187 protein-coding genes, 3 tRNA genes and 1 riboswitch (2 of these 191 running past the window's edge) are annotated in these 230,686 nt (G+C 63.6%); of the genes, 84 read left to right on the top strand and 106 right to left on the bottom strand.

Features of this window, described 5'->3' with window-relative positions; translation table 11 throughout:
* On the bottom strand, positions 1-210 hold the 5' portion of the coding sequence (locus tag DF286_RS12470) for a ComF family protein (protein ID WP_109271735.1). It extends 537 nt beyond the left edge of the window; only the first 210 of its 747 coding nucleotides appear in the window; the start codon lies at positions 208-210; its stop codon lies off the left edge, out of view.
* 43 nt (positions 211-253) lie between these two features.
* On the opposite strand from DF286_RS12470, the gene DF286_RS12465 reads away from it, so the two are divergent.
* Positions 254-1,114: a methyltransferase domain-containing protein gene (locus DF286_RS12465; RefSeq protein ID WP_243444821.1), complete on the top strand. Its 861-nt coding sequence runs from the start codon at positions 254-256 to the stop codon at positions 1,112-1,114.
* On the opposite strand, the gene DF286_RS12460 is transcribed toward DF286_RS12465, so the two are convergent.
* Complete coding sequence (locus tag DF286_RS12460) at positions 1,098-1,496, bottom strand: (deoxy)nucleoside triphosphate pyrophosphohydrolase (protein WP_109271733.1); 399 nt, start codon at positions 1,494-1,496, stop codon at positions 1,098-1,100. The two genes, DF286_RS12465 and DF286_RS12460, sit on opposite strands and share 17 nt — an antisense overlap.
* Before the next feature lie 109 nt (positions 1,497-1,605).
* Here DF286_RS12460 and DF286_RS12455 point away from each other — a divergent pair, with 109 nt between their 5' ends.
* Both DF286_RS12455 and DF286_RS12450 read left to right on the top strand, forming a co-directional pair.
* Complete coding sequence (locus tag DF286_RS12455) at positions 1,606-1,782, top strand: Flp family type IVb pilin (protein WP_109271732.1); 177 nt, start codon at positions 1,606-1,608, stop codon at positions 1,780-1,782.
* A gap of 128 nt (positions 1,783-1,910) precedes the next feature.
* Positions 1,911-2,087, top strand: coding sequence for a Flp family type IVb pilin (locus tag DF286_RS12450; protein WP_109271731.1), 177 nt, complete (start codon positions 1,911-1,913; stop codon positions 2,085-2,087).
* 54 nt (positions 2,088-2,141) lie between these two features.
* Here the strand turns inward: DF286_RS12450 and DF286_RS12445 are convergent, their stop codons facing one another.
* The 5 genes from DF286_RS12445 to DF286_RS15265 form a co-directional block, all read right to left on the bottom strand.
* Complete coding sequence (locus DF286_RS12445; RefSeq protein ID WP_109271730.1) at positions 2,142-3,602, bottom strand: M48 family metalloprotease; 1,461 nt, start codon at positions 3,600-3,602, stop codon at positions 2,142-2,144.
* A 95-nt stretch (positions 3,603-3,697) separates the two neighbouring features.
* Positions 3,698-4,639 (bottom strand): acetyl-CoA carboxylase carboxyltransferase subunit alpha, encoded by a 942-nt coding sequence (locus DF286_RS12440; RefSeq protein ID WP_109271729.1) that lies wholly within the window; start codon positions 4,637-4,639, stop codon positions 3,698-3,700.
* A 12-nt stretch (positions 4,640-4,651) separates the two neighbouring features.
* Positions 4,652-5,509 (bottom strand): tyrosine-type recombinase/integrase, encoded by an 858-nt coding sequence (locus tag DF286_RS12435; RefSeq protein WP_109272173.1) that lies wholly within the window; start codon positions 5,507-5,509, stop codon positions 4,652-4,654.
* A gap of 44 nt (positions 5,510-5,553) precedes the next feature.
* The gene (locus DF286_RS12430; RefSeq protein WP_109271728.1) at positions 5,554-7,350 is read right to left on the bottom strand and encodes a hypothetical protein; all 1,797 of its coding nucleotides are present in this window, start codon (positions 7,348-7,350) and stop codon (positions 5,554-5,556) included.
* Entirely contained in the window at positions 7,331-7,501 is a 171-nt protein-coding gene (locus DF286_RS15265; RefSeq protein ID WP_170303962.1) for a hypothetical protein, read from the bottom strand. Before DF286_RS15265 ends, DF286_RS12430 begins: the two co-directional genes overlap by 20 nt.
* 30 nt (positions 7,502-7,531) lie before the next feature.
* Here DF286_RS15265 and DF286_RS12425 point away from each other — a divergent pair, with 30 nt between their 5' ends.
* Positions 7,532-8,092, top strand: a complete 561-nt coding sequence (locus tag DF286_RS12425) for a shikimate kinase (RefSeq protein ID WP_109271727.1) — start codon at positions 7,532-7,534, stop codon at positions 8,090-8,092.
* Between the two features lie 52 nt (positions 8,093-8,144).
* Here DF286_RS12425 and DF286_RS12420 read toward each other — a convergent pair whose 3' ends face one another.
* Genes DF286_RS12420 through radA form a run of 5 tightly spaced genes read right to left on the bottom strand, consistent with a single transcriptional unit; the run spans position 8,145 to position 13,688 of the window.
* Positions 8,145-9,950, bottom strand: coding sequence for a cation:proton antiporter domain-containing protein (locus tag DF286_RS12420; RefSeq protein ID WP_109271726.1), 1,806 nt, complete (start codon positions 9,948-9,950; stop codon positions 8,145-8,147).
* Positions 9,950-10,375 carry an iron-sulfur cluster assembly scaffold protein gene (locus DF286_RS12415; protein ID WP_109271725.1) on the bottom strand — a complete coding sequence of 142 codons (426 nt, stop codon included), beginning with the start codon at positions 10,373-10,375 and terminating at the stop codon, positions 9,950-9,952. Before DF286_RS12415 ends, DF286_RS12420 begins: the two co-directional genes overlap by 1 nt.
* Before the next feature lie 49 nt (positions 10,376-10,424).
* On the bottom strand, positions 10,425-11,741 hold the full coding sequence (cysS, locus tag DF286_RS12410) for a cysteine--tRNA ligase (RefSeq protein WP_109271724.1): 1,317 nt from the start codon (positions 11,739-11,741) through the stop codon (positions 10,425-10,427).
* Complete coding sequence (locus DF286_RS12405; protein ID WP_109271723.1) at positions 11,738-12,259, bottom strand: CvpA family protein; 522 nt, start codon at positions 12,257-12,259, stop codon at positions 11,738-11,740. The genes cysS and DF286_RS12405 overlap by 4 nt, the downstream gene beginning before the upstream one ends.
* Positions 12,260-12,317: 58 nt before the next feature.
* Positions 12,318-13,688, bottom strand: a complete 1,371-nt coding sequence (gene radA, locus DF286_RS12400) for a DNA repair protein RadA (RefSeq protein ID WP_109271722.1) — start codon at positions 13,686-13,688, stop codon at positions 12,318-12,320.
* Between the two features lie 130 nt (positions 13,689-13,818).
* Between radA and DF286_RS12395 the strand changes: the two genes are divergently transcribed.
* The gene (locus DF286_RS12395; RefSeq protein ID WP_109271721.1) at positions 13,819-14,514 is read left to right on the top strand and encodes an endonuclease/exonuclease/phosphatase family protein; all 696 of its coding nucleotides are present in this window, start codon (positions 13,819-13,821) and stop codon (positions 14,512-14,514) included.
* A gap of 98 nt (positions 14,515-14,612) precedes the next feature.
* Here DF286_RS12395 and DF286_RS12390 read toward each other — a convergent pair whose 3' ends face one another.
* Positions 14,613-15,836 (bottom strand): serine hydrolase domain-containing protein, encoded by a 1,224-nt coding sequence (locus DF286_RS12390; protein ID WP_109271720.1) that lies wholly within the window; start codon positions 15,834-15,836, stop codon positions 14,613-14,615.
* 193 nt (positions 15,837-16,029) lie between these two features.
* Positions 16,030-16,533, bottom strand: coding sequence for a septal ring lytic transglycosylase RlpA family protein (locus tag DF286_RS12385; RefSeq protein ID WP_109271719.1), 504 nt, complete (start codon positions 16,531-16,533; stop codon positions 16,030-16,032).
* Positions 16,534-16,700: 167 nt separating this feature from the next.
* Between DF286_RS12385 and DF286_RS12380 the strand changes: the two genes are divergently transcribed.
* From DF286_RS12380 to DF286_RS12360, 5 genes are all read left to right on the top strand, one after another.
* The gene (locus DF286_RS12380) at positions 16,701-19,031 is read left to right on the top strand and encodes a patatin-like protein (protein ID WP_109271718.1); all 2,331 of its coding nucleotides are present in this window, start codon (positions 16,701-16,703) and stop codon (positions 19,029-19,031) included.
* Positions 19,032-19,092: 61 nt separating this feature from the next.
* Complete coding sequence (locus DF286_RS12375) at positions 19,093-19,419, top strand: LapA family protein (RefSeq protein WP_109271717.1); 327 nt, start codon at positions 19,093-19,095, stop codon at positions 19,417-19,419.
* Positions 19,416-20,090, top strand: a complete 675-nt coding sequence (gene pyrF / locus DF286_RS12370; protein ID WP_109272172.1) for an orotidine-5'-phosphate decarboxylase — start codon at positions 19,416-19,418, stop codon at positions 20,088-20,090. The genes DF286_RS12375 and pyrF overlap by 4 nt, the downstream gene beginning before the upstream one ends.
* Positions 20,091-20,142: 52 nt before the next feature.
* The gene (gene accD / locus DF286_RS12365) at positions 20,143-20,994 is read left to right on the top strand and encodes an acetyl-CoA carboxylase, carboxyltransferase subunit beta (protein WP_109271716.1); all 852 of its coding nucleotides are present in this window, start codon (positions 20,143-20,145) and stop codon (positions 20,992-20,994) included.
* A gap of 93 nt (positions 20,995-21,087) precedes the next feature.
* Complete coding sequence (locus DF286_RS12360; RefSeq protein WP_109272171.1) at positions 21,088-22,416, top strand: bifunctional folylpolyglutamate synthase/dihydrofolate synthase; 1,329 nt, start codon at positions 21,088-21,090, stop codon at positions 22,414-22,416.
* On the opposite strand, the gene DF286_RS12355 is transcribed toward DF286_RS12360, so the two are convergent.
* On the bottom strand, positions 22,401-23,762 hold the full coding sequence (locus DF286_RS12355) for an AmpG family muropeptide MFS transporter (RefSeq protein ID WP_109271715.1): 1,362 nt from the start codon (positions 23,760-23,762) through the stop codon (positions 22,401-22,403). The genes DF286_RS12360 and DF286_RS12355 overlap by 16 nt on opposite strands.
* A gap of 94 nt (positions 23,763-23,856) precedes the next feature.
* Here DF286_RS12355 and DF286_RS12350 point away from each other — a divergent pair, with 94 nt between their 5' ends.
* Positions 23,857-25,020 (top strand): aromatic ring-hydroxylating oxygenase subunit alpha, encoded by a 1,164-nt coding sequence (locus tag DF286_RS12350; RefSeq protein WP_109271714.1) that lies wholly within the window; start codon positions 23,857-23,859, stop codon positions 25,018-25,020.
* On the opposite strand, the gene DF286_RS12345 is transcribed toward DF286_RS12350, so the two are convergent.
* Positions 24,998-25,426 (bottom strand): response regulator, encoded by a 429-nt coding sequence (locus DF286_RS12345; protein WP_109271713.1) that lies wholly within the window; start codon positions 25,424-25,426, stop codon positions 24,998-25,000. The genes DF286_RS12350 and DF286_RS12345 overlap by 23 nt on opposite strands.
* Positions 25,427-25,525: 99 nt before the next feature.
* On the opposite strand from DF286_RS12345, the gene DF286_RS12340 reads away from it, so the two are divergent.
* The 3 genes from DF286_RS12340 (at position 25,526) to bla (ending at position 28,021) form a co-directional block, all read left to right on the top strand.
* Positions 25,526-26,302, top strand: coding sequence for a pseudouridine synthase (locus tag DF286_RS12340; protein ID WP_424141255.1), 777 nt, complete (start codon positions 25,526-25,528; stop codon positions 26,300-26,302).
* Positions 26,303-26,462: 160 nt separating this feature from the next.
* Positions 26,463-27,008: a 16S rRNA (guanine(966)-N(2))-methyltransferase RsmD gene (rsmD, locus tag DF286_RS12335; protein WP_109271712.1), complete on the top strand. Its 546-nt coding sequence runs from the start codon at positions 26,463-26,465 to the stop codon at positions 27,006-27,008.
* A gap of 2 nt (positions 27,009-27,010) precedes the next feature.
* Positions 27,011-28,021, top strand: a complete 1,011-nt coding sequence (gene bla / locus DF286_RS12330) for a class A beta-lactamase (RefSeq protein ID WP_109271711.1) — start codon at positions 27,011-27,013, stop codon at positions 28,019-28,021.
* Between the two features lie 10 nt (positions 28,022-28,031).
* Here the strand turns inward: bla and DF286_RS12325 are convergent, their stop codons facing one another.
* On the bottom strand, positions 28,032-28,415 hold the full coding sequence (locus tag DF286_RS12325; RefSeq protein WP_243444820.1) for a cupredoxin domain-containing protein: 384 nt from the start codon (positions 28,413-28,415) through the stop codon (positions 28,032-28,034).
* Positions 28,416-28,515: 100 nt separating this feature from the next.
* Here DF286_RS12325 and DF286_RS12320 point away from each other — a divergent pair, with 100 nt between their 5' ends.
* From DF286_RS12320 to cysK, 5 genes are all read left to right on the top strand, one after another.
* Entirely contained in the window at positions 28,516-30,834 is a 2,319-nt protein-coding gene (locus tag DF286_RS12320; RefSeq protein WP_109271710.1) for an ATP-dependent helicase, read from the top strand.
* A 58-nt stretch (positions 30,835-30,892) separates the two neighbouring features.
* On the top strand, positions 30,893-31,588 hold the full coding sequence (locus DF286_RS12315) for a MerR family transcriptional regulator (protein WP_146193623.1): 696 nt from the start codon (positions 30,893-30,895) through the stop codon (positions 31,586-31,588).
* 5 nt (positions 31,589-31,593) lie between these two features.
* Positions 31,594-31,986 carry a PIN-like domain-containing protein gene (locus DF286_RS15585; protein ID WP_424141254.1) on the top strand — a complete coding sequence of 131 codons (393 nt, stop codon included), beginning with the start codon at positions 31,594-31,596 and terminating at the stop codon, positions 31,984-31,986.
* 523 nt (positions 31,987-32,509) lie between these two features.
* A complete protein-coding gene (locus DF286_RS12305; protein ID WP_109271707.1) occupies positions 32,510-33,781 on the top strand; it encodes an MFS transporter in 1,272 nt (423 codons plus the stop codon).
* Positions 33,778-34,710: a cysteine synthase A gene (cysK, locus tag DF286_RS12300; RefSeq protein WP_109271706.1), complete on the top strand. Its 933-nt coding sequence runs from the start codon at positions 33,778-33,780 to the stop codon at positions 34,708-34,710. Before DF286_RS12305 ends, cysK begins: the two co-directional genes overlap by 4 nt.
* Here cysK and DF286_RS12295 read toward each other — a convergent pair.
* Together DF286_RS12295 and DF286_RS12290 are read right to left on the bottom strand one after the other, a co-directional pair.
* The gene (locus DF286_RS12295) at positions 34,674-36,158 is read right to left on the bottom strand and encodes a PH domain-containing protein (protein WP_109271705.1); all 1,485 of its coding nucleotides are present in this window, start codon (positions 36,156-36,158) and stop codon (positions 34,674-34,676) included. The genes cysK and DF286_RS12295 overlap by 37 nt on opposite strands.
* Complete coding sequence (locus DF286_RS12290) at positions 36,155-36,616, bottom strand: PH domain-containing protein (protein WP_146193621.1); 462 nt, start codon at positions 36,614-36,616, stop codon at positions 36,155-36,157. Before DF286_RS12290 ends, DF286_RS12295 begins: the two co-directional genes overlap by 4 nt.
* Before the next feature lie 87 nt (positions 36,617-36,703).
* Here DF286_RS12290 and DF286_RS12285 point away from each other — a divergent pair, with 87 nt between their 5' ends.
* Positions 36,704-37,492, top strand: a complete 789-nt coding sequence (locus DF286_RS12285) for a nucleotidyltransferase family protein (RefSeq protein ID WP_109271703.1) — start codon at positions 36,704-36,706, stop codon at positions 37,490-37,492.
* Positions 37,476-38,204 carry a metallophosphoesterase family protein gene (locus DF286_RS12280; RefSeq protein WP_207790030.1) on the top strand — a complete coding sequence of 243 codons (729 nt, stop codon included), beginning with the start codon at positions 37,476-37,478 and terminating at the stop codon, positions 38,202-38,204. The genes DF286_RS12285 and DF286_RS12280 overlap by 17 nt, the downstream gene beginning before the upstream one ends.
* 54 nt (positions 38,205-38,258) lie before the next feature.
* On the opposite strand, the gene DF286_RS12275 is transcribed toward DF286_RS12280, so the two are convergent.
* From DF286_RS12275 to DF286_RS12255, 5 genes are all read right to left on the bottom strand, one after another.
* A complete protein-coding gene (locus tag DF286_RS12275) occupies positions 38,259-38,642 on the bottom strand; it encodes a UrcA family protein (RefSeq protein ID WP_109271701.1) in 384 nt (127 codons plus the stop codon).
* Between the two features lie 203 nt (positions 38,643-38,845).
* Positions 38,846-40,939: an ATP-binding protein gene (locus DF286_RS12270; protein ID WP_109271700.1), complete on the bottom strand. Its 2,094-nt coding sequence runs from the start codon at positions 40,937-40,939 to the stop codon at positions 38,846-38,848.
* Between the two features lie 91 nt (positions 40,940-41,030).
* On the bottom strand, positions 41,031-42,824 hold the full coding sequence (locus DF286_RS12265; protein WP_109271699.1) for an acyl-CoA dehydrogenase C-terminal domain-containing protein: 1,794 nt from the start codon (positions 42,822-42,824) through the stop codon (positions 41,031-41,033).
* A gap of 34 nt (positions 42,825-42,858) precedes the next feature.
* Positions 42,859-43,314 carry a MerR family transcriptional regulator gene (locus DF286_RS12260; protein WP_109271698.1) on the bottom strand — a complete coding sequence of 152 codons (456 nt, stop codon included), beginning with the start codon at positions 43,312-43,314 and terminating at the stop codon, positions 42,859-42,861.
* Between the two features lie 189 nt (positions 43,315-43,503).
* On the bottom strand, positions 43,504-44,013 hold the full coding sequence (locus tag DF286_RS12255) for a hypothetical protein (RefSeq protein ID WP_109271697.1): 510 nt from the start codon (positions 44,011-44,013) through the stop codon (positions 43,504-43,506).
* A 156-nt stretch (positions 44,014-44,169) separates the two neighbouring features.
* Here DF286_RS12255 and purF point away from each other — a divergent pair, with 156 nt between their 5' ends.
* Together purF and DF286_RS12245 are read left to right on the top strand one after the other, a co-directional pair.
* Positions 44,170-45,627 carry an amidophosphoribosyltransferase gene (gene purF, locus DF286_RS12250; RefSeq protein ID WP_109271696.1) on the top strand — a complete coding sequence of 486 codons (1,458 nt, stop codon included), beginning with the start codon at positions 44,170-44,172 and terminating at the stop codon, positions 45,625-45,627.
* 38 nt (positions 45,628-45,665) lie between these two features.
* Positions 45,666-46,376 (top strand): SDR family NAD(P)-dependent oxidoreductase, encoded by a 711-nt coding sequence (locus DF286_RS12245; protein ID WP_109271695.1) that lies wholly within the window; start codon positions 45,666-45,668, stop codon positions 46,374-46,376.
* 92 nt (positions 46,377-46,468) lie between these two features.
* On the opposite strand, the gene DF286_RS12240 is transcribed toward DF286_RS12245, so the two are convergent.
* The 4 genes from DF286_RS12240 to DF286_RS12230 form a co-directional block, all read right to left on the bottom strand.
* Positions 46,469-47,728 (bottom strand): SAM-dependent methyltransferase, encoded by a 1,260-nt coding sequence (locus DF286_RS12240; RefSeq protein WP_109271694.1) that lies wholly within the window; start codon positions 47,726-47,728, stop codon positions 46,469-46,471.
* A gap of 133 nt (positions 47,729-47,861) precedes the next feature.
* On the bottom strand, positions 47,862-48,884 hold the full coding sequence (locus tag DF286_RS12235) for a 2-oxoacid:ferredoxin oxidoreductase subunit beta (protein ID WP_109271693.1): 1,023 nt from the start codon (positions 48,882-48,884) through the stop codon (positions 47,862-47,864).
* A 3-nt stretch (positions 48,885-48,887) separates the two neighbouring features.
* Positions 48,888-49,019: a hypothetical protein gene (locus DF286_RS15510; RefSeq protein ID WP_279379361.1), complete on the bottom strand. Its 132-nt coding sequence runs from the start codon at positions 49,017-49,019 to the stop codon at positions 48,888-48,890.
* Positions 49,020-49,101: 82 nt separating this feature from the next.
* Complete coding sequence (locus DF286_RS12230) at positions 49,102-50,982, bottom strand: 2-oxoacid:acceptor oxidoreductase subunit alpha (protein WP_109271692.1); 1,881 nt, start codon at positions 50,980-50,982, stop codon at positions 49,102-49,104.
* Positions 50,983-51,331: 349 nt separating this feature from the next.
* Between DF286_RS12230 and DF286_RS12225 the strand changes: the two genes are divergently transcribed.
* Positions 51,332-51,808, top strand: coding sequence for an RNA pyrophosphohydrolase (locus tag DF286_RS12225; RefSeq protein ID WP_109271691.1), 477 nt, complete (start codon positions 51,332-51,334; stop codon positions 51,806-51,808).
* A gap of 124 nt (positions 51,809-51,932) precedes the next feature.
* On the opposite strand, the gene DF286_RS12220 is transcribed toward DF286_RS12225, so the two are convergent.
* Entirely contained in the window at positions 51,933-52,718 is a 786-nt protein-coding gene (locus DF286_RS12220) for a TerC family protein (protein WP_109271690.1), read from the bottom strand.
* Between the two features lie 258 nt (positions 52,719-52,976).
* Positions 52,977-53,152, top strand: a riboswitch (yybP-ykoY riboswitch).
* On the opposite strand from DF286_RS12220, the gene DF286_RS12215 reads away from it, so the two are divergent.
* The 4 genes from DF286_RS12215 to DF286_RS12200 all read left to right on the top strand — a co-directional run bounded on the left by DF286_RS12215 (position 53,151) and on the right by DF286_RS12200 (position 57,336).
* Positions 53,151-53,729 carry a manganese efflux pump MntP gene (locus DF286_RS12215; protein WP_109271689.1) on the top strand — a complete coding sequence of 193 codons (579 nt, stop codon included), beginning with the start codon at positions 53,151-53,153 and terminating at the stop codon, positions 53,727-53,729. (Overlaps the previous riboswitch by 2 nt.)
* Positions 53,730-53,859: 130 nt before the next feature.
* Positions 53,860-55,065: a hydrolase gene (locus DF286_RS12210; protein ID WP_109272168.1), complete on the top strand. Its 1,206-nt coding sequence runs from the start codon at positions 53,860-53,862 to the stop codon at positions 55,063-55,065.
* Positions 55,062-56,081: an arginine N-succinyltransferase gene (locus DF286_RS12205; RefSeq protein WP_109271688.1), complete on the top strand. Its 1,020-nt coding sequence runs from the start codon at positions 55,062-55,064 to the stop codon at positions 56,079-56,081. Before DF286_RS12210 ends, DF286_RS12205 begins: the two co-directional genes overlap by 4 nt.
* Position 56,082: 1 nt before the next feature.
* Complete coding sequence (locus DF286_RS12200) at positions 56,083-57,336, top strand: N-succinylarginine dihydrolase (RefSeq protein ID WP_109271687.1); 1,254 nt, start codon at positions 56,083-56,085, stop codon at positions 57,334-57,336.
* 53 nt (positions 57,337-57,389) lie between these two features.
* Here the strand turns inward: DF286_RS12200 and pgl are convergent, their stop codons facing one another.
* Entirely contained in the window at positions 57,390-58,097 is a 708-nt protein-coding gene (gene pgl, locus DF286_RS12195) for a 6-phosphogluconolactonase (protein WP_109271686.1), read from the bottom strand.
* Positions 58,098-58,200: 103 nt separating this feature from the next.
* On the opposite strand from pgl, the gene DF286_RS12190 reads away from it, so the two are divergent.
* On the top strand, positions 58,201-58,389 hold the full coding sequence (locus tag DF286_RS12190; protein WP_109271685.1) for a DUF3008 family protein: 189 nt from the start codon (positions 58,201-58,203) through the stop codon (positions 58,387-58,389).
* A 292-nt stretch (positions 58,390-58,681) separates the two neighbouring features.
* Here DF286_RS12190 and DF286_RS12185 read toward each other — a convergent pair.
* Positions 58,682-58,758 (bottom strand) — tRNA-Arg (locus tag DF286_RS12185).
* 93 nt (positions 58,759-58,851) lie between these two features.
* On the opposite strand from DF286_RS12185, the gene DF286_RS12180 reads away from it, so the two are divergent.
* Positions 58,852-59,394, top strand: coding sequence for a hypothetical protein (locus DF286_RS12180; RefSeq protein ID WP_146193620.1), 543 nt, complete (start codon positions 58,852-58,854; stop codon positions 59,392-59,394).
* Here the strand turns inward: DF286_RS12180 and DF286_RS12175 are convergent.
* From DF286_RS12175 to hemB, 4 genes are all read right to left on the bottom strand, one after another.
* Positions 59,381-59,932 carry a gamma carbonic anhydrase family protein gene (locus DF286_RS12175; protein ID WP_109271683.1) on the bottom strand — a complete coding sequence of 184 codons (552 nt, stop codon included), beginning with the start codon at positions 59,930-59,932 and terminating at the stop codon, positions 59,381-59,383. The two genes, DF286_RS12180 and DF286_RS12175, sit on opposite strands and share 14 nt — an antisense overlap.
* Positions 59,920-60,456, bottom strand: coding sequence for a GNAT family N-acetyltransferase (locus DF286_RS12170; RefSeq protein WP_109271682.1), 537 nt, complete (start codon positions 60,454-60,456; stop codon positions 59,920-59,922). The genes DF286_RS12175 and DF286_RS12170 overlap by 13 nt, the downstream gene beginning before the upstream one ends.
* Positions 60,457-60,481: 25 nt before the next feature.
* Positions 60,482-62,650 carry a fused MFS/spermidine synthase gene (locus DF286_RS12165; RefSeq protein ID WP_341533239.1) on the bottom strand — a complete coding sequence of 723 codons (2,169 nt, stop codon included), beginning with the start codon at positions 62,648-62,650 and terminating at the stop codon, positions 60,482-60,484.
* A 112-nt stretch (positions 62,651-62,762) separates the two neighbouring features.
* Positions 62,763-63,761, bottom strand: a complete 999-nt coding sequence (hemB, locus tag DF286_RS12160; protein WP_109271681.1) for a porphobilinogen synthase — start codon at positions 63,759-63,761, stop codon at positions 62,763-62,765.
* Between hemB and DF286_RS12155 the strand changes: the two genes are divergently transcribed.
* Entirely contained in the window at positions 63,760-64,698 is a 939-nt protein-coding gene (locus DF286_RS12155) for a diacylglycerol/lipid kinase family protein (protein ID WP_170303960.1), read from the top strand. The two genes, hemB and DF286_RS12155, sit on opposite strands and share 2 nt — an antisense overlap.
* Before the next feature lie 90 nt (positions 64,699-64,788).
* On the opposite strand, the gene DF286_RS12150 is transcribed toward DF286_RS12155, so the two are convergent.
* The 19 genes from DF286_RS12150 to DF286_RS12055 all read right to left on the bottom strand — a co-directional run bounded on the left by DF286_RS12150 (position 64,789) and on the right by DF286_RS12055 (position 91,122).
* Positions 64,789-67,437, bottom strand: coding sequence for a valine--tRNA ligase (locus tag DF286_RS12150; RefSeq protein ID WP_109271680.1), 2,649 nt, complete (start codon positions 67,435-67,437; stop codon positions 64,789-64,791).
* 50 nt (positions 67,438-67,487) lie between these two features.
* Complete coding sequence (locus DF286_RS12145) at positions 67,488-67,904, bottom strand: DUF2497 domain-containing protein (protein ID WP_109271679.1); 417 nt, start codon at positions 67,902-67,904, stop codon at positions 67,488-67,490.
* A 17-nt stretch (positions 67,905-67,921) separates the two neighbouring features.
* Positions 67,922-69,418 (bottom strand): TolC family outer membrane protein, encoded by a 1,497-nt coding sequence (locus tag DF286_RS12140; RefSeq protein WP_243444818.1) that lies wholly within the window; start codon positions 69,416-69,418, stop codon positions 67,922-67,924.
* Positions 69,419-69,450: 32 nt separating this feature from the next.
* Entirely contained in the window at positions 69,451-70,101 is a 651-nt protein-coding gene (locus DF286_RS12135) for a protein-L-isoaspartate O-methyltransferase family protein (protein WP_109271677.1), read from the bottom strand.
* A 295-nt stretch (positions 70,102-70,396) separates the two neighbouring features.
* Positions 70,397-70,855, bottom strand: coding sequence for a YbaK/EbsC family protein (locus tag DF286_RS12130; protein WP_109271676.1), 459 nt, complete (start codon positions 70,853-70,855; stop codon positions 70,397-70,399).
* A 344-nt stretch (positions 70,856-71,199) separates the two neighbouring features.
* Entirely contained in the window at positions 71,200-72,969 is a 1,770-nt protein-coding gene (locus DF286_RS12125; RefSeq protein WP_158274687.1) for a transposase, read from the bottom strand.
* Positions 72,970-73,235: 266 nt separating this feature from the next.
* Entirely contained in the window at positions 73,236-74,885 is a 1,650-nt protein-coding gene (locus tag DF286_RS12120; RefSeq protein ID WP_243444817.1) for an ADP-ribosylglycohydrolase family protein, read from the bottom strand.
* Between the two features lie 744 nt (positions 74,886-75,629).
* Complete coding sequence (locus DF286_RS14985) at positions 75,630-76,928, bottom strand: hypothetical protein (RefSeq protein ID WP_146193619.1); 1,299 nt, start codon at positions 76,926-76,928, stop codon at positions 75,630-75,632.
* Positions 76,929-77,012: 84 nt separating this feature from the next.
* Positions 77,013-77,261 carry a DUF7662 domain-containing protein gene (locus DF286_RS12110; RefSeq protein ID WP_109271672.1) on the bottom strand — a complete coding sequence of 83 codons (249 nt, stop codon included), beginning with the start codon at positions 77,259-77,261 and terminating at the stop codon, positions 77,013-77,015.
* Complete coding sequence (locus DF286_RS12105; RefSeq protein WP_109271671.1) at positions 77,258-78,754, bottom strand: DUF2779 domain-containing protein; 1,497 nt, start codon at positions 78,752-78,754, stop codon at positions 77,258-77,260. Before DF286_RS12105 ends, DF286_RS12110 begins: the two co-directional genes overlap by 4 nt.
* 443 nt (positions 78,755-79,197) lie before the next feature.
* Positions 79,198-80,172 (bottom strand): helix-turn-helix transcriptional regulator, encoded by a 975-nt coding sequence (locus DF286_RS12095; protein WP_243444816.1) that lies wholly within the window; start codon positions 80,170-80,172, stop codon positions 79,198-79,200.
* 750 nt (positions 80,173-80,922) lie between these two features.
* Positions 80,923-81,441, bottom strand: a complete 519-nt coding sequence (locus DF286_RS12085; protein ID WP_109271667.1) for a hypothetical protein — start codon at positions 81,439-81,441, stop codon at positions 80,923-80,925.
* Positions 81,438-81,608 carry a hypothetical protein gene (locus DF286_RS15185; RefSeq protein WP_158274686.1) on the bottom strand — a complete coding sequence of 57 codons (171 nt, stop codon included), beginning with the start codon at positions 81,606-81,608 and terminating at the stop codon, positions 81,438-81,440. The genes DF286_RS12085 and DF286_RS15185 overlap by 4 nt, the downstream gene beginning before the upstream one ends.
* A gap of 28 nt (positions 81,609-81,636) precedes the next feature.
* Positions 81,637-82,377, bottom strand: coding sequence for a hypothetical protein (locus DF286_RS12080; RefSeq protein WP_146193618.1), 741 nt, complete (start codon positions 82,375-82,377; stop codon positions 81,637-81,639).
* Between the two features lie 101 nt (positions 82,378-82,478).
* Positions 82,479-82,787 (bottom strand): hypothetical protein, encoded by a 309-nt coding sequence (locus DF286_RS12075; RefSeq protein ID WP_109271665.1) that lies wholly within the window; start codon positions 82,785-82,787, stop codon positions 82,479-82,481.
* Between the two features lie 13 nt (positions 82,788-82,800).
* Entirely contained in the window at positions 82,801-84,138 is a 1,338-nt protein-coding gene (locus DF286_RS12070; RefSeq protein ID WP_109271664.1) for an McrC family protein, read from the bottom strand.
* Complete coding sequence (locus DF286_RS12065; RefSeq protein ID WP_146193617.1) at positions 84,135-87,299, bottom strand: AAA family ATPase; 3,165 nt, start codon at positions 87,297-87,299, stop codon at positions 84,135-84,137. The genes DF286_RS12070 and DF286_RS12065 overlap by 4 nt, the downstream gene beginning before the upstream one ends.
* A gap of 42 nt (positions 87,300-87,341) precedes the next feature.
* Positions 87,342-87,758: a DUF4268 domain-containing protein gene (locus DF286_RS12060; RefSeq protein ID WP_158274685.1), complete on the bottom strand. Its 417-nt coding sequence runs from the start codon at positions 87,756-87,758 to the stop codon at positions 87,342-87,344.
* Positions 87,748-91,122, bottom strand: a complete 3,375-nt coding sequence (locus DF286_RS12055; protein ID WP_109271661.1) for a TM0106 family RecB-like putative nuclease — start codon at positions 91,120-91,122, stop codon at positions 87,748-87,750. The genes DF286_RS12060 and DF286_RS12055 overlap by 11 nt, the downstream gene beginning before the upstream one ends.
* A 114-nt stretch (positions 91,123-91,236) precedes the next feature.
* Between DF286_RS12055 and DF286_RS12050 the strand changes: the two genes are divergently transcribed.
* From DF286_RS12050 to DF286_RS12030, 5 genes are all read left to right on the top strand, one after another.
* A complete protein-coding gene (locus tag DF286_RS12050; RefSeq protein ID WP_109271660.1) occupies positions 91,237-91,611 on the top strand; it encodes a hypothetical protein in 375 nt (124 codons plus the stop codon).
* A gap of 208 nt (positions 91,612-91,819) precedes the next feature.
* Positions 91,820-94,324, top strand: a complete 2,505-nt coding sequence (locus DF286_RS12045) for a type I restriction-modification system subunit M (RefSeq protein WP_109271659.1) — start codon at positions 91,820-91,822, stop codon at positions 94,322-94,324.
* Positions 94,318-95,583, top strand: a complete 1,266-nt coding sequence (locus DF286_RS12040; RefSeq protein ID WP_109271658.1) for a restriction endonuclease subunit S — start codon at positions 94,318-94,320, stop codon at positions 95,581-95,583. The genes DF286_RS12045 and DF286_RS12040 overlap by 7 nt, the downstream gene beginning before the upstream one ends.
* Positions 95,580-98,630, top strand: coding sequence for a type I restriction endonuclease subunit R (locus DF286_RS12035; RefSeq protein WP_109271657.1), 3,051 nt, complete (start codon positions 95,580-95,582; stop codon positions 98,628-98,630). Before DF286_RS12040 ends, DF286_RS12035 begins: the two co-directional genes overlap by 4 nt.
* Positions 98,630-99,337 (top strand): M48 family metallopeptidase, encoded by a 708-nt coding sequence (locus tag DF286_RS12030; protein WP_109271656.1) that lies wholly within the window; start codon positions 98,630-98,632, stop codon positions 99,335-99,337. Before DF286_RS12035 ends, DF286_RS12030 begins: the two co-directional genes overlap by 1 nt.
* Before the next feature lie 241 nt (positions 99,338-99,578).
* On the opposite strand, the gene DF286_RS12025 is transcribed toward DF286_RS12030, so the two are convergent.
* The 4 genes from DF286_RS12025 to zorA all read right to left on the bottom strand — a co-directional run bounded on the left by DF286_RS12025 (position 99,579) and on the right by zorA (position 106,646).
* The gene (locus DF286_RS12025) at positions 99,579-102,497 is read right to left on the bottom strand and encodes a DEAD/DEAH box helicase (RefSeq protein WP_109271655.1); all 2,919 of its coding nucleotides are present in this window, start codon (positions 102,495-102,497) and stop codon (positions 99,579-99,581) included.
* Positions 102,494-103,801, bottom strand: a complete 1,308-nt coding sequence (locus DF286_RS12020) for an EH signature domain-containing protein (protein WP_146193616.1) — start codon at positions 103,799-103,801, stop codon at positions 102,494-102,496. The genes DF286_RS12025 and DF286_RS12020 overlap by 4 nt, the downstream gene beginning before the upstream one ends.
* A 92-nt stretch (positions 103,802-103,893) precedes the next feature.
* Positions 103,894-104,691: an OmpA/MotB family protein gene (locus DF286_RS12015; RefSeq protein WP_109271653.1), complete on the bottom strand. Its 798-nt coding sequence runs from the start codon at positions 104,689-104,691 to the stop codon at positions 103,894-103,896.
* Between the two features lie 8 nt (positions 104,692-104,699).
* Complete coding sequence (gene zorA / locus DF286_RS12010; protein WP_109271652.1) at positions 104,700-106,646, bottom strand: anti-phage ZorAB system protein ZorA; 1,947 nt, start codon at positions 106,644-106,646, stop codon at positions 104,700-104,702.
* Between the two features lie 131 nt (positions 106,647-106,777).
* Between zorA and DF286_RS12005 the strand changes: the two genes are divergently transcribed.
* Together DF286_RS12005 and DF286_RS12000 are read left to right on the top strand one after the other, a co-directional pair.
* Positions 106,778-107,983 (top strand): hypothetical protein, encoded by a 1,206-nt coding sequence (locus DF286_RS12005; protein WP_109271651.1) that lies wholly within the window; start codon positions 106,778-106,780, stop codon positions 107,981-107,983.
* Positions 107,980-109,200 (top strand): hypothetical protein, encoded by a 1,221-nt coding sequence (locus DF286_RS12000; RefSeq protein WP_109271650.1) that lies wholly within the window; start codon positions 107,980-107,982, stop codon positions 109,198-109,200. Before DF286_RS12005 ends, DF286_RS12000 begins: the two co-directional genes overlap by 4 nt.
* Here DF286_RS12000 and DF286_RS11995 read toward each other — a convergent pair.
* Positions 109,197-109,883 carry a hypothetical protein gene (locus DF286_RS11995; RefSeq protein WP_109271649.1) on the bottom strand — a complete coding sequence of 229 codons (687 nt, stop codon included), beginning with the start codon at positions 109,881-109,883 and terminating at the stop codon, positions 109,197-109,199. The genes DF286_RS12000 and DF286_RS11995 overlap by 4 nt on opposite strands.
* Positions 109,884-110,932: 1,049 nt before the next feature.
* Here DF286_RS11995 and DF286_RS11985 point away from each other — a divergent pair.
* Both DF286_RS11985 and DF286_RS11980 read left to right on the top strand, forming a co-directional pair.
* Positions 110,933-111,373, top strand: coding sequence for a hypothetical protein (locus tag DF286_RS11985; protein ID WP_109271647.1), 441 nt, complete (start codon positions 110,933-110,935; stop codon positions 111,371-111,373).
* A gap of 251 nt (positions 111,374-111,624) precedes the next feature.
* Positions 111,625-112,929, top strand: coding sequence for a VOC family protein (locus DF286_RS11980; RefSeq protein WP_109271646.1), 1,305 nt, complete (start codon positions 111,625-111,627; stop codon positions 112,927-112,929).
* Positions 112,930-113,354: 425 nt separating this feature from the next.
* Here DF286_RS11980 and DF286_RS11975 read toward each other — a convergent pair whose 3' ends face one another.
* Positions 113,355-113,774 (bottom strand): MbcA/ParS/Xre antitoxin family protein, encoded by a 420-nt coding sequence (locus tag DF286_RS11975; RefSeq protein ID WP_109271645.1) that lies wholly within the window; start codon positions 113,772-113,774, stop codon positions 113,355-113,357.
* An 873-nt stretch (positions 113,775-114,647) separates the two neighbouring features.
* On the opposite strand from DF286_RS11975, the gene DF286_RS11965 reads away from it, so the two are divergent.
* Positions 114,648-115,328, top strand: coding sequence for a helix-turn-helix transcriptional regulator (locus DF286_RS11965; RefSeq protein WP_109271644.1), 681 nt, complete (start codon positions 114,648-114,650; stop codon positions 115,326-115,328).
* Positions 115,329-115,391: 63 nt separating this feature from the next.
* Here DF286_RS11965 and DF286_RS15580 read toward each other — a convergent pair whose 3' ends face one another.
* From DF286_RS15580 to DF286_RS11945, 4 genes are all read right to left on the bottom strand, one after another.
* Positions 115,392-115,586, bottom strand: coding sequence for a DUF6961 family protein (locus tag DF286_RS15580; protein ID WP_109271643.1), 195 nt, complete (start codon positions 115,584-115,586; stop codon positions 115,392-115,394).
* Positions 115,580-115,780, bottom strand: coding sequence for a DUF5818 domain-containing protein (locus tag DF286_RS11955; protein ID WP_109271642.1), 201 nt, complete (start codon positions 115,778-115,780; stop codon positions 115,580-115,582). The genes DF286_RS15580 and DF286_RS11955 overlap by 7 nt, the downstream gene beginning before the upstream one ends.
* Before the next feature lie 768 nt (positions 115,781-116,548).
* Positions 116,549-117,076: a hypothetical protein gene (locus tag DF286_RS11950; protein ID WP_109271641.1), complete on the bottom strand. Its 528-nt coding sequence runs from the start codon at positions 117,074-117,076 to the stop codon at positions 116,549-116,551.
* A 345-nt stretch (positions 117,077-117,421) separates the two neighbouring features.
* Positions 117,422-118,063 (bottom strand): TetR/AcrR family transcriptional regulator, encoded by a 642-nt coding sequence (locus tag DF286_RS11945; protein ID WP_146193615.1) that lies wholly within the window; start codon positions 118,061-118,063, stop codon positions 117,422-117,424.
* 136 nt (positions 118,064-118,199) lie between these two features.
* Between DF286_RS11945 and DF286_RS11940 the strand changes: the two genes are divergently transcribed.
* The 5 genes from DF286_RS11940 to DF286_RS11920 are packed head-to-tail and all read left to right on the top strand — an operon-like array spanning position 118,200 to position 122,766.
* Positions 118,200-118,610 carry a RidA family protein gene (locus DF286_RS11940; protein ID WP_109271639.1) on the top strand — a complete coding sequence of 137 codons (411 nt, stop codon included), beginning with the start codon at positions 118,200-118,202 and terminating at the stop codon, positions 118,608-118,610.
* The gene (locus DF286_RS11935) at positions 118,607-119,056 is read left to right on the top strand and encodes an SRPBCC family protein (RefSeq protein WP_158274684.1); all 450 of its coding nucleotides are present in this window, start codon (positions 118,607-118,609) and stop codon (positions 119,054-119,056) included. Before DF286_RS11940 ends, DF286_RS11935 begins: the two co-directional genes overlap by 4 nt.
* Positions 119,049-120,065: a Rieske 2Fe-2S domain-containing protein gene (locus tag DF286_RS11930; RefSeq protein WP_109271637.1), complete on the top strand. Its 1,017-nt coding sequence runs from the start codon at positions 119,049-119,051 to the stop codon at positions 120,063-120,065. Before DF286_RS11935 ends, DF286_RS11930 begins: the two co-directional genes overlap by 8 nt.
* A gap of 49 nt (positions 120,066-120,114) precedes the next feature.
* Positions 120,115-122,277: a TonB-dependent receptor gene (locus tag DF286_RS11925; protein WP_109271636.1), complete on the top strand. Its 2,163-nt coding sequence runs from the start codon at positions 120,115-120,117 to the stop codon at positions 122,275-122,277.
* 48 nt (positions 122,278-122,325) lie between these two features.
* Entirely contained in the window at positions 122,326-122,766 is a 441-nt protein-coding gene (locus tag DF286_RS11920; protein ID WP_109271635.1) for a DUF4440 domain-containing protein, read from the top strand.
* A gap of 471 nt (positions 122,767-123,237) precedes the next feature.
* Here the strand turns inward: DF286_RS11920 and DF286_RS15305 are convergent, their stop codons facing one another.
* From DF286_RS15305 to DF286_RS11870, 10 genes are all read right to left on the bottom strand, one after another.
* Positions 123,238-128,001 (bottom strand): T6SS effector amidase Tae4 family protein, encoded by a 4,764-nt coding sequence (locus DF286_RS15305; protein ID WP_146193614.1) that lies wholly within the window; start codon positions 127,999-128,001, stop codon positions 123,238-123,240.
* A gap of 42 nt (positions 128,002-128,043) precedes the next feature.
* Positions 128,044-129,282, bottom strand: coding sequence for an OmpA family protein (locus DF286_RS11910; protein ID WP_109271634.1), 1,239 nt, complete (start codon positions 129,280-129,282; stop codon positions 128,044-128,046).
* 931 nt (positions 129,283-130,213) lie between these two features.
* A complete protein-coding gene (locus DF286_RS11905) occupies positions 130,214-132,127 on the bottom strand; it encodes a hypothetical protein (RefSeq protein ID WP_109271633.1) in 1,914 nt (637 codons plus the stop codon).
* On the bottom strand, positions 132,124-132,693 hold the full coding sequence (locus DF286_RS11900) for a hypothetical protein (protein WP_109271632.1): 570 nt from the start codon (positions 132,691-132,693) through the stop codon (positions 132,124-132,126). The genes DF286_RS11905 and DF286_RS11900 overlap by 4 nt, the downstream gene beginning before the upstream one ends.
* Complete coding sequence (locus tag DF286_RS11895; RefSeq protein WP_109271631.1) at positions 132,690-133,862, bottom strand: dsDNA nuclease domain-containing protein; 1,173 nt, start codon at positions 133,860-133,862, stop codon at positions 132,690-132,692. The genes DF286_RS11900 and DF286_RS11895 overlap by 4 nt, the downstream gene beginning before the upstream one ends.
* Positions 133,863-134,384: 522 nt before the next feature.
* Positions 134,385-135,167 (bottom strand): exodeoxyribonuclease III, encoded by a 783-nt coding sequence (gene xth / locus DF286_RS11890; RefSeq protein ID WP_109271630.1) that lies wholly within the window; start codon positions 135,165-135,167, stop codon positions 134,385-134,387.
* A gap of 57 nt (positions 135,168-135,224) precedes the next feature.
* The gene (ligD, locus tag DF286_RS11885; RefSeq protein ID WP_158274683.1) at positions 135,225-136,967 is read right to left on the bottom strand and encodes a DNA ligase D; all 1,743 of its coding nucleotides are present in this window, start codon (positions 136,965-136,967) and stop codon (positions 135,225-135,227) included.
* Between the two features lie 101 nt (positions 136,968-137,068).
* Positions 137,069-137,647, bottom strand: a complete 579-nt coding sequence (locus DF286_RS11880; RefSeq protein ID WP_109271628.1) for a hypothetical protein — start codon at positions 137,645-137,647, stop codon at positions 137,069-137,071.
* A 341-nt stretch (positions 137,648-137,988) separates the two neighbouring features.
* The gene (locus DF286_RS11875) at positions 137,989-139,815 is read right to left on the bottom strand and encodes a DUF885 domain-containing protein (protein ID WP_109271627.1); all 1,827 of its coding nucleotides are present in this window, start codon (positions 139,813-139,815) and stop codon (positions 137,989-137,991) included.
* 865 nt (positions 139,816-140,680) lie between these two features.
* Positions 140,681-141,214 carry an HD domain-containing protein gene (locus DF286_RS11870; protein ID WP_109271626.1) on the bottom strand — a complete coding sequence of 178 codons (534 nt, stop codon included), beginning with the start codon at positions 141,212-141,214 and terminating at the stop codon, positions 140,681-140,683.
* Between the two features lie 260 nt (positions 141,215-141,474).
* Here DF286_RS11870 and DF286_RS11865 point away from each other — a divergent pair, with 260 nt between their 5' ends.
* The 3 genes from DF286_RS11865 (at position 141,475) to DF286_RS11850 (ending at position 143,509) form a co-directional block, all read left to right on the top strand.
* Positions 141,475-142,008: a hypothetical protein gene (locus DF286_RS11865; protein ID WP_109271625.1), complete on the top strand. Its 534-nt coding sequence runs from the start codon at positions 141,475-141,477 to the stop codon at positions 142,006-142,008.
* 294 nt (positions 142,009-142,302) lie between these two features.
* Complete coding sequence (locus DF286_RS11855) at positions 142,303-143,328, top strand: tyrosine-type recombinase/integrase (protein ID WP_109271623.1); 1,026 nt, start codon at positions 142,303-142,305, stop codon at positions 143,326-143,328.
* Between the two features lie 107 nt (positions 143,329-143,435).
* Positions 143,436-143,509 (top strand) — tRNA-Cys (locus tag DF286_RS11850).
* A 21-nt stretch (positions 143,510-143,530) separates the two neighbouring features.
* On the opposite strand, the gene DF286_RS11845 is transcribed toward DF286_RS11850, so the two are convergent.
* The gene (locus DF286_RS11845; RefSeq protein WP_158274682.1) at positions 143,531-144,118 is read right to left on the bottom strand and encodes a TetR/AcrR family transcriptional regulator; all 588 of its coding nucleotides are present in this window, start codon (positions 144,116-144,118) and stop codon (positions 143,531-143,533) included.
* 169 nt (positions 144,119-144,287) lie between these two features.
* On the opposite strand from DF286_RS11845, the gene DF286_RS11840 reads away from it, so the two are divergent.
* Genes DF286_RS11840 through DF286_RS11825 form a run of 4 tightly spaced genes read left to right on the top strand, consistent with a single transcriptional unit; the run spans position 144,288 to position 152,046 of the window.
* Positions 144,288-145,478, top strand: a complete 1,191-nt coding sequence (locus DF286_RS11840; protein WP_109271621.1) for an efflux RND transporter periplasmic adaptor subunit — start codon at positions 144,288-144,290, stop codon at positions 145,476-145,478.
* A 12-nt stretch (positions 145,479-145,490) separates the two neighbouring features.
* Positions 145,491-148,724, top strand: coding sequence for an efflux RND transporter permease subunit (locus tag DF286_RS11835; protein ID WP_109271620.1), 3,234 nt, complete (start codon positions 145,491-145,493; stop codon positions 148,722-148,724).
* Positions 148,721-150,148, top strand: coding sequence for an efflux transporter outer membrane subunit (locus tag DF286_RS11830; protein ID WP_109271619.1), 1,428 nt, complete (start codon positions 148,721-148,723; stop codon positions 150,146-150,148). The genes DF286_RS11835 and DF286_RS11830 overlap by 4 nt, the downstream gene beginning before the upstream one ends.
* 59 nt (positions 150,149-150,207) lie before the next feature.
* Complete coding sequence (locus tag DF286_RS11825; protein ID WP_109271618.1) at positions 150,208-152,046, top strand: DUF885 domain-containing protein; 1,839 nt, start codon at positions 150,208-150,210, stop codon at positions 152,044-152,046.
* Positions 152,047-152,166: 120 nt separating this feature from the next.
* Here DF286_RS11825 and DF286_RS11820 read toward each other — a convergent pair whose 3' ends face one another.
* The 3 genes from DF286_RS11820 to DF286_RS11810 form a co-directional block, all read right to left on the bottom strand.
* On the bottom strand, positions 152,167-152,517 hold the full coding sequence (locus DF286_RS11820) for a 4-fold beta flower protein (RefSeq protein ID WP_146193611.1): 351 nt from the start codon (positions 152,515-152,517) through the stop codon (positions 152,167-152,169).
* A 163-nt stretch (positions 152,518-152,680) separates the two neighbouring features.
* Positions 152,681-153,130: a YaiI/YqxD family protein gene (locus DF286_RS11815; protein WP_109271616.1), complete on the bottom strand. Its 450-nt coding sequence runs from the start codon at positions 153,128-153,130 to the stop codon at positions 152,681-152,683.
* The gene (locus DF286_RS11810; protein ID WP_109271615.1) at positions 153,130-154,830 is read right to left on the bottom strand and encodes a DEAD/DEAH box helicase; all 1,701 of its coding nucleotides are present in this window, start codon (positions 154,828-154,830) and stop codon (positions 153,130-153,132) included. Before DF286_RS11810 ends, DF286_RS11815 begins: the two co-directional genes overlap by 1 nt.
* 136 nt (positions 154,831-154,966) lie before the next feature.
* Here DF286_RS11810 and DF286_RS15175 point away from each other — a divergent pair, with 136 nt between their 5' ends.
* Positions 154,967-155,140, top strand: coding sequence for a hypothetical protein (locus DF286_RS15175; protein WP_158274681.1), 174 nt, complete (start codon positions 154,967-154,969; stop codon positions 155,138-155,140).
* 11 nt (positions 155,141-155,151) lie between these two features.
* On the opposite strand, the gene DF286_RS11805 is transcribed toward DF286_RS15175, so the two are convergent.
* Together DF286_RS11805 and DF286_RS11800 are read right to left on the bottom strand one after the other, a co-directional pair.
* A complete protein-coding gene (locus tag DF286_RS11805) occupies positions 155,152-156,327 on the bottom strand; it encodes a BaiN/RdsA family NAD(P)/FAD-dependent oxidoreductase (RefSeq protein ID WP_279379360.1) in 1,176 nt (391 codons plus the stop codon).
* Between the two features lie 91 nt (positions 156,328-156,418).
* Positions 156,419-158,008 carry a peptide chain release factor 3 gene (locus tag DF286_RS11800; RefSeq protein ID WP_109272163.1) on the bottom strand — a complete coding sequence of 530 codons (1,590 nt, stop codon included), beginning with the start codon at positions 158,006-158,008 and terminating at the stop codon, positions 156,419-156,421.
* Between the two features lie 242 nt (positions 158,009-158,250).
* On the opposite strand from DF286_RS11800, the gene DF286_RS11795 reads away from it, so the two are divergent.
* The 5 genes from DF286_RS11795 (at position 158,251) to DF286_RS11775 (ending at position 164,969) form a co-directional block, all read left to right on the top strand.
* Positions 158,251-158,820 carry an outer membrane protein gene (locus DF286_RS11795; RefSeq protein ID WP_109271613.1) on the top strand — a complete coding sequence of 190 codons (570 nt, stop codon included), beginning with the start codon at positions 158,251-158,253 and terminating at the stop codon, positions 158,818-158,820.
* Between the two features lie 118 nt (positions 158,821-158,938).
* Positions 158,939-161,056: a malate synthase G gene (locus DF286_RS11790; RefSeq protein WP_243444815.1), complete on the top strand. Its 2,118-nt coding sequence runs from the start codon at positions 158,939-158,941 to the stop codon at positions 161,054-161,056.
* 27 nt (positions 161,057-161,083) lie between these two features.
* On the top strand, positions 161,084-162,157 hold the full coding sequence (locus tag DF286_RS11785) for a phosphotransferase (protein ID WP_109271611.1): 1,074 nt from the start codon (positions 161,084-161,086) through the stop codon (positions 162,155-162,157).
* A 69-nt stretch (positions 162,158-162,226) separates the two neighbouring features.
* Positions 162,227-164,230: an adenylate/guanylate cyclase domain-containing protein gene (locus tag DF286_RS11780; RefSeq protein ID WP_170303959.1), complete on the top strand. Its 2,004-nt coding sequence runs from the start codon at positions 162,227-162,229 to the stop codon at positions 164,228-164,230.
* 31 nt (positions 164,231-164,261) lie between these two features.
* Positions 164,262-164,969 (top strand): hypothetical protein, encoded by a 708-nt coding sequence (locus tag DF286_RS11775; RefSeq protein WP_243444814.1) that lies wholly within the window; start codon positions 164,262-164,264, stop codon positions 164,967-164,969.
* Between the two features lie 92 nt (positions 164,970-165,061).
* Here the strand turns inward: DF286_RS11775 and DF286_RS11770 are convergent, their stop codons facing one another.
* Complete coding sequence (locus tag DF286_RS11770) at positions 165,062-167,224, bottom strand: M3 family metallopeptidase (RefSeq protein ID WP_341533238.1); 2,163 nt, start codon at positions 167,222-167,224, stop codon at positions 165,062-165,064.
* A gap of 196 nt (positions 167,225-167,420) precedes the next feature.
* Here DF286_RS11770 and DF286_RS11765 point away from each other — a divergent pair, with 196 nt between their 5' ends.
* Together DF286_RS11765 and DF286_RS11760 are read left to right on the top strand one after the other, a co-directional pair.
* Complete coding sequence (locus DF286_RS11765) at positions 167,421-168,122, top strand: cyclic nucleotide-binding domain-containing protein (RefSeq protein ID WP_109271608.1); 702 nt, start codon at positions 167,421-167,423, stop codon at positions 168,120-168,122.
* Between the two features lie 99 nt (positions 168,123-168,221).
* Positions 168,222-168,596 carry a Rap1a/Tai family immunity protein gene (locus DF286_RS11760; RefSeq protein WP_109271607.1) on the top strand — a complete coding sequence of 125 codons (375 nt, stop codon included), beginning with the start codon at positions 168,222-168,224 and terminating at the stop codon, positions 168,594-168,596.
* Between the two features lie 4 nt (positions 168,597-168,600).
* On the opposite strand, the gene DF286_RS11755 is transcribed toward DF286_RS11760, so the two are convergent.
* Together DF286_RS11755 and DF286_RS11750 are read right to left on the bottom strand one after the other, a co-directional pair.
* Positions 168,601-170,067, bottom strand: coding sequence for an aldehyde dehydrogenase family protein (locus DF286_RS11755; protein WP_109271606.1), 1,467 nt, complete (start codon positions 170,065-170,067; stop codon positions 168,601-168,603).
* Between the two features lie 154 nt (positions 170,068-170,221).
* Positions 170,222-171,871 (bottom strand): acetolactate synthase large subunit, encoded by a 1,650-nt coding sequence (locus DF286_RS11750; protein ID WP_109271605.1) that lies wholly within the window; start codon positions 171,869-171,871, stop codon positions 170,222-170,224.
* A gap of 234 nt (positions 171,872-172,105) precedes the next feature.
* Here DF286_RS11750 and DF286_RS11745 point away from each other — a divergent pair, with 234 nt between their 5' ends.
* The 4 genes from DF286_RS11745 (at position 172,106) to DF286_RS11730 (ending at position 181,919) form a co-directional block, all read left to right on the top strand.
* Positions 172,106-173,488 (top strand): multiheme c-type cytochrome, encoded by a 1,383-nt coding sequence (locus tag DF286_RS11745; RefSeq protein ID WP_109271604.1) that lies wholly within the window; start codon positions 172,106-172,108, stop codon positions 173,486-173,488.
* Entirely contained in the window at positions 173,488-175,464 is a 1,977-nt protein-coding gene (locus DF286_RS11740; RefSeq protein WP_109271603.1) for a heme-binding protein, read from the top strand. Before DF286_RS11745 ends, DF286_RS11740 begins: the two co-directional genes overlap by 1 nt.
* Positions 175,465-175,992: 528 nt before the next feature.
* Positions 175,993-177,831: a hypothetical protein gene (locus DF286_RS11735; RefSeq protein ID WP_243444878.1), complete on the top strand. Its 1,839-nt coding sequence runs from the start codon at positions 175,993-175,995 to the stop codon at positions 177,829-177,831.
* Between the two features lie 119 nt (positions 177,832-177,950).
* The gene (locus tag DF286_RS11730; protein WP_243444813.1) at positions 177,951-181,919 is read left to right on the top strand and encodes an LVIVD repeat-containing protein; all 3,969 of its coding nucleotides are present in this window, start codon (positions 177,951-177,953) and stop codon (positions 181,917-181,919) included.
* Positions 181,920-182,108: 189 nt separating this feature from the next.
* Here DF286_RS11730 and DF286_RS11725 read toward each other — a convergent pair whose 3' ends face one another.
* The 4 genes from DF286_RS11725 to DF286_RS11710 all read right to left on the bottom strand — a co-directional run bounded on the left by DF286_RS11725 (position 182,109) and on the right by DF286_RS11710 (position 188,222).
* Positions 182,109-182,963 (bottom strand): phosphodiesterase, encoded by an 855-nt coding sequence (locus DF286_RS11725; RefSeq protein WP_109271602.1) that lies wholly within the window; start codon positions 182,961-182,963, stop codon positions 182,109-182,111.
* A gap of 7 nt (positions 182,964-182,970) precedes the next feature.
* Positions 182,971-184,761 carry a cytochrome c3 family protein gene (locus DF286_RS11720; RefSeq protein WP_109271601.1) on the bottom strand — a complete coding sequence of 597 codons (1,791 nt, stop codon included), beginning with the start codon at positions 184,759-184,761 and terminating at the stop codon, positions 182,971-182,973.
* Between the two features lie 10 nt (positions 184,762-184,771).
* On the bottom strand, positions 184,772-185,647 hold the full coding sequence (locus DF286_RS11715) for a hypothetical protein (protein ID WP_109271600.1): 876 nt from the start codon (positions 185,645-185,647) through the stop codon (positions 184,772-184,774).
* Positions 185,648-185,786: 139 nt separating this feature from the next.
* Positions 185,787-188,222, bottom strand: a complete 2,436-nt coding sequence (locus DF286_RS11710; RefSeq protein ID WP_109271599.1) for a cyclic nucleotide-binding domain-containing protein — start codon at positions 188,220-188,222, stop codon at positions 185,787-185,789.
* A gap of 148 nt (positions 188,223-188,370) precedes the next feature.
* Here DF286_RS11710 and DF286_RS11705 point away from each other — a divergent pair, with 148 nt between their 5' ends.
* The 3 genes from DF286_RS11705 to DF286_RS11695 all read left to right on the top strand — a co-directional run bounded on the left by DF286_RS11705 (position 188,371) and on the right by DF286_RS11695 (position 190,742).
* Positions 188,371-189,312: a tetratricopeptide repeat protein gene (locus tag DF286_RS11705; protein WP_109271598.1), complete on the top strand. Its 942-nt coding sequence runs from the start codon at positions 188,371-188,373 to the stop codon at positions 189,310-189,312.
* A gap of 74 nt (positions 189,313-189,386) precedes the next feature.
* Entirely contained in the window at positions 189,387-190,598 is a 1,212-nt protein-coding gene (locus tag DF286_RS11700) for a 3-deoxy-7-phosphoheptulonate synthase (RefSeq protein ID WP_109271597.1), read from the top strand.
* Between the two features lie 68 nt (positions 190,599-190,666).
* Positions 190,667-190,742: transfer RNA gene (locus tag DF286_RS11695), tRNA-Glu, on the top strand.
* Between the two features lie 717 nt (positions 190,743-191,459).
* On the opposite strand, the gene DF286_RS11685 is transcribed toward DF286_RS11695, so the two are convergent.
* Positions 191,460-191,999 (bottom strand): FxDxF family PEP-CTERM protein, encoded by a 540-nt coding sequence (locus DF286_RS11685; RefSeq protein WP_109271595.1) that lies wholly within the window; start codon positions 191,997-191,999, stop codon positions 191,460-191,462.
* A 278-nt stretch (positions 192,000-192,277) separates the two neighbouring features.
* On the opposite strand from DF286_RS11685, the gene xrt reads away from it, so the two are divergent.
* Both xrt and DF286_RS11675 read left to right on the top strand, forming a co-directional pair.
* On the top strand, positions 192,278-193,174 hold the full coding sequence (gene xrt, locus DF286_RS11680; protein WP_109271594.1) for an exosortase: 897 nt from the start codon (positions 192,278-192,280) through the stop codon (positions 193,172-193,174).
* A complete protein-coding gene (locus DF286_RS11675; RefSeq protein ID WP_158274680.1) occupies positions 193,167-193,895 on the top strand; it encodes an exosortase C-terminal domain/associated protein EpsI in 729 nt (242 codons plus the stop codon). Before xrt ends, DF286_RS11675 begins: the two co-directional genes overlap by 8 nt.
* Positions 193,896-193,913: 18 nt before the next feature.
* On the opposite strand, the gene DF286_RS11670 is transcribed toward DF286_RS11675, so the two are convergent.
* Positions 193,914-194,165 (bottom strand): XrtV sorting system accessory protein, encoded by a 252-nt coding sequence (locus DF286_RS11670; protein WP_109271592.1) that lies wholly within the window; start codon positions 194,163-194,165, stop codon positions 193,914-193,916.
* 67 nt (positions 194,166-194,232) lie between these two features.
* Here DF286_RS11670 and DF286_RS11665 point away from each other — a divergent pair, with 67 nt between their 5' ends.
* The 3 genes from DF286_RS11665 to DF286_RS11655 all read left to right on the top strand — a co-directional run bounded on the left by DF286_RS11665 (position 194,233) and on the right by DF286_RS11655 (position 197,944).
* Complete coding sequence (locus tag DF286_RS11665) at positions 194,233-195,054, top strand: SurA N-terminal domain-containing protein (protein ID WP_109271591.1); 822 nt, start codon at positions 194,233-194,235, stop codon at positions 195,052-195,054.
* Between the two features lie 230 nt (positions 195,055-195,284).
* On the top strand, positions 195,285-196,691 hold the full coding sequence (locus tag DF286_RS11660; RefSeq protein WP_146193610.1) for a hypothetical protein: 1,407 nt from the start codon (positions 195,285-195,287) through the stop codon (positions 196,689-196,691).
* A gap of 2 nt (positions 196,692-196,693) precedes the next feature.
* Positions 196,694-197,944 carry a glycosyltransferase family 2 protein gene (locus DF286_RS11655; protein WP_109271589.1) on the top strand — a complete coding sequence of 417 codons (1,251 nt, stop codon included), beginning with the start codon at positions 196,694-196,696 and terminating at the stop codon, positions 197,942-197,944.
* On the opposite strand, the gene DF286_RS11650 is transcribed toward DF286_RS11655, so the two are convergent.
* From DF286_RS11650 to DF286_RS11625, 6 genes are all read right to left on the bottom strand, one after another.
* Positions 197,930-198,496, bottom strand: a complete 567-nt coding sequence (locus tag DF286_RS11650) for a PilZ domain-containing protein (protein ID WP_158274679.1) — start codon at positions 198,494-198,496, stop codon at positions 197,930-197,932. The genes DF286_RS11655 and DF286_RS11650 overlap by 15 nt on opposite strands.
* Before the next feature lie 226 nt (positions 198,497-198,722).
* Positions 198,723-199,835, bottom strand: a complete 1,113-nt coding sequence (rfbB, locus tag DF286_RS11645) for a dTDP-glucose 4,6-dehydratase (protein WP_109271587.1) — start codon at positions 199,833-199,835, stop codon at positions 198,723-198,725.
* Positions 199,828-200,694 carry a dTDP-4-dehydrorhamnose reductase gene (rfbD, locus tag DF286_RS11640; RefSeq protein WP_109271586.1) on the bottom strand — a complete coding sequence of 289 codons (867 nt, stop codon included), beginning with the start codon at positions 200,692-200,694 and terminating at the stop codon, positions 199,828-199,830. The genes rfbB and rfbD overlap by 8 nt, the downstream gene beginning before the upstream one ends.
* Positions 200,691-201,239 (bottom strand): dTDP-4-dehydrorhamnose 3,5-epimerase, encoded by a 549-nt coding sequence (gene rfbC / locus DF286_RS11635; protein ID WP_109271585.1) that lies wholly within the window; start codon positions 201,237-201,239, stop codon positions 200,691-200,693. Before rfbC ends, rfbD begins: the two co-directional genes overlap by 4 nt.
* Complete coding sequence (gene rfbA / locus DF286_RS11630; protein ID WP_109272160.1) at positions 201,236-202,117, bottom strand: glucose-1-phosphate thymidylyltransferase RfbA; 882 nt, start codon at positions 202,115-202,117, stop codon at positions 201,236-201,238. The genes rfbC and rfbA overlap by 4 nt, the downstream gene beginning before the upstream one ends.
* Positions 202,118-202,272: 155 nt before the next feature.
* On the bottom strand, positions 202,273-203,718 hold the full coding sequence (locus DF286_RS11625) for a sugar transferase (protein WP_243444812.1): 1,446 nt from the start codon (positions 203,716-203,718) through the stop codon (positions 202,273-202,275).
* A 478-nt stretch (positions 203,719-204,196) separates the two neighbouring features.
* Between DF286_RS11625 and DF286_RS11620 the strand changes: the two genes are divergently transcribed.
* Entirely contained in the window at positions 204,197-205,735 is a 1,539-nt protein-coding gene (locus DF286_RS11620) for an O-antigen ligase family protein (RefSeq protein ID WP_109271583.1), read from the top strand.
* Between the two features lies 1 nt (position 205,736).
* Here DF286_RS11620 and DF286_RS11615 read toward each other — a convergent pair whose 3' ends face one another.
* Both DF286_RS11615 and DF286_RS11610 read right to left on the bottom strand, forming a co-directional pair.
* The gene (locus tag DF286_RS11615; RefSeq protein ID WP_109271582.1) at positions 205,737-206,654 is read right to left on the bottom strand and encodes a glycosyltransferase; all 918 of its coding nucleotides are present in this window, start codon (positions 206,652-206,654) and stop codon (positions 205,737-205,739) included.
* On the bottom strand, positions 206,654-207,520 hold the full coding sequence (locus DF286_RS11610; RefSeq protein ID WP_109271581.1) for a glycosyltransferase family 2 protein: 867 nt from the start codon (positions 207,518-207,520) through the stop codon (positions 206,654-206,656). The genes DF286_RS11615 and DF286_RS11610 overlap by 1 nt, the downstream gene beginning before the upstream one ends.
* 186 nt (positions 207,521-207,706) lie before the next feature.
* Here DF286_RS11610 and DF286_RS11605 point away from each other — a divergent pair, with 186 nt between their 5' ends.
* The 3 genes from DF286_RS11605 to DF286_RS11595 all read left to right on the top strand — a co-directional run bounded on the left by DF286_RS11605 (position 207,707) and on the right by DF286_RS11595 (position 211,449).
* Positions 207,707-209,092, top strand: coding sequence for an ATP-binding protein (locus DF286_RS11605; protein WP_243444877.1), 1,386 nt, complete (start codon positions 207,707-207,709; stop codon positions 209,090-209,092).
* Between the two features lie 168 nt (positions 209,093-209,260).
* Complete coding sequence (locus tag DF286_RS11600; RefSeq protein ID WP_158274677.1) at positions 209,261-210,553, top strand: lipopolysaccharide biosynthesis protein; 1,293 nt, start codon at positions 209,261-209,263, stop codon at positions 210,551-210,553.
* On the top strand, positions 210,547-211,449 hold the full coding sequence (locus DF286_RS11595; protein ID WP_109271578.1) for a hypothetical protein: 903 nt from the start codon (positions 210,547-210,549) through the stop codon (positions 211,447-211,449). Before DF286_RS11600 ends, DF286_RS11595 begins: the two co-directional genes overlap by 7 nt.
* Positions 211,450-211,488: 39 nt before the next feature.
* Here the strand turns inward: DF286_RS11595 and DF286_RS11590 are convergent, their stop codons facing one another.
* The 6 genes from DF286_RS11590 to DF286_RS11565 form a co-directional block, all read right to left on the bottom strand.
* Positions 211,489-212,160 carry a CpsD/CapB family tyrosine-protein kinase gene (locus DF286_RS11590; protein ID WP_109271577.1) on the bottom strand — a complete coding sequence of 224 codons (672 nt, stop codon included), beginning with the start codon at positions 212,158-212,160 and terminating at the stop codon, positions 211,489-211,491.
* Positions 212,161-212,212: 52 nt separating this feature from the next.
* A complete protein-coding gene (locus tag DF286_RS11585) occupies positions 212,213-213,508 on the bottom strand; it encodes a Wzz/FepE/Etk N-terminal domain-containing protein (protein ID WP_109271576.1) in 1,296 nt (431 codons plus the stop codon).
* A 22-nt stretch (positions 213,509-213,530) separates the two neighbouring features.
* A complete protein-coding gene (locus DF286_RS11580) occupies positions 213,531-214,328 on the bottom strand; it encodes a polysaccharide biosynthesis/export family protein (protein WP_109271575.1) in 798 nt (265 codons plus the stop codon).
* Between the two features lie 15 nt (positions 214,329-214,343).
* Positions 214,344-215,510: an outer membrane beta-barrel protein gene (locus tag DF286_RS11575; protein ID WP_158274676.1), complete on the bottom strand. Its 1,167-nt coding sequence runs from the start codon at positions 215,508-215,510 to the stop codon at positions 214,344-214,346.
* A gap of 67 nt (positions 215,511-215,577) precedes the next feature.
* Positions 215,578-216,795 (bottom strand): Coenzyme F420 hydrogenase/dehydrogenase, beta subunit C-terminal domain, encoded by a 1,218-nt coding sequence (locus DF286_RS11570; RefSeq protein ID WP_109271573.1) that lies wholly within the window; start codon positions 216,793-216,795, stop codon positions 215,578-215,580.
* The gene (locus DF286_RS11565; protein ID WP_146193608.1) at positions 216,792-217,922 is read right to left on the bottom strand and encodes a polysaccharide pyruvyl transferase family protein; all 1,131 of its coding nucleotides are present in this window, start codon (positions 217,920-217,922) and stop codon (positions 216,792-216,794) included. The genes DF286_RS11570 and DF286_RS11565 overlap by 4 nt, the downstream gene beginning before the upstream one ends.
* A gap of 222 nt (positions 217,923-218,144) precedes the next feature.
* Here DF286_RS11565 and DF286_RS11560 point away from each other — a divergent pair, with 222 nt between their 5' ends.
* Both DF286_RS11560 and DF286_RS11555 read left to right on the top strand, forming a co-directional pair.
* Positions 218,145-218,759: a hypothetical protein gene (locus DF286_RS11560; protein WP_207790029.1), complete on the top strand. Its 615-nt coding sequence runs from the start codon at positions 218,145-218,147 to the stop codon at positions 218,757-218,759.
* Positions 218,756-219,235 carry a glycosyltransferase gene (locus DF286_RS11555; protein ID WP_158274675.1) on the top strand — a complete coding sequence of 160 codons (480 nt, stop codon included), beginning with the start codon at positions 218,756-218,758 and terminating at the stop codon, positions 219,233-219,235. The genes DF286_RS11560 and DF286_RS11555 overlap by 4 nt, the downstream gene beginning before the upstream one ends.
* 15 nt (positions 219,236-219,250) lie before the next feature.
* Here the strand turns inward: DF286_RS11555 and DF286_RS11550 are convergent, their stop codons facing one another.
* A complete protein-coding gene (locus DF286_RS11550) occupies positions 219,251-220,726 on the bottom strand; it encodes a hypothetical protein (RefSeq protein WP_109271570.1) in 1,476 nt (491 codons plus the stop codon).
* A gap of 296 nt (positions 220,727-221,022) precedes the next feature.
* On the opposite strand from DF286_RS11550, the gene DF286_RS11545 reads away from it, so the two are divergent.
* Positions 221,023-222,825 carry a right-handed parallel beta-helix repeat-containing protein gene (locus DF286_RS11545; RefSeq protein WP_109271569.1) on the top strand — a complete coding sequence of 601 codons (1,803 nt, stop codon included), beginning with the start codon at positions 221,023-221,025 and terminating at the stop codon, positions 222,823-222,825.
* A 358-nt stretch (positions 222,826-223,183) separates the two neighbouring features.
* Positions 223,184-226,093, top strand: a complete 2,910-nt coding sequence (locus tag DF286_RS15505; RefSeq protein ID WP_109271568.1) for a right-handed parallel beta-helix repeat-containing protein — start codon at positions 223,184-223,186, stop codon at positions 226,091-226,093.
* Positions 226,094-226,198: 105 nt separating this feature from the next.
* Here DF286_RS15505 and DF286_RS11535 read toward each other — a convergent pair whose 3' ends face one another.
* Positions 226,199-227,353: a glycosyltransferase family 4 protein gene (locus DF286_RS11535; protein ID WP_109271567.1), complete on the bottom strand. Its 1,155-nt coding sequence runs from the start codon at positions 227,351-227,353 to the stop codon at positions 226,199-226,201.
* 88 nt (positions 227,354-227,441) lie between these two features.
* Here DF286_RS11535 and DF286_RS11530 point away from each other — a divergent pair, with 88 nt between their 5' ends.
* Positions 227,442-228,515 carry a glycosyltransferase family 2 protein gene (locus DF286_RS11530; RefSeq protein WP_109271566.1) on the top strand — a complete coding sequence of 358 codons (1,074 nt, stop codon included), beginning with the start codon at positions 227,442-227,444 and terminating at the stop codon, positions 228,513-228,515.
* A gap of 2 nt (positions 228,516-228,517) precedes the next feature.
* Here the strand turns inward: DF286_RS11530 and DF286_RS11525 are convergent, their stop codons facing one another.
* Positions 228,518-229,549 (bottom strand): NAD-dependent epimerase/dehydratase family protein, encoded by a 1,032-nt coding sequence (locus DF286_RS11525; RefSeq protein WP_243444810.1) that lies wholly within the window; start codon positions 229,547-229,549, stop codon positions 228,518-228,520.
* 190 nt (positions 229,550-229,739) lie between these two features.
* Between DF286_RS11525 and DF286_RS11520 the strand changes: the two genes are divergently transcribed.
* Positions 229,740-230,462, top strand: a complete 723-nt coding sequence (locus DF286_RS11520) for an ABC transporter permease (protein ID WP_243444809.1) — start codon at positions 229,740-229,742, stop codon at positions 230,460-230,462.
* Positions 230,462-230,686: the start of an ABC transporter ATP-binding protein gene (locus DF286_RS11515; RefSeq protein ID WP_170303958.1), read on the top strand. It continues 1,062 nt past the right edge of the window; only the first 225 of its 1,287 coding nucleotides appear in the window; the start codon lies at positions 230,462-230,464; its stop codon lies off the right edge, out of view. Before DF286_RS11520 ends, DF286_RS11515 begins: the two co-directional genes overlap by 1 nt.

Raw genomic sequence — 230,686 nt, 5'->3', positions numbered from 1 at the left:
GCACTCGGCGTCTGCCCCGGGATCATAGTCGAATGGGAGGCCGCACCGGGCGCAGCAAGGCTCGCCGAGGAAATGAAGCTGCTGCCAGCAGTGAAGGCAGAAGCGATGCACATCCTCCGCCACCGTGCCGCAACCGGGACATCGCGGCGGCAGCCCGAAATCCAGGATCTGGCGGACGGCGCCCCTTGCCGCTGTCACCGCGCTCTGCATCAATCTCTTGTTCCCCAGCCGCGTCCGCTGCACAAGCCCGGCCGTGGACCCCGACCTTCCCTTCGACCGCCGCCTCCGCCGCCTCCGCCGCGACCGCGCCGCCCGCACCTCAGCCGGTGCCGATTATCTTCACCGCTTGGCGGCGGAGGAGCTGCTCGAGCGGCTGGACTGGGTGAAGCGCGACTTTAGCGATGCGCTCGACCTCGGCTGCGGCGACGGCTTCCTCTCGCAGCAGCTTCGCGAGCGGGGACTCAAGGTCGTATCGGCAGACGCCGGCGAGGCGTTCGCGCGCGGCGCGGCGGGCGTGCAGTGCGACGAGGATCGCCTCCCCTTCGGCGACGGCGCATTCGACCTGGTCATGTCCGTCGGCGTGCTCGACAGCGTCAACGACCTCCCGGGCGCGCTGACGCTGATCCGCCGAATACTTCGTCCGGACGGCCTATTCCTCGCCGCCTTCACCGGAGCCGGAAGCCTGCCGCGCCTCAGGAGCGCGATGAACGCGGCCGAAGACGCGGAGGGCCACGGCTCTGCCCCGCGCATCCATCCCCAGATCGACGTGCGGGCGGCGGGCGACCTCCTTACCCGCGCCGGCTTCACCCTGCCCGTGGCGGACACCGAAGGCATCGACATCCGCTTTTCCAGCTTCGCCGGCCTGATCCGTGATCTGAGAGCGATGGGGGCGACCAACATCCTCGCCTCGCGGTCAAGGCGGCCGATCGGCCGTCACGGCCTCGCCGCGGCAACGGCCGATTTCGCCCGGCACGCCGACACGACCGCCAAGACGACCGAGCATTTCGAGATACTCTACCTAACCGCCTGGTCCCCCTCGCCCGACCAGCCAAAACCCGCCCGCCGCGGCAGCGCCACCGCCTCGCTGGCGAGGGCGCTCAAAAAGCCGGGATAAGAACTTCGAGGAGGCGGACCAGCGGCACGTCGGCGGGCGGCATGGCAAGCGACCGCATCTCCTCCGGGCGGGCCCATTTGAGCCCGGCGGCGTCGAGCGGCCGCGGCTCGCCATGCCATTCGCGGCAAAGATAGAGCAGAAGGAGCATGTGGCGCCCGGCGACGTCGGCGCTCGCGAAGGTCGCCGGCGCGAGATGCGCCGCGTCGGTGTCGATCCCGAGTTCTTCTTTCAACTCCCGGGTTAGAGCGGTCTCGGGGAGTTCGCCCTGTTCCACCTTGCCGCCGGGAAATTCCCAGAGACCGGCCATGGAGCGCCCGGGCGAACGCTGCTGCAGCAGAACCCGCCCATCGCCGTCGACGAGCGCCGCCGCCACCACCGTCATTGTCGGATTATTTTCCACCGATCACCCTCTTGGTAGGATTTGATTAACGACGGCAGGGATATTCGTGCCGAGGTTAGGACATTTTTGTTCCTCACCTGCGGGGTAGGAAATGGCACACCGGACATCAACACTGCTGATCGACGAGCGCGGCGCGACCGCCGTCGAATATGGGCTGATCGTCTCGCTGATAGTGATCGCGATGATCGGGGCCCTGCTGCAGGTCGCTGGTACCACCACCGAGATGTGGAACAATGTCTCGGACGCAGTCGTCGATGCCAGCCAGTAACAATCTCCCGCATTAACATTTTGAAAACTTCTCGCACCTAAAACCGGAGACTGCTCGCCTCCCGAGCTAAGGACAGGAAGGCGGCATGGAAGTGTGGACTTCCAGAGCGATGGAACAGGAGACCGGAAATGAAGATTTTTCGCAAATTGCTGAATAATGAAAAGGGCGCCACCGCGATCGAATACGGCCTCATCGCCGCTCTGATCGCCGTCGCTGCCATTACCGCCATGTCTGGCCTGGGTGAACAGCTCGGCAATACCTTTAACGAGGTCAACACCACGATGGCTACCGGCCAGCCCCAGTAAGGTTTGACCGCAGAACGATCGGGCGGCGGAACCTGGTTTCGCCGCCCTTTTCTTTTATCGATTTCCGTAGACGACCAGCTTTACCTTGCTTCCGGGCGTCAATTGGCTGTTGGCGCTGAGCGAGTTCAGCACCAGGAAGCGCTCCAGCTTATAGTCGTCATAGGCCATGCGGCTCGCGAGCGACTGTACGGTGTCGCCGGAACGCACCGTCACGACATCGATGACTCGCGGCCGGATCGACGCCGCTTCACTGGCGCTCAGCCGGTCGAGCGAACCCACCATCGAGGTGAACGGTCCGATGCCGCTCCCGGCCGGCGTGATCATCGCGAAATGATAGACGGTGTCGGGATCCCATTGATAGGCGAAGACCGTCACGTCCAGCTGCCCCTGGCTCGTATTGGCGCGCGCGGTCGAATAGGCGGCGGGAATGCCGTTGACGCTGGTCGACTGCGGCGGCGGGAAATTGATCTGGCCCTGCCCGCCGGCAAGGGCCTGGAAAACTTGGCCGATATAGGATCCCAGGCCGCCGGTGAACGCTCCACCCGAAAATTGCGCCTGGCCGTTAGAGCCGGTGATGCTGACCGCCCGGCTACCGTTCTGGATGCCGAATCCCTGCGGCACCGAGAAGGCGAGACGGAGGTCCGGGTGCAGGAAGCGGTTCCCGCGCACCACGCCCTGGGCGGGATCGTCGTCCCAGATCATGCCGTCTACGGCGTTGAGCAACTGGTCTCTATTGCGAATACCTGTGCCCGCCGACTGAACTTGCCCGGCGAGCGCGGTGGCGCGGTTGACACGATCCTCGCTCAAGGGATGGGTGCGGGCCCAGCTCGGCACCGAGCGCTGGTCCTGGCCGGCGATGCGGTTGTCTAAATTCTCGGCCGCGCCGAGCGAGGCGAGCAGGCTGGCCGAGGCATCGGCGTCGTATCCCGCGGCCGACATGTATCGGATGCCAAGCGCATCGGCCTCATATTCCTGCTCGCGCGAATAGCTGAGGAACAGGCCCTGCCCCACCGTCCCGGCGAGCTGGGCGAGATCACCCGAGCCGGTGAGGATGCCGACCGCCAATGCGCCCAGCTGCGTAAGAAGGCCCCTGTTCTGGCGCCCGCGCGAATGATCGGCGGCGATATGGCCGATCTCGTGGCCGAGCACCGAGGCGAGCTCCGCCTCGTCGTCCATGAGGCCGAGAAGCTGGCGCGTAATGTAGACATAGCCGCCCGGAACGGCGAAGGCGTTGAGGACCGGCGAGTTCAAAGTGGTGATCGTATAGGCGCCGCTGCCGCCCCCCTGAATGCCGGATTGCGCCGCGACCTTGCTTCCCACCGCCGCGACATAAGCGCTGCGATTGGCATCGACGGTGCCCCCGAACTCCGCCACCACCTGAGGATGTTGCTGCGCCGCCGCCTGCTGCGCATTCTGCGAGATAGAGCGGCTCCCGGGATCTCCGGTAAGACCTCCGGCGGCGCAGCCGATGGTTGCAAGCGAGGCGCCGAGCGCCAGCAGCATCTTGAGTTTCATGGGATCGTACTCCTGTTCGCCGGAACGATAGCGTTCCGAAATGAACACGGAATAGCCGGCGAGGTTCCGCCGGCTGCATGAGCCGGCGCGGGAGGCTAGCTGATCGCCAGGAACTTGGCCCGCCGCTGGGCGCGCACTTCCTCGGGGGAGAGCCGCGAAAGCTGATCGAGCTCCTCGCCGATCGCGGAACCCAGCATGGCGATTGCTTCGGCCGCGGAGCGATGGGCACCGCCCAGGGGCTCCGGGACGATCCGATCGATGACGCCCAGCTCCCTGAGGTCGCCTGCCGTCACGCGCATCGCCTCGGCCGCATCCGCCGCCTTCTCGGCCGTGCGCCACAGGATGGAGGCACAGCCCTCGGGCGAGATCACGGCATAGACCGAATGCTCAAGCATCAGCACCCGATTGGCGGCGGCAAGGGCAATGGCCCCGCCCGACCCGCCCTCGCCCACGACCGCGGCGACGACGGGAACCGAAAGGGCGAGACAGACTTCGGTCGAGCGGGCGATGGCTTCCGCCTGTCCTCGCTCCTCGGCCTGGACGCCGGGAAAGGCCCCGGGCGTGTCGACCAGCGTCACCACCGGCAGGCCGAAGCGGTCGGCGAGCTGCATCAGGCGGATCGCCTTGCGATAACCCTCCGGCTTGGCCATCCCGAAATTATGCTTGAGGCGGCTGGCGGTATCGTCGCCTTTCTCATGGCCGATCAGGAGGATCTTGCGGCCGTTCAGCTTGCCGAGGCCGCCGATGATCGCCTGGTCGTCGCCGAAGGCGCGGTCCCCGGCCAACGGCACGAAATTGTCGACAAGTCCGGCGACATAATCCTTGAAATGCGGCCGTTCCGGGTGACGGGCGACCTGCGTCTTCTGCCAGGGCGTCAGCCGGCCGTAAGTGTCGCGCAACAGCTTTTCGGATTTCGCCTGAAGCTTCTCGATTTCGGAATCGATGTTGAGCTCGCCGGCATCGGCAGTTTCGCGCAGTTCGCGCACGCGCGCGTCCAGCTCCGCAATCGGTTTTTCGAAATCGAGAAAGGTCGCCATGAACCGGGCGGGTTAGGTGGCTTTGCGCCTGTCGTCAACGAGCGGGTGGCGGCTGTTGACCAGCTCGACCAGCCGCCGGCTGTCGACATGGGTGTAGATTTGGGTGGTGGCAATGTCGGCATGGCCGAGCAGCATCTGCAGCGCGCGCAGGTCCGCGCCGCCTTCCAGCAAATGGGTCGCAAAGGCATGGCGAAGGACGTGCGGGCTGATGCGGTCCGGCGGAATGCCCGCGTCGGCGGCGAGCGCCTTCAGCAGTTGATACAGCCGGACGCGGCTCAGATGCTTCTTGCCCGACGGGAAGAGCCAAGGCGACTCCCTCGGCACCAGCGCCACCCATTCGGCCACCGCGGCACGTGCGCGATCGGAGATCGGCACGAGCCGCTCCCGCCCGCCCTTGCCGCGCAGGATCAGGAACGGCTTGTCGGGCGAGACCGCGTTGCGCGGCAGCGAGACGAGCTCGGTGGCGCGCAGGCCCGATCCGTAAAGCAGCTCGATCAGGGCGGCGAGGCGCAGAGCGGGTCCATCCTGCCCGCTGCCCTTGCGGCGGTCTATCTCCCGGAAAAGCGCATCGACGGAAGCATGGTCGAGGACCTTCGGGATCGGACGCTCGCTGGCGGGCCGTGGGAGCGCGGCCGAGGGATCGTCGGCACGCAAGCCCTCGTCGGCCAGGAACGCATAGAACCGTCGCAGTGCCGCCGCCTTGCGGGCGACGGTCCCGCGCTTCAGCGGCAGCCAGGCTTCGCCCAGGCTCTTCAGCCGCTCCGCCGATGCGGAAGCCAGGCGCCCCTCGAGGAGTTCGGACGCGCCGCGCAGGTCCCGCTCATAGGCGAGCAGGGTGTTGCGAGCCGCCCCGGCCTCGGCCGCCATCATCTCGAGGAAGGCGGCGATCAGCTGCCGATCCTCGCCCGCGGCGGTCACAGCCGCGCCAGCGCCTCGGCGGCGATCATCCGCGCATAATAATCGAGGCCGACCTGCCGCAGCGCCCTGACGATGCGGTAGAGGTGCTCGGGTGGAACGCCGCGCCAGCCGCCGGTCTGCATGCCGACGCCGGCGAGCAGCGCGACCGTGCCGGGCTGGCGCGACCGCGCCGCCTGGTCGAGCGCGCGGGTCCACACATTCTCGGCCCCGAGTTGAAGGTCCAGCTCCCCCGCGAGTCCGCCATCGGCCTCGATCCGGCCCAGTCCGGCGAGCGCCGCCACCAGCATCTTCGATTTCAGCCGATCTTCGCCGTCATCGCGATTCAGGAAGGCTTCAATGCGGCCCGAGGAGATGTCGACCGTCGGGCGCTCCGAAGCGACCGCGAGCAGCGCCCAGGCGCCGTCGGCCTCGGCATCGTCCATCGCTCCGACGACATTGCCCCATCGCGCCGCCCGTTCGTCATAGCCGGCGGTGAGCATCGACGCGATGAGGTCCTCGGCGTCGCCGGCGAGTGCTTCGTTCGGCGTCATCCGGGCCGCGGCCGATGCGGTGAGGATACGGCGTGCGTGGCGCTGGACCGGGGTTTCGGCTTCCGTCCACAAGCCCCGCATCGCCGTCATGCGTGCCTGCAGCGTCGGCGCCGCATAGGCCTGGCGAAGACGCCCACCGACCGATTCGGTGATTTCCGAGGGGTCGGTCGTGTCCGCGATCAAGCTGTACATCTCGACCAGCGAGGCGTTGGAGAAGACGCCGAGCGACGCCGCCCAGTCCGCCGCCTGCAATCTCTGGTCGATCGGCAGCATCGGCGCCCGCGCCTTCCACGCACGCACATGCGGCCCGGCGAGGTTCATCAGCCGGTCCGGCACCTCGATTCCGGTGGCGCTGGCGAGACCGAAACGCCAGCTGTTGAGCGCATCGACATTCTCCCATTCGATGGTGACCGCGCGCCGGGTGTTGGTGCCGGCGCCGATCACCTTCTCGGCAAGGCTGACGTCGATGCCGCCGGCCCGCCCGCGGCTCCGCGCCCGGTCGATGAGTTCGCTCGCCCGGCTGGGCTCGCCGGCCAATGCCGCGCACATCGCATCGCCCAGCACCCAGACCGGCTCGTCCGACGTCTCCCGGCCCGGCTCGATCAAGGGACAAAGGCCCGCCGGATCGGCCCCGGCGAGAGAGGTCTGCACGGCGATGGCGAACATCTTGGGCGTGAACCGGTCGACGTCGATGGCCTGGGTCAGCATGCGCGCCCCGTCGGCCTCGCCCATCCGCAGCAGAAGCCATGCCCGCTCGGCGACCCAGTCGACCGGATGGACGTGGGAGGGCGCCGGCACGCGGGACAGCAGCGCGCGCCGCAACAGGATCGACGTCCAGCGCGAGGGCAGCGGCGCGTCGAGGCGGCGCATCAGTGTGGAGAGATAGCGGCCATTGGCATCGCCGAACGCGCCCGTGCCCAGCCCCCAGGCGCGGGGTCCCAGCGGTCCCACGATATCGACCGGCCGTCGCGACGCGTCCGGAATCTCGATCGGCTCGGGCAGGTCCAGTGCTTCTTCGAGCGATTGCAGTTCCTCCTCGCCGGGCGCCAGCGAGGGCGACGACACCAGCGGCACGTCAGACGTGGGCGGCGGCGTGCCCGGAGGCGGTGTGGGCGGCTGCTCGACCGGCGGCGGCAGGGCCTCGGGATCGCCGAAGCCCGGGGGCAGCAGCGATTCGGGCGCCTCCTGGCCGATGGCCGGGATGGCGAGGCCGAGCGCCGCGGCGCCGCCGAGGAGGAGAAGCTTAGTCCGCCAGCGCTTCATTGGTCACGTCCTGCTCGATTCGCGTGGTCGCGACCTCGGTGTCGACGGTGGAAAGATAGAAGGTGCCGCCGATGATCAGGACGAGCAGGATGACGAGGATCGTGGGAAGCGGCGACCGGCGCCGCCGGGGAGGAGAGAGTCTGTTGCGCATGGCGGGCCTTTTGCCCCAGGCATGCGCTCCATGTATAGCCCCGGCGAAATGCCCAAGGCCGCGCCCCTTTCGGACCGATCGATCGTCCTTGTCGGCCTGATGGGAGCCGGAAAATCGACCGTCGGCAAGCGCCTGGCGCGAAGGCTCGGCCTTCCCTTCGTCGATTCCGACGAAGAAATCGAGCGAGCGGCCGACCGCAGCATCTCCGAAATCTTCGATCATTTCGGCGAAGGCAGCTTCCGCGACGGCGAGCGGCGAGTGATCGCGCGGCTGATCGAAGGGCCGCCCAAGGTCATCGCAACCGGCGGCGGCGCTTTCATCAACGACGAGACGCGGGCGATGATCCTGGAGCGCTGCGTCGCCATCTGGCTCGACGCCGACGTGGAGACGCTCAGCGCACGGGTCTCGCGGCGCGATCACCGGCCGCTGCTGAGGGACAAGGAGCCCGGCCCGATCCTGCAAAGGCTCGCGAGCGCGCGAAACCCCATCTACGCCGAGGCGCACCTCCACATCCATAGCGCGCCGGCGCCGCACGAGCGCACGGTCCAGCGCATCGTCGAGGCGCTGGCGAAGTGGAAGGCGACGCCTTGAGGCGTGCCCAGGTGATCGCGGACGTTCGCGCGTTCCTCGATTCCGGGGGTGGTTAGACCGGGTCGGCGTCGTCGAGCGGATTGTCCGGGCGGAACATGCGCTCCTTCAGCGTGTGGAGGTCGCCCGACTTGCTTTGCTCCTCCAGGCGTTCCCGGTCCCGATCGCGATAGGCGCGCTCCACCCGCGCCACTTCCTCCTCCGGAAGGCCGAGCTGGCCGAGCGCCTCCCTGCCCATGAGGATGGCCGATTCGAACACCTCCCGGTAGGCGCCGGAGAGATCGAGCCCGTCGAGATCCATGAGATGCCTGCGGTCGAAGGCGCGGACGAACACTGCCGCCTGCGGAAAGGCTTCGAGGATGGGCTCCAGCCGCGCTTTGCCGAGCCGGATCCCGTCATGGCAGAAGAGCAGCGCCCGCGCCTCGGCGGCGCCGGCGGAGCGCAGCAGGTCGAGCCGCGTGCCGTCGCCATAATAGACCTTCATGCCGAAGGCGCCGCTGGCCTCGATCTGCTCGGGCCGGGAATCGATCAGGGTGACACCGATTCCTTTCGCCATCAGCATCTGCGCCACGGTCTGGCCGAAGCGACCATAGCCTATGACGATCGCGCCCGCTTCTGGGGAGGCTTCCGGCCCCTCCAGCCCGGCATCCTCGCGGCCGCCGGCGCGGCGATCCATCCAGTCGTTGAACTTCATCAAAAAGGGCGTCGAAGCCATCGAGATGGTGACGATGGCGCCGAACAGGCTGGCGGCTTCGGTGGCGATGAGCATCGCCGACTGGGCGGCTGCGAACAGCACGAAGCCGAACTCGCCGCCCTGGCTCAGGAGCAGGCCGAGCTTCACCGCCCGCCGATTGTCCATGCCGAACATTCTCGCCAGCGCGAACAGCACGGCCGCCTTCACGGCGATCAACGCCAGCGCCATGCCGATGACGAAGCCGGGGCGGCTGGCGATGGCGCCGATGTCGAGCATCATGCCGACCGCGACGAAGAACAGGCCGAGCAGGATCGATCGGAACGGCTCGATGTCCGCTTCGAGCTCGTGGCGGTAGGGCGAGTCGGCCAGCATCACGCCGGCGACGAAGGCGCCGAGGGCGGTGGAGAGGTGCAGTGCCTCCATCACCGCGGCGCTGGCGAGAACGGTGAACAGTCCGGCGACGACGAACAGCTCCCGCTCGCTGACCCGGCCGACGATCCGGAACAGCGGATTGATGATGAACCGGCCGGCGAGGACGAGCCCGACGATCGCGGCGACGGTATAGATGCCGAGCAGCCAGCCAGGCGGCGTCGAGGGATCGGCCGGCGCGCGGGACAGCGCCGCGATGATGGTGATGAGCGGGACGATCGAGAGATCCTGGAACAGCAGGATCGAGAAGGCGCGCTCCCCCGTCGGACCATGGATGTCGCCCGAGGAACGAAGGCTCGGCAGCACCTGCGCGGTGGATGAGAGGGCGAGCGGCAGGCCGATGGCGAGCGAAGCCGCGAGCGTGAAGCCGGTCGCGACATAGACGAGGCCGGTGAGAGCCAGGCCGGTGACGACGACCTGCAGCAGGCCGAACCCGAATATGTCCTGCTTCAATCGCCACAGGCGGCTCGGATTGAGTTCCAGGCCAACCAGGAAGAGCAGCAGCACGATCCCGAAATCGGCGATGTGCAGCATCGCCTCGCCGGCGTTGACGAGGCCGAGACCGTCGGGTCCGACCAGCGCTCCGGCGACGAGATAGCCGAGCACGGCGCCGAGGCCGAAGCGGCGGAACAGGGTGACGAACAGCATCGCCGCCCCGAGCAGGATGACTCCGTCGCGGAGAACAAGCGCGGTGGCTTCGACGGCAACCTGCTCGACCGGAGCGGTCGCCGGCCCCATCAGCGCGAGGCTTCCGCCGCCGCTTCGGCCACCGCCTCGAACGCGAGGAGGATGGAGGGATGCCTCGCCTTATAGGCCCGCGCCCCGCTGAAGATGTCGAGCCCCGGCCATTCGCCAGGATCGGCCCGCTCGCCGCGCAGATAGCCGGCCAACGCATTACGGGCCTCGTCCAGCTCGCGGGGCCCACGGCCCAGCGCGGCAGCTCCCATCAGGGCGGCCGAGGCCTGGCCGAGTGCGCAGGCCTTCACCTCCTGCCCCAGCGCCGCCACGCGCCCTTCCTCGTCCAGCACCACGTCCACCGCCACCCAGCTGCCGCAGACAGGCGAGCGCTTCTCGGAGCTCGCCTGCGGCTGATCGAGGCGGCCGAGATGGGGTATCGAAGCGGCGAGCCGCAATATGTCCCGGTTATAGAGGGTCGTAGCCATCAAGCGGGCATATAAGGTCGCGAGGACCCGAGCGCATCCGCTTTCCGTATCAGGCGCGCCGCCAGGTCGTCCCCGTCGGGCCGTCTTCCAGGAGAATGCCCTCGCCGGCAAGGTCGGCACGGATCCGGTCGGCCTCGGCATAGTCCTTCCGGCGCTTGGCCTCGGCCCGGGCCTCGATCAGTCCGTCGATGCGGGTGTCGCCCTCTCCCTGGAACCAGGCCGCCGCGCTGTCGGCGAGCAGCCCCAGGAGCGCCGCGCTCGCGCGAAGCGTGGCCGGATCGTCGATCGCCGCCAGGCGCGAAAGGGCGAGCGGTGTGTTGAGGTCGTCGGCGATCGCCTCGACGACGCCGGCATCGGCCTCGCCAGGCGCCGCATCCGCCGCCGCTCGATACAGCCGGTCGAGCGTCGCCTTGCTCTGGGCGATGAGCTGCGACGACCATTCGAGCGGCTGGCGGTAATGGGCGGAGAGCAAGGCGAGGCGCAGCGTCTCGCCCCTGTGCCCCTCATCCAGCAGCTCGGCGACGGTGACGACATTGCCGAGGCTCTTCGACATCTTCTCGCCGCCGGCCATGGAGAGGAAGCCGTTGTGAAGCCAGTAGCGGGCGAGCGGCGCGCCGCCATGGGCGCAGCGGCTCTGGGCGATCTCATTCTCGTGGTGCGGGAAGATGAGATCGAGGCCGCCGGCATGGATGTCGATCGTCTGCCCGAGATGCGCCTCGATCATGGCCGAGCATTCGATGTGCCAGCCGGGACGCCCCCTCCCCCACGGGCTGTCCCAGCCGATCACTCCGGGCTGCGACGGCTTCCACAGCACGAAGTCGGCCGGGTCCTTCTTGTAGGTCGCGATCTCGACCCGCGCGCCGGCGATCATCGCCTCGCGGTCGCGCCGCCCGAGCGCGCCGTAATCGGGATCGCTCGGCACATGGAACAGGACGTGCCCGTCCGCTTCATAGGCGTGGCCGGCCTCGATCAGCCGGGCGATCATCGAGATCATCTCGCCGACATTCTCGGTGGCCCTGGGCGCCAGCGTCGGCGGCCGAACGCCGAGCGCCCCCATGTCGGCCAGGTAGAAATCCTCGTAGCGGGCGGTGATGACCGACGGATCGACAGCCTCGGCTTCGGCGGCGGCGATGATCTTGTCGTCGACGTCGGTGACGTTGCGGGCATAGACGAGGCTGTCCTCGCCATAGCGGTGACGCAGCAGGCGGGCGAGGACGTCGAACACCACCGCCGGCCGCGCATTGCCGATATGAGCGCGGTTGTAGACGGTGGGGCCGCAGACGTAGAGGGTCACGCGACTGGGATCGAGGGGCTCGAACAGCCGCTTCTCGCGCGCCATGGTGTCGTGGAGCCGGATTTCGGTCATTCCGCCGCCGCCTCCTCGTCCTCGCCGGCCCGGCGGGTCTCGACGAAATCGACGATGGCGCGCCCGCTGGCGTTGAGCAGCGGATAGGTGCGCGAGGCGAGCATCCAGTCCGGCCGCGCGCCGCGGGTCGTGTAGAAGAAATCATAGACGAGGTTTGCGGCGAGGAAGAGCAAAGTCGCGCCGATCAAGCCCTTGAGCACCCCGAAGCCGCCACCCAGAACCCGGTCCACCGGCCCCACGATCGAGTTGCGGGTGGCGCGGCCGATGCGGCGGGCCAGCAGCTTGCCGATGATGAAGACAAGGCCGAACACCAGCGCGAAGGCGAGCACGGCGGCCCCCGACTCCGTCCCGACCGATTCGGTCAGATAGGCGGCGACCGGTTCGTGAAACAGCTTCAGCGCGATGATCGCTCCCACCCAGGCGAAGAGGGAGAGCACCTCCCACACGAAGCCGCGCAGGAATCCGAAGACCAGGCCGCCGCCGACCATAAGCAGCACGAGGATGTCGAGAGCCGTCATGGTTCGCGTGGCTAGATGATCCCGCCGCGAATGAGAAGCGGGGACCTGTCCAAGGCTTTCAGCGGCCGAGCAGATGGTCGACCAGCTGTCCGAGCGTTCGAAAACCGGTCAGGGCCATGGCGCTTTTGTCCGCCGGCAGCGAGGCCGGAACGAGCGCACGTTCGAAGCCAAGCTTGGCCGACTCCTTGAGCCGGAGCGCGCCGTGAGCGACGGGTCGAAGTTCGCCGGAGAGGGCGACTTCGCCGAACGCCACCGTCTCGGGCGGCACCGGCCGCTCGGCGAGCGCCGACACCAGCGCCGCCGCCACGGCGAGATCGGCGGCGGGATCGCTGACGCGGTAGCCGCCGGCGATGTTCAAATAGACTTCGGCGGTGGAGAAGCTGAGGCCGCAGCGTGCCTCCAGCACGGCGAGAATCATGGCCAGCCGGCCCGAATCCCAGCCGACCACCGCCCGGCGCGGCGTAGCCCCGCTGGCGAGCCGCACCGTCAGCGCCTGGATTTCGACCAGCACAGGCCGCGTTCCCTCCAGCGCCGGGAACACCGTCGCCCCCGACACCGCCTCGCCGCGATGGGTCAGGAACAGCGCGGACGGATTGGAGACCTCCTCCAGCCCCTCCTCCTGCATGGAGAAGACGCCGATCTCGTCGGTGCCGCCGAAGCGGTTCTTGGCGGCGCGGAGGATGCGATATTGGTGGCTGCGCTCGCCCTCGAAGGAGAGCACCGTGTCGACCATATGCTCCAGTACGCGCGGCCCCGCGATCGAGCCGTCCTTGGTCACATGCCCGACCAGCACCAGCGCCGTCCCCGTCTCCTTGGCGTAGCGGATCAGCTCATGCGCCGAGGCGCGCACCTGGCTGACCGTCCCCGGCGCCCCTTCGATGAGGTCGCTGTGCATCGTCTGGATCGAATCGATGACGAGCAGCGCCGGCGCGCCGGAATCGCCCAGCGTCGTCAGTATGTCGCGGACAGAGGTCGCGGCGGCGAGCTTCACCGGCGCCGAGCCTAACCCCAGGCGACGAGCCCGCAGGCGCACCTGGTCGGCCGCTTCCTCGCCCGAGATATAGGCGACCGGCAGCCCGCGCGCGGCGATATTGGCGGCCGCCTGGAGCAGCAGCGTCGACTTGCCGATGCCCGGATCGCCGCCGATCAGGGTGGCGGAGCCGGACACCAGTCCGCCACCGAGCGCGCGGTCCAGCTCCTTGATCCCGGTGCTCGTGCGGGGCGGCAGCGCTACATCGGCATCGAGGCCGACCAGCTCGACCGCTCGACCGCCGGTGCGGAGGTCGTGGCGGGCGGAAAAGGGCGTGACGACGGCGGTCGTATCCTCGACGAGCGTGTTCCATTCGGCGCAATCGGGGCATTGGCCCTGCCATCGGTTGCTCACCGACCCGCAGGCCTGACAGACAAATCGTTTGCGTGGCTTGGCCATGAGGCTAGGCGTAGCGACCGGGCCGCCGCGCGACCAGCCCGATTTGCGGCACGCCAGCCCCACTCCCGGAACGCCTTTCCGCCCGCCGGCATTGACGGCAGGAGCGCAACCCCTCCAGAAGCCAGCCTGAATGATCGTCGTCGCCAGCTACAACATCCGCAAAGCCATCGGCACCGACAGGCGACGCCGGCCCGAGCGCACGATCGAGGTGCTGAACGAGCTGGATGCCGACGTGGTCGCGCTCCAGGAGGCGGACCGGCGCTTCGGCCCCCGTCTGTCGGCACTGCCGCCGCACATGATCGAGGAGCACAGCGACTATAAACCGGTGCCGTTCGAGGCGCGGAGCGGAAGCCTGGGCTGGCACGGCAACGCCATCCTCGTCAGAAAATCGGTCGAGATCGTCGGCCATGAGCTGGTCCACCTGCCGTCGCTGGAGCCGCGCGGGGCCGTGCTGGCCGATGTCCGCGTTGAGGGAGTCGAGCTTCGCGTGGTCGGCATGCATCTCGATCTGTCTGGCTTGTGGCGGCGGCGGCAAGCGCATGCCATCCTCTCCCACCTGGAGGCCCGCGACGGCGAGCCGCCGTCCGTGCTGATGGGCGACCTCAACGAATGGAGCGCCCATGGCGGCTGCCTGCGCGACTTTGCCCACAACCATCGCTTCGCCCATTGCGGGAAGAGCTTCCATTCCCGACGCCCGATCGCCCAGCTCGACCGGATCATGGTCGACGACGGCCTGGAAATCGTGGAAAGCGGCGCGCATCGCAGCCTGACGGCCCGGAAAGCTTCCGATCACCTCCCCATCTGGGCGCGAGTGAAGCCGGGTTAGACCCCCTCGTCATCGCGAGAAGCGAAGCGACGAAGCAATCCAGGCCTGCACCTCCACAGCGCTGGATTGCTTCGCTTCGCTCGCAATGACGAGGTGCGTTACGACGTGCCCGAAAATGCCGTTTCCGAGCTGTCGTCCAGCTCGTCCAGCTCAAGCCAGTCGCGCGACTCGAGCCCGTAGACCATGTCCATGACCTCGAACTCGAGGCCACCCGGCTGGGCGGTGCCGGAATTCCACAGCGCCACGACGCCGCTCTTCTTCTTCGGATCGAACAGGATCAGCGAGCGGTAGCCGGTAACGCCGCCGCGATGGCCTATGAGCCGGTGCCCGGCATAGTCGTAGATGCGCCAGCCGAGGCCATATTCGGCCTGCTTCAGCCGCTCGGCGAACTCGCGCATGCGCCGCTCCTCGCCCGGCGTGTTGGCGCGGGCACGCTGCACGGCCTGCAGCACGTCCTTCGACAGAACGTCCGGATCGCGGCCCATCTGCGCCAGCATCCAGATCGTCAGGTCCTTGATGGAGGAATTGACGCCGCCCGCCGCCGGCACGCGATAGTAGGAATCGGTCACTTCCACCGGCTTCGAATTCTTGCCGCCGCGATGGGGCCGGGCCCAGCTTTCGGCCTGCATCAGCCCCTCGCGGGTAAGGGTAGCGCTGCGCATCCCCAGCGGCAGGAAGAGCTGCTCGCGAACCGCCTGCTGATAGGTCGTGCCGGTCGCCTTCTCGACGACTTCGCTCGCCGCGTCATAGGCGACATTCTGATAGGCATGGCACTGGCCGGGCGGGCAGATCAAATTGAGCGAAGCCAGGCTGGCGCGGAGCTCGGCATCGTCGCGGCCGTCCTCCAGGCTCGAATCATGGGCGTGGGCGAAGAGGCCCAGCTGATGCGAAAGTATGTCGGCGACGGTCGCCCGATGCTCGTTGCCGCCGGGCAGCCGGAGCGAGGCGGACCAGCGGGCGACGGGATCCTCAAGCGACAGCTTTTCCTCATCGGCGAGCTTGGCGACCATGTCGGCCGCGACGCCCTTGGAGAGCGAGGCCCAGCGGAAAACCGTGTCGATCGTCACGGGCTCGTCGCCGCCGGCGACGGTCGTGCCGTAGCCCTTCAGGAAGCGGATGCGGCCATTCTCGACGACGCCGACGGCGAGGCCGACCATATTGTCTTGCTCGGCCAGATGCTGAAGCCGCCGGTCCAGCCGCGCATAATCGACGTCGCTCTTGTCGAACGCCTTTACGTCGATGCCGATTCGCTCCGGCAGCTCGGCCAGTTGGTCCTCGATCGGATCGCCGCCCCCGGCGAACGTGCCTCCGGATGCCGCCATGATGAAGATCGCCAGCAGGACGACGGCGATGGACGCAATCTTGATCCGCCTCGACAGCAGACCTCTCCCAAATCGTTCGTTTCAATATGTCGCACGCCCGGCTCGCCACCGGGACGCCCTGGGGCCGTGATAATCGGATAAGAAAGAAGGTAAAGCGTTAGAACGCGCTGCTTGGCGCAGAAGCCCCAGCGTCTTAGCGCAGAAGCTCCAGCGTCACCTGCGCCTTGCCGGCGCGGATCATCGAGATTTTCTCCGCGGCCGCGCGGGAGATGTCGACGATGCGCCTCTTCACGAACGGACCGCGATCGTTGACGCGGACGACGACGCTCTTGCCGTTGGCCTGGTTGGTGACGCGAAGCTTGGTCCCCATCGGCAGACTGCGATGCGCCGCCGTAAGTTCGCTCGGGTCGAAGATTTCGCCGCTCGCGGTGCGGTTGCCGGCAAGCTCGGCGCCATAATAGCTCGCCTCGCCGTCGGCGAGATGCTCGAATTCCGGTTGGGTCGCTTCCTCGACGACCGCCGTTTCGGCCTCGGGCGCGGGCACGGGGGTGGCGTCGATGGTCTCCACCGCCTCGGCCTCAATCTCCGGCAGGCTGTGGGGAGTATCCGCCTTCACCGGCACCGAACACATCAGACCTACTATCGCCACGGCGACAATAGTTTGCACGCGGCGATGATCGGAATTTGAACTACGCATGACGCAGGCCCCTTAGCTCTGTCCGGGGGCGTAATATCCGCTGGGAACCGAGTCTCGCTCGCGGCGATGGTTCGTTTCGTTTCTGCGGTGAAATATACTAATGGTTAACGGCGCCCGCGGACGTCGTCGGCTCGACAAGCCCCGTCCTTCCTGTCACGTTTCTGGTCATGCGAGAGAAGGAATTGCGGCTGGCGCTGGTCTGTTACGGAGGGATCAGCCTGGCCGTCTACATGCACGGAATCACCAAGGAAATCTGGCGTCTCGCCCGGGCCAGCCAGGCCCATCATGCCGGGGCGCCTTCCGACGGGAGCAGCCAGGACATCTACCGCCGGCTGATCGAAACCATCTCGGACGAATGCGGCATCGAGCTTAGGGTCCTGGTCGACATATTGGCCGGGGCGAGCGCGGGCGGAATCAACGCCATCTTCCTCGCCGACGCGATCTCGACCGGGCACTCGCTGGATCCCCTCACCGAGCTCTGGCTGGACAAGGCCGACGTCGACAGCCTCCTCGATCCCGCCGTTCACCCCGTCTCACGCTTCGCCAAGGCGGCGGCGGTGCCGATCGCCTGGGCCCTGACCGGCCGGAGCGGAACGGTCGACGAGACGGTGGAGCCCGAGCATCGCGAGGAGGTGCGCGCGAAGCTCGCCAATTTCGTCCGCGCCCGCTGGTTCGCACCGCCCTTCGCGGGGCCGGGCTTCACCGGCCTCATTCTCGATGCGCTGGAAGCCATGGCCAAGGGCCCGCGCGGCCCGTCGCTGCTGCCGCACTACCAGCCCCTGGACCTGTTCGTCACCGTCACCGACTTCCACGGCCATCCCGAGCGGCTGCGCCTCAACTCACCGGCCGAGATCGCGGAGACGGAGCATCGCCTTATCCTCTCCTTCCGTGATCGCGGCGGCGAGATCCGCGGCTTGGCCGACGCCGCGGAGCTTGCTTTCGCCGCCCGCGCCACCGCCAGCTTTCCGGGCGCCTTCCCGCCCTTCCGCGTCGGCGAGCTGGACACGGTGCTGAAGGCGCGGGCCCGGGCATGGCCGGGCCGCGACCGCTTCCTGAAGCGCGCCCTCCCCCGCCACGCCGCGATCGGCGAGGCGGACGCCGCCGTGCTGATCGACGGCTCGGTCCTGGCCAACGCGCCTTTCCGTCCGGCCATCGACGCGCTGAAGAGCCGGCCCGCGCGGCGCGAGGTGGACCGGCGCTTCGTCTATATCGATCCCAAGCCCGGCGGACGCAGCGTTCGCCTGACCGGGTCGGACGACGCCGCCGTGCCCGGCTTCTTCACCACCATCTTCGGCGCCCTGTCGGACATCCCGCGCGAGCAGCCGATCCGCGACAATCTCGACGCCATCGAGGAACGCTCGGCCCGCATCCGCCGGCTGCGTCACATCGTCGAGGCGATGCGGCCCGAAGTGGAGGCGGCGATCGAGCGTGCCTTCGGCGCCACGCTCCTCCTCGGCCGACCGACTCCGAGGCGGCTCGCGGCCTGGCGCTCCAAGGCGCAGACGATCGCCTCGCGCGAGGTAGGCTATGCCTATGCCGCCTATGGCCACCTGAAGCTCGCCTCGGTCGTGGACGACATCGCCGCCCATATCCTCCGGCTCGGCGGCGGCGGTAGCCGGCAGCGGCACGAAACCATCAAGCACGCCATATGGCGGGTGGTCGAGGAAACCGGACTCGCGTCGGACGAAGCGATGACGGCGTCGGGCGCGCGGACCGACGTTATCGATTTTTTCCGCCGGTTCGACCTTATCTACCGAACGCGACGATTGCGGCTGCTGGCCCGCCGCCTTGGCCGATTGGACGAGCAACCCGACGCGCCCAGACCGGCGATCGAGGCGGCCCGGCAGACGATTTACGACCTCATCGGCCGCTATCGCGCGCCCGTGGAGACCGATGGCGAAGAGGACCTGTCCATTTTCCAGGCAGCGGCGCAGCAGCCGCGGGAAATCTTGGCGGCGCTGGCCGAACGGCTCGATCTCAAGCAGCGCGACGACGAGGCGGACGAGAGGATCGCCGAGCTGCTCGCCGCCTTCCCCAAGGCGGAGCGGCGCTCGCTCATCCTTACCTATCTGGGTTTTCCCTTCTACGACATCGCCACCCTCCCGCTTCTTCAGGGCGAGGGGTTGGACGAATTCGATCCGGTCAAGGTCGACCGCATCTCCCCCGACGACGCCACCGCCATCCGCGAGGGCGGCGCCGAGGCGACCTTGAAGGGCATCCAGTTCAACAGCTTCGGCGCCTTCTTCAGCCGCGCCTATCGCGAGAACGACTATCTGTGGGGCCGTTTGCACGGCGCCGACCGGCTTATCGACATCGTCGTCTCGACCTTGCCCGAGGGCGTCCACCTGCCGCCTGGCCGCGTCGCGACGCTGAAGCGCGAGGCGTTCCGCGCCATCATCGCCGAGGAGAAGGAGCGGCTGACCGCCATTCCCGTGCTTTTCGAGCAATTGGAGCGGGAGGTGGGCGGCGAAACGGCCGCTGCGGCTTCGGCCAGTTAACGCCTCTGGACGGACCGGTCTTTTTGTTAGACTTAGGCCGAGGGCCCCTGGGGAGAATGGGATGCAGTTCCTGAAAACGCTGTTCTGGGTCGCGCTCGCGGTCATCCTGGTCCTGTTCGCGAGCGTCAACTGGAATGCCGTCACCGTCAAGCTGTGGGGCGGACTGGAAGCGGACATCAAGCTGCCGATCCTGATCCTCGCTTCCTTCCTCCTGGGTTTCCTTCCGATGCTGGTCATCCATCGCGCCCGTCTCTGGAGCCTGAAGCGGCGCCTCGACCTGCATGAGCGGCAGGGTCCCGTCATCCAGTCCGTGCCCGCGGCCCCGACGGCCGGGCCGGCGACGGACGAGCGCACCGCCACCGACAGCACGGTGTGGCCGAATTCATGAGCAGCCCTGTCTATGTCGCCCTCGACACTCCCGATCTCGAAAAGGCCAAGGCGATCGCCGCACGCGTGCGCAATCATGTCGGCGGCATCAAGCTCGGCCTCGAATTCTTTTCCGCCAACGGCCGCCAGGGCATTCGCGAGATGGCGGAGCTGGACCTCCCCATCTTCCTGGACCTCAAATTCCACGACATCCCCAACACGGTTGCCAAGGCGATCCAGGCGCTGAGGCCGCTGGAGCCGGCGATCCTGACCGTCCACGCCGCCGGCGGCCGCGCCATGCTGGAGGACGCCAAGGCCGCCGCGCCCTCGGGCACCAAGGTGGTGGCGGTGACGGTGCTTACCAGCCTCGACGAGCACGATCTCGGCTCGATCGGCGTTCCCGACGATCCGCACGCGCAGGTCGAACGGCTGACCGACCTTGCCCAGAGGTCCGGCGTCGACGGCGTCGTCTGCTCCGGCAATGAAGTGGCGGCGGCCAGGGCGCTCTGGCCCGACGGCTTCTTCGTCGTCCCCGGCGTCCGGCCGTCCGACGGCCACAGCGCCGACCAGAAGCGCATCATGACTCCCCGCGCGGCGCTCGATGCCGGCGCCTCGATCCTCGTCATCGGCCGTCCGATCACGCAGGCGAAGAATCCCGTCAAGGCTGCGCGAGCGATCGAAGCGACGCTGTAACTGGACAAAGGCGGCGGCATGTTCCATCCGCGCGGCGGAAGGAGAATCCCGCATGAGCTGGCTCACCCGCGTCCGCCAGAGCATCCCATTCCTGCCCAAGCGCGAAACGCCGGACAATCTCTGGCACAAGTGCCGCAGCTGCGAAGCCATGATCTTCAACAAGGAATGGGAAGAGAACGACAAGGTCTGCCCGCGCTGCGAGCATCATGACCGCATCGGGCCGCGTCAGCGCTTCGAGCGGCTGTTCGACCCCGGCTATTCGATGCTGCCGCCGCCGGCGGTGCGCGAAGACCCGCTGAAGTTCCGCGACAGCAAGAAATATACGGACCGCATCAAGGCAGCCCGCCAGGCGACCGGGGAGACCGACGCCCTGGTCAACGCGCGCGGCACGATCGAAGGGCAGCGCGCCGTGGTCGGCGTCCAGGATTTCGCCTTCATGGGCGGATCGATGGGTCTCGCCGTCGGCGCCACCTTCGTCGCCGGCGTCCGCGCCGCGATCCAGGACCGTTGCCCCTACATCATCTTCACCGCGGCGGGCGGGGCACGCATGCAGGAGGGCATCCTCTCCCTCATGCAGATGCCCAAGACCACCGTCGCCATCGCCGAGCTCAAGGAAGCGGGCCTGCCCTATATCGTCGTCCTTACCGATCCGACGACCGGCGGCGTCACGGCTTCCTACGCGATGCTGGGCGACGTCCATATCTCGGAGCCGAATGCCCTCATCGGCTTCGCCGGCCAGCGCGTCATCGAATCCACGATCCGCGAGAAGCTCCCCGAGGGCTTCCAGCGCGCCGAATATCTGCTGGATCACGGCATGATCGACATGGTCGTTCACCGCAGGGACCTGCGCCAACGTCTCGCGCAGCTCATCGACTATCTGACGCCGAGGCAAGAAGCGGCGTAAAGAGGTCCGTCATGCTGAACCAGTTTCAGCATCCATCCGTCCACCCCGTCGAATTCGACGCGATGGGCCCTGACGCAACTTCAGGTGACGGCCGTGGCCGACAAGGCAACTTCGGATAACCCCCTCGTCCAGCGCCAGCTCGACCGGCTCGCCGCCCTGTCTCCCGGCGCGGACGTGTTGGGGCTGGAGCGGATCAGCGCGCTTCTCGCCCGCGTCGGCAATCCCGAGCGCAGCCTTCCGCCCGTCTTCCATGTCGCCGGGACCAACGGCAAGGGCTCGACCTGCGCCTTCCTCCGCGCCGCCGTCGAAGCCTCCGGCCTCAAGGCGCATGTCTACACCAGTCCCCACCTTGTCCGTTTCAACGAGCGGATACGCCTGCAGGGCCAGCTCATCGAGGACGAGCTGCTGGTGGAGCTGCTGGCGGAAACGCTGGACGCGGCGGGCGACATAGGTCCGAGCTTCTTCGAGGCGACGACGGCCGCCGCCTTCCTCGCTTTCTCTCGCACGCCGGCCGACGCCTGCATCGTCGAGGTCGGTCTCGGCGGCCGGCTGGACGCGACCAACGTCATACCCGACCCGCTGGTCTGCGGCATCGCCCAGCTCGGGCTCGACCACCAACTCTTCCTGGGGTCCAAGCTCGAATCGATCGCCGCCGAGAAAGCCGGGATCGCCAAGGCCGGCGTCCCGCTGCTCACCCTGCATTATCCCGATCGCATCGCCGAGCGCATCGGCGCGGCGGCAGCGGCGGCGGGCGCGCCCTGGCTGCCGCGCGGCGGCCCGTGGGACATCGCCGCCTACGGCCAGAAGCTCCACTACCGTGACGCACGGGGCAAGCTCGACCTTCCTCTCCCTCGTCTTCACGGCACCCATCAGGCGAACAATGCGGGGCTCGCCGTCGCGATGCTGCGCCACCAGGATGCGGTGCCGATACGGGAATCCGGATTGAGGGCCGCCATGGGCTGGGCGGAATGGCCGGCACGGCTGCAGCGGCTCGGCACCGGCCCGCTCCAGGCTCTGCTGCCCACGGATTCGGAGCTATGGCTGGACGGCGGCCACAACCCCGCGGCGGCGCGGGCCATCGCCGATTTCTTCCGCGCCCACGTCCCGGCCGAGCGCCCGTTCCACATCGTCTTCGGCCTGTTGGAGAATAAGGACGCGCCCGGGGTGCTGAAGCCCTTCCGCGACCGCGCGACGACGATCCACACCATCCCGGTCCCGGGGCACGCCCATCACAGCCCCGCCAGCCTCGCCGCCACCGCCCGCGATGCCGGGCTCAACGCCGTCCCGGCCCAGGATGTGGAAGACGCATTGCGCTGGATCGCCCGTCACGCGGACCGCGCCCATCCGCCGGTCGTCCTGATCCTAGGCTCGCTCTATCTGGCGGGCGAGGTGCTTCGGAAAAACGGTCAGCTGCCCTCCTGAGGCTTGTCGCGCCGGGCGTCGCCGGGACCTTCGATGCCCGCCGATCCGACCGAGGCATCGACCAGGCCTGATCGCATCATTAGCCAGAAGAGCAGGATGCCGGGCAGAGCGGCCACGGTGGTGATCAGGTAGAAGTTCACATAGCCGAAGGATTCCACCATCGCGCCGGCGGTGGTGCCGGTGAGGACGCGGCCGACGACGCTCGCGGCGGCCGAGATCAAGGCATATTGCGACGCGGTGAAGCGCAGGTCGCACAGGGCCGAGAAATAGGCGATGACGACGACGCCGCCGATGCCGCTGGCGATATTCTCGAACCCGATCGCGCCCGCCAGCCCCCAATTGGTGTGGCCCACCGCAGCGAGCACGGCGAAGCTGAAATTGGAGATGCCCATCAGGATGAGGCTCAGCAGCACCGATCGCTTCATGCCCATCTGCGCGTAGATCACGCCGCCGATGAAGATGCCGATGAGGTACGCCCAGAAGCCGATGCCGACATCGTAGATGGCAATCTCGTCATTGGTATAGCCCATGTCGTCGAGCAGCAGGCGGAGCGTCAGCTGCCCCAGCGTGTCGCCGATCTTGTGGAGCAGGATGAACAACAGCACGAGGAAGGCGCCCTGCCGGCGGAAGAACTCGGCGAAGGGCCCGTAGACGGCCTTCAGCGCTTCCCCGAAGGCGCGCCGTTCCTTGGGCTCGCGGTGGCGTTTCGGCTCGCCGTAGAGCAGGCCGGTCAGCATCGCCGGCAGCGCGAAGCCGGCGCAGGCGAGATAGGCGATCTCCCAGCCGACACGGGCTGCAAGCACCAGCGCGAGCGCGCCCGCCGCGACCGAGCCGATCCGCCAGCCATATTGCACCATGCCGGAGCCGACGCCGAGCTGGCGCGGCTCCAATATCTCGATGCGATAGGCGTCGATGACGATGTCGAATGTCGCGCCGGCGATGCCGACCAGCACGGCGGCATAGGCGGTGTAGAGCAGGCTCGACGAGGGATCGACCAGCGCGAGGTTGGCGACCGCGGCGATGACGAAGATTCCCGCTAGGATCAGCCATGACACGCGCTGGCCCAGCCGCCCCAGGATCGGCAGCCTCACGCCGTCCACGACCCAGGCCCAAAGGAATTTGAGGTTATAGACGAGGAACGCCAGGCTGAAGGCCGTGATGCTGGCCTTGTCGAGACCGTCCTGCGCCAGGCGGGTCGTCAGCGTGGCGCCGATCATCGCATAGGGAAAGCCCGACGAGACGCCGAGGAAGAACGACGCCAGCGGCGCGGACTCGAAATAGGGGCGGATGCCTTCCGGCAGGCGGCTGCGCCAGTCACTGGGCGCGGTCGTACTGGCTTGATCCATCCCCCTCTTGTAACGCCTCCTTGTCCCTGGGCTAGCCCCGTTTCGGCGGATAGATGCTTGCCTTCCTCGGGCCGCGGCAGCACCCTGTCGGGCCATGGACGTGCCAACGACCCGGCGCCCCACCGAAGGCCAGCTCGCCCTCGCCAAAGCCATTGCCGAGGGGCGCAATGCCGTAGGGGAAGCGGTCGGCACGGTGCCGGCCTCGCTCTACACCGACTCGCAGCGCTTCGCTCTCGAGCAGGCGCAATTGTTCGGGCGGCTGCCGCAGGTGATCGCCCCCTCGGCGCTGCTGCCGCGCGCCAACATGGCGGTGGCGCATGACGGTTTCGGCGTCCCGCTCCTCATCACCCGCGACAAGCAGGGCGAGGCGCATGTCTTCTTCAATGTCTGCCGCCATCGCGGCACGCGGCTCGTGGAAGGCGACGAAACCCAGTGCGCGCCGCGCCTCGTCTGCCCCTATCACGCCTGGTCCTATTCGCTCGACGGCGCGCTCGCCGGCGTGCCGCGCGCCGACAGCTTCCCCGGGCTCGACAAGGCCGCGCACCATCTCGTCGAGTTGCCGAGCCGCGAGGCGGGCGGGCTCATCTGGTTCGCGCGCATCGAGGCGGATTTCAGCGACGCCGCCACCCTCGCCCGCGACTTCGACGCCTTCGGCCTCGCCGACCACCACCTGTTCCGCCGCCACGTTCACGACGTGCCCGCTAACTGGAAGCTGATCATGGATGCTTTCCTGGAAAGCTACCATGTCCAGCGCCTCCACGCCTCCAGCATCGGCAAGTTCTTCGCCGACGGCATCACCACCGCCGACAGCATCGGCCCGCATCAGCGTTCCGCCGTCGGTCGCGCCGAATATCTCGCCCGCGTCGATGATCATGACTGGCCGGCGCTGAGGAGCGCCATCACCTATGCCTACCAGCTCTTCCCAGCGACGGTGATCGTGGTGAGCCCCGATTATGTGAACGTGATGGTGCTGATGCCCCAGGCCGTGGACCGCACCCTGGTCGAGGATTTCATGCTGATCCCCGAGCCGCCTTCATCGCCGGAGGAGGAGGCGCATTGGGAAAAGAGCTGGACCCTGCTCGACGAGGGCACGTTCGGCGCCGAGGATTTCCGCGCCGCCGCGCTCGGCCAGCAAGGCCTCTCCTCCGGCGCCCTCGACCGCCTCACCCTCGGCACGCTCGAAACCGGCATCCTCCTTTTCCACGACCAGATCGAGGCGGCGCTTGCCGAGGTGCCTAGTCCCGATCGTAAAGACTGAGCCCCTCGGGCACCTTCTTCAGCCGTTCCCCCTGGAATAGCGTATCGAGCGCGGTGAGCGCCGCCTTCAGGGTCCGATCGGTATAAGGCTTGGCGAGGCAGCCGACGGCGAGCTTCTGTGCCTCGACGGGGCAGTGGCCGCTGACGAACAGGACCGGGACGCCCTTGGCCGCGGCGGCGCGGGCGACGTCCGTCCCGTCCCCTTCGCCGCTCAGCAGGATGTCGCTCAGCACGAGGTCGAGCCGTTCACGGTCGAGCACCTCCAGCGCGTCGGCCACACGGTCGACGGTGGCGACGACCTCATATCCGTCCTCGCCCAGCAGATATTCGTTGTCGAAGGCGACCAGCGGCTCGTCCTCGACGATGAGAATGCGCCGGATTGTCCTTTCGCGCTTGGTAAACAACATCTAGTGCGTGACCCTCCCGTGGCGTCCTTGACCCTTTCCCAACGAGCGGAATGGACTTGGGTGCCCCGCCATGGCTATCGCCCTGGCGCATTTCATTTTCTGGCTGTCCGTCGCGGACCGCCCCCGGAGGTTCGACTGGCCCAGCACCGCCCCCCTCGCGAGCCGCAGCGGATCGCCAAGCTCCTGGCACGCGCCGGCGTCGCCTCGCGCCGTGAGATCGAGCGCATGATCGAGGAGCGCCGGATCGCGATCAACGGCGAGCTGGTCGAAAAGCCCGCGACGCTCCTCACCTCGCTCCACGGAGTCACCGTGGACGGCAAGCCGGTGAAGGAGCCGGCCCCCGCCCGCCTGTTCCGCTTCCACAAGCCCGCGGGCGTGCTCACCGCCGCTCGCGATCCCAAGGGGCGGCCGACCATCTACGATCGGCTGCCCAAGGGCCTGCCCCGGCTGATGCCGGTCGGACGGCTCGACATGAACACCGAGGGGCTGCTGCTCCTCACCACCGACGGCGGCCTCAAGCGCCAGCTCGAGCTCCCCTCCTCCGGCGTCGAGCGCACCTACCGCGCCCGCGCCTTCGGCGACGTCAGCCAGGAGCAGTTGGAGGCGCTTATCGAGGGCGTGGAGATAGACGGCATCCGCTACGGCGCCATCGACGCCAATCTCGAGCGCCGCACCGGCCGCAACCAGTGGATCGAGATGAAGCTCACCGAAGGCAAGAACCGCGAGGTCCGCCGCGTGCTGGAATATCTCGGCCTCCAGGTCTCCCGCCTGATCCGCACCGCCTACGGCCCCTTCGTACTGGGCGACCTCCCCACCGGAGCCGTGGACGAGATACGGCGGCACGATTTGGTGGCGTTTCGGAATACTCTGAAATGAGTCCACTGAATCCGTTCGTCCCGAGCGTAGTCGAGGGGCGCTGGCACCGACTTATCACATCCGCTCCTCGACCTTGGTTTATCCTGAGCGGCCGCCGCTGGCGGCAGCCGAAGGACTCGGGGCGAACGAGGCTTGTTGGCTGCGCACGAACGAGATTGTTGTGCGCATAATCGCCGGAGACTGGCGCGGGCGCCCGATCATCGCACCCGAAGGCCGCGCCACCCGCCCGACCAGCGACCGCGCCCGCGAAGGCCTGTTCTCGATGCTCGCCAGCCGGATCGGCAGCTTCGAAGGTCTGCGCGTCGCCGACCTCTTCGCCGGCACCGGCGCGCTCGGCCTGGAGGCGCTGTCTCGAGGCGCCGCCCACGCCCTGTTCATCGACAGCGACCGCAATGCCGTCGCCTCCATCAGGCGCAACATCGACGCGTTCGGGGCGTCCCAGCGCGCCGAGGTCCGCTCGCAGGGGATCGAGCATGCCTCGCCCCCGCCCGCCCCGTGCGACCTCCTCTTCCTCGATCCGCCCTATGCCACCGGCCTCGCCGAGATGGCACTGGGCCGCATCGGCAATCCGGCCTGGGTGGCACCCGGCGGCATCGTCAGTATAGAGACGGCGGGCGAGCGCCTGCCTCTGCCAGCCGGCTTCGCCGTGGCGGCCGAGCGGCGGTTCGGCAAGGCGCACATCATTTTGCTTCGACGGGAGGGGTGAGAATGTTGAGACGCGCGCTGCTGGTGCTGCTTCCCTTGGCCCTGGCCGCGTGCGGGAGCGAAGCGCCGCCGCCCGCTCCGCCCGCCGACACGGTCACTCCGGCGCTGGAGGCGCTGGCGAGCCGAGCCGAGCCCGGCCAGCTCGGCGCCGCCGTCCTCGATCTTGGCACCGGCGAGATGAAGGGCGTCAACGCCGACAAGCCAATGCCGATGCAGAGCGTATTCAAGCTCCCGCTCGCCATCGTCGTTCTGGATCTCGCCGACAAGGGCAAGCTGTCGCTCGACGAGGAGGTGACGCTGACCCGGGATCAGCTCTCCGTCGCCCACAGCCCGATCGCTGACGCCTTCCCCGAGAAGACCGACTATACGATCGAGGCGCTGATGCGCGCCGCCGTTGCCCAGAGCGACAACAGCGCCGCCGACATCCTCCTGAAGCGCATCGGCGGCCCGGAGGTCGTGACTCGCTTCTTCCAGGACCGCGGGATCGGGAGCTTCCGGCTCGACCGCTACGAATATGAGCTCCAGCCCCAGCTCGTCGGCCTTCCCGAGTTCAGCGGCCAGTGGATCGGCATGGACGCCTTCTCCAAGGCCCAGGCGACGGTCCCCGTCGAGACGCAGCGCGCGTCGCTCCGCATCTATCTCGCCGACCCGCGCGACCGGGTGAGCCCGGCCGACGTGGTTCGCATCCTGTCGATGCTGGCGAAGGGGGAGCTGCTCTCGCCCGAGTCCACCGAAAAGCTGATGGACATATTGGAGAGCACCAGCACGGGCACCGACCGCCTCAAGGCCGGGGTCCCGGACGGCGCCACCGTCTATCACAAGACCGGCACCGGCCCCACCGTGGACGGCATCGCCAGCGCCACCAACGACGTCGGCATCATCGAACTCGCCGATGGCCGGCGCCTCGCCGTCGCCGCCTTCCTCGCCGGCGCGGAGCTTCCACCCGAAGGCCGCGCCGCGCTCATCGCCGAAGTCGCCCGCATCGCCACCGGAGACACCGCCGAGGCGCCTTAGCGGCACCGGTTCACTGCACGACGATCTTGCCCTTCATGCCCATGGGGCCGTGCATGAAATGGGAGCAGTGCAGCTTATATTCCCCCGCTGCGGGCGCGACCAGGCGGATGTCGGCCGTCTCGCCGGCGTGCACCTCGACCTTTCCCTTCTTCACCCGTTCGCGGTCCCCGGGAGCGATCGTCGCCGCGCGGAAGAAATTCGGGGCCGCGAAATTATGTCCGTCGGACGAGGTGTTGACCAGGTGCAGCCGGTAGGGCCGTCCCGATTGAAGCTGCAGCCGCTCGGGATCGAAATCGTAGTTCGAAAGGTTCACCGTCAGCGTTTGGGCTTGCGACCAGTCCGGTTGGGCCGGCGCCAGCAGCAACAGTGGCAGGGCTAGGAGATTGCGGATCATCTCTCTCTCTCCAGGACAAGCCCCCCTTCGCTTTATACAGCAGCGGCGAAGGCCGGGGTAGTGCTTGCCTCGCTCCCGCCCGTTCCCTAACTGTTCACGCGTGAGTCACCCTGCCCCCACTTCGCCCGAACCGCCCTATATCAAGGGCCTGAACGAGCCCCAGCGCGACGCCGTGCTGACCACCGAAGGCCCGGTGCTGGTCCTTGCCGGCGCCGGCACCGGCAAGACGGCGGCGCTGACCGCCCGCCTCGCCCATCTCGTCGCCACCCGCCGCGCCTGGCCGTCCGAGATCCTCGCCGTCACCTTCACCAACAAGGCGGCGCGCGAGATGAAGGAACGCGTCGGCCGCATCGTCGGCGAGGCGGTCGAAGGCATGCCCTGGCTCGGCACCTTCCACGCCATCGGCGCCAAGATGCTGCGCCGTCACGCCGAGCTGGTGGGGCTCCAGTCCAACTTCACCATCCTCGACACCGACGACCAGCTCCGCCTCCTGAAGCAGCTCATCCAGGCGGCCGACATCGACGAGAAGCGCTGGCCCGCCCGCCAGCTCGCCGGTCTCATCGATCGCTGGAAGAATCGCGGCTGGACGCCGGCCCAGGTCGATGCGGGCGAGAGCGAAGCCTATGCCAACGGCAAGGGCCAGCAACTCTACGTCGCCTATCAGGAGCGCCTCAAGGCCCTCAACGCCTGCGATTTCGGCGATCTTCTGCTCCACATGCTCGTCATCCTGCGCACCCATCGCGACGTGCTGGAGCTGTACCAGAACCGCTTCAAATATATTCTCGTCGACGAATATCAGGACACCAACCAGTCCCAATATCTCTGGCTCCGCCTCCTCGCGCAGGAGCGCAAGAACATCTGCTGCGTCGGCGACGACGATCAGTCCATCTACTCCTGGCGCGGCGCCGAGGTCGCCAACATCCTACGCTTCGAACAGGATTTCCCCGGCGCCAAGATCATCCGCCTGGAGCAGAATTACCGCTCGACCCCCCACATCCTCGGCGCCGCCTCGGGAGTCATCGCCCATAATGGCGGCCGCCTCGGCAAGACGCTTTGGACCGAGCATGACGTGGGCGAGAAGGTGCAGGTGATCGGCGTCTGGGACGGCCCCGAGGAAGCGCGCCGCGTCGGCGACGAGATCGAAACCATCCAGCGCCGCGGCGGAAGCCTCAGCGACGTCGCCATCCTGGTCCGCGCCCAGTTTCAGACCCGCGAGTTCGAGGACCGTTTCATCGCCATCGGCCTCCCTTACCGCATCGTCGGCGGCTTCCGCTTCTACGAGCGCGCCGAGATCCGCGACGCCCTCGCCTATCTCCGCCTCATCGCCCAGCCCGCCGACGACCTTGCCTTCGAGCGCATAATCAACACCCCCAAGCGCGGCCTCGGCGACAAGGCGGTGGCCAACATCCATCGCTTCGCCCGCGCGGCCGGTGTCCCCCTCCTCTCCGCCGCCGCGCAGATGCTCGACACCGACGAACTCACCCCGCAGGCCCGCCGCAGCCTCGGCAATTTCGTCGCCGACATCGCCCGCTGGCGCGGCATGCTGTCCTCCCCGAGCTCGCTCGGCGAGGGGGACCACGCGCAGCGTGGTGGAGGGGTCCCCCACCCCGAGCTCGCCCGTCTCGTGCTCGACGAGTCCGGCTACACGGCCATGCTCCAGGCCGACCGTTCCGCCGAAAGCGCCGGTCGCCTCGAAAACCTGACCGAGCTCACCCGCGCCATGGAGGATTATGAGACGCTCGGCGCCTTCCTCGAACATGTCAGCCTCGTCATGGACAATGACGCCGCCGAGGAGCGCGACAAGGTCACGATGATGACCATCCACGCCGCCAAGGGCCTGGAGTTCGGCACCGTCTTCCTCGCCGGCTGGGAGGAAGGCGTCTTCCCCTCCCAGCGCGCGCTCGACGAAGGCGGCAATTCGGCCCTGGAGGAGGAACGCCGCCTAGCCTACGTCGCGATCACAAGAGCGCGGCACAAATGTTTCATAATCCACGCCGCCAACCGCCGCATCTACGGCCAATGGACCAGCAGCATCCCGAGCCGCTTCGTCGCCGAGCTGCCCGAGGATCATGTCGAGCAGGAAACCACCATGACGGGCGGCGAGTCCCTCTGGCGCGCCAACTGGTCGGAACGCGCCGATCCCTTCGCCGACGTCGGCCGCGGCACCGGCCGAGGCCCCGGCTGGCAACGCGCCGTCGGCGGCGGCTTCGACCGCACGCCCCCGCGCGTAATCGAAGCCCGCGCCAGCGCCGTCAGCCTCGGCAACCCGGGCCGCACCGACATCTCGCTGGGCCAACGCGTCTTCCACTCCAAATTCGGCTACGGCACCGTCGCCGAGATCGAAGGCAACAAGCTCGAAATCGACTTCGAACATGCGGGGCGCAAGCGAGTGCTGGATAGCTTCGTGAGTGTGGGGTGACGATCGCAGATCCGAATTTTCGGGTTGCGTTCATTGTGGACATGGTATGAGCGGCGGCATGAGCAATGCGGCATTCGGAATTGGGGTTTATACCCCGGCAGAAGCGGCTCGCCTCACTGGCGTTTCATCGTCAGCGATTCGACGTTGGCTGTTCGGATACAGCTATGACCATCACGGACCGAAGACTGTCCAGGCACCTCTTTGGCAACCGGAATATGGCATCGACCAAGAAGAACCCATCCTCGGGTTTCGGGACCTTATCGAAGCGCGGATGGTCGGCAGCCTCCGCCAATTGGGCTTTGGTTTGCCCACAATTCGAGCCTGCCTTCGAACCGCAGTTGAGATTGCACAGGACAATCATCCTTTCTCCAGCGCCAGCTTCCGCACGGATGGACAACGCCTTTTCCTAGAAAGGGTTGGAGAAGGTGGAGAACACGACATTATCGACTTGAAGTCGCGACAGCATGCGTTCGCACGGATAGTCGAGCGGTCATTTCTCGATCTTGAATTTGATGAGCGAAAAGCGACCCGCTGGTTCCTTCTCCCCCACAAACAGACTATCGTCGCCGATCCAGAGCGTTCGTTTGGGCAGCCTATCGCCAGCGAAAGCGGCGTCCCGACGGCCCGACTAGCACAAGCGGTCGCCGCCGAGGGGTCAATTGATAAGGTTGCTAAGCTGTTTGATATGGCGGTGGGTGTGGTTCGAGACGCTTTGACGTTCGAGGCCAGGATTAGGGCACCCTTGGCCGCGTGAAGGTGATGGTCGACAACGACCTACCGCCTCGCCTCGCGAGAGTTCTGCACATTATTTTCGAGGACGAAGGCGATGAGATAGTTGCCTTGCGCGATAAGTTCGGGAGGGCAAACCTGAAGGACGAGGAGTGGATTCGCGAGTTGGCTACCGAGGGGCGATGGGCCGTTCTATCCGCAGACAAGCGGATCGCCAAGCAGCGACCTTCGCGTGAGCTTTTTATAGGCGCCGGACTTGTAGGCTTCTTTTTCCCTCCTTCGCTGCAGAAACAAGCGCTCTATCGCCAGGCCGCCCGAGTTATTTCCCTTTGGCCCGACATTCGAGACCAAGTTCGCTTGAACGCAAACGGGTGTTTTGAAATGCCCTCTAAGGGGCGCAGATTCCGCCAAATCGGCCGGTAGTGCCAAAGTGAAATTTTCGGCCGCGCTTTCCGTGCCCAGCCATTCGCCCGGATGCACCGCGAAGCTGTCGTGCAGCTCGATCGCCATCAGTGATGATCCTCCAGCCAGCTCCTCGTATGGTCAGCGCCCACTCGCCGTTGCCGTCGCCCGTCAGCTTGTGAGCGCCGAAATTCGGCGGCACCCGCGGTTCCTCCTCGGCATCAGCACAAAAGACCTTTCCTACTCCGCCCGTCTTCCATCATAGACTCGTCGATGCACGAGTCGGTATCCGCGCCCTTCTCTTCGATACCGGACCTACGTCCTTTTGCCGCCGCCAAGGGAGCTGTTGGAAAAGCGCGCCGCAGTGCGAACATTGCGACCATTCGGCGGCCCGCTTTCGTCCCGTTCCATCACCTCATCGGCTGCTTCGTCATCGCAAACCCGACAAAATGGCCAAGGCCGGCGGAGCGCATGGCATGTGTCACGGTTGTAAGCTTTACCGGCCCGATTGCCCCCTCGCCCGCCGACAGCTAAGCGCAGCCCGATGACCGGCGCCCACCCGCACCCCCTCTCCATCCCCAATTTCCGCGCCTATTGGGCGGCGCGCCTCTCCTCCACCCTCGCCCAGTACGGCATGATCCTGATCATCGGGTGGCAGACCTACAATATCGCCCGCGAGACGATGGGGCCGTCGGCCAGCGCGGCGCAGCTCGGCTTCATCGGGCTGCTCCAGTTCCTGCCGCTCTTCCTGCTGACGCCGGCGGTGGGCTGGGTCGCCGATCATATGGACCGGCGCAACGTCGCCCGCGCTACCGTCGCCCTGCAGATCCTCTGCGCCGGCACGCTCGCCGCCTTCACCTGGGCCGACGCGATGAGCCTGCCGGTGCTGTTCTCGGTCGCGGTGCTGCTCGGCGTCGCGCGCGCCTTCAACGGCCCGGCCCTCTCCGCGCTCGCGCCCAATCTGGTGCCGAAGGAAGTGCTGCCCAACGCCATCGCGCTGAGCTCCATCGCCTGGCAGGCGGGCATGATCGTCGGCCCGGCCATCGGCGGCTACGCCTATGCCTGGATGCCGCCCGCGGCCTATGTCGCCAGCACCCTCCTGTTCGTCTTCGCCCTCATCGCCCTGTCGTTCATCGGGCCCGTTCCGCGCAGCCCGATCGACCGGAACCGCCATCCCGTTCGCCAGATCATCGACGGCGTCCATTATGTCTGGCGCAACAAGCTGGTGCTCGGCGCGATCACGCTCGATCTCTTCGCCGTCCTCCTCGCCGGCGCGACCGCCCTGCTCCCCATCTACGCGCGCGACATATTGCAGGTCGGCGCGACAGGACTCTCGCAGCTCGCCGCCGCGCCCGCGTCCGGCGCGGCGCTCACCGCGCTCTACTTCTCCTTCAAGCCGCTGAAGACCGGCGTAGGACCCAAGATGTTCGGGGCGGTGGTGGTGTTCGGCCTCGCCACCATCGTCTTCGGCTTTTCCAAATGGATGCCGCTGTCGCTGGTCGCGCTCTTTATCGCCGGCGCGGCGGACATGTTCTCCGTCTATATCCGCCAGTCCCTGATCCAGCTCCACACGCCCGACGACAAGCGCGGCAGGGTTGCAGCCGTCTCGTTGCTCACCATTTCGGCTTCGAACGAACTGGGAGAGGCGGAGTCGGGATTCCTCGCGGCGCTGATCGGGCCGGTGGCGGCGGTCGTCGTCGGCGGCGCGGGGGCGATTATCGTCACCCTCCTCTGGTCGCGCTGGTTTCCCGAGATCAGGCGCGCTCGCACATTCGATCCGCCCGAGGCGGTCTTGCAGAAGGAAGTTAGAACATGAGAGCATCCAACATCCTGGAGACGATCGGCAACACACCGCACATCCGCGTCAACCGCCTGTTCGGGCCGGAAGCGGACGGGGCCGAGATATGGATCAAGTCGGAGCGCGCGAACCCGGGCGGCTCGATCAAGGACCGCATCGCTCTCTCCATGATCGAGGATGCCGAGCGCACCGGCAAGCTGAAGCCCGGCGGCACGATCGTCGAGCCGACCAGCGGCAACACCGGCATCGGCCTCGCCATGGTGGCGGCGGTCAAGGGCTACAAGCTCATCCTCGTCATGCCCGAGAGCATGAGCCTGGAGCGGCGGCGGCTGATGCTGACCTATGGCGCCACCTTCGACCTCACGCCCAAGGAAGGCGGCATGAAGGCCGCGATCGCCCGCGCCCAGGAGATCGTCGACACCACCGAAGGCGCCTGGATGCCGCAGCAGTTCGACAATCCCGCCAACGTCGCCGTCCACGCCGCGACGACGGCCCGGGAGATCCTCGCCGACTTCAGCTCCAGCCCGATCGACGTCCTCATCACCGGCGTCGGCACCGGCGGCCATATCACCGCCTGCGGCGAAGTGTTGAAGAAGGAGTGGCCGGACCTCAAGGTGTTCGCCGTCGAGCCGACCCTCTCCGCCGTCATCTCGGGCGGCCAGCCGGGCCCGCACCCGATCCAGGGCCTCGCCGCCGGCTTCATCCCGACCAACCTCCACACCGATATTCTCGACGGCGTCATCACCGTCGAGGCGGACGATGCCAAGGAAATGGCCCGCCGCGCCGCGCGGGAGGAAGGCATGCTGGTGGGCATCAGCTCCGGCGCCTGCCTGGCCGCCATCAAGAAGAAGCTGCCCGAGCTGCCCGAAGGCAGCCGCATCCTCGGCTTCAATTATGACACCGGCGAGCGCTATTTGTCGGTGCCGGACTTCCTGCCGGAATCCTGAGACCTGAGGCGCGCGGCGATCTCGTCGGCGAGGTCCCGCGCCCTCCCCTCGCTCACGTCCACGATCCGCGGCGCATTGATCGCGGGCGCGCCGGCCGTGTCGACGGCGAGGGTCGCAAGGCCGAGCCGACGCTGAAGCCAGGAACGGGAGAGACGGAGCGACTGGACCTTGGCGACCGGCACGATCCAGAGCTGCTGCCGCCACACGCTGCGCCGGACGAACAGCAGGTCGCCGACCAGGCCGTAGCGATGAAAGCGTCGCTCCAAGAGGGCGACGATCACCAGCGGCGGCAGCGCGGCCAGCAGCGCCCAGCCTAGCGGGAACAGCATGGCGAGGACCAGGATCGCGGCGAGCGGCGGCGCCACCGTCCTCAGCATCGCCCGCACCAGATGGCGGCTGGAAACCCTCGTCAGTTCGGACGAAGGCGGGACGTAATAGCCGCCCTGCTCCTCGAGGATGCGCGCGACCTCGCCTTCGTTCGCCAGCGGCGCCACCGCCTGGTGACCGCCTCCGTCCCGCCCGGCGCTGAGCGTCTGGAAGTAGAGCTGAAACCAGCCGAGGAAGTGCCGCAGCGGCCCGGTCTGAAGCCGAGCGAGCTGGACCCGGCGACGCGGGATCACGGCCTCGGTGCGGGTGAAGAGGCCGCGCTCCCGCCGGAACCGCTCCCCCTCCAGCGTCAGGCGGAAGCCATAATCGCGCGACAAGGTTCGTGCGACGCCGGTGACGACGCCGAGCAACAGCGCCATCAGCAGCACGGCGAGGATCGCGCCCGTGCTGAACCGCCCGGCAAAGCGCTGGTCGACCAGGCCGACCCACCGCCCCGGATCATAGATGTCGAAAGGCAGCCAATCCTCGACCGCCTGCAGCAGGGCGAACAGGCCCGCGATCCACAGCAGCGAAAAGTTGAACAGGCCCGAGACGAACACGCGTCCCGCATCCATCGCGAAGACGAGGCGGCCGGTCGGCTGAGGGCGCTGCTCATCTTCATCGCAAGGAGCCTCGCCTTTCCCGGCGCGGATGACGGCGCGGAGCCGATCCGCTTCGGCCATAGTGACGCTGTCGAGCAGCCCCTCGTCCTTTACCCCTCCCCCGGTCTCGATGCGCACCTTGGCGAGGCCGAACAGGCGCTGGAGCGGTCCCCGCTCGATGTCGACGTCCTGGATGCGCTCGAACGGTATCGATCGCCGCGTGCGCTGCAGCAGCCCGCTCTCGATGACGACCTCCCCCGCGCCCAGGCCGTAGCGGAAGCGGCGCCAGACCATCCAGTTCACCAGAATCGTGACGATGGCGACCAGGCCCGCAAAGCTCAGCACCGTCGCCCACCCCACATCGGACACATAGGCGAAGGCGGCGGGAAGACCGAGCAAGGTGGAGGGCGCTTCCTTGAGCAAGCGGAGCGGCACCGTGGCCGGGTGCACATGCCGGTCGGCGACCGCGCCTTGCTTCACAGGGCGTCCTGCTGGATGCGGGCGCGGACTTCGTCCCGGATCGCTTCCGCCGTCTCGCGCCTGAGCCCGGGCAGGACGACCCGGCTATGCATCGTGCCGGCGGTATGAAGGACCAGTCGGCACACTCCGAAGCTTCGCTCGATCGGCCCCTGCGACACGTCGATATGCTGAACCCGCGCCAGCGGCACGACCGTGTGCACTTGTGTCCACACGCCCTGGCCGATGTGGAGCTCCTCGGCATCGATGCGATAACCCCAGGCGCGGTAGCGACGCCCCGGCGCGACGACGAGGGGATAGGCGGCGAGCAGCAGCACCGCGACCAGCAAGGACCCGGGCGGCAGATCGACGGCGGTCCGCAAGGCCGACTCGGCGACGAGAGACGCGACCAGCAGGAAGGCCACAAGCATCAGGGCATGGATGCGCATCACGCTGAGCTGACCCATTTCCAAGGCGGTCACATTCGTCTCCCCCGACGCCGCAGCTCCATCACCGTGAGCCAATAGCGGTTCCGGAACGGTTGTCGATCACCGCCGTTCTCTTGTCCCATGGAAGAGAAGCCCCAGATCCTCGACGCCTCGATCTTCGAGCCTCCGCCCGATGCCGTCGAATTCTATTCGAGGAGCCTGGGCCTGCTCAACGAGTCGGGAGTGCCTTTCCTCCTCTCGGGTACGTACGCGCTCTCCTGCTTCACCGGCATCGTCCGCCCAACCAAGGATTTGGATGTCTTTTGCAAGGCGAGCGACGCGCCGCGCATCCTCGCCTTCTTCAAGTCTCGCGGCCATGTCATCGAGGTGGAGGACGAGCGCTGGATCGGCAAGGTCTGGCAGGGGCCGCACTTCTTCGACGTCATCTACAACATCTCGACGGCCAGCATCGCCATCACCGACGAATGGTTCGAGGAAGTCTATGAGGTCGAGGTCTACGGCACGACCGTGCGCATCACCCCGCCGACCGAGTTTCTCCTCTCCAAGCTCTTCCTCCAGGACCGCTACCGCTACGACGGCGCCGACATCGCCCATGTGATCCTGAAGAAGCACGATCATATCGACTGGAAGCGCCTCCTCAACGCGGTCGAGCTCTATTGGGAAGTGCTGCTCATCCACGTCCTCAATTTCCGTTTTATCTACCCGACGGAGCGCGATCTGATCCCGCGCTGGCTATTCGACGAGCTGCTCGATCGGCTGCACGCCCAGGCCGAGCTTCCCGCCGCCAACATCCGTGTTTGCAGGGGGCGCCTGCTCTCCCCGCGCGACTATGTCACCGACATCAGCGAATGGGGCTTCGCCGACGTGGTGGGCAAGGGCATCGAGGAGAGGCATGAACGCAAAACCTGACACCGTCACCGTCGCCGCGATCGGCGACCTCCACGTCACCGAGAGTTCCGAGCACCGCTACCGGGACCTGTTCGCCGAAATTTCGCAGGCCGCCGACGTCCTGGCGCTTTGTGGCGACCTCACCAATTTCGGCAAGACGCGTGAGGCCGAGATTCTGGCGGAGGACCTCCATGCCTGCACCATCCCGGCCGTCGCCGTTCTCGGCAATCACGACTATGAATGCGGCCAGCCGCAAGTGGTGGCCGACATTCTTCACAGCGCCGGCGTCACTATGCTCGGCGAACAGGCGGTCGAGATCGGGGGCGTCGGTTTTGCGGGAGTAAAGGGGTTTGTCGGCGGCTTCGGCAGAGGCGAACTGGGTTCATTCGGGGAGCCGGCCATCAAGGCTTTCGTGGATGCGTCGATCGAGGAGGCCAGGAAGCTCGAAAACGCGCTGAGGTCGCTGCGCACCGACCGGGTCGTCGCGGTCCTTCACTACGCCCCGATCGTCGAGACGGTGGAAGGCGAGCCGCTGGAGATATTCCCCTTCCTCGGATCATCCCGTCTGGCCGACGCGGTGGATCGCTTCGAAAATGTCAAGGCCGTCGTCCATGGGCACGCCCATCGCGGAAGCTTTCGGGGCGAAACGCTGAAGGGCATTCCCGTCTACAATTGTGCTCAATTTGTGGTGAAGGCTGAGACCGACCGGCCCTACGCCTTGATCGAGGTATAGCCGAGAGGGACGGACGCGGAGGGGGTCACGCGCCCGGCCCAACCCGGAACTATGTTACTGTCCGCCGACGCTCACTGCGATGGCGCGATTAGAGGCGAACTGCTCCCCGCGATCAAGCGCGGCGAGGACCCGGCTGATCTGGGCTTCCGCTCCCGCAATCGCACCCGTGAAGCAGTGGCGGCCTTCGAAGACCGGCTTCAATTGCCGGACGCCTTCGTCGATGCACAGCCGCCTGGCGGCGCCGCGCACCCGGCCACGGAGCATATCGAGCCCTTCATCGCTGGCCATATTCAAGTCCGAATAGCTGACATACTCGACCGGCAGATTGAGATTGGCTTCGACCGTGATCGGCCCGCGCTGCGCAAAGGCGGTGGCGGGAACGATGACGGCCGTCAGAGCCAGTGCTAAGCCGGCGGCTGCTAAGTTAAACTTGTTCATGACGGCATCTCCCAGAACGCCCTGTTTCCGGCCTGAAAGGATCCGCCGCGTTCGGCACCGCCTTTCAGGGCTGGGTCATGCTCTAGTCCCCTTCGGAGGTCGCCGCGCGAGTCGTTCGACGGCGCCGGTTAGCGTCTCGACGGACGGACAAGCAGGCGGAACCGTTCGACTAAACGCATGCCGTCTGGAGGTGAGCGGGTGGGCTAGCCGACCGCCATCGCCGGCGCGGCCGCCATGGGAAGCGTGAAGCACATCATCGTTCCCATCCCACTATTGCGCTCGACCCAGATGCGGCCGCCATGCGACTCGACGATCGTGCGCGACAGCGAGAGACCGAGGCCGAGACCGCTCTTTTTGGACGTTGTGAAGGGAGAGAAGAGGTCGTCCAGCGACTCCGAGATGCCCGGCCCGTTGTCGGACACGCAGACCCGGACCTGACCGGTTCCGGCGCGCTCGCTGGAAATCACGACTCTCGGGTTCTCCACCTCCGCGGCGGCATCGCAGGCATTGCGGACCAGGTTGATCAGCACCTGCTGGATCTGGACCTTGTCGCCGATGACCAAGTCGGCTGCGGGCCCGATCTCCTGCACCAATGCGAGATTTGGATATTCATTGGCAACCGCGATCAGGGACAGCGCGTCGTTGACGATTTCCGATAGGGACGTTTCCTCGTAGGCGCAGCCCTGGTCCGCGACCATCTCCCGGATCCGCCGGATGATGTTGGCCGCGAGCAGGATCTGACGCTCGGCCCCCTGCATCGCCGCTGAGACGACTTCCGCTTCCTCCACCTCAATCTCGTCGATCAGGCGGCGGCTGCCGACCAGATAATTCGTCGCCGCGGTGAGAGGCTGGTTGAGTTCGTGCGCCAAGGTGCTCGCCATGGTGTTCATTGCGTCGATCCGCGACAGATGCGCCACCTCCGCCTGGAGCATTTCCAGAAGCTTGGCCTGGGTGAGGTCCTGATCGGTGCCGTGGATCTGCACCACCCGGCCGTCGGCGTCGCGAGTCGGCACCGCAACGACCTTGCGATACGACACTCTTCCGCTTGGAAGTATGGCACGAAGCTCATATTCCTGCGTGTCGCCCGTCCGCACCGCCTGATCGAGGACTTGGTCGAGCGTAGCCTGGCTCTGGTTGTCGAAATAGGCGTACACCTCGGCCCGGCTTGGTGGTCCCGCCTCCGGATCGCGCTCGAACATCATGCAGAGCTCGGGCGACCAGCGGATGCCGCCGTTCACCAGATCATATTCCCAGTCGCCAATCTGAGCGACTCGTTGCGCCTCGCTCAGCCTCTCGTTGGCCGCAGCAATCTCCTGGCCCGCCTTTTGCCGGCGATAGAGGCCGCTGATCAGCAGCCAGGCGAAGATGGCGGTGCCGAGGGTAAGGAGGCCTGCGGCAAGGAAATAGGCGTTCCGCCTGGCATTGAGCGGCGCCAAAACGGCATCCCTTTCCACACCGATGGTGACGAACAGGGGATAGTTGGCGAGGCGACGATGGCTGAAATACCGCACCACGCCGTCGAGCGAACTTGGCCCCAGATAAGAGCCGTTCGGATACTGCGCCTGAAATTTCATGACCGGAAGACCGCGCAAGTCTTCCCCGGAGCTCGCGTTCATGCCGGTACGGCGGGCCCGGGTGATCCCATCGAGCCCGATGACGGAGATGACGTCCGTCGGACGCACGGCCGCATCATTGTAGAAATCCGTGAACTTGTCCGGGTCCATCTGGATACCAACCACGCCGCCGAAACTGCCGTCCGGCCCGTTGATGCGACGCGACAACGTCATCAGCACCTTACCGCCGACGGTTAAAACCTTCTTCGGCTCGCCGATGAATAGCCGTCCGCTGTCGTGCGATTTGTGGACATAGAAGCCGATCCGATCTGCGGAGTTCATGTTGACGGGCGGCGGCTTCCATGTGGTGGCGACGATATCACCTTGCTCGTTGGCAATGCTGACGACGTCGAACAGGTCATTGTTGACGACGGGATCATCGATCCAGCGCGGACTCGCGGCCGTGCCACCTATGCTGGCGTGCTTGTCGCTGAGGTGAAGCGTGGCGACGTTCGCTGCCTCCAGCGTACGCGTCACATATTGCTCGAAAGCTATGGCCCGATTCTTGTTCTGGCGAATCGCGGCGGCGATGACCTCCTGCTGCTCGAACCGCGCCTGTTCGATCACCACCGTCCAAGCCAGCGCCACGAGCAGCAGGCTGAAGGTGACGATCAAGACCACCGTGCGCTTCAGCGCGCGCGGACTAAGCACCGGATCCTGGGCGCGGTCTTCGGGAAGCAGCATGGGCGGCAAGAGTAGGGCGTTTGCCGGGAACGGGCAAGCATGACAGGAGCCTTGTCCTGCCGCCGGACCGAGAGGCTAAAGCCGGCTCAGCTCAGAACGTGTCGGGGGCCAAGGCCATCAGGCTTTCCGACCCCGACTCGATCTTGCGCCGCTCCGCGCCCGCCTCCGGCAGGATGCGCTCGGCGTAGAACCGCGCGGTGACAAGCTTGGCCTTGTGGAAGTCCGCATCCGCTGCCCCCGCGGCCAGAGCGGCCGCGCTCGCCTTGGCCATGCGGAGCCACATCAGGCCGAGCGTCACCAACCCCATCAGGTTCATATAGCTGTAGGAGGCGGCACCGGCATTGTCCGGATTGGCCATGCCGTTCTGCATCAGCCACATCGTCGCGGTCTGGAGATCGCCGACAGCCTTCTCGAGCGCGGTCGCTAGCGCCGACGTCGCCTCGTCGGCCTTGGCCGCCGCAATCTCTTCCGCCAGCAGCTTGAAATAGGCCTGGATCGCGCGGCCGCCATTCTGGGCGAGCTTGCGGCCGACGAGGTCCAGCGCCTGGATGCCGTTGGCGCCCTCGTAGATCATGTTGATGCGGGCGTCGCGGACGAACTGTTCCATGCCCCACTCGTGGATATAGCCGTGGCCGCCATAGACCTGCTGGCTCTTCACCGCGACTTCGAATCCCTTGTCGGTGAGGAAGGCTTTGATGACGGGGGTGATGAGCGAGATGAGGTCGTTGGCGGCCTCGCGTTCTTCCTCGGTCTGCGCCTTGCGGGTAAGGTCGACCTGGAGCGAGCCCCAAAGGATGAGCGCGCGGGCGGCCTCGTTATAAGCCTTGCCTTCCATCAGCATCCGCCGGACGTCGGGATGGACGAACAGCGGATCGGCCTTCTCCTCGGGCTCCTTGGCGCCGGTCAGCGACCTGCCTTGGCGTCGGTCCTTGGCATATTGAACCGCGTTCTGACGGGCGACCTCGCCCTGGGCGAGACCCTGAAGGCCGACGCCGAGGCGAGCCGCGTTCATCATGATGAACATGGCCTGCAGGCCCTTCTCCGGCTCACCCACCAGCCAGCCGGTCGCGCCGTCATAGTTGAGCAGGCAGGTCGAGTTGCCGTGGATGCCCATCTTCTCTTCGATGGACCCGCAGACAACGCCGTTGCGCTCGCCGGGGGTGCCGTCCGCATTCAGCAGGAACTTCGGCACGAGGAAAAGCGAGATGCCCTTCACATTGTCCGGCGCCCCGACCCGCTTGGCGAGCACGAGATGGATGATGTTGTCGGTGAGGTCATGCTCGCCGGCCGAGATGAATATCTTCGTGCCCGTGATCCTGTAGCTGCCGTCGCCCTGCTCCTCGGCCTTGGTTCGCAAAAGGCCAAGGTCGGTACCGCAATGCGGCTCGGTGAGATTCATCGTGCCGCCCCATTCACCCGACACCAGCTTGGGGAGATAGGTCGCCTTCTGCTCCTCCGACCCCTTCACCAGCAGCGCCGCAATCACGCCCTGGGTCAGGCCGTTGTACATCTCGAACGACTGGTTGGCGGAGACGAAATATTCGGTCAGCGCCGTGGCGAGCACATGCGGCAGCTCCTGGCCGCCATATTCCGCCGGCGCCGAGAGCGTCGGCCAGCCGGCCTCGCAGAACTGCTTATAGGCTTCCTTGAAACCCGGCGGCGTGGTCACCGAACCATCGTCGTGGCGGACGCAGCCATGTTCGTCGCCCACCTGGTTGAGCGGCTGCAGCACCTCCTCGGCGAAGCGCGCGCCCTCGGTCAGGATCGCTTCCACCATGTCGGGCGTCGCATTCTCGAAGCCCGGGAGGTTGGAATAGCGTTCCAGATTCAGCAGGTGGTCGAAAATATAGCGGGTATCACGAACCGGGGCGGTGTAGCTCGGCATTTGGCGGCTCCTGGTGAAGCGATGACAGGGATGGTCAGGCCTTGGGCGTCCGCTTTTTCCAGCGGGTCTTGCCGTCCTTATGCTCGGCGGCCTTCACCATGCCGATGAAGGTCTCGAGCTCGTCGATGGTGGCGTCGATGTCCTCGCGCTGCTTGTTCAGCAGCTCGACGCGGGCCTGACACTTCTCGATGGTGACACGGCGCTGGACCTCGCGATTGTCACCCAGGTCGTAAAGGTCGATCATCTCGCGGATCTCGGCGAGGCTGAAGCCGACGCGCTTGCCGCGCAGGATCCAGGCGAGCCGCGCCCGATCCCGCCAACTGTAGACGCGGGCGAGGCCGACGCGCTCGGGAGAGATCAGCCCTTCATCCTCATAGAAGCGAAGGGCGCGGGCGGTGACGCCGAATTCCTCGCAAAGGTCGGTGATGGAATAGGTTTGCGTGCTGCTGTCCGCATGGCGGAAATCGGCATGGAGAGCGGAATGCGACATGCCGGAATGCTAGTTTACGTTCACGTCAACGTCAATTGCCGACGGGGATAAGACAGTGAACATTAGCCGACCACATCATCCGTTCGTCCTGAGCGTAGTCGAGGGGCGCATGTGATGAGTCGGTGCCAGCGCCCCTCGACTTCGCTCGGGACGAACGAGGCCGCGCTTTCTCCCCTCCCCCAGCTCAACCTACTGCGGCGACATGCCGGCGCAGAGCGGTTCGCCGACCAGGTCTACCGCTTTCATCGCGTCCTCGGCCGTGGTTCCGCTGCGGCGGAAGGTCGCTCCGTTGAGCCGGGCCCGCGCACCGCAATAATAGGAGCAGCCGTCGGGAACGGCATCGGGCAACGTCACGACGCCGCCTTCGATCGCCGCTTCGATCGTGCAGGTCTCGTCCCCGGCCATGGTGAGGCGCAGGACCCCATCATCGCGGATCGCGCCGCCGCTGCCGGAGCAGCTGTGCATGTTGCCGCCCCAGACGACGAGGCCGAAGCGGGCGTCGCCGCTGCCGCGGTCGATGATGCAGAGTTGGTTGGTCTGGTCCCCGACCCGCCCTTCGTAAAGCCCGGTGAGACTCGCCGTCCGGACGGCATCCGCCACCGCCTCGTTCGCCTCGGCCTCGGCTCCGGATCGATTGGCCTGCTCCTCGCTGGTGCCGCAGGCGCCGAGCAATAGCAGCGCGATCAGAAGTCTTTTCATCCTGCCTCCTGGTGCGAAACCTGACATCCACTCTGTGTTCAGGCAAGCGGCGTAGGGAAAGCCACATCTTTCCAAAACGAATTTGCGACAATAGGGCGACAAACCGCAACCGCGCTCCTATATGCGCGGCATAGCCGGGCGAGCACAGGCAGGACGATGCTGACCACCCACCCTTTCGACGATGACAAATTACGCGAGGAATGCGGCGTTTTCGGTATCTGGGGCGCCGAGACGGCCTCGGCCGTGGTCGCCCTCGGACTCCACGCGCTGCAGCACCGCGGCCAGGAAGCCGCCGGCATCACCAGCTGGGACGGCAAGAGCTTTCATAGCCACCGCGCCCAGGGCCATGTCGCCGGAAATTTCGACCGCGACGACATCATCCGCAGCTTGGCCGGGCAAGCAGCGATCGGCCATGTTCGCTACTCAACCACGGGCGAGACCGCGCTCCGCAACGTGCAGCCCCTCTTCGCCGAGCTGGCTTCGGGCGGCTTCGCGGTCGCCCATAACGGCAATATCTCAAACGCCCTGAAGCTGCGCCGCGAGCTCAACCGCCGCGGCTCCATCTTCCAATCGACCAGTGACACCGAGGTCATCATCCACCTCGTCGCGACGTCCACCTATCGGACCCTGCTCGACCGCTTCATCGACGCGCTGAAACAGGTTGAGGGCGCCTACAGCCTCGTCTGCCTCACCAGCGAAGGCGTGATTGCCTGCCGCGACCCGCTCGGCATCCGGCCGCTGGTCATGGGCCGCCTCGGCGACGCCTATATCTTTGCCTCCGAGACGGTGGCTCTGGACGTGGTCGGCGCGACCTATATCCGCTCGGTCGAGCCGGGCGAGCTGATCATTGTCTCGGAGCGCGGCGTGAAGTCGCACCGTCCTTTTGCGGCGGTTCGCCCGCGGCCCTGCATTTTCGAGCATGTCTATTTCTCGCGGCCGGACAGCCTCGTCGACGGCTCCTCCGTCTATTCGGTTCGGAAACGCATCGGCGCCGAGCTGGCGATCGAGAATCCTGTCGAGTCCGATTATGTCGTGCCGGTGCCCGACAGCGGCGTTCCGGCGGCGATCGGCTACGCCCAGCAATCGGGCATTCCGTTCGAGCTCGGCATCATCCGCTCCCATTATGTCGGCCGGACGTTCATCCAGCCGGGGGATGCCGTCCGCCATCTGGGCGTCAAGTTGAAACACAACGCCAACAGCGCGCTCATCCAGGGCAAGCGCCTGGTCCTCATCGACGATTCGATCGTGCGCGGCACGACCAGCCTCAAGATCGTGCAGATGCTACGCGATGCCGGCGCCAAGGAGATCCACATGCGGATCGCCTCGCCGCCGACCCGGCACAGCTGCTTCTATGGCGTCGATACGCCCGAGCGCGCCAAGCTGCTCGCCGCGCAGATGAACGTCGCCGAGATGGCCGATTACATCAACGCCGACAGCCTCGCCTTCCTGTCGATCGACGGCCTTTACCGCGCGCTCGGCGAGGATGTGCGCGACGAGGCCCAGCCGCAGCATTGCGACGCCTGCTTCACCGGCGATTATCCGACCCGGCTCACCGACCATGAGGAACATGAGCCGGCCGACCAGCTCGCGCTCCTCTCCGAACGCTACGCTTAGAGTAGTTCCCTGAATCCTTTCTCGTTCGGAGATTGTAAGTGCCAGGAAGATTTGAAGGACAGCTTGCCCTGGTGACGGGCGCCAGCCGGGGCATCGGCGCGGCGATCGCGGAGGGACTGGGACGCGAGGGCGCCCATGTCATCCTCACCGCCCGCACGGCCGAGGGGCTTGAGGAAGTCGAAGAGCGCATCCACCAGACCGGCGGCAGCGCCACGATCGCGCCGCTCGACCTCACCGACGGCGAGAGCATCGGCCGGCTCGCAGCGGCCGTCCGCGAGCGCTGGGGCGCGCTCGACATGCTCATTCTCAACGCGGCAATGCTGGGCAGCCTCACCCCGGTCCCGAGCATCGACGGCAAGGAGTTCAACAAGCTCCTGACCCTGAACCTGCTCGCCCAGCAGGCCCTGATCGCCGCTTTCGACCCGATGCTGCGCAAGAGCGAGCGCGGACGCCTGATCGCCATCACCTCCAGCGTCGGCCGCGACCCCCGCGCCTTCTGGGGCGCCTATGGCGCCTCCAAGGCGGCGCTGGAGACGCTGGTGCTGAGCTATGGCGAGGAGGTGCGCAATCTCGCGCCGATCAAGGCCGCCATCGTCGACCCCGGCGCCACCGCCACCACCATGCGCGCCCGCGCCTATCCCGGCGAAGACCCGTCCACGCTGAAGCCGCCCAGCGCGGTGGCCGATGCGGTGGTGGATTTGCTGAAGAGCGATTTCGAAACGGGGCACCGGCTAGAGGTAAAGGCTTAGCACTGTCTCGCTCGTCCCGAGCGTAGTCGAGGGGCGTGTGTGATGAGTTCCTGCCCGCGCCCCTCGACTTCGCTCGGGACGAGCGGAAACGGTTATTCCTTCACCAGCGTCACCTGCGCGACGTCGATGCCGCCGCCGCGGAAGCCGCCTTCGCAGTACATGAGATAGTAGCGCCAGAGATTGTGGAACGCCTCGTCGAAACCGGCCGGTAGGCGTCGTTCCGACACCGCGGCCTCGTAGCGTTCGCGCCAGATTTTGAGCGTCCGCGCGTAATCCAGGCCGAAGTCGTGCCGGTCGTGCCAGTCTAGGCCCGCCTCGCCAGCCATCGCGCGAAAGCGCGGCTCGCTGATCAGCATGCCGCCGGGGAAAATGTAGGTCTGGATGAAGTCGGCGCTGGCGGCATAGGCGTCGAACAGCGGCTCGCGGATCGAGATGAGCTGGACCGCCGCCTTGCCTCCAGGTTTCATCGCGCCGGCGATCGCCTGGAGATAGGCAGGCCAGTAAGCCTGCCCGACCGCCTCCACCATCTCCACGCTGGCGACGGCGTCGAATTCCCCTTCCACGTCGCGATAGTCGGTGAGCGCGATCGAGACGCGATCGGAGAGGCCGGCGGCGGCGATGCGTTGGTCCGCATATGCCTTCTGCTCCTCGGAGAGGGTGAGGCCGACGACATCGACCCCGTAGTCCCGTGCCGCGATCTCCGCGAGCGAGCCCCAGCCGCAGCCGATCTCGAGCAGGCGCTGGCCGGGCTTCAGATCGAGCCGGTCAAGCAGCGCTCGTATTTTCCGGGCCTGCGCCGCCTCAAGACCATCGTCCCCGTCGGCGAAGAGAGCGCTGGAATAGGTCATGCTCTCATCGAGCCAGGCGCGGTAGAAATCGTTGCCGAGGTCGTAGTGGAAGGCGATGTTCTCGCGCGCCCTCGCCCGGCTGTTGCGGCGGAGGAAATGGGCGCCGCGGTTGATCGAGCGCCACAGCCCCTTGGCGCGGGCCACTTCGCCCAGGCTCTCGCCGTTGCGCATGAACAGGTCGAACAGGGGCACGGGATCGGGGCTCGACCATTCGCCGAGGGCCCAGGCCTTGTACCAGCCGACCGAACCCGAGGTCATCAGCCGCACCAGCGCCCGCCAGCTATGGACGTGGACAATCGGCATCGGCCCCGGCTTTCGGCCGCCGAGGATGCGATGGCTGCCGTCCGGCAGCGTCGCGTCGATCCCGCCCTCGAGGAGACCGGCGTCGATCCGGTTCAAGACCTTGTGAAACCCACCTCCGGACAGCCGTGCGAGGCACCCTCCACCGGTCGCAAAGGCGCGATCGGCGGCGACAAGATGGCGGCCTCTGGGCTGCTCGGTCATGCTCCGCGCCTCGGCAAGGGAACAGTTTCACAGAATGGGACTCGTTCGTCCCGAGCGAAGTCGAGGGGCGTCTGTGATGAGTCCGTGCCACCGCCCCTCGACTGCGCTCGGGACGAACGAAACCTCACGAGCATCAAATCGCGTGCGGCTCCTTGGTGACCATCCAGCTCTGACCCTTGCCGACCAGCGCCTGGAGGTCGGGCGCCTTGCCCGCGCTCGCCTCGGCATTCTGCTGGACGACGGCGCTCTCGAACGTCGGGCGGGGATCGTCGTAGATGACGCCGAGCGCCATTGGGAAGGCGCCGAACGGCATGTCGACCAGCATGTGGGCGACGGCCTTGTTCTTCGGATCGTGGACGAGGACGCCAGCGGCCTCCCAGTCGCCGTCCGCCACGTCGACGACCTTCAGGGTCAGCGCCTCGCGGTCGAGGGTGATACCCTTCGCGCCGTTCGCAAACAGCATCGGCTCCCCGGCCTTCAGCCAGAGCTGGTTGCCCGCATTCTCCTTGGCGGTGAAGGACGCGAAGACGTCGTCATTATAGACGATGCAGTTCTGGAAAATCTCGACGAAGGCCGCGCCTCTATGGGCGTGAGCCGCCTTCAGCACCTCGGGCAGTTGCTTGCTGACGTCGATCGCGCGCGCGACGAAGCGGCCCGCCGAGCCGAGCGCAAAGGCACAAGGGTTCGCCGGACGGTCCACGGACCCGAACGGCGTCGACGGCGAGCGGGTACCGACCCGGCTCGTCGGAGAATATTGGCCTTTCGTAAGGCCATAAATCTCGTTGTTGAAAAGCAGTATCTGGCAATCGAGGTTGCGGCGGAGCACATGCATGGTGTGATTGCCACCGATCGACAGCGCGTCGCCGTCGCCGGTGATGATCCACACGTCCAGCTCCGGATTGGCGAGCTTCACCCCCGTCGCGATCGTCGGCGCGCGGCCGTGGATCGTGTGGAAGCCGTAGGTCTCCATATAATAAGGAAAGCGCGACGAGCAGCCGATGCCGGAAATGAACACCGTGTTCTCCGGCTTCACGCCCAGCTCCGGCATGGTCCGCTGCACCGCCTTCAGCACGGCATAGTCGCCGCAGCCGGGGCACCAGCGCACCTCCTGGTCGGTGGCGAAATCCTTGGGGGTCAATTTGGTCATTTCATTCATGGGTCAGATCCAGCCCCACAGGTAAAGGATAAGCAGCAGCACGAGGATGAGCAGGATGACGAGCGTGATGGGGCGTTGGGTCATGACAGGGCCTTTCCCACAAAACCGTTCGCCCTGAGCCTGTCGAAGGGCCATTCTTCCTTCTTCAGACCGCGGCGGGAGAAGATAAGGGCTTCGACAAGCTCAGCCCGAACGATGAGGGAGAACCACCCTCCTTTCACGACAACGCCTCCTCGATCGCGGCCTCGATCTCGGCAATCTTGAAGGGCTGGCCGGAGATCTTGTTGAGCGGCCGGGCATCGACCAGATACTGGTCGCGGAGCAGGGTCTTCAGCTGCCCCGTGTTCATTTCTGGAACGATGATCTGGTCGTAAGACCTTAAAAGGTCGCCCAGATTCTTCGGCAGCGGCCAGATGTGGCGGAGATGGACATGGCTGACGTCGAGGCCGCGTCTCCGCGCCCGGCGCACGGCCTGGTGAATGGGACCGTAGGTCGACCCCCACCCAACGACGACGAGCTTGCCGCCCGGCTCGCCCAGGCACACGTCCTGCGGCGCGATGCTGTCGGCGACGCCCAGCACCTTGTTCGCGCGCATCTCCGTCATCGCCTGATGGTTCTCGGGCGCATAGTCGATATGGCCGGTGCCGACATTCTTCTCGATGCCGCCGATCCGGTGCATCAGGCTCGGCGTCCCCGGCTTGATCCAGACGCGGGCACGCTTTTCGTCGCGGGCATAGGGGTTTACGCTCTCGCCTTCAGCCGGCGCCTCATCGTGGAAGCGCACCGGGAACGGCTCGTAGCCGCCCATGTCCGGCACCTTCCAGGGCTCGGCCGCATTGGCGATATAGCCGTCGGTGAGCAGCATCACCGGCGTCATATATTGGGTGGCGATGCGCACCGCCTCGATCGCGCAGTCGAAGGCGTCGGCGGGCGAGCGGGCGGCGATCACCGGCATCGGCGCGTCGCCGTTGCGGCCATAGACCGCCTGGTAAAGGTCCGACTGCTCGGTCTTGGTGGGAAGCCCCGTCGAAGGCCCGCCGCGCTGCGAATTGACGATGACCAGCGGCAGTTCGGTCATGATGGCGAGGCCCATCGCCTCGGTCTTGAGCGCGATGCCAGGCCCGGACGAAGAGGTGACCCCGAGCGAACCGGCGAAGCTCGCGCCGATGGCGCTGCCGATAGCGGCGATCTCATCCTCCGCCTGGAAGGTCGTGACGCCATATTCCTTGAGGCGGGAGAGATGGTGCAGGATCGCGCTCGCCGGCGTGATCGGATAGCCGCCGAAGAACATCGGCAGCCCGGCCAACTGGGCGCCGGCGACCAGCCCAAGCGACAGCGACTCAGCGCCCGTGACGGTGCGATAGAGGCCGGGTTCGGCCGGCGCGGGATCGAGATGCTGCTGGTGAAGCTGGCCCCCGATCTCCGCCGTCTCGCCATAGGCATGGCCGGCGTTGAGCGCCGCGATATTGGCCTCGGCAAGCTCCGGCGCCTTGGCGAACTTCGCCGTCAGCCAATCCTCGATGGGCTGGCGCTCGCGGTCGAACATCCAGAGCGCCAGACCCAAGGTCCACATGTTCTTGCAACGCAGCGCTTCCTTGTTGCCGAGGCCGAAGGGCTTCACGGCGTCGAGGGTCAGCTGGCTGATGTTGAAATGGATGAGCTGCCACTTGGCGAGGCTGCCGTCTTCGAGCGGATTGCTCTCATAGCCCGCCTTGGCGAGGTTGCGCGCGCCGAACTCGCCTTCGTCGGCGATGACGAGTCCGCCGGGCTTCAAGGAGCCGACATTGGTCTTGAGCGCCGCTGGGTTCATCGCGATCAGCACGTCCGGCGCATCGCCTGCCGTCTCGATCGCCGCGGAGCCGAAATTGATCTGGAAGGCGGAGACGCCGAAAGTCGTCCCCTGCGGCGCGCGTATCTCGGCGGGGAAGTCGGGGAAGGTCGCGAGATCGTTGCCGGCCAGCGCGGTGGAGAGCGTGAACTGCCCGCCGGTAAGCTGCATGCCGTCGCCGGAATCGCCAGCAAAGCGCACGACGACGGATTCGAGCGGCGCTGCCGTCTGGGCGTCTTCAGGCGTTACGAGATGGGTGGCCGTCGCCATGTCAGTCCTTCGAAGCAATCGTTCAGGCGACCCCTAGCTCGCGTCCGTGCCCGCGACAATGGATGAGACCACGGGAGTTCGCCTAAGAGCCCCAAGATAATGCGCGCGATAGGTTTCTTAAACGGAGAATCCGTGGCCCCGACCCTTTTGTCGGCGATGGCGTCGAGCCACTTTCCCCTGAGTCATCCCGGCGGAAGCCGGGACCCCAGAACACAGCGCTCGGAGGCTGGTCGGCGTGTCATCGTGTCAGCTTCGGTCCACGGTGTTCTTGGATTCCGGCTTCCGCCGGGATGACGTTGATGAAGTCAGGTGTAATTTGCTCAAAAGCCAAAACCAGAATGAGGACCCGATGACCGATCCGACTTTCCTCCCCTACCGCCCCGGCGCCGGCGTGATGCTCCTCAACCCTGAGGGCAAGGTTTTCGTCGCCCAGCGGCTCGATAGCACTCTCGAAGCCTGGCAGATGCCTCAGGGCGGTCTCGACGAAGGCGAGGATCCGGAAGCCGGCGCTCTCAGGGAACTGGAGGAGGAAACCGGCATCAAGCCGAGCCAGGTCGAAATCCTCGCCCGCTGCCCCGTCGAACTCACCTACGACCTTCCCGACGACCTCGTCGGCAAGATGTGGCAGGGCCAGTGGCGCGGCCAGCGCCAGTCCTGGTTCCTCTGCCGCTTCACCGGCCGCGACGAGGACGTGAACATCGAGACGGAGCATCCCGAGTTCCGCGCCTGGAAATGGGCCGATCCCGAGGAGCTGCCGGCGATGATCGTGCCGTTCAAGAAGACCCTCTACGAGGATGTGCTGAAGGCGTTCGAGGCGTGGCTGTAGGATCTCAAGGCAACCAGCCCTGAGCCCCCTTCACCGTCATTGCGAGCGCAGCGAAGCTATCCAGTGCGGCCTCCGACGCCCGAATGGATTGCTTCGTCGCAACGCTCCTCGCAATGACGCCCCCTCAGCCGCTCGTTTCCACTGCCGCTTTCCTCCGCCGGGCCCAGATGTTGAGCCCTTCGATCCCGGCCGAGAAAGCCATCGCCGTATAGATATAGCCCTTGGGCACATGCACGCCGAAGCCGTCGGCGATCAGCACCGCGCCGATCATCAGCAGGAACCCGAGCGCCAGCATCACCACCGTCGGGTTCCGCTTGATGAAGTTCGCCATCGGATCGGCCGCAAGCAGCATCACCAGCACCGCCGTGACCACCGCGATCACCATCACCGGCAGATGCTCCGTCATGCCCACCGCCGTCAGGATCGAATCGACCGAGAAGACGAGGTCCAGCACCAGGATCTGGGCGATGGTTGCGCCGAACGTCATCGTCGTCCGTCCGACATCGAACACGTCGTCATTGGGATGCGGATCGACATTGTGGTGGATTTCCTTGGTCGCCTTCCACACCAGGAACAAGCCGCCGGCGATCAGGATCAGGTCGCGCCAGGAAAACTGCGTCTCGAACGTCGGCTCGCCATATTGGCCCGGCGCCCCTTGGAAGCCGAGATCGATGACCGGCTCGGTCAACCCCACCAGCCAGGCGATCATCGACAGCAAGGCCAGCCGCATGAACAACGCAAGGCCGATGCCGACGCGGCGCGCCTTCTGCTGCTGATGCTCGGGCAGCTTGTTGGTCAGGATCGAGATGAAGATGAGATTGTCGATGCCGAGCACGATCTCCATCACCACCAGGGCGACGAGCGCCGCCCAGACGGCGGGATCGGAAAAAAGGGCGAGTAGACTTTCCATGCTGCCTTTGAGCTCCCTGCTGGCCGGCACGCGGCCGGCTGGTCGTCACAAGGGATCGGCGGGAGGCAGGGAAGGAAACGCCCTGGACCTGCATCGAGCCAACCCGATGCGGTCCGACATCACGATCACGACGATCGCCAGAGGGGCCCGGCCCGCCCGACTTTTTTAGGGACGCGCCGGGCGGAGTTCAAGCGTGTGGAAGCTGCCGGCAGCAAGGGGATGTCCGCTTTAGGCCCATTGCGGAGACCGCAAGCTTCGCCTAGAGGCGCAGCCGTTGGGGAGTAGCTTCCGACGCCAAGTCGGCCCCGCGTCAACACACTTGCGCTTCGGCGCATGGCGCGGGGAGTGGATCGCCACCTAGCGAGACCAGCGCAGACCGAGGCCTGTTCGGGCGTCTCGGCCTGTGCTGTCGTTCGCCCGGCGGAGTTCGAAATGTCTCCCTTCTCCATCGCCATATTGGCCTTCAGCATGTCCGCCGACGCTTGCGCGGCGGCGATGGCGCGTGGCGTCGCGACAAAACCGAGCCTGTCCGCTGCGATCAAGGGCGGCCTTGTCTTCGGCGTGGTCGAGACTCTCACCCCCCTGGTCGGTTGGGCATTCGGCCTGGCCGCGAGCAACTATATCGCGTCGGTCGATCACTGGGTCGCATTCGCCCTCCTCTGCATCGTCGGCGGCAAGATGGCGCTGGAGGCGATCGACCGGTTCGGTGTCGCGGACGGTGACGTGGAGGGCGGGCTTGCGGGCGGTGGAACCCTGACGCTGATCCTGACGGCCGTTGCCACCAGCATCGACGCCGCTGCCGTCGGGGTCACCCTGGCACTGGTGAGCGTGAACATCGTCTCGGTCGCTCTTGCGATCGGCCTCACGACCTTCGTTCTCGCAACGGCAGGCATGATGATCGGTCGAAGGTTCGGAGCGAAGTTCGGACCGGTCGTCGAAGTGATTGGCGGTGTGGGTCTCATCGCCATCGGCACGGCCATCCTGCTCGATCACACAGGCGTGTTGAGCTGAGCCATATGCCCGCTTTCCGTCCGAAGCAGTCACTCGCCCAGGTCTGAACCCGTTTCACTTTCCAACAGAGGCCTCCGCGCTGGTGTGGCGCCGTCGCCAATCATCGGCTAAGGCGCCCGATATGCAGGGCATGACGAGTGACGAACGCGCGGTGCTGGACCGGGCCGCGGGGGAGCCGATGCTGGATCAGGTGACGGCCTGGGCGGCGGTCAACAGCGGCTCGCGCAACCTCGATGGCCTCGCCTCCATGGCGGCAATTTATGCAGATGTATTCGCGGCGCTGCCGGGCGAGGTGGCGCTGAAGGCGCCCTCGCCGGTCGAGGCGATGCAGGCGGACGGGTCGCTGAAGCGGGTAGCGCATGGCCGCAACCTCCATGTGACGGTGCGGCGCGAGGCGCCGGTGCAGCTGCTCTTCACCGGCCACATGGACACCGTGTTCGGAGTCGATCACCCGTTCCAGGACGTCACCTGGCGCGAGAAGGACAGGGTGCTCGGCGGGCCCGGCGTCGCCGACATGAAGGGCGGCATCGCCGTGATGCTGGCGGCGCTGAAGGCAGTCGAGACAAGCGAGGCGGCGCGCAACCTCGGCTATGAGATCGTCATCAACAGCGACGAGGAGGTCGGCTCGCCCGGCTCGGCGGCGTTGCTGGCCGAGGCGGCACGGGGCAAGACGGCGGCGCTCACCTACGAGCCGGCCGCGCTGCCCGACGGCACGCTCGCCGGGGCGCGGCCGGGAAGCGGCAATTTCTCGATCTTCATCCAGGGCCGCAGCGCCCATGCCGGACGCAATCCGGAGGACGGGCGCAACGCCATCGTCGCCGCCGCCGACCTCACCCTCCGCCTCGCCCGCGCCAAGGGCGAAGGCCTCTCCGTCAATCCGGCCCGCATCGACGGCGGCGGCCCCAACAATGTCGTTCCGGACCATGCTGTGCTGCGGGTCAACATGCGCCCGATCGGACCGGAGCAGCAGCAGCGCGCCCAGGCCGCGCTGGATGAGGCCGTCGCCGCCGTCGCCGCCGAACATGATGTGCAAGTCCACGTCCATGGCGGCTTCGCCCGCCCGCCCAAGCCGCTCGACCCGAAGGCCGAGAAGCTGTTCGCCCTCGTCAAGCGCTGCGGCGCCGATCTCGGCCAGGACATAAGCTGGCGCGCCACCGGCGGCGTCTGCGACGGCAACAATATCGCGGCCTGCGGCGTGCCCGTCGTCGACACGATGGGCGTGCGCGGCGGCGCCATCCACTCGTCGGACGAATATATGATCGTCGAGAGCCTCGCCGAGCGCGCCCAGCTCTCCGCCCTCACCATTCTTCGCCTCGCTTCCGGAGCCCCTTTGTGAGTTTTCGAATCCGTCCCGCTACCAACGACGACTTCCGGGCCATCTACGAGATGGCAAAGCTCACCGGCGGGGGCTTCACCAACCTCCCCGCCGACAAGGCCTCGCTGGTCGCCAAGCTCAGCCGCTCCGACGAGGCCTTCTCCAGCGACGCCGAGGAGCAGGGCAACGACCTGTTCGTGATGGTGCTGGAGAATGTCGAGACCGGCCAGATACGCGGCACCTGCCAGATGTTCGGCCAGGTCGGCACCGAATGGCCCTTCTACTCCTATCGCATCAGCACCCTCACCCAGACCTCCAAGGCGCTCGGCAAGACCTTCCGCGCCGAGATGCTGACCCTCGTCACCGACTTCGAGGGCTCATCCGAAGTGGGCGGCCTCTTCCTCCACCCCGGCGAGCGCGCCGGCGGCCTCGGCATGCTGCTCGCCCGCAGCCGCTATCTGTTCGTCAAGCAGCATCGCAAAAGATTCGGCAGCCGCGTGCTGGCCGAGCTTCGTGGCGTGATCGACGAGGCGGGCGGCTCGCCTTTCTGGGACGCCATCGCCGGCCGCTTCTTCGGCATGAACTTTCAGGAGGCCGACGAGTTCAACGCCACCCACGGCAACCAGTTCATCGCCGACCTCATGCCCAAGACGCCGATCTACACGGCGATGCTGCCTGAGAGCGCCCGGGCGGTGATGGGCGTCCCCCACCCTTCCGGCCGAGCCGCGATGAAGATGCTGGAGCGGGAAGGCTTCAAATTCGATGGCTATATCGACATTTTCGACGGCGGGCCGACCGTGTCGTGCGAGACCGACAACATCCGCACCGTGCGTGAGTCGAAGGAATATACGCTGTCCGGCGTGAACGAGGATTGGGACAGCGAGCCGGTCATGCTCGCCGCCGGCCGCCTCAAGGACTTCCGCGCCTGCTACGGCAATGTCGGCCTGGACGATGACGGCAAGGCGACGATCGACCCCAGCGCCGCCGAGCTGCTGGAAGTCCGGCCGGGCGACCGCCTAGTGGCGATGGGGCGCTGACATGGCGCTCGCCGAGATCAACTTCGACGGCATCATCGGCCCCAGCCACAATTATGCCGGCCTCAGCCTCGGCAACCTCGCCTCGGCCGCCAACGCGCTCCACGTCTCCGAGCCGCGCGCCGCCGCGCTCCAAGGCATCGAGAAGATGCGGCACAATGTCCGTCTCGGTCTCGCCCAGGGCATTTTCCTCCCCCTCCCTCGCCCCAATCACGAATGGCTGAGCGATCTCGGCACCACCGCCGACGACGCCCCGGATTCCATCCGCCCCGCCGCCTTCTCGGCCTCGTCCATGTGGGCCGCCAATGCCGCCACCGTCTCGCCGGCCCCCGATACGGCGGACGGCCGCTGCCACCTTACCGTCGCGAACCTGCGCACCATGGCCCATCGCAGCCATGAATGGCCGGACACGCTCTCGCAGCTCCGCCTCGCCTTCGCCGACGGCGAGCATTTCCACGTCCACAAACCGGTGCCGCCTACCTTTGGCGACGAGGGTGCGGCCAACCACATGCGCCTCTCGACCTCCCATAGCGACAAGGCCATCGAAGTGTTCGTCTACGGCAAGCGCGGCGGCGCTTTCCCAGCCCGCCAGCATGTCGAGGCCAGCCGCGCCATCGCCCGTCTCCACCAACTCGATCCCGAGCGGACACTGTTCGTCGCCCAGTCGGAGGAGGCGATCGCCGCCGGTGCCTTCCACAATGACGTCGTCGCCGTCGCCAACGAAAATGTGCTCCTCGCCCACGAACAGGCTTTCGAGGACCGGGCGGACTTCTACGCTTCGCTGAAGCGGCTGCTGGCCGAGGTCGAGATCATCGAGGTGCCGGCGAGCGCCGTCAGCCTCGACGACGCCGTCAAATCCTACCTGTTCAACGCCCAGCTGGTGACCCTGCCCGAGGGCGGCATGGGCCTCATTCTGCCCGAAGAAGCACGCGACACGCCGCCGGTCTGGACCTGGCTCGAGAAGATGGTCGCCGGCAACGGCCCCATCCGCAAGCTCTTCGTCGTCGACGTCCGCCAGTCCATGGCCAATGGCGGCGGCCCCGCCTGCCTCCGTCTCCGCGTCGTCGCCGACCCCGCTACGGTGGACCCGCGTTTCATCGTCGATAAGGCCAAGCTCGACACGATCGCCGAAGTGGTGCGCGAGCATTGGCCCGAGCGCGTCGTCCCCGCCACCCTGCTCGATCCCGATTTCAGGGAACGCATCGAAGTGGCCCGCGCGGCGCTGCTCGAACGGCTGGATCTAGGCGAGCTCGTCTAGGTCGGACGCTTGTCATCCCGGCGAAAGCCGGGATGACATCTGTCGCGGGAGCCCTAGCGGCTCCAGAAAATGTCGATCGAGGCGTCCACCTCGGCGACGACTCTTCCAATCGGAGTCGAGGAGAGCGGGCCCGCCTCGATCGCCTTCTCGACAACGGCGCGCTTTTCGTCGCCGGTGAGGACGACCATCACCGCCCGGGCCGAAGCGATGGCGGCGGCGGTCAGGGTGACGCGGTCGACCGGCGCGTCGGCCGGCATGGGATCGGGATGGACGCCGACGACGCGGCGCTCCCTGGGGCCGGCGACGGCGCGGTCGAAGTCGGGTCCGGGAAGGATCGACGCGGTGTGGCCGTCCGAGCCGACGCCGAGCATGACGAGGTCGAGCGGCCATTCGAGCCGCGCCAGCCGCTCGTCGCCGAGCCGGCCCGCCTCCTGGTAGTTCCCTAGCGCCGCCTCATCGACCAGCGAGACGATCTCGGCGCCCGTCTTGCCGAAGAAGTGCTGAAGCTTGGCATGGTTGCTGAGCGGGTCGCCGAGCGGCACCAGCCGGTCGTCGGTCGGAAGGAGCGTGACCTTGGACCAGTCGATCTCCTTCTTGAGCAGCGCCTCGTAGACGACGTCCGGCGTTCGCCCGCCGGTCAGCGCGATGCGCGCGCCGCCATGCGCTTCAATCGCGCTCTCGACCACGAAAGCGACGTCGCCCGCCACCTGCTCCGCCATTTCCGCGGGCGTGTCGAACTCCCACCATTCCACTTCGTCCATGTCTCTTCCCGAATATGAGGCCGCCCATGCCCATAGCCCCTGCCCTCCGCCCGGAACAACCCGCTTCTCCGGCGGGTTCCTCCGCAGGAAAGGAGACACGATCATGCCCGCCAAGTCTCAGGCCCAGCAGAAAGCCGCCGGTGCCGCCCTGTCCGCCAAGCGCGGCGACACGCCTAAGAGCAAGCTCAAGGGCGCATCGAAATCGATGGTCGAATCGATGAGCGAAAAGGAGCTGGAAAAGATGGCCTCGACCAGCCGCAAGGGAAAGCCGGAGCATGCGAGCAAGGACTAACGTCGGAAGACCTTAGTTTCCTCCATTCAATCCGGCGGCGGTATCGTCCTCGGACGGGTGATGGCGTCGCCTCCTGACCGCGACCCTGTCCGCGCCCTGTCGCGCTCGCTCTCCGGCAGGGTGTGGCCCGCGGCTTCCTCTTCACCAAGCGTCGTGCCGGCCTCCGGATCGGTATCCGTCGAGTCTGACTTCTTCCGATCCCGATCCATGCCGCTCCCTCGAATGCGTGACTCGAAAAACGAGTACGGCACCGCGTCGTTCCGATTACGCTGAGAAGGAGGGGTGAAGGAGTTGGCGCGCCCGAAAGGATTCGAACCTCTGACCCCCAGATTCGTAGTCTGGTGCTCTATCCAGCTGAGCTACGGGCGCGCGGTGGGCTGGCACATAGGGGGAAGATTCAGGGCGTGCAACCCCGTTGCTCGCAAAAGGTGGGGCGCATAGGGAGGGGGTATGAGAGTTTTGGTGCGCCTCCTGTCAACGATCGCCGCCGCGGCCCTGATCGCCGGGTGCGCGGCGCAGGGGCCATTCCCCTCGCTCGCCCCGCGCGCGGTGGAACGGGAGCTGAGCGGTGCGCCGCTGCCGCCGTGCATAGAGGGTGCGGAAGCGGCCGAGGCAGCCGCCACCTCAGCCCCTGTCCCTGCACCCACAGTTGCGGATCCTGCGCTGGTGGCGCGAATCGATCAACTGCTGGCGGCGGCGCGGCAAGGCAACAGCGACTTTGGCGAGGCTCTAGCGGCGGCGGACACGGCGGCGTCGCGAGCGGGCGACTCCGGATCGGAATCCTGGATCGCCGCCCAGATCGCGCTCTCGGAGGCGGAAATGGCGCGGACCCCCACGGCAACGGCCCTGGCCGAACTGACGGCGCTCGCGCTGGAGGAAACGGCCGGGCCGGCCAACCCGCTCGACCGGCAGGCCCTCGACCGGGCGACCGAGGAGGTGCGGAGCCTCGCCGATCGGCAGACGGAGCGGCTCGAGGCGCTGAAGGCTTCGCTCAGCGGCCTTTGAGGTCAGCGGCGTGGGCCCTGGCGAGCGCCACATAATGGGCGACGCCGGCGCGCATCCCGACCAACTGGTCCGGCGTCAGGTCGCGCACATATTTGGCCGGGCGGCCCGCCCACAGCTGACCGCTGGGGATGCGGCGGCCCGGCGTCAGCATGGCGCCGGCGGCAAGCATGGCGTCGCTTTCGATCTCGCAGCCGTCCATGACGATGGCGCCCAGCCCGACGAAGGCCCGGTCATGCAAGGTGCAGCCGTGGACCATCGCCATATGGCCGATCAGCACCTCCTCGCCGATGATGGTGGGATGGCCGTCCGGTTCTCCGGGCTTGGGCGAATCGCAATGGATGACGGTGCCGTCCTGGACGTTGCTGCGGGCGCCGATGCGGATTCGGTTCACGTCGCCGCGAACGACGCAATTGTACCAGATGCTCGCCTCCGGCCCCAGCTCGACGTCGCCGATCAGCCGGGCGCCCGGCGCCACGAAGGCGGACGGATCGATGCGGGGGACGTTTCCGCCGAAAGGGAGGATCGTCACCGCCGCCAGTCCTTCTTCTCGATCTCGTAGATTATCGTCGGGTTGAGGTCCGGGAAGCGCGGGTCGTCATAGTCGAGATCCTCGCGGCGGCGCATGCCGAGCCTACGCATCAGTCCCCAGCTCGCCTCATTCTGGTTGAAGGTGATGGCGTAGACGCGCTCCGCGCCGAGCCGGTCGAAGGCATGGTCGAGCGACGACGTCGCGGCTTCCCGCGCATAGCCCTGCCCCCAGCTATCCTCGCGAAAGCGCCAGCCGACCTCATATTCGCCCTTGATGGAGCCGTGCGGATCGTCGGCGATCTTGAGGCCGCAGAAACCGAGGAAGGCGCCGTCCTCCTTTCGCTCCACTACCCAGAGGGTGAAGCCCCGCTCCGCCTGCCAGCGGGCGAGCCGCTCCGACACCTCCCGCAAGGCCTCGCGGCTCTTGACGCCGCCCAGCCATCGCATGACGGCCGGCGTGTTGGTGTGGAGGTGGAAGAGGTCGGCGTCGCCCTCGCGCCAGTTCCTCAGGATGAGCCGCTCGGTTTCGATCATGCCGTGCGGAGTAGCGCCCCTTGCCTCATTCGGTCCAGCCTTCGATCAGCGGCAGGATGCTCGCATAATCGTCGCTCCAGCCGGCGAAGCCGCGCTGCGATTCGAGATCTCGCCAACGGCCGTTGCTGCCGCTCGAGACCATCATCCGGCCGAGGACCTCTGGGTCCTTCGCCATGGCGACCCAGACGGAGGCCGTCGCATAATCCTTCGCGTCGTCTTCCGGCCGATAATCGAGCAAGGCGGCTTTCCAGCCACCCCGCCGGGCAGCGGCGGCGAGGACCGGCTCCAGATCAAGATAACGGTTCGAGATATGGACGAGCAGAATGCCGCGCGGCTGCAGCGCGCGGGCGTAGACCTGGAACGCCTCGCGCGTCAGCAGGTGGATCGGCACCGAATCCGATGAAAAGGCGTCGACGGCGAGAATGTCGAGCGTGCCGGGCTCCAGGCCTTCGAGGGTCAGCCGGGCATCGCCGAGGACGATATCGGCCTGCGGCGCGCAATTTTCGACATAGGTGAAGTAGCCGCTTTCGGTGGCGATGCGGACGACGGCCGGATCGATCTCGAAGAAGCGCCAGCGCTGGCCGGGCTCGGCGTAGCAGGCAAGCGTCCCGGTCCCCAGGCCGACGATGCCGATGTCAGCGTCCGCTCCGAAGAGCTCGGGTGCGACGGAGAGGACATGGGCAACACCAGAGCCGGGCACATAATAGGTGGTCGGTGCCAATTCCGCCCCCGGTATCCGGCTCTGGATGCCGTGCAGGGTGGTTCCGTGCGTCAGCATGGTCGCGTTGCCGTCCTCGACCGAGCCGACGGTATAGACGCCGAAATAGCTGCGCGTGCGCACGTCCGAGACGGTCAGCCGGAGGGTGTTCCAGCCGCCATAGCTCAACATCAGCGCGGCCAGGCACGCGGCGAACACCCATCGCCTTCCCAGGCTGAGCAGGGCGAGGAGAGCGATGATTCCGCTCGCACCATAGGCAACGGCATCGGGAAGCCCGAACCCGTCTATGCCGGCGAGCGAGAGGAGGAGCGCGAGGAGGGGAAGGCTCATTGTGAGACGTCCGCCCCAAACGGGATCGGACCAGAGACGGTCGACCGCCGAGATATAGCTTTGGGCCGGAATGAGCAGGGCGGCGGCGACGATTAGCAGGGGGTGCTCATAGGCCCAGTCGAGCAGAATGGGCGCTGCCAGGGCGCAGAAGACGCCGCCGACGACGCCGCCCAGCGACATGGCGAGATAGAAGCCCGTCAGCCGATCGACGTCGGGCCGCAAGCGATACATCTGGGCATGCAGCGTCACCGCCACCACGAACAGCAGGCCGAGCCCGAGAGTGGCGGCGAAGATGGGGCGCTGGGTGCCGCTGGCGAAGGCGAAGGCGCCGGCACCGAGGATGACGAACGGCGCGACGGCGGAAACGAGGTCCGCGGGCCCGCGCCGGGCGGCGAAGGCGACGGAGAAGCTCAGCAGATAGAGGCCGAGCGGCAGCGCCCAGAGCAGCGGCATGGCGACGATGTCGGTCGTAAGATGCGTCGTCGTGGAAAGCATCAGCCCGGAGGGCACCGCCGCCAAGGCGATCCAGTGGAGGACGCGGCGCCCGCTCGGCGAGGGCGAGCGTTCGCCGACGTTCGCAATGGCTGCGTGCCGGGGAACGGTGACGGCGCAGCCGATAACGAGCGCAAGAAGAAGGATGAAACCCGCCGTCCAAAGCCGGCTCTGCTGTTCCAGCGAGAGCAGCGGCTCGACGATGAGCGGATAGGAGATGAGGCCGGCGAAGCTGCCCAGATTGGAGGCGGCGTAGAGCGGATAGGGATCGCCCCGGCTGGTCTCCAGCGCATACCAGCGCTGCATCAGCGGCGCCTGGGCCGAAATGATGAAGAAGAGCGGCCCGATCGAGGCTATGAGGAACCAGGGCACCCACAAGGCCGGAGCGAAATTGGCCGGGGGAAGAGCGGAGCTGAGGCCGATAGGGAGCCACAAGGCCGCCGCTCCGAAGAGCGCGAGATGCAGGCCCGCCTGCCGTCGCGGCGGGAGCCGGGCGATACCGTGGGCGTAGGCGTAGCCGCCGAGCAGCAGCGCCTGATAGACCAGCATGGCGCTGTTCCACACGGCCGGGGCTCCGCCGAGCCGCGGCAGGGCCATGCGTCCGATCATCGGCTGGGTGAGGAAGAGGAGAAAGGAACCGGTGACGATCGTCACCAGGAAGAGCGGCTTTGCGAACCGTTCCTGGCTCGAGGCCGAGGTTACCGATTGATGCAGTGCCGGTCTCCCGTCTGGCCCCCACACCTATCCGAACATGGTGAAGGCCAGGTTAACCATGGCTGAGCAGCCGCGCCGCATGCGCCGCGTGATAGGTGAGGATGCCGGAGCAGCCGGCTCGCTTGAAGGCGGTGAGCGTCTCCAGCACGAGGGCGTCGCGGTCCCCCGCCCCGGCCGCGACGGCAGCCTCGATCATCGCATATTCGCCCGAGACTTGATAAGCAAAGACAGGCACTTCGAACCGGTCCTTCACGCGCCGAACGATGTCGAGATAGGGCAGGCCCGGCTTCACCATGACATAGTCGGCGCCCTCGGTCAGATCGAGCGCCACTTCGCGGAGCGCCTCCTCGGCATTGGCCGGGTCCATCTGGTAGCTCCTCTTGTCGCCCTTCAGAAGGCCGCGCGAGCCGACCGCGTCACGGAAAGGACCGTAGAAGGCCGAGGCATATTTGGCGGCATAGGCCATGATGGCGACATTGACATGGCCTTCGCGCTCCAGCGCCGCCCGGATGGCGCCGACGCGGCCGTCCATCATGTCGGACGGCGCGACGATGTCCGCCCCGGCGCGCGCCTGCACCAAGGCCTGCTCGACGAGGATCGCGCTGGTTTCGTCGTTCTGCACATAGCCGGCCGCGTCCGTGACGCCGTCATGGCCGCTCGCCGTGTAGGGATCGAGGGCCACGTCCGTCAGGACGCCGATTTCCGGCGCGGCGTCCTTCACGGCCTTGATCGCGCGGCACATGAGGTTGTCCGGGTTGAGCGCCTCGCTTCCCCTCTCGTCGCGCAGGTCCTGGGGCGTGTTCGGGAACAGGGCTATGCAGGGAATGCCAAGGTCCCTCGCCTCCCGCGCCCGTTCCGCCAGCCGGTCCATGGACCAGCGCGACACGCCCGGGAGCGTCGCTATGGGCTCCTCCACGCCTTGCCCGTCGGTCACGAAAAGGGGCCAGATGAGGTCTGATGCGTTTAGAACGGTCTCGGCGACCATCGATCGAGACCAGGCGAAGGCGCGCGAACGGCGCAAGCGGACGGCGGGAAAGGAAGCAAGGCTCATGTCAGATGCGGCTGTAGCGTCCCCGCTTGTGGGTGGAAAGCCGGTTCCCAAGGAGGCGGTGCTGGTGGTCAACGCCCATTCCCGCAAGGGCCGCGAGCTGCTGCGCGAAGCGAAGGAGAAGCTGGAGGCGGCCGGGATCCGGCTCAGCGCGGTCTATCCCGTGCGCAAGCCGAAGGACTTGATCCCGACGATGCGGAAGGCGGTGGCGAGCGGCACGCCGATGGTGATCGTGGGCGGCGGCGATGGCTCGCTTTCCTGCACCGTCGACGACGTGGTGGACCGCGACTGCGTCTTCGCACTGCTGCCGCTCGGCACCGCCAACAGCTTCGCCCGCACCCTCGGCATCCCGCTGGACCTCGACGGCGCCATCGAGACGATCGCCACGGGCCGGCGGAGGCGGATCGACCTTGGCGTCCTCGACGGCGATTATTTCGCTAATTGCGCGGCGATCGGCCTGTCGCCGCTGATCGGCGAGGGCATCCCGCACAAGCTCAAAAAATATCTCGGCCGGGTAGGCTATCTCGTCTGGGCGACCTGGTGCCTGGTCAGGTTCCGCCCGTTCAAGCTGACGATCGACGACGGGCGGGAGACGTACAGCCTCTGGGCAACCGAGGTCCGCCTCGCCAACGGCGGCTTCCATGGCGGCGTCGAGCTGGTCGAAACGGCCGAGGTCGACAATGGCGAAATCGTCGCCCAGGTGGTGATGGGCCGCAGCAAGGCACGGCTGATCTGGGACTGGTTCGCCAAATATTGGAAACTCCCGACGCGCGAGGCCACGACGCAGGAATTCTGGGGCGAGCGGCTGCGCATCGACACCAAGCCCCGGATGAAGATCTCGATCGACGGCGAGGTGCTGGCGAAGACGCCGGCCACCGTCGCGGTCGCCCACAAGGCGATCGAGGTGGTGGTGCCGCAGGAGCAGGAGGCAGCCGGCTGAGTCCGTTCGTCCCGAGCGTAGTCGAGGGGCGGGTGTGATGACTCCGTGCCAGCGCCCCTCGACTTTGCTCGGGACGAACGAGTCTCGGGCTTATCCCAACCGCGCCAAAGCCGCCGCGTAGCGCTCCGCGTCCGAGGCTTTTTCGGCATGGTCCGCCCTCGCCTTCTCGACGGCCTCGGGCTTGGCGCGCTCGACGAAACTCGGATTGCTTAGGCGTCCGGAGAGTGAGTCCCGCTCCTTCTCCGCCGCCTGCAACGCCTTGGAGAGGCGGGAACGTTCGGCGTCCAAGTCGATCACCCCTTCCAGCGGCAGGACGAAGGTGGCTTCATCGACGATCACCTGCGCCGCACCGCCGGCAGGAGCGGCATCGCCGCTGATCGTCTCGATCCGGGCCAGACGCTTGATCGCCGCATCATGGCGCCCGAGGCGCTCGATCGTCGCCGCGTTGGCATCCCGAACGTGCAGCGCCAGCTTTGCACTCGGTGGCACGTTGAGCTCCGAGCGGGTGGCGCGGATGCCGCTGACGAGGCGGATCAGCCAATCGATCTCCGGCCCCGCCTCCGCGTTTAGCGCGCGCGCATCCGGCATCGGCCATTTGGCGAGGATCAGCGGATAGGGCCGATCCCCCATCGCGTGCCACAGCTCCTCCGTGATGAAGGGCATGAACGGATGGAGCATGACCAGTATCTGATCGAGCACCCAGGCGGCGACTTCCCTAGTCTCCTCGTCGATCTGGCCCCTCTCGTCTCCGCTCGAGACCGGCTTGATCAACTCCAGATACCAGTCGCAGAAGGTCGCCCAGGTGAAGTGATAGATGGTATTGGCGCTCTCGTCGAAGCGGAGTTCGGCCATGGCGAGGTCGAGCGCCTGCACGGTCTTCACCGTCTCGCCGACGATCCAGCGGTTGACCGGAAGCGTGGCCCGAGGCGGTTCGATCGCCTTCGAAGTGCCGATGCCGTTCGACTGGCAGAAACGCGCCGCGTTCCACAGCTTGGTGGCGAAATTGCGATAGCCCTCGACCCGCTTCTCATCCAATTTGATGTCGCGGCCCTGGCTCTCCATCGCCGCGAGGGTGAAGCGCAGCGCGTCGGCGCCATATTTGTCGACGAGGCCGAGGGGATCGACGGTGTTCCCCTTCGACTTGGACATTTTCTGCCCCTTGGCATCGCGGACGAGGCCGTGGAGGTAGAGGGTGTTCCAGGGCTTCTCCTTCATGAACTGGAAGCCCTGCATCGCCATGCGGGCATCCCAGAAGAAGATGATGTCGAAGCCGGAGATGAGAATGTCGTTGGGATAATGGCGCTTCAGAAGCTCTGTCTCCTCGGGCCAGCCGAGGGTGGCGAAGGGCCAAAGGGCGGATGAGAACCAGGTGTCGAGCACGTCGGGATCGCGGCGGAGCGGCCGGTTGCCGGCCTCGGCTCTCGCCTCCTCTTCGCTTTCCGCGACGAAGACATTGCCTTCATGGTCATACCAGGCCGGAATCTGGTGCCCCCACCAAAGCTGGCGCGAGACGCACCAGGGCTGGATATTCTCCAGCCAGTTGAACCAGGTCTTCTTCCAGGTTTCGGGCACCACGCGAATGTCGTCGTCGCGGACGGCGGCGATGGCGGGTTTCGCCAGGGTCGCCGCGTCGACATACCATTGGTCGGTGAGCCAGGGCTCGATGACGGCGCCGGAGCGGTCGCCGAAGGGGGTCTGGACGACGCGGTCCTCGACCTTTTCGAGGAAGCCCTCCGCCTCCAGCCTCGCCACGACCTTGTCGCGCGCGTCGAAGCGATCGAGGCCGAGCAGCTCTTCCGGGATCAGCCCGTCCGCCGTCTGCACGACCCGGGCCTGGGCGTCGAACATGTTGAGCATGTCGACAGGTTTGAAGCCGGCGCGCTTGCCGACCTCGAAATCGTTGAAGTCGTGCCCCGGCGTGATCTTCACCGCGCCGGAGCCGAGCTCCGGATCGGCATGTTCGTCGGCGACGATGGGGATGAGGCGGCCGGTAATCGGATGCTTGAGCTTCTTGCCGATCAGGGCGGTATAGCGCTCATCCTCCGGATGGACCGCGACGGCCATGTCGGCGAGCATCGTCTCGGGGCGCGTGGTGGCGACGTGGATGAAGCCGCTGCCGTTCTCCAGCGGATATTTGAGGTGCCAGAACTTGCCCTGGACCTCGCGCGTCTCGACCTCCAGGTCGGATATGGCGGTGCCGAATTTCGGGTCCCAGTTGACCAGCCGCTTGTCGCGATAAAGCAGGCCCTGGCGGTAGAGATCGACGAACACCTTGAGGACGGCGCGGGAGAAGCCCTCGTCCATGGTGAAGCGCTCGTTCGCCCAATCCATCGAACAGCCGAGGCGGCGGAGCTGGCGGGTGATCTGGCCGCCGCTCTCCTCCTTCCACTCCCAGACCTTCGCGACGAATTCCTCGCGGCTCATGTCGGCGCGGCGCTTGCCCTCGGCTTCGAGGTTCCGTTCGACGACCATCTGGGTGGCGATGCCGGCATGGTCGGTGCCGACCACCCACAGCGCGTCCTTGCCTTGAAGGCGGGCGTGGCGGGTGAGGATGTCCTGGAGGGTGTTGTCCAGCGCGTGGCCGATATGGAGCGAGCCGGTGACGTTGGGCGGCGGATTGACGATCGTCCAGGGCTCCGCCTCCGGCCGTTCGGGACGGAACAGGCCATTCTCTTCCCAATAGGGATACCAGCGGGCCTCGATGGCGCCCGGATCGAAGGTCTTCGACAATTCGCTCATAGGCCGCGCTTAGACGAAGCGCGGCCGGGCGGCCAAGCCGTTTTCCGCTGTCAGAGGCTCTTGCCGGTGATCCGCGCTATCTCGCGGGCGACCATGGTTTCGACCATTTCGGGGAGGCGCTGGTCGAGCCAGTCCTTGAGCATGGGGCGAAGCATCTCGCGCACGGCCGCGGCGAGCGCGGCGTCCGACGCGGCGAGCGAGGGATCGGACGCTTCGGGCTGGCGCAGGGCGGAAAGCGCCGCCAGCTTCTGGCGGGCGGCCACGGTCGTGTCCTCGGACGTGAGGCCGTCCGCTTCGGACACGGGGTCGCTGAGCTCGAGGACGTCTTCTTCCGCGGACGCCTCCATCACCTGGTCTTCGGCGAGCTCGTCGCGCGGACGCGCGGGCGCACGGCCTTCCTCGGCGATCACTCTCTTGATGGAAGCCAGTATCTCTTCCATCGACGGATCACGGTTAATATCCCCCATAACGAAGGCCTTATCGCCTATTCGTCGGACGGTGTCACGGGGGTGTTTTCGGGCGGGCCGTAGCCCACGGTCCGGGTGGCTACCGGTTGCGGTTGCGGGTCCGAATCCCAATCCGAGGCCCGGTCGGAGACACGCTCATAATTGACGGCCGGGTCGTAGATGTAGCCGCCGTCGAGGTTCAGATCCTCTATCTCGGCCTGGCCCATGGCGTTCAGCAGCTGGAAGCCGGCGACGTAGGCGTCGCGGCGGGCGGTGACCAGCGCCACCTGGCTGTTCAGCAGCTCCTGCTCGGCATTCAGCACGTCGAGCACGTTGCGGGTGCCGACGCTCTGCTCCGCCCGGGTGCCCTCGAGCGCGAGCTGGTTGGCAGCGACCGCGATCTCGTTCGACTCGATCGCGTCGAGAGCGGCCTGGTAGCTGGCGAAGGCGGCGCGGCTGTTGGCGACGACGGCCCGCTCGATCTCGATGCCCTGCTCGATCAGCTGACTCTGGAAGGCCTGGGCCTGGCGGACACGGGCGCCGACGAGGCCGCCTTGATAAAGGGGTATCGTCGCCTGAACGCCGGCGCCGGTCACAGTCTCGGTATTGGGCAACTCGCCCGGGGCCGTGCCGAAACGCCCATCCTGCGAGCCGAGGAAATTGGTGTAGCGGCCCGAACCAATCGCCGAGACCGTCGGCAGGCGATCGGCGCTGGCGACGCGCACGTCCAGCCCGGCGGCGCGGACCTGGTTCTGGATGGAGACCAGGTCCTGATTGTTGGCGAGGGCGATCTCGACCGCCTGATCGGGCGTCTGCGGCAGCGGCGGCAAGGGCGGCGGCGGCTGCAAGTCGCCGGGAAGCTCGCCGATGACCCGGCGGTAATTCTCCTCGCTGCCCTCGAGCTGGCCCTCGGCGGTGGCGAGATTGCTCCGCGCCAGCGACAGCCGCGCTTCCGACTGGGCGACGTCGGTGCGGGTGAGATCGCCGACCTCGAACCGGTCCTCGCTCGCCTGCAGGTTTGTCTCGAGAACGCCGACCTGGTTGCGGTTGAGCGTCACGACCGAGCGGTCGCGGATCACATCCATGTAAGCCGCCACGGCTTCGGTGAAGATGTCCCCCTGGGTCGCGCGCAGGTTAGCACGACCGGCGAGAACGCGGGCGTCAGCGGCGCGGACCGAGTTCCTGACCCGGCCGCCCTGGAATAAAGGGAGGCTGAGATCGACTCCCGCGTTGAAATTGCGGCCGTTGCCGCCGCCCGTGCGCGTAAGATCCTGATTGACGCCGGCCGTGGCCGAAAGCTGGGGCCGCCCCTGCGCCTTGGCGATCGCCACACCCTCGTCGAGGGTGCGAACCTGGGCGCGCTGGGCGGTCAGCGTCGGATTGCTGCGGTAGGTCTGGATCAGCGCGTCGCGCAGCGTTTCCGTGTCCGCCTGATCGGGCACCTGCGCCTGCGCCGGCGAGACCGGCTGCTGGACCGCCGTCTGCGACTGCCCGGTCCCGGCGGCCAGCAATGCCGCCAGCGCTGTCGCGGTCAATAAGCCTCCCCGCATTACACCTTGCTCCGCTCTTAGAAGATGAAACCGCGGGGCTTCACGAACCCCGGAAGAACGGCCGAAGCGGCATCCGCCACTGCCACCGTGCCGAAGCCGCCGCCTCCGCGACGTCCGATCGAAATGCGCGACACGCCATTGTCGAGGATCGCGGCGACGAGCCGACCGTCCTCGGCGAGTTGATCGATGATCGCATCCGGAATGAACTCGACCGCGCCATCGATCAGGATGAGGTCGTAGGGCGCGCCCTTCTTGTAGCCCTTGGCAAGCGGTCCTTCGACCAGCTTCACCTCGGTCCCCTTGAGCGCGGCCTTGGCCGCCGCAGCGAGCGCCGGATCCTCTTCGACGGCCACGACCGACGCCACCATCCGTGCCAGCACGGCGGCGGCATAGCCGGTGGCGGCGCCGATCACGAGGGCGCGATCCTTCTCGTCGGGCTGGGCCTCGGTCAGCAGCCGCCCGAGCGACATCGGCGTGTTGAGCTGGCGATCGTTGCCGAGCGGCACCAGGGCGTCGGCATAGGCCGCGGCCACCCTATCGCCCGGAACGAAGCGCTCGCGCGGCACAGCGCCCATCGCGGCGACGACGCTCGGGTCGTTGACGCCCGTCGTCCGAAGCTGGCTCGCCACCATGGCGCGACGCATTTGCTCGAAATTATGCTCGGTCATTCGGTCCCTATTCGCACAACTGTCTTAGTAGTGCAACACACTAAAGAATGTCTCAGGCTTCTAACTCCATGACCCGCCGACGCCAAGCGCAGAGTTCCCCGCCCTCCCTGTCCGAAAAATAGCAAGAGCCGTGCCAATGGGACCCCGTGCGGGCCGGCCAGTACATCATGACGAAAAATGTCCGTTTGCGGACAGTAGCGTCCGCTGGCGGACATTGCGCGCTTGCCGCCGGAGCTTTGCTGAAACCCTGTTTTGTCCGACCCTTGCTTCAGCAAATCCAACCCGACCAAACGATTCAGCCGCAGACGTCGATCCAGCTGGCCCCCACCAGCTCTATCAGGCGATCAGGCGTGAGGCGTACCGAAGCCATTCTCGACCCGGCGGCCGGATAGACTTCGTCGAACTCGCGGAGCGAGACGTCGCAATAGACGGGCAGCGGAGTCGCCAGGCCGAAGGGGCATACTCCACCGACGGGATGCCCGGTCAGCGTTTCGACTTCCTCAGCGCCGAGCATGCGCGGGCGTCCGCCGAGGGCGTCCTTGGTCTTGCGATTGTCCAATCGCGCGTCGCCCCGTGCGACGATCAGCATGACCTGATCCTTCACTCGTATCGAGAGCGTCTTGGCTATCCGTCCGGGTTCGACCCCAAGCGTGGCCGCAGCCTCGGCCACCGTTGCCGTGCTGGCACTATGCTCGAGTATTTGAATGTCGGGCGCCCGCTCCGCCAGGAAGGCCTGTACCGATTGTAAGCTCACTCTGCTGACCGTCCTTTCACTCGCCAACCGAGCCGTTCGCAACGGCTCGGCCGCCAGCGGCCATTTTGGCCCCCGACGCGCCCGGGCCCTTTAAAAAATGCGAACGCATGATTGACACTCTTTCGAAACCTGCCCATTTCCGCCGCTCCGGCCCGATGGCGGAGTGGTTACGCAGAGGACTGCAAATCCACTGCCGCGCAGCAGAAATCCTCACAAGTTCGCAGAATTCGCCGATTGTTCACGGTGTTATAAATCAATGCCTTAGAAGGCAAGTGCGAACTCAGCAGGATGCGGCCAACAGCGCATAGCAGCGTGGACGCAGTCTTTCCGAGCCTGCGCGGACTTCAGACAAGACAGGCAAACAGATCTTCCATGAGCGGCTCCATTTCGGCACGCAGGTCCTTTTTCATCCGCTTGCTTCTCTTGAACTGAACATACCGCGTTTGCACTGCCTGTAAGGCCTGGTGATCGTCCAAAATAGTAGCTTCGGGCTCTGTCCAAATATCTCCCAGTCCACAGTGGGTGGCGGCTTTCTCGTATGGCTTTCCTCCGGGACGCGGAACTCCAGTCGAGCTAGGGTCGCAGAATCGGCAGCGAGGGGTCCGAGGCACCTCGTCTTGGATGCGCGGTGCTCGGATGTAGGCTGAATAAAATCTTTGTTCGCGGGAACGGCGACGGTCTTGCGGATTACGTTTAAAGGGAATTCGGCATTCCGCACAAATGCCGAAGCGATCGGCTACTCTAAACGTCGAGAAAATGGCGCGGGCGCGAAGAAATCGAAACGAATAGGACCTGCCCAATCGATTTAGAAGTCTGATCACTTGGTTTCGCGCCTCTGCCTTTCCGTTTGAGGGGCCTACCCACCGCCGGTAACGGGACAGCCGGCGAATCATAGGAATGAGCGGATCTGTAGGGGATCGGTTGGTAGTCAGGGCAGAGTACATGGACGCATCCCAATGCTCGGCCACAAACCCTACGGACCAGTAGGCGAATATTTCTTTCTCCCATGTGTTAAACATCTTAATCACGCCGCCGAATTTTGCCGCCACATCTACAGTTAGTCGGCTCTTCCAAGCGTGATAAGCATATTTGGCCGATACTGCGCTCCGAGCGTCATATATGTCGAGGAGTTCTTCCTTCGCGATGTATACGGTTGCCAGATCTGGAGCGCTCTGAAGAAATTCCATGAGTTCGGCATGTCGGTCAGGATTTCGTGCTTGCAACTCCCTGCCGCGCGCAAGAAGGGCCATGCGGAAGCTCCTTCGCGCCTTCTGAGGAATGCCTTTCAGGGCTCTCCTCGCACCATCCACCACTGCATTAACCCGCGCGGTAACGTGCCAACGATCAGCGATGATTGTCACAGCGTCGCCGAAAGCTAGCCAAACGGCGTCTCGGTATGTGTTCGACATATCAATTGTGACATAACGAACGCGCCGCCAGCCTTGGAGGTTCAACAAGAACTCTAACACTGTCGACAGTCGTCGGTCCTCCAACAAATCCACAACTTGGGAGGTTTCGGTATCTGAAATCACCGTGCGGTACGCCATGCTTCGTCTCTCTGGATAAGGAGTGCGAAGTTTAGCGGGCAGGCGCCGGTCTTTACCCGATGGCAGGCAAACGTCATCAATAGCGATGATACGAGGAGTATCGATCCGAAAATTTCTGTTGATCTTGGAAAGCAGAGAATCCGCTATACGGCGGATTGTTGACTCCGGGACTCCAGTCTCCGCTGCCAATGATGCGAAAGTTCTGGAGAAGCATTGATCCTCAATATAACTCTTACACCTGCGGGTAATGGTGTCGTTGAACTCTTCATTTTGATTTAATTGAAACGTTTTAACGTCACAATCCGAATTTCTACAGCGCGCGCGTTTAATGTCGAGGCAGATCACCACCGGCTTTCCCGAGATTGGGCGATCAACATAGTTCTGAGTACGCATACCGTGTGGCGCTGCGACGCTCCCACAGGACGGACACTCTGGCTGGGCCGGCGGAAGCAGCTCCGCGTACACCCGGATGGGCACACCGCTTTCATCCACTGATCGCGTTCGACATTGCTCAAGGTCCAGAAAATCAACGTAACTGCCGATCCGCTGCGCAGTCGATGCATTCACTCGCAACCCTCCCATCGCATTCGCGGCGACTGCCGCGCGCGAATGGGAGTAGGCAACAACAGTTAATCCGGCGCAAAGCTGACGCGGTGACGGGAGCTTCCCTCTTTCACAGTGTCTGGCGGATTACTCGAAGGGCTTTCCGCCAGAGCCTGTAGCGCGTCAGGATACACCTCAAGCTTGAAGGTAAGGACCCAGACCCAGCCAACCTGTCATGGGCCTGAGCCCCATCCGAAGTCTCCGGTTTCAGCGCAGGAACAGTCGACCTATCAGTCTCCAGAGAGCAGGCGCCGCCCTATCTGTTCGATCCTCTCCGCCCAGGCGAGCGTTGTGAGCCATTCTGGGGGAATGCCTTCAAGACCGTAGATGGCGCCCGCGAGCTGCCCCGTGATCGCCGCCGTCGTGTCAGCGTCGTCGCCAAGATTGGCAGCGAGGACGACAGCATCCCTGAAGCTCCCCGTCCGACCCACGCACCACAGCGCAGCCTCCAAGCTATGGATGACGTATCCAGAGGAACGAACGTCACGACGGTGCTTCCCTCGCCAAGAGCCTTCCATGACCGCGCTGACGTCCGCGTTAGATTGCTCGCCAGCTGGACGGAGCAAGGCCGATGGGAGTTCTCCTGTGATCGCCTGATAGAGGAGGCGAGAAAAATGGTCACAGGCCTCGATGCACGCTTCTGCGCCATGCGTCGTGGCACTCTGCCGCCGGGCGGCGTCAACAGTGGCATCCACGCCATCACTGACATAGCTTAGCACAACTGGCGCGAGCCTCATCAATGACCCATTACCGGCCGATCTGGAACTGGTCGATCCAGCAATCGGATTTCCGGACTGCTCAAAGCGGCTGAGAGCGTCGCGCGTCGTTATTCCGATGTCGAAGCACTCCCCCGTGCAACTGTAGCGCCCCCGACGCCACCACGCGACGAAGCGGCTCATCAGATCCCGCTCATCGAGTCCCTCCAACGCGATGAGGCTATCCGCAAGAGCAAGAGCCATCGCCGTGTCATCCGTCCATTCTCCTGGCCTTAAACCGAATGGGCCTCCGCCAATGATCGTCGCCAATCTCGGGAAGCTGTCCCTTTTTCGGAATTCGACCGTTGTGCCCAACGCGTCGCCAACGGCGAGACCGAGAAGCGCGCCGAGGCCGCGATCTGTCACTGCGGACGAGCTCCTCTCTGGCGCATCTTCCGACACGGCGTGACAAGCGTGGACGTGATCTTCCTGAGCTATGGTCTCAATGGCCCCCGGTCGGACGTGCCGAACGCCAGCTACGGCCTCGTCTGGGCGCCAGCCGAGTTCGACAAGAAGTCTTGCTGCAATCGTGCCGGCCCGACCTAGGCCGCCCTTGCAGTGGATCAGAACGTCGAAGCCATTTCGGATCATTGAACGAAGGGTCTTACCCGCCTCCAGCCAGCGAGCTTCAAAAGCTCGATCAGGAATGGCCACATCGAGGATCGGAAGATGAAACCACAGCATATGGCGATCAGCGACCGCTTTCCCGATCCCTGGGACATTCAGCGCCTCAAGCTCATGATCCTCGATTAGGGTTACCACTGCCGCCGCGCCCCAATCAGCTATGGCATCTAGATCGAGCGCCAAATCCCGCTTCCACACTCCCGTGAGAGCATTGGACTGGCATTTGCCCGGGCAAAAGGTGATGCCGATCCGCCCCATATCGGGCGCGACGCGTAGATCGGCGATGGCCAGAGGGTGGCTGATGCTGGTTCTGAGGTTCATCAGCCTTTGTAATCCCAATCGGTGACAAAACTGGTCGCGGCTAATCGCATTGGAGACCAGCGGCGATTTCGCATGACCGATATCAACATTCCCGTGGTCGACGGGCGAACACTGTTCGAGCTGGTCTGGTCGAAACGAATGACCCACGTTGCAGGTCACTTCAGCACGAGTGGCGCCCATGTTCGAGCCCTTTACGATCGGTTGAATTTGCCTGTGCCCGTCCAAGGTTATTGGATGAAACTGGAGGCGGGGAAGGCACCCCCTAAGCCTGAATTTCCATCTGATCCGTCGCTTGATGCCCTTGAGCAATGAGGTGACGCGTCCACGGCCCCGGATGCCAAGAGCTACGACGGCAATTCCCGAGACCGCGCGAAAACGCGCCGATCACCCGATTATGAACATGGTTTCGGAAGGTTCCTCTTATGAGGTAACCGATAAAGGGCAGTAATTGATCGCCGGGAACGAGCAGTGAACTACGATACCATTAGAGAGCGAGTTTTCGGACGCCCCCTGGAAGGTCCGAATGGCCCACACACAGCGCGGCTTTGGCGCGTGGCTGAGAACGTTAGGGCTCACGCTGAAACTCAAGCAGATGATGACCGGCTACTTCACCTAATGTCGCGGATCGGGGTTCTGTGTAGGGGGTTGGCGGCTGATCTTCGGACCGGCCAAACATCATCTGATGACGCTGCAACGCTGCTGGATCAGTTGGCTGACCTGGGGGACCTAAGCTTTCAGCAGTGGCTTGGTTCAGATGAGCCGAGATAGACAATCTAGCGTTCGCGATGGGGCGCGCAAACGGCCGCCGGCAGACACCTAACGAACGTCAGCTTTCGGCGCGACACCCCGGCCAGCGTGCGTTCGCGATGGGCGCAATCTAGACGTCGACGGCTGCCGCTAGCCTGGCGTAGGCGGCAATTTCCACTACGCGAGTGCCTCGCCGGCTTTCGCGACTCGCTCGCGTATTTTCTCGATAATATCATTGAGCTCGCGCTGATCCGCGTCCGTCAGCGGCTCAGGATTCCATTTGGCTTTGCGCTGCTTGAAGTAGAGGCGTGCCCGCAGCTGCGTAAGCGATCGCTCCGCTCGCTCCCTGTCTAGATGAGCTAGCTCATCTAGAGACCACCGTTCCCCGTCAAAAGTAAGAGCGAAACTTTCCCATTCGCCACTACCGGGAGGAGGAATTCTCTCAATCTCAAGTTCTCTATTTGCAAGCGTCCTTCGGTGGGGGTGGCCATTCACAGGTGGCGGTGCTGTTTGAGGATCGAGATGGATCTCGTAGTCCGCGAAGAAAACTGGAAGCTGACCTGTCTCAGCGCGCCCCAATGCGGACGTCAGCCACCCAGCATAGGGGAAATCCAAGCCACGGCCTGCTTTCGCAATATCAGGAAAGCGCACGACGAACTTCGAAGCGAGCTGACGCGCGTTGTCGCTCGCGGCATCGCTCCAGCCAAAATAGTTTACACCCTCTCCGGTCGAATACTCCGCCGCCAGCCCATCCTCACCAGCGCGACCGCGAGCGCCCCACTTCGGCTCCCATCCATTCTCGCACACCATATCAGCTGGCAGGATCGAACAGCGCCAGTGGCATCCCGATGGCCCCATCCCGCCAGCGATACGCAGGCGTTGATACCCCACCTTATGAAGTTCATGCACCATCGAGAGGATCCGGACGGCCCTCCTCACATCCGGGTCATTTGGCGGAGAATGAGAGAGGGCAAGAGGTTTGAACTCAAGCTCGCTCCGATCGCGTGCAGTGTCGGCGACCTTACTTTCAAACACGATGGAAACCGCTTGCTTCCAATGATGTGCGAAGCGGATGGCTCGCTCGCGAACGACCTCATCCGCGTCTACAATTATGAACAGTCGCGGAGACCAAGGCTTAGCTCGGAGAATGAGGACCGACTCGACGCCTTCTTCGAGAAGGCGTTTTCCTATCGCCTCTGCCTCAGCTTGATGTCCACCCGGGGCCCGCGTCTGATGATGATAGACGACAAGAATCCGGCCGGGCTGCCGCAAAGCCGCCACCTCTGACCAAAATATAGATTTGATGGACTTCTTTTGACCGGGCGTGAGACGCGGCGGCGAGAGGCCATTGTCGGGATCCACGAACACCAAGTCAGCGCCCTCGAGTGCGTCCTGGAGATTGGACCACCATCCGGGGCGCTGACCGCAGTCGTGAAGCTCAGCGTCGTGATGACGAGTATCGGCAGCCGATTCCAAGGGATCGTCCCGGTGACATCGCCCTCAAGAGCCCCAGTTTGATGTAGTCGCCGATGTCCCCGGCGTATCTGTCTTGCATTACCCTCAGCGCCCAACTTTACGGAAGGTAACCCTACGACGAGCCATGTCGGGTTCGGCGGCATAGCCGGCATCCATCCAGGCCCTAGCTTGTACATGGCCATGGGGATTTGCCTCATTCGCCCACCACGCCCTGTGAATCTCTGACGATTTCGGCAGCCCGCCGACGCAGCGTCCAACCTCAGAAAACGTCATCGTCAGCGTTTCCTTCCCGAGTTCCGCCAGATGATCTCTCAAAGGATCGTATTTGCTCATCGCATTTCTCGCGAGGTTAACCGGGTGAGCATTTCGACCATGGCCAGCGTGTCGCGTTCGCAATACGCCAGGAGGGCCGATCGGATCTCCGCACCTCGTTCGTCAGAGATGTCTTCAGATATGGCTTCCAAATAGGCGGCCTGCGCATCATCACCCGCCTTCACTTCTCCCAGACCGCCATAGTCGAGTTCAGGGCAAACCGTCGGGATGACGGCCTTGATGGACCAGCTTCCACGCTGATCTCGGTGATAGTAGTGCGCCCGCGTCACGGGCAGGAGATCGACCACTCGAGAACGAATAGCCTCCAATTCAGCTCGCAGATCGGGCAATGCATCCGCGAGCTCGGATAGGCAGCGACGTTCAAAGCCTGCGTTGTAGGCAACGATGGCACCCTCGCCGGCGCTTCCGGACAGTATCTCGATCAGTGCTTCCGCACAGGCACGACGCGGGTCTGCCCCATCAAGGCTCAGAAACTCACGATGCTCAAGCCTGCCATCCTCGTGTCGAGTGTGGCAGGAGAACTGAAACGGGACTTGGCGCCAAGGGCCGGTTCCCACCCAGCGCGGAACGGCGAAAGCTATTGTTTCAAAATCCAGGAAGTGACGCGGCCAGGTCCAGCACGCTGTTTCCGTGACTATCCCATCACGGTCCCAGTAGACCTCGCCTGAAATTGTTGCCTCATGCACCCTGAGAAGCTTTGGTGAAGACATCTCGCTCGCGGGTATGAGCGTCAGATCGTCAATTCCCTTCTCGGCCCAGGAACGAGCAATCTTCTTGCCGCTACCGTCGGGCAGAAGCGACGAGGGCCATTCCGGCGGCGGCGGCAGATGTTGGCCGCAATAGGCCTGAAACTCGCATTCGAACGGGGACCGACAATGATCACCGAGTTCCTTCGGCGGCTCATCCCCCGCTAGGACCAAACGTGCTTCAGCAATCACAGCGGGCCGGCCTTCGATGATCGGCTCAATTGCCAACTCGACGCGCTCGTCGGAGAAGAGACCCTCATAGTTCCCCGTTTCGGTCAATCTGAAAGCACTATCGAGATGGCGAATACTCGCCGACGCCACCTCGACACCGCACTCCCGCATGACCCAAATTTGAGTTGCGATGTCCGGCACGTGATAAGGCTTGAGGCCGGTGGAGCTTTTGACCTCAGCGACGTGCCACCCGCCCTCATCGGCCGGCAGCATTAGGTCGGCACGCACAAGAACGCCGTCATGCGCAAACGTCGCTTCAAAGATTGGACCATTCCATCCAGCGCCAAGCAACTCTGCGGTTTGTTTCAATGCCGCCCGAAGGTCCGGGTCAGCATCGACCATGACGCCACCAGGATGAAGAGCGCATGCGACGGCGCCCACCTCATGACCCGCTGCAAACCGCTGCTCAGCACCGGCGTCCTGCTCCGCGAGCTCTGGTCGATGCACGGACAGCCACAACTTCTTCGGGCATTGCTCGAATGCGGTTATCTTGGATTTGGACAATCCGTAGGTCATGACGTTGATCCTGAGGCGTAATTAGTTTGGGTCAACTGGATTTAGACTCGCAAAACCTAAGCACGACCGGAAGTGTCGCAGGTTCAGATTGGGCGCTTTGGGATGCCCGCATTGAACTAGAATTTGAGCCGCGTGCGCCGGCGAGCGGCAGTCACAAGAGCCCCGTCATCAGAGACCACGAGATAAGCATTTAGGCACCGCTCAAGACGACGATACCGCTCCGGGCCAAGTGCCGTCGCCGCCCGTGCTCGTGAGCGACGCGTCAAATAGTAGATGTCGGCGCCATGGTGCCGTTTGCGATCGCCATATGCGAGCAGGGCGTCGACGGCCTCACTCTTGATCGACCTTTGTTGGCAGCGAACGCGGGCATGCGCGGTATACATCGGTTCCTCCTGTCCTCCTGATGAGAGGGAAACCTTGCCGCATCCATGCGTCAAAAACGGTCATTGATGCGCAGCGAGCGCTTTAGTTAGTGACTCCACCATTTGCTCCCGCAGGACGTCGGGGGCGATGATCTCAACGTGCTCACCCCAGCAGAAAAGGTGGTCGCATAACTCCCGGAGGCCGCCTGCCCGAAACTCGATCACGACGCTACCATCCTTGTCCTCGCGACGGACTTGACCCGGGTGAAAGCGCCAGCCTCGGGCCCGCTCGGCAGCAGCGGGCTTTATCCGCAGGACAATGTCGTGCTCAGCGTCGTGGTAGATGCCGAAACTACGGTGAACGAATTCGTCGACATCGAAGTCATCAGGCACGACGCCCGGTTCATTCCCCGGCCTCGCATTCTCCATTCGGTCGAGGCGGTAATAGACAGGAGGCTTGGAGCCTCTCGGAATCTTCCCGATCAGATAGCTCACCGGCCCGTGAACAACGCCGTAGGGGATAACCCTTCGCCAGGCAGCGGTCTTGCTCCCGTCAGCCCGATAATCAAATTCCAACGTGGACCCCGCCGATATCGCTGTGTGCACGGCTTCCAGTGTTTCTGGTGGCACGGGAGCCCCCGGCCCCGCTGAAATCAGCGTCCGTTGAGCCCTGGAAAGCGCCTCAAGATCTGGACCGATCCGCGTTCGAGCCTGCATGTCCTGAGCGCTGCGGACCTTTGCCAGTAAGCCGGCCAGTAAATCCGCGCGGGCATGTTGCCCCAGCTTTCGCTGGGCATCGATCTCCGTCTGGACCGCCGCCAGCTCCTGCGCCGTCGGTTGTGTAAACATCCGACCCAACCGGCCGACGATCCTCCAGCGTTTGATCCGCCCATCGACGATTGGCTCAAGGTCGAAATGCATCATGATGACATTTCGCATTCGCTCGGCGGTTCGCCGATTGACCTCAAGCCGATCTGCCATCTGATCGAGGGTGAGACCCTCGGCATCCTCAGCTAATGCGTGGACAAGCTTCAGCAGCCTGTCCAGCTTGCTCATTCTACCCGTCATCGCGTTCCCCCCGCTACGACCATTTCTGTCATGCTAGCGGTAAATGCTACCGCGTCGAGAGGAGATTGGCGTGATGGGGTGCCTCAAGCTGACTGCGGGCTTCTTGGTCGGCTTTGTAGCAGTGGTAGCGGCCTTCTGGACGCTCATCATTCTTATCGCCCAAGCGCTGGCGAGCTAAGCCTCGGCTAAACCCGTGCCCAGAGCTGCAAGGCGCGAATGGAGGAGCTCAGGGTCCAACTTGCCGCTGGCGACAAGCGCCCGCATGCGATCTGCCTGGGCGGCTGTGATCCTGTCACTTCGGATTGCATCGTTGATGAGCTGCTCCAAGTCAGCCTCTGTATCGCCGCTCTTTGACGGCTCGCGATCGACCTTCCGCTGTAATCTTTTCCTGAGCTCTTCGCGGATGCGATCTTGGCGGCCACCCGATCTTACCAACCTGGTCATGCCATAAGCCGCCCCCGCGCCTGCAATGGCGCATCCCGCTACCCACCCCACTGGCGTGGAGACTACAAATATTCCACCGAGGGCGCTTGCGAGTGTTGTCGACCCCAAAAGGGTTGTAGCGCCCGCTGCCGCCGCAACACTGCCAGCCGCTGAGGCGCCAGCGGCGGCCCCAGCGGTGGTGGCGAGCACTTGACCAACATGTCCTATGCGATCGCCGCCCTTCAGTTTGTTGATAGCTTGTTTCGCGGCTTCTCCGCCGCGACCAATCTTCGTCTTTCGAGCCACAGCTTCGCCTTACGCCATCCAATAAGCCTGAACGCCATTAAAGATGGCCGCCAGCAGTTCGAAGAACTTGGACGCGAGTGTGATCGCGGCTGGATAGATCGCACCCGAATAATCCCCAGCGTCCATCAAGGCGCCCACCGCTCCACCGTAGGCAACAGACATCCACGTCGAGAGGGGAGCTAGAATGGGACCGAGAAAAGGTATGGATGCGATCAACGAAGCTAGAGCGGCTCCTAACGCCAGACCGATTGTGAGCTTCGGGTTGGCTATCAAGAAATCAACAACAGCCCGAACGATGATCTTTCCGACGGCTACGATCTCGCCCGCTACCGCTTTGGTATGCTCCCAGAGCTCTGAGAGCCTGGTTAGCACCTCCGGTGGGACACCACGATCGAGAAGCGGGATCATGATCTCTTCAAAGCGATGATCATGGGCCTCGGCATTGAGAATTGTGAGTTCGAGCAGGGCCTGCTCTGGAGGCATTGCCAGCGCGTTCACGCCAGCGTCCCGGGCGCCGGCGACACTCATGCGATCGCCTCCGACGTTCCATTATGGTCGGCGCGATTCATCAGCTCCATTTTAGCGATGGCCGGCATTTCCCCCCCTTGGTCGCAGTGATTGCTGATGACCATAATCATGATGACCGGCTCAGCGACTAGCAAAAAATTCGACCGTCGGCGAGGATCGATGCTCATCAACCCAAGCCAACGGCAAATCTCGCGATTATTTGACCTTGTCGATCCTGAACCGGAACGGGAACTCTTCGCCATTCCATGTGATCGTCAGGATGACGTCCCTAGGATAGTTTGCTCCCTCCAGCTCATTGGCCACAACCTGGCCACCGAATGCCTCACCAGGGTCGATAGTCGTGGTTTGCAGGACCCGATCGCCAAGGTTGGCGATAGTGTTATCCAAGGTGCGTTGGATCGCGTAAATCCCAGCTCCGGCAGCGGCTGTCGCGGCAGCTGTCCCGACGACTGCCGCAGCCGGATCATAGGTTCGGGCCGTGTAGTGATACACCCCGCCGCTGGGGGTGTATAAATTCGCGTTGGTCGTCCGGTAGGCATTCTGGTTAGCAGCATAGGCCGCTAACCCGCCGGCCATGGCAGTCGCGATCGATGCCCACATTGCCTTATTCTTGGCCTGACGAACGAGCTCATCGTGCGTGAAGACGCGGATCGCCTCGCCTTCGGCAGTCTCCAGAGAGATATTCTCCACGCCGAAGTTTGAAGGCGTTTCAGCCTTGTTGAATGCTGCCACGGCGAACACGAGCTTGCCATCGTCAGCGACCTGGACTGGTGTCACCTGGATAGCGCCGAACTCCTTCTCGAAGTCCGTGGTCGGACTGCCGCGATCGTAACGCACCGTCTGCGATGCACTCGTGATCGGCGTCATGGAATAGGTTGTGGCGCAGCCCGAGAGGACCACGCTCGCGGCGGCAAGAAGTGCTATTTGGTTTTTCATCATTCCCCTCTTTCCCCGGCCCTGGTGAGGACCGTGCGATGAGGGCAATATCGTCAGGGATGCGACAGGAATGGTCGCATGAAGGTCAAGCCACGTGGAGGCTACTGACCTGATGTCGCCAGAGTGCCTTCGGATGCTAGACCGGCTTCAGCCGCCACGGAGGGATCGAGCCAATAAGCCGCCACGGAGCGTGTCCGAGCGCCATACACGAGAATGCTCTTACTCACGCCGTTCGCGGAACTGAAACGTCCGCCCTTGCCATTAATGATCACGGCGCGCGCGAAATCCGCAAGGTTGGCGAAGGTCTCCTCTCGATACTTGCCAATTTGAAATTGACCATCGATCCGCGCAGCGAAGCGCTTGGATCCGTCCTTCGTCACCAGATAAAACCTCTTATCAAAGTCGCTCATTCTAAACCTTCCTTCAGCATAGGACATCGTCCTGGATGCTCGCGCGAGCCTCGATCTCATGCAGCACAAGGTGCGATAATGACCTGGGCACGCACGACAGGTCCTCCAGCCCAATGCTGGCGGAAAGCAGCACGTCATCACAAGCGGTAACGCGATGCCTGCTGATCAGCCCCTCATGGTCGCCCAGGCCGCGATGGTGAGGATAGAGCAGCATCAGTGATGGACATTGGTAGAGCCGACCGTAGGCCATCATCTGGTAGACGTCTGCCTGCGAGACGCCTTGCTTTGGATCATCAATGCGCGGCGCCAATCTCTTCCACTTCGTGTCGATGATCATCACCGGGGAAGAACCGCGTTTTATGATGATGTCGGGCTTCGTCATGAAGCGGTTCGCGCCGGGCTGAAGGGTATCGAGATCAAGCTCAGTTAGACAATGCAGACGGCCGCCCTGAAGATGCACGCTGTATCCGCTTGAGGCCAAGGCGCGGCGTAGCAGTCGGCCGACATACTCCTCAAAAAGCGTATTCATCTCGAAGAGGAGCGAGAAGCCCCTCCCGCCGCCGGTCGTCGTCGTTTGAAATCGATCGCCTAGCAGCAGCTTGGCGAGGTTTAGCAGCTCCCGCCAACGCGCGTTGGTTCGGTCAAGGACGACCTTGTCCCACCTGAGAGAGGGCACAGGGACGCTCGCCACGTCCGCAAAAGCAAAACTTAGCTCGCGGAGACGCCGCTGATTTTCAGGAGCTTGGGAAAGCTGCAACAGCCGCCTCACAGCGGCTTTCATGATCTGGTTGAGCGGAACGTCCGGCGACAGATCATCATAACGACAGGCGAGCCGTTGAGGCGTGGCCGCTAGTGTCGTGAACTGTCGAATGGCGTCCAGTCTTCCTCGAAGCGCCGGAAGATCGTCCTCAAGCGGAATATACCGCCTAGGGAGCCCTCGGTGCACTTGTGCGAACAGCTTCTCGGAGAACAGGCGGATCAGGATCTCGAGCAGATTGTCCTTCTGCCAGCCAAGTTCCGTCACCCGCCCGGTAGCAATCTCGAGGTCCAACGCGACCGCAAGCATGTGGACAAGGTTCTTACGAACTCTGGACGCGTCCTCCTCGAGTCCATCGATTTTCGGCAGGATCTCGAGCGCGCAATCTTGAGCGGCGATAACGCCGACGACCTGAGCGGCCCTGAGAGAATGGCGCCCATGCTGGAGAATGCGGGCGCCGCCCTCGCCGCCAAGCGAAGAGGATTTCGCGACGGCGGCCAGCCTGTCTGCAGCCCATGCAGGAATGGTCCGCTGATCTTGTAGATCGTCGGAATATTGTAGGGTTTGCCACTCAAGAATGGTGCGCTGGATCATCCGAACTGAGCATAGGCGCTCGGGCCGAACTCATGCTTCACAGACCATCTATACCAATCTTCCGTGAAGGCATCGGCAGTGAGCCCGTTTGGAGATTTCAACGTGTCGCGCCTCAGGAAATTTTCCGATCCGTCCGCATCGCCGAGGACAAGGGCGACCTTGTTCCAATCCTCGTAAAAATACTCCTGAAGGAGCGGAATGACCTTGTCGCGCATGACGTCATCAACGTCTCCAGCAGTGCGACAATGCATGAAATAGGCGTGGCCAATCTGATGCTCACGATCGAATAGAAACTCGATCCGCTGATTGAGCGTGCGCAGCAGCGCTACGAGGTCGATCCCGGTCACATCGCTGGCATCTTTCAGCACTTCCGGGTCGGGCATCAGCTCCTTGAATGAGAACCGACGCCTTAATGCGGTGTCGAGCAGCGCGATCGAGCGGTCGGCCGTGTTCATCGTGCCAATGATGTGGAGATTATTGGGGACGGCGAACATATCCCCGGAATAGGGCAGCTTCAGCCTGATCGGGTTCCGAGCTCCGATCCGTTTATCTGGCTCGAGCAGCGTGATGAGCTCGCCGAAGACCTTAGAAATGTTCGCACGGTTGATCTCGTCGATGATCAGCACGAACTGATCAGGTCGAGCAGGACGCACGTCCTCGCCGCCTGGCAGCAGCCGCGCGAGGGCCTCCTTCTTCACCAGGTTGTCCTTCAGCAGGTAGCAGGACTGCATAGTGAAGTTCTTGCTGTAGATCGTCTCCACCGGGAGGGACTCATCGGGAACGAGCAGCCAGCGCACAGCTCGCAAATGGTTGTAATCGCGCTCTCCGGTAGCATCGAAGCGGTAGGGGCCGACGATCTCACCAATGGCTCTGAATCTTGAGTTCCCCTCTGAGACTACGACGATGTCGCCCTCGCACATCGAACAACGGAACCGCCACACCTGTGAGATGTTGCCGCTGCCGCCGTGCGTGCCAGGCTCAATCTCATTCCACCTGTCGAAGATTGCTTGGTAATCGTCGTAGCGCGGGTCGGACCAATCGACATCTCCGCCGTATCCCAGGGCGACGTAATTGCCCTCGATGGCGGCCTCAAAGATGTGATCCTCGGACCCAGACCGACCGAGCGACATTTTGAAGATCTGCCGTCCCGTTAGATCGAATCCTCCCGAGCGACCCGCATTCTTACGAGCCTCTTCGGCCAAGGCGGATATTTCGCGGAAAATGCCTCTTTTGGGCTCCAGCCGGAAACCAGTGCCCGCGCCCTGGGTGTCAGCCTCAGAGCCGCTAGCCCCCTCACCTGTTACGGGGCGCAATCCCTCGACGAAATCCTCATATGAGTACGACTGGTGAAAGGTCACGAAACGGATTTGTCCCGCCTCGACGAGCTCTTCATAGCGAGCTTTAGCCTCTTCCCAGCTCCCCGGGGCAGAGCCGTCGCACAGACGGACCGCCTCGGTCGTTGTTCTGTAGGTTTTCCCCGTTCCGGGTGGACCATAGAGAATGAGATTTGTGGCGCCGTTGCTCACAGGCTGCGCTCCCCCAGTTTGTTCGTCGTTGTCACTCTGACCAGCAATATCGGAGCGGTTCACCGCCCAGACGAAGCCCTGCACGTCCCAGAAATCGCGCGGCGCCCAACCCCATTCCTTGTCCATCACATTGCGGATGGCAGTCATCAGTTCCAAGGTGGCACGGTATTCCTCTGTTGACAGCGGCTGGTAGCCATACATCCGCTCGCCGGTCAGGTACTGAGCGGTTCGGTTCACGGGACTGGTGTTGATGCCATAGGCGCGGTCGGGCCAGACGAGGCCGGCAATCATCGTCGGCAGGCAGCGACTGTCGCTGTATGGGCGGTTGGTTTCGTCGGAAATGATCGGCCAGATCTCTTCAACGAACCGAGAGATAGCGACGGGTAGCTCGTCTTCGCTCCGGGCTAGCCGGCCGGCGGCAGCTTCCAAAGCTCCCGGGTGCTGCTCCCTAACACTCTGAAAATGAGCGTTCGTGCGCCAGCCCCAGAGCTTGCTGCCGTCACCGGTGAGAGCGTCAAGTAGTCGACCGCCCAACTGCTCATCAGAGAGTGGCGGATCTTCCTGCAGGGCCGCTCGAGCTCGCGCCAGGAGATCCTCTTTGTAGCTACGTTCCTCGTCCCAATAGCCGCCTGATGTCGCTCTAAACGCCTCCGGCTCGAAATCAGGATATTGGGCAAGGAAGTTTTGCTTGAGTCGCTCAAGAGCGGCTCGGTTCAGCCCGTCTGAACCGGCCTCATACCAATCAAGTATGTTGTTCAACTCGGGTTCGCTGCCCGCTCTTACGCTGAGGACCGGCTTGGGAAAGCCTTGGCTCCTGAGCTCGGCTGGCGGGTCATGGCTCAGGCGCCCTGGCAGGTTTGAGTGGCGTCCCTGGTCTGCCGCATAGGACTGCACCTGCTGAGCCGGTGGAGGCGCGGCATTGCCGTCGTCCTCCAGCCAGAGCTGGACCAGCTGAATATCGCGCTGCAGCGCGATAGCTCTGCTGTCGCTCAAGATGAACGAGATCATTTTCTGATTGTCGACTTCTGGCGCCCCATAGCGACCGCGAAGGACCGCTTCGGCCACCGACACATCGAAGGCGCCGCGTGACTGGAATTCGAAGGTGAACGTCACCGTGGAGCTAATCGCTGGCCCTTCACGACCGACCTGTCGAACACCAGCCAAGTTTTGGAATTTACCGCTTCCAATCGCGCTACACACGGCTGGCATCGCGTTCGAGAGGCCCATCTGGCCATGAACGTCTCCTGCCCTCACCGAAAAACGAGGTTGCCCTGCCCTGCGAGCCAGCTCAGCATACTCACGCATCACGAATTGGCGGATTTCATCTGCCTGCGTCTGGGCTCCCTCGCTCTCGCGAAATTGGCGGTAAATCGAAAGCGCTGACCGATATGAGGCCAAGCTCTTGTACGGGTCTCCGTCTATTTCGATGCGGGAGGTGTTCGGCTTACCCGCCGCGTTATCCTCAGCGGTATAGGCGAGGTCCGCCAGGATGGACGCAAAGCCGTCGGCTTCGAAGGCCGCATCGACGTCGCCATAGTGTCTCTCCACGCGACGAGTGTCGGCAATACGTGTCGACACCGTATTCGGCGCCTGTCCCTGCGCCTGCATCCACGCGCGAAATTCCTCTTCCTTCAACGTTGCCCCCTCGAATGAGTTCTCGTTCCCGATGGCTGCTGATCAGGCTGATGACCGGAGACGAGGGCCGAACTCTCGCTCGAATGCCCGCATCATTTTGATGGCCCACCTATGCTGCTCGTCCCAATCCCCTCGGTCCTCAAACCCCCGGCTCAGCGTGGCTCTGATCGCAGTCTTCTTGCGTCCATCCTTCTTCTCCCAGGCCAGGCTTTCCCCGATGGCAGCCTGAATGGTTGAACGATCCCGGTAAAGAGCTTCAAACCTGGCTCGATCTTCATCCCGCTCGTTGTTCAGATTGACCTGAATGGCATCCCGGCGGACGCTCAAACTGATATGCGAGCCCGGCACGATATCCCTCATCGGAGCCCAGTTTTGGCCGGGCGCCCTCATGTCTAATCCGGCTTCCTTCGCGCGCTCGGTGAAGATGGCTAGATATTGGGCAAGAACTTCATCCGGCATGAGCATCTCCCGTTGCTGCCGATCTCAACCATGCAAGCGTATTTACCAATCGCAGATGTTCGACGGTCTTTGCGTCGAGTTCCAGAAGCTTAGGGTTTGCCAGCACAACCGCGAGGGTGCGCGCACGGCTTATCGCGACGTTGAGCCGATTCTTCGAGTAGAAGAAGTCGACGTGGCGAGGCAGATCGCCTGGTGTCGATGTCGCGAGGGAAACGATCACGACCTCGGCCTCCTGGCCCTGGAACTTGTCAACGGTCCCGACGCGCGCACCAGCCGGCAGCCGTTCCTTCAAGGCATTCACCTGCAGATTGTAGGGTGCCACAACGAGAATATTCTCGAGACCGATCGTCGCTTCATGGCCACGTCGGTTGACATATCGTTGGCCACACAGACTTTCGACGAGCTCGGCCGCCACCTCCACCTCTTCATCGCTGCGCTGGCTGCAACCGCTATGATGCATCTCGACCATTCGAATGCCGTTCGGCGACAGCTGATCGTGAGCAGTCTCGTCCAGCAGCAATTGCTGAGCTTCGTTGTCAGGATGAGCTCTTAGCCGGCCGTCATAGACCGCTTCGGAGATGAAACCGCAGATCGACGAGTGCATCCGCCAGCTGGTGTCGAGGAGAATGCCCTTGTCGGGAGCGATCGTTGCGGCTCCTTGCAGCAAATAGTCCAACACCGATTGGCCGCTCTCGCCGGGATGAGCCCCCTGGATCGGCTGCCCCAGCTGCATCTGATCTCCAACCAAAATGATGTTCTTCGCAGCAGCCCCCATCGCCATCAGGTGACCCAAAGACACCTGACCTGCCTCGTCGACAAAGAGATAATCGAGGGCCTGATCCATCTTCTCCCGGGCAAACAGCCATGCGGTGCCACCGATCAGGTCTGGCATCGCATCCTCGATGTCCTTTGCATCGGTAACGTCTTCGATCAGCCCGCCGTTAAGAAGCGTATCCGGGTCGCCTCGCGTCACCTTCTTCATGCCGCTGAAATCGAGCCCCAGCTCCTTCGCGACGGCTTCCACTTTGGCGAGAAGATTATTGATCGCCTTGTGGCTGTTGGAAGAAACGCCGACGCGCTTTCCCGCCGCGATCAGCGCGCAAATGACATGCGCGCTTGTATGCGTTTTGCCCGTCCCGGGAGGCCCCTGAATGAAGAGTGTCGACCGATCGAGCGTCATCGCGCGCCCAGTGGTGGCTTCGATCAGCGTCTCGTCCGGCCGGACCAGCTCTCCGCCGTCCCACCCAGCCAAGCGAGGTGGAGCCCGCTCAATGAGGTCGATTATGGCGCGATATCGGTTTCCGTCGCCGGCCGCGAGTGTACCGGCCACCCGCTCCACCGCTTCCTCGAGGACGGAAGTATCGAGCGGCCAGCCGGGGATCAACGAGCCGCTCTGAGGGAAAGTATCCTCCCCTTTGAGCACACGCTTCACCTCGACGAAGCCATTTGCCCGGTCGAGCGCCACGATCGTTCCCATGGGCATCAATGTCGGTGCGTGGACCACTGTCGACCCTTCACGCAGCTTCGTGTCCTGATGGGGAAAGCGGTAGCGAGCGACCGTGGATCGCTTTTCTTGACGAAGCCAGGTGCCGGAGACGGGCTCGATAGCGCCGATACACTCGCCATCGTCTATAAGTTCATCGTCGTCGCGGCCGCAGCGGTCGAAGACCGCCCACTGTTCCGGCTTCTTCGCACGGCTGTGAAAGTCGATCAGATGCGCAACGAGTTCACGGCCGCGCTCGGATAGGCAGGTTGCGTTTGCGCGCACCGACTCTCTGAGCGCCGCTAGCCTGGCTTCGCGTGCAATCGCCTCTGCTGTTTTCTCAGGATCGGGAGCTGGGCCCTGTTTGGTCCACCACGGAAGCTCAGGACGCAGCGTCAGGAGCCAGTCTCGCAAGCCCTCCGTGTTCTCACAATCCACGCGGTTGTAGGCGAGAATGCCATCGAGGAGCGCCTGCTCGCCCGTCTCGCGCCAGCGATGATAGTGGACGATCGACTGATCGGCCTTTGTCACGTCCTCCGCGCGCTTTTCTGCGAAAAAGATCTCGAGCGTCTTGAGGCTGAGATTTGGCTCTGACGTTCGAATGGCTGCACGCGCCACGGAGTAGAGGTCCACGAACTTCTCCGCGCGAAGGAGGCTATCCACCTCGGCCTCTCTGCTTGCAAACGCTGTCGAGAGGCGGCGGAGGACCGTCACTTCATAGGCGGCATAATGATAGATATGTGCATGGGGGTTCGCCGCCACGTGCTCGGTGAACCAGTCAACCATTGCCTCAAACGCGGCGCGTTCGCTGGCGCGATCATGGCCCCACTCATAGCGAAAAACAGGCTCGCCGGCTGCGTCGCGGTAATGAACGCCCCAGAGATACTCGAGGCCGTCGGGATAGAGTGGATCCCCCTCAAGGTCGAAAAAAAGATCGGCAGGATCGGGGGCGGGTAATCTCGCGAAACCTCGCCCTTCCTCTAAGGGCAGGTGCTCGACCACCGGTTCGCCTGTCAGCCGTGCGACCTGGAGAACTGCTTGTGCCCGCAGGCGCTCAAATGTGGACGGCGCGAGCTTCGGCACACGCGTTCCGACGGGCAGCGCGGCCAACGCTGCCACGGTCGAAACACCAGCATCCCGCAGTTTAGCAATTTGCGATTTCTGCATGCCAGCGACACGCGAAAGATGATCAATCGCTTCCCATTCTGCTGCGCATACTTCGCGCCAGCCACACAAGCTACAGGAAGAGCAGGGCTCGCCTACGGACCCTTGGGCGCCGCCCTCAATAAATGTCAGATAGCGATGCGTCGAAGCATCAAGCGTGTGACGAAACTCCGTCGTGCGGAATTCCTCCTCTCGGCAATCCCCCAGCACAAGGTGCATGCCGTGGGGGCGCACTCCCTGCACCTTGGCGATCATTTCGGAGTACAGAGCGAGTTGCAGGACATGCTTGGGACTGGCGGTGCGCGCGAGCTTGGTGTCGATGACCTCATATGACCAACCGCCAAGCTCGGACGGCCGCTCTACGCGCCGCAGGAAGTCAGCGAAGCCATGCCACGGTGCATCGAGGAATGTGGCCTGGTAGATGATCGGCGCCCCAACCCGCATGGCGTCCAGAGTCTCCGCTGCGCGCTTTTCAAGCGTGCCTCTGCTAGAGATCTCGATCACTCCGCCCTTCTCTCGAAGGCTGGCCAGGTAAGCACCCTCATGGGCGTGTCCCGCCTGCTGAATGAGAACGGCGCTCTCATCATCTTCTGCAGGATCGGGAAGACTATCGGGCTCGATCAGCTTTCGAAGGTTCAAAGCAGCCGCATGGGCGCAGCCTAGAAAGGCGTTCAGGTCTGATGCGGAATGCAGCAGTGAATCGTTGTGGACACGCATATCCCCCCTTTCGACCGCACCTGCGTCAGATTCGGTCGCGTCGCTCGCCCGACATGAAGCTAGACCATTGCGCCGCCTTGCTTCAAGGTAAGTGCTTGATTTGGAGACCGCTTGATGCCGATGTGGACACCGATCCCGCTAGACTATGAGCCGTGGACGAAAGGCACGGATGTGTTTGTGCGTTCCAGCACGACGTTCGACGCATCATCATTGGGCAAATCAACCCCTGCCCGAGACACAGCTCGACAGAAGCACTTTGAAGAGGTTGTCCGGCGCATTGCATGGCACCTCGGCAGCGATACCGTTCCCGTGTTCATCGACTTCAATGGCGATCGACGCCGGATGGATAAGGGCTGCATGGGACACGCGGTCGCTGGAGGCTTCCTCGAGCCGGTGAGCAACGGTGAGAGCGGGTACATCACTCAGGTAACATTAAAGTCGGGTGTCATAGATGCCGGCAAGGGTGGCTCAGTGCGGCGAGAGAACTAAGTCTGCGAACTGGCTGCTCCTCACCCGCAGCAGCAACGCGCTCGCGCGCAGATCATGATGCAGCAAGTTGTCGTTGATAGACTGCTTGTCTATCGAAATTGGGTGGCATGGACATGCCTCCAGGGGGGCACCCACTCAATCGTGCCATGGTCCGTCCGCCTTAGACGTTCTGCCGCGAGCACGAGTAATTTCGTACGAAGAGAGATACATGGCGATTAAGAAGTCCGAGCTGTACAGTTCACTATGGTCAAGCTGTGACGAGCTTCGAGGGGGTATGGATGCAAGCCAATATAAAGATTACGTGCTTTCGCTTCTTTTCATCAAATACGTCAGCGACAAATATGCAGGCGTTCCCTTCGCCCCAATCAAGATTCCGGCGGGCGCCGATTTTAAAGCGATGGTCGCGCTCAAGGGAGCGACCGACATTGGCGATCAGATCAACAAGAAGATCATCGCCCCGCTCGCTGCCGCCAACAACCAACTAAACCAAGCCGACTTCCCTGATTTCAATGATGCCGCCAAGTTGGGCGACGGCAAGGAGAAGGTGGAAAAACTCACCAATCTCATTGCCATCTTCGAGAACCCGGCGCTCGATTTCTCGAGGAACCGCGCCGAGGGAGATGACATTCTGGGCGATGCCTATGAGTATCTCATGCGTCACTTCGCCACGGAGAGCGGCAAGAGCAAAGGTCAATTCTACACGCCCGCCGAGGTCAGCCGCGTCATGGCACAGATCATCGGCATCGGTCAGGCCAAGACCAGTTCCGACACCACGGTTTACGACCCCACGTGCGGCTCCGGCTCCCTGCTGCTGAAAGTCGGAGACGAAGCCGGTACCAAGGTTTCGCTCTACGGGCAGGAGAAGGACTCGGCTACCAGCGGCCTCGCCCGCATGAACATGATCCTGCACGACAACCCGACCGCGCAGATCGCGCCCGGCAACACGCTGACTGATCCAAAATTTAGGGACGGCTACGCGATAAAACAGTTCGATTTCGTCGTCGCCAACCCACCGTTTAGCGATAAGCGGTGGAGCACGGGGCTGGACCCGCACCATGACCCCCACGACCGTTTTAAGGGCTTCGGCATCCCGCCCAACAAACAGGGCGACTATGCCTATCTACTCCACATCATCCGATCACTTAAGAGCACCGGTTCTGGTGCATGCGTCCTTCCGCACGGCGTCCTGTTCCGTGGCAATGCCGAGGCTGCCATTCGCCGCGCCCTTGTTCGCAAAGGCTATATCAAGGGCATCATCGGCCTGCCCGCAAACCTTTTTTACGGCACTGGCATCCCCGCCTGCATAGTCGTCGTGGACAAAAAGGACGCGCAGGCCCGCAAGGGCATTTTCATGATCGACGCGTCCCAAGGCTTCATGAAGGACGGCCCCAAGAACCGCCTCCGTGCGCAGGACATCCACAAAATCGTAGACGCCTTCACCAAGTCGCTCGATGTACCGGGCTACGCCCGCTCAGTGTGTTACACTGAGATCGAGAAGAACGACTACAATCTTAACCTGCCACGCTACATCGACAGCCAGAAGGCGGAAGACTGGCAGGACATTGATGCCCATTTGCGCGGCGGCATCCCGCAGGCCGACATCGACGCACTGAACGCCTACTGGGAAGTTTGTCCCAATCTGAAATCCGCGCTCTTCACCGAGGCACGGCCCGGCTATGTCGATCTCGCGGTCGACAAATCCGCGATCAGATCGGCGATTTTCGAGCACAGGGAATTTGCCGACTTCACCGCACAGATGACCGCGCATTTCGACAGCTGGCGGACGAAGAATGCCGAAGCACTGAAAGCCTTGAAGCCAGGCATCCATCCTAAAGAGGTGATCGGCAAGCTCTCCGAGGGGCTGCTTGCCCATTACGCGGGCAAGCCGCTGATCGACAAATACGACGTCTATCAGCATCTTATGGATTATTGGGCCGAAACAATGCAGGACGATTGCTATGTCATCGCCCTCGACGGTTGGAAGGCCGTGCCTTACCGCATCATCGAGAAGGATAAAAAGGGCAAGGAGAGGGACAAGGGCTGGACCTGCGACATTATCCCCAAGCGCTATATTATTGCCCGTTACTTCGCCAGGGACCAAGCCGAGATCGACGAACTGAATGTCAAGCTCGAAGCCGCCAACGCTGCGATTGCTGAGCTGGACGAGGAACACAGCGGCGAAGAAGGTTTGCTCGCCGAGTGCCGCACCGAGAAGGGCAAGGTGACAGCGGCCCTGCTCAAAGCCCGTCGGAAAGCGCTGGCGGGCGAGTTGGATGCTGGCTTTTTCAAGCGATACGACACGTTGTTAAAACAGGGCGGCGCGGGTGAGGCAATCAAGGCCGAGTTCCTTGAGGCGATCCCGGACTTTCAGGAAATCTTCGCGATCGACGATATGCTGAAGCTGCTCGATGAGCGCGATGATTTGGCGGATGCGGTCAAGAAGGCAGAGGCGAAGCTGGATGCCGCCGCCTATGCCAAATACCCCAAGCTGACCGAGGCCGAGATCAAGGCCCTTGTGGTCGATGACAAGTGGATGGCCCGCATCGACGCGGACATTCACGGCGAAATGGACCGCATCAGCCAAGCATTGACCCAGCGTGTCCGCACGCTGGCGGAACGGTATGACACTCCGATGCCTAATCTTGCCGCGCTTGTCGCCGACCTTGAAACCAAGGTCGAGGGGCATCTGAAAGCGATGGGGTTCGCATGGTGATGGCCTTAGCGAAAGGCAAAACGAACACCGACTTTAAACAATCTGAAGTCGGTTCCATCCCAACAGATTGGTCAATCAAACTATTGCCGGAGGTTTGCCGATTCAGGGGCGGAAAAGCGCACGAGCAATTCGTTTCCGAGCATGGGAAATATGTTTGTGTGAACTCAAAATTCATCTCCACTGATGGCGCAGTGCGCAAGTTCGCTACGAAGAATTTTTGCCCAGCTAAGCGTGGCGACATTCTTATGGTGATGAGCGACCTTCCCAATGGGAAGGCTCTAGCAAAAACCTATGTCTCCGATGTTGATGATCTGTATGCGGTCAATCAACGTGTCTGCTCTTTGACCCCATACCGCGACGATTCGAAATATCTTGCCTACGCGTTGAATCGCAATCGCTACTTTCTACGCTTCGATGATGGCGTCAGCCAGACACACCTTTTGAACCCAGTGTTTCAAAATTGCCCTGTTGTTGTTCCAAGCTCGATTAAGGAGCAACAAGCCATCGCCGCCGCGCTGTCGGATGCAGATGCGCTGATAGAGGGGCTGGAAAGCCTCCTCGCCAAGAAGCGCGCCATCAAGCAGGGCGCGATGCAGGAGCTTCTTTCCGGGCGGCGGCGATTGCCGGGGTTCAGTTGCAAGTGGGAGGAAGCAACATTCGCAGAAGTCTTTGCCTTCCTGCCGACAGCGACCAACGCCCGCGATGATTTGTCCGATGAAGGCGACGCTGCTTACGTCCATTATGGCGACATCCACACGCGCTTTCACGAAATCCTCGATTTCAGCCGCATGTCGCCGCCACGGATCGAGCGCCATCGGTGTCCTAATGCCGCTACTCTGAAAAATGGTGACTGGATCATGGCGGACGCATCTGAAGATTTCGATGGTGTAGCCAAGAGTGTGGAAGTGACGGGCCTTAAGACCGGCGATGTTGCCATCTCCGGTCTCCACACGTTCCTGCTACGTGAGAAGAAGCCAACCTTTGCACCTGGCTTCAAGGGATACCTTGGAAACGCCAAGCAACTGCGCGAACAGTATCTTCGCGTCATGACTGGTATGAAGGTGTATGCCGTATCCAAGACCGCCTTGTGCGATCTTGTTGTCCCAGTTCCCGAACGGAAAGAGCAGGAAGCAATCCGCGACGTGCTCAACGATATGAGCGAGGAGTTGATCGCCTTGGAAGGCCGCCTCGCCAAAGCCCGCCAGATCAAGCAGGGCATGATGCGGGAACTGCTCACGGGGAGGGTGAGGCTAGTATGAGCGATTTTGTCGGCAAGCCGGAGAAGGCGACACAGAAGCGCATCATCGGGCTGTTCGACGACGAGCTAGGCTGGCGCTATCTTGGCGACTGGACCGACCGCTACGGCAACAGCAATGTGGAAGAGAAATTGCTGGCCGACTATCTGCGCGGCGCTGGATATAGCGACGCACATATCAGCGCCGCACTCTTCAAGCTCCGCACCCAGGCCCACAACACCCAGCGCAGCTTCTACGACAACAATCAAGCCGTCTATGGGCTGCTCCGCTACGGCGTCGATGTGCAGGTAGAAGCGGGCAAGCCAACCGACAATGTGAAGCTCATCAACTGGACCGAGCCGGAGAAAAACGACTTCGCCATCGCCGAGGAAGTGACGCTGAAGGGCGGCTTCGCGCGGCGCCCGGATTTGGTGCTCTACGTCAACGGCATTGCCATCGGCGTGATCGAGCTGAAGAACAGCCGCGTCACCATTGGCGACGGCATCCGCCAGCTTCTTTCCAACCAGCGTCCCGAGTTCAATGCCTGGTTCTTTTCCACCGTGCAGATCGTTTTCGCCGGCAACGATTCCGAAGGGGTGAAATATGGCACCATCGGCACCCCTGAAAAAATGTTCCTCCCATGGAAGGAGGACGAGGCCGACAACGCCAGTTTCAAGCTCGACAAATATCTAGCCAAGCTCTGCGATAAGCGCCGCCTGATCGAGTTAATGCACGATTTCGTGCTGTTCGACGGCGGGGTGAAGAAGCTCCCCCGCGTGCACCAGTATTTCGGGATTAAGGCGGCGCAACAGCATGTGCGCCAACGGAACGGCGGCATCATCTGGCACACCCAGGGCTCGGGCAAGAGCATCGTCATGGTCCTGCTCGCCAAGTGGATTCTTGAGAACAACCCCAACGCCCGCGTAGCCATCATCACCGACCGCGACGAGCTCGACAAGCAGATCAAGCGCGTATTCTCCGATGCGGGCGAAGCCATCCACCGGACCAGCAGCGGTCGCGACCTTATGGCGAAGCTTGCAGAGGCCAAGCCCCGGCTCCTGTGCTCACTCGTTCACAAATTCGGCAAGCGGGGTGGCGATGATTTCGACGCCTTTATTAAGGAGCTCGAAGCCCAGCCCGCCAAGACCGTCGGCGAGATTTTCGTATTCGTGGACGAGTGCCACCGCACCCAAAGCGGCAAGCTTCACAAGGCCATGAAGGCGATGATGCCCAACGCCGTGTTCATCGGCTTCACCGGCACGCCACTTTTGAAGCGTGACAAACAGACCAGCCTCGAGGTGTTTGGCAGCTACATCCATACCTACAAATTCAGCGAGGCGGTGGAGGATGAGGTTGTGCTGGATCTCATCTATGAGGCCCGCGACATCGACCAGAAACTCGGCTCCGAGGACAAGATCGAGGCGTGGTTCGAGGCCAAAACGAAGGGGCTCAATCACTGGCAGAAGGACGAGCTGAAAAAGAAATGGGGCACGATGCAAACCGTGCTCTCCTCACGCTCTCGCATGGAGCGCGTGGTGCAGGACATCATTTTCGACTTCAACGTGAAGCCGCGCCTTTCTAGCCAGCGCGGTAACGCCATCCTTGTCGCGTCATCCATCTATGAGGCGTGCAAATATTACGAAGCCTTCCAGAATACCGAACTGAAAGGCCGCTGTGCGGTCGTCACTTCCTATAATCCCATCGCGCAGGACGTTACCAAGGAGGAGACCGGGGCCAACTCCGAAACCGACAAGCAGTTCATCTACAACACCTATACCGATCTTCTGAAACACGTCGAAGCCAAGCCCGGCATGACCAAGACGGGATCCTATGAGGAGGACGCAAAGGATCGCTTCATCAAGCAGCCCGCGAACATGAAGCTGCTGATCGTGGTGGACAAGCTGCTGACGGGGTTCGACGCGCCGAGTTGCACCTATCTCTACATTGATAAGTCGATGCAGGATCACGGCCTGTTCCAGGCCATTTGCCGCACCAACCGTCTGGATGGCGAGGACAAGGATTTCGGCTTCATCGTGGATTATATGAGCCTTCTCAAGAAGGTGAATAAGGCCATCGCCGTCTATTCCTCCGAAATCGACACCAGCGCGGGCGGAGCCGATCCTGAGGTGTTGATGAAAGACCGGCTGGAGAAAGGCCGGGAGCGCCTGAATGAGGCCCTGGAAGTCGTCGCCCTTGTCTGCGAACCCGTCGAGCCGCCCAAGGGCGAGTTACAGCACATCCATTATTTCTGCGGCAATACCGAGATCGTCACCGACCTTGCCGAGCGTGAACCGCAACGCGCAGCGCTCTATAAGGCCGTCGCCTCGCTGGTCCGCGCCTTCGCCGGTATCGCCGATGAAATGGAGGAAGCGGGATACAGCGCCGCCGAGATCGTAGCGATCAAGAAGAAGGTCCAAAACGCCGTCGGCGTCCGCGATACCATCCGCCATGCCAGCGGCGAAGTGCTCGACCTCAAAGCCTATGAAGCGGACATGCGGCACCTGATCGACACCTACATCGAAGCCGACGCGCCGCGCAAAATCTCGCCCTTCGACAACGTGAGCCTCCTCGACCTGGTGGTGAAAAGCGGCATTGCCGACGCGATCACGGACCAGCTCGGCGGCATGAAGAGCCGGGAAGCGATCGCGGAAACTATCGAAAACAATATCCGTGCCAAGATCGTCAAGGAACATCTCAACGACCCAGTTTATTTCGAGAAAATTTCCGCGCTGCTCGACGAGATCATTAAAGCGCGGAAGGCCAAAGCGCTCGAATACGAGGACTACCTGAAACAGATCGGCGACCTCGTCACGAACATGATGCAGGGCACGGGCGACGTCACGCCGGCCGCGCTCGATACGCCCGGCAAACGGGCCCTCTTCAACAACCTTGGCGAGAACGAGGATCTGGCGCTCGAAGTCGACGCGACCGTTAAGGCGAACCGCCCAGACGGCTGGCGCGGCGTGGAACCGAAAGAGCGAGTTATCAAGGCCGCGATCTTCGCCATCCTTGGAGATGTGGATGAAGTGGAACGCATTTTTCCAATCATCGAAGCGCAGCGAGAATATTGATGGACACCGTTCTCGACATCGGCGGTGTCACCATTGATGTCGTCTTTAAGGACATAAAAAACGTTCATCTGAGCGTTTACCCTCCGACAGGCCGGGTGCGGATCTCCGCACCGCGCCGAATGGCCCTTGAGAACATCCGGCTCTTTGCAATCGCCAAAATTGGTTGGATCAAACGGCATCAGGCTAAAATCTCTGCCCAAGCCCGCGAAACCCCGCGTGAGTATTTAGAGCGCGAAAGCCATTATGTGTGGGGCCGAAGATACCTTCTTACGATCAAGGAGGGCGGTTGTAAGCCCGTCGTTACGCTAGGGCGTCGCTCGCTCGAGCTGACCATGCCGAAGGGCGAACCGTTGGAGACACGCAAGGAGGCGCTGATGGAGTGGTATCGCGCCGAACTGCGCGACCGAGCTGACGCGGTGCTCGCCAAATGGGCCAAGCGCCTCGATCTCCACATCAGAGGTTTCTATATCCAACGGATGAAAACCAAGTGGGGCAGCAGCAACCCCACGCGGCGCACCGTACGGCTCAATCTCGAGCTTGCAAAGTTTCCCACCGAATGCCTGGACTATGTGGCTCTGCACGAGCTCGCGCATTTCAGAGTGCCAAACCACAGTGAGGCATTTGTTCAACTTCTTGATCTGCACATGCCCGGCTGGCGCATCGCTCGAGACCGCTTAAACGAAGGGCCATTGCCGACGATAGGCTAGAACCAGCCGGTCCGCCGGCTGGTTAGCCTCGAAGCGGCCACACCGCCTAATGCCGGCCGAGTGCGACGGCCGTGGTCCGCGTGGTCGCTAACGTTCGGGCCTGTTCTTCATGCGTCAGAGGCCGGAGGTGGCACCGATCGCCATTACCCATCACGAAGGATAATCGGGGGCCGTATCGTCCGTCCCGCCCAGATCATCACGCACCTTCTAAGGTAGACTTCGGGGGCGCCTAGAACCACACTTATGCTATGGTCTCTTCGAATAACTGCCTCGCATCCTCCTCAGAAAGTGCGGGGGGCATCAACATTTCCCTGCTGAGTTCTCGTTTTCTCGTCAGCAGAGAGTGGAGCCGCCTATCGAAGCTATGATCTTCTCCGCCCGGCAGGAGTGCCATCGGGTAGTACACCGTCACGGGCTTATCCTGTCCAATACGATAGCACCTGTCGGTGCTTTGATCCTCAACAGCGGGGTTCCACCAACGCGTGAGATGCACGACATGGTTGGCCGCCGTTAGAGTGAGGCCCACCCCGCCTGCCTTCGGCGAGAGAATCATCACATTAAAGCCGTTTGCCTGCGCCTGGAAAGCGTCGACCCGCTCTTGACGTTTGGGCCCCGACACATTTCCCGAGATAATCATCGGAGCACGCGGGAGCGCATACCTCCTCTGGAGAACGCCAGCGAGGTCGCTTTGCGCATCCCTGAACTCCACAAAGAGCAATGCTTTCTCGCCCTTTGCATGGATCTCATCGAGGATCTCGACGAGCGCCTCGAGCCGAGCCGATGATGCCAGATAATCCTCATCCGTAGCCACCACGGATCGCTCGAGCGGCGTTAGCGAGACCCGCCGCATCGCCTGTAGCGCCTCAAGCATCTTCCCCCGATCCTGTTTCTGCCTCGCTGCCGTTATAACGGCGGAGTAAGCGTTTGCTTGGAGGTCCGGCATCGGCCGTTCGACGGTCCGCTCTGCCTTGGGTGGAAGGGCGCCCAGAACCTCCTCCTTCATGCGCCGCAACATGACCGACGGACGCCCCTGCCCCGGTGATGTAAGCACTTCCTTGAGATGCTTCAGATCCTCCGGATCAGGTGCAGCCTCGTAGCGCTGGCTGAAGTCCTTCAATCCGCCCAGGGCGCCCGGATGAAGGGTGTCCATGATGCACCAGAGGTCAGCCAGCCTGTTCTCGATGGGCGTGCCGGTAAGCGCGAGAATGAATTCGGCTTGCATTGCCTTCGCGGCGTCGGTCACCTGCGTCCCAGGCGTTTTCACCTTCTGCGCTTCGTCGAAGACAATGGAGGAGAAGCGGACGCGCCCGAAGCTATGCTGATAATCGCGCAGGGTCTCGTAGGTCGTGAGGATCCAATCAGCCGTCTCGATGCGTTCGACATCAAGAACCGGCGTCGCCAGCTCCAATTCTGAGCCCGAGCTCAATCGCAACGCCCTGAGATCTGATCCATACGCGCGAAGGAGTTTGCCAATCCCCGGCTGCTCCAGATGAATGTCGTGCTCTTTCTCCCAGTTTCGTAGGAGCCCTGTAGGAGCAACGATAAGGACAGGGGCCGGCGTGATGTGACCGGCCCGCATCGCGGCTTTAGTCCAGGCCAAAAAAGCAAGCGTCTGGAAAGTCTTTCCTAGGCCCATGTCATCCGCGAGAAGCGCACCAGTCCACCCGGTCTGCCAGCAATCCTGAAGCCATTGAACACCATCCACCTGGTGTGGCTTTGGTTGCGACCGGAGCAGTGACTGGTACAGCTGCCTTGGCACTTCGGGTTCCCGACGCCGAGGATCGCTATTGAAAACGACACTTTCGAAGTTATTGCGAACAATGAGGACGTGAGGTTCGGGTCCCGGCTCTCGTTCCTGCTTATGAGCTCTGTCCTGCTCGTCGACGGCGACTTCTTCAGGTGAAGCGGCGCGTTTGATCTCGCTGAGCGCCGCCAGTGTCTGCTCGGAGGCAGGGATATGGATGCCGTCAAAAACGATCTCCGCTCGGCCTTGCTGTATCGCTTCTTCAATCTTTCGCGTGAGCCCATCCAGCCGCTCAGGGGGCAACTTGATGGGGGCGCCGTCCACGATGAGACCGACAGCCTCTGGCGGAAGCCAGGCTTCGCTTGCGACTTGCACCCAAGGGAGAACCTTCTTCTCCCATAGCCCTATTGCCTGGACGCGCTCTGAGAATTCTCTGGTTTCCTTGAAGAGGCCTTCGATGAGGTGCTCCTCAAGCTCGTCTCCAAGCGCTTCCTTGAGGTAGGCTCGAGGATTGCGCACAAACTCCTTCGCTATCTCGCCCCCGGCGCGCTGCGCCTTGCGTGTCACTTTAAGTGCCTCGCGAAGGGCAGGCGACACAAGGAGCACTACTCCTCCGGGTAGAGAGTAGCAGTTACGAGCATCTTGGAACCGGGCAAAGCGATCTCGGGCGAAGACCGACTGTAACTCGCCTTGAAGAAGAGGCTCCGGCTCCTCCTCTTCATCGCCGAGTGCATCGGGATCGTCAGGCGCCTTCCTGCCGGCGGCGAAAAGGACCGGATCAAAACGCACCTCCCCGTCCACCTCGTATGGAAGCAGAGAGAATGCCCCCGCGTGTGCAACTCGAACATCTCTTAGGTAGCGGCTTGCGTCGATGTCACCCGCCTCATTTTCTCGAGGCATGAATTCCTGAATGTCCAACCAGGCCTGGGTCCGCGTGTCTGGGTCTGAGGGATCCGTCGAGTTGAAGCGGTCGATCGCATCGACAATCCCGAACAGATCACTCGGCAGCAGGTAACGACGTGTGCCGATAGTGAGAAATGCGCCCGTCCGCTCCGGAGTAATGATCTGCCGACCAGAAACGTGGTCCCAGCGATAATCTACGCGGAAGCTGTCCTGTTCGATCGTGCCCTTATGCTGAATGAAAAGCGTGGCCGGTGGCGCTTGCGGGAGATGGAGCGCCGTGCGTACACCGGGACTCAATGCCGCTGCCTCGGCAGCCGGCAGGTGCACTTCATTGTGCTGAGTGAGCGCCTGCTCATCTTCGACGAGCCGCCAAAGCCTGCCGACAGCAGTTGCCATATTGGCGCCGCATATGCGCGGCCACTCTTCGACTGGGATGGGCGTGCCATTTAAGTGGCCTGTGATGATCACCCAGCCGTCGTTCGCCACCCACTCGAGCTGGACTTGATGGTTCACGGGCGCATCTCAGATACACTGACACGAATGCCAATTCGGGGGGCCAAGAAGTCCATTAGCTCTCGCTGCCAACGGTAGCTCTGCGTCGAATCATGACGCTGATCGAAAAGGCAATCTTCACGCAGATCGCTCGCGGAGTAGAACCGTCGCTCAAGGCGTGGTGCCCGGGAATCATCCTCTGCCCAGATTCTCGCAGATCCAGAGTGGCTCCATTCGGCAACCGTGAACTTGCCAATCTTCATTAGCATCACGGATTGCCGCCGCTCAGCGCCCTGTAACTGCCCGCTTGCGACGATCTTGCTCTTCTTGTCGGGGTGCCGGCGGATGTAATCAAGCGCCTCGCGGCCGAAAACGGGCCATGCCTCATCAATGGCTCCGTGTCGCTCGAGTGCTAACCAGAATGCGCGGCGCCACTTCCAGATCGGATCCGCCGTCGCACTGAGGATGTCGAAGAATAGGTCCAGCGCCTTGCGTGAAAGCCAGCGTGTTATCGTCTTCTTCGCGTCCTGGCTGACGCCGATCCATAGTTTCTTGTGACTCCTCGGGTCGCCGTAAAGCTCATCGAAGAACTGCATCAGCATCGCCCGAGCTGCCAGGTTCCTGAGTTCCTTGTGGGCGAAGGGAGCTAAGAGGGTGTCTGCAAGCTGAACTCGGAGCCCTGGAAAGGCCAGCTCCGAACCAAGGCGAAAAAACGACAATGCTTGGGCCACTGTCTCGCCGTCGAACTCAGCGGATGATTGCAGTTCCCGCACCAGCTTGCCGGCCAGGTATTCAGCGGTTGGCTCATGAAATCCAGAACGCGTTACGAGCTCGGTCGTGAAGCCAAGATCCCGCATGAGGCCTTTGACGTCACCGCGCGCCTCGAGCGCCGCGCTGGCGAGCCGCTCGTGAGCACCTTGTGCTTCGAAGAGACGCACTCCAGACGTTCGTTCCCGCCACCGAACGGCGAGTCTGCTGTTGTGGCGGCGCAGGTTACGATCAATGAATTCACCAGCCAAGGCTGCAGCGCTCGCGGCGGGAGCGTAATCTCGAATATAGCTGTATATCAGAGCAGCGAGCAGGCGAGGCTGCGCCTCAACCTCCAGAAGCTTGGCCAGTTGATCTGAGAAAGTCGAACGGGCGAGCAACGCGGGGCTGCCCTGGAGCGCTACCCACGGTGCGAGCAGCCAGTCCTCCTGGGAGGGAGCTTTGCCACCTCTCTCGCACCACGAAATGAATGTGCGAAACGCCTTGAGAAGTTCTTCCTCGCCAGGTTTGGCGGGTAGCTCAAACATGTTGAGCACGCGCTGTGCTACCACTGCCATTTGGCTGGATAGGGGCACGTGACGCGGAAGATCGTCTGCGATCGCGGCGCAGCCTTTTAGCCCCTCGACGGCCTTGGTGAACCGAAGGGATATCACTGAGCAGCGGCTCGTCTTATTCCGGAGGCGGCCCGCTCGAAGTCTCTTCGTGTCGGAGGAGACAACAAGAATCGTAGATCGATACGGCGATTGGATCTTCGCCCCTGCTCGGTCGCATTAGAATTTGGCGACCTCGGCCGACGATCCGCGTAGGCGCTCACTCCGAACAGCGTCGCGGAGCCGGAGGCGTTCTGCACCGCTTCGAGTCCTGGGGCCGCTCCCGTCATGAATTGGTATGTTCGGATAGCCCTCGCCGACGAAAGTTCCCAATTGTTGCGAAACTCGGCGGTGGCGATGGGGACGTTGTCCGTGTGACCTTCGACATAGACGGCCTCTAGGATTGATTCCGCGCCCTCGGGGCAGCGGTCCGTGATCTGCTGATTGCGGAGGCCATAGCAGGGGAGCTCCCGAGCCAAGATGTTCGCGAGGCGCCGCAGAGCAGCTTGGCCGCGCGCCCCTAGGTCAGCGGAGCCAGAAGCAAAGAGCGCTGATTCCGGTAGATGCAAGACACCTTGTTCGGGATCGGCAGCAACGTCATCGAGGTCCGCTGCCTTAAGCTCGCCCTCCAGCCGAAGCAGAAAATCCGATCGGACCTTTTCACGACCCTCCAACTCGTCTTGAAGGCGCGCCACCTCCGCATTCAGCTGCGCTTCCGCGCTCTGGTACGTGAGCGCGAAGATCATCAGCAGGATGATGAACACGAACAGCATGCCGATGAGAAGGTCGTTGAGGGATACGAAATAGCTATCCTCGGCCTTCGCCTGGCTGGTTCGTGGCTTCAGTCTTCGTGCCATCGGCTAAGTCACTCGGCAGCGATGGTAGCGGGAGTCGCAGCCAGCCTCAGCACACTGTCGTTGAAGGTCTTGAAATCGCCCTTTCTCGGAAGCTCATTCAGAACCTCATCAAGCTGCTGAATCGCGCCGCTGAGCCGCCCCACTGCCTCGGCCAGATCCTTATCGACCGACTTAACGAACTGAGTTGTCCGCTCGCCAAACTGCCCCAAGCCTTGGAATGTTTTTTCCATGGTCGAGGCCAGCGCATTGTTGAGCGTTGCCAGATCTCGGTTGATGTTCTCAACCCGCGTTCCGAGCCCTTCCAAGAAGCTCCCCGTGCGATCACTCATATCGCTGGTCTGACGGGCGGCTTCGGTCACGCTCATCGCCGCGACCTCAAGTTTCTCAGCAACCGACGTCATTTGTTCGGTCAGGCGACCAAGCGTTTCAGCCGCTTCGCCGGCGCTGGCTACTTCCGTCGTCAGGACAGACATAGCCCCGGCGAGTTCCCGTCCACTAGCGAGCGCCTGCTCGAACTGCTCCGCGAGGGCGCTGCTCCTGTCGGACACTATTTTAAGTGCCTCGGCACTAGCTTCGACGCGCCCAGCGGCACCCTCCAAAGAGTCACTGAGCTTCTCACCGGCCCGGCTGACTGCTTCGTCAATGTTGTCGACGGCCGCCAACATCGCATTCGAGAGCTCGGCTACACCACCGGTCATCGTGTCGCGTACTGTAGCCGCAGCACTGCCCAATGCTTCGGTCGAGGCGGTCACGCCGCTCACGACCTGGTCACGCACAACTGCGCCGGTTCCCTCAATTTCACTCGCCACGGACTTTAGTGAGGCAGCTACCTTTTCGCTGGTTCTCTGGATAATTTCGTCCATGTTCTCGCCGGCCGCCGCAAATCCGTTCCTGACTTCCGTGGCGCCCGCGTCCATTTGCCGGACGAATTGCTCGCCAGCGGCCTCGATCTTGGAGGGAATTTCTCCGATCGCATTCGCGGCCACCTCCAGCATCTGAGCGAGACGTGTGGTGTGCTCCTGCGCAGCACCACTAAGCTCAGATGAGAAGCGGTCTACCATCTTCTCTAGCGCATCCTGATTGATATCTCCGAGGCGCTCAGCCATGCCCTCGATTGATTGCTGAACTGGGGTCAGGGCGTTGCTAAACGTCTTTTGAATTCGCGCGTCTAAGGCCTCCGCGATGCTGACGGCGAAGTCCTGATTGAAGCGTTCCAGCTGCGTTGTCTGTTGCTCGAGCTGGTAGTTTGCAGCTTCCGCCAATCGCTCTGCCGTGACGAACCGCACCCGCCGCTCGAGGCAGTGGTTGATGTCCTCCAACATACCCTCGGCCACGGCCATCCTGCCATTCATCGCTCTCGCGAAGCAGAGTGAGCATGCCAAGGCCGCCACGGACGTTAGAAACTTCACCGCTGAAGCGCCGAGCAGCTGCCGAAGAGCCTCTTTGGATTCGTTCAGATCAGCGGTTATGCCGTCGCGTGCGATTAGCAGAGCGGCAACCAACCCCAAGAACGTGAAGAACAGTCCGATACCGACCAGGATGTTGGGTGTTGCTTCGAATGCCCGCAGATTTACCTTTCCGCGTCTATAAAGTCGTTCGTTGAAGTAGTCTGAGGGATGAAGAGGGCTTCTTAGGGAGCCTGTGCGTTCATCGACATAGAGCTCAGCTGAGTACGCTGCCCAAGCGTCACCGACGAACGGATCGTCTGCGAATCTTTCGTTCACCTCCTCTACAGAGGCTGCAAACTGCTGCGCATCATTCGAAGTCGACAGTGCCGATGCAAGTTGCCCAAGTGAGCTCTCGAACTGCGACAGTCGGACGGAGGCTTCCTTGTAGGATCTCCATGCGTAAAAGACGATAAAGCCACAAAGGATCAACGGCGTTAGCGGAAATCCGAAGACGCCTTTGATTCCTGTCTCGATCGGCCACATCACGACCGACAGCGATTCTAACATGGATGCTCCTCCCCCGAGGCACTCCTAGCTACCGTTGATATGTCAAAGTGTTAAGAGGGTTTGGTGATCGGTGTTGGAATAGGACAACGGAGCTGAAGCCCGTCCAAATCAGAGTCGAGCGGAACGGCACATTGATCGACACCGTTACGCGCTTGCTGCGACGCCTCCCTGACGGACGCGTCGGTGCCGAGTACATGGGGCTGGTTTATCCACTCTCGGACACCAACGGCATCAGCTTGGATGCCCAATGGTGCTACCCGTCCGACGCTCCGATCTGTCTAGAACCACCGGAGGTTGCGTCTTCTCGATCGGCAAGTTGGCACCTGGAGAACCTCGCCTCCCGCTCATATCTCTTTCTCAATGGCAGCGCTGACTACCTGGAACGGGCGCTTGCCGCGCTGCACGCTGCCAGTATTACGGTCGAACACTGGGGCCCCTCGTTCCGTGAGGGTCACTCCGGAAGACTGTTCGACTGGTTCATTCGAATGCCGGTTGGCAAGGAAGATGCCCCCAGCTCGTGGGAGCTAGACCAGATCCTAGCGCCGCTCGAAGACGAGGCGAACAAGAACCAGTCGGACGCAACTCTGCAGGATCAATTGAACCGCGCGCAGCGGCTGCTAGATGCCTTGCTACGTCGCCAAGCCCACGCTGAACGCCAGCTATCAGAGGCGTTCACGCGTGCTGATGCGCAGGCTGCTGCCATCCTTGAGATCGGCCGCAGAGCCAAGGAGCGGGAGCGGATCCTCGAGACGGAGCTCGCTTTCCTCCGTGCGAGCATGAACGCCTCGAAGTCGGCGACAAAACGCCCTACGCCCGAAGAGGCCCAGCTCAGAGAGATCATTCGAAAACTCGAGACCGAACGAGAAGATGCGCTGGGCAAGTGGACCGTCTCTGATGAGGCCTTTCAGAGAGCGGAGGCGGAGAGACGAGAGCTTCAGGCCCGGCTGGAGGAACTTGCACTTACGCCTCCCCCGTCGCCAGCGGGCGGGCGAAGAGGTCGCCAGCGAAGCCTTGATGAGCTGGAGACGACGATACGTGTGTTGCTTCCCGACATTCGCCTACTGCGTGGCTCATGCGAGTTCATTGTCACGGAGGTAGACGATCGCCGCGATCTTTACACAAAGTTGCGTATGCTAAGTGAGAATCCGACGTCTCTGCGCGGTAAGCGAGTGCATACAGCTGATGGATGGCTGGAGATACACTTCAGCACGGGCCGTGCCCGGGACGGGCGAATATACTATAAACGCAAGACGGAGAATGGCGCAGCGATGTGGGACATCTTAGTGTCTGACAAAGCTGCACAAGCTGGCGACATAAGCTGGCTGGGGGGACTATGATAAACACTAGCTCTATCTCGCACGCCCTGATCCTCGACGACGGCGAGATCAACCAGCTTCAGGTAGACGATAGCATTCGCCTGCGTCGCCGCACGGCGACACGGCTGCGCATGCGGATCGCCCTCTTCAGTCAGAGCACCTGCGCGATAATCGGCGCTGCAACGCTATCTGATGCATCTGCGGAAGACGATGATGGAGGAAGTGATTGGCAGTTTGATCAGGTGGAATGGTTCGCCTCTCCTGTAGCAGTATCCTCGGGCAAGTCCGGCCCAGTCTGGATCCGGCTAAGCCAACAACAGAGAGATGCCCTGCGCAGCAAAGAGCCATCAGCTCAGTTTGAACCTTCTCCAGCCGACGTCTCGCTGCCGCGACCGACCGATGAGGATCAAAGCCCAGCAGCGCGGAATGTAGTCACTGCCGCTGAGGCGGCTTCTGGCATCGCTGAGGTTATCATTTCGGAATTGCCCCATGGCGAGGCGCCGGCGTCGGTGGAGCCTACCGAGCCACTCGAAGAATCAAAAAACACGGAGGAATCTTCACTCGATCCGATCAATGCTGCACGTGAACGAGCGACGGCTTTCGTCCCGACTAGCCAGGTGACTGCGGATGAAGCCCGCCAGATCCTAATTCGGCTACGCGACGAGGAGATGAAGCCCTCTTTCCCCCTAGTGTCGCCGACGATGGGGATACTTCGACGCGCTATGATGCAGTCGCTGCTCGAGGAGGGTGTGAGCAGCAGAGAAGAGTATGCAAGGCTCGTTCCCGCTGATCTTCGAGCGGCCACCGACAAAACCCACGTCGCAGCTTACCTTGACGTGATCCTCGCGATTTTGGCTCGTCTCGAAGAGCCGCCGTTTAGCTCAGCCAGCGTTCGGCGTGGAAGCCACGGCGAACGGGTCGGCGAGGCTGGGACCGGGTGGACTGATGCTGAATTGTGGGCGGCCGTAGAGAGCTACGCGGAAATGCTGACGTGCGAGGCTAGAGGCATTCCCTATAACAAAGCCGCGAGGATTAGGCAGCTTCGCGAGGGCGTCCTGCGGAATCGCACGGCTGCTTCGGTAACGCTCCGATGGCAGAACATTTCTCACCTACTGTACAAAGCGGGCCGCCCATTCATCTCCGGGCTTAAACCCGCCTCGAATGTGGGCGAGAACATAGAGCGACGGTTGAGTCCGATGCTACGCCAGCGGCAGATCCTTCCTCCCGATAATGCTTAGGTCTTCTCATTCCAAGCTTTCCTGAAGTTCAGCCATTCACCGTGCAGCACCTCCTGGCCCTCATCCATGAGTATGTCGGTCACATAACCCCGGAAACCGATGCCATCGAGGCGGCGAGGGCCTACCAACAAATGGACGTGGACTGGATTGTCAGACCCGGCCTCCCCGGGACAATGCTGGATTAACCCCACTGGAAGTTGCCGCCTTCGCGCGAAAGCCTGGACGCTGAAGGCCCTCGCCTCCTCCCAGCAATGGTGCAACCGCCGTGCATCTGGGAAGCTCAACGTTACGTAGGCCAACAGGGCAGGAGCATGCGGGCAAGCAGCAAGATCAAACGCCTTTAGCAAGAGCTCGATGTCGTCGAAGGCATCGGGAGCATCCTCGGGCAAGACTGTGCCGTGGCGGTATGCAGTTATTGGGGGGCGATCTGGAGGCGCGTCGGTCGTATGCCCCTCTACAGGCCTGAGCTTGCGCCCTCCAAACTCAACGGCGGTGTTTGAAAAGCCTTGATAAGATTGCTTGAGGATCCCGAACACGAAATTCGGATAGGGTCCCAACGGATTGTCAAAGAGCCAGTCCATCGGGTTGTCCGACCTTAACTGAGCTTGAGCCCTGGCCTTCGCCGGCGTGCTGGACTGCGCCTTGGCAGCCTTGGTCTTCGGTGATCTAGAGGCCTTAGCCATTAGCGAGGTTCCCTCAGAGCGCGCATGGAACTCGCCGCCCGCTCGAGGCCGGCTGTGCGCTCCTCAAGACTGTAAAAGGGCGCACGGCTGACTACCTCGCGACTTAAAGCAGAAAGGCGGACTGAACGTCCCTCACCTGCTGATGGCACAAGCCAAAGCCCATGGCGGGTCGGGTCCTGCCACATGAGCGCTCGATCGATCCATTCCTCTCGGCGACCCCCGAGATAGTCGAAGGTCACTCCTTCGGGGATTGCAGGATCGAGCTCGAGACGGACGATAAGCATCCCGTAACTGATGACCTTGCTCAAATCCGTCGCTTCGTCCTGCAGGAGCGGGCGTGAGCAGGCGGTGCCCATGATGATGAGATTCGCCATTTGGAGGTGGAGCGTGTTCTCCGCCTCTACGTCCTTTCCGACGGCAAGCGTCTCGGCCGGCCCACCGATGAGACGTGCTACCTCTTGCATCCGGCGAAGGATGAGAGGTCGCGGAGTGGGGACCGGAATTGACCGGAGTGGCGATGCTCTCCTTTGCTCCGACCCACTAGGTGTCGAGGAGTTTCGCAGGATGTTAGTGGATGACGCTCGGTCGGCGATGGCTGAATTGTTAATGGCCATAGTGCATTCTTCTTGTCAGTCGCGCCGGCTCGACCCTCATGATCGCGACAGGTTTTCATCTTTCTGGCGGAGCCACCCTCCCCCCCTGGCTGTTCACAGCCCCTCCTTCTGCCATCTCCGCTTTCGGCGACCGAGTTGCCACTTGAGGGAACCGGCGCGTCTGGAGGGGCCGCCCTGGTGCGCTTGAGCTTCCGCTAACGGCAGCTTCTTCCGCTGACGCGCTACGAAAGTGGCTCAGCAGTGGACGCGGGTGGCTCAAGGGTTGCAGTCCCCTGCCCTCCTACCTTCTGCCGTTCAGCTGCCTAAACTATTGGAAAACGAGCGCAGTTCGCTGCTCGAATTTGGCGCACGCTAACCAAATCGTAGCAGTAGTTCCTCAAGCCCTAGCCAGCGACCCTGATCTAAGGCGATCCAATTCCAGACTAGGAGCTCAAGGTGATTTTGGAAGAATTGCACGGCACTACAATTTCAGATGTATGCTTCGACGGTCACGGCCCGATCGTGGTTACCGGCAGCTATGTTGACGAGGAAGTGCGGTGGAAGATCACCGCGTGCGAAGCAGCCAGATTCACATATGCTCACGAGGTCGACAGCCGATCCTGGTTCCTCGAGGTTGAGTATGAGCACGATAGCGACCGCAGCTTGAATGAGCAGCGAATGCTCTGGGCGATGCGAGACGCTTTCATCCGTTCATTCCGAGTAGAAAACCACGGTGTATTTTTAGAGAGCGATGACGGGCGAGGGATTGAGATATACTACAGTGAAAACGGTTCGAACGGAGTGACGATCGAACTTTCATCTGCCACTTCGAACCTGCCATCTGCCATGGTCCTTCCCAAGGATTTGGATAGGTTCGGGTTGGCTGAGGAGACCTGACATTTAGCCTCAGCTCGGCTGATGAGGATGGTACCACCAATGCAGGTTCCAAGTCGCGCAGTGTTCCCTCCTTGTCACCTAGCGGCCTCTATGCGCAGCTAGAGGCCTTCAGGTGCGCCCCAATAGGGTGCCGGTCCGTCACCCCTCCGCCATCACGCGCATTAAATCTGGGGTTGTTGCCTATCCTCTCACAATTCTAATCTAGTTTGCAGCCGCGTGGGGGTGCGTCGGTTTCGCGTAAGGAGGGTCAAGTGAATACGAGAACCGCGCAAACCTTCGTTGTTGCGTCAGACGACCGGCTTGCACGATTGATCGAAGGCGCACGTGACCGCCTCGTGTTTCTAGCACCCGCCGTCACCGAACCCGTTGCCAAAGCCCTAGCCGCCCGTCTGCCCGAGGTTGGGCGTTTGGATATCACCATCATCTTGGATGCCGATCCTGAGGTTTATCGGCTCGGCTATGGCAGCCCCAGTGCTCTCGAATTGTTACGCACGGCGGCTGCGAAGCACCTGTTCCCCCTCCAAATCCAGCCTGGCATTCGGATCGGGCTGCTCATCGCGGACACCGCGACATTGCTCTATTCGCCCGTCCCCCAACTGATCGAGGCCGGCTCTACAAGCGACGAGAAGCCGAATGCGGTGATGATAAGCGGCAGCGCCAGTGAGAAGCTCGCTGTAGCAGCGGGTGCCGGCCCCGCCGAGAAGACTGGTGATCAAGAAGTCGGTCTGGCGGCCTTAACACCCGAGGCCGCCACGGCGATCACCAGCGATCTCAAGGCCAACCCACCTCAAAAGTTCGACATCGTGCGTTCCGTGCGCGTATTCAGTTCCCAGCTCCAATATATAGAACTCAAAGTTCAAAATTGCCGTTTCAGCAGCCGGCGCGTGGCCCTACCGCCGGAACTTCTCAACGTGGCCGATAAGAACCTGAAGGACCGAATTTCTAGCGGCATACGACCGCCGGCGGATGCCCTAGGCCCCTTCACGATCGACATCCTCGACGAGGACGGGAGCATGAAAAAACGGAAGGTGAGCGAGAAATGGCTGAGCCAAGAACGAGAGCGCATTGAGCAGAGCTACACCTTTGAGGTTCCCAAGTACGGGCGAGTCATACTCCGATCGGAGCGCGCCAAATTTGATGCCGAGGTGGAGCGGTTCGAAACCAACCTGCGTACCTATCGCGCCGCTGTGAATGCCAGCCTGGAAAAGGTGAAATCCAAGTTCGCCAACACCATGGTGACCGAGTTCCTGCCGCGTTGGAAGCAGCGCTCGCCCGATTACATGAAGCGATTCAACGATAAGCCACCGGTAGAGGATTTGAAGGCTGAGCTCCATCGCATTGCGAATGAGCTTCTGGATAAGGCATTCGTGTTCGAAGAGCCGTCCATTCGGGTCGTGCCCAAGGATATCGCGCCGGAATCCGCCGCTCAAGAGGAGTTTTTGGTGAAGCTCCGCGTCGCGATGGAGAAGAAGCGGATTCCGGCGAGCATAATCGCCTCACTTTTCCGGAATTTCGACGCCGCCGAGGGAGCAAAACAGGAGGGATTGTTGCTGTGATAGTAAGTCTACCCTCGTTCCCCGACCCGACTTTCGCGCATCCCGACAGCGCAGCCGCCACCACAGCTTGCTTTCGAACACCTTCGGAGAGCTAATGCCATGCCCCCTTGGTTGATCCCGTTTGCAAAGAAAGCCGGCGTGTTCGTCCTGACGAACGGTCCAACTCTCATCGATCTGACGAGGAAATATGGTCCGCCTGCCCTAGGTGGGTTTAAGAAGCATGGTCTAAAGCCTGTGAAGATATACCAGCATTTGCGCGCGGAAACGGTGAGGCTACCCGCTTCTGGCCCGGCTGGCATGCACGAAGCTCCAGATCCGACGGCCAAAGCCTCGGTTAAGTCCAAGAAGACGCCCGCGCCAGCGTCACAGAAGATGGCAGGATCATCGAAGGCTAAGCCCAAGCGCTCATGAGCGAACTGGCTCGCCTATGGCGATGCCCACACCTCTGCGTCCAGGTAGCGGCGGACAGCCTGAAGGTCCTCAAGAGTTCCGGTCGACAGCCGCTCAATGGGGCTCCGCCCGCCGAAAACCTGCGCCGAGTTTGGTCGGCGCATCCATGCGTCGGCTCGCTCGGGACTCGGCAGCAGCGTGTTGATGCGTTTGAAGATGCCAAGAATATAGGAGATCCTCTCGAGGGTCTCTGCTTCCAGAGCCTCCGCCTCCCCGCCTTTCCCCTGCCGATGACGCACCATTGCCGCGTCCGAGAGACCCAGGAGCTTGGCTTGTTCAGCCTCCGACAGCGACCAGGCATCGGCTATGCGAAAGAACGTTCGCAGCGCCGGTCCCGTCAGTTCTCGTCGTTGCTCCGGTGTTAAGAGCTCCGGGCGCGAGGGCAGCTCCATCATTTCCTCCCACTATCTGTTCCCATTGATGCTGCTCACACCTCAGCAAGGGCTGCGACGATGCGGATCGGCGGCGACAGACGAGAGCATTCAGCACCGGCTCCTCGGAGCGATATCGATCCTCATGCCGGCAAGCGTGGCTTCCAATCAGCCGCACATCCTGTCGTCGGGATCGAACTTGTCCCATCGAAGAGCCCATCCACCCTCAACCATCGCGCAGTTCAATTCCAGCCCATCTTCTCGCCAGCACCAGGCCGTGACCCGGCCATAGCTCGTGCCAGTCTTCTGGCATTGAAGAACATGGCCAAGAGCCAAGTCCTCCAGAGCCGCTTGCGCAGCGGCGCCGGTCGCTGAGGGACAGGGGTGTCCGGGACTGCATGTCTCGTCGAGTTCACGCGCTGCTATCGCAGTAAGCCTGATCTTCGGCCCTTCCGCGCACCAGATTGGGCCATCACCATCATGCACCGTCGTGACGGTGCAGCTAAACCGATCACGAGCAGCGGGCCCATCGAGACGGCCGGTCGACAGGCCCGCGCCCGCCGTCGGCCAAAGATAGACTGCCGTGAACACACAGCCTGCGAGCAAGGCTGATGTGATAGCAAATTTCATTCGCCCCCTCCCCTTTCGCCGCCGCGTGGATGGCGGCGCTTAGACCAGATAACGCGCGCCTCTGCTCGCCTTATCGCCGCCCATCCTAAGAGCAGCGCCGGCGCGATGGCCATCACCAACTCCAGAAAGTCGCACATTCACCAGTGCCTCCGTTCTCGACTCAGGGAAGCTCTCAAACCACAAGTAGCCCCCTGTAGGACAGCAATTTGTTCTTGTTTCGTTCTTGCAGCGGGAGGAGAGGAGCGATAGCTTGTTGTTGGGAGCGGGATGATCCTTGCGCGACCTGCTCCGTTCGCGGGTTCGCGGACGCGACCGTTTCTGTCGGAGGAAGGTGCTTGTTGTCGCGTCATGGCAAGATCAGATGAAGAGCGCGCGGCCCCTGTCAGTCCTACCATGTTGCTTTTCCGGTGGGCCTATAACGACCCCCTGCCCCGCGTCATAATCGACGACCTTCGGCGGCTCCATTGGACGAACTCGGCGGCCAATGCGGAACTCGCCAGCTCGCAAACCTTCGCAGACCAGAACGGTCGCCTCGTCATCAAGACGCTCGGGCAATCCGATGCATTCAAGCAGTTCATGGAAGGGGCAGACATGACTCCCTCCTGCTTTTGTGTGCCGGCCGCTGACGGGAACGGCCATATGATCATCAGCTGTCAGGAGCTCGCCGCGTCTAATCGGACACGCTATTTCGGTCTTCTGTTTCGTCGCGCGGGAAGGAAGGAACAGATCCGCTGCGCCGCGCTCGATCAGGCCTTTGGCCTCACCCGTGCGGAGATCAGGACGCTGACCTCGTTACTGGACGGCAGCACGGCCGAGGAGATCTCCCACGATCATGGGACTACCGTCGCGACAGTGCGCTCTCACATAAAGAGCATCTACTCCAAGCTCGAGGTGCGATCCCGGGAGGCCCTCTTCCACAAGGCACGCCCTTTCATTCTCGATGCGTGACCTGCGCCGGTTGAGCGGAACGCTGGCTCGGTCGCCATAACTCACAGCCTGATGCCTCCAGCCTCAGTTTAAGTCCCCAGGTGGTGGGCCCAGCAACTCCTTGATCCGCGCGCCTATCAAGCGCCAGGTTCGAGCTCCTGCTTGGTCGCCCTGCCGCTCAAGCTCGTCAGCCCTTGTCACTGCAAAAACGGTCGCTGCGGCCCCATGCTGGCGAACGGTCTCGTTGGCGCAAGCCCAAATTTCCCAGTCACTCAACACGGCGAGATACGAGCCACCTCAAGGATGTCGAAGTCGATCCGCGTGCCCTCAACCCGAACCCGAGATCCGAGGAGATCATCAAAGGATGCGCTCACCTCAAGACGCCAACGTCCGCCCTCGTCGCGTTGCAGGATGAGCCAGCCTCGCTGGCGCAGGAGCAATCCGGTTTCGCTGTGGAAAGATCCGATCGACATGCACTCTCCGTATGTGCGCCAACGGGGAAGCGCATCTGGCGTCGGCAGTCCATTAGACGAGATTGTTGCGCCTATTGCGGCGCGCGCAAGTTAGATTTGGTTTTAGCCGTCAGCTCGATCGACACTCAGGTTCGGCCAGACGGCGGCTCGCGCGAGCCGAGCGCCCTGCTCCAATCCATGATCTCGCTCGTCGATGCCGCACCAGGGAGAAGCACTCGTCACAACCAGCCGGCCTTGTTTGACGATCACTGAAGGACCTCCCCGTCCCGCGACAAAGGCGGGAAGTCGGTCGTCCAACCGCCAAAGCCGATAATCGAGAAGCCTTATTGTCGTTCCTCTCCGCCTAAGAGCGCCCCACAGCCGGAGGGGATCGGCTGGACGCGCCCCGTATGCCACGGCAATGACATCCATATGCTCGCTGCCGGCAAACCGAAGGACGTCCGCATAAATTTCGGACGTGATCTCCGGTTCGGCGAACACATAGGTTGGCGATCGATCAGCACAAACACCGCCTCTGATTGCGTGGGGCATAGCACCGCAGCCCCACTCTTCTCCGCCCCCAAGAATGTCGACGATAAGTCTCTGAGCCCGACGCGCCTCAGGCTTCGGTCGCCAAGATGCATCTCTCAGGAGCTCTAGACGAGTGCTGGGCGAATGGGCTGCTGGGCATTCTCGGCGGATAGTCATTCTGTGGCCGACCTGGGCGTCGTGGATACATGACCGAACGATCCGCCTTGTTTGGCTAATCGCCTGTTCCCCGGCCTCATCTCAGAAGCCGCCCGAGTTGAACAAAAGCGTGTCAGCGCAACCGAAACCAAAGCCATGTTCCTGCTGATCCTTCCAAGGCCTATCGGAGGTTTGCCGAAGCGGACCCTGCCCCAAAAGAAAGGTCGCACCATCCGCGCATGATCCCTCAGGATCGGGCAACAGCCAGAGCTCGTCGTCCTTACCTAGGCTCCAGAGACGAAGCTCATCATGCCAATGCACCTGCCCCTTCGCACTACGCGCGAGCGACATGTAAATTGTAGAGTTTCCAAGCTGACTCTTCCCTGGTTCGATGAACAGCACGCTAGAACGGGTTTGCTGGATGTAGCTAGCGCACTTGTCTCTGCGGCCGTCGGCCGGTCCGAGCACGATCACGGTGTCGGGTTGCGGTGCATATATCAGCTCGCCGAGACCGGCGAAGAATATGTCACTGGCTAAGTCAATGTCCCAGCCTGCGAGATCCGCGAGAGCGAACGCGGCTCTTCTGCTGCGTTCCATACGAGCCAGTCGCTCGGCGTCCTTATATTTCATTCCAATCTTCATGGCGGATGCCCGCCTCCGATGATGTATCTCCCGTCCACCACCGGACGGGTCTATTTTAGTAGCAGGAAAGTCTCGCCCCCTGTCACGACCTCGCGGCAAAGGCCGGTCCATGCCAGTAACGAATAGGCTTCATGACCCGATCGACGCTCGGGTCATGTTAGGATTTGCGACCACTGCGGCACGATCACACGCAGGAGAACTAAGCCGCTCCTGCTGATCATATTCGATTTTGGATAATCATAACCCAAAACGCGCCACTCAGGCGTTGCCATGGGACGATTCCAGCAGCTCTTTCGCGGAGCGTCAACGACACGTCGCCTTCAGCCCGGCGTCTCAGGCGGCAGAGGCTGCCAGGCGCGCCAGCATGACGTCGGCCAGACACGATACCGTCTCGTTGAGGTCGAGATGGACCGGATCAAGAGCCCTCTGAATTCTCAACCCTTCGATGCCCGCGATGATGACCTGCGCGGTGCGTGTCGCGTCAAGATCCTGCCTGAACGCCCCCCGCGCCTGCCCAACCACAATCACGCTCGCGATGAGCCCCCGTGGCTGATCATAAAGATCCGCCCCCCGCGACAGAAAGAGCTGCCCATGCTCGTTCTTCTCCCGAATGATCACGGACCAATAGTCGATCAGGATGCTGAAGAAGCCGCTGGCCCGCTCATAGCTGTCGACGAGCGCCAGGATGAGATCGTGCAGGCCCTGTCGAGGCTCCTCCGTGAAACGCGAGATGTCCTCCGGCCACTCCACCAGATCGCGGCACATGGCGAGGAACAGTTCGTCCTTCGAGGCGAAATACTCGTAGAGCGTGCCCTTCCCGACGCCCGCCTCAGCAGCGATATGGGCCATTTTCGTTCGCGCGAAACCCTCTCGCGCAAACACCGCCGCCGCCGCCTGAATAAGGCTTCTTCGCTTCGCGTTCTTATCGACGATCCTTGGCATCGGTCCACCTGTCTGGTCGCCGAACGATCGCAATGAGGGACGAAGCCCGGCTTTGCACCCGCTCTACCGCCTGCATCCATGGTCGACAAGATTAACTTGACCGACCCGTCGGTCGAAAATAAGCCTGGGTTATGGACTCGGCCAAACTCGCTCATCCGAAGGTTCTTTCATGACCGGTCATCGGCCCATCCACAAGCGATCGGCCACAGAAGACGCATTTGGGTTTGCGCAGGCCGTCATCAGCGGAGACGAACTGTTCGTCGCCGGCATTCTGAGCGTCGATCAGGCGTTCAATGTCCTCGACCCCGACGACATGCGAGTACAGGTGCGGCGCGTATATTCAGAGCTGGGCGCGCTGCTTGAAGAGGCGGGATTTGCGGTCGGCGATATCATCCAGGAGACCGTGCACGTGACCGACATGGCCGCCCTCGTGGCTGCCAACGAGGTCAGAAAGGAAGCGCTTTTTCCGGCCAGCCCCGCCACCACCGCCGTCCAGGTTTCGGCTCTGGTGTTGCCGGGGCTGGTGATAGAAGTGTCCTGTCTCGCGCGCAGATCCGGCAGATCGGATTCCAATCCGTGACCGAGAGCGCCCGCGTCGAAGCGCAGCTTGCTGCTCCTGCCGATGCGGTCTGGCGGTTCTTCCGTTGGGACAATCTGGAAGCGATGCTCCCCGGCGGCTTCTTCACCGCTGTGGACTACGATAAACGCGCACCGGTGCCCGGCGCCACTCGCACCATCACCCTTGCCGGTGGCCAGAAGGTCGTCGAACGTCTCGAGAGCCTTTCGCCGACAGGTCATGGCTTTCGATACCGCGTCCTTAATCTCGCGGACTTTCCGCTCGCCGACTATCTCGGCTCAGTCTCCGTCTCGCCCGAAGAGGACGGCAGCTGCCGGATCGTCTTCTCCTGCGAGTTCGTGCCCAGCCGCATCAGCGCGGCCGAGTGGCGGGAAATCTACACCGCCATGCAGACCGCGTTCATCGATTTCATCCGCTCTCAGGTCGAAACAGGAGACGCCCATGGCTAGCGCCGCGCAATCCGTGCCGCATTCCAATCCCGTCCGGCGCGCAGCCGGTCCGCCGGTCAAGGCCGAAGGCGAGGACGGTCTCTTCACGCAATCCTGGTTTCCCATCTGCCTGTCGAGCGACGTCGGACCTGAAGAAGTGAAGGGTTTCGATTTCCTCGACGGCCGCATCGTCGTCTACCGGGGGGCCTCCGGCCAGGCGACGGTCGCCAGCGCCTATTGCCCTCATATGGGGGCCGATTTGGCGGTGGGGCGTGTCATCGGTGACAGGATCCGCTGCGCGTTCCATCATTGGGACTATGATCTGACCGGCAAATGCGTCGCCACGATGGTCGGCGACCCCCCGCCCCCGACGGCCTGCCTCTATGTCTTCCCGTCGCAGGAGCGCTACGGGCTCATCTGGGCCTTCAACGGAGAGGAACCCCTGTTCGAGCTGCCGGACTTTCCCTTTCCGGAGAAAGAGCTCGCCTTCAAGACGATCGAGCTGCCGGGACTGTCGCCGGTCGATCCCTGGGTCCAGTGCTGCAACACGCCCGACATGCAGCACATCAAGGCGCTCCACGGGGTGAGCTTCAACCAGGAGGATCCGCACGAGGCGGTGCGCTGGACCGACTTTTCCTGTGCTTATGATTTCGATGGAACGCATGTGAACGGAGAGCATGTCGAGAATAGCATCGCTGTCTACGGCACCTCCTTATACTACCAATCTACCTTCATCGACGGGAAGTGGTTCGGTTTCCTGGTGCCCATGGGACTTCCCAAGCCGGGTCACTCGAAGAATTTCATGGTCGCGGCTGGCAAGAGAGCCGACGGCACTCCCCGCGAGGTGGAGGAATGGCTCGATTTCGTGATCGAGTTCGAAAAGCGGGTCGTCGGCGAGGACCTTCCCATCATGAACACCATCCGGTTCCGACCGGGGACGCTGACGAAGAGCGACAAGACCTTCGCCCGATATCTGAAGCTGCTGCGCGCCTATCCGCGCGCCCACCCGTCGGCGGAGTTCATCAAATAGTCCACAGCGGGTCCTTTGGCTTCAAGCAGGTCATGATCAGGGGGGAGGAATGCAAGTGGCAAAGGTCGATCTGTTCTGCTGTGGCTCGCTGGCCGCGCTCTGTCTTGCCTCGCTGCAGGCGACACCGGCGCATGCTCAGGACGCCTCCACAAGCAGCGCCGGGCCAACGGCTTCGATCGAGCAGCCGGAGAAGGTCGGCGAGATCATCGTAACCGCGCGAAAGCGCGCCGAGCGGCTGATCGAGGTGCCCGAGGCGATCACCGCCTTTACGAGCCAGCAGATCGAGGAATCGGGGATCGAAAGCGTCAACGACGTCGCCTTGCGCGTCCCCAATTTCTCGATTGTCGAAGCCCAGCAGCCCGGGGTGAGCGCGATCAACATCCGGGGTATCGGCCAGGTCCGCAATGCCGAGCCTCCCGTCGCCGTCATCGTCGATGGCGTTCAGCTCAGCAGCGCCAGCCAGATCACGCAGGATCTCTTCGATATCGAACGGATCGAAGTGATAAAGGGCCCCCAGGGTGCGACCTATGGGCGCAATGCGCTGGGCGGGGCGATCAACATCGTAACCCGCAGGCCGACCAACGATTTCGAAGGCTGGGGACAGGTGGGCTATGAAACCGGCGATACGTTTGCCGCGAGCGCTGCCGTTTCCGGACCGATCGTAGAAGACCGGCTCCTGTTCCGGATTTCCGGCAGCCTTCGCAATTCAGACGGGGACATCCCCAATGTAACCCTCGAACGTCCCGCCAATTTCGAGGACAGCCAGAATTTTCGGGCCAGCCTTCTTGCGCAGCTAAGCGAACGCATGGAGCTCGATCTTCGCTACAGCCGGCTGGATACCGAAGCCGGGGCGGCCTGGTACACCTTGGTGCCGCCGGGCACGTCTATCAACGCGGTCCTTCCGGTGACGGCCGACCGGCTGGGTCGATCGGAGCGCGTACTCGATGACGCCTCGGCCAAGCTCGATGTCGACCTTGGCGCTGCGACGCTCACGTCCATCACCGCTTACTCGAAGGTCTCGTCTGACCTGGACGAGGATTTCGACTTCACCCCCCTTGACCTCCTCAGCGCCACCCAAACGGTGCGCGAGGAAAGCTGGTCGCAGGAGCTTCGTCTCGCGTCGGCGAGATCGGGGCCCCTGAAATGGCTGGCTGGCGCCTATTATCTGGAGACGGACAAAAGTCTCGACAGCGTCGTCTTCCTGAGGCCCGGCGCCGGTGGGCTCCTTGTGCCCTTTCCTATTCCGGGCCCGGTCCCGTTCAGCGCCACCCGCTCGACTGACGACAATCAGGCCTACGCCCTGTTTGGCCAGATCGGATATCGCATCCTCCACAAAGTCGAGGCGACGGTCGCCGCACGACAGGACTGGGACGAGCGCGTCCAGCTCGACCGGGTCGCCGGCGAGGCCTTTGCCCGGACCTTCAAATCCTTTCAGCCGAAATTTCAGCTGACCTATTATCCCAACGACGACGCGACCTTCTATGTGAGCGTGGGCAAGGGTTTTCGCAGCGGCGGCTTCAACCCTAACGACCGCATCGTGCGAAGCTTCGACAAGGAGGAGGTGTGGAACTACGAACTCGGCGCGAAGGCCGCCTTGTTCGACCGGCGCCTCAGCCTGTCTGCTGCGGCGTTCGTCACCGATATCGAGGACCGACAGGTCTATGTGTTCGACCTTCTCGCGGCCGCTCAGATCATCACCAATCCAATTCCCGCAGCGCAGGTGCGGGGCTTGGAGGTCGACGCCATCCTGCGACCGCTGCGCGGTCTTGAATTATCGGCGTCCCTCGGCCTCCTCGACAGCGAGATCCAGCGCTACGATCCGACGGTCTTTGCGGGCCTGCCCGCAGCGGGCGACTTCACCGGCAACAAGCTGCCCCAGACTGCGCACAGCTCCTACAGCCTCGCCGCACAATATAGCCATGACATCGCGGCCGATGCCTCCGTCTCAGCGCGGGCCGAGTTCAACAGCTCTGGCGGCGACTATTTCTGGGAGATCGACAATCTCGACCGGCGCGAGCGCATAGACCTGCTCAACCTCCGGCTCACCGGCCGCTGGCGGGGCTTGAGGGTGACGGCTTATGTCGAAAACCTCCTCGATGAGGAATATGTGCTCGAATATATTTCGCAGCGCTTCAGCGGGGCTCCGCTCGGCAATTACTCCATACCGGCTCCCGATCGACGCTGGGGATTCCAGCTGCGCCACCAGTTCTGAGGGCGTGGGAACGATGCGAGCCTTGAACCAGGGACAGGAAGGCCATTCATGACAGACAGCACCCATTCGCAGGATGAAAGCGAGATCATTGCGATCGTGGCGCGGATGTTCGACGCCATCAGCTGGAACCCCGACCAGGGGCCCGACCTGGATGGGTTCGCGCAACCGGTTCTGCCCGAAGCCATTCTCGTCCCCTCCGCACGGCCGGCGGCTCCCACCGACATCGTCTCCTTCACGGACCGCATGCGACGACTTCACGCGGAAAGCGCGATGGCGACGTTCAGCGAAAAGCCGCTCACCACGGTGGTTCACTTATTCGGGAACATCGCGGTGGCGATCGGCGGCTATGAGATGCAGGTCGACGGAGACGCGCCCGCCCGAGGCGCCAACGCATTCCTGTTCGTGCGAACCGAAACAGGCTGGAAGGTTGCGGGCTTGGCGTGGGACAGTGAAAGGCCCGGCCTTGCCTTGGACGCATCGCTATCCTGAGTTCCGGCCTCGGGCGTGCCGCACCCGTCCTTTCCGGCCTGTGCATCTCCTCTGTTGATCTGACAGCCGACACGGCCACAGACGAATGGCGACAATGGTAAGAGGTGCACCTGAGCTGCCGAATGTCTGCAGCGGATCGAAGCGAGCTTCGTCCCAAAGCTGAGCGAACGCCGGTCAGTGACGGCACGACAAACTCGGAACGATCAGCGGACTCAACGGAATGACGCGAGCTGGCCGAAAGCAGCCAGTCCGGTCTTGTGGGCTGAGGCTCGAAAGCAGACACTATTCAGGCCGAACCTTGTGTCTTCCAATCCTTCAACGAAGGCGGCGCAGTCGGTCAGTCGTCTCAGTAGCGCCACTCATGGTAGCGAATGCGCTCACGCCACTTCTTCTCCGCCTCACACCCCTCCTTCGCGGCCTCTCGCCGCTGCTCGCGGTCGAGCTTGCCGCGCGAAGCATGGCGCATAATGTTCAGCGACGCGAACGAATGTATTGTCCGAGCATCCAAATTGGCCAGAAACTGATTTCTGCTCTGCCTAGGTTTTGCAATGCGGAGCCTGAGATTTCGTCACCCCTCCAGAGATCCATATGATCCCCGTTGAACGCGGTCTCTCCGCGCCTTTGCCAGAAATTGCGAAAGGCGATCAATCCTTGCTGACCGGCCAGCAAGGGACTCTTGGCGTAGTTTCTGGCATCCTTCGGTTGGAGTACCGTCGGTCGACCGAGCCGCTTTTCCAGCAGTTCCATGAGGTGCTCAACCGAAGCAATGAGTTTCCTTCCGCGCTTGTCGCGCACGATATAGTCTCTCCAGTTATCGAAGAGGGCGCCTGCTCCAGCGTCGTGGAATGCGAGCGAGATCCTCGTTGCACACATGTTCATATGCGCTTCTCCAGCGCGCTGCTGCTTGAGGAACTTCTTGTCTGAATAGACGTCCGAATCCATGTAATGGTTGCCCAGAGAGGCCCACATTCCCTTGAACAGTTCGTCGTCAGTAAACTGCTGCTTTCGGGCCGGCGCTGCCTCGGCCACGGACGGCTGGAACAACCGGAACGGCCACGGCCAATTGGATCGACCGGCTGACGAGCCGCCGGCCCGCCGTTCGCCGATGTCCAGTTTCGTCTGGCCATCGGAGATACTGAATGGAGCGCCCTGTGCTGCTGCCGTCTGAATGGCGGACGCGACCTCGGGCTTTTCAAGGGGGGACGTCGCCTCAGGCGTTTCAAGATCTGAGATCATCGCTCCGTTGAGGCGGTTTAGAGATTCCCTTCCTTCCTCCTCTGTGATGCGGCCGTTTGCGACATCGCTTTGAATCGAAGCCTTGACCCGATGCCCAGGTGCGGTTGATGCCCCGCCCCCACCCGGCGCGATTGGGACGCCCGTATAGTAACTGGCGACAGCTTTTAGAATGTCGCCTGCAATGGCGGTCCGCTGCTTGTTGAGCTCGGTTGCCATTTCGCCGAAGTTGGTCGTGGCCGCGTACGATTGGGCGAGAGCATCGCGCGCGCTCTGCTGGGTGCCCGCGAGACCGCGAGCATCAGGGAACGGGCTGCCCGTGGCGAGCGCAAGGATTGCCTGCGCAATGTCGACGGGTGATGGCGCTTGTTCGAGGCCCGTCGGTTGCTGGCTGACAGTTGACGGCGCCGCCGCCGGCATGAAGGGGGTTTGTGGCTGTGCTCGGCTGCCAGTCGAAAGTGGGTCAATCGGGGTGGGCTCGTCGGGATGCCAGTTCCGCGTATCGTCGATCGGTTCGCAGCTGTTGCATCTGCCCATCACGGATTCAGCAAACACGCCTTGGGTCGGTACCGCAATGTGCACCGTCGGGCTGTCCATTTCAGGCTTATAAATCTTGAGCAAATCCGCAGGCTCCTTGTCTGCGGTCTTGTGGTCGGCAGTTTCGCTGATGTCGTTGAACCGGTCGAGCTTCAGTCCAGGCGCCAGCGGCATCACTAGGCTATTGCCGACGATCGCAACAATGCGGTTTTCCACCACTGAAGCGACGCTTCGGCCGCCCGCATTGGGCGCGACGTAGCCGTCTAGCAGGCTGAACCGGCGTTCCACATCCATGTGCCACCAGATCGCCTTGTGGTAGAGCTCAAGGTGCTCATTCAAATGACGGACAAGGCTAGCTTGTGCCCGCTCGTCTTCGAGCTTGGGATTGCGCGTCTCTTCGAACAGCAGCGGGGTTGAAATGCGAACTGCGTTCGACAGTAGACGTGGGCGGCTACGCCCGGCCAGCTCACCCACCAACAAGGATCGATTGAACCGAGTTATGACGTGGATCAGCAGCTCTGAGATCTCGACGCGGACATGGCTTGGCAAGACCACTGACAGGTCAATCCTAAGCGCCCGAACTTCAGAGCGGTGTAGGCCTGAAAGAGACTGAGATTCGGGCAACGCAACTCGCAAGCCCTGACCCGGCCGATAGTCGGCGACGATGCCCAGTTCGAAGTTGATGGGAGTCAGCAGGCCCTGCGCCCCTTCGGCACTGAAGACCAGGCTCTCAGCCAGTTTGCGAGCGATGATCGGCGCAGCGTCGGACTCGTAGAGCCGATGACGCTTGCTCTCGTCCTTTTCGTTCTTGAGCGCGTTAAACACGCCAGCCAACTCAGGGAAAGCAAAGCCGAAGAATTGTGAGGAGGTCGTCGCGGCATCCAGATTCCGGGGAAAATCGAAGACTAGTCGTAACTCCAATTCCCCGCCGATCTTGAGAATCTTCTCGTCGGCGTAGCCCTTCGCTCCGGCCGGGTACTCAGCCTGTTTGAGGCGCACGCACGCATCGAAAGCATCGCGCAGATATTGCGTCGGAACATAGCGTTGCAGGCTGTCGCGCCACCGCAGCGCCTTCTCGGCGTCGAACGGCCGCACTGGCATTGGGACGTACAGGCACTCTCGGACCGACGCCAGTTCGTTATCGACTTTAAAATGCCTCAATACCTCGAAATATTGGACCGTTATCGCATGACAGGAATTGCGGTTCGCGACCGTCTCCGAAACAGCTCGCGACGATTCCGTTTGGCTGACTTGCTGAACGGTCGTCACCCGCTGCGCCCGATAGGCATTGGCCGCCTGAATCGTGCTATCTCGAAGCTGATTGACGAAGTTGGCGGCTAGCGTCTTGGTTGAGTCTTGGCTCGACGTCGATGACGCGCTCGATGATCCGCCGCTTGATCCCAGCGAAATAGGGCCGACTGATATCCCGAAACCGCCACTGCCACCGCCGCCGCGCGACTCCGAGCTGCCGCGCAGGGTTTCGTTCAGCGCCGAGTTGACGATTTCGGAAATGCCCCGTTCCCGGGTCGCTTGATTGGTCAGTCGTTCGACGTTTTCCTGAACGGCCTCGGCTCGAAGATCATCCTGCCGCGCCCAGTCGATCACGGCGATTTTCTTTTGCTGTAGTGGAGCGAGCGGCAATGAGTAGCGGAGGTCCCCGAGCGAATAGCCGTCGGGGCGCCATACCTGCTTCACCGTCAGTATACGCCCGTGAGAAATGGTGGCTGCCTGCGTGATCATCGGGGTCTCGTCCCAACTGATCGGGTTAACCCTCGAAAGGGGCGCCCGAAACAGTTGATCGATTGGCTCGATCGACGGAACGGTGTCAGGGTTGCCAGCAACTGCCGCCTGCTCGCCCTCCGCCGGCTTCACAGGCTTCGGAAACATCGAAGGAAGTTGCAGAAACTCCCTGGTAATCATCGGGTCCGTCGTTCTGACCACGATGTCGAAGCTGAATTCGTCGATCGCGCGGTCACGCTCGTGGAAGGCAAGAGCGTCGCAACTACAGTCACCGCTCGCTTCCACAGCGAAGTCGGCAAAATTCTTCCGTCTTAAGCGAGCGTCTACTTCGAGCAGAATGGGCTGTGGGAACCGCCTTAATGTGCTCTCGGACTTAGTGAGCAACTTAACGGCGAGCGGCATGCCAATCCCTGCCACCCTGATAAGGGCATATTCGGACGCAAAAGTGGCGTTGTCCGGATAAGAGAATTCAAAAGAGCCTGTCTCGTCGGTCTGGGTGACGGCGAGTGCCTGCGGCGCAATGAGTACATCTGGAATATCGTCATCATCGTCGCAGTGGTCCTGATCTTGACCGAGAAAATCGATCGGCGGACAACAGTCATCGAAGGTTTGGTCGAACGCGGGGGGAGCGTAGATTGCAATCGTCCGCGATCCGAAGGGCACCCCATCCGAAAACCACAGTTTGCCGCGGCCCGTTTCACGGGTTTCAGCCTTACTGAGATGTTCGTGCCGATGAATGGCTGCCTTGAGATCCTGGCCGGCCCCCACTTTGACAGGTTGCGTCTTGTCCTCGGTCAGCCAATCACGCAGGGTTGGACGGTCGAGGTAGCAAGTGATTAGCTGACTTCCGTCCGGTCCAAGCACGTCGAAACGGGCGAGATCGCCATACTCGACCTTGTCTTTCTCAAATCGCGTTAGCCCTTCGATGATGAATTCATACTTCTTCTCTTGAGGCTCCGTGAGCCAACCGAGCAGCTGGGTTGTCTCGAATTGGAGCTTTGGAGTGGTTGCGCCCGCCTCAACGCCCAAGTCCTCCGAGCCTTGCTCGGGAACCTTCGGCTGATCGGCGCCAGCCGGCTCTTTCGGTTCTGCAGGCTGGTTGCTGCGAGTAGGGTCTTCGCCATCGGGGAGAAGTTTGCCGGAATCTGCATCGCCGTCGCCTTCCTTGCCCAGCAAAGTGTCGATGAATTCCTGCCAATCCTTTTTCTTGAGCGCCTTCCTGACCTCTCTCGGCCCCGACCGGGCTCGGTCAACAATCTGCTTCCAACCCCTATCCGACTGGCTCCTGAAGACGTCGCGCATCTGCTGAAGGAAATGATCGACTCCTGCTTGATTTCCATTTTCATCCTTGGAGATCAGGTCCTTGAACGCGTCGACCGCTGCCGCTCCAATCCCGAGCGGCCCTGGCAGCTTGGCCATAGCTTCAAGGACCCGGTCGGCCACCAGCAGCGCCTGCTTCTTCGCCTTGTCCAAAGACGACGCCGACTTCCGTTCCTGAAAGGTCAACGCGACGGGAAACGGTAGCACCGTGGTTTCGGTTTCCGGTTGAGCCTGACCGTACGAGGCCCGTGGTACGCCCGACGAGCCTGGACGATTGGTTGAAACCGGCGCTGCGAAACGCCCCTTTAGAATAGTAAGCAGCGCTTGAAACTGCAGCCCGACGTCATCCCCGCCCTGTTCAGCCGGAGAGAATTCGATTCTACCCTTGATCAGTGCGCGAATCATATTGACCCTCGATCCTACGATGAGTGCTTGCGGCCGGCGGCATCAGTCAGCCATGGCAGGCAAATCCGGCGACGGCCCAAGCTCGCCCTTCTTTCTCGGCGTTCCTGAAAAGGTTATCGACACCCTGCGCATGGGCGCCAGGCAGCTGAACAGCTTGCGCTGCTGGATTGAAAGAGCCAATGCCGCGTCCCTGTCGCGCACGCTCCTCGGGTCGCGGGCAATAAGCCTTTCAGGATAGGCGGTCAGCTGACCTGGGGTTTTCCCGGTGCAGATTTCGCCACGATCCAAAATCAGCGGGGTCGGAACCTGAATGTCCACTCGGCGGCGCCTGGCGCCTTGACCAATAATCCTATTGGTCGTCGTGACCTTTTGGTACGTCGCGAGACAGCTTTTCCACTGATCGACGTCGATCTGCTCTGTGCCTGGACCGATACCGACGCCGGTGGCTGCAAACTGCCCGGGGCGGGACAACATGATGCCGTCCGCCTGAAGTCCATCGAGCACTCCAGCCACCGTGTCGGCACGCCCGTTGGCCAATTGGTAGTTGTCGCACAGCCCGCCAATCGGATCGGTGAAGCCCTCCACCCGATCGATCGAGACGCCGTCAAATTCTCCGAAAGCCTTGCGCATTACCGCTTCGGCCCGGCGGCGATGAACAGCTTCGAGTCCAGCCTCGTTGTACTCGAAAATCTGGTCGGCGTTGAACTCGATGAAGAACTTGCCTGGGCCGGTGGGCGTGAGCTTCACGAACACGACGCTAGGATCGAAGGCCTGATCCTCGCAGGCAAAACAATCGTTGGTTCGCATCAGGAAGTAGGCGGGAATCAAGGCGATCAGTAAGACGACCAGCAATGCAATGCTGACGCGATCCTTGCCCGTCAGCCTGCGTTCACCCTGGTAGTCCTCTGCGCCGGGAGGTTCATCATAGCCCTTGGCGATGAAGCGTTTGTACCGCGCCAAGGTGCTATAACGTCCGAGGTGAAGCAGTTCCGCTTGCTTTGGCCAAGATTTCAGCAGGTCAAAGGACGGCCGGTCAGAACGTTCGAACTTGTGCTTAGAAAGGAAACTCCAGATCCGCTCAGGAGCCATTCCCCTCATTCGGCTTGGCCGGCGGCATTCGCCGAGAGCCTCCTCGCAATCCTTCGACCAGCCAAGAATTATTCCGTCGACCGGCTCACCGGAGGAGCCGCTGACGAGCGACCGGTTGACCAACCAGAGGGTCAATCCTCCGAGGAAGGCGCCTAGAAAGGCCGCGAAGAGCGTACAATATAAGTACAGCATCGCCGGAGCATCCCTTGGGTGGAGCACTCTCACTCATGCGACGCGACTGATTGCACCTTAAGTGCTCATTTTACTGAATTTATAATAATCATGTCAATTAGGAAGTTAACAATAATATGAGTAGGCTATGCGTGAAGCGACTTACCCTTTCGAAGGATAGGGTTACATTTTCATTCGCTCGCCTCTGATTAGTACCACGCCGTCTGACAGCCGCGAAGGCGCAATGCTTTACTTCAAAACCGGTTGCTCGATGCTACCCGACGTCCAACGCCGGACTGAGTGGCCGTGCTTTTGTCGACTATAAGACTACGTGGACGGTTGTGCCCACGACGCAATAGAGGCTTCACGACTGAGGGTCTTGCGGGTCCAAACATGCTGATCGCTTTTCTGGCGTCGACGTCATCTTCAGCGACGAAGCAAAGCAAAGTCGGTAATGAAGGCCGAGGCAGTATCATCGGTTTTACTCCTGAATGCGCAATCTGAACGGTGGAGCAGGGCTGTTGTCGCGCATGTGGGGGCAGCCGTGGGCGCAACGTTCCAACCTGCGGGCAGCGATACCACCGTGCCTCTTCCGGGAAGGGCAATGGCAAATCTCGAGGGTGCTAATTGGTAGTTAGAACGACCGGTAATGGCGAGACTTAGCCGAAATCGGATATAAGCTGTGACCTAAGCGAAGGTTCGCTCACGGGTGCGGGCTTCGGCAATCGGAACGACCTGGATGGGCGCCTTGCGGAATAGCTAGGTGTGGCCGGAAGCAGAATGTCCGCTGGTTGGTCGAAACAGCATGAAAGCGGACACAAGGGAGATTTGGCGCCACCGCCGTCCGACTGAGGGTCGAGCTACGCCGCACCTCGGTCTGGAGACCTTCGAGGGTTTGCCGCAAAGCGATGCAATTTGGGCCTGATCGTTGATCGCCGCGCCCTTTCAACCATCAAGCGATATGGACCTGCCGCAGGGCTTGAACATGTGCACCGGCGAGCCCCGTGAACGACGCACCGGTAATCAGCAACTGGGCACCTTCGAAAGCCTCTCCCGACAGCAGGTCAACAAAGGGCTGGACGATAAAGTTTTCTTTGTCCTCAATTGCTTCCCCGAGAAACTCCCCCGGCAAATCAATGATCGCAATGCCTGGGTAGTGAGAGCCCGGCTTTCCGGAAAGAGAGAGCAGGCCGTAGTGATAGGCCATCAGAAAATAGAGCGAGTCCGTTCCTTCAAGTGCCGCCATCCAGCGACGGTTTCCGACGCGGAATACCCCTTCGCGCCGGGAAAGGCTGATCTGAACCGGACTATGACGCCAAGTGTGGGGCCTTAGATGATTGAGAGCTTCGAGATATGCGTTCATGCCGTCCTCGAGATCGCTGGCGGCAGCGCCGAAATCGACCGTGCGCATTACTTCGTCAACGCGCTCCTGAATCGGTTCGATTTTCGCTTCGAGCGCGGCGATGCGATCCGCGATGTCTGTCTCAAGCGCCAGAGCGGCACTGACCCTGTCAAGCTGCCGCTCTCGCTCGCTCGCCTGACCCAAAGCCATGTCGATCTTACTGATCTCTTCCTGCGCCACGGCGGCAATCGCCTGTCGCGCCGGAACTAGCTCATTGTCGATGATCCGCAGTTGGCGCTCGTCATCGGCGATCTGCGATGCGTGGTGCCGAATGTCTCTCGCTAGAACGTCGGAGAGCGCCGCTGCCTCTTTCCGTTCGCTCTCCAGCCGTTCGCGTTCGAACCGCAATCGAACTGCGCCTAGCCCCTCGACCATAGGCTCGGAGGGCCGTGCCTGGTGGCAGAGGAAGCAATCGGGGGAGGGAATAACGACGGGCGCGACGGTCTGATCGCACGCCGGGCAATGGGTAATTTTCAAATCGGCCAGCATTGTGCCGGCGTCCTCGGCGCGAGCCATCCGGTCGAGCTCATCGGCGAGATCGCTTTCGTATCGCGCAACTTCGCGGGCGCGATCGACAGCGGAGTTGCGATCGCGGGAGCTAGCCTCCAGTCGAGAGGAGACGAGGGCGCGAAGCTCGCCCAGTTCGACAATTCTGCTGCGCTGGCCGGGATCTAGGGTCTCGCCCGCCGACCGGCTCAGCAATTCGACACGTTGCCGCCTGAGCACCTCGGTTTCGGTCGCGATGCGCACCTTTGCCGCTGCAACCGTTAGCGCATTCACCACCACCGAAATGTCTTCATCGGAGAGGAGGCCGCGTGCCAGCTCAGCCAGCGTGTGCTGGTACTGGTCTCGACGAGCCTTGAGGCGTTCGACTTCCAGCTTAAGTTGAACCAGCTCACCGTAATCATCGGTGAAGATGCGCTGGGCCAGCCCTAGGAATTGAAGCAGCGACGCATGCTGCTCGCCCTCGGGCTGTTGGTCGGCTAGGCCGCTCCAGAACCGCTGCTGGCGATAGATATGGCGAAGTAGGATGCGAAAGCTGAGTTCCGGCCAGGTCTGCCCCGACATCGGGTTACCCTTAGGAAAATGGACGAGCGGGATATCGAGCTTGGCGAAAAGCCAATGCTGGAACTCCTTCGTATCCATCACCTCGTCGCCGACGAAGATCTTGCCCTTCGCGCCTGGCTCGAGCCAGCGACGCTCAATCCGCACCGCATCGCCATCGACGATGAGATTCGCGGCGGCGCTTTCGTATTTGTCGGCGAGACCTGCCTCATCGCTACCTTCGTACGGATTGGCGCCCGTGTCGCCGAGTAGGAAATCCAGTGTCTGCAGCCATTTCGTCTTGCCGGTATTGGGTGGGCCGACCAGAAGATTGACGCCTGTTTTGAACGTCAAAGACTCGACGTTGCCGGTGGTGAGCCGACGTTCGAGGCGCGCAACCGACAGAAATGCGTTGGTCATTGCTCGATCACCTTGCCCATTTCACGACGGCTGACCTCCTGATCGAAAAGTCGGTAAATCATATCCTTGAGATACGTCCCCGACTTCCGCCCGAACGTGGCTTTGATCTGCTTCAACCGACCGACCAGAGTCGTGAAGGATGGTCGTGCGGCTAACTGTTTTGCCCGCTCACGGCCCAGCGGGGTAAGCGCAAGACGAAAGGACTTGCCCTCTTTGGTTACCGAGATGAGCGCTTTCGCCTCGAGGTGCGAAAGCACGTGGTAATAGCGCTTGTCCCACGGGCCATAGTGATGGCGGACCATTGCAGCCTCTACCGTGCGATTGTCATTCGGCAGAGGAACCATTCCGTCGGCCTGGGCGGCTTCGGCGGCGCGAGCGATGTCGAAGAAATCCGGGTATCGGGCGAAGAAGTCGAGTTTGGCCATTTTTGTGAGGCCGTCGATGCGGCCACTGGTCCCGCAAAATTCCATGAGCAGCATCAGGCGCGCCGCGTGGAATTCGAGCACGTCGTCTGCGGCCAATGGCAGGCTTGCGGGCTGCGCGCCAAGGCGGTTGAGCGACCTCATTTTGCCGGCCGTTTGAAACGCAGCAGACAACGATCCGCGATGTCGTAAAGGCAACCCTTGAGAAAGGCGCCCGCGCCCTGCTGCGCTTCCGGCGCCGCATTGATCTCGTCCATCTTGGCGAGGCAAAGCGCGTGGAAAGCCGGTCCCGACAAATCGAGTTCGCCCGCGACAAGGCGCGACCTGAGGGTGAGCGCCTCCGACTTCACACGCGCCTGCATCTGCCCGATGCTATCGGCCTGCATGTAACGCGGCGTGCGCACCTCGGCGGCATATTCGCGCCGAAGATCCACCGCGAGAAGGACGAGCTCGTCGGGAAGGTCCGCCGCAATCATTTTCGCGGCTAGCTTGCCGCCCGAAGCCTCGGCCTTGCCGTCGACGATCTCGGCCAGTTTCGACTGCCACCACTCAAGGACCTGGGCGCGGGTGATAATTTTTTTCGCCTTGTCGGGCACCCATTTCGCGTCGCCCGCCGCTTTGGTCCAAGCCCGCATCTCGTCGAGCAGCTGGTCAATCTGTTCATACAACAAGGGGAGTCCGGCCAGATTACTGAGCTGAAGCAGCCTTCGCCGATTCTCATTTTTGGCAGTGGCAAGGTCGTACCGGACGTCCCACCGACAATTTTCGAGCCAATATTGGCAGCCATTTCCCTTGGCGGAGACTAGGCTGGGAAACTTACTCTCGATTTCGTCCCGCAGGGTCTCCAACTCGGCCGCGACGAGCGCCCGGGCTTCCGATCCGCAATCATAGGTTAGAGGCGATAGCGCCTCGACCACCGGACGCAGCGTCACCAGTCGGAATAGCGCAATTTCCTTATGCCGATCACGCGCGAGCGACGCCTCGAAGATTGACAAGGTCGTCTTGGTTGGCTTGCGGCACAGATCGGCGGTTGACCAGAGCTTGTCCGGCTCACCGGCTTTAACCTGCACAAATTCGGCGCACTCATCGGTTTGGCCTTCAAGCAGCCAGACCAGGACGAGATCGTCATGGGTTTCGCAATGGACGCGTAACAGCGCCGGATCTTCCAGCATCACAAGCAGGAAGCTGACGGCGATCTCATCCTGGTAGGTGAATCCTTTCCGCGCGATGGGGCCGCCCTCTTCCACCGGAGGCGCGTCATTGATCGAGGGCCACGCCACAGGTTGCCCTTGCGCAACGCCAGTTTCGCTCATTGGGCGGTCGTCTCCGCCCTTATGCGCACATGCCAATTGCTTGATGGCGAATAGTCACCGATCATGCCCTCCCAATGACAAAGGGCACTCAGGCTCGGCGGATTGCAAGCATAAATAGCGGCGGGCGGTTGGGTTGTGCGACCAGTTTGGGCCAACGTCTCGCCGCCTCGCGACAGGATCAGTACCGTGTCGACGTTTCAGATCGACACTCAATATTCGAATATACTCAAATTGCCCTGCCCTGCCCCCGGGGGACCAAGTGATCTTTGCGTTGAACGCGGCCTGAAGGGCTTCGGCCTCGGTCATGGCGAGATTGGCTATGAAATGCATAATAGATCGGCGGTCTTTGTCTTGGGCCATCATTTTTCCAATCGCTGGTGCCGCCGATGGCGGCGGTACTGCGGCCGATACGGGCGCATGGCGGGCAGACGTCCGCTTTGAGGAGCCTGAAAACAGCCGGCAACGACGAGGATGGGCGCGTAGCGGAAGGCTGCATGTCTTCGGCTCGAGCAGTTTCGATGATCAATTGATGGGATCGCGCAGCTCGATCCACACCGGCGCGTGATCGCTCGTCTTTTCCCAGCCGCGCACGTGGGCATCGACCTGAGCATCGATGAGGCGGTCGGTGAGCGCGGGACTGAGGAGGAGGTGATCGATCCGAAGACCCGCGTTTCGCGCGTAAGCGTTCCGAAAATAGTCCCAGAAGGTGTAGATGACGGCGTCGGGATGAATGGTCCGGAGCGCGTCGACCCAACCTTGCTCGAGCAGGCGCAAATAGGCCGCCCGCGCTTCGGGAGCGAACAGAGCGTCATCGACCCATCTCTCGGGTTTGTAGACGTCCTTCTCCGTCGGCATGACGTTGTAATCGCCGGCGAGAATTGCGGGCACATCCGCTGCGATGAGGTCAGCGGCGTGCTCCACGAGACGCTCGAACCACAGGAGCTTGTAGTCGAACTTGGGCCCCGGCTTCGGATTGCCGTTAGGCAGATAGAGGCCGCCCACGAGAATGCCGGCCACGGCCGCCTCGATGTATCGGCTGTGGCTATCGTCCGGATCGCCTGGCAATCCTCGACGCGTTTCGACCGGCGCGCCTATGCGGCTGAGGATAGCGACGCCGTTCCAGCGGGGCTGTCCGTGCCAGATCGCTCGATAGCCAGCATCCTCGATTGCCGCCTCCGGGAACCGTTCCTGCGGCGCTTTCAGTTCTTGCAGGCACACAATGTCTGGGCGGGCCTCGGCGAGCCAGCGCAGGAGCACCTGAAGCCGCCCGTTGATGCCATTCACATTGTAGGTCGCGATCTTCATCCGATGCTCGCCCAGATCAATGTGGCAATTCCATCCGCGCGACCTTCAACCACAGTATCAAAGGAGAGGCAGTCGCTGATCGATCATACTCCGACCAAACAGCGACCCCTTCTCTGCCCTCTTCGCCAGGTGCTGAGCGTCTTTCATCAGGTAGTGCTGCGGAGTTTCGACACGCTCCAGCTCGTCCCATGTGATCGGCGCCGCCACGGGTGAGCCCGGTCGCGCTCGCAGCGAGTAGGGCATGATTGCTGTGTGCGTCCGCTGATTGCGCAGATAATCGAGGAAGATGCGCCCTCGCCGCTTCGCGAGAGGAAGCGCAACGGTGAACCGATCTGGCGCCGCTTCCGCGAGGGCTACGCAGAAGCTTTTGGCAAAGGCGCGCACCTCATTCCAGCCCTGCTCCGCCGCGAACGGCACCACCACGTGGATGCCCTTCCCGCCGGTGAGGAGCGGCCACGACTTAAGGCCGATTGCCTCTAGGGAACGGCGGAGCTGAAATGCGGTGTTCCGGACCTGCGAGAAGGTGACTCCCTCTCCAGGATCGAGGTCGAAGGCGATCCGGTCCGGCCGCTCATAGTCCGGCACGCGAGAGCCCCAGGCGTGGAACTCGACGGCGCCGGCTTCGACACAGGCGAGCAGCCCCTCGAGGCTGTCGATGAATAGATAATCCTCCGTCCGCCCGTTCTTCTGAAGAACCGGAATCTTGTGGATCGGCTCATCAAACGGGTGCTCCGTCGGCGGGTGGTTCCGGTTGCGCTGGAAGAAGCAGTAGCGGCCGTGGCACCGGAATAGATTGAGCGGGCGATTGCAGAGGTGTGGGAGCATCAGCGGTCCAACCTCACGATAGTAGGCCAGCAACGCGGACAGGTCCGGCACAGCGCCATGCTCCACATGGTAGCCTGGTTCCTTGCTGGGACCGCCGGTTCGTTTCTTCTGCGCGGAGCGCGACGGCTCGGCCGGCAGACGCAAGATCGACTTTACGGTCGCATGGCGCAGCATCTCCTCGCCCTGGAGGTGCCTCACGCGGACCCGCATTTCGGGTTTGAGCCAACTCGTCTCCGGCCGTGGATCCATGTGCAGCGCTGGCCTGTCTGTCTTCAGCCGCTCGTTCGCGCGCCAGAAGCGCTCCCGATCGGCCTCGGAAAAGGTGACCATCGCGGCTCCCGCATATTCCAGGCGATGATCCTCCGTTTCGCGCGCCAGCAGCGCCACGGGAGCCAGGTCCCCTTTGGATGTGCCGATCACGACGAACTCGCTCTCGGTGAAGCTCTTCGACTTCAGCCAGGTCTTGGCCGGGCCGCTGCGGTAGCGGCTGCCGAGCTTCTTGGAGACGATCCCTTCCAGGCCCATGCGCTCGGCCGCCGCGAAGAACTCTGATCCGCCGCCGATGACATGATCGCTGAACTGGAACGGCTGGCCGGGTGTATTCTCGCCTATCAGATCGCGGAGTTTGGCGCGCCTTTCCTCCACAGGCTCGCGACGCAGATCCTGCCCGTCGAGGTGCAGGAGGTCGAAAGCCATGAAGATGAGCCCTCGCGGCCTTCTCTTCGCCAGCTCACGCCGAAGGCCGTGAAAATCTGGGATGCCATTGGCACCTTGAAGGATAACTTCGCCATCGAGGATGGCGGTCTCGCAGTCGAGCTCCGCCAAAGCGTTCACGAGGTGAGCATATTGGCTCGTCCAGTCGAGGCCGGTGCGGGTGAAGGCGCGACTTTGATCGCCGGCTACGATGATCTCGGTGCGGTAGCCGTCATATTTCAGCTCATGGAGCCACCCGTCACCCTCAGGAGGCGAATCCACCAGCGCAGGTCGCATTGGCTCAATGAAGCTGAGGCTGGTCGCGAGAGTCGTCACCGAGTTGAATCGCTCAGCAACAGAAGCGGTTCCGGCGACGCCTGCCGCTATCGCCGTCCTGGCGCTTTCGGGGGCAGCACCTCCGATCTAAATTCACGCCCGCCGCATCGCCTGCAGGGCCCACGAATCCTGCGGCCGAGCTCCAGAATACCGGTAGAGCCGTCACCGCGACGCGCCTGTTTAAGCCTTTCGATGATGGCTCTCGGCGGCAACAAGACCCGCGCCGGGCACTGCTCACACGCAATGGCAATGAGCACGTCCTTGTCATTGAGGTAAGCCACCAGTGGGACGCCTTTGGGATAAATGGCGCTGACTTCCTCAAGCTTGCAGCCGTCCCAATGGCCGCAGCGCAAGGCCTGGATCAGGTGCTGAGGCGGTTGATCGCCCCTGCCCGCTTGAACGGCCGCGCGGAAATCGATCTCCACACGGCGATGGCAATCGCGGCGGCCACACTTCAAGAGCATCTCCTGCCCCCGCTGGTAGAAGCCAAGCACCGTCGCAACCGCCACAACCCGGAGATTATCCGAGCTAATTTGCCACCCGGGCACGAGGAATGGCTTGAGCTCTGCCAGCCGGGCTGCGCGTCGCTTTTCGTCGCGCTTGCTGCGACTGAGGTTGGCGCTCATTGGAAACCAGGGTGCTGCGAGGACATGAGGAACAAATACAGAACATCGCGTCTGAGTCGCTACCCCTCCGGAGCCGGTCAGTCTGCGCGTGTGCTGGCGTCTGGCGCCCGCGTTGAGTGGCCCGAGCGTCAAAGGGGCCGCGTGCTCACAATTGATGACGAAGATCCAGGTCAGGCGACCTGCTGCGAAGTTTAGAAGCGTGATCCTGATCTAGTACCCGCAGCGATCCCGACGGCTAGCGCAATAATGAGGACGCCAGAACCACCGTGAGCTTTGCGACCGTGGCTCCCATGCTCCGGACCTCCTGCAGCGGCGACTGGATCTCCCATGATCGCATTTGCTCAGCTCCGGGCTGCGATCCAGGCATCGACCTGCCGTTCGAGGATTGAAAGGGGGAGCGAGCCGGCGCCAACCAGGAGATCGTGGAAGCCCTTGATGTCGAACCTTGGACCAAGTTCGCGTTCGGCCTTGCCGCGCAACTCCATGATCTTGAGCATGCCGATCTTGTAGCCGGTGGCCTGCCCGGGCAACGTGATGTACCGGCGGACCTCCGAGCGGGCCTGGTCGGGAGAAGCGCGGCCGGACGCCACCATATAGTCTATGGCTTGCTGCTCATTCCAGCCCTTGGCGTGAATGCCGGTGTCGACGACCAGGCGCGCAGCACGGAACAACTCGGCTTCGAGGCGCATGAAATCGCTGGCTACGTCGGGATAGGCGCCCATCTCCTTGCATAAGGCTTCGGCGTAGAGGGCCCAGCCCTCGCCGAACGCCACGTAACGCGTGGCCTGGCGAAACTTCGGCCCGCTCGTCTGCCCGACCTGGATATCGCCCTGCATGACGTGGCCGGGCACGCCCTCGTGGCACATCAGGTCGATGGTGGCATCCGGCGCCGGATCGTCGGTGGTGCCGAGCAGGTGAACATAGACGCGGCCCGGACGGGCGCCATCGGGCGTGGGCGGCGCGGCGTGCGCGGCTCCGCCGGCGACTTCGCTGAACGATGGCTCGCGCACCACCTCCATGCGATGCGCCGGAAGGATACCGAAATATTTCGGCAGCAGCTCACGATTGCGCGCGATGGCGGCGTTCGCGTTGCGCAGATATTCGGCGCGAAGCTCGTCCGTCCACGGCCGGGGCGGATTGCGACGCTCGCGCTCGGCATAATAAGCTAGGCGATCCTTCGAACCCGCCTGGCGGGCCAGTGCGTCCTGCTCTCCTTCGATCCGCTTGACCTCCTCGAGGCCGATTTCATGGATCTGTTCTGCGGTGAGATCGGTGGTCGTATTCAGCTTCAGCGCGGCGGCATACCAGTCAGCACCTCCTGGCAGCGACCCCGCGCCGACGCGCCCGCTCGGCGCGTGCGGCAACGCGCTTTCGGCCCAGGCGATCACCCGCTCATAGGCAGGCTTGATCGAGAGCAGGGCGGTTCGCGTGTCGGCGAGAAGCGCCCGCGCCTGCTCGTCGGTGACCTTGCCGCTCGACTGAAGCTTGGCCACCTTGGCTTCAGCATCGGCCCACAGAGGCGAGGCGGCGCCTTCATCGAACGGTGCACCGGTGATGATGGCCCGGCTGCCGTCGATCACACGCTCGACCTGGAATTTCGGTGCGTGCACGCCGATCGCAGCGGAGGCCCGGCTTTGGGTGATGGCTTCGTCCAGCACTGCCGGGATGGCGCGAAGGCGGGCTGCATAGGCCCGCATGTCGGCCGCATCCTGCACGACGTGCGTGTTGATCATGAAATCGGGCAGCCGCGAATGTGCCGAATAGAGGAACGAGTAGAAAGGCGGCGAATATTGGCGGTAGCGGTAGCGGAGCTCTGCACGGTCGAGCTCAAGCGCCCAGATGTCGTAGTTGACCTGCGCGCTTGGGGAGAGCTTGGCGCGGTCGAATTGCGACTTCATGCGCGAAACGCTGGCGCGGCGCCATTCCAGCTCCCGGAGCTCAGCGGCCTCGCTGATGTCGTCGAGCCGATCCTGTCCCTCCTTCATGCCAAGCCGCGTCGCCAGTTGAGGATTGTGTCGCAGCTGCTCGGCAAATTCCTTGTCCAGGAACGCATACAAGCGCGCGTCCTCCGCCTCCGCCACGACTGCCGGCGCCTGGGCCGAGACGGCAGAAAACGAAGGCACAGCGAATGCGAAGGCGCTGGCGGCGAGAAGAAGCGATTGGCGCATATTTGGGACCCTCCTGTGAGGTCAGCTTATCGGCCCCGATGGATGCGGTGAAGCTGCAGTTATCACGAGGTCAGACGTTCTATGCTGACGCGCCAGGAAGGGCCGCTGAGCAGATGTCTGCAATGCCAGCACAGCCGAACGTCTCCGTCTGGCCGCGAGCGGACCGTCCGTCCTTCGTGCAAGAGGGGGCCAAAGCGCCCCCCTTCGGTGAGTGGCGGAGGAAGAGTGGAAAGCCGCCTTTAAGATTCGACCGGCATATCGAGCAGAGCACAGTCGGAGGCGGAGCCGTCATGACATTCTACGCTGCAGCAATGCCAATGTATGGTCCTTTAGAAGGCCACATCGACCGGCACCCTTTCAATGATCTGTATGTAGCGGTGCTAGCTGCGAGGGCAAAAGCTGAGAATGGTCACTTGTTTGCTCAGGTTGAAGATGAAGAAGGCAACGTGCTGGTTGATGAAAGAGATCTTGCAACCTGGACGGCTGAAGCGGCTGCCGCTGTGCTCAGTTGTCCGAGCTGTAGTCGGAGGATGCGGGTGCCCCGCCGAAAGCAGCTGAGGATAAAGTGCCCTTCTTGCGCGAAGCAGTGGGTCCAGCAGACTTGAGTGCAATCCCCTGGAGATTGTAGGCTGGCGACAGGCCATGCTCCCGCTACTGCGTGTGTCAATCCTCGGTGTGAACCCAATAGCTTGACCGATCAGCGCACAATTTTCGATCGAGATTGACATCAACCCGCATGACAGCAATTCCAATTGTCGGCACCCCCGCTAGCGGCTCGCCCGGCAGCAATGGGCGCAAATCAGACCATCGAGCGATGGCGAAATGGCGCGGGAAGCCGGAGCCATCCATTTTGAGTCTTCAACCGTTAAGCGGGCCTGAGTTCATAAGCCCGATCAAAGGCCTCCTCTAAGGGCCTGCTAACGCCTCGCAAGCCTTCCACAACCTGATGCGCCCACTCGAAATAGTCACACCGACGTTGATGATCCCAATCAGGGGGCGGGCAGCTCACAAGATCTCGCAAATTGGCGATTTTGTCGGCCATCTTCACGAGCTTTGCTCGTTCGGACTTTGAGGACGCTTTCTGGATCTGAAGTCTCTTACGCTCAGCCGGCTCCAATTTCTTGTCGTCTGTGACTTCAGCGACGACGCTCGCCACCTCCCCACCAAAGTGTTCGTGGACCTCATCCGGCGTCGTCACGGTGTCTTCGACCACGTCATGTAGCAGGGCCGCGACGATTGTGACGCTGTCGGTGATGCCTCCCTCCTCCGCCAGGATCGCAGCGACCGCCAGCGGATGATTAATGTAGGGAGAAGCGGCCGCATCCTTGCGGCGCTGCGTGCTATGCCGCTGAGCTGCGAAATGTGCAGCTCGCAATATCAAACCTAAATCTGCAGACATATCCCCTCCCCTCTGAGTTCATTTATTGAGCCTAACCCAGCCGGGGGTCTCGGTCGAACCCACCTTGGCTTGAGGGTGCCCTGAGCCTTTTCTCTCGCGGCAGCAGCTTGAGTTCCCGAAGACGCTGACCTTCTTCAACCCGGTTAGTTCTCGCCCCCTAGACCTGTAGGCGCACCCACGAAGGACAAAGGCTGCAAAAATTCCATTTGTAACTTCTCCAATTGGGTTCTATTGTGGTTTTCACGAAAGGAAGTTTCACGGTGAACGTTCGACAGTTCGAAAAATTTCTCACCCAATATGGCGCGTCGGCGGCGAGCCTCGACATGATCACTCGGAAGCTTCGCTCCATGGAGCTGCTGCCTGTGGGCGGGCGAGGCCCCAACGCCCCCACGATTGGTCCGGCGGAAGCCGCTTGGATCCTCCTGGTTCTCGCTGGATCCAGCATCCCTACTGCTGCCGACGCCACGGCAAGCCGCATCCGGTCGCTCAAGTCGGTCAAGAAGCATGCCGATGGCTCGGATTGGTTTCTCCATCACGCCATCAGAGATCTCCTCGGCCATCGCGACACCCTGGCAACCGTCAAAGAGGTCCGTGTCTGCCGCACGACATCCGCCGCCACCATAATTTACGAAGATGGACGCGAGGATCATTTCGTCGGGTCTATCCTTCCCTTTCTCAACAATCCGGACTTGAGAGGCCTCGATTTTCGGGTCGACGGTGTCCTCTCGAAGCATCTCCTCCTCCACTCAGCTCAGGCAATCGCCCCTACAGAAGAGGCGAAGGTTAGCGGCTAATGAGCTTGGGGACGGTCAATCAGTCAGAGGAGGCTCGACGGGATGCTCCCGTTCGACCGATCCTGCCCGACTGGCCGCGCCTTATGAGGATTGAATTGGCTGCCCCATATCTGGGTGTCAGCCCCAGTACCTTTCGAAGCCTCAATATCGCAGCTCACACCATCGGCAGGTGTGTGCTGTGGGACCGCGCGGACCTCGATCGATATGCTGACCGTTTGGGAAATCAACCGCTTGCCGAGCCTGATCGATTAGCGGAAGCTGCTGAGGTGGAACGCCGGTTCCTGGAGCGTCGCCGTGGCACGAACTAACCTCCGCTACACCTATATCGCCAAGGGCCGCTATTGGCGCTTCCGCCACAGTAAAATCGGCGACGTGCCCCTCCCTGAGCAGCCTGGCTCAGAGGCATTTCATAAGCGCTACAGCGAGTTGATGGCGAAAGTGAACAAAGCGGAGCCGACCGAAAACCGTCAGTCTCTAGCTTGGCTTACAGCGAAATATCGCAAGAGCGTTGAACTAGCATCGCTGTCGGATGCTACGCAGAAGGACTACCTTCAGACGCTTGATCTAATAGACCGCGAGATGGGCGACCAACCGTTCGCATTCGTCACTCGGAAAATGATCAAGGCGGTGCGGGATGACTACGCCGCCACGCCACGTAAGGCTCATAAAATCAAACAGATGATGTCGCGCCTTTATAGCTGGGCGGAAGAGGACGACCTAGTTGCAGAAGGCTTTAACCCAGCCGCAGGGATCAAGAAGTTGAGCCGCAAGGGTGGCGAGAAGGAATATGTCGTCTGGTCTGAGGCCGAAATTGCACTGATGCTCAAAGAGACGCCAGCCTTCATGAAGACCGTCATTCTGGTAACCCTCTATACCGGACAGCGCGTCGCGGACGTAGCCCGAATGACTTGGCAGCAGTTTCAGGGCGATGTTGTTCGGGTGAGGCAGTCCAAAACCGGAAATCCGCTTATAATCGCGTGTCACCCCGTCCTCAGGGATCACCTCAACGATCTGCGCCGCAAGCTTGATGCTGATGGCAAGCGCGGCATCATGATATGCACGAGCGCTGTAGGCCGCCCGTATAATGCAAACAGCCTCTCATCAGCCGTAGGACGTGCTGTCCGAGCGGTCGAAGAGATGCCCAACGACCGCTCCCTTCACGGCCTTCGTTATGCTGCTGGATCGATGCTTGAGGAAGCCGGCTGCACCGTCGCAGAGATCGAATCTGTCCTCGGTCATGAGACGTTCAAAATGGCGCTAAAATATGCCTCGCAGCGCCTGCGGTCGAAGGCGGCGATGGAGAAGGCGGAGCACGCATAGCCAGCTCGATCTTGGGTGAGAACAAATCAAGTCAGTGCGAACTCGGTCCAAAAAACTGCGAACTCGACATTGACACCACCCCAAAACCCTACCATTTCCGCCGCTCCGGCCCGATGGCGGAGTGGTTACGCAGAGGACTGCAAATCCTTGCACGCCGGTTCGATTCCGGCTCGGGCCTCCACTTCCTCTTGAAACTCACCGTCTAAGGCTGCTCCGACAAGGCGGCCTCGAACAGCTGTTCGAGCTTGCGGCGGACGATGCCCCGGTCCTCGTCGCAGAGGGGACCGACCTGCATGACGGTGCGCAGGATCGTCGTCCCCATGAATATGGCCATGGCGAAGCTCGCCCGCACCGGAGCGTTGCGGCCTCCGATCAGATCCGCGAAGGGCTCTAGGACGTCATGGCGCAGCGATTCCCGCACGATCTCGGCGGCCTTGGGAGACGAGGCTGAGCGCAGGATGATCAGCAAGCGCTCGACATCGTTGCGGTCGGTTTCACAGCCATTGTCGAGCATGAGATCGGCGAGGCGCGCGGGCAGGTCGGTCGAATCCCCGTCGAGCGGCAGCTTGCCTTCGCGATCGCCGCGCAGCACCTCCTGAAAAAGCTCCTCCTTGCTACCGAAATAGCGGCTGACCAGCGCGACATCGACGCCGGCGTCGCGGGCGATGTCGCGAAGGCCGACGCACTCATAGCTGTCCTGGAGGAAGCGTCGGGTGGCGGCGATGAGGATGGCTTGGCGGGTGGCGGCGGCGTTGCGGGTGCGCCCCGGCCCGAGGTCGGAACATTTCATGGCTTTCAATACCATAGCTTGTAGCAAGGTCAACGCGTGATGACTTTTATGTCGACAGTCGTTGACATGAGATGAACAGGTTCATAGGTGCGTCGTCCGCCATCGACCCAGGGCGGCCAGATCGAGCGGACGTCGATCCGCCCAGGCAGCGTTACAGGATATTATTAATATGTATTTCAAAAGCTTCGCTGCGGCGGCCGCCGGTCTCGTGCTGCTCCTCTCCGCCTGTTCGTCGGGCGAGTCGCAGCAGCCGCCGCCCGCGCCGCCGGTCACCGTTGCCGCGCCGCTGGTCCAGGAAGTTGTCGACTGGGACGATTATGTCGGCCGCTTCGAGGCGATTCAGCGCGTCGAGGTGAAGCCGCGCGTCACCGGCTATCTCCAGCGCGTACATTTCCGCGACGGTGACTATGTCCGGGCGGGGCAGACCCTGTTCACGGTCGACGCCCGCCCGGCGCAGGCGCAGCTCGATCAGGCGCGGGCGCAGCTCGCCCGGGCCGAGGCATCGCTCGCCAACGCCCGCACCGAGCTGGAGCGATCGAAGACGCTGGCGGCTTCCCGCGCCGCGAGCGAGGAGGAAGTGGAGGCGCGCGAGGCCGCCGTCCGCACCGGCCTCGCCGACGTCAACGCCGCCCGGGCCGCCGTCCGCGCCAACCAGCTCACCGTCGGCTTCACGAGCGTGGCGGCGCCGATCTCCGGCCGGGTGTCGGAGCGGCTGGTCGATGTCGGCAACAGCGTGACGGCCGACCAGACGGTGCTCACCACCATCGTCTCGACCAATCCCATCCACTTCGCCTTCGAGGGTTCCGAAGCGCTGCTGCTCAAATATCAGAGGCAGAATTCGGGCGCCTCGCGCGGCACGCCGGTGCGCATCCGCCTCCAGGACGAGAGCACATACGCCCATGCCGGCACGCTCGATTTCGTCGACACGACCATCGGCTCCGCCTCCGGCACGGTGCGCGCCCGCGCGGTCGTGCAGAACCCGGACGGATTCCTGAAGCCGGGCATGTTCGGCCATCTGCGTCTCGCCGGCACCCAGCCCTATCGGGCGATGCTGGTGCCGGACACGGCGATCGTCACCGACGCCGCCCGCAAGCTGCTCTATGTCGTCGACAAGGAAGGCAAGGTCGTGCCGAAGCCGGTCGTACTCGGACCGATGCTGGGCGACCTGCGCGTCATCCGCAGCGGGATCGAGCAGAGCGACCGAGTCATCATCGGCGGCATCCAGCGCGCGATGCCGGGCCAGACGGTCACCGCGAAGGCCGGCCAGATCAAGCCGCCCACCCTCCAGGAAGGCAAGGCCATCGAGCCCGCCAACGCACCCCCGGCGTCCGTCGCGACGCCGGCCGCGGCGGCGCGTTGAGGATAGCCCGACATGAACATATCCTCCTTCTTCATCGAGCGGCCGATCTTCGCGTCGGTGATCGCGGTGTTCATCACCCTGATCGGCGCCTTCGCCTATCCGCAGCTGCCGCTCTCCCAATATCCGGAGATCGCGCCGCCGACGATCAGCGTCCAGGCCTTCTATCCCGGCGCCACCGCCGAGACGATGGCCGAAACCGTCGCCGCGCCGCTGGAGCAGGAGATCAACGGCGTCGAGAACATGCTCTACATGACGTCATCCTCGACGTCGGCCGGGCAGGCGGCGATCACGGTCACGTTCAAGCCGGGCACCGACCTCGATGAAGCCCAGGTGCTGGTCCAAAACCGGGTGGCGCTGGTCGAGCCGCGTCTGCCCGAGGAAGTGCGCCGAATAGGCGTGACCGTCGCGAAGCAGTCCGAAGGCTTCCTGATGATCGTCGCCCTCACCTCGACGAATCCCGACCTCGACATCGACTATATCGGCAACTTCGCGAACACGAACCTGCGCGACCGGCTGCTGCGCATCGAGGGTGTCGGCGGCGTGATGGTGTTCGGCGGCGGCAATTATTCGATGCGCGTCTGGATCGATCCGGACCGCGCGGCCGCCCGCAATCTGACCGCCAGCGAGATCGTCCAGGCGCTCCGCACCCAGAATGTGCAGGTGGCCGGCGGCGCCATCGGCCAGCCGCCCTTTGCGTCGGGCAATCCCGCCTTCGAGCTGCCGATCCAGGTTCAGGGTCGCCTCAACGACCCCGCCCAGTTCGCCAATATCGTCATCAAGACGGACGCGGAGACGGGCGCCATCACCCGCGTCCGCGACGTGGCGCGAGTGGAGCTCGGATCGCAGGATTACGGCATCCAGGGCACGTTCAGCGGCAAGCGCGGCGTGGCGCTGGCAATCATCCAGCAGCCCGGCGCCAACGCCCTCGACGCCGCCGAGCTGGTGCTGAACGAGGTCGAGGAAGCGTCCAGGGACTTCCCCGCCGGCATCCAATATTCGATCCCCTACAACCCCACCGAATATGTCGCGGCGTCGGTCGAGGCGGTGCAGGAGACGCTGATCGAGGCGATCGTGCTCGTCATGCTCGTCGTCCTCGTCTTCCTCCAGACTTGGCGCGCCGCGATCATTCCGATCATCGCCATTCCGGTGGCGCTGATCGGCACTTTCGCCGTGCAGCTGGCGCTCGGTTTCTCGATCAACTCGCTGTCGCTGTTCGCGCTGGTGCTGGCGGTGGGCATCGTCGTCGACGACGCCATCGTCGTCGTCGAGGCGGTGGAAAAGCATGTCCGAAACGGCCTTACGCCCAGAGAGGCGGCGCATCGGACGATGCGCGAAGTCTCCGGCGCCCTCATCGCCATCGGCTTGGTGCTCGTGGCGGTGTTCGTGCCGACGGCGTTCGTGTCCGGCATTCCGGGCATCTTCTACCGGCAGTTCGCCGTCACCATTGCGTCGGCGACGCTCATCTCGCTGCTCGTGTCCCTCACCCTCTCCCCGGCCATGGCGGCGCTGCTGCTGAAGCCGCACAAGGAGAATGAGATCGACCATGGCCCGCGTTGGCTGCGCCCCGTTCGCGTCGGCGCCGCCAAGTTCAACCGGGGCTTCGACTGGCTTTCGGAAAATTACGGCACGCTGACGGCGAAGCTGGTGCGCATGACGACGATCGTGCTGGTCGTCTATGCCGGTCTTCTCGCGCTGACCGGCTGGCGGCTGATGGACACGCCGACCGGCTTCATCCCGGAGCAGGACCAGGGCTTCCTGATCGGCGTCGTCCAGCTTCCGCCGGGCGCTTCGCTGGAGCGCACGGCCGCGGTGCTCGACCGCACGCGGGAGATCGCGATGGAGACCGAGGGCGTGATCGACGCCGCGACCTTCGCTGGCCTCGACGGCGCCAGCTTCTCCCAGGCGTCGAACGCGGCGACCATGTTCCTCAAGCTCTCCGACTTCGAGGAGCGGCGCGATCCCGCGATGAGCGCCACCGCCTTGTCGCAGCAGTTGACCGGCAAGATCGCCGGCGAGATCGACCAGGCCAACGTCTTCTTCATCGCGCCGCCGGCCGTGCCGGGCCTCGGCAACGGCAGCGGCTTCATGATGATGATCCAGGACCGCTCCGGCGCCGGCTACGACGCGCTCGCGGGCGTGACCATGGACATGATGATGTCCGCGCAGCAGGTGCCCGAGGTCACCCAGGTCTTCTCGCTGTTCAACACCGGCTCTCCGCGCCTTGAGGCCGATATCGATCGCGACCGCGCGCAGCTGCTCGGCGTCCAGCCGGCGCAGATATTCGAGGCGCTTGGCACCTATCTGGGCTCGACCTACGTCAACGACTTCAACCTGTTCGGCCGCACCTTCCGCGTGACCGCGCAGGCCGAGCCGACCTCGCGCAACGACCGCGCGGACATAGGCCGCCTCCAGGTGCGCTCGGCGAGCGGCGAGATGGTGCCGCTCTCCTCGGTCGCGACCATCAAGGAGGACAGCGGCCCCGTCCGCGTCGTGCGCTACAACCTGTTCCCGGCGGCCGAGCTGCAAGGCTCGTCCGCGCCCGGCATCTCATCGGGCGCGGCACTGGGGGCAATGGAGCAACTGGCCGCCGAAAAGCTGCCGCCCGGATTCAGCTACGAATGGACCGGCCTCGCCTTCCAGGAGAAAGCGGCGGGCAATACCGCGGCGCTCATCTTCCTGCTGGCGGTGGTGTTCGTCTTCCTGGTGCTGGCGGCGCAATATGAGGCGCTGACCCTGCCGCTGGCGGTCATCCTGATCGTGCCCATGTGTATCCTCGCGGCCATGTTCGGCGTGAACCTGCGCGGAATGGACAACAACATCCTGACGCAGATCGGGCTCGTCGTTCTCGTCGGGCTCGCCGCGAAGAACGCGATCCTGATCGTCGAGTTCGCCAAGCAGGCGGAGGAGGATCAGGGCATGAACCGGTTCGACGCGGCGGTCACCGCCGCCCGCTCGCGCCTGCGGCCGATCCTGATGACCAGCTTCGCCTTCATCTTCGGCGTTCTGCCGCTCGCCATAGCGGTGGGCCCGGGCGCGGAAATGCGCCAGGCGCTCGGCACGGCCGTGGTGTTCGGCATGCTCGGCGTCACCATCTTCGGCCTGATCTTCACGCCGGTCTTCTACGTGGTGACGCGCGGCTGGACCCGCTTCTTCCCCAAGCGAGCGGAGAAGGAGACTCACTATCCCACCGCCTATGGCGGAACGCCGCACGACCCGCTGACGGCGCCGGAAGGACCTGCGAAATGATGCGTACCCTCCTTGCCGCCGTAAGCGCCCTGGCCCTCGCCGGCTGCGCCACGGTCGGCCCCGACTACAGCTCTCCGGCGCCGGACGCCCCGGGCCAATCCGCCTTCATCGGAGGCGAGTCTCCCGCTTTCACGGGGGACGAGCCGCCGGGCCAATGGTGGAGCCTTTACAGCGATCCGCTGCTCGACCAGCTCGTGCAGGAGGCGCTGACCCACAACACGGACCTTCGCGAGGCCGCGGCCAATCTCGCCCGCTCGCGCGCGGTGCTGCGCGAAGTGCGCGCCGGCCGCCTTCCCTCCACCACCGTCAGCGGCACCGCCAGCTATGGCCGGGCCTCGGGCGCGGCCAACGGCTCCGACGAGGCGATGGAGGATGGCGAGTTCTACGATATCGGTTTCGACATCGGCTATCAGCTCGACCTGTTCGGCCGGGTCCGCCGCGCCATCGAGGCGAGCCGGGCGGACGTGGAGGCCGTCCAGGCGGCCTTCGACTTCACCCGCATCACCGTCGCGGCCGAGACGGCCCGCGCCTATGCCGACGCCTGCAATGCCGGGCGGCAATTGGGCGTCGCGCGGCGGAGCGTCGCGCTTCAGGAGCAGACCTACGACCTGACGCGCCGCCTGCTGGAAGGCGGGCGCGGCACGGCGCTGGAGACCAACCAGGCCGGAGCCCAGCTGGAACAGACGCGAGCGGCCATTCCGACGCTCGAGGCCGCGCGGCAGACGGCGCTCTACCGCCTGTCGGTGCTGACCGGCCGGCCGCCGGCGGAGTTCCCCCAGGAGGTCGCGTCCTGCGAGGCGCCCCCTGCTCTCGGCCAACCCATTCCCGTCGGCGATGGCGCCTCCCTTCTGAGCCGCCGCCCCGATATCCGCCAGGCGGAGCGCGATCTCGCCGCGGCGACGGCGCGCATCGGCGTCGCTACGGCAGAGCTCTATCCCGACATCAGCCTCGGCGGTTCGATCGGCGCCACCGCGACGGCGATCGGCGATCTCTTCACGGGTGGCGCCTTCCGCTATGCCCTGGGTCCGCTCATCTCCTGGAGCTTCCCCAACACTTCCGGTGCGCGGGCGCGCGTCGCCCAGGCGGAAGCGTCGGCCGACGCCGCCCTCGCCCGCTTCGACGGCACTTGGCTGAGGGCCCTGGAGGAGACGGAAAGCGCCCTCACCCGCTACGCCAAGGAGCTGGACCGGGTCGCCACCTTGCGCCGGGCGAGGGAGCAAAGCGCCGAAGCCGCCCGCATCGCCCGCCTCCGCTTCGAATCCGGTCGCGATCCTTTCCAGGTGGTGCTCGACGCCGAGCGTTCGCTGGCCCAGACGGAAACGGCCCTGGCCCAATCGGAGGCCCAGCTTTCGACCAACCAGATCGCCGTCTTCCTCGCGCTTGGTGGGGGCTGGGAGGCCGCGCCCACGGTTTCACGAAGGTAGACAGTCCGCCCTTCGCTCCTTTAGCCCTCTCCCGAAAGACAAAAATCGGGAGAGGGTATATGGATCGCAGGTCGTTCATGGTCTCGGCGGGTGCAGTGGCGCTCAGCGCGTCGCTGCCGGGCTATTCCGTGCTGGCGCAGGCAACCGCGGCAGCCGGCGGCGAGGATGCACGGCTGAAGGCCATGCTCGACCGCTTCTTCTACGGCCGCCTGGAGGACAGCCCCGAACGCGCCACCGGCCTCGGTCTCGACAAGGGCGATCGCGCCGGACTGAGGAGCCAGCTCGACGACTATTCCGCCGCAGGCAAGGCGAAGGACCTCGCCCGCGCCAAGGCCGAGCTGGCGGAGCTGCGCGCGGTCGACCGCGAGACGCTCTCCTACGCAAGCGCGATCGATTACGACGTCGTCGAATATGGTCTGCTGCGCGGCATCACCGCGAGCGAGCGCTTTTCCTATGGCTCCGCCGGCGGGCGTTTCGCGCCCTATGTGATCAGCCAGCTGACCGGCCCCTATCGCGGCATTCCTGATTTCCTCGACACCCAGCACCCAGTCGACAATGCGGCCGACGCCGACGCCTATCTGTCGCGCCTCTCGCAATTCCCGAAGGCGCTCGACGATAGCCTGGCCCGGCAGAAGGAAGATGCTGCGAGCGGCGTCTTTGCGCCCGACTACATTCTCGACACGACGTTGAAGCAGCTCCACGCGCTCCGCGACCAACCGGCGGCCGAGACGATCCTCGTCTCCTCCCTCGCGCGACGGGCGAAGGAAGCGGGGCTTGGCGACGATTATGCCGCCAAGGCCGAAAAGATCGTCGCCAGCGGCGTGTTCCCCGCGCTCGATCGGCATATCGCCACCGTCGAGGATCTGCGCGCCCGCGCCACCCACGATGCCGGCGTGTGGCGCCTGCCGGACGGCGAGGCCTATTATGACGGCGCGATCAAGGCGTCGACGACCACCAACATGACGCCCGAGGAAGTGCATCAGCTCGGCCTCGAGCAGGTAGCGGACATCGAGGCGCAGCTTGATCCGATCCTCCGCGCCCACGGCTTGACGCAAGGGACGCCCGGCGAGCGGCTGGCTCAGCTGAACAAGGACCCGGAGCAGCTCTATCCGAATACCGACGAGGGCCGCGCGGCGCTGCTCGCGCAGCTCAACCGGCAGATCGAGGCGATGGACGCGCGCCTGTCCGAGGCCTTTGCCACCCTCCCCAAAGCGGAAGTGGAGGTGCGCCGCGTGCCGCCGCTGATCCAGGCGGGGGCGCCGGGCGGCTATTATGACAGCGCGCCGCTCGATGGCTCCCGCCCCGCCATTTATTATATCAACCTGCGCGACACGTTCGATCGTCCGAAATTCGGCCTCGCCACCCTCACCCATCACGAGGCGACGCCGGGCCATCATCTCCAGGTGAGCCTCGCGCAGGAATCGACCGAGATCCCACTGATCCGCCGCCTCGGCGGCTATTCGGCCTATTCGGAAGGCTGGGCGCTCTATTCGGAGCAGCTGGCGGACGAGATGGGCATGTTCGAGGGCGATCCGCTCGGCCGCGCCGGCATGCTCCAGTCATTCCTGTTCCGCGCCACCCGCCTCGTCGTCGACACCGGCCTCCACGCCAAGCGTTGGAGCCGCGAGAAAGCGACCGACTATTTCATCGCCACCACCGGCATCGCCCGCGGCCGCAGCCAGGGCGAGATCGACCGCTACACCGTCTGGCCGGGCCAGGCGACGAGCTACAAGGTCGGCCATATCGTCTGGGATCGGCTGCGCACGGACGCCAAGAACAAGCTCGGCGACCGCTTCGACATCAAGGACTTCCACCAGGTGCTGCTGCAGGGCTCGGTGCCCCTCACCGTCCTCGAGAAGCTGGTGAACGACCGCGTCGCGGCGCGGATGAAGGTCTAATCAATCGATCCCCGGCGAAAGCCGGAATCCAGAACAGTGACTCTAGCTGGATCCTAGCGTTCACCGGGGACCGAAAGAATGTGGCGCGGCGGCAGGGGGGACCACCGCCGCGCCCACCGCTTATTCAGCGGCGATTGCCATCGGCTCGTCGAGGTACAGGGGGGTCTGATCACCCTCGCAGAGCAGATGGAAAACGTCCCGGTAGCCGTAATCGACGATGGCACGGCGGCGGTAGCTGGGGCCGGGGCTCGGAACCGAGGCCGGCGGATCGATCGGGGCGATGGGCCTCACATTCACGGTCGGCTTGGCCACCACCATCTCCTTGAACAACTCGCCGACGTAGCTGCCGTCGAGGCGGTAGACGTGCGTGCCGAAGAGGCGCCCCAGCGGACGACCGTCCATGGCGTGAATAAAATCGCTGAACCGGAAGCCGACGGGATATCCGTCGGTCTGATAGACATACATCGCCATGAAAAGACTGCCCCTCGTCGCTCCGCTAACCATGTGACTTGGTTAACGCCCGCGTCGAAAATGGCTCCGAAGCCTGTATCCCAGATGAACGAAAGTCCCGATATTGAGACGCTGGGTCCTGGCGCAGGACAGGGCGAGCGATAGCGACGCCGAACGGTTCGTCTCAGCTACGTTTCAGCCGTACCAGAGCCTCGTCGAGCGCCGAAAGAAAGCGCGATCGGTCGGCCTTGGAAAAGGGCGGCGGCCCGCCAACGGAATCGCCGCCGGCCCGAAGATCGGCCATTATGGCGCGGGTGGCGATGGCGGCGCCGATCGAGTTGGCGGTGAAGGGCTTGCCGTTGGAGCCGATCACGGTCGCGCCCGCCTTGAGGCATCGGTCCGCCAACAGGATATCGGCGGTGACCACGATCGTGCCCGTGTCGGACGCGTCGGCAATCCAGTCGTCGGCCGCGTCGAAGCCGGAACCGACCACGATGCGCTCGATCAACGGATGATCGGGGACGCGAAGGAAGCTGTTGCTGACGATCGCCACCGGCACCTCGTGCCGCCACGCGACCTTGTAGACTTCCTCCTTCACCGGGCAGGCGTCCGCGTCGACGAGGATGCGCACCATCACCGCGGCCTTTTCGGCCTTGCCCGGAAAGGCTTGGCCTTGTGACGCGTCGGCGGCGGCCCTGCGCGTCGGTTACGCCGCGCCTCCTCGCGCGGCTTGCCCTGCACCGGCTCGATCCGGACGCCCCCCTCGCCTTCCGGATCGCCGCCCTCCGTCCGCTTCAGCGCGGCGGCGAACCGGCCGGCGGCGGTGCGGGGAATCTCGAACAAGGTTTCGCTGGCGGCGATGCGGATGGCGCCGATCTCGTTCTTGGTGATGTGGCCGCGCCGGCAGAGCAGCGGCAATATCCAGCGCGGATCGGCGTTATGGCGCCGGCCGACATCCATGCGGAACCAGACCGTGTCCTCAAAGCCCGGGCGGGGACCGCCCGGCCCGGGCCGCTCGCCGGCTCCCTGGTCGAGCATTTCCTCGGGCGCTGGCAGGCGCGCGCGGTGAGCACGAACGAGGGCCGCCGCAATCTCTTCGGAACCGCGCTCGGCGAGCAGCCGCTGGGCGATCTCGCGGTCCTCGTCGTCGACCTCGACCGGTTCCAGCAGGGCCGCCAGCAGCCGCTCGCGGTCGTTACGGCGGATATCCTCGGGCGTGGGCGGCTTCACCCATTCGGCCGCGATCCGCGCGCCGCGCAGCATCATGTCGACCCGCTTGCGGCGCGGATAAGGGACGATCAGCACCGCCGTGCCCTTCTTGCCGGCACGCCCAGTGCGACCCGATCGGTGCTGGAGCGTCTCGGCGTCGCGCGGCAGCTCGACGTGAACGACCAGAGACAGGGTCGGAAGGTCGATACCGCGCGCGGCGACATCGGTGGCGACGCAGACGCGGGCCCGCCGGTCGCGCAGCGCCTGGAGGGCGGCGTTGCGCTCGTTCTGGCTGTGCTCGCCCGACAGCGCGACGGCGTCGAAGCCCCGCTCGATCAAGCTGGCGTGGAGCCGGCGGACATTGTCGCGGGTGGCACAGAACAGCATCGCCGTCTCCGCCTCGTGGAGGCGTAGCAGATTGACTACGGCATGTTCGATATCGGCCGGGGCGACGGCCATCGCCTGATAGCTGATGTCGCCATGGCCGCGATCCTCGCCGACGGTCGAGATGCGCAAGGCGTCCCGCTGGTAACGCCGGGCAAGCGCGACGATGGGCCTGGGCATGGTCGCCGAGAAAAGCAGCGTCCGGCGCTCCTGCGGCGTCGCGTCGAGAATTTCCTCGAGGTCCTCGCGAAAGCCCATGTCGAGCATCTCATCGGCCTCATCGAGCACCGCGACGCGCAGGCTTGAGAGATCGAGCGCGCCACGTTCGAGATGGTCGCGGAGGCGTCCGGGCGTCCCGACGACGATATGGGCGCCCTGGGCCAGGTTCCGGCGCTCCTTCGACGCATCCATGCCGCCGACGCAGGTGGCGATGCGGGCGCCGGCCTTGCCGTAGAGCCAGATCAGCTCCCGGCTGACCTGAAGCGCGAGCTCGCGCGTCGGCGCGATGATCAGGGCGAGCGGCTCGCGGATATAGGGTAGCTCACCGTTCGGCTCGAGCAGCTGCGGCGCCATGGCAAGACCGAACGCGACGGTCTTGCCGGACCCGGTCTGGGCGGAGACGATGAGGTCCCTCCCCTCCGCCGCCGGTTCCAGCACGGCGGCCTGGACCGGTGTCGGCGCGGCATAGCCGCGGGCGGCGAGAGCTTCGCCGAGCATCGGCGGCAATTGGGAAAAGTGCATGGACATCCAAATGGGTTGCGCCGCGAAGGCGGCAAGGGAGGAATGAGAAACGGGGTCTTCGACTTGGCTTGGATCAGTGATAAGAATGGGCCAGCGGACCGCGGCATGGGGGCCGGGTTCGCCAGGGGGAGACCAGATGAAGCCCGAAGCCGCCCTTCAGCTCTGCCAGATCGTGGCAAGGCTTGCCGACACCGTCGAAAACATCGCGCGCGAGACGCGGACCAGCGAGCATGAGCTCGCTCGCATAGGCAACATCCGCCAGGATACGCTATACCTGATGAACGATCTTCGAAAGAAATCCTTCTTCTAGCGGCACGCGGGTCACAGGGCCTGGCCGGCGGCCCAGCCGCTCGCCCACGCCCATTGGAAGTTATAGCCGCCGAGCCATCCGGTGACATCGACGCCCTCGCCGATGGCATAGAGGCCGGGCACCCGCTTGGCCTCCATCGTGCGGGAGGAGAGGCCGTCAGTGCTGATTCCCCCCGCCGTCACTTCGGCCTTGGCAAAGCCCTCGGTGCCGTTCGGACTGAACTGCCAATCGGCCAGCCGCCTTTCCGCCTCTTCAAGCTTGCGGTCCGGCATGTTGGCGAGTTCGCCCCAGAGGCCGAGCCGCTTGGTGAGCGCCTCCGCCAGGCGGCCGGGCAGGCGTTCGCCGAGGAGGGTGTGGAAATGCGTCCTGGGGCGTTCGCGCTTGGCGTCCAGGAGCCAGTGGCGGCCGGAGGCTGGTAGGAAGTCTATCCCGACCGGCTCGCCATGGCGCCAGTAGGACGACACCTGCAGGATGGCCGGGCCGGAAAGTCCCTTGTGCGTGAACAGCGCCGCCTCGCGAAACGCCGCCTTGCCGGCCCGGGCAACCACTTCCGTCGCGACGCCCGAGAGCTCGCGGAACAGCACTTCGTCGCCGCCCAGGGTCAAGGGCACAAGCGCCGGCCGGGGTTCGACCACCTTCAGGCCGAACTTGCGCGCGAGATCGTAGGCGAAGCCGGTCGCCCCCATTTTCGGTATCGACGGCCCGCCCGTCGCGATCACCAGGGCCGGCGCCGAGGCGGTCAACTCGCCGTAGCGGACGCGGAACTGCCCATCCGCATGCTCCACGTCGCGCACCGGCTTGCCCAGGGAAACACGGGCCGCGCCCTTCGCGCATTCCTCCATCAGCATGGCGACGATCTGCCGCGCCGAGCCGTCGCAGAAGAGCTGGCCCAGCGTCTTCTCGTGCCAGGCGATGCCGTGCCGGTCGACGAGATCGATAAAATCCCGAGCGGTGTAGCGGCTGAGCGCCGATTTGGCGAAATGGGGATTGGCGGAGAGATAGCGGTCGGGCGCGGTGTGGATGTTGGTAAAGTTGCATCGCCCGCCGCCGGAGATGAGGATCTTCTTACCCGGCTGATCGGCATGGTCGATCAGCAGCACCCGCCGCTCGCGCTGGCCGGCGGTCGCCGCGCACATCAGCCCCGCGCCGCCGGCGCCGAGGACGATCGCATCGTAGAGGGTGGTCAATTCATCATCCCGGCGAAGGCTGGGATCCCAGGACGAGCAGTCGCGGCGGGGCTCCGCGAGACCCCGGCCTTCGCCGGGGTGACGTCCACGGTCACGCCCGCTCCTTCGTCGCCGTGAAGCGCAGCTTTGGATTGCGCTGCTCGTGGAAATTGAGCTCCCACAGATCCTTCGCCATGAATACCGGCGCGCCATCGCGGTCGGTGGCGGTGGCGTTCTTGTGGGTCTCCATGAAGGCTTTGAGATCGGCCGGGTTGTCGGCCGCGATCCAGCGCGCAGTGTCCCAGGGCGACGGCTCGAACCGCGCGTCGACCTTATACTCGGCCTCCAGTCGCGAGATCAGCACATCGAGCTGGAGCTGGCCGACGACGCCGACGATCCAGTTGGCGCCGATCGAAGGGTAGAAGACCTGCGTCACCCCCTCTTCCGCCATATCGTCCAGCGCCTTCCTCAGCTGCTTGGTCTTGGTGGGGTCGGCGAGCACCACTCGGCGCAATATCTCCGGCGCGAAGTTGGGAAGGCCGGTGAAGCTGATCGCCGCATCCTCGGTCAGCGTGTCGCCGACCCGGAGCGTGCCGTGATTGGGAATGCCGATGATGTCGCCGGGAAAGGCCTCGTCGGCCAGCTCCCGGTTCTGGGCGAAGAACAGGATCGGGCTGTGCACCGCGATCGACTTGCCGGTCGAGGGCTGGAGCAGCTTCATGCCGCGCTTGAACCGCCCCGAGCAGAGCCGCATGAACGCCACGCGGTCGCGGTGCTGCGGGTTCATGTTGGCCTGGACCTTGAAGATGAAGCCGGTGACGGCGTTGTGGTCCGGATCGACCGGGCCGGAACTCGCCGGCTGCGGCAGCGGCGACGGCGCATGCTCGCCGAGCGCCGCGATCAGCTCCCCGACGCCGAATTCCTTCAGCGCCGATCCGAAATAGACCGGAGTCAGATCGCCGGCGAGGTAGGCGGCGGAGTCGAACTCCGGATAGGCCGCGACGGCGAGCGAGGCTTCCTCGCGCAGCCGGGCGAGCCCTTCGGCCGAGACGGTCTCGGCGAGCTTGGGATCGTCGAGGCCGGTGAACTCCGCCGTGTTTCCCTCGAAATGGCCGCTGTCGGTCTTGGCCGGCAAATGCAGCCGGTCGGCCCGAAGGTCGTAAATGCCCTCGAACTCCCCGCCCATGCCCACCGGCCAGCTCATCGGCGCGACGTCCAGCGCCAGCACGTCGGCGATCTCGTCGAGCAGGGCGAACGGCTCCTTGCCCTCGCGGTCGACCTTGTTGACGAAGGTGATGATGGGCACGTTGCGCAGCCGGCAGACCTCGAACAGCTTGCGCGTCTGGGTCTCGATACCGCGCGCCGCGTCGATCACCATCACGGCGGAATCGACGGCGGTGAGCGTGCGATAGGTGTCCTCGGAAAAGTCCTCGTGGCCCGGCGTGTCGAGCAGATTGTAGGTCACGCCCTCATGCTCGAAGGTCATCACCGAGCTGGTGACTGAGATGCCGCGCTGCTGCTCGATCTTCATCCAGTCCGAGCGGGCGCGGCGGTTCGCTCCGCGCGCCTTCACCTCGCCGGCGAGATGGATGGCGCCGCCGAAGAGGAGCAGCTTTTCGGTGAGCGTCGTCTTGCCGGCGTCCGGGTGCGAGATGATCGCGAAGGTGCGCCGGTCCGGGCGGCCGGTCGGTCGGTTCAGCATCAAGGTGAGATCCATGGAATCGAATTCGGCGCGCCCTTAACAAAGCCGCGCCCGAAAGGCGAGCCGCCAGGCACTATGTTGCACTGCCGCAACAGCCGTCCCCTCTTGAATAATTTTCTTCGATTCCCAAGGGGGCGCGTCAGGGCGGCGCCGCCACAATCGCGGAGCCATTCAGCCACGGAGCCGCCACAATTCGGGCCTTACTGGTGTATGGCTTCAACACCACACCAGAAAGGACAATCATGAAGCTCAGTTTTGTTGCGTTCGCTTTCGCCGCCACCGCCATCACCGCGCCGGCGCTCGCCGCGCCGGTCTCGGGCGCCCGCATCGAGGGGGTTGTCGGCTATGACAATGTCCGCGTCGACTTCGGCCCCGATGATGAGAGCCAGGACGGCGTGCTCTACGGTGTCGGCATCGGCTACGACTTCGCCGTGACCCCGACGACCTCGGTCGGCATCGACGCAGAAGCGGCCGACGCCACCACCGACATCGAATTCGTCGACGGCGCCGACAGCGCCAAGATCTCCGCCGGTCGGGATCTTTATGTCGGCGGCCGCGTCACCACCGCCGTCTCCGACCGCGTCAACCTCTACGGCAAGCTCGGCTACACCAACGCCCGCATCAAGGCGACGGTGACCGAGGGCGGCGTGACGACCAGCGAGTCGGCCAATGGCGACGGCATCCGTGCCGGCGTGGGCGCCCAGTACGCGCTCGGCACCAACAGCTATGTCGGCACGGAGTATCGCTACTCCAACTATGAAGCCGGCCTGTCGCGCCACCAGGTCGCCGCGACCTTCGGCTTCCGCTTCTAAAAGCATCGGACCGAAACAAGGAGGGAGGGAGCGCCGCGGCGCTCCCTCCCTTTCCTTTGCGCTATTGAAGCGGCGCCTCCAGTCGAACATAGCGGGGCGAAAGCAAAGGGGGCGCGCCGTGGCCGACTATGAACTGATCTCCGGGATCGAGGTGGATCGGGCTCTCAGGGCCTTCGTCGAGGATGAGGCCCTGCCCGGCACCGGCATCGACGCGGCCGTCTTCTGGCGCGGCTTCTCGGCCCTGCTCCGCGACTTGACGCCCGAGAACAAGCGGCTGCTGCGCGAGCGTGAGCGGCTCCAGGCGGAGATCGACGCCCGCAACGAGAGCCTCTCGGGACGCGCTCCCGACCCCGCCGAAGAGGAGACGTTCCTGCACGAGATCGGCTATCTGGTCGACCGCCCGTCTCCTTTCGCCATCGGCACCCGCGGCGTTGATCCGGAAATCGCCGACATTGCCGGCCCGCAGCTCGTCGTCCCCGTCAACAATGCCCGCTACGCCCTCAACGCCGCCAACGCGCGCTGGGGCAGCCTGTATGACGCGCTCTACGGCACCGACGCCATGGGCGATCTTCCCCCGTCTGGCGGCTATGACGCGGAACGCGGACGCCTTGTCATCGCCTGGGGCCGGCGCTTCCTCGACGAGATTGCGCCCTTGACCGGCGGCAGCCATGCCGAGGTGACCCGCTATGCCGTCGAGGATGGCGTCCTCTCCACCAATCGCGGCGGCCTCAAGGATCCCTCAGCCCTTGCCGGCTGGCGCGCCGGCGATGCCATCCTCCTTCGCCACAACAATCTCCATGTCGAAATCCGGCTGGACGCCCATCATCCGATCGGACGCGAGGACCGCGCGGGCGTTGCCGACATCCTCCTGGAGAGCGCCATCACCGCGATCATGGATTGCGAGGACAGCGTTGCCGCCGTCGACGCGGAGGAGAAGATCGGCGTCTACCGCAGCTGGCTGGGCCTCATGAAGGGCGACCTTACGGCGCGGTTCGACAAGGGCGGGAAGCCGCTCGAGCGGCGCTTGGAGCCCGACCGGCACTATGAGGCGCCCGGCGGCGCCACGCTCACGCTGAAGGGGCGTGCGCTGCTGTTCGTGCGCAATGTCGGTCATCTCATGACCAACCCGATGATGCGGCTCGATGGCGAGGAGGTTCAGGAAGGGCTCGCCGACGCCGTGTTTACATCGCTCATCGCGCTGCACGACCTGCGCGGCGCCCGCGCCAATAGTCCCGCCGGCTCCATCTACATCGTCAAGCCCAAGATGCACGGCCCCGACGAGGCGGCTTTCGCCAATCGCCTGTTCGACCGCACCGAGGACGTGCTCGGCCTTCCCCGCCACGCCATCAAGATCGGCGTGATGGACGAGGAGCGCCGGACGAGCGTCAATCTCGCCGCCGTGATCCATGCGGTGAAGGACCGGGTCGTCTTCATCAACACGGGCTTCCTCGACCGCACCGGCGACGAGATCCACACCTCGATGAAGCTGGGCCCGACGATCCGCAAGGGCGAGATGAAGTCATCGGCTTGGCTCAAGGCCTATGAAGACAATAATGTCGATGTCGGCCTTGCCTGCGGCTTTTCCGGGCGGGCCCAGATCGGCAAGGGCATGTGGGCGATGCCGGATCGGATGGCGGACATGCTGGCGCAGAAGATCGCCCATCCCGAGGCGGGCGCCAACACGGCCTGGGTCCCCTCCCCCACGGCCGCGACGCTCCACGCCATTCACTATCACCGGGTCGACGTCGCCGCGCGCCAGCGCGAACTGGCGGGCCGCGCTGCCGCGAAGCTCCATGACATTCTCACCATCCCGGTCGCCGCTGGCCGCAACTGGAGCCCAGACGAGGTGCGCGAGGAGCTGGAGAATAACGTCCAGGGCATCCTCGGCTATGTCGTTCGCTGGATCGACCAGGGGGTCGGCTGCTCGAAAGTGCCGGACATCCACGATGTCGGCCTGATGGAGGACCGCGCCACCTGCCGGATTTCCAGCCAGCACATCGCCAACTGGCTGATGCACGGCATCGTCACCCGCGCAGAGGTCGAAGCCGCGCTGGCGCGCATGGCCAAGGTCGTGGATCGCCAGAATGAAGGTGACCCCCTCTACCGCCCGCTGACCCCCGACAGCCTGGCCTTCCAGGCGGCGGCGGCACTTATTTTCGAAGGCCCGACGCAGCCCTCCGGCTATACCGAGCCGCTCCTCCACGCCCACCGCCTGAGGCTGAAGAGCGAGCAATAGCTCGCCCGACAAGGAAGGAGGCCCGCCATGGACAGAAGCGCGCAGAACAGCGGCACGACGGAAGTCCGGGAAGCGCATCGCTTCGACATTGGCAGGCTGGAACGATGGCTGGAGCGGGAAGTGCCCGGCTTCGCGGGCCCGTTGAGCGTCGAGCAGTTCAAGGGCGGCCAGTCCAATCCCACCTACAAGCTCGTCACCCCGACGCGCGCCTATGTGCTAAGGCGCAAGCCGCCCGGACGGCTGCTCCCCGGCGCCCATGCGGTGGAGCGGGAATATCGGGTGATCGCGGCACTCGGAAAGCAGGGTTTCCCGGTCGCGCGGGCAGTCGCCCTGTGCGAGGACGACAGCGTCATCGGCACCGCTTTCTACGTGATGGACATGGTCGAGGGTCGCATATTCTGGGAAGCGGCCTTTCCCGAGCTGAGCGCCGCCGAGCGGCCGGCCTATTTCGACGCGATGAACCTCACCCTCGCCCGCCTGCACGGCCTCGATCCGGACGCGATCGGCCTCGGCGACTATGGCAAGCCGGGCAATTATTTCGAGCGGCAGATCGGCCGCTGGTCCAAACAGTATCTGGGCGATGCCGAAGCGGGCCGCGTCGCGGCGATGGACCGGCTGGTCGAATGGCTGCCGGACAATATCCCGGCCGGTGAGGACGAAGCGCGCATCATCCACGGCGACTTCCGCTGCGACAATATGATCTTCCATCCGACGCAGCCGAAAGTCCTCGCCGTGCTGGACTGGGAGCTTTCCACGCTCGGCCATCCGCTGTCCGACTTCGCCTATCACCTGATGATGTACCGCATGCCCGCGAGCGGGCTCACCGCCGGGCTCGCCGGCGTCGATCTTCGCGCGCTCAACATCCCTTCGGAAGCGGAATATGTCGCCGCCTATTGCGAGCGCACCGGGCGAAGCGGCATCCCCGATCTCGATTTCTACGTCGCTTTCAACATGTTCCGCCTCGCCGCCATCCTTCACGGCATCAAGGGCCGGATCGCGCGCGGCACCGCCGCCTCGGCCCATGCCGACAAGATGGCGGCCGGGCTCGAAGGCCTGGCGGACCTCGCCTGGAACCAGGCCCAGCGCGCCGGCGCCCGCTGAGGAGCGGTGGACTCAGGGCCGATTTCCTATAATCAGCAAAGGATCAAAGGTCGCTTGGGGGGCGGTCGAATGGGGGATTCCGCAGGACCGAACTGGACGAGCCGGGCGAAGCGCACGCTTCGGCAGGTCGGCCCCATGCGCCTCGCGGGCATGGTCCTGTTCCTCGTCCTCGGCCTCCTCTTCGCCCGCTACAGCTGGGATATACCGCTGGCGAAGGACGCCGAGCGTGCCCTCTACGACATCCGCCTGCTCGAAACCGCCGAGCGGATGCCGCAGGACGACCGCATCGTGATGGTCGTCTACACCGACGAGACGCTGGAAGCGCTCGCCAAGCGCTCGCCGCTCGACCGGGAGATGCTCGCCAACGCGCTCCTCAAGATCGACGCGATGAACCCCAAGTCGATCGGCATCGACATTTTGATCGATCAGCCGCAGGCCGAGGACCCGATCCTGATCGACGCCTTCCGACGGGTCGAGACGCCGACCTGGCTTGCCTTCGCCTCCAACGCCACCAGCCCCGATTACATGAAATTGTGGCAGGAGCAGTTCCTCACCGGCTTCCTCGACCGGATCGGCCCCGGCGCGGTGAAGCCGGCCAGCATCATGCTCGAGCCCGACCTGGAGGACGGGGTCATCCGCAGCTGGCCCCGCCAGCCTGACAGCCTGCCGCCGCTGCTCGCCACCGCCATGGCGCCGATCCATCCGGAGTTCCGGGACTATTCGCGCAGCATCGCCTTTCGCCTGCCCGAGAGCCTCGACTATCCCGTCTTCTCCAAGCTTCCCATCGATCTCTTCGTCACCGATTTCGCCGATGCGCTGAGGCCGCAGATCGAGGGCCGCCACGTGCTGATCGGCGGCGATATCCAGGACGTCGACGATTATGAGACGCCGATGAGCCGCCTGGACGGCCGACTGACCAAGGGCGTCGAGGTCCACGCCCATCTTCTCGCCCAGCTGCTCGACGGTAAGCTGCCGGCCGCCATTCCCGGCTGGGCGCTCTGGCTGGTGGCGGTCGCGGTCGTCGTCGCCGGCGGCCTCACCAGCCTGCTCGAAATGCGCAGCTGGAAGCTGGCCGCGGTGCTGATCGGCCAGGTGATTTTCTTCGTCTCGCTGCCCTTCCTGGTCCAGGCCGGCAACATCGACACGCTCGGCCTTCCCGCCTTCGGCTGGGCGGTGGGGTGGCTGTTCGCGTTCGCCGCGGTCGGCACGGCCGCCCGGGCGGTCGGCTCGGAGCAGCGCCGCTTCGCCCAGTCGACGCTCGGCAAATATCTGCCCGTCGACATCGCCAACCAGATCCTCCGCGATCCCGAACGCCTGGCTTTGAAGGGCGAGAAGCGGCAGATCTATGCCATTTTCACCGACATGGAGGGCTTCACCAAGCTCAGCCACGCGATCACCCCGGAGCAGCTCTCGACCCTCCTCAACCGCTATCTCGACCTATTGAGCGATACGGTGCTGAAGCATGGCGGCACGATCGACAAGTTCGTCGGCGACGCCGTCGTCGCCTTCTGGGGCGCACCGATCGCGCGCGAGGACGATGCCGACCGCGCCATCAATGCCGCCGTCGCCATGTACGAGGCGGGGCAGGAATTCGCCCGCTCCGGCGGCGACGACATTCCGCCGCTCGGCAAGACTCGGGTCGGCCTCCACCGCGGCGAAGCGGTCGTCGGCAATTTCGGCGGCGAGGGACGCATCCAGTATACCGCCCTCGGCGACGGCATGAACACCGCCGCGCGGCTGGAATCCGCGAACAAGTCGCTGAAGACCACGATCCTCGTCAGCAGCGAGGCGAGGCGTCAATCGACGCTCGACCTCTTCCGCCCTATGGGTCGCATCGTCCTTAGCGGCCGCGCCACGCCGGTCGAAGTCTGGGAGCCCGCGCCGCAAATGGACACAACGCTCCGGCAGACGCTCACTACTCTATGGGAGCGGTTCGACGGCGGCGACATGTCCGCACTTCCCGAATTGGAACAGTTGGCTGAGGCCCATAAGGAAGATGCGGCGCTGGCTAATTTTGTGTATAGGATAAGAGAAGCAGGTCCGGGAGGTCACTTTGTCTTGGGGTCCAAATAAAGCCATTGCCGCGCGTCTTGCCGCGGCTTTGTTGATCGCGTCCAGCGCCACCGCCGCGGCGGCGGAAGCACTCGTCGTTCGGGCGCTCGGCCCGTCGGCCCGGAGCTTCCCGGCCGGCAAGAAACTCGCCGACGACGCGCGCATCACTCTGCAGGCCAACGACACGCTCGTCCTGCTCGACAGCCGCGGCACCCGCACGCTTCGGGGGCCGGGCACCTTCACGCCCAGCGGCCCCGCCCAGGCGAATAATCGATCGGCGATCGCTTCGGTTGCGGGCGGCCCGGCGCGGCGGGCTCGCATCGGGGCTGTGCGCAATGTCGGCGGAGCGACCGACGTCCGCCCGGCGAGCATCTGGCATGTCGACGTCGCCAAGAGCTCCAATGTCTGCCTGACCGATCCGGCGCATGTCACGCTGTGGCGCGCCGATGCGACCAAGCCGGTGACGCTGACGGTCACGCGGGCCAGCGACGGCGCGAACCGCACGGTCCAGTGGCAGGCCGGCGAGCCGACCGTCTCCTGGCCGTCCGATCTCGCCGTCACCTCCGGCGCCCAGTATCGCCTGAACTGGGGCGGCGCCGAGAAGCCGACCGTCGTGACTTTCAAGACGCTCGCGGCCGAGCCGCCGGAGCCGGAAGCGATGGCATCGACGCTCATCGAAAACGACTGCGATGCGCAGCTCGACGTTCTGATCGCCGCGCTCGAGCGGCCGGCGATGGCCGCGGCCACCCCCGAGAACTGAACCTTCGCTTTGTACAGAGAAAAAGCGGCGTCTCCTGAGGGAGGCGCCGCTTTCTTTATGTCCTCCCCACGAAAATCGTGGGGAGGAATGGCTCAGTTCGTCGGAAAGCCGCGCTTCTTGAGGAGCGCGTTCACGTCCGGATCGCGGCCGCGGAAGGCCCGATAGGCCTCGGCGCGGTCGGTCTCGTTGCCGGTGGAGAGCAAGGTCGCCTTGAACCGCTCGGCCGTCGCCTTGTCCCAGACGTTGCCGGTCTCCTCGAACGCCGCCCAGGTGTCGGCGTCCATCGTCTCCGACCACAGGTAGGAGTAATAGCCGGCCGAGTAGCTGTCCGACGAGAAGAGGTGGTTGAAGTGCGGCAGGCGGTGCCGCATCACCAACTCTTCGGGCATGCCGAGCTTCGCCAGCGTCTCCCGCTCGAACGTGTCGGGATCGACGACGCCGTCGGCATCGGTGTGAAGCGCCATGTCGACCAGCGCGGACGACAGATATTCCGTCGTCGCGAAACCCTGGTTGAAGGTCTGCGCCTTCTCGATCTTGTCGATCAGCGCCTGCGGCATCGCCTCGCCCGTCTTGTAGTGCTTCGCGAACTTGCTGAGCACGGCTGGCGTCATCAGCCAGTTCTCGTTGACCTGGCTCGGATACTCCACAAAGTCCCGCGGCGTCCCGCCGAAGCTCGGATAATGGACGTCCGACAGGAAATAGTGGATGGCGTGACCGAATTCGTGGAACAGCGTCTCGGCATCGTCGAGGCTGATCAGCACGGGCTCGCCCGGCGCCGGCTTCACGAAGTTGTTGTTGTTCGAGCCGAGCACGATTTCGTCACCGAGAAGGCCGGCGTGGCTGCGATAGGTCGTCGCCCAGGCGCCCGAACGCTTGCCGGTGCGCGCGAAATCGTCGCGGTAGAAGACGCCGATCTGGTCGCCGGTCTTGCGATCGGTGACGCTGTAGACGCGGATGTCCGGATGCCAGGTGGGAACGGTGCCGGTGATCTCCTTGAAGTCCAGCCCGTACAGCTCGCCCGCCGCCCAGTAGGAGGCTTCGATGATGTTATCGAGGGCGAAGTAGGGTTTGATCTCCTCCTGGGAGAGATCGTAGCGCTCCTTGCGGACCTTCTCCTGATAGTAGCGATAGTCCCACGGCTCGATCGTAATGTTGTGGCCGAGCTTGTCGGCGACCGCCTGCTGGTCGGCGACCTCCTCCTTCACGCGCGCGATGGCCGCCGGCCAGACGCGCATCATCAGCTCCTGTGCCTCGGCGGGCGTGCCGGCCATCGTGTCCTGCATCCGCCACTCGGCGTGGTTCTCGAAGCCGAGCAGCTTGGCGCGGTCGGCGCGCAGCTTCACGATGTCGGCGATGAGCGCGTTGGTGTCGTTGGCATCGCCATTGTCGCCGCGGTTGACGAAAGCCTTCCAGACCTTCTCGCGCAGCGCGCGGTTGTCGGCGAAGGTCAGCACCGGATCGACCGCCGAGCGGGTGTTGACGATGGCGTAGCTGCCCTCCGGCAGGCTCCGCTCCTTGGCGGCGGACGCGGCGGCGGCCTTCACGTCGTCGGGCACGCCGGCGAGTTCAGCCTCGGTGGCGGTGATGTAGGTGCTCTCGTCGGCCAGCACCTTCTCGCTGAAGGTCGCGAACTTCTCGGCCAGCTGCTGGTTGTAGGCCGAAAGCTGCTTCTTCTGCTCTTCGTTGAGATTGGCGCCGCGGCGGACGAACTGGTCGTAGAGGCGGGTCACCAGCCGCTGCTGCTTGGCGTCAAGGCCCGAAGTCTCGCGGGCCGCGTACACCGCCTTCACGCGCTGGAAGAGCTTGGGGTTGAGGATGATCTCGTCATAGGCCGCCGAGAGCTTGGGCGACCATTCCTTGTCGAGCGCCTGATATTCGGGCGTCGCCATGTTGCTCGTCATCACGCCGAAGACGGAGAGCACGCGGTCCAGCCTCTGGCCGCTCTTGTCCAGCGCCTCGACCGTATTCTCGAAGGTCGCCGCCGCCGGATTGTCGGCGATGGCGAGCACCTCGCGGCGCTGCTCGTCGATGGCGAACTGCAGCGCCTCCGGGAACATCTGCGGCGTCGCCTTGTCGAACGGCGGCACGCCGTCATAGGGGCCGCTCCAGTCGGCGAGAAGGATGTTGCTGGGCACGGCGGCCTGCGCTTTAGCCGAAGCCTGCCCCGTGGCGGCGTCCTGCGCCGCCACGGGAACTGCGGCGATGGCACCGCCGAGGGCGAGCGCGGCCGCACCCGTCAGAAAAACTGCTTTCAAAACGATCTCCATAATTCGCGAGTGAGCGCCCGGGGACGCGGGCGCGTGTCATGGCCGCTTCATATAAAGACAAGGCTGAACCTGTGGCAACTTGTCGTTCAGGCTGGTCGCGCCGGCCGTGGCCCCCGTCGCGTGCCGCTTTGCAAAGACGCTGGTTTCGGCGCATATTCGGGCGGGTTGGCCCCTGGGGGAAGCGATGACGGCTGAGGGACTTGGATCGGCGTTTACGGCGGGCGGTCTGATAGGCCAGCTGGCCTTTCTGCTGCTCGTGCTCGGCGTCATGTCGGGCCACTTCAAGCTTGCCCGCGCCTTCATAGCCATAGCCGCGCTGATCGGCCTCTGCCACGCTCTTTTCTGGACCGGCAACGTCGTCGCCGCCTTCTGGTGGGGCCTGCTGATGGTCGCGTCGCTGCTCGTCCTCGGCCGGCGCCTTATCGAGAACGCCAGGACCCGCTTCACCGAGGAGGAGGAGGCAATGCTTTCCGGCGTCCTCTCCGCTCTCCCGCGCAGCCGCGCCCGCCACCTGCTCGACCAGGGTTTCTGGCTCTCGGGCCGCGCGGGCGACGTGCTGACGCGCGAGGAAGAGGCCGTGACGCACCTCTTCTATCTGAGCAGCGGCGAGGCGCGGGTGATGAGCCACGGCAAGCGCGTTGGTACCTGCCGCGCCGGCGACCTGATCGGCGAAGTCACCGTACTTTCCGGCGATGCGGCGAGCGCCACGGTCATACTCGACGGCCCTGCCCGCTTCTGGTGCGCCCCCGCCGAGGCTCTGCGCCCCTATCTCGCCGCGCATGAGGACGTCCGCCACGCCCTCGAACAAGGCTTCACCGCCTCTCTCAAGGCCAAGCTCCGGGCGAGCAACGAACGCATCGCCAAGGCCGGCGGAGTCGCGGCCTGACGATCCTTTCGTCGGATCGGCGGGGTTGAAGGCCGGTCCTCGTCCGGTAAGATGGCGAGCCCGAGCTCACGCCTTATCCGCAGCCGGAAGGATATTCAGATGATGACACCTGGGCTGGCGCTCGCCGGGCTGGTCATGGCGCAGGCGGCGTCTCCCGTCCCGCTCATCCCCTCCTTCTTCACCGCGCAGGCGCTGTTCGACATCTGCAGCCGGCCCAATGCCGGCCAATGCTCCATGTATATCACCGGCACGGTCGACGGCATGTTCCTGCTGGAGGCGGCGCGGGGACGGGAAAGCTTCTGCCTTCCGCAAATGACGAACCGCGAGGCCGCCGATGCCGTCGTCGAGTATCTGGACGGCAATCCCGAGGTGCGGAGAAAAGCGGCTTCCGCCGCGATCTACGAAGCCCTGACCGAAAGCTTCCCCTGCCCGGAGTCCGAACCGGCGGCGCCTGTGGAGACGGGCAGCGAGTAGCGGACTATTCGCCTATCTGCTTCTTCGGCGGTCCTTCCTCCCGCCGCCGAATGACCAGATTCCGGATCTCGGTCATGTCCTCCATGGCGAAGCGGATGCCTTCCCGTCCCAGCCCGCTATCCTTGACGCCGCCATAGGGCATGTTGTCGACCCGGTAGCTGGGCACGTCGTTGATGACGACGCCGCCGACGTCGAGCCGATCCCAGGCGTTCAGGGTCTTGAACAAGTCGCGGGTGAAGATGCCGGCCTGGAGCCCGAACTTGCTGTCGTTGACCTCGTCCAGCGCCGCATTGAAATCACGAAACTTGGACAGAATCGCGACGGGCCCGAAAGCCTCCTCGCGATAGACGGTGGCGGAGCGATCGACGCCTTCGAGCAAGGTCGCCTCCAGCATCGCCCCGTCTCGCTTGCCGCCGCACAGGATCGTGGCACCGCCGCTCACGGCCTCCTGGATCCAGTCGTCGAGGCGCTTGGCCTCCTTCACGTCGATCATCGGTCCGATGAAGGTCTTCCGGTCGTGCGGATCGCCGGCGACGAGCGTCTTCGCCTTGCCCACCAGCCGGTCCCGAAGCGCGTCATATACGGATTCGTGAATGATGATGCGCTGGACGCCGATGCAGCTCTGGCCGGACTGGTAGAAGGCACCGAAGATGATCCGCTCGACTGCATCGTCGAGATCGGCATCGGCGTCGACGATCACCGCCGCATTGCCGCCCAGCTCCAGCACCACCTTCTTCTTGCCCGCCTTCCCCTTCAGCTCCCAGCCGACGCCCGGCGAGCCGGTGAAGGAAAGCAGCTTCAGCCGATCATCCTCGGTGAAGAGATCGGCGCCGTCGCGGCTGGCGGGAAGGATCGAGAAAGCGCCCTTGGGCAGGTTCGTCTCCGCCAGAACCTCGCCGATGATGAGGGCGCCAAGCGGCGTGCGGCTCGCCGGCTTCATCACGAAGGGGCAGCCGACGGCGAGCGCCGGCGCGATCTTGTGGGCGGCGAGGTTCAGCGGGAAGTTGAAGGGCGCGATGAAGCTGCACGGCCCGATCGGCACGCGCTTCCAGATGCCGAGATAACCGCGCGCGCGTTTCGAGATGTCGAGCGGCTGGACCTCCCCCGTCATGCGCACCGCCTCTTCGGCGGCGATGCGGAACGTATCGATGAGGCGCGTCACCTCCCCTTCCGCATCGTTGATCGGCTTCCCGGCTTCGACGCAGAGCGCATAAGCGAGCTCGTCGAACCGCTCCCGGAATCGATCGACGCAATGCTGGAGCACCGCCTGCCGCTCATAGCTCGCCATCCGCGTCATCGGCTCGGCCGCCTCCACCGCGGCGGCGATGCCGGCATCGATCGTCTTTGCGTCCGCCAACGCCGTACGGAACGCGACCTTGCCCGTATATTTGTCGGTGACCTCGAGGTCGGTGTTCGGCTGCTTCGCCTCGTTGGCGAGGTAAAGGGGGTAGGTGTCCTTGAGCTTGGTCATCGTCTGTCTCTCTTCCCGCTCATCCTGAGGAGCCGCTGAGCGAAGTCGAAGCGGCGTCTCGAAGGACATACACGGCCCTTCGAGACGGGCCTTCGCCAGGCTCAGTCCCTCCTCAGGATGAGCGAAATGGTTTCATTCCCCGCGCGGTTCGTATCTACACCGCCGCGCTCAGCTCCTTGATCTCCTTGTTGAGGATACGGTCATTGTCCGCATAGTCGACCGGACAGTCGATGAGGTGGACGCCCGGCGTGTCGAGACATTCCCTGAGCAGGCCCGGCAGCATGTCGGCGCTGGTGACGCGATGGCCCTTCGCGCCGTAGCTCTCGGCATATTTGACGAAGTCGGGATTGCCGTAGGTGAGGCCCCAATCCTCGAAGCCCATATTGGCCTGCTTCCAGCGGATCATGCCGTAGCTGTTGTCGTTGAGGATCAGCACGGTGAGATCAAGGCCGAGGCGGACCGCCGTCTCCAACTCCTGGCTGTTCATCATGAAGCCGCCGTCGCCGCAGATCGCCATCACCTTGCGGCCCGGATGCACCATCTTGGACGCCATGGCGGAGGGAAGCCCCGCTCCCATCGTCGCCAGGGCGTTGTCGAGCAGCACCGTATTCGGCATCCGCGCAGGATAGTTTCGCGCGAACCAGATCTTGTAGACGCCGTTATCGAGGCAGATGATGCCGTCCGCCGGCATCGCATCGCGGATGAATTTGACGAGGCAGGCGGGGAAGATCGGAAAGCGCATGTCGTCGCACATGGAATCGCGGTGGGCGATCTCGGCAGCGCGCGCCTTCATCATCGTGTCGAAATTCCAGGTGCCCTGCGGGAGGATATCCTCCTTGATCTGCCAGATGGCATTGGCGATGTCGCCGATGACCTCGATCTGCGGGAAGTAGACCGGGTCCACCTCCGCCGTCTTGGTGCTGATGTGGACGACCTCGGTACCGCCTTGCTTCATGAAGAAGGGCGGCTTCTCGATCACGTCATGACCGACATTGATGATGAGGTCCGCCGATTCAATCGCCCGGTGGACGAAGTCGCCGGCCGACAGCGCGGCGCAACCGAGGAACTTCGGGCTCGTCTCGTCGAGCACGCCCTTGCCCAGCTGCGTCGTAACGAAGGGGATGCCGGTCTTCTCGACGAACTGGCCGAGCATCCGGCTGGTCATCTTGCGGTTCGCGCCGGCGCCGATGACGAGCACCGGCGAGCGCGCCTTCTCGATCGCGTTGACCGCGGCGCGGACCGCCTTCACGTCGGCGGTAGGGCGGCGATGCAGGCTCGCCTTCAGCGGCCGTGACGAGGTGTGCTCGTCGGCGACGTCTTCGGGCAGCTCGAGATGGACGGCGCCCGGCTTCTCCTCCTCGGCCAGGCGGAACGCCTCCCGCACCCGGCTCGGGATATTGTCGGACGAAGCGAGTTGATGGGTATATTTGGTGATGGGCCCCATCATCGCGACCACGTCCAATATCTGAAAGCGGCCCTGTTTCGATTTCTTGATCGGCTTCTGCCCGGTGATCATCATCATCGGCATGCCGCCCAATTGCGCATAGGCGGCGGCGGTCACGAAGTTGGTCGCGCCCGGTCCAAGCGTCGACAGGCAGACGCCGGCCTTGCCGGTATGTCGCCCATAAGTGGCCGCCATGAATCCGGCGCCCTGCTCGTGCCGCGTCAGGATCAGTTTGATCTTGTCGGAGCGGGAGAGACTATCGAGAAAGTCGAGATTTTCCTCCCCGGGAACGCCGAAGATATATTCGACGCCTTCTTCTTCGAGGCATTGGATGAACAGGTCCGAGGCCTTGATAGCCATAACGCCGTCTCCGCTGATCTTGTGTTTTTTGACGAACTGTCGACGCAAGCACTTCGGCGAGCTGAGACGTACGCGATCGGCCTCTTCCCCCCGCAGTTGTGTATCGGGCTTTGTTCCAACGATCGTCAAGTCGATGAAAATCGCCGTCCAGCCTTGAAAGGATGCACGACTTTGGCCTAGTCATGGACCGGTGGGCGCCCGCTCGGCAAAGACCAGGCGGCGTGGGGGAAAGACATGGGGCGCAATCGCAGTCTGGCGATAATCTGTGGAGCCGCGGGCCTCGCGCTCGTGCTGCTCGTCCTGTTTCTAGTCCGGCCCGAAGCCGCCGTCGCCACCGCGCAGACCGCGGCGGGGCGAACGGTGGTGGGCGTCGCCACTTGCGGCGGCACCACCTGCCACGGCCGCTCCGAAGCCGACGGCAAGATCGTGCGCCAGGATGAGCTGATGATCTGGCAGGACCCGTCCAGCCCGTCGGGGGCGCATAGCCGCGCCTGGCAGGTCCTGGCCGAGCCACGCTCGCGCGCCATCGCCCAGCGGCTCGGCATCGGCGAGGCGACGAGCGCGCCGATGTGCCTCGGCTGCCATGCGACCCCGGCCGGCGGATCGCGCGGCGCCCGTTTCCAGACCTCGGACGGAGTGGGCTGCGAGGCCTGTCACGGCGCCGCCTCCAGCTGGCTCTCCAGCCATTATGCCGTGGGCGCGAACCACGCCGCCAACGTGTCGCGCGGCATGATCCCGCTCGACAATCCGAAGGCGCGCGCCAGCGTCTGTCTCGACTGCCATTTCGGCTCGGCCGACTCCGGCCAGTTCGTCAGCCATCGCATCATGGCGGCCGGCCACCCGCGCATCGCCTTCGAGCTCGATCTCTTCTCGACCCTCCAGCAGCATCACAATGAAGACGCCGATTATGCCGCCCGCAAGGGCCGGACCAACCCGGTGAAGATGTGGGCCGTCGGCCAGGCCATGGCGCTCGACCGCTCGCTCAGCCTCTTCGCCGACGCCCGGCGCGGCATGGAAGGCATGTTCCCGGAATTCTATTTCCTCGACTGCCACAGCTGCCATCGTCCCATTTCCGACGACCCGCGCTTCGCGCCGACCGCGCTCGACAATCCCGGCCGCCCGATCCCGGAGGGCATGCCGCCCTATAACGACGAGAATATGATCATGCTGGCCGCCGCCGCGAAGGTGGTGGCGCCGAGCCTCGCCGACCGCTTCACTCGCGACAGCCGCGCCTTCCACCAGGCGATGGCCAAGGATCGCGCCGCCGCCGTCGCCGCCGCAGTCACGCTCCGCGACAGCGCCCGCGCCCTCGCCAACGCCTTCGCCGCTGCCGATCTCGGCCCGGCCCAGGCCTTCGCCATCGTCGATGCGATCACCCATGAAGCGGTGTCCGACCGCTTCACCGACTATGCCGGCAGCGTCCAGGCGGTGATGGCGACCGACACGCTGTTGTCGGCGCTCGTGAACATGGGCGCGGTCGGGCCGGGCGCCGCCCAATCCATCCGCGGCGACCTCAACACCGCCTATCGGGCGGTGCGCGATCCCAACGCCTACCGGCCTCGCGAATTCCGCGCGAGCCTCGGCCGGGCGGCGTCCGCGATCAGGAGCCTTCGCTGATGCGCCATTCCGCCGCCAGTCTGCTCGCCATCGCCTCGCTGCTGGTCGCGTCCTGTGGAGGCGGCGGCGGCAGCGCGACCCCGACGCCGACGCCAACGCCGACCCCCACGCCCGCGCCGACGCCCACCCGCCTTTACGATGTTCCGGCGCGCGAAGCGCTCAGCTCCGCCGATGTCGGCCGCATCATCGCCCAGGCGGTCGCCGAGGCGAACGCCCGCAAGCGTCCCGCGACCATCGCCGTCTCTGATCGCGTCGGCAACATCCTGGCCGTGTTCACGATGAACGGGGCGAACCAGCGCCTGTTCGTGCCGCGCGGCCCCAATGGCAGCACGCACGACCTCCAGGGCGTCGACCTTCCGGCCGCCGTCGCCGGCGCCATCGCCAAGGCGATCACCGGCGCCTATCTCTCCTCCGGCGGCAATGCCTTCTCGACCCGCACCGCGTCGATGATCGTGCAGGAGCATTTCCCCCCCTCCGCAGCGACGCAGGGGTTGGAAAGCGGACCGCTGTTCGGCGTTCAGTTCAGCCAGCTCCCCTGCTCCGATCTGGCTGCACGCTTCAACGGCAACACCGGCTCGGACGGTTTCATCGGCCCCAAGCGCTCGCCGCTCGGCCTTTCCGCCGATCCCGGCGGGCTGCCGCTCTACAAGAATGGCGTGCTGGTCGGCGGCGTCGGCGTCATGGCCGACGGCGTCTACGGCTTCGACCCCGAGGTCCAGGACGTCGACAAGGACGATGAAGAGATCATCGCGCTGGCGGCCACGACGGGATTCGCCGCGCCCGAAGCCATCCGCGCCAACCGCATCACGGTGGACGGCACCAGCCTGCGCTTCACCGACGCGGCCGGGGCGGACCTCCTCAGCAACCCGGCCAGCGCCCTGGCCTTCTCGGCTATCGACGGCCAGGCGGGCGCCCTCACCTCGGTTCGCGGCTATTATGACAGCACGAGCGGGCTCATCGCCGGCCGCGCCTACGGGACCGAGGCGTCCGGCATCCGCGCCGCCACGGCGGGCGAATTCGACAATCCGGACGCCTTCATCCTCACCAACGGCGCCGGCGCCAACCGCTACCCGATCCGCGGCGCCACCGACGGCGGCGACGTTTCCCAGCCCCTCACGCGCGCCGAGGTGGAGGCGGTTCTGGAGGAAGCGTTCAAGATCATGAGCCGCGCCCGCGCGCAGATCCGGCGGCCGCTGGACAGCCGCGCCCAGGTCTCCATCTCGCTGGTCGATACCCATGGCGAGGTGCTGGGTATCGTCCGCGCGCCCGACGCGCCGATCTTCGGCATCGACGTTTCGCTGCAGAAGGCGCGCACGGCCACCTTCCTGTCCAGCGCCCGCGCCGCCCGGTCGCTCCAGGCCAATCCCGATCCGGACGTCAGCATGTATGTGGCGGCGGCGAGGGCTTTCCTCGGCGATCCGTCGGCGCTCACCGGCCAGTTCGCCTTTTCCGATCGAGCCGGTGGCAACCTCTCGCGACCCTTCTTTCCCGACGGCGAGCTCGGCCGGCCGCACGGACCCTTCTCGCGCCCGATCACGGAGTTCAATCCCTTCTCCACCGGACTCCAGTCGGCGCTGGTCGAGGCCAATATCCGCCAGCACGCCGCCTTCGTCCTCGGCGCCGGAGCCGATACGCCGCGCCGCTGCACCCAGGCGCCCGACGTGGCGACGGGGCAGAACCCGCTGGAGAACGGCATCCAGATCTTTCCCGGTTCCGTTCCGATCTTTCGCGGCAACCAGCTGGTCGGCGGCATCGGCGTCTCCGGCGACGGCATCGACCAGGACGACATGATCAGCTTCCTCGGGCTGCACGAGGGCGGCCTCAGGATCGGCGGCATCGGCAATGCCGACCCTGCCATCCGCGCCGACCAGGTCGTCGTCGACCTTGGCGATGCCCAGGTGAGGCTGCGCTACGTGAACTGCCCGTTCGCGCCCTTCCTCGACACCAGCGCGCAGAACGTCTGCCAGGGCAAATAGGCGACGCCGGTGCAGCTCTCCGCCCCCCTCATTCAACTCGTCGCGTCGTTGGGCGGAGCCGACATCGATCCGCAGACCTTGGTGATCGCGGCGCCGCCGCCGAATGTCGATCCCGAAGCGGACGGCACGCTGCTCCTCACCATGCAGAGCGCCCTGCCCCCGCCGCCCCTGCTGCTGACGATGGCGCAGGCCCTGCCGGCGGCCACGCCCAAGGAGCGCGATTACGATCCGCGCGTCTATGTCGATCAGATCGCCGATGTCCTTCGCGAGCGGCGCGAGAGGATGCTGGCGTCCCTTGGTGAAGGCGAACCGCTCGCCCTCAAGCCGATCATCCCGGAACGGATCGAAGCCAGGCTCCAGCTTGCCAGCATCGAGATCGATCTCCCGGCGCCGGATGCGAGTCCGGTCCGGCTGGCGGAAGCGAATGCGCAACCTCCCGCAACGACACGGACCGCCTTCGACATTCCGCCCGGCCTCCTGCTGCCGGCCTCTCAGTCGAGCTGGGACGAGAGCGCCGCTGTCGATCCCATGGTGCTGCCCGTAACGGCGCAGGTTTCGACCGAGGCGCCGCCGGCCGGCACCAGCGCCGACGACCCGCTGCTCGACGGCCGTCGCCGCCCCGGCGTCCCGCAGCGCGAGCTTCCGCCGGAGGTGACGCAGACCAATGAGGGTGCCCTCCGCTCCCCGCCGCCGGAAGCCTTTCCGACGGACCAGATCCCGGTGCCGGACCGCTGGCGCCTGATCGAGACGCTCGGCATCGTCAAGGAACGCTGGTGGGACCCCTATCACCAGAATACGCTGAAGGGCGATCGTCCGCTTTGCATCCCGACCGAGGCGGAGCAGGCGCGGCGGCGGGAGGCCGGGCTCCCCAAATGCAGGACGCCCAAATTCCTCGGCCTCCAAGGTGACGACTGGTTCTTCGTCGTCAACGCCATTTCCGACACGGTGGTGGAGCCGCGCACCTTCCCCATCCCCGTCGGCGTCCAGACGACCGATCGGCCGGGCAGCATCGACGTCTTCGGCAAGAATGACAGCCTCGTCCTGGCCCAGACCTTCATCGGCAGCGTGTCGCTGATCAAGGGTTCGACCGCCTACAAGCCGCCGGACGTCGAATACCGGCTGACGCTCGCCTACAACGTCAACTATGTCGACGTGTCCGAGCGGCGCGTGCTGTTCGTCGAGCCGAGCAAGGGCACCGATCGCCTGGACCATTTCCTGGGCGTGCAGGAAGCCTTCGTCGACTATCACATCCGCAACGTCTCGGATCGCTACGACTTCGATTCCCTGCGCGCCGGCATCCAGCCTTTCCAGTCCGATTTCCGGGGCTTCCTGTTCAACGACCAGCAGCTCGGCTTCCGCCTGTTCGGCAACCGCGACAATAATCGCTGGCAGTATAATCTCGCCGGCTTCTGGCGGCTGGAAAAGGATACCAACAGCGGCCTCAACGATGTGACGCAGACGCCGCGCGACGACTGGGTCGTCACCGCCAATGTCTACCGTCAGGACTTTCCCTTCGTCGGCCTCACCAGCCAGCTCAGCCTCACTTGGAACGCGAACCGCGAGAAGGGCGAGATCGAGGTCGACGACAATGGCTTCCCCGTCCGCCCGGCGCTGATCGGGAACCTGCGGGCGCGCGACTATGACGTCTTCTATCTGGGCTATGCCGCCGACGGGCGGATCGGTCGCATCAACCTCTCGGCGCAGGCCTATGGCGCCTTCGGCCGCGACCGGGACAGCATCTTCACCGGCGAGGAATCCGATATCCGCGCCTGGTTCTTCGCCGCCGAGCCGAGCTACGACTATAACTGGCTCCGCTTCCGCGGCTCCTTCCTCTACGCCAGCGGCGACAGCGACCCCCATAACGGGACCGAAGCGGGCTTCGACACGATCTTCGAAAACCCGATCTTCGCCGGCGCCGACACCAGCTACTGGATCCGCCAGACCATTCCCTTCGCCGGCGGCGGCCGCGCCGTCTCGATCAACGGTCGCAACGGCATTTTGAATTCGCTCCGTTCCTCCAAGGAGCAGGGCCAGTCGAATTTCAACAATCCCGGCACGATCCTCGCCGGCGTCGGCGTCGACGCGGACTTGACCCCCGAATTCCGCATCAGCGCCAACGCCAATCACCTCTGGTTCGAGGACACGGCCGTCCTCAAGGAGCTGCGCAACGAAGGCAGCATCGCCAAGGACATCGGCTTCGACCTCTCCGTCGCCACCATCTGGCGGCCGAAGATGACCCAGAACATCGTGCTTCGGGCCTCGGCGGCGGCGCTCGTCCCCGGCGACGGCTTCAAGGACCTCTTCGCCAACAGCGACCGCGACGATGTCTATTATTCGGTCCTGTTCAACGCGGTGCTGACCTTCTGATGCGTCGGCTGTCCACCTTCTTCCGTCATTCCCGCGAAAGCGGGAATCCCGCTTCTTCTCTCTTTGCAGCTTGGATGAAGAAAAGCGGGATCCCCGCTTTCGCGGGGATGACGGTTGTGATGGCTACTCTCGCAGCCCCCCTAATCGCTGCCGAGACAGAAAAGCCCGTCGAGCGCGACTACAGCCTCGTCCGGGCCGAGCCGGCGCCGCGCACGCAGGAATGGGACATGGCCGACGCGAAGAGCGCCGGCTGCGTCAGCTGCCACACGGCGAGCGACGCCAAGACCATGCACAAATCGCCCGCGGTCGTGCTCGGCTGCACCGACTGCCATGGCGGCAATGCGAGCGTCTTCGCCACCGACGTCTCGAACCACAACGCCCCCGCCTATGTCGCGGCGCGCAACCAGGCGCATGTGCTCCCGAAATATCCCGAAAGCTGGCACTGGCCGTCGAGCGCCAACCCGACGCGTAGCTACACTTTGCTGAACCGCGAGGCGCCGGAATATATCCGCTTCGTCAACCCGTCCGACTATCGCGTGGCCCGCGAAAGCTGCGGGGCCTGCCATATCGAAGTGATCGAGGCCGCCGAACGATCGCTGATGGCGACCGGCGCGATGTTCATGGGCGGCGCGGCCTACAATAACGGCATCGCGCCGATGAAGAATTACATCTTCGGAGAGGCTTACACCCGCACCGGCGAGCCGGCGAAGATCGTCTCGCCGACCGGCCCGGACGGCACGCTCAGCGAAAAGCAGCAAGCGCGCGGTGTGCTCGCCGAGCTCTACCCCCTCCCCACCTGGCATGTCATTCCGCCGGCCGACATCTTTCGCGTCTTCGAGCGCGGCGGCCGGACCATCAATACGCAGTTCCCGGAGATCGGCCTCCCCTCGCCCACCGGCTCCATCCAGCGCCTCGAGGAATCAGGCCGGCCCGACATCCGCCAGTCGAACCGCGGCCCCGGCACCGGGCTCCGCGTCGCCATCCCCATCCTCAACATCCACAAGACGCGCCTCAACGACCCGTTCATGTGGTTCATGGGGACCAACGATCAGCCCGGCGACTATCGTCAGTCGGGCTGCGCCGGCTGCCATGTCGTCTACGCCAACGACCGCGAGCCGCGGCACAGCCTGCTTTATGCGAAATATGGCCGCGACGGTCAGACGGCGACGGTGGATCCCACCATCGCGCGCCAGATGGAAGAGGGACACGGTGAAGGCGAACGTGAGACAATTATTAGTGAATGGACACGCCGTCCGGGAGAACTAGCTCAGCATACGCGCTTGGACGTAGTCACGACGACGAAGGAGAAGGGCCATCCGATCCGGCACGTCTTCACCCGCGCCATCCCGACCGCGCAGTGCATGAATTGCCACATGCACCAGCCCAACATCTTCCTGAACAGCTATCTCGGCTACACCATGTGGGACTATGAGTCCGACGCGCCGTTGATGTGGCCTGAGAAGCAGAAATATCCGACCGCCGAAGAGGTCCACAAGACGCTGGAGCGCAACCCGGAGGGCGCCGGCCCTCGCGGCAAATGGTCCGACCTCGATTTCCTCCGCAACGTCTATGACGACGTCAATCCCAAGGCGAAGCATACGCAGTTCGCCGACTATCACGGCCACGGCTGGAACTTCCGCGCCGTCTTCAAGCGCGACCGCGAGGGCAACCTGCTCGACGCCGACGGCAACATCGTCCCGCCCGACGATCCCGAGAAATTCCGCCGCGCGGGCGAAGGCGAGTTCGTCGAGCCGGGCGTCAATCCCGGCAAGGCCGTCCACATGATGGATATCCATGCCGAAAAGGGCATGCAGTGCGCCGACTGTCACTTCAGCCAGGACAGCCACGGCACCGGCTTCATCTATGGCGAAGTCGCCAACGCGATCGAGATCGCCTGCAAGGACTGCCACGGCACGGCCAAGGACTATCCGACGCTCCTCACCTCGGGCCCGGCCGCGCCGCCCAAGGGCAACAATCTCGCCCTCATCCGCAACGAGGACGGCCGCCGCCGCTTCGAGTGGATGGAGAGCGACGACGGCCGCCGCGTACTCATCCAGCGTTCGATCGTCGATCCCGAACTCGAATGGGAAGTGAGCCTGGTGAAGGACAGCGTCGACCGCGACCACCCGAGCTTCAACATGAAGTCGGCGCGGGCGAAGCTGATGTCGAAAGCCGGGGCGGAGACGGGCCAGTTCACCTTCGGAACGGGCGTCGCCGACACCGATCTCGCCCACAAGCCGGACGAGATGGCCTGCTTCACCTGCCATTTGAGCTGGACCACGTCGTGCGGCGGCTGCCACCTTCCGATCGAGGCCAACTGGAAGACCTCCAGCCACAAATATGACGGCATCGAGACCCGCAACTTCGCGACCTACAATCCGCAGGTCGCGCGCGACCAGATGTTCCAGCTCGGCGTCCACCAGACGACGAAGGGCAATATCGTCGCCCCGGTCCGCTCGAGCTCGGCGCTGGTCCTCTCCTCGACCAACCTCAACCGCGAGCGCATCTACATCCAGCAGCCGCCGATCAGCGCCATCGGCTTCTCATCCCAGGCTTTCGCGCCCCATTTCCCGCACACTGTCCGCAAGACCGAGACCAAGACCTGCTCCGACTGCCATCTGAGCGAGGCCAACGACAACAACGCCATCATGGCGCAGCTGCTGCTCCAGGGGACCAATTTCGTGAACTTCGTCGGGCTTCACGCCTGGGTCGGGCTGGAGGACGGTTTCGAGGCGGTCCGCGTCACCGAATGGGAGGAGCCGCAGGCGGTGCTGGGCTCCTACCTCCACCGCTACGCCTATCCCGACTATTGGCGCCTCCACGTCGAGCGCAACGGCCGCGAGCTCATCGAATGGACCCGGGGCAAGACGTTCGACAGCAAGCTCAGCGGCGAAACCCAGGCGCTGGAGCAGTTCGCCAATGTCGTCCAGGGCACGGACGGCGCCGTCCGCTGCCTGCAGCTGCGCGGGGAATATATGTTCGTCGCCGAGGGCAAGGGCGGCTTCCGCGTCTACGACGTCGCCTCGATCGGCAACAAGGGCCTGTCGGAGCGTATCGTCACCGCGCCCTTCTCGCCGCTCGGCCATGATGCTCGTGTGAAGACGAAGAACGCGACCTGCATGGCGCTCCCCACCAACCAGTCGATCGCGCCCGAACGCAACACGCCGGCGATGCGCGAGGCGAACCAGGAGCAGCCCTTCCACCCGATCTACAATTATGCCGTCGTCACCGATGCCGACGAGGGGCTGATCCTGGTCGACGTCAACACCTTCGCGGACGGCGAGCCGCGCAACAACGATCTGAAGCGCGCCGTCACCTGGAACGAGGGCGGCGTCCTCACCGACGCCCGCCACGTCACGTTGGCGGGTCATTATGCCTACATTACCGCCGCGGCGGGGCTGGTGGTCGTCGACCTCGACGATCCGCTCCGTCCGCGCCACGTCGCCACCGTACCACTCCGCGACGCGCGCTCGTCGGCCCTCCAGTTCCGCTATCTCTGGGTCACCGACGCCGAGGGCCTCAAGCTGATCGACGTGACCCGCATGGATCAGCCTAGCCTCATCCCGGAGGCGACGGTGCCTCTGGCCGATGCCCACGGCCTCTACGTCGCGCGCACCTACGCCTATGTCGCGGGCGGCCCCGAGGGCCTGGTGATCGTCAACGTCACCAATCCGGAACGGCCGAGCCTCTATCAGAAGGTGACGCTCGACGGGCGCATGAACGACGTTCGGGACGTGATCGTTGGCTCCACCAATGCCTCGCTCTTCGCCTATGTCGCGGACGGGCGGAACGGCCTCAAGGTCCTCCAACTCACCTCGCCCGACAGCCAACCCAATTTCTACGGCTTCTCACCCGCGCCCAAACCTGAGCTGATCGCCTGGGCCCGCACGCCCGCGCCCGCCCTCGGCCTTTCCAAGGGTTTGGACCGAGATCGCGCGGTGGACGAAACCGGCGGCCAGATCGCCGTCTTCGGCCGCCTCGGCTCCCGCCCCTTCAACCGCGCCGAGATGGAGCGCCTGTTCCTGAACCGACGGGGTTTCGTCTACCGGGTCAGCGACACCGGCACCTTCGCGGACTGGGTGCAGTAAATCCTCCCTAGCTTTTGCTGGGGAGGGGGATCATGCGGAGCATGGTAACGGCGCCGAGAGGGGGATGGCTCGTCGGACGCGCCAGTCTCGTTCGGGTTTCGGTTGGGGCGCGAACCGCGCCACCCTCAGGGCAGTCACCCCTCCACCACCCTTCGGGTGGTCCCCCTCCCCACGAATCGTGGGGAGGAATTAGGCGTCCTTCCTCTCCGCCACGAGCATCTGCACCAGCGGCTGAAGGGCCGGTTCGTAACGGGCGAGGACGGTGTGGTCCTCGGCGGTGTCGTAGTGGGAGATGAGCCCCTCGCCGTTCCAATAATGGAGGGCGTAGCCCGGTGGATCGGCCACGATCATCGGGCGACCGTCCGGCTTGTCGGGATCGATTTCAGCCAGATCGAGCGCCACCTGCGGCGCCGTCGAGGGACAGACGGCGAGCGTCGTCCCCGCCCATTGGGTGGTGATCGCGCGGTGGAGATGGCCGGTCAGCATGGCGACGATGTTGGGATGACCTTCGACGATCGAGCGAAGACGCCGCACCCACTCCGCCTCCGGATTTTCGGTCATCCAGCTGAGGCCCGTCTCGATCGGCGGGTGATGGAGGACGAGGATGGTCGGCCGCTCCGGCTGCTCGGCAAGCCGCGCCTTCAGCCAGGCGCCGCGCGTCTCGCAATAGCCGCCGCCGTGCCGCCCTTCCTCCAGCGTGTCGAGCATCAGGATGCGGACCGGGAATTCCTCGATCACATATTGGATGAAGCCGTCGGCCGAGGGCACGTGCGGGAAATATTTAAGGAAAGCCGCACGGTCGTCGTGATTGCCCATGCAGAACCAGACGGGAAAGGGACAGGCGGCCAGCGCGCTCTTGAGGCGGCGATAGGAGACCTCGTCGTCTCCGCTGTCGGACAGGTCGCCGGTGGCGAGCAGCAGGTCGGGCTGCGGCGTCATCGCGCACAGCGCCCTCAGCGTCCGATCGAGGCGCTTCCTGTTGAACTCGGCGGGATTGTTCGGCTCGAAGCCCAGATGGATGTCGGTAATCTGCGCTATCAGCATCGGCGGCCTATCGTCTTTCGGCGGCGGCGGCGCGCCGCAGCTTGGCGGTATCGGCTATAACCGTATCTTTCTTCTTACCGCGCACCCGCTCCCTGATCAGCATGGAAGGCGCGCCTTCGTCCATATGATAATCGTGGCACATGGCGCAGCTCGACGGCACCTCGGCGCGGGCGCTTTCACCGCCATGGCATTCGCGGCAGCTGGCGAGATCGGGCAGCAGCAGGTCGCTGGCCGCGGCCGACTTCTCCGCCAGATGGCAGCTGGCGCAGTCCTCCGTCTGGTGCGCGCGATGATCGAACCAGCCCTTCTGCATATAGCGCATCGGGAAGGCGACCGGCCGGATATCGAAGGCAAGCGATCCCGGCGGCGGTGCGACCACCTGGTGACAATCGTAACAGGCGCCGCCGGGCGAGAAGGTCGCCCGGATCGCCTGCGCCGCACTCACCGAACCTGCCGGAGCGCCATGGAGGCCGGGCCGGCGCCGGTCCGCACCGTTCCATGAACCGCCCGAGCGGCCGCCATAGAGGGTGCGGAGGTCGGCGATGACCTGTTGCGGCTCTCCATGCCGCAGGGTGCGGACGGTCCCGCCCACCCGATCGAAGGCGAGGCTGTGGCACATGCCGCAATCCTCCTCCATGTTGATCGGCTGGAAGCGGACGCCGTCGGGCGTCGGCACGTGGCAGTCCTTGCATTCGAGCGCCTGACCGAAGCCGAACTCGCCGTCCAGCCGCCGCGCCATCTGAGGCACCCCGCCGGTCTTCGACAAATGCAGGTCGTGCGGGAATTTTAGGTTGCTGTCCTCGCGCGGCTTCTGCGCGAGGGACACGCGCCTCACGACCGGCCGGTCGGCGTCCCAGTTGGTGATGAGCGCCGGCTGGAACTCCGGATGGGCGGTGCCGAAATCGCCGGCATTGGCGAGCTTTGTGTCGGGCAGGCGATCCTCCAGCGTGGCATGGCAATCGCTGCAGAAGCGCTGCGCGGTCGCCGGCATCCGCGTCGCGCCTTCATGCTCGGTATGGCACTCGACGCAGCGGCCCGGCGGGATGTCGAACGTCTCCTTGAAGGCGAGCTCGACCTTGCCCCAGGTGGTGAGGTCCGGCTGAGCGCGCGCCAGGCGGAACGGGTCGGCATGGTCGTGAATGCCGGTATGGCAGTTCTTGCAGGCGGCGTCCCGCACGGCCTCGAACGCTTTCACATGGCAGGCCTGGCAGTCATTCTCGAGAGCCGTATGGGCGAGCGACAGCTTGCCGCTCGACCACATCTGGTCGGCGTGAAAGCGCTGCACCGCCTCCGTTTCCTGCTGGCGGTCGAAATAGCCCTTGATCGGCCAGGCAAGGAAGAGAGCGAGGACGAGCGCGATCAGCCCCCAGGCCGCCGCCCGCTTGCTCGGCATGACCGAAGCCAGCGAGAACATCCGCTCGGCGGATCGCGACTTGCCGCCGCCGACCTCCCCCACCCGCTCAATGTCGATCGCGATCTCGTCGGCATCCGCCGGGGCGGCGGCTATTCGAATGAGGTGGCTGGCGATGCGGATCTCGCCGCCGGCCGCCACCTCAATGACGCCGGCCTGGGTCTTGCGTCCGTTCAGCTCGACATAGAGCCCCTTCTCGCTCGTCAGCCTGAGGCGCTCGCCCGTCCGCTCGACCGTCGCATGGTGAAGCGCGACGGCAAGATCGGTGAGGTGGATATTGCATTCGGGGCTGCGGCCGATGGTCAGCCGGTCCGCCTCGACGCGCGAGGGGCGGACGATCTCGCGGCCTTCGGCGCTGTGCGAAATCTGGCGGAGGAGGAAGGTCATAGCGCCCCGCTCACCAGTAGAAGAAGACGCTGAGGATGTGGGCGCTGAGCGCCGCGATCAGGGCGAAGGTGATGGGCACATGGATGTAGAGCCAGACCTCCAGCATCGCGCGGAGCTTCAGCTGCCGCCGGATGCGTGAGAGGGCGGCGAGCTTGCGCTCCAGCAGGTCCGTCACCGTCTCGAGTGCCTCCGCTTCCCGGCCGGAGGACACGGCCAGTCGATCCTGGAGCTCGCGCAGCGCCCGCGCGGTGCCGCAGCGCGGATAACGGCCCGACAGGCGCCGAATAAGGCCGCCGCCGAAGACGTCATCGTCCAGCGAGAGAGTGACGATCTCGGTATCGTCCACCGTAAGCGGCTGCGCCGCCGTGCGAAGCTGCCGATCGAGCTTGGCGACGGCGTCGATCATCTGCGGCTTGGTCATTTCCGCGCGATTGTCGCTGAGCGCCTGCGGCAGCGTCGCGTAGACGGAGATCCCGTAGATGCCCGACGCGATGACCAGCATCATCAGCGCGTAGGCGAGCGTATGGACGTTCCAGCCGAACTGGAATCCGGTGTGGAGCGTCGCGACGACGATCAGCGACAAGCCCAGATAGACGTGGGCCGACGTCCAGGCCTTCAGCGACCAGCGTCCCCGCGTCATCGCCCGCTTGCGCAGGCCCAGCAGGGTCAGCCACAGGATCAGCAGCGCCCCGATCGTGCCGAGCGTATAGCCGAGCCAGCTGCCGCCATTGTGGCGCGGCTGAACGTCGGTGAAGGCGTAGACGAGGAGGCTCAGCAGCGAGAGCCCCAGCGCGATCTTCAGCCAGCGGAATCGCTTATGGCGGAGAAAGCCCTCATGGCTCGCCCCCTCCTTCAGCTCCGTCCGCGATATCCCCCTGCTCGCCATGATCTAGGGCACGACCCCCCTCGCCCTTTCCTTCGTCATCCCGGACTTGATCCTGGATCCAGGAACGCCGCCTGCGAAACATGTGTGCCGCCGGTGTTCTTGGGTTCCGGCTTTCGCCGGAATGACGAATGTAGGCATCTCACTCCCCCAGCCTCGCGACCGAGAGGAACTGCTCGGGCGCGACGCGGATGGCGGCGCCGGTCGGGCACGCGCGCACGCAGGCCGGGCCGCCCGAAATCCCCGCGCACATGTCGCACTTGATGGCCTTCTTGGGCGTCTCCGGCGAAACCCGCGCCTCGGTCCACTTTTTGGGCGGCTCGCCCGGGCCGGGCCCAAGGCCGGCGATCAGCCAGGCGAGCAGGTTTGGCTTCTTTGGCGGAACCTTGTCCATGCGGATGACGCCATAGGGGCAGTTCCGCTGGCAGTTGCCGCAGCCGATGCAGCTGTCGTCGATGAAAACCTCGCCGTCCGGCCCGCGGTGGATCGCATTGGGCGGGCAGTCGGCCATGCAGTGCGGATGCTCGCAGTGGCGACAAGAGGTCGGCACATGAAGGTGCGCGTAGGTCTTGCCCGCCTCGCGGTTGAGCCGGCTGAGACCCTCATGGCTGTCCGCGCACGCCTTCTCGCAATTGTCGCAGCCGACGCAGAGATTCTCGTCGATGAGGAGGACGTCAGTGGCCTCGCCGATGCCGTTCTCGACCAGGAAGTTGGCGACCGAGCTGTACATGTCGACCACGCCTTCGAAGCCGTCCTTCTTGGATTCGACGAAGCTGGTAAGCGCCTTGCGCGAGGCCATGTCGGTCTCGGCCTTGATCTTGAGCTGCGGCTTCTTCGCCAGCAGGCGGCGGAAGGCGTCGCCGTCGAGCTTGATCACCTCCGACTTGATCGCCGCGCGCACCGTGGCCGTGCGGCGGCCGCCGTCGATCAGCGCCATCTCGCCGACATAGGAGCCGGCGGGGAGATAGGAGAGGAAGACCGGCTTCCCGCCAATCGACTTCTCGACCACCATCGAGCCCTGGCGGATGACGTAGATGTCGTAGCCTTCCTCGCCTTCGGTGATGATCGCCTCGCCGGCACGCACCCGCTTGATCTCGGCCGTCTCGAGCACTTCCGCGAGGTCGTCCGCGGTCAGGCCCGAGCCGAACATCTGCAGAAGCTGCCGCTCCGTCGAGATGCGGGTGATGGCGCGCTTGGCGGCCGGGACGGTCGCCATCAGCTTCAGCGCCGCCGTGCGGGAGACTTCGACCAGGATCGAATCTTCGGCCGTGCGGATGGTGGCGCCGCGGCGGCGGCCGGAGATGAGACCGACCTCCCCGAATATGGAACCTTTCCCGATCGGGACGGTGATCGACGGGTCCTTCGGATTGACCTCGACCAACACCGAGCCGTCGGCGATGGTGAAGAGCGACGAACCGGGCTCGTTCCGCTCGAACACGACCGTTCCGGCGGGATAATAGCGGACCTCGCTGTCGAGCATAAACTCGCGCATCTGAAGCGGCGAAAGCTCATTGAGGATGGTGACGTTGGCGCGCAGGAACTCCAGCCATTCGTCGACCGGCCGGCGGCCCGGCAGGCCCCTGAACTTGGCCTCCAGGATCGGCTCGTCGGCGGGTTTCAGCTCGCGGTTGCCGTTGATGAACTCGACGACGTCATAGCCCTGGTTCATGCAGTGCTTGATCAGCGGATAGCCGGCCAGCGCGCCGATGACGTAGATGCCCGGCTCGGTGCTCTCGAAGCTGGGCGACAGCTTCGGAAAGGCCTCGCGATCCTCGCTGGTGAATTCGATGCCGCAACCTTCGACGAAGGCGCGCGGCGCCGCGGAGCCCATGCGCGCGATAATGCGGTCGCAGCGGATCCTCTGCTCGCCGTCGCGGGTGTCGAGGACGAGCCAGCCCGGCTCCACCTTCGACGGCGTGGTCTCCGTCATCACGTTGATGCGGCCGCCGTCGCGCGCCTCCATCAGCAGCTTGACGTTGGCGCCCTTCGCCCGCGCGAAATCGGTGCCGCGATTGAGGATGGTGACGACATTGCCCTGTTCCGGGTCGGCGGCGAGGCCCAGCGCATTCTCGATCCCCGCATCGCCCGAGCCGATCACGGTGATATGCTCGTCCACATATTCGCCGGGATCGTCGAGCTGATACTGGATATGCGGCAGGTCGCCGCCCTCGCAGCGCATCTTGTTGGGATTGCCCTGGGTGCCGATGGCGAGGATGACGCTGCCCGCCTTGATCGCCTCGCCATTGGTCAGCGTGAGGGTGAAATCGCCCCTGTCGCCGGCGATCGCCTTCACCTCGGCGTTGAGCTTCACATTGATCTTGCGGCCCGCCGCCTGCGTGTCCCAGGTGCCCAGCACCTTCTCGCGCTTGCCGGCCTCGAAATCCATGTCCGAGCGCAGCACCAGCTGGCTCGGCGTCGCCATCACATGCTTGCCCTTCTGATATCTGTAGATGGTGTCGGAGAGATGGTCGGTCTTCTCCAGCAGCACGTGGCTGATGCCCAGTTCGGCCGCGCGCGCGGCGGCGCTGAGGCCGGCAGGCCCCGATCCGACAATGGCGATGTCGAATGCCGCGGTCATTTCACCCTCCCCTGGTCACCACGGCCGCAGCGACGTCCCAAGTCGCGCGAGAGAGTTGCCGCAGTGAACAGCCGCTTCATACTGTAGCAGCTTCAATGGTCCGCGCCAGACTTGACGGCGATTATTTTGAGAGTGACAGGTTCGACTTATGACCGCTTCTTCGTCCACAGGATCGCGCCCGCAGACGGCTACTATCGCCCTCGTCGCGGCCGGCATCATCGCCGCGGCTTCGGCTGGAGTTGCCATCTACCGGTCGGGCGACGGCGCCCCCAAGGAGGCCTCGCCCCACGGAAACGTCAGGCCGGACGAGCCGGTGGCGGATGTCCAGACGATGATCGCCGGCCTGGAGGCGCGGCTTCGCGAAGACCCCGACAATGCCGAGGGCTGGCGAATGCTTGGCTGGTCCTATTTCGAGATCGGCGATTTGATGCGTTCGGCCTCCGCCTATCGCCGCGCCGCCGAGATCGAACCCGACAAGGCGGAAAACTGGTCCTCGCTCGGCGAAGCGCTCCAGACCGCCAGCACCCAAGTCTCGCCGGAAGCCGCCGCGGCCTTCCGGCGCGCGCTGGCGATCGACCCGGCCGACCCGCGCGCCCGCTACTTCATCGCCGTCCAGAAGGACCTTCAGGGCCAGCATGCCGCCGCGATCGACGACTGGATCGCGCTGCTCAAGGACACGCCCGCGGGCGCGCCCTGGGAGGTGGATCTTCGCCGCACCATCCAGCTGGCGGCCGAGAAGCAGGATATCGACATCGCCGGCCGGATGCCGCCGCCTTCGGGAGGATCGACGGCCACCGCCGCGATCCCCGGCCCCACGCCCGAGCAGATGGCCGCCGCCTCCTCGATCCCGCCCAGCCAGCAGGACGCGATGGTGGAGGGCATGGTCGAGGGCCTCGCCCGGCGCCTGGAAGCGAACCCCAGGGATGCGGCCGGCTGGATAAGGCTGATGCGGTCCCGCATGGTCCTCGGCGAGACGGACGCCGCCTCGGACGCCCTTCGTTCGGCCCTGGCGGCCTTCGAGGGGGATGCCGCGACCACGGCCCAGCTCAACCGCGCCGCCGACGAGCTCGGCGTGCCGCGAGGAGGCTGACGCCTCTTCCCGGCCCTCCAACCGGACTTTGAAGGCCTCTTGCGCTGCCTGCGCAACCGCCTATGGCGGCGGCTATGACGCCGGAGTGGACCCCTTCGAGCTGGCGCGGCCATGACATTCGCCAACAGCCGACCTGGCCGGATCCAGAGGCCCTCGCGGCCGCCGCGCGAGAACTCGCCGCCTATCCGCCGCTCGTCGCGTTTTCCGAGGTGGACGCGCTCGGGGCCGCCCTCGCCGAGGCGCAGGCCGGGCGCGCCTTCCTCCTCCAGGGCGGCGACTGCGCCGAGAGCTTCGCCGAATTCTCCCCGGAGACCATCCGCTCCGGCCACAGCCTGATCGCCGCCATGGGCGCGCTCGTCGGCGCTGCGTCCGGCCTGCCCGTCATCCGCGTCGGCCGGATGGCGGGACAATTCGCCAAGCCGAGGACAGCCGACATGGAGGAGAAGGCGGGCGTGCGGCTGCCCGCTTATCGCGGCGACATCGTCAACGGCATCGCCTTCGACCCGGCGGCGCGCGTCCCCGCGCCCGAGCGCATGTTCCGCGCCTACAGCCAGGCGACGGCGACGCTCGCCCATCTGAGGGAGCTGGCGAGCAAAGCAGGTGAGCCCTTCTACACCAGCCACGAGGCGCTGCTGCTTCCCTTCGAGGAAGCGCTGGTGCGCCGCGACCCGGTGAGCGGCCGCTTCTATGGCGCGTCGGCCCATTTCCTCTGGATCGGCGACCGCACGCGCTTCCCGGGCTCCGCTCATGTCGAATTCGCGCGCGGCCTCGCCAATCCGATCGGCATCAAATGCGGGCCCTCGCTCGATGCCGACACCCTGCTGCGGCTCCTCGATACGCTCAATCCGGCCCGCGCGGCCGGTCGGATCACGCTCATCGCCCGGATGGGCCACGAGCCGATCGCTGCCGCGCTGCCGCCGCTGCTCCGGGCGGTGGCGAGCGAGGGTCATCCCGTCCTTTGGGCCTGCGATCCGATGCACGGCAACACGATCAAGGCCGCCAATGGCTACAAGACCCGCCCGATGGCCCGCATCCTGGCGGAGGTGCGCGCCTTCTTCGCGCTCTGCCCCGCCGAAGGCGCGCGCGCCGGGGGCATCCATATCGAGATGACCGGCCGGAACGTCACCGAATGCACCGGCGGCGCCGCCAAGCTCACCGAGCAGGACCTTTCCGACCGCTACCACACTCATTGCGACCCCAGGCTCAACGCCGCCCAGGCCATGGAGCTGGCTGAGCTGGTCGCCGACATGCTGAGGCGCCGCGCCGAGGATGCGGCGGCGGCCTAGCCACGAGCCGCTTGACAGACCCGCCCGCCGCCCCATATGCGCCGGACCTCGCCCACGCGACCAGCGTTGGCCCCTTCGTCTAGCGGTCTAGGACGTCGCCCTCTCACGGCGAAAACACGGGTTCGAGTCCCGTAGGGGTCACCAGCGGTTTCAAGCACTTAAGCCGTGACAACCTAAAGTTGTCGAATATCGGTCAAATAAACGCAGTCGGACGGCTCCACACAGTCCCTGCCATTCAATCGCAATAGTTCCACCCCAAATTTGGATCGCACCCCTTCACCTGGACGTAAGTGTCACGTGCCAGCTTGCCGAGAATCGTGTCACGTGGCGCCACGCTGGCGAGAAGGATCGTTCCGAATCCCACCGCACCATGTTTCGAAGGCTGGACATCTCACATCCGAAGTAGTTGCTTTAGGGTTGCAGTAATCAGCTCATCAGGGCTTGCATGGGTGAGTTCATGCGTCTTCCCAGGTTTATCGTCGCGACCGCCTACCTTTTCTCGATCCATCTCCTGCCCGCTGCTGCGCTCGCACAGGAAGCCTTGGCGCCGGAAGCACCTACGATCCCGCCATAACGACGATAAAGCATGTGTTTGGCTTCACCCGGTCGGCCCAATTCCCAAGCCCTCCGTGCTGGTCGGCAGCAGCCCGGCCAATCACGCCGCGCTCCATACACATGTCGAAAATCTCGGACGCCATTGTCGAGAACACGGGCTTCTGGCGGCGCGTGATGCGGTGCTCGGTGCCATCGCTGCGACCCTGACGCGTTCGTTGCAAATGCAGAGATCATGCGTCGCGCGCACTCGTCCCAAGAGCTGGCACGCTCCTGGCGAGGCGCAGCGCTCTTAGCGCTTGACTGTCGTCAGGCGAACGAGACCTTCGTCACCTTCGCCCGCTGCCGGCGGCGCCGAAGCGAATAACCGACCACTCCGAAGCCGAGTAGCATCAAGGCCCAGGTCGAGGGTTCCGGGATCGGTGAGACCGGCGAGACGGAAACCGTCCCCGCGAAGGACGCGCCGCCTCCTGAGGTGCCGTTCACCACCAGGTTATGAAGTCCACCCCCGATCGACGTTCGCGAGGCGAAACCGAACTCCGCCTGACCATGCGCTGTGGTTATCGCGAACAGGTTGAAAGGCGTCCCGTTGAGGAATGCAGACACGAAATTGATGTCGGTGATGGTGCTCACAGCGAACGTGCTCAACGTTGCGCCCACATGACTGGTCGTCGGGACGTTGAACGTGAATGTTGAAGTAAACGGCCCGGGCGCGCTTACCGTCTGACCGAAAAAGCCAGAAAAATCGCCACTGGGATGCGGAACGAGTATGACATCGGCTGCCTGCGCAGCGGGCGCGGCGGCGAATGACGAGAGGGCTACAAGGGTGATCGCAACGAGGCTTTTCATGCTATTCCTCCCTGCCTAGTTTCAAACCCCGCTCAAATCCTCCATCCGGTCTGAAGCGCCAGACCACCTTAAACGTCTTTTCCGCAACCCTCGGTGTTTACTAAATCGGACTTCGCCGGTCAACTAACACACTGAGTAAAAGTTCATATTATTGAGGCGAAACGCTCCCGTCTCAAGCCCGTTAGCAGGATGAAATGAAAGACAGAGACAGGGTCGTGCCGCGCATGTAAAAGGTGCGGGGGCGGCCTGATCCCGCTGGCCGCCTTGGAGCATGGGTCATGCGACTGGCCACGATCGAGGGAAGCCAAGGCGGAGTCGCACGTCGGGCGCGGCAAGCGCCGCCCTCGCCAGCACTCATATCGGGCGCGCTGCTGACCATCGGCATTCTGGGCCTGACACTCCCCACCTTGTTCAGCCTCGCCCAAACAAGCTGGCGAAGCGATCAGGGGGCACACGGCCCATTCGTCCTGTTCATCGCCCTATGGCTGTTCTGGCGAGCGGGGCCTCCCGCCTCAGCGAGGCCGGGCCCAGCCTCGCTCGGCGCGCTTGGGCTTGTGCCCGCCCTGATCCTCTACGCCCTTGGACGGAATTACGGGATCCTGATTTTCGAGACAGCCGGCCTCTATCTCTCGCTCATCGCCATTATCTTCCTCCGGTGGGGCCGAACCGGCCTGGGGCATTACTGGTTTCCAATCCTCTTCCTAGGCTTTCTCCTTCCCGTGCCGGAATCGTTCGTCGCCCAGGCGACCCAGCCGCTCAAGCTCTGGATCTCCGATTCCGTGGTCACTCTGCTGCATCAGCTCGGCTACCTGGTGGGACGGAGCGGGGTCTCTATTCAGGTGGCTCAATATAGCCTGTTGGTCGAGGATGCCTGCGCGGGGCTGAACTCCTTGCTGGGACTGACCGCCGTCGGCCTTCTCTATGTCCATCTCGCCCGAAATGCCGGGAGGCTTCACTCGGCGTTGCTGTGCGCGGCGATCATCCCCATCGCGATCGCGGCCAATTTCTTGAGGGTGGTCATACTGGTGCTGCTTACGGTCTATTCCGGAGACCGGGTCGCGCAGGGATTTTCGCATGATCTGGCCGGCATCACGATGTTCGCCATCGCGCTGGCCGGCATGTTCGCCGTCGATGCGGGGATCGCGGCCGTCCTGCCGAGGGATCGCCGTGAATAGGCCCGACCTCCTGGGCGCCAGGCTCGAAGCGGGCTCGGAACAGCCCGGTGCCGCCCGGGCGCTGGCCCGCCGCGACTTCATCATCGGCGCAGCCGCCCTGGGAACCGCGGCGCTCTCGAACCTCGGCCTGCGCGGCGCTCGCGCGGCTCCGATGGAGCGCGGCGGCCTCCAGAGCCTGATACCAGCGGCGATCGGCCCATGGTCCTACGCGGCAGATGAGGGCCTGGTGATGTCGCGGGAAAGCCCGCTGACCGAAAAGACCTATGACGACGTTCTGACCCGCGTCTATATCGCGCCGCAGCTTGCGCCACTCATGCTGCTCGTCGGCTATTCGAGCTCGCAGGACGACAGCGTGCAGTTGCACCGGCCGGAAAGCTGCTATCCGGCCGCAGGCTTCCGTCTTGAAGAGCGACCCTCCCGATCCGTCGCACTGCGCGACGGCCGTCGCATCGAGGCGAGGTGCCTGACGGCGACCGCTCCGGATCGCATCGAGCAGATCCTCTACTGGACTCGAGTTGGACGCGAGTTCCCCGTCACATATTTCTCGCAAAGGATCTCGGCGATCAGGCAAGACCTTGTCGGGCGGCGTCCGGACGGCGTGCTGGTCCGGATCTCCGCCATCGGCACGGAAGCCGTAGCCCCGCAGCTCGAGCGCTTCGCGAAGCTGCTTGCAAATAGCCCGTCCGGAAGGACCCGCGCGCTCGTCGCCGGCGCCGCCTAGCCTTGACGCCGGCGGCGACTAGCTCTGGGGAGGCGGCCGGAAGGGCCGGAGCGCGACGTGAATATAGCCGCCCGTCGCCACCAGCGCCGCGATCGCCGGCCAATGAAGTCCTTCATTGCCGAGCCAGTTGGCAAGAGCGAGACCCACGCCCGCGGCAAGATATTGCCACAGCGAATCCCTGGGAACGTCCAGTTCGGATGAGCGGTGCAGAAATAACACGACCAGCCCTGCAAAAGCGGAGATGCTGAGCCAGTCATAGATGGTCTCCATTCACCCTCCGTGATTTGCACGAGACACGAACAGGTATAGTATTCGGTCCCGTAGCGGGAGAGAAGGCATGCAGGTCAGATTCCGCCGCATTGCAATTACTACCCTTCTATTCTCCGCCATCGGCTGCAGTAATGCCGATCCCGAAGGCCAGGTCGTGGCGGTCGTCAATGGGACGGAGATAACCCAGTCGGAGCTGGACGAGGAACTCCGTGTCCGCAACCTGCCATCCACCTCGAACGCGCCCGAGCGCGCCGCGGTGCTCGATGAATTGATCGACCGGGAACTGCTGGCGCAGGAGGCGCGCCGGCGCGATCTCGACCGCACTCCGGCTTACCTCCTCGCTCTCAACCGTTTCGAACGAGAGAAGCTTGCCGAATTGCTCGCGCAGTCCATGGCCAGCTCACAGGAAGCGCCTTCTCCCGATCAGGTAGCGGCGTTCATCCGAGACAATCCCGGCTCCTTCCAGAATCGGGTTCTTCTCTCCGTGGACCAGATCCTGTTTCAGCGTCCGGCCGACCCGGCGGTCCTGCAAAAGCTTGGTGCCGCGTCGACGCTGGACGAGATCGACGCCATCCTCGAGCGTGCCCGGGTCCGCAAGGTGAGGCAGGTAGTGGCATGGGACTCGGCGGCTCTTTCCAAACCGCTTCTCGAACGGATTCGCCGCGTTCCCCAGGGCGAGCCGTTCGTTATCCCGCAATCCGATCCGCTGATCGCCGCCCGCGTGATCGCGACGATTCCGGCCGCCCTGCCCGAGGGAAGCGGGCGCGACCTCGCCTCTCAGAGAATCCTGCAGGACAATGCTATCGAGACCCTCGAGTTGCGCCTGCGCGGCCTGAGACGCGCAGCGGAAATCGAGTATCAGGAAGGCTTTGCCCCGGCAGCCAAATAGTCGGCAGCGGCCGATGCTCCATGAGCCGGGCGCAACCAAGGCCAATATACCCGATCGGAGCTATGCGAGAGTTGCAGATCTTGTGCTAAAATGCTGCCCTAAAACGCCTGACGAACCGGCAAACCGGCGCCCGGCCCTCACCGATTGGAGAGGTTCTGGACCAGATGCGGACAGGGGCGCGAACGGCAATCCTCCTGCAAATCCTTGCCGGCGCAGTTCTTCTAGCTGCCATGTCATTCGCCTATGGGCGCACGTTCATCTACCACGATTCCGGCACCTACTATTTGTACGGCGAGCATATCTACAGCGAGATCACGGCCGCGATTAATCAAAATCGCGCCCAGATCATTCCTCTGGGCCAGGTTGAGCAGGACTATGTAGGCGCCAGATCGCCCACATATAGTCTCATCTTTTTCATAGTTACGTCGAACCTGACGCTTTGGGGAGTGACAGCCCTGCAGGCGCTCGCATGCTCCTGGCTCCTCTTCGCTCTCTCCGGCCTGACATCGCCTCCGTTCAGAGTAGCTGCCTATTGGATCATGGTGGCGGTGCTGACGGCCGCAACTCCTCTCTCCTACTTCATATCCTTCGCCATGCCGGACATATTCGCCGGGATTGGGGTCTTGTGCCTGATCCTACTGCTCCTGCCCCGGGGTCAGTCGCGGGCCACCCGGATCGGAGCCTGGCTGCTTCTTGTCCTGTCGGCTTCATTCCATGCCACACATGTCGCCATTCTTGCGGCTGCCGGTCTCGTCGGCATCGCTGCGCTCGCCGTGAGCGGCTCGTGGAAGGGTTCGGACAAGTGGATCGCATCCGCGGCGCTGATCGGCGGGCTCATACTCGGCGCGTCGATAGGACCCGCATATCAGGCGGCTGAGAGAAGCCTGATCGGGCACCCGATCGGCGCTCCCCCGTTCGTGACGGCCCGAGTTCTCGCCGACGGCACCGGGGTCGACTATCTGAAAGAGGCGTGCCGGCAGCCCGACCGGTTTGCGCTATGCGATTACCAAATGCCTGAGGCGGTCGACGCGAGCAGCTTCCTCTGGGCACCGGCCGAGCAGGGCGGAGGCTACACCGCGGCCGATGCCTCTACACGCGCCCGCCTGCGAGCCGAGCAGACGGAATTCGTCCTTGGCACCTTCGCGTCCCGCCCGGTCGGGCAACTCTCGGCTTCGCTGCGGAACTGGGCGACCCAACTCGTCCAGATAGACGTGCTCGAGCCGATCATGGATCCCCGGACCCAGGAGAGCTTCCGCCTTTTCGAGATCGAGGGGAGCTTGCCAGGCGAGGCCTACGTCTTTCCCGCCGAGCCGGCACTGGAGGTAGTCCGCCGTCTCTTCCTCATCTTCAGCGCTTTCGGGTTGATTCTGATCTGGGTGGCGTCGCGGGCCGATCGCGTCGGAACCGAGGACCGCGCCGCGATCGCCACCATAATCGGCATCGTGTTGACGGCCGTTCTGGTGAACGCTGCCGTCTGCGGCGCGATGTCCGAACCCTGGCCGCGATATCAGGCCCGCATCATCTGGATTGTTCCCGCGGCCCTGCTGCTGCTGACCTTCAGGTTCGGCCCCAAGCTGCTGCGGGACAGGCTGCCGCTCGCCCGGACCGGGCTCATGCGATTGCGAACCGGAGGTTGAAGATGGTTGTCTCCAAGGAACGAACGCGGGCTCCCGTGCAGGCTGAACCGGAGACCTCCAGCCCCCTCGTCTCCGTCGTACTCCCCTGCCTCAACGAGGAGGACGCGATAGGCGAATGCGTTGACGACATCTTCCGCGTGTTCGCCGCGAACGCCATCGATGGAGAGGTGGTCGTATGCGACAACGGGTCCAGCGATGCATCGGTTGCGATCGCCCAATCCCACGGGGCCCGCGTCGTTCATCAGCCCCGCAGGGGCTATGGCAATGCCTATTTGAAGGGCTTCACGCATGCCCGCGGCCGATACCTTGTCATGGCGGACGCCGACGGCACCTACGATTTCCGGCACATTCCGGACTTCCTTCGCGCCTTGACCGACGAAGGATATGATTTCGTCACCGGCAGCCGATATCTCGGCGGCGGTCATGCCGAGATAAAGAGCTTGCACCGCTGGTTCGGGAATCCTGCCCTGACGCGGATCCTGAACATGATGTTTCGCTCGCGGTTCACGGATGTCTATTGCGGTATGCGGGCGTTCAGCCGCGATGCCTATGAAACCGTGAAGCCCATGAATCGCGGCATGGAGTTCAATCTCGAGCTCGCCATCAATGCCGCCTTGTCCGGCCTCAAGATAAAGGAGATTCCGATCCGTCTGGGCGCTCGGAAAGGCATGTCGAAGCTGCGCACGTTCCGTGACGGCTGGCGCAGCCTGCGCATGATGCTGCTCTACTCTCCCAACAAGCTTTTCCTGTGGCCGGGCTTTCTCCTGATGGCGATGGGGTTTGGCCTTCATGCGGCGCTCGTTTTCGGTCTTCTGTATTTTGATGGCCGCCCCGCTTCGGCCGTGACCGGCGTCTTCGCGACCATTGCGAGCGTGGTCGGCTTTCAGACGTTGAGCCTGGGACTGCAGGCCAAGAGCTATTCGTGGAGCAGGCGCTTCGACCGGAACAACCGGCTCATCGCCCGATTCCATGCCCACTTCCGTCTGGAGAGGGCTCTCCTGCTAGGAGGCCTCGTCACGCTCGCCGGTATGACGATATTGGCGATCCTGGTCGGGGAGTGGATCCAGTCAGACCTGCTTCCCCTGCCCCGCCCGGAATGGGCCTCCCTCGGCGCGACCCTCACGATTATCGGGATCATGTCGCAATTCTCAGCCCTGCTGATCTCCGCGATGGCGGTTCAGCCCTACAATGAGGACGCACCTCCCCCGTCGGCGGACCTGCGGGTGTCGAGAGCGGAATCAACCAATCATTAGCCAAGCCACCCCGGCAATCAGGGCCCAGAGCAGGACCGTGACCCAAACGATGCCGTGAAACCGCATGTAAGCCGGAAATTTGTCGGCTTTCCCATCCGCATCGGCGGTCGCGGCATCGGCGAGGCCGTCTGGCGTGGCTACAAGGACTTCGGCCGGAGGCCCGGCGATGATGCTTTCGGCCCTGCCTAGGATGCCGGCGGCACTCGTGGTGTGGCCGAACCGAGGCCAGCGCACGGGGCTGCTAGAGACGATCGCCTGGAGATCGGCCTTTGAAATCGGTTCGTGGAACTGACAGCCGTAGAACGCGCCGCTGCTCCAGACTACATCGGCCACGGGTGCGGCGACGTCGGCAAAGTCGATCCCTATCTGGCTTCCGATCGGCAGGTCGGAGTCGATCTCGATCAGAAATCCGGTGCGCGAGACGTTGTGCACGCGTGCCGGCACGACATCCCCGGAGCCTTGATCGATCTCGGCATGGAACAGCAGCTTGTTTCGGTCCTCTCCGCGCTCGTCCTGGTCTTCGACTCCGATTATTCGTGCACGAGCGACCACCGCGACCTCCAGACCTGGGGTCCTGGATAATCGGTAAAAAATCCCTAACAACCTGTTAATCCACGCAGGTGCCCGAAGCCCCTTGCGACCTGCCTCGCCGGCCGCAGCGCCCGGTTGGCGCCGGACCCTGCCATGCATATGGGTCCATTCGCTCCTGGCGGTAGCAGCTATCGCAGGATGAAAATTGCCCCCCACCTAGAAAATGCCCCCGCGAGAATAACCTGGGTTATGCGAGCTGCCCTAGCATGCGGCCCGCATAGTTTCGATCCAGCCAGTCACGGTAACTTCCGTCCATTACGGAACGCCACCAATCCTCATTGTCAAGGTACCAGCGGATCGTATCGGCCAGCCCGGCCCGGAAGGTTTGCCGGGGCTTATATCCCAGAGCGGATCTGATCTTCCCGGCATCGATGGCATATCGCCGGTCATGCCCCGGTCGGTCCGTCACGTAGGACTTGAGCGCGCAGAAGCGCGCGCCACCGACCGGCGGCGCGTCAGGGAAACGCGCCTCAAGAGCAGGATCCACCGAGAACGCCTCTTCCATGGCGTCGCATATAGCGTCGACCACCGCCATGTTGGTCAGCTCCTCACTGCCACCGACATTGTAGGTTTCGCCTATCTCCCCGCGCATGAGCACCGTTTCGATAGCCCGGCAATGATCCTCTACGTGCAACCAATCCCGGACGTTCATCCCGTCGCCGTAGATTGGCAGCTTCCGCCCCGAGAGACAGTTGATGATGAACAGCGGAACCAGCTTCTCGGGAAATTGGTAGGGACCATAGTTGTTGGAACAGTTGGTGGTCGTCGTCGCGAGCCCGTATGTGCGGTTATAGGCCCGCACCAGATGATCGCTGGCGGCCTTGGAAGCGGAATATGGGGAATTCGGCGCGTAGGTGGAGGTTTCCAGGAAGGGCGGCTCGTCCGGACCGAGGCTGCCATAGACCTCGTCCGTCGAGATGTGGTGGAACCGGTGGGGCCGTCCGCCTCCCCGGTCGAGCCAAGCCGTCTTGGCTGCCTTCAGAAGGCTGTGCGTTCCATTGACGTTGGTCTCAAGGAATGCGTCGGGGCCATCGATGGATCGGTCCACGTGGCTCTCGGCGGCGAAGTGCACGATCGTGTCGATGTCATGGTCGTCGATCGTGGAAGCGACGAGGGCCGTCGAACGTATGTCGTCATGGACGAACAAAATGTCCTCGACCCCGCTCAAATTGGCGCGGTTGCCTGCATAGGTGAGCGCGTCGAGAACGACGATCGCGTCGTCAGGGTGATGTGCACGCCAGTAGCGAACGAAGTTGGCGCCGATGAAACCGGCCCCGCCGGTGACGAGGAGGTTAGCCAATTTCCTTCACCTCCTCGAGGACGTTCCTGAGCCCGACCCGCCAATGTTGCGGCGGGTCGCTCAGCCTGGGCCAGGTCTGCGATTTATCGAGCACCGAAAAAGACGGCCTCTCAGCCTTGGTTGGAAAGGCGGTGGTCGAGACAGGCACCACATCGGCCGGCGCCCCGAGCAAGCCGAGCGCGAAGGCCTCCTCGCTGACCGCGACCCCGAAGTCGTACCAGCTCGCCACTCCGGCGTCCGTGAAATGATGGATCCCTGAAGCCCCGCCCAACACCAGCTGCCAAAGCGCTCGTGCCAGCGACTCGGCGGAGGTCGGCGTTCCGACCTGATCGTCGACCACGCGCACGCTCCCCTGCTCCGTCATCAGGCGCAGCATCGTGGCCACGAAATTGCGTCCTCCGGCGGAATAGACCCAGGCCGTGCGAACGATGAGCGCATCCGGGTCTGCGGCGAGCACCTCCACCTCACCGAGGCGCTTGGACCGGCCATAGGCGCTCAAGGGGTTGGTCGGATCATCGGTTCGGTAAGGCCGGGACGCCTTGCCGTCGAAGACGAAATCGGTGGAGACGTGGATGAAACGGGCACCGCGCCGGCGCGCACATTGGGCGATCATGCCGGGCGCGGACCCGTTGATGACCGTCGCGGCGTCCTCCTGGCTCTCGGCAAGATCGACGGCCGTATACGCAGCCGCGTTGAAGACGACGTCCGGCCGCAACCGATCGATCGCGCCTGCCACCTGTGATGCCTCTCCGATGTCGCAATCCTGGCGCCGCAGCGGCGCCAATTCCGCCCCAGCCGGTGCGGCGCGCTCGAGAGCCTGTCCAACCTGGCCGCCGGCGCCGAGGATCAGAGCCTTCACGGAAAGACCTCAGCGCCGCAGAGCCTGGCTCCCTGTGCGTCCTTAGCCGAAAGAACAGGGCCCCCGATCTCCGCCAGCGGCCATTCGATGCCAACATCGTCGTCGTTCCACAACAAGGTTCGCTCATGCTCCGGCGCGTAATAGTCCGTGCACTTGTAAAGAACGTCGGTTCCGTCCTCCAGCACGAGGAATCCATGCGCAAAGCCGGGCGGGCACCAGAGCATGCGCATGTTCTGCGCCGACAGCTCGACTCCGACCCATTGGCCAAAGCCAGGGGACGATCGACGCAAGTCCACGACCACGTCGAATACGCGTCCCGCCACGACTCGGATGAGTTTCCCCTGCACCTGGGTAACTTGATAATGGAGGCCCCGCAGCACGCCCTTTGCCGACCGGCTATGATTGTCCTGCACGAAGCCAACCTCGAGCCCGGCCTCGGCAAACTCCCTCGCGTTCCACGACTCGAGAAAGAAGCCGCGGCAGTCGCCGATGACCTTTGGCTCGACGAGCTTCACCTCGGGGAGTGCCGTGTCGACCAGCTTCATCTCCGGCCGCCCTTCTCCATCATCGAGAGCAGATAATTGCCATAGCCGCTCTTGCAGAGCGGCTCCGCCAGTTTGACCAGTTGCTCGTCCGAAATGAAGCCCATTCGCCACGCGACTTCTTCCGGACAGCAGACCTTCAATCCCTGCCTGTCCTCGATGATCTTCGTGAACAGGGAGGCGTCCAGCAAGGAGGCGTGCGTGCCCGTATCGAGCCAGGCCAGTCCGGCCCCCATCACCTCGACCTGGAGCTCTCCTGCCTCGAGGTACAGTCGATTCACATCCGTGATCTCGAGCTCGCCCCGGGCCGAGGGGACGATCGAATGGGCATATTCGACGACGCGCTCGTCGTAGAAATAGAGGCCCGTCACCGCGAAATTGGATTTGGGCGAAGCGGGCTTTTCCTCGATCGACTGCGCCCGACCATTGGCATCGAAGTCGACCACGCCGTAGCGGTTCGGGTCCGACACATGATAACCGAACACGGTCGCGCCCGTTTTGCGTCCATTGGCTCGTCGGAGCAGGTTGGCCAATCCATGGCCGTAGAAGATATTGTCTCCCAGGATGAGCGCGCTCGGCCCGCCTGTGACGAACTCCGCCCCGATGTGGAAAGCCTGGGCGAGCCCGCCGGGGCTCGGTTGAACGGCATATTCGATCTCCAGGCCCCACTGCGAACCGTCGCCGAGCAGGCCGATAAACGCATCCTGATCGGCCGGCGTCGTGATGATGAGGATGTGACGGATTCCTGACAACATGAGGACCGACAAGGGATAGTAGATCATCGGCTTGTCATAGACCGGCATCAATTGCTTGCTGACGGTCTTGGTGATGGGATGCAGGCGGGTTCCCGCTCCGCCCGCGAGAATGATCCCCTTACGCATGCTCATGCTCGCCCCTTAATTGCTCAGATCCCTACGGACGCGACATCTCGCTCCCAACCTCGTTACACAGGGCGGCCGCTCGGCCCGGGCCTCACCTTGCGCACCCTAGCGGGAGGTCCCATTCCGCGAGGATCCATGATCGGTGGCGGACGACGTCAGAAGGCGCGCGGATGGACGAGCACGCGAACAGTCCTGAACAGGATGATGATGTCGCGCCATATCGACCAGCCGGACAGATATTCCAGATCGGCCTTCAAGCGGTCGGTGAGATCGCTCTTCTCCCGCGTCGCGCCGCGGAAACCGCGCACTTGCGCTAGGCCGGTGATCCCGGGCTTGCAGGCATGGCGATGCCAGTATCGATCGTCGACCTCCCAAAACAGCTTGTCTCCCGCCAATGATTGCAGTGCGTGCGGCCTCGGCCCCACGAGGCTCATCTCGCCCCGGACGACATTGATCAGTTGCGGCAGCTCGTCGATGCTGGCTTTCCGGAGCAGATGGCCCAGTCGAGTCACGCGGTCATCGTCCTCGCTCGTCGATCTCGCCCCGTCCGAGTCGCACGCATCGATTCGCATGCTCCTGAATTTCGTCATCAAGAACATGCGGTTACCCCGGCCCACTCTCTTCTGCAGGAAGAAGACCGGTCCGGGGCTATCGATCTTGATCAGGAACGCGACGAGCAGGAAAAGCGGCGCAAGGAAGACCAGCAACGGGACAGCCACGGACAGGTCCAGCGCGCGTTTCAGCGCCCTGCTTCGCAGATCCAACGGACCGCAGGAGACGGCCAGCGTGGCCCTGTCCCCGAGCTTTCCCACCCCTATGGCCCCCACCTGCTCGCATTCGAGCGAGAGCAACTCCCCCTGAATGTTCGTGCCCTTGAGAAGCAGGGCCCACTGGGCACGCCGTTGCGGAGCACAGGCGACCACGACGCGGTCGACATTCTCGAGCATTTGCCCAAGTCGATCGAGCATGAACGGATCGCGCGGATTAGGCGTGAGGCCGTGGTCCGCGGCGTTGAGGACCTGGGAGACCAGAGTCTCCGGATAGTAGGCGCCGTCGACGATGACGAGTTCGTTGACAGGGCTTGCATGCAAGGTCCGCCACCCAAGGTTCGCCATGACGAAGCGAAGCACGGCGATGGACCCGGCCGCGAGCACGATGCCGCCGACGAACACTATGCGAGAAAGATCTTCCGAAGCCTTGAGGAAGAAGGCGACGAGCAAAATGACCATGGCCGTTGCCGCGAGGCTGACAAGGGCGCGATAGATACCGAGCCTTGGCCGCCGGATCATGTCGAGTCCGTAAGCGTTCGTTTGGAAGGCAAGTAGCGAATAAAGCGGGATCATGATCAGCAGGAGGTCGACTGCATAGGGATCCCCAACATCGCCAAATGCCAGATAGCCGGTCAGCAAGAACCCAGCGATCAAGCTGATGCCGTCCGCGGCGTAGACCGTCGCATAGAAACGCAGCCGCAACATTTGCTTGGAGGGAAATAGTGGCCCCGGAAGGACCACATGCACCTGCCCGTGTGATCGGATCGCCTGCACGCGTGCTGTCGTCTCGGAGCGGGCCTGACAGACTTCCGCGCTCACACGATCCGTCACGCGTGCTCTCCCACTCTGCCATCCCACCAGCAGTGGCGCCACTTGGATATGAGTTGGACTATAGTCCGATTCTTGCGCGTCAGATAGTCAACAACGCGCCCCATCTTCGGTATTACTTATACAGGGACCGAACTGTCTCCGAACTGAACGGTAACGGACCAAGGGCGGGCGTGTTCCCCCCCGCTCGGAAGCCGTCCCGATTTAGGGCGCTGTCCACCTAGAGGGTGCGTCGCCCGTGGTCGGAGGCAGCTCGGCCGATGCGAGTCGCGCGCGCCGTCGGACGGAAGGGGGAGTGTCGCAGCTTACGAAGCGGGCTGGCCTATGACTCGATATGAGCATATTCCATGTCGGATCGAGCCCCTGATGGAGCGGCGATGAACGTGTGGAAGCCGGTTCCTTGAGCACGTTGCGGCCATATCACCCGTCAGGTGACCGAGCGCCGCACGCCTTTGCGTCTTTTGCATGGCTTCTGACGATCGTGGCGGGCGGCCTCTACGGGGCCGGCTGGGCACTCAGCTTTCCGGACCAGCTACTGCTGACAGTGCTGCCGCTGCTCGCGCTGGCGCTGCTGGTGATCTGGACGCTTCCGACCACAGCAAATCCGCCGGTGCGCGCACTGGAGGTGACCTTCTTCGCCTTCTTCGTGGGCTACATCATCTGGCCGAACTATTTGGCCTTTTCCTTGCCCGGCCTGCCCTGGATTACCCTAGGCCGCATCATTGCGGCGCCGCTGATGCTGCTCCTGCTCATCTGCATGTCGGTTTCGCCGGATTTCCGTCGGACCCTGAAAGAAACGCTGGCTGCGACGCCATGGATCGCCATTCCCTTTGCTGTCTTCGTCGCGCTTCAGCTCATCTCCCTCGGCTTGTCGCGAGACATCGTGAGCTCGAGCCAGAAATTCGTCGTAGCGCAGCTATATTGGACCGCCATTTTCATCACTGGGATCTACGTCTTCCGCAAGCCGGGCCGGATTACCCTCTGGTGCGTGCTCTTATGCGCCATGCTCATCCCGTTGGGCGTCTCTGGGCTGATCGAGTATTCGCGCGGCCAGGTTCCATGGGCGAACCACATTCCGTCGTTCCTCGCCATCGAAGACGAGTCGGTGGCGCGAATCCTTGGAGGAAAATCGAGGCTGGGGGACGAGGAGCAGCGCGTCCAGAGCACCTTCACGACCAGCCTCACCTATGCCGAATATATGGCGCTCGCGGTTCCATTCCTGCTCCATTTCATGATGGGCCCCTTCAAGCTGGGTGCCAGGATCGCATCGGCCGGTCTGCTGGTCTTCACCTTCTACATGATCCTGCTCACCGAATCCCGTCTCGGTGCTGTCGGATTCTTCATGTCGGGTTTGCTCTACGTCTTCTTCTGGGCCTGGCGGTTATGGATACGCGATCGCCAGACGCTGATCGCACCGGCAGTCGTGGTCGGCTATCCCGTTGCATTGGCGATGTTCATCTTCGCGAGCTTCCACTTCGGCCGCCTTCGAACCATGATTTGGGGCGGCGGCCAGCACCGTTCGAGCAATGATGCCCGCGTGGAGCAGTACAACATGGGCATGGATATCCTGACGAGAAATCCCTTCGGTCACGGCGTCGGACAAGGCGCGTCTACGCTTAACTTCCACAATGCGGCGGGCGTCGTAACCATCGACACCTACTACATGTCGATCGCGCTGGAATATGGCGTCCTGGGTTTCTTCATTTATTACGGGATGTTCCTGATCGCCATCTACAAGGGGGCGACCGTCTCCCTCAGGGATCGTGGCCAGGATCTCACGATGAGCTACGCCGTTCCGCTGTCGATCGCGTTGAGCGTGTTCGTCGTGATCAAATCGATATTGAGCCTCGAGGAAAACCACCCGGTGGTGTTCATGATACTCGCCATGCTCGTGGTCGTCCTGCATCGGGCCACGAATCCCGGCGAAGAAGGGGTGATGGGAAGGTTCGCCAAAGCCAAGGCGCAAGAAGGAACGTCCCGCTACCGGCGCCCGCTATTCGGGAGCTTCCGATCTCAGTAAATCAGGGCTGAAGCCATCCGGGCGGTCCGCGGCGGTTCATCAGGCCGGCCGACCAGCCTTGGAGAGCGTAGGCCATTTGCGCCCATGCTCCGCGTCGGCCGAACCGCGCCAATATTTGCGCGAACAGCGCAACGGCCACGATCGGCAGACGACCCGGATAATGGTCGCGCGTCAGGAGCATTTTGTTTCTCTCGTCCAGAAAGATCGGCAACTTCGGCCTTTGGCGCACGGAAACAGCGGCACCGGTCGTGGTTCCCTGCTTGTGCACGACCCTCGCGTCTGGCGCAAAACCAAGGCGCATCCCCTGCTTGATGCCTCGCAGGGCCCATTCGACCTCCTCGCAGTAGAGGAAATAATCCTCCCGCATCATCCCGACTTCGTCCACGAAACGCCTGCCGACGAGGATGGAAGCGCCGGAAACATAGGAGAGAAGCGCCTCCACTTGCCGGTGATCCTCGAGCCCCGCAACGTGCCGCGGTTCGAGCGTCTCCGGTCGAGCGAGCCATGTGCGCCATCGCCCGCCCAGCGAACGCACGCGTCCCTGCTCATCGAGCAGAATGCCGCCGACGAGGTCGCTGTCACCCTCCTCGAACCGATCGACGAGGCAACGAAGCGACTCGCGGTCCGGTCGCGTGTCGGGGTTTAGGATCCACCAGGCATCCGCCGTGCGACTCCGGCGGATGCAGGCGTTGACCCCTCCGGCATAGCCGAGATTGCCATCGGCGAGGATGATCGTCACCGGCTGCCCGCCAGGCATGACCCCGGGCAGCGTCTGCTGGAGTTCAGCGTGCGCCTCCGGGCCGCCATTTTCGCAGATCACGACCTCAAAGGAAGGGTAATCCAGCTCGGCCAGGGCTTCCAAGCATTCTCGAAGGTCAGGCGCATTGCGAAAACCGACGATGCAGATGGAGACGTGCATCAGGATTCCCGGCGCAAGAGCAGACGGTTTCCTTCGATAAACCGCCAGGCGCGGATCCGGAAGAGGATCGCAAGAGCCCCCAGCCTCGAACCGATGGTGGGAAGCCTTGGATCCATCATCACCTTCGGCAAATGGACCAGGGCGGAGAGCGGCGTGACCCAGGTGAGTATGAGCCAGCGCAGCGAACCTGCCGGCCGCGCGCGCTTCAGCTCGAATTGTTCGCTGGCGAGACGGCGCCATTTGTGTTTGAGCTCGAGCCAGTTTCGGCGCGCGGGATGTCCTACGATGGCTGCCGGCGCGTAAGCGATGCCGTATCCCATCGCTCTTGCCCGGTGCGACCATTCGACATCTTCCGAAACGCCGTTCCGAAATCCGCCTACGTCACGGAAGATCGTCGACCATACGAACATGTTGCCGGATCCGGTGAATCCCTTTTTCAGGATATAGTCCTCGAAGTTGAAGGCGAACACGCTCTCGAAGGCCTCGGTCGGTGTCGGTCTCGAGGGGTCGTCCACGAGCACCCGCACCTGCCCTCCCGCAATGTCGCTATTCGCGACGGCCGCCATGCCGGCCTCGAGCCATTCAGGATCAGGCACGCAGTCGGAATCCACGAAGGCGAGAATTTCGCCAGACGCCGCCGCCGCCGCTGCATTCCGGGCCATGCCTGCGCCTCGCTCGCTTGCGATCACCAGTTTCGCCCGGCCGGCAATGCATTCGGCCACCGCTGCTTCTCCGACCGGAGACCCGTTGTCGGCAACGATGATCTCGAAGTCGGTTGACGGGTAGGTCTGCTGCTTGAGCGCTGAGAGGCAGCGGTCCAAGCCCGCCAGATCCTGAAAGTGCGGAATGATGACAGTGACACGCACGACAAATGGAACTTAAGCAGCAATAACGCTGCCGCGACAAGGGGCGTTGATCGTCGCCTCTTCGACACATGTGCCATTAAGGACAAGATCTCGCCTCGGCAAAGACACGTAGTCCCGGGCCGTGTTATAGATCCGACTATTGCGCTGTCGATCGAGGATCGTTCCGCCATGGAAAAGACATTGATCGTGACCTGGTGGGAAGAGTTTCTGCGGTGGATGGGCATTGGACGGCCTCGCCAGCCCGAACGCCCGGCCGCCAAGGCGATTCCGCTTCCGCGCCCGCCTGAGCCCCAGAAGCAAGCGGCCGCAGGCCCGGGCTTCAGCGCGACGGCGGGAGACCAAATCCGCCCGGCACGAACGGCGGGACTCGACCGCGCGAGGGCGCGACTCCGCGACATTCTGACGCCTAGCCAGCCCGTCGTCGATCTACGGGCCTTCGCCGGCCGCAAGCAGACACTCGAGCGCCTCATCAGCGCGATCGAGGATCAGCGTCTTCACGTCGTCCTGTACGGCAGCCGGGGCATGGGCAAGACCTCGCTCCTCCACGTCATCTCCCAACGGGCGCGCGAGGCGCGATATCACGTGTTCTACGGGTCGTGCGGGATCGGCACGCAGTTCGGCGATCTCTTCCGCTCTATCCTGAGCGACATACCGTTGCGCTTCCATACGGACTTTGCCGGAGGCCAGGCGGAAGGCGGGCGGGTGCGTTCCCTCGCCGAGTCGCTGCCCGATGGCGATCTCACCCCCCGCCAGGTCAGCGATGTGCTGAGCAAGCTGACCGGCACGCGGATCATCATCATCATTGACGAGTTCGACCGCAGCGATCCCGGCGAGTTCCGCCAAAGCGTGGCCGATCTCATCAAGAGCCTTTCGGACCGGGCCGCCCGTGTCCAACTGCTGATCGCGGGCGTGGGAAGCAACCTCAGCGAACTGATCGAACATATCCCTTCGATCCAGCGCAACATACTGGGCATGCAGATCCCTCCGATGTCGGCTGGCGAAATGAACGAGTTGCTAGATATAGCCAGGCAGCAGATCGGCCTCACATTCGCCGACGAGGCCGCAAGCCTCATTACGGCGACGGCGCAGGGCTGGCCGTACGCGGCAAGCCTGATTTCGCACCATGCCGGCCTGGCGGCGCTCCGCCGGGGAACCCTGGACGTATCGCAAGAGGACGTCGTTACCGCCATCGGCGAGGCAGCCGAGGAGGTCGGGGGGCGCCTCCCCTCTACGGCCATTCGCGAGATCGACTATGCGCGGGCCAAGATCGGAGACAGCAGTCTCGCATCCGCGGCGATGACTCACATCGTGTGCGGAGGAGAATTTACCGCACGCAACCTGGCCGCGGTGACCGAGGCCGAAAGCACGACGGCCGCAGGCACGGCCGCGATCGATCAGCTTGCTTCGGAGGGCATACTCCTCGAAGCTAGGCAGGACCGGTTCGGCAAATCCTATCAGTTCCTCGACATTGCGGTGCCGCTTTATCTCTGGTTGGCCACCGCTCGAGACGCCTATCGGGGCCCAGGCGTCGCACGTGCCGATACCAGTTCAGTGCAAGCTCACGAGGCGTAGGGGGCGTGTCGCCTCCTCGCAAACCACAACGCAGGCCGACGGAACTCATCGCGTGACCGGACGATTGGCGCTAGCCGCCCGTTCTTTTGGACTCCGCCGCTCATGAACAGGTTCGATTCATACCGCGTGAGGGCTTTCCGGCTGTCAGGCGTGCGACTCGAGCTGGCGGTGGCATTCAGCATCAAGATCGCCGGCGCGGCCGTCGCCTTCCTGCTCAACTGGTTCATCGCCCGTCATTACGGTGCCGCGGGGGCCGGGCTGGTAGCGGCGGCGGTGACGACGACCGTCATGGTAGCGTCGTTTGCCGTGCTCGGGTTGGATAATGTCCTGGTCCGCGCCGTGGCGATCCATCAGCGACAAGGATCCCTCGACAGATCGAAAGCCGCGGTCAAGCGCGTCTTCGTCCTGGTGGGATCCCTTGCTCTCATTCTCGCGCTAGGGGTCCTTCTCGCGCGCAACCTGCTCTCGACGATCGTGGCGGACTCCCACGAAGCCGGCCCTTATTTCGCTCTCGCCGCGATTGCCGTGCCGGCGCTTGCGATCGCCAGAATCGCGTCGGCAGCCCTGCGCGGCTTGGGCAGGGTTCCGCTTTCCCAGTTCATAATCGGCCCGGTCGGGGCAAGCGCTGCGATCATTGCGCTTGCCCTGACGGTATTCGCCGGCGGCGCTCGCACGGCCGTGTGGGCCACGGCCTATCAGTCGATGGGGTGGGTTCTTGCCGCCGGGATCGGCGGCTATGCCCTCGTTCGGATGCTGAAGCCGGTCGGACGCTCGCCGGTCCCCGAGCCGATGCTGAAATCCGGGCTTCTGCTCTTTGCCGCCGGCATGAGCACCTATTTCCTGGAATGGTTGGCCGTCTTCACCGTCTCCGCCCATTATGGGCCCGCGGGCGCCGGCATATTCAGGATATCCTTCCAGATCGCGGGGCTTTTCACCCTCATCAACCTTGCGTTCCAGTCGATCATGGGTCCGCATTTTGCGGCGGACCTGCACGAGCGCAATTTCGGGAGAGTTGCCACGCTGGCGCGCAAATCGTCGCTCGCAATGGGAGCGTCGGGATTCCCGCTTCTGTTTCTGGTCATGATATGGCCGGAGCTCGTCCTCAGCTTCTTCGGCGCCGAGTTCCTGGTCGGCGCGTCGACCTTGCGTATTCTGGCTGCCGGCCAGTTCCTCAACCTTCTGCTCGGTCCGGTCGGCCTGATCATCATCATGGCGCGCCATGAGAAACTGAACCTAGCCTATAATCTCGGATCAAACGTCTTGGCCGCTGTTCTTTGCGTTCTCCTGACGCCGGTTTGGGGGGCGGAGGGAGCAGCCATCGCCTTGGCCGCGACCGCCCTCGTCCGCCGTATCGCCGCCGCGATCATCGTGCGCCGGGTGATCGGCGTGCGCCTGATCGGACGCAGCGCACGGCAAGATGCCTCGGAGACGGCAGCAAGCGAAGGCAGTGCGGCATGTTGATCCATCCTGGCTTCCACAAGACGGGCACGACCTTTCTGCAGAAGGCAGTCTTCAGCGACACTCGGCATTTTCGCAGCCTCTGGGCGCACGAAACCCTCGATGAGCTGGTCGTTCGCCCCCACGATCTCGAGTTCGATGCCGGGCCGGCCCAGAAGCTGGCGAGCGAGTTCCTCGATCAATCGCAGTCGGGGCGCTTGGACGTCCTGTCGTCCGAGATCCTCAGTGGCAATCCGCTTCTGGGTGCCCGGGACAGCGCCACCATCGCCCACCGGCTCAAGCTCATCTTCGGCGAAGCAAGGATAGTTCTTACCGTGAGAGCCCAGCGATCGATGCTGGCCTCCTTGTACATGCAGTATCTGAAGGCGGGTGGGACGCGGCATTTCGAGCAGTTCTACCGCCCCGAGCCGATCCCCGGCTATTTCGGCTTCGACGCCAAACATCTCGAATATTCGCGGGTGGCTGAGCTGTATGCCGAGCTTTTTTCCGCCCAAAGCGTGCTCGTGCTTCCCCAGGAGCTTCTCGCAGCGGACATGGGAGCATTCCTTGATCTGCTGTGGAAGCACGCGGCCGGGTCCGGAAGCTCCGTTCCCGATCTGTCGATCCCGGCGCGCCGGATCGGCAAGTCGCCGCCGGCTGCGGCCGCTCCCTTTTACCGCCTTGCCAATCATTTCTGGCAACGCTCGCTGGATTCGGGATGCCTCTTCGAGGCTCCGCTTCTCGCACGCTCGATCGTCGCCGTGGGGCACAGGCAGCGCCTCTTCTTCAGGCGCCAGGAAGAGAAGCTTTGGACGTTCATCGACAAGGCATTCAAGGGCCGTTTCGCCGACTCCAACCGGGCCCTGCAGCAATTCTGTCCCGTCGACCTGCGCGCCTTTGGTTACGAGCTGACGGACTGATCCAGTCGGCCACCGCTGCCCTGCTCGCGATAAGGGCACTCAATAGTCGTTGAGAATCGTCCCCACGATGCGGGCGTCGTTCTGCGCCAGTTCCGCAGCAAGCGTCTTAACGTCGTCGACGAAGGTGTGGTGGCAGCGCGCCACCACCAGGCTGACCATGGTGACAGCGGATATGAGGCGGCTGTCGGCGGACTTGTTCGCCGGAGGCGTATCCACGATCGTCAGGTCGTACTCGCGATAGGCAAGCTTCAGCAAATCTTTGAACCGGTTGCTCGACAGGAGTTCCTGAGGCTGGTCCGCCGCTCCCCCGGCGTAGAGTATCGAGAGATCCGGCTGAACGTCTTCCTGGATCACCGCCCGGGCATCGGCTTCCGACCTGAGATACTGCTGGAGGCCGGGCAGCGGCTCGGACGGAATGATCATGTCCTGGACGCCCGGCTCCCGCATGTCGGCATCGATCAGCAGAGTCCTAATACCCGCCTGAGCCGTGGCTACGGCCAGATTGACCGCGACGAAGGTCGACCCCGCCCCTCGGTTCGGGCCGCACACGGCCAGCATCAGCGGGTTGTCCGGGGAGACCTGGGAGATCAACTTCGTTCGAAGAGCTCGTATCGACTCGGCCTCCACTCCCGTGGGATCATGCAGCGCAATGACCTCCGGTATGGCGCTGAAGGATCCCGTAGCTTCGGCCGGAACATCGTCGAGTAGCATTACGTCACCTCACCACGTCGGTGGACGAGCATCGGCTGGCCGATGCAGGGTTTCATTGCTCCGGCGCCCGCAAGAGCGGGCGCCCAGGCCCACCTCCGGTGCCAGGTCCGATCACGACCGCCAGCAGCGGGGCTTCGACGGCGTCGTTGAGGTCTTTGACGGTCCGGACGCGACGCCCCAGCATCTCCGTGAGCAGCGCCAGCAGCACGCCCATCCCCAGACCGAACCCGAGAGCGCCAAGAATGATCAAGGGGCGGTTGGGGGAGATCGGCTTGGTGGGCAAAACCGCCCCGCCCAGCCGGGTGGCGCCCGTTTCGGTCACCTCGGCCTCCCTTCTGAATTCCGCGGCCCGGGTTGCGGCCCGGACATATTGCTCACGGCGCACATCGACCTGGGTTTGAAGCTGCCTCAGACGTTCCAGATTGCCTCGGTTGGCCATGACCCGCTGGCGCTGCTGGTCGAGCAACCGGTTCTGCGATGCCGTCATTGATCCACCCCCTCCCGCATTCGCTTGCTCGAGCGCGACCTGTCGCGCCAGCGCGGCGCGGCGCATCTGGAGTTCCTGCATCTCCGGGTGATTGGGCCCAAGCGTCCGCGAGGAGGAGGCAATGGCAGCGTCCACCTCGGCCAATTGCCCGGCGCTCGGAGCCACCGCTGCGGGATTGCTGACGGTCACCATCGGCGGCTGACCCGCCATCACCTGTAGGCGTAGCGTTTCGAGGTCGACGCCGCCTTCGAAAACGAGGCCGTTTGCACGCTCGAACCGAGTCTTTATCCGATCAGCGTTCGCAAGCTCGACGCGCGCCTGCTCGGCCTGTTCCCGATACCATTGTGAGGCAGCAAGCGCCCGCTGGCGCCGGAGCAGGACGCTCGCTTCCTCATAGGCTTCACGAACGGCGTCGGCGCCGGCCCGGGCGACTTGCGGCGACGGATCGGTATAGGCGATCTCGAGCACGTTGCTGCCGCCGACGACAAAAGCCGACGTGCTGTCGATGACCCGTTGAGCGAGCCAGCGTCGAAAATCCGTCGCGCGGGGTTCGCTGGCATATTCACGCTGAAGATTGGGATTGTCGAGCCAGCCGAGCTTCTCCACCGCCAGCCCGGCTACGCGGTAGTCACGGACCAATTCGGTTTGGGTCCCCATGAACCCCTTTGTCTGCGCGCTCGGGATCATCTCGCCCGTTATCGGGTCAGGATTGGAAGGCGAAAGCATGAGCCGGGAGCTTGCCTGATACTGGGGTGTCAGCGTGAGGCTGACGATGAACGCAGCAACAACTGCAGCAACGGTGCAGAGCACGATCATCAGACGCCGCGCCCAGAGGATCGCCAGGAATTGAAAGAGGCTCATGTGCTTGCGCTCCTTGCCGGGACTAGAAGAGCCGCTCTCTGACGAAAATGATATCGTCCGGGCGGATCTCCGTCCTGAGATCGCTAACGTTCATGACCTTGCCGTCGCGGACGATCCTGATCCGCTTGTGGGTCCCCGCGAGCGAGAGGCCGCCGCCGAGCGCCAGCGCCTTGCGCAGGTTCGGTTCGGACATGAGCGGGTATTCGCCTGGGCTGTTCACCTGCCCATAGATGTAGAACACCTCGGCCTCGGGAACGTAGAGCTTGTCACCCGGCGATACGACCGGGTCCTGAGCGGAATCGCCGATGGCGAGCGTCTCGATGGCGTAGCGCGCTTCCGGTCCGTTCTCCGGGCGCACGATGATATAGTCGGCGCTCCCCTCGCGGACGCCGCCGACGCGGGCGAGGATTTCAGAAAGCTTGTAGGCCCGGTCGACGGGGACCAGCCCGGGTTGCGAGACGGAGCCAAGAACCGTCACGTATCGGCTGGCATAGGAGACGACGTCCACGCTCACGACCGGATTGGGAAAGTAGCCTTCGCTGCGCAGCCGGTTGCCGACGAGTTCGCTCAGCCCGATCGGCGATTGGCCGGTGGCAGCAACCTCGCCGATAAGGGGGAGCAGAATGGCGCCATCCTCCCTCACCCGGGTTCGCGTATTAAAGTCTTCCCGGCCGAGGACCTTTACTTCGACGACATCTCCCGGTCCGAGGATATATTCCTGGATCGTTGCCGAGGGTTGTGCGGGCGCCGGGACGAACCCGACAAGGCTACCGCAGAAGAAGGTGAGTGCCGCCCCAATCGACTTCAAGGCCTTGTTCATGTGACCACTCCTGGTTCATCCGAACAACCACTTAGAAGTTATACCAAATCTCACGCTGGTGTAATCGAAAAGGGACAAGTCGGCGTCGCGCCGCTCCCACAGGACTTCAACCCCAAGGAAAATGCGGCTGCGAATGTTCGTCCGAACGCTCGCAAAGGCGCTGACGATGTCTTCCGTCGACGGCGACCCGGCGAAGTTCGGTCCGGCGAAGACGAACTCCCTCCGGCGTAGCGAGGTTCCGCTGGTCAGGACGGTAGACGAGGTCAGGTCGTACTGCAGGTCGGCCCTATAGGTCTCGGCCACGGAATAGCTGACGCCGACCCGGCTCGTCGGCCTGACGGCCCGTTCTGCAAAAAGGGTTCCCCGGAGCCGTCCCTCGGGCCGGATCCGCAATGTCGCGGCCAGTGTGAGACCGTTGAAATCCTCTATGATGGGATTGCTCCGATCCACCCAGGTGTAGGATACCTGCACGGAGCCGCGGACAAGGGAGCCCAGCTCGCGCGAGAACCGGCCGCCGACTTCCGTCGTCTGCACCTCATCCTGAACGGGAAGCCCCCCGACATCGATTTCGCGTTCCGGGAAGTTGATCGAGCCACGCGAGGCGAACACCACCGCCTCTCCGAGAGACGGTCGTGCATAGGCTAGAAAGCCCTCCACACGGTCATAGTCATAGTCAGCATCCTGCCGCGCCTCCCGGTCATTGCGGGCCGACTCGATCGACGCCCTCACCCCTGGGTAGAATCCGGCCGGCCTAGGACAACTCAATCCAGCTGACGCCGACCATTTGGTCATCGTATTATCCAGCGGGCCCGCGACGATGTCCTCGAACTCGGTCTGTCGGCGTTCGAAGCCGGCGTTCACGGAGGTATCGCACCTTCCCCAGTCGGAATTGAGCCCAGCCGTAGCGCTGAGCCGCTCGCGATCCAGTCGTGGGTTCCTGAGGTAAAAGTCGTAACCCAAGTTCGCGTTCGCAGAGGCCGTGTGGCGTCCACGGGGGAGGTTGAGAGTGATGCTCAAGGCCGGCGTGATTCGCAGGTCCTCGCGCTCGATGCCTCGTGCGGCTGCGGCTTCCTCGCTGACGCGCGCGATGTTGCTGTCGTAGAGAAGGTCTAGATTGACCGAATAGTTCAGCGGCACGGTCTGGGCAAAGGCCGCGCCATGCGATCCAGCAATTCCGAGCAAGCCGCAGGTCAATATGCCGTATCGAGCCACAAGCACCCCCATCCACAAAACGCGGCTCGCCCGGACTTCAGACTTTACCGCGCGTCACTCTCCAGATCGTTCCAAGGAAATTACGGCCTCTCTGCCAGAGTGACGCCTGCTCCGCGGCCGCCTTCACCTCCAGCCCATCAACCAAGGGGGCAGGATGGCGAGTGGCCCGAAGCGCAGCCATGCGCGCACCCACGACACTTTTTCGACGCGCCTGCGACGGCTGCATCAAAATGAGATCCTCGATCGGCAATTGAGACGCGTTGAGGTAACCAGATCTGAGCGCGGCATCGATCAACTCGTCTCCAACGGCTGTTCTGGTTATTACAAGACTACGGCCCTGCTCTTCCTTAAATACCGGATAGCCCTTCTCACTTCCATACCATGCATCGCCACAGGCGACATCCGCAACACCACCCACGGCGTCCGGACAGATCTTGCACCGGAATTGGACTTCTCTCGCCAGATATTCGCCCCAACTGCGTTCATAGCTCATCTCAGCTATCCGCCCGTCGTGGGTCCTGGCCCTCGCCTGACCGGGCCACCCCAAGCCACGATAGCGAAATTCCTTCAGATCGGATTCGGCGATCTGCATCTCCCGCAGGATCCCGCGCACCCCCGAGTCGCTCGGAATTCCGGCGCAGAAGAAGGAGAGCACAAGGGGTATCCGCTCGCGCAGGTCCTTATCCGAATTGCAGAGCAGTCTCAGCGCCGAGGCATCGCAGGGTTTTCCGACGAACGCCGCCCGCCCTTCCCCGCGCGCCAAATCCATTATCCGCTCGAGCGGCGATGAGGCCGCGTATCGAGAACCCGAGGCCTCGACGATCTCTTCCCTGCTGCGTGATATCTTGATGATGTTGCGCGTCGGCCTGTCAGGATCGGCCGTAACCTGGATGACATGATCGATGCGCCCTGTGTCGAGCGCCAACAGGAGCAATGCGCTCAAGGCGCCACCGGACGACGCCTGATGCCGGAGTTCTTCGTCGGCCGAGTGACCCGTGAGGACCTGGCGACAGGGGCCCCATAGCGGGTCGACGATGGGCGCATCATGCCACGGCGCGACGACAGAGCCGGGACAGGCGGCGGCAATCAGCCTGTCCGTCGCCGGACTGACCGGGGGCGCGGGTGCAGGGCGGTTATAGCCCGACTCGGCAACCTCCATCTGTCCGCCCGCGAGCGAGGCGCAGAGGCCGCAGCCGCTGCACAGGCCGGCACGCACGACGCGGTCGGCGGTGTCGGAGCCCGCTCGCAGCATCATCCGCCGATCATTCCGAACAGCTTCCTGAGCTCCGCACGATACACGGAGAGGAAGCTGTCGACTCGTGAGGCCGCGTCGGCGATCTCCTGCTTGATCTCCGCCCGCGCGTCGAAAGAACCAAGAATGTAGCCGAGTGCTTCGTCGGTGCCCATGCCCTGCGCCCGAACCAGTCTCCCATAGCCGAGTGTGCCGAACAGTCCGTCGAATTTGCGGCTGTAGGCGATCGGAATAACGGGAACCCCGGCCGAAAACGCGCCGATGCAGGCGTGCATCCGCGCGCCCACGACAAGATCCAGCCCGGACATATAGGACTTCGCCTCGGAGGGGCCGGCGAAATGCGGCGCCTTGATCGTATCCGGATATTGCCGCGCGATCTCGTCGCAGACGGTGCTGTCGTCATCCTCGGGAGTTTCGGGAGAGCGGACATGCGCAATCAAATGAACTTCCGCGCCCTTGTCGTCGAGCATTTTTCGGATCAGCGACTGGGTCAGTTCGACATAGTCGTAATCGAGGCCGAAACGGTTCACTCCGGCCTGGGCATCACGATAGAGAAGGCCGGATACGTTGATGCCGATGGCCGGCCTCGCCCGCGCCGCCCCGCTCCACGGCGCATAAGGCAGGGCGAAGGCGACATCGGTCGCAAGCCCGTTGCACCCGCCCGGGCAGATGCTTTGCGCCGCCGAGAGGGATTGGCGGTCGCGCGCCAGCACCGAAACGGCTCGATTGAGCGCGATCCGCGCCAGCCCTTTATACAGCGGAGACGTAAAGGGCCCGATCGTCTGCGGAGCCAGAAGGAGCGGCTTGTCGGCCATCACCGTCATGAGCTTGCTGGTGCACAGATAGGTGAAACGCTTGGCGCCATATATTTCGGCGAAGCTGTCTCCTGCCCCGATATCGATGACGCAATCCTGAGCGCGGATGCACGCCCAAAGTCCACGCGGATTGATCAACGATCCGGACGTCACGTCGAAAACCTGGAGGTCGCTCGCCTCTTCCGTCGGCGAGGCCGGATCGCGCATCCCGATCAATGTGAAATGCGGTTCGAAGCCGAGTTCCTGCGCGACCTCCCGGACGATCTGCATATTGGCCAAGGTAAGCGCGACGACGCCAAGATTTCCCGACCGCAAAGAGTGCCAGAGAAGGCCGACCCTGACAGGCGGAAGGGGCAACTCTGGTCCTCCGTTCAGCAACTATTGTCGAAGGGCGCCAGATCCACGTGCGGCCGTTAGAGCTGACCTGCCCCGGTCGACGACTATTGTCGACCGGCGCCTCGCTCTTGGGCGGTCGCCATAAGAGGCTTGCGAGCTCGGCAAATCACTAAGCAAGAAAAGAGTTTACTTCTCAAGGAAGTGGCAGCGCACACCGGGCGTGTCAATGAAGAAGAAAGCGGTCGGAGACGCTCCGCACGCGTTTGTTCAGGAGCGGCACAGCTCCGCGGGAGCAATTGTGCCTTTCGTGCGATTCAACCTATTAAAAAGGTGATTGCCAGGGAGGAAAAAGGGGTGAGCGAGTATCGCACCCGGCGAATTCTTGCGATCGCCTCGGGAGGCGGACACTGGGAGCAGCTTTTGATACTCCAGCCGGCGTTCAGCGGCTGCGACGTTCATTACGCGACTACGCTCGAAGGGCTGGCCGACCATTCTCGCTTGTCGAACGCCCATCTCATCCCGGACTGCAATCGTGATGAGAAGCTGCGGATACTTTATTCGGCTTTTTCGCTGTTCCGCCTGCTGATGAGGATAAGGCCCGACATCGTCGTGACCACAGGCGCGCTTCCGGGTCTTCTCGCCTTGATGATCGCCAGGAGGTTCGGAATCCGGACGGTCTGGATCGACAGCATCGCCAACGCAGAAGAGATGTCCCTCGCGGGGCAGACGGCAGGTCGGCACAGTGACCTTTGGCTCTCGCAGTGGCCGGACGTCGCTCGGGCGGCCGGAGCGGACTATTCAGGCGCCGTCTTGTGATCTTCGCGACCGTCGGGACGCAGCTACCCTTTCCCCGCCTCGTCGATGCATTGTCTAGAGCCGCCGAGAGGCATCGGCTCGATATTGTCGCGCAGACGGCAGACGCTTCCTGCTCGGCGCCGCATATCCGTCACCAGGCCTTCTTCGCTCCCGCCGAGTTCGCCGACCTCGCCACTATGGCGTCGGTGATCGTCGGGCATGCGGGGATCGGCACCATCATCACGGCGCAAACCCGATCCAAACCCGTGATCCTCTACCCTCGCCGGGCGGCGCTGGGCGAGCACAGAAACGATCACCAAATGGCGACCGCGCGCGCGCTTGCGGGGATTGAAGGCATCTATGTGGCGATGGATGACCAGGAGCTCGAAAACTACCTCGTCCGAACGGATCTGGTCCCTGCCTGCATGAGCGAAACGTGCCAGCGAAGGGACCAGTTGGTGGATCGACTGAAGTCGTTCATCCACGAACAACGGTAAGGCGTCACCGCCGAACTAAAGGAACTTTCGTTTAATCCGCCTCACGATCAATCCCGGCCGACTTGCAGCACGCCGAATCAAGAGCAAATTGTCCTTGACGACTCCAAGGCTGTTGAACGGGACGTCGAGGGCTTCCGGCCAGGAGTCCCGTATCGCCTCCCTGATCCACCGCTCGTCGCGCCGCCAGTCGGGAGGGAGCATAAGCATCCCGGTGAAGATCCTCCGGGAGACGAGCGGATAGACGCGGCGCGGTTTCAGCGTGGAATAGGCCTGGACCGCGGCCCAGCAACTGACGCGCAACTCCAGATAGGCCAGATCCAACTGCAGCAGCGGATCGAAGTCTTCCACGGTCTGGTGCCATTGACTGACGGCGGTGTCCACGGCGGTCGCCCGCGGGAGGGCCATCCTCGATACGATATCGGCTGCCGTGAGCCGGCGCGTCGAATCATCCTTTGGCCTCCAGAAGAAGCCGCGGCCAACCTCGCCGGCGACTCCGCCCACCAGATGGGCGTCGGCGGAAAGCTTCTTCAAAGTCGCATGCGAATAACGGCCTTCCCCCGCGCAATATCCGGACCGGGCCACCCATTCCATCGCCTCATCATCCGATGCGACGGCGAATTCATGGGTATCCAGCTTGACGCCCAACCGCCTGGCCAAGGCCTGGGCCAGCAATAGGTCACGATCGCCCTCGGTCTTGAAGAAGCATACGAACCTGACTCGGTCGGCGATGTCCCGACAAACCGATAGAATGAGCCTGGTTTCGTAGCCGCCCGTCAGGGCCAGAAAGAGGTCTCCGGCTCCCAGATAAGGCGCAACATTGCGCCGTATCTCCTGTCCGATCTCTCTGATGACCCGATGCGGGTCTGGATCCGCTTCGATCTGCCGCAGCGGCCAATGCCGGTGAGGAAGCCAGGTATCGAGATCCAGATAGAAGTTGGGCAGCAGCCGATTCAGTCCGTGGTGGGCCGTCAGTCCGGCCGGAAACCAGCCATCCCTGAATATTCCCAATGTCTCGAAGAGATCCCGATCGAATCTCTCCTCGAACTCATCGGGGCTGAGAATAGCGGCGGCCGTGGACCCGGCCGCTCGCTTCGAGCTGTCGTAGACGACCGGCAGCATCCCACCGGCGTCCAGGTAAATGCGGTTGCCGTGGGCACAACTGAGGACGAATATGTGCCGCCCCGAATATCGATAGACATTCCGTTCGATCCACGGATCGATTGAGGAGACGTCGTTCGGCCCCTCCTGCACGAAGTCACGATCGAGGACGGCTCCGACGGAGTTGTCGACGACATCTCCCAGGAAAAGCCCGATCGTCGCTCCCTGCGGATCAAGGACTCTGACGACATCGAGCTCTCCGTGCGTCCGGACGCGAACGCCACCCGCCAGCGCCAACTCCGCCGTGAATTTCTCCCCGCTTTCATGGTTCGCTCCTTGGGAAGGGGCGATGATGGCGAACTGCCCATCGATGCAGGTCGGATATTTGATCATACCAGGCAGCCTTTCGGGCAGCGGGACTTGAGCGGAAGCCGACTCGAAGATGTCCGACGCAAAAAGGGGCCAGCCACAACCGTCCTATTCCTTGAATTAACTGATGTCGTGCAGCCGGCCAAGGACCAAGCAACGTCTTCCCACTGGCAACGGCACAGCTGCGGCTCCCGACAAAGCTGGTCAGGACTGGCTCATCCGAGTTATCTATCGTGTAGCGTCCGTACGGACTCGCGATCGTCTACTGCCGATTTCAAATGAGAGGGCCAGTGACCGATCCACTTCTACAGGAGTGACCCGTGAGGCGGCTTTTCATCCTCGCCGCGTCTCTGATACTCGCCCTTTTCGCAGGAGCAGGGCTTCTTGCAGCCCTCAACAGTCGGAATTCTTCCCCGGCCTATTACGTCGATTACGACAAAGGAGACGATGCCAACTCCGGTCGCAGCCGGGACTCGGCCTGGAAGCACGCGCCCGGTGACGCTCGCGCCCAGGGAAGGGCTGCAAAGACGACGCTCCGACCCGGAGACCAAGTCATTTTCGCGGCCGGCGTTCGCTACCGGAGCAGCATCACGCCGCGCGCAAATGGCACGACCGATGAGCCAATCGTCTTTTCGGGAGAAGCGGGGAGGCCTGCCGTGGTGGACGGGAGCGATCCTGCTGCGGAGGTCCGGCGCTGCCGGAGCCGCTCCGAGTGCGGAAACGCCGCGCAGTGGCAGCGGCTAAGCCGCATCACATTCCGTCAGCCTCTGGGCGAGAACGCGGCCCTCTTCACCAATCAGGGACCGCTCTACCCGGCACAGTGGCCCAATCCCGCCGACTTCTTCTACAGGGACGAAGAGGAGAATTTCTTCACGACCGACGGCACCCGGCTGGGCGAGGGTGTCGCGGAACTTCCGAACGCGGCCGCCAAAGCCATATCCGGCGCCGGCAACGCGACGCTCGCCTTGTGGGTGAAACCCAACCGGGTCGTCTACCGACCCGTCACTCGGCTCGAGGGGAATCACGCCCGCTTCGATCCGGCCAAGCTTCAGTTCTACACCGACCGGCCTTCGCGGCTAGCCTTGCGCGGCCACCCCAATCTCATCGATCAGCCGAAGGAGTTTGCGATCCTTCCCGACCGCCGGACGGCCGTTGCATGGCTCCCCGGCGGAACAACCGGCATCTCGGCGGCTTCCGGTCGCCAGGGTTTCGACCTGTCCGGCAGTTCCAACATCGTAATTCGCAACCTGACTTTCGAGAATATGGCCGACGACGGACACCGCGTCAGATCCGGGATTGCCATTGGCAGTCGGGATCTCGGGGCTTCAGGGATCAGGATAGAGAAGAATCGCTTCGCGAATATGGTCATGCCGCTCGGTCAGGGCGTCATAGACCTCATGAACGCCCGGGACGTAGCGATCGACGCCAACGCGATTGACGGCATATCCCTCGGCTCCGGAATACGGATATCCGGGCGGTCGGGAAATATTCGCGTCACTAACAACGCTTTGTCGAAGATCGGCCGAACCGGCATCATGCTGATGGGGACGGACGGAGCGGTCGTCACCGGGAACGTGATAGAGGATGTCAGGGGTGTCCATGGAAACGGCTTTTCCGCCTATTCGAACAGCCGCAACATCGAGTTCGCTTTCAATACCGTAACCAATGCGAAGCAGGCGGCAACGCTTCGCAAGAGCGAAAACATCCGGATCGCCAACAACTTCCTGTCGGGCACAAGCGGCGCGATCGGGGTCCTCGTGAGCTGGGGCAATAACCGCAACCTGACGGTGAGCCGAAATATCATCTTCGGCGGACGCAACGCGTTGCGCCTGTCATCGCACGATGTGGGCGTGGAAATTTCGGCCAATATCATCGACGGCTGGGTCACCACCGGCGGGACCTCCAGCGGCTGGGAGGTGCATGGCAACGCGTTCACGCGATTGAGTCATCAGCAAAAGCGGCAAGTGGACGGCGGTTGGCAGGCGGAGTCGCTGCGCGCTGTGGTCGCGTCGCTTGGAAACGGGCGGCCGCCTGCTGCCATATGCAATGTCATCAACCGCCCGGGCGCTGTCGCGAATGATCGACGAGGCGGACGGATCGGCGCACGGCTGGCTTGCGAGTGAACAGCCTTAATTGCGGATAGATCGTCGAGTCCTCCTCAAAAAGGGCAAGAGCGGACCCGCCGAGCTACTGATCGATGTTAAATGATTGTGAGTCGACATCCGCCAGTCTGGAGTCGACCTCCTTCCGGCGATAAAAAATATCGCCCTGCCGCAATCCTTCTTCGTCGCGTTTGATTGCGCGAAAGGAACATGATTGGTCTCCGTCCGTCAGCCGCGGGGGCGGCACCTTTAAAAGAGCGAATCAGGAGACAGCTACTCAAGCTATCGCGAACCTGCGGTTTTGCGCAGGCTGACCTTTTTCATAACACTTAAGTAACTTTCCTTAGTCGACCAACACTCTTTGATTGGATTACTGACGATGAGTACGTTTAAAGTCTCAACTTCCGCTCAACTCACCGATGCCCTTCGCAAGGCGCAGTCCGGTGATACTATCGCGCTCGCTTCCGGGTCTTATGGCGACGTCTCGCTCAAGAGCCTGAACTTCAGCTCCGGCGTGACCGTGACGTCCGCCGATCCCAACAATCCGGCGGTCTTCCACACGCTCAGCCTCACTTCGGTCCACGGCCTCGCCTTCGACAACATTCGCGTCGACTTTAAGCCCGACAGCGACACCATGTCGTGGAACTCGGCCGTCAAGATCACCAGTTCCTCCGGCATCTCGCTGACGAACTCCGAGCTCAAGGGTGGTCCGGCCGTCAACGGTGTTCCCCAGAGCACGGAAGCTGGTGGTCTGGACGCCACTGGGAACGTCATCGGCCTCCCCGCCGGGCGCGCGGTGACCATCTCCAAGTCGAGCGACATCACGATCGAGGGCAACCAGATCGAGACCTTCCACAAGGGCGTCGTGCTCAGCCAGGCCGACGGCATCGTCGTCCGCGGCAACGAGATCCACGATCTTCGCTCGATTCCGTTGAACGGAGGCAATGTCAGCAACGTCCTCGTCGAGGACAATCACTTCCACGACTTCAATCCGTGGCAGTATGGCGGACGCGGCGACCACGGCGACTTCGTCCATTTCTGGACCACCTCGGCCCAGACGGGCCCGAGTGACGGCATCGCCATCAAGGGCAACGTCTTCGCTCAAGGCGACGGCACCGCCATTCTCGGCATCTATCTGGACGACAACAATAACGGCCGCGGCTTCACCGGCGTCGATATCTCGGACAACCTCATCCACAATGGCAACCACCAGGGGATCAGGCTCGAGAATGTGAAGGAGGGCAATATCGACTCCAACGTCCTCATCCAGTCGAGCGGCGATACCAAGAGCGGTCCGAAGATGATCGTAGTCGGCAACGACTCAGGTTTGACCTTCACCGACAACCTGGTCAGCGGCGCGGCTTCCGACACCGTCACCTATGATGCCTATGGTAACCGGGTGATCCAGAGCTTCGACTCGTCCGCCGGAAACTTCTCGGGCCATCTGGTCGGCTCGGACGTGTCCTACTCCGACGCTATGGGTTTGCACGCCTCCCTCTTCGGATATGCTTCGGACACGGCTCCGGCCCCGAACCCGGAGCCCGATCCGGTGCCGACGCCGGAGCCGGAGCCCGATCCCGCCCCAGCCCCTTCGCCGGAGCCGGATCCCGTGCCGACGCCGGCGCCAGAGGTCGATGCGACGTTTAAAGTCTCAACTTCCGCTCAACTCACCGATGCCCTTCGCAAGGCGCAGTCCGGTGATACTATCGCGCTCGCTTCCGGGTCTTATGGCGACGTCTCGCTCAAGAGTCTGAACTTCAGCTCCGGCGTCACCGTGACGTCCGCCGATCCCAACAATCCGGCGGTCTTCCACACGCTCAGCCTCACTTCGGTCCACGGCCTCGCCTTCGACAACATTCGCGTCGACTTTAAGCCCGACAGCGACACCATGTCGTGGAACTCGGCCGTCAAGATCACCAGTTCCTCCGGCATCTCGCTGACGAACTCCGAGCTCAAGGGTGGTCCGGCCGTCAACGGTGTTCCCCAGAGCACGGAAGCTGGTGGTCTGGACGCCACTGGGAACGTCATCGGCCTCCCCGCCGGGCGCGCGGTGACCATCTCCAAGTCGAGCGACATCACGATCGAGGGCAACCAGATCGAGACCTTCCACAAGGGCGTCGTGCTCAGCCAGGCCGACGGCATCGTCGTCCGCGGCAACGAGATCCACGATCTTCGCTCGATTCCGTTGAACGGAGGCAATGTCAGCAACGTCCTCGTCGAGGACAATCACTTCCACGACTTCAATCCGTGGCAGTATGGCGGACGCGGCGACCATGGCGACTTCGTCCATTTCTGGACCACCTCGGCCCAGACGGGCCCGAGTGACGGCATCGCCATCAAGGGCAACGTCTTCGCTCAAGGCGACGGCACCGCCATTCTCGGCATCTATCTGGACGACAACAATAACGGCCGCGGCTTCACCGGCGTCGATATCTCGGACAACCTCATCCACAATGGCAACCACCAGGGGATCAGGCTCGAGAATGTGAAGGAGGGCAATATCGACTCCAACGTCCTCATCCAGTCGAGCGGCGATACCAAGAGCGGTCCGAAGATGATCGTAGTCGGCAACGACTCAGGTTTGACCTTCACCGACAACCTGGTCAGCGGCGCGGCTTCCGACACCGTCACCTATGATGCCTATGGTAACCGGGTGATCCAGAGCTTCGACTCGTCCGCCGGAAACTTCTCGGGCCATCTGGTCGGCTCGGACGTGTCCTACTCCGACGCTATGGGTTTGCACGCCTCCCTCTTCGGATATGCTTCGGACTCTGCCCTGGCCTTGGGATCGGATCTGGTATCGACGCCGGAACCGGAGCCCGATCCCGCCCCAACGCCTTCGCCCGAGCCGGAAATCGATGCCACTCCAGTTCCGTCGCCGGAACCAGAGCCGGAGCCGGTCAGCCCGCCGGAGCCGGCCAAGCCGGGTAAGCGTAAGGGCCATGACAAGAAAATAGCGGAGCGGGAAGGCAAGCTGGTCGCTGACGAGGCGGACGCGGATGCGGATTTCGGCATCGATTTCGGGTCCCTCAGTTCATCCGGTGACCTCCCGGGCTGGCTGTCTTCTGCAGGCCTTGTCGATGTCGCGAGTTCGTTCGACGGATCGTCATCGATCACTTCGCAGTCGAAATCCTCGTTCGAATCGATTTGGTCTCAGCCATCCGAGTGGCCTTCGGGAGCTCAGTACAGCCTCCCGGATGCAGGTCCGGTTCTGGATTGGCAATATGGCGACCTGTCGGTGACCATCCTCGGGTCGGGGAAGCTCGGCTATGATGCACACCTAGTCTAAGCGACTAGGAGTCATCCTCGTGCAAACTATCGTGCCGGCGGGTCCAATGCGCCCCGCCGGCACGGTTCGTTATAGGGCCGACGCGCCTTTCAGAGCCTTCAGCGACTACGGTTTGACGCGCTCGCCGGCGCTGGGGGGGGCCTCGACGGCTTGATCGATGAGACCCTGGATCGATGCGCCCCACGACCTCCAGTTGAGCCGGGTTTCATATTCCGAGCGGGCGGCACGTTGGAGTCGATCATAGCCGTCCGCATCACGCCAGCATCGAAGGATGCGCTCCACGTAGGTCTCGACCGACGCCTCGGGTGAAAACAGCAGCCCGTTCACCCCGTCCTTTATTATGGTCGGAATCCCCCCCGTCCTGACGGTGATGGAAGGCAGGCCGAAGGCAGAGGCTTCACAGAATACGAGACCGTATGTCTCGTATCGGCTCGGGACGAAGAGAAAGTTCGCCTGGGTGAACAGCTGCACAAGCTTTCGCTGCTGCTCCGGCACATCCTTTCGCAACTGACCATGCTGCACAACCCCGGCGACTCCGCGAGCCTCCCGCGGACTGCATCCGACAATATGCAACTCCGCGTCTTTCAGATGGGCGCGTAGCCGTTTGAACACCGACAAGACGACGTCTCCGCCCTTGCGCTTCCAGTCGTACCCGACAAACAGCAGCTTTAAGGGGCCGCCGACCGTGCGAGGAGGCGCGGCGGCAGGCGGCGTCTCCAGGTTGGCACCGAGCGGCACGACGTGAATCTTCGAGGCCGCACATGGGTATTCTTCGCTCGCGCAATGCGCCGCCCAGTCCGACGCAACGGCAATCGCCGAAGCCCTCCGGACGACATCCGCCTGCACATCCCGGCCGATCTCGCGGCTCCTGGAACTCAGCCCCAAATATCTCGGATAATAGCCGATAACGGTGGAGAACATGCCGTCGGAGACGTGAATCAGGGGCAAGTTCGGGCTGATCCTGGAGACCTTGTGTGCCGCCCCGATCGACACGAGGATGTCGGGCTTGATGGCGGCAAGCCTGGAGTTGAGGATCCGTTCAAACAGTCGCGTGACAAGCGGTTCGCGCATCGGCATGATTCCGATCCGGATCGCCGCCGAGAGGCGGTCCAGTCGAGCATCCAGCCAGGGCGTGTCTATGACGTGCAAGTCACTGAAGCGCCGACTCAACTCCTTCAGCGCGAAGTGAGGTATGCCGCTCCAAGACGACAGCCTATAAGGCGAATTGACGGCGACATATGCTACTCGGATCGACTTCACGCGCGAGCCCCATCCGATTGGCGGGATGGAGTTTTTCCCATCGCTACCGCCGCCTTAGTGTGGCCCAGAGTAGCAGGCGGCGTCTGATATGTCTCCATTGATCTCGGTGATCATCCCCGTTTTCAACGCTGGCCCCGGCCTTCACAAGACGTTGGCCTCGGCGCGCCGACAAAGTTACTCACGGATCGAGATCATCATCGTCGACGATGGATCGACCGACGGGAGCCTCGACCTCGCCCGTGCGGCCGCTCGCGAAGATGACCGGATTCGAGTGATCAGTCAGGCCAATGGCGGGGTTGCTGTCGCCCGGAACGCCGGCGTGCTGGCCGCACAGGGAGACTTCGTCGCGCCACTCGATGCCGACGACATCTGGCATCCGGAAAAGCTCGAGAGGCAGATCCGCTGTTTCGCGAATGCGGGCGACGATGTCGGCCTCGTCTACAGCTGGTATCGCCGAATTGACGAGGATGACGTCGTCGTTGCGCCTTCCCCTTCCCCGGTCATCGAAGGCTGGGTGCTGCACCGCCATCTGGACTGGAATTTCATCTCGAACGGGAGCAGCCCTCTCATTCGCACCCACATTGCGCGCGAGTGCCGCTACGATCGCCGTCTCCGCGACGCGGGCAATCAGGGCTGCGAGGATTATCTGCTGCAGCTGCAGATCGCTCGCCGTCATCGGTTTGGCTGCGCGCCAGGGTTCCTCGTCGGCTATCGACGAAGCAACAGCTCCATGTCGAGCAGCGTCGCCCGCATGATCCGATCGCATATCCAGATGTATCAAATCCTCATGCCTGATCTGGATAGTGACGCCCGCCGACTGGCGTGCGAGAAAACCGCTGCCCTGTTCGTGGATCTCGCCCGCAATCGGCTCCGACGCGGGCATGTGGCGGAGGCGCTCGGGTCGCTCGGCGAGGCCTGGCGTCATTCTGGTCTCGCAACGATCTGCCAGGCCTTCGGTCAAGTTCCGGCCGCCCTGCGCCAGATTCGGGCGGCAGGGCGCGGCGCCGGCGGGTCCGGCCGCGCCGAGGTGGGCCGGCGTTTCGACGAACTCGATCCCATGGAATGCGAAGGCTTGTGGCGCCCGAGGAGACGCCTGGCCCGATTGAACGGCCTGAAGGAGCTGGACGACGCGCGCCGCAGAATGGACCCGCACCGGGTGTGACGTCACTCCTGCAGGAGCAGCGGAGGCGGCGGCTCCGGGATGCGCTCCATCAACGTCATCTTCGATTTGAACCAATCGAAGGTCCGCCGGACGCCCTCCTCATATTCGACCTTGGCGGCCCAGCCGGGCAGGACCTGGCGGGCGAGCGTGAGGTCCGGACGTCGATTGGTCGGGTCCTGAGGCACAGGTGGGAGAAACTTGATCTGGCTCCCCGGCACCAGGGAAGCGATGAAGTGGGCGACGTCGATGACCGCGATCTCACGGTCATTGCCGATATTCAGCGGCCCGCAGTAGGACGTCTCATCGAGCCAGAAATATCGCTCCAGCGCATCGATGATGTCGTCGACATAGCCCCAACTTCGGGTTTGCCGTCCGTCGCCATAGACGGTCAGTATTCCGTCGCTGAGCGCCTGGCCGATGAAGTTGGAGACGGCGCGCCCGTCGTCGATTCTCGTGCGCGGGCCGTAGACGTTGAACAGTCGCACGATGCGCACGTCCAAATCTCTCGTCCTGCGCATCTCGAACAACAGGGATTCGGTGCATCTCTTGCTCTCGTCGTAGGATGAGCGCGGCCCGGTGCAGTCGACGACGCCGCGATAGCTTTCCGGCTGCGGCGTGATCATCGGGTCGCCATAGACTTCCGACGTGGAAGCAAAGCTGATGCGCCCCCCCTTTCTGATCAGGTTGATCAGGTTGAGCGCGCCCCCGACGTTCGCCTTTATGGTCCGGGCGGGATCGCTCATATACCATGGCGGGGATGCCGGCGATGCGAAGTGGATGATTTCGTCGAACGTTTCGTGGGTTGCGAATTCCTGCACCGAACAGTCCACGACGTGCATGCGCCTGTCGTCGATGTGCTTCAGATTTTCGCGAGTGCCGGTCCAGAAGTCGTCGACGACGACGAGGAGTTCAAGTTCGTTTCGCCTCAGCAACCTGTCAACCAGGTGAGAGCCTAGAAATCCGGCGCCGCCGGCCATCAAAATGCGCTTGCCCACATGCTTGCCTTCCGAAGGGGAGCCCCACAGCTCGCGCACGCCCTTTATGCCTTCAGATGAGCTTTAAGGGAATAACAAGAATTAGTGTCCGTCGATTCTTCAGACGATTGCCGGACGGCGGCCCGTTAGATTACAAGGCGAACTGAAGCCGCTCTTTAGTTTCGGCTAAAGCTTCATTGAGGTAACGCCTTTGCGCCTAGCCCATTTCAGGGACCTCGTTCGGGAGCTCGTGAGCCGAGACCTCAAGATACGCTATAAGAGGTCCTGGCTTGGAATTGGGTGGTCACTTGTAAAACCGATCAGTCAGCTGCTGATCTTCTCGTTTCTCTTCAATCGGGTCATTCCGCTCAACATCCCCAATTACACGGCTTTCCTGTTCACGGGTGTGCTGGTGTGGAGCTGGTTCAGCGGGGCGCTCACAAGCGCGGCGCTCGCCGTAACCGGAAATGCGGAGCTCATCAGGCGTCCGGGCTTCCCGGTCCTCGCCTTGCCCATGCTGACCGTAACCAGCAGCGGCATCCATTTTCTTCTGGCTCTGCCGATCCTGTTCGTCTTCACCTTCGCCGAGACGGGCTTTCCCGGTTCGCCGCTCCTCGCCTTTCCGCTGCTGATCGTCCTGCAATTCTTCCTGACGCTCGGCCTGGCCTACATTATCGCGGCCACCCATGTGCGGTTTCGAGATACCCAGCACATGATCGGCATCCTGGTGATGCTCGGATTCTATGTCACGCCGATCTTCTATCGTCCGGACAACATACCGGAAACGATCAAGCTGGTTTATGATGCCAACCCAATGGCATGGTTGCTCGGCGCGTATCGCGATATCCTGATCGACCATCGCTGGCCGGATCCCACATCGATGTTTTTGCTGTCCTCGACGTCGGCCGTCCTGCTCGTCCTGGGGCTGAGCGTGTTCAACAGCTCGAGCGCACGCTTCGTCGAGGAGCTGTGATGCGCGGGTCGATCATCGTTCAGGGCCTCGGCAAGGAGTTCCGCCGCCGCGTCGGAGATCGGCCGACGACGCTCAAGGAAGCGGTTCTCAGGGGATGGGGAAGCTCCCGGGTCGAGCGGTTCTGGGGCCTGAGGGACATCAACTTCACCGTCCATCGGGGGCGTTGTGTCGGAGTGGTCGGCAAGAACGGCGCCGGAAAATCGACCCTCCTTCGCCTTATCGGC

The organism is Sphingosinicella humi (assembly GCF_003129465.1).
In the GTDB taxonomy this organism is placed as follows: domain Bacteria; phylum Pseudomonadota; class Alphaproteobacteria; order Sphingomonadales; family Sphingomonadaceae; genus Allosphingosinicella; species Allosphingosinicella humi.
The sequence above is the reverse complement of the archived record's forward strand: the minus strand, read 5'-3'. Positions and strand labels throughout refer to the sequence as shown.

What these genes read in the sequence shown, in the direction of transcription:
- DF286_RS12460 (WP_109271733.1), bottom strand. Translation starts at nt 1,496, where the DNA reads ATGACGGTGGTGGCGGCGGCGCTCGTCGACGGCGATGGGCGGGTTCTG.
- DF286_RS12455 (WP_109271732.1), top strand. Translation starts at nt 1,606, where the DNA reads ATGGCACACCGGACATCAACACTGCTGATCGACGAGCGCGGCGCGACC.
- DF286_RS12450 (WP_109271731.1), top strand. Translation starts at nt 1,911, where the DNA reads ATGAAGATTTTTCGCAAATTGCTGAATAATGAAAAGGGCGCCACCGCG.
- DF286_RS12445 (WP_109271730.1), bottom strand. Translation starts at nt 3,602, where the DNA reads ATGAAACTCAAGATGCTGCTGGCGCTCGGCGCCTCGCTTGCAACCATC.
- DF286_RS12440 (WP_109271729.1), bottom strand. Translation starts at nt 4,639, where the DNA reads ATGGCGACCTTTCTCGATTTCGAAAAACCGATTGCGGAGCTGGACGCG.
- DF286_RS12435 (WP_109272173.1), bottom strand. Translation starts at nt 5,509, where the DNA reads ATGATGGCGGCCGAGGCCGGGGCGGCTCGCAACACCCTGCTCGCCTAT.
- DF286_RS12430 (WP_109271728.1), bottom strand. Translation starts at nt 7,350, where the DNA reads ATGAAGCGCTGGCGGACTAAGCTTCTCCTCCTCGGCGGCGCCGCGGCG.
- DF286_RS15265 (WP_170303962.1), bottom strand. Translation starts at nt 7,501, where the DNA reads ATGCGCAACAGACTCTCTCCTCCCCGGCGGCGCCGGTCGCCGCTTCCC.
- DF286_RS12425 (WP_109271727.1), top strand. Translation starts at nt 7,532, where the DNA reads ATGTATAGCCCCGGCGAAATGCCCAAGGCCGCGCCCCTTTCGGACCGA.
- DF286_RS12420 (WP_109271726.1), bottom strand. Translation starts at nt 9,950, where the DNA reads ATGGGGCCGGCGACCGCTCCGGTCGAGCAGGTTGCCGTCGAAGCCACC.
- DF286_RS12415 (WP_109271725.1), bottom strand. Translation starts at nt 10,375, where the DNA reads ATGGCTACGACCCTCTATAACCGGGACATATTGCGGCTCGCCGCTTCG.
- cysS (WP_109271724.1), bottom strand. Translation starts at nt 11,741, where the DNA reads ATGACCGAAATCCGGCTCCACGACACCATGGCGCGCGAGAAGCGGCTG.
- DF286_RS12405 (WP_109271723.1), bottom strand. Translation starts at nt 12,259, where the DNA reads ATGACGGCTCTCGACATCCTCGTGCTGCTTATGGTCGGCGGCGGCCTG.
- radA (WP_109271722.1), bottom strand. Translation starts at nt 13,688, where the DNA reads ATGGCCAAGCCACGCAAACGATTTGTCTGTCAGGCCTGCGGGTCGGTG.
- DF286_RS12395 (WP_109271721.1), top strand. Translation starts at nt 13,819, where the DNA reads ATGATCGTCGTCGCCAGCTACAACATCCGCAAAGCCATCGGCACCGAC.
- DF286_RS12390 (WP_109271720.1), bottom strand. Translation starts at nt 15,836, where the DNA reads ATGGCGGCATCCGGAGGCACGTTCGCCGGGGGCGGCGATCCGATCGAG.
- DF286_RS12385 (WP_109271719.1), bottom strand. Translation starts at nt 16,533, where the DNA reads ATGCGTAGTTCAAATTCCGATCATCGCCGCGTGCAAACTATTGTCGCC.
- DF286_RS12380 (WP_109271718.1), top strand. Translation starts at nt 16,701, where the DNA reads ATGCGAGAGAAGGAATTGCGGCTGGCGCTGGTCTGTTACGGAGGGATC.
- DF286_RS12375 (WP_109271717.1), top strand. Translation starts at nt 19,093, where the DNA reads ATGCAGTTCCTGAAAACGCTGTTCTGGGTCGCGCTCGCGGTCATCCTG.
- pyrF (WP_109272172.1), top strand. Translation starts at nt 19,416, where the DNA reads ATGAGCAGCCCTGTCTATGTCGCCCTCGACACTCCCGATCTCGAAAAG.
- accD (WP_109271716.1), top strand. Translation starts at nt 20,143, where the DNA reads ATGAGCTGGCTCACCCGCGTCCGCCAGAGCATCCCATTCCTGCCCAAG.
- DF286_RS12355 (WP_109271715.1), bottom strand. Translation starts at nt 23,762, where the DNA reads ATGGATCAAGCCAGTACGACCGCGCCCAGTGACTGGCGCAGCCGCCTG.
- DF286_RS12350 (WP_109271714.1), top strand. Translation starts at nt 23,857, where the DNA reads ATGGACGTGCCAACGACCCGGCGCCCCACCGAAGGCCAGCTCGCCCTC.
- DF286_RS12345 (WP_109271713.1), bottom strand. Translation starts at nt 25,426, where the DNA reads ATGTTGTTTACCAAGCGCGAAAGGACAATCCGGCGCATTCTCATCGTC.
- bla (WP_109271711.1), top strand. Translation starts at nt 27,011, where the DNA reads ATGTTGAGACGCGCGCTGCTGGTGCTGCTTCCCTTGGCCCTGGCCGCG.
- DF286_RS12325 (WP_243444820.1), bottom strand. Translation starts at nt 28,415, where the DNA reads ATGATCCGCAATCTCCTAGCCCTGCCACTGTTGCTGCTGGCGCCGGCC.
- DF286_RS12315 (WP_146193623.1), top strand. Translation starts at nt 30,893, where the DNA reads ATGAGCAATGCGGCATTCGGAATTGGGGTTTATACCCCGGCAGAAGCG.
- DF286_RS15585 (WP_424141254.1), top strand. Translation starts at nt 31,594, where the DNA reads ATGGTCGACAACGACCTACCGCCTCGCCTCGCGAGAGTTCTGCACATT.
- DF286_RS12305 (WP_109271707.1), top strand. Translation starts at nt 32,510, where the DNA reads ATGACCGGCGCCCACCCGCACCCCCTCTCCATCCCCAATTTCCGCGCC.
- cysK (WP_109271706.1), top strand. Translation starts at nt 33,778, where the DNA reads ATGAGAGCATCCAACATCCTGGAGACGATCGGCAACACACCGCACATC.
- DF286_RS12285 (WP_109271703.1), top strand. Translation starts at nt 36,704, where the DNA reads ATGGAAGAGAAGCCCCAGATCCTCGACGCCTCGATCTTCGAGCCTCCG.
- DF286_RS12280 (WP_207790030.1), top strand. Translation starts at nt 37,476, where the DNA reads ATGAACGCAAAACCTGACACCGTCACCGTCGCCGCGATCGGCGACCTC.
- DF286_RS12275 (WP_109271701.1), bottom strand. Translation starts at nt 38,642, where the DNA reads ATGAACAAGTTTAACTTAGCAGCCGCCGGCTTAGCACTGGCTCTGACG.
- DF286_RS12270 (WP_109271700.1), bottom strand. Translation starts at nt 40,939, where the DNA reads ATGCTGCTTCCCGAAGACCGCGCCCAGGATCCGGTGCTTAGTCCGCGC.
- DF286_RS12265 (WP_109271699.1), bottom strand. Translation starts at nt 42,824, where the DNA reads ATGCCGAGCTACACCGCCCCGGTTCGTGATACCCGCTATATTTTCGAC.
- DF286_RS12260 (WP_109271698.1), bottom strand. Translation starts at nt 43,314, where the DNA reads ATGTCGCATTCCGCTCTCCATGCCGATTTCCGCCATGCGGACAGCAGC.
- DF286_RS12255 (WP_109271697.1), bottom strand. Translation starts at nt 44,013, where the DNA reads ATGAAAAGACTTCTGATCGCGCTGCTATTGCTCGGCGCCTGCGGCACC.
- purF (WP_109271696.1), top strand. Translation starts at nt 44,170, where the DNA reads ATGCTGACCACCCACCCTTTCGACGATGACAAATTACGCGAGGAATGC.
- DF286_RS12240 (WP_109271694.1), bottom strand. Translation starts at nt 47,728, where the DNA reads ATGACCGAGCAGCCCAGAGGCCGCCATCTTGTCGCCGCCGATCGCGCC.
- DF286_RS12235 (WP_109271693.1), bottom strand. Translation starts at nt 48,884, where the DNA reads ATGAATGAAATGACCAAATTGACCCCCAAGGATTTCGCCACCGACCAG.
- DF286_RS15510 (WP_279379361.1), bottom strand. Translation starts at nt 49,019, where the DNA reads ATGGCCCTTCGACAGGCTCAGGGCGAACGGTTTTGTGGGAAAGGCCCT.
- DF286_RS12230 (WP_109271692.1), bottom strand. Translation starts at nt 50,982, where the DNA reads ATGGCGACGGCCACCCATCTCGTAACGCCTGAAGACGCCCAGACGGCA.
- DF286_RS12225 (WP_109271691.1), top strand. Translation starts at nt 51,332, where the DNA reads ATGACCGATCCGACTTTCCTCCCCTACCGCCCCGGCGCCGGCGTGATG.
- DF286_RS12220 (WP_109271690.1), bottom strand. Translation starts at nt 52,718, where the DNA reads ATGGAAAGTCTACTCGCCCTTTTTTCCGATCCCGCCGTCTGGGCGGCG.
- DF286_RS12215 (WP_109271689.1), top strand. Translation starts at nt 53,151, where the DNA reads ATGTCTCCCTTCTCCATCGCCATATTGGCCTTCAGCATGTCCGCCGAC.
- DF286_RS12210 (WP_109272168.1), top strand. Translation starts at nt 53,860, where the DNA reads ATGACGAGTGACGAACGCGCGGTGCTGGACCGGGCCGCGGGGGAGCCG.
- DF286_RS12200 (WP_109271687.1), top strand. Translation starts at nt 56,083, where the DNA reads ATGGCGCTCGCCGAGATCAACTTCGACGGCATCATCGGCCCCAGCCAC.
- pgl (WP_109271686.1), bottom strand. Translation starts at nt 58,097, where the DNA reads ATGGACGAAGTGGAATGGTGGGAGTTCGACACGCCCGCGGAAATGGCG.
- DF286_RS12190 (WP_109271685.1), top strand. Translation starts at nt 58,201, where the DNA reads ATGCCCGCCAAGTCTCAGGCCCAGCAGAAAGCCGCCGGTGCCGCCCTG.
- DF286_RS12170 (WP_109271682.1), bottom strand. Translation starts at nt 60,456, where the DNA reads ATGATCGAAACCGAGCGGCTCATCCTGAGGAACTGGCGCGAGGGCGAC.
- DF286_RS12155 (WP_170303960.1), top strand. Translation starts at nt 63,760, where the DNA reads ATGTCAGATGCGGCTGTAGCGTCCCCGCTTGTGGGTGGAAAGCCGGTT.
- hemB (WP_109271681.1), bottom strand. Translation starts at nt 63,761, where the DNA reads ATGAGCCTTGCTTCCTTTCCCGCCGTCCGCTTGCGCCGTTCGCGCGCC.
- DF286_RS12150 (WP_109271680.1), bottom strand. Translation starts at nt 67,437, where the DNA reads ATGAGCGAATTGTCGAAGACCTTCGATCCGGGCGCCATCGAGGCCCGC.
- DF286_RS12145 (WP_109271679.1), bottom strand. Translation starts at nt 67,904, where the DNA reads ATGGGGGATATTAACCGTGATCCGTCGATGGAAGAGATACTGGCTTCC.
- DF286_RS12135 (WP_109271677.1), bottom strand. Translation starts at nt 70,101, where the DNA reads ATGACCGAGCATAATTTCGAGCAAATGCGTCGCGCCATGGTGGCGAGC.
- DF286_RS12120 (WP_243444817.1), bottom strand. Translation starts at nt 74,885, where the DNA reads ATGGGCGCCACTCGTGCTGAAGTGACCTGCAACGTGGGTCATTCGTTT.
- DF286_RS12110 (WP_109271672.1), bottom strand. Translation starts at nt 77,261, where the DNA reads ATGAGCAAATACGATCCTTTGAGAGATCATCTGGCGGAACTCGGGAAG.
- DF286_RS12105 (WP_109271671.1), bottom strand. Translation starts at nt 78,754, where the DNA reads ATGACCTACGGATTGTCCAAATCCAAGATAACCGCATTCGAGCAATGC.
- DF286_RS12095 (WP_243444816.1), bottom strand. Translation starts at nt 80,172, where the DNA reads ATGAGCAAGCTGGACAGGCTGCTGAAGCTTGTCCACGCATTAGCTGAG.
- DF286_RS12085 (WP_109271667.1), bottom strand. Translation starts at nt 81,441, where the DNA reads ATGAGTGTCGCCGGCGCCCGGGACGCTGGCGTGAACGCGCTGGCAATG.
- DF286_RS15185 (WP_158274686.1), bottom strand. Translation starts at nt 81,608, where the DNA reads ATGAGCATCGATCCTCGCCGACGGTCGAATTTTTTGCTAGTCGCTGAG.
- DF286_RS12080 (WP_146193618.1), bottom strand. Translation starts at nt 82,377, where the DNA reads ATGAAAAACCAAATAGCACTTCTTGCCGCCGCGAGCGTGGTCCTCTCG.
- DF286_RS12075 (WP_109271665.1), bottom strand. Translation starts at nt 82,787, where the DNA reads ATGAGCGACTTTGATAAGAGGTTTTATCTGGTGACGAAGGACGGATCC.
- DF286_RS12070 (WP_109271664.1), bottom strand. Translation starts at nt 84,138, where the DNA reads ATGATCCAGCGCACCATTCTTGAGTGGCAAACCCTACAATATTCCGAC.
- DF286_RS12060 (WP_158274685.1), bottom strand. Translation starts at nt 87,758, where the DNA reads ATGCCGGATGAAGTTCTTGCCCAATATCTAGCCATCTTCACCGAGCGC.
- DF286_RS12055 (WP_109271661.1), bottom strand. Translation starts at nt 91,122, where the DNA reads ATGCGTGTCCACAACGATTCACTGCTGCATTCCGCATCAGACCTGAAC.
- DF286_RS12050 (WP_109271660.1), top strand. Translation starts at nt 91,237, where the DNA reads ATGCCGATGTGGACACCGATCCCGCTAGACTATGAGCCGTGGACGAAA.
- DF286_RS12045 (WP_109271659.1), top strand. Translation starts at nt 91,820, where the DNA reads ATGGCGATTAAGAAGTCCGAGCTGTACAGTTCACTATGGTCAAGCTGT.
- DF286_RS12040 (WP_109271658.1), top strand. Translation starts at nt 94,318, where the DNA reads ATGGTGATGGCCTTAGCGAAAGGCAAAACGAACACCGACTTTAAACAA.
- DF286_RS12035 (WP_109271657.1), top strand. Translation starts at nt 95,580, where the DNA reads ATGAGCGATTTTGTCGGCAAGCCGGAGAAGGCGACACAGAAGCGCATC.
- DF286_RS12030 (WP_109271656.1), top strand. Translation starts at nt 98,630, where the DNA reads ATGGACACCGTTCTCGACATCGGCGGTGTCACCATTGATGTCGTCTTT.
- DF286_RS12020 (WP_146193616.1), bottom strand. Translation starts at nt 103,801, where the DNA reads ATGGCAGTGGTAGCACAGCGCGTGCTCAACATGTTTGAGCTACCCGCC.
- DF286_RS12015 (WP_109271653.1), bottom strand. Translation starts at nt 104,691, where the DNA reads ATGGCACGAAGACTGAAGCCACGAACCAGCCAGGCGAAGGCCGAGGAT.
- zorA (WP_109271652.1), bottom strand. Translation starts at nt 106,646, where the DNA reads ATGTTAGAATCGCTGTCGGTCGTGATGTGGCCGATCGAGACAGGAATC.
- DF286_RS12000 (WP_109271650.1), top strand. Translation starts at nt 107,980, where the DNA reads ATGATAAACACTAGCTCTATCTCGCACGCCCTGATCCTCGACGACGGC.
- DF286_RS11995 (WP_109271649.1), bottom strand. Translation starts at nt 109,883, where the DNA reads ATGGCTAAGGCCTCTAGATCACCGAAGACCAAGGCTGCCAAGGCGCAG.
- DF286_RS11975 (WP_109271645.1), bottom strand. Translation starts at nt 113,774, where the DNA reads ATGATGGAGCTGCCCTCGCGCCCGGAGCTCTTAACACCGGAGCAACGA.
- DF286_RS11965 (WP_109271644.1), top strand. Translation starts at nt 114,648, where the DNA reads ATGATCCTTGCGCGACCTGCTCCGTTCGCGGGTTCGCGGACGCGACCG.
- DF286_RS11955 (WP_109271642.1), bottom strand. Translation starts at nt 115,780, where the DNA reads ATGTCGATCGGATCTTTCCACAGCGAAACCGGATTGCTCCTGCGCCAG.
- DF286_RS11950 (WP_109271641.1), bottom strand. Translation starts at nt 117,076, where the DNA reads ATGAAATATAAGGACGCCGAGCGACTGGCTCGTATGGAACGCAGCAGA.
- DF286_RS11940 (WP_109271639.1), top strand. Translation starts at nt 118,200, where the DNA reads ATGACCGGTCATCGGCCCATCCACAAGCGATCGGCCACAGAAGACGCA.
- DF286_RS11930 (WP_109271637.1), top strand. Translation starts at nt 119,049, where the DNA reads ATGGCTAGCGCCGCGCAATCCGTGCCGCATTCCAATCCCGTCCGGCGC.
- DF286_RS11925 (WP_109271636.1), top strand. Translation starts at nt 120,115, where the DNA reads ATGCAAGTGGCAAAGGTCGATCTGTTCTGCTGTGGCTCGCTGGCCGCG.
- DF286_RS11920 (WP_109271635.1), top strand. Translation starts at nt 122,326, where the DNA reads ATGACAGACAGCACCCATTCGCAGGATGAAAGCGAGATCATTGCGATC.
- DF286_RS15305 (WP_146193614.1), bottom strand. Translation starts at nt 128,001, where the DNA reads ATGATTCGCGCACTGATCAAGGGTAGAATCGAATTCTCTCCGGCTGAA.
- DF286_RS11910 (WP_109271634.1), bottom strand. Translation starts at nt 129,282, where the DNA reads ATGCTGTACTTATATTGTACGCTCTTCGCGGCCTTTCTAGGCGCCTTC.
- DF286_RS11905 (WP_109271633.1), bottom strand. Translation starts at nt 132,127, where the DNA reads ATGACCAACGCATTTCTGTCGGTTGCGCGCCTCGAACGTCGGCTCACC.
- DF286_RS11900 (WP_109271632.1), bottom strand. Translation starts at nt 132,693, where the DNA reads ATGAGGTCGCTCAACCGCCTTGGCGCGCAGCCCGCAAGCCTGCCATTG.
- DF286_RS11895 (WP_109271631.1), bottom strand. Translation starts at nt 133,862, where the DNA reads ATGAGCGAAACTGGCGTTGCGCAAGGGCAACCTGTGGCGTGGCCCTCG.
- xth (WP_109271630.1), bottom strand. Translation starts at nt 135,167, where the DNA reads ATGAAGATCGCGACCTACAATGTGAATGGCATCAACGGGCGGCTTCAG.
- DF286_RS11880 (WP_109271628.1), bottom strand. Translation starts at nt 137,647, where the DNA reads ATGAGCGCCAACCTCAGTCGCAGCAAGCGCGACGAAAAGCGACGCGCA.
- DF286_RS11875 (WP_109271627.1), bottom strand. Translation starts at nt 139,815, where the DNA reads ATGCGCCAATCGCTTCTTCTCGCCGCCAGCGCCTTCGCATTCGCTGTG.
- DF286_RS11870 (WP_109271626.1), bottom strand. Translation starts at nt 141,214, where the DNA reads ATGTCTGCAGATTTAGGTTTGATATTGCGAGCTGCACATTTCGCAGCT.
- DF286_RS11845 (WP_158274682.1), bottom strand. Translation starts at nt 144,118, where the DNA reads ATGAAATGTTCCGACCTCGGGCCGGGGCGCACCCGCAACGCCGCCGCC.
- DF286_RS11840 (WP_109271621.1), top strand. Translation starts at nt 144,288, where the DNA reads ATGTATTTCAAAAGCTTCGCTGCGGCGGCCGCCGGTCTCGTGCTGCTC.
- DF286_RS11835 (WP_109271620.1), top strand. Translation starts at nt 145,491, where the DNA reads ATGAACATATCCTCCTTCTTCATCGAGCGGCCGATCTTCGCGTCGGTG.
- DF286_RS11830 (WP_109271619.1), top strand. Translation starts at nt 148,721, where the DNA reads ATGATGCGTACCCTCCTTGCCGCCGTAAGCGCCCTGGCCCTCGCCGGC.
- DF286_RS11825 (WP_109271618.1), top strand. Translation starts at nt 150,208, where the DNA reads ATGGATCGCAGGTCGTTCATGGTCTCGGCGGGTGCAGTGGCGCTCAGC.
- DF286_RS11820 (WP_146193611.1), bottom strand. Translation starts at nt 152,517, where the DNA reads ATGGCGATGTATGTCTATCAGACCGACGGATATCCCGTCGGCTTCCGG.
- DF286_RS11815 (WP_109271616.1), bottom strand. Translation starts at nt 153,130, where the DNA reads ATGGTGCGCATCCTCGTCGACGCGGACGCCTGCCCGGTGAAGGAGGAA.
- DF286_RS11810 (WP_109271615.1), bottom strand. Translation starts at nt 154,830, where the DNA reads ATGCACTTTTCCCAATTGCCGCCGATGCTCGGCGAAGCTCTCGCCGCC.
- DF286_RS15175 (WP_158274681.1), top strand. Translation starts at nt 154,967, where the DNA reads ATGAAGCCCGAAGCCGCCCTTCAGCTCTGCCAGATCGTGGCAAGGCTT.
- DF286_RS11800 (WP_109272163.1), bottom strand. Translation starts at nt 158,008, where the DNA reads ATGCTGAACCGACCGACCGGCCGCCCGGACCGGCGCACCTTCGCGATC.
- DF286_RS11795 (WP_109271613.1), top strand. Translation starts at nt 158,251, where the DNA reads ATGAAGCTCAGTTTTGTTGCGTTCGCTTTCGCCGCCACCGCCATCACC.
- DF286_RS11785 (WP_109271611.1), top strand. Translation starts at nt 161,084, where the DNA reads ATGGACAGAAGCGCGCAGAACAGCGGCACGACGGAAGTCCGGGAAGCG.
- DF286_RS11780 (WP_170303959.1), top strand. Translation starts at nt 162,227, where the DNA reads ATGGGGGATTCCGCAGGACCGAACTGGACGAGCCGGGCGAAGCGCACG.
- DF286_RS11765 (WP_109271608.1), top strand. Translation starts at nt 167,421, where the DNA reads ATGACGGCTGAGGGACTTGGATCGGCGTTTACGGCGGGCGGTCTGATA.
- DF286_RS11760 (WP_109271607.1), top strand. Translation starts at nt 168,222, where the DNA reads ATGATGACACCTGGGCTGGCGCTCGCCGGGCTGGTCATGGCGCAGGCG.
- DF286_RS11755 (WP_109271606.1), bottom strand. Translation starts at nt 170,067, where the DNA reads ATGACCAAGCTCAAGGACACCTACCCCCTTTACCTCGCCAACGAGGCG.
- DF286_RS11750 (WP_109271605.1), bottom strand. Translation starts at nt 171,871, where the DNA reads ATGGCTATCAAGGCCTCGGACCTGTTCATCCAATGCCTCGAAGAAGAA.
- DF286_RS11745 (WP_109271604.1), top strand. Translation starts at nt 172,106, where the DNA reads ATGGGGCGCAATCGCAGTCTGGCGATAATCTGTGGAGCCGCGGGCCTC.
- DF286_RS11740 (WP_109271603.1), top strand. Translation starts at nt 173,488, where the DNA reads ATGCGCCATTCCGCCGCCAGTCTGCTCGCCATCGCCTCGCTGCTGGTC.
- DF286_RS11735 (WP_243444878.1), top strand. Translation starts at nt 175,993, where the DNA reads ATGGTGCTGCCCGTAACGGCGCAGGTTTCGACCGAGGCGCCGCCGGCC.
- DF286_RS11730 (WP_243444813.1), top strand. Translation starts at nt 177,951, where the DNA reads ATGGCTACTCTCGCAGCCCCCCTAATCGCTGCCGAGACAGAAAAGCCC.
- DF286_RS11725 (WP_109271602.1), bottom strand. Translation starts at nt 182,963, where the DNA reads ATGCTGATAGCGCAGATTACCGACATCCATCTGGGCTTCGAGCCGAAC.
- DF286_RS11720 (WP_109271601.1), bottom strand. Translation starts at nt 184,761, where the DNA reads ATGACCTTCCTCCTCCGCCAGATTTCGCACAGCGCCGAAGGCCGCGAG.
- DF286_RS11715 (WP_109271600.1), bottom strand. Translation starts at nt 185,647, where the DNA reads ATGGCGAGCAGGGGGATATCGCGGACGGAGCTGAAGGAGGGGGCGAGC.
- DF286_RS11710 (WP_109271599.1), bottom strand. Translation starts at nt 188,222, where the DNA reads ATGACCGCGGCATTCGACATCGCCATTGTCGGATCGGGGCCTGCCGGC.
- DF286_RS11705 (WP_109271598.1), top strand. Translation starts at nt 188,371, where the DNA reads ATGACCGCTTCTTCGTCCACAGGATCGCGCCCGCAGACGGCTACTATC.
- DF286_RS11700 (WP_109271597.1), top strand. Translation starts at nt 189,387, where the DNA reads ATGACGCCGGAGTGGACCCCTTCGAGCTGGCGCGGCCATGACATTCGC.
- DF286_RS11685 (WP_109271595.1), bottom strand. Translation starts at nt 191,999, where the DNA reads ATGAAAAGCCTCGTTGCGATCACCCTTGTAGCCCTCTCGTCATTCGCC.
- xrt (WP_109271594.1), top strand. Translation starts at nt 192,278, where the DNA reads ATGCGACTGGCCACGATCGAGGGAAGCCAAGGCGGAGTCGCACGTCGG.
- DF286_RS11670 (WP_109271592.1), bottom strand. Translation starts at nt 194,165, where the DNA reads ATGGAGACCATCTATGACTGGCTCAGCATCTCCGCTTTTGCAGGGCTG.
- DF286_RS11665 (WP_109271591.1), top strand. Translation starts at nt 194,233, where the DNA reads ATGCAGGTCAGATTCCGCCGCATTGCAATTACTACCCTTCTATTCTCC.
- DF286_RS11660 (WP_146193610.1), top strand. Translation starts at nt 195,285, where the DNA reads ATGTCATTCGCCTATGGGCGCACGTTCATCTACCACGATTCCGGCACC.
- DF286_RS11655 (WP_109271589.1), top strand. Translation starts at nt 196,694, where the DNA reads ATGGTTGTCTCCAAGGAACGAACGCGGGCTCCCGTGCAGGCTGAACCG.
- rfbC (WP_109271585.1), bottom strand. Translation starts at nt 201,239, where the DNA reads ATGAAGCTGGTCGACACGGCACTCCCCGAGGTGAAGCTCGTCGAGCCA.
- rfbA (WP_109272160.1), bottom strand. Translation starts at nt 202,117, where the DNA reads ATGCGTAAGGGGATCATTCTCGCGGGCGGAGCGGGAACCCGCCTGCAT.
- DF286_RS11615 (WP_109271582.1), bottom strand. Translation starts at nt 206,654, where the DNA reads ATGCACGTCTCCATCTGCATCGTCGGTTTTCGCAATGCGCCTGACCTT.
- DF286_RS11595 (WP_109271578.1), top strand. Translation starts at nt 210,547, where the DNA reads ATGTTGATCCATCCTGGCTTCCACAAGACGGGCACGACCTTTCTGCAG.
- DF286_RS11590 (WP_109271577.1), bottom strand. Translation starts at nt 212,160, where the DNA reads ATGCTACTCGACGATGTTCCGGCCGAAGCTACGGGATCCTTCAGCGCC.
- DF286_RS11585 (WP_109271576.1), bottom strand. Translation starts at nt 213,508, where the DNA reads ATGAGCCTCTTTCAATTCCTGGCGATCCTCTGGGCGCGGCGTCTGATG.
- DF286_RS11580 (WP_109271575.1), bottom strand. Translation starts at nt 214,328, where the DNA reads ATGAACAAGGCCTTGAAGTCGATTGGGGCGGCACTCACCTTCTTCTGC.
- DF286_RS11570 (WP_109271573.1), bottom strand. Translation starts at nt 216,795, where the DNA reads ATGATGCTGCGAGCGGGCTCCGACACCGCCGACCGCGTCGTGCGTGCC.
- DF286_RS11550 (WP_109271570.1), bottom strand. Translation starts at nt 220,726, where the DNA reads ATGATCAAATATCCGACCTGCATCGATGGGCAGTTCGCCATCATCGCC.
- DF286_RS15505 (WP_109271568.1), top strand. Translation starts at nt 223,184, where the DNA reads ATGAGTACGTTTAAAGTCTCAACTTCCGCTCAACTCACCGATGCCCTT.
- DF286_RS11530 (WP_109271566.1), top strand. Translation starts at nt 227,442, where the DNA reads ATGTCTCCATTGATCTCGGTGATCATCCCCGTTTTCAACGCTGGCCCC.